190 protein-coding genes, 3 pseudogenes and 1 riboswitch (1 of these 194 cut by a window edge) are annotated in these 230,686 nt (G+C 73.0%); of the genes and pseudogenes, 64 read left to right on the forward strand and 129 right to left on the reverse strand.

Annotated features, from left to right (window positions below):
- The first annotated feature begins 102 nt into the window (after positions 1-102).
- Complete coding sequence (locus ACF07V_RS25025) at positions 103-1,023, forward strand: FG-GAP repeat domain-containing protein (protein WP_392157308.1); 921 nt, start codon at positions 103-105, stop codon at positions 1,021-1,023.
- 92 nt (positions 1,024-1,115) lie between these two features.
- Here ACF07V_RS25025 and acnA read toward each other — a convergent pair whose 3' ends face one another.
- Both acnA and ACF07V_RS25035 read right to left on the reverse strand, forming a co-directional pair.
- Entirely contained in the window at positions 1,116-3,836 is a 2,721-nt protein-coding gene (gene acnA / locus ACF07V_RS25030) for an aconitate hydratase AcnA (protein ID WP_392157310.1), read from the reverse strand.
- A 170-nt stretch (positions 3,837-4,006) separates the two neighbouring features.
- The gene (locus ACF07V_RS25035; protein ID WP_392157312.1) at positions 4,007-4,555 is read right to left on the reverse strand and encodes a YcxB family protein; all 549 of its coding nucleotides are present in this window, start codon (positions 4,553-4,555) and stop codon (positions 4,007-4,009) included.
- Positions 4,556-4,902: 347 nt separating this feature from the next.
- Between ACF07V_RS25035 and ACF07V_RS25040 the strand changes: the two genes are divergently transcribed.
- Positions 4,903-5,259, forward strand: a complete 357-nt coding sequence (locus tag ACF07V_RS25040) for a VOC family protein (RefSeq protein ID WP_392157314.1) — start codon at positions 4,903-4,905, stop codon at positions 5,257-5,259.
- 50 nt (positions 5,260-5,309) lie between these two features.
- A complete protein-coding gene (locus tag ACF07V_RS25045; protein WP_392157315.1) occupies positions 5,310-6,839 on the forward strand; it encodes a helix-turn-helix domain-containing protein in 1,530 nt (509 codons plus the stop codon).
- A gap of 83 nt (positions 6,840-6,922) precedes the next feature.
- Here ACF07V_RS25045 and ACF07V_RS25050 read toward each other — a convergent pair whose 3' ends face one another.
- Positions 6,923-10,114 (reverse strand): trypsin-like peptidase domain-containing protein, encoded by a 3,192-nt coding sequence (locus ACF07V_RS25050; RefSeq protein ID WP_392157317.1) that lies wholly within the window; start codon positions 10,112-10,114, stop codon positions 6,923-6,925.
- A 104-nt stretch (positions 10,115-10,218) separates the two neighbouring features.
- Positions 10,219-10,584 (reverse strand): annotated as a pseudogene (locus tag ACF07V_RS25055) (trypco2 family protein); the annotation flags it as partial.
- Here ACF07V_RS25055 and ACF07V_RS25060 point away from each other — a divergent pair.
- Positions 10,554-11,597: an excalibur calcium-binding domain-containing protein gene (locus tag ACF07V_RS25060; protein ID WP_392157319.1), complete on the forward strand. Its 1,044-nt coding sequence runs from the start codon at positions 10,554-10,556 to the stop codon at positions 11,595-11,597. The pseudogene ACF07V_RS25055 and the gene ACF07V_RS25060 overlap by 31 nt on opposite strands.
- 10 nt (positions 11,598-11,607) lie before the next feature.
- Here the strand turns inward: ACF07V_RS25060 and ACF07V_RS25065 are convergent, their stop codons facing one another.
- The 3 genes from ACF07V_RS25065 to ACF07V_RS25075 form a co-directional block, all read right to left on the reverse strand.
- Positions 11,608-13,164, reverse strand: coding sequence for an MFS transporter (locus ACF07V_RS25065; RefSeq protein WP_392157321.1), 1,557 nt, complete (start codon positions 13,162-13,164; stop codon positions 11,608-11,610).
- A 91-nt stretch (positions 13,165-13,255) separates the two neighbouring features.
- Positions 13,256-13,669: a RidA family protein gene (locus tag ACF07V_RS25070; protein ID WP_392157323.1), complete on the reverse strand. Its 414-nt coding sequence runs from the start codon at positions 13,667-13,669 to the stop codon at positions 13,256-13,258.
- A complete protein-coding gene (locus tag ACF07V_RS25075) occupies positions 13,666-15,051 on the reverse strand; it encodes an acyl-CoA dehydrogenase family protein (RefSeq protein ID WP_392157325.1) in 1,386 nt (461 codons plus the stop codon). Before ACF07V_RS25075 ends, ACF07V_RS25070 begins: the two co-directional genes overlap by 4 nt.
- Positions 15,052-15,381: 330 nt before the next feature.
- On the opposite strand from ACF07V_RS25075, the gene ACF07V_RS25080 reads away from it, so the two are divergent.
- Both ACF07V_RS25080 and ACF07V_RS25085 read left to right on the forward strand, forming a co-directional pair.
- Positions 15,382-17,004 carry an AMP-binding protein gene (locus ACF07V_RS25080; protein WP_392157632.1) on the forward strand — a complete coding sequence of 541 codons (1,623 nt, stop codon included), beginning with the start codon at positions 15,382-15,384 and terminating at the stop codon, positions 17,002-17,004.
- Positions 17,005-17,041: 37 nt separating this feature from the next.
- Positions 17,042-17,863 (forward strand): PaaX family transcriptional regulator C-terminal domain-containing protein, encoded by an 822-nt coding sequence (locus ACF07V_RS25085; protein ID WP_392157327.1) that lies wholly within the window; start codon positions 17,042-17,044, stop codon positions 17,861-17,863.
- On the opposite strand, the gene ACF07V_RS25090 is transcribed toward ACF07V_RS25085, so the two are convergent.
- The 3 genes from ACF07V_RS25090 to ACF07V_RS25100 form a co-directional block, all read right to left on the reverse strand.
- Entirely contained in the window at positions 17,860-18,336 is a 477-nt protein-coding gene (locus ACF07V_RS25090) for a DUF1772 domain-containing protein (protein WP_392157329.1), read from the reverse strand. The two genes, ACF07V_RS25085 and ACF07V_RS25090, sit on opposite strands and share 4 nt — an antisense overlap.
- Positions 18,337-18,413: 77 nt before the next feature.
- Positions 18,414-20,687, reverse strand: a complete 2,274-nt coding sequence (locus tag ACF07V_RS25095; protein WP_392157330.1) for a bifunctional salicylyl-CoA 5-hydroxylase/oxidoreductase — start codon at positions 20,685-20,687, stop codon at positions 18,414-18,416.
- Positions 20,681-21,508 (reverse strand): enoyl-CoA hydratase family protein, encoded by an 828-nt coding sequence (locus ACF07V_RS25100; protein WP_392157331.1) that lies wholly within the window; start codon positions 21,506-21,508, stop codon positions 20,681-20,683. Before ACF07V_RS25100 ends, ACF07V_RS25095 begins: the two co-directional genes overlap by 7 nt.
- A 234-nt stretch (positions 21,509-21,742) precedes the next feature.
- Here ACF07V_RS25100 and ACF07V_RS25105 point away from each other — a divergent pair, with 234 nt between their 5' ends.
- Positions 21,743-22,294: an ATP-binding protein gene (locus tag ACF07V_RS25105; RefSeq protein WP_392157333.1), complete on the forward strand. Its 552-nt coding sequence runs from the start codon at positions 21,743-21,745 to the stop codon at positions 22,292-22,294.
- Positions 22,295-22,303: 9 nt separating this feature from the next.
- On the opposite strand, the gene argF is transcribed toward ACF07V_RS25105, so the two are convergent.
- From argF to ACF07V_RS25185, 16 genes are all read right to left on the reverse strand, one after another.
- A complete protein-coding gene (argF, locus tag ACF07V_RS25110) occupies positions 22,304-23,317 on the reverse strand; it encodes an ornithine carbamoyltransferase (protein ID WP_392157335.1) in 1,014 nt (337 codons plus the stop codon).
- A 109-nt stretch (positions 23,318-23,426) separates the two neighbouring features.
- Positions 23,427-24,659: an arginine deiminase gene (locus tag ACF07V_RS25115; protein WP_392157336.1), complete on the reverse strand. Its 1,233-nt coding sequence runs from the start codon at positions 24,657-24,659 to the stop codon at positions 23,427-23,429.
- A gap of 98 nt (positions 24,660-24,757) precedes the next feature.
- The gene (locus ACF07V_RS25120; RefSeq protein WP_392157337.1) at positions 24,758-25,390 is read right to left on the reverse strand and encodes a hypothetical protein; all 633 of its coding nucleotides are present in this window, start codon (positions 25,388-25,390) and stop codon (positions 24,758-24,760) included.
- A 2,639-nt stretch (positions 25,391-28,029) separates the two neighbouring features.
- Positions 28,030-30,378, reverse strand: a complete 2,349-nt coding sequence (locus tag ACF07V_RS25125; RefSeq protein WP_392157339.1) for a hypothetical protein — start codon at positions 30,376-30,378, stop codon at positions 28,030-28,032.
- Positions 30,375-32,972, reverse strand: coding sequence for a hypothetical protein (locus tag ACF07V_RS25130; RefSeq protein WP_392157341.1), 2,598 nt, complete (start codon positions 32,970-32,972; stop codon positions 30,375-30,377). The genes ACF07V_RS25125 and ACF07V_RS25130 overlap by 4 nt, the downstream gene beginning before the upstream one ends.
- Positions 32,969-36,718, reverse strand: a complete 3,750-nt coding sequence (locus tag ACF07V_RS25135) for a tubulin-like doman-containing protein (RefSeq protein ID WP_392157343.1) — start codon at positions 36,716-36,718, stop codon at positions 32,969-32,971. Before ACF07V_RS25135 ends, ACF07V_RS25130 begins: the two co-directional genes overlap by 4 nt.
- A 22-nt stretch (positions 36,719-36,740) precedes the next feature.
- Positions 36,741-39,239: a VWA domain-containing protein gene (locus tag ACF07V_RS25140; protein WP_392157344.1), complete on the reverse strand. Its 2,499-nt coding sequence runs from the start codon at positions 39,237-39,239 to the stop codon at positions 36,741-36,743.
- The gene (locus ACF07V_RS25145; RefSeq protein WP_392157345.1) at positions 39,236-39,790 is read right to left on the reverse strand and encodes a Pycsar system effector family protein; all 555 of its coding nucleotides are present in this window, start codon (positions 39,788-39,790) and stop codon (positions 39,236-39,238) included. The genes ACF07V_RS25140 and ACF07V_RS25145 overlap by 4 nt, the downstream gene beginning before the upstream one ends.
- The gene (locus ACF07V_RS25150; protein ID WP_392157347.1) at positions 39,787-41,544 is read right to left on the reverse strand and encodes a hypothetical protein; all 1,758 of its coding nucleotides are present in this window, start codon (positions 41,542-41,544) and stop codon (positions 39,787-39,789) included. The genes ACF07V_RS25145 and ACF07V_RS25150 overlap by 4 nt, the downstream gene beginning before the upstream one ends.
- Positions 41,541-43,982 (reverse strand): hypothetical protein, encoded by a 2,442-nt coding sequence (locus ACF07V_RS25155; protein ID WP_392157348.1) that lies wholly within the window; start codon positions 43,980-43,982, stop codon positions 41,541-41,543. The genes ACF07V_RS25150 and ACF07V_RS25155 overlap by 4 nt, the downstream gene beginning before the upstream one ends.
- Positions 43,979-44,800, reverse strand: coding sequence for a hypothetical protein (locus ACF07V_RS25160; protein WP_392157350.1), 822 nt, complete (start codon positions 44,798-44,800; stop codon positions 43,979-43,981). Before ACF07V_RS25160 ends, ACF07V_RS25155 begins: the two co-directional genes overlap by 4 nt.
- A 79-nt stretch (positions 44,801-44,879) precedes the next feature.
- Positions 44,880-45,605 (reverse strand): Crp/Fnr family transcriptional regulator, encoded by a 726-nt coding sequence (locus ACF07V_RS25165; protein WP_392157352.1) that lies wholly within the window; start codon positions 45,603-45,605, stop codon positions 44,880-44,882.
- 321 nt (positions 45,606-45,926) lie between these two features.
- A complete protein-coding gene (locus ACF07V_RS25170) occupies positions 45,927-48,464 on the reverse strand; it encodes a polynucleotide kinase-phosphatase (protein ID WP_392157353.1) in 2,538 nt (845 codons plus the stop codon).
- Complete coding sequence (locus tag ACF07V_RS25175; RefSeq protein WP_392157355.1) at positions 48,461-49,924, reverse strand: 3' terminal RNA ribose 2'-O-methyltransferase Hen1; 1,464 nt, start codon at positions 49,922-49,924, stop codon at positions 48,461-48,463. Before ACF07V_RS25175 ends, ACF07V_RS25170 begins: the two co-directional genes overlap by 4 nt.
- Before the next feature lie 434 nt (positions 49,925-50,358).
- On the reverse strand, positions 50,359-51,285 hold the full coding sequence (mmuM, locus tag ACF07V_RS25180; RefSeq protein ID WP_392157357.1) for a homocysteine S-methyltransferase: 927 nt from the start codon (positions 51,283-51,285) through the stop codon (positions 50,359-50,361).
- A 14-nt stretch (positions 51,286-51,299) separates the two neighbouring features.
- Entirely contained in the window at positions 51,300-52,223 is a 924-nt protein-coding gene (locus tag ACF07V_RS25185; RefSeq protein WP_392157359.1) for an LLM class F420-dependent oxidoreductase, read from the reverse strand.
- Positions 52,224-52,468: 245 nt separating this feature from the next.
- Here ACF07V_RS25185 and ACF07V_RS25190 point away from each other — a divergent pair, with 245 nt between their 5' ends.
- Positions 52,469-52,744 carry a hypothetical protein gene (locus tag ACF07V_RS25190; protein ID WP_392157361.1) on the forward strand — a complete coding sequence of 92 codons (276 nt, stop codon included), beginning with the start codon at positions 52,469-52,471 and terminating at the stop codon, positions 52,742-52,744.
- 221 nt (positions 52,745-52,965) lie between these two features.
- On the opposite strand, the gene ACF07V_RS25195 is transcribed toward ACF07V_RS25190, so the two are convergent.
- From ACF07V_RS25195 to ACF07V_RS25220, 6 genes are all read right to left on the reverse strand, one after another.
- A complete protein-coding gene (locus tag ACF07V_RS25195; protein WP_392157363.1) occupies positions 52,966-53,454 on the reverse strand; it encodes a DUF6099 family protein in 489 nt (162 codons plus the stop codon).
- Between the two features lie 126 nt (positions 53,455-53,580).
- A complete protein-coding gene (locus ACF07V_RS25200) occupies positions 53,581-53,988 on the reverse strand; it encodes a nucleotide pyrophosphohydrolase (RefSeq protein WP_392157633.1) in 408 nt (135 codons plus the stop codon).
- 14 nt (positions 53,989-54,002) lie between these two features.
- Entirely contained in the window at positions 54,003-55,097 is a 1,095-nt protein-coding gene (locus tag ACF07V_RS25205; RefSeq protein WP_392157634.1) for an ATP-binding protein, read from the reverse strand.
- A 415-nt stretch (positions 55,098-55,512) separates the two neighbouring features.
- Complete coding sequence (locus ACF07V_RS25210) at positions 55,513-55,944, reverse strand: cell division protein SepF (protein ID WP_392157365.1); 432 nt, start codon at positions 55,942-55,944, stop codon at positions 55,513-55,515.
- Positions 55,945-56,030: 86 nt separating this feature from the next.
- On the reverse strand, positions 56,031-56,504 hold the full coding sequence (locus ACF07V_RS25215) for a PaaI family thioesterase (protein WP_392157367.1): 474 nt from the start codon (positions 56,502-56,504) through the stop codon (positions 56,031-56,033).
- Positions 56,501-57,739 carry a PLP-dependent aminotransferase family protein gene (locus ACF07V_RS25220; RefSeq protein ID WP_392157368.1) on the reverse strand — a complete coding sequence of 413 codons (1,239 nt, stop codon included), beginning with the start codon at positions 57,737-57,739 and terminating at the stop codon, positions 56,501-56,503. Before ACF07V_RS25220 ends, ACF07V_RS25215 begins: the two co-directional genes overlap by 4 nt.
- Positions 57,740-58,212: 473 nt before the next feature.
- Here ACF07V_RS25220 and ACF07V_RS25225 point away from each other — a divergent pair, with 473 nt between their 5' ends.
- From ACF07V_RS25225 to ACF07V_RS25265, 9 genes are all read left to right on the forward strand, one after another.
- Positions 58,213-58,932 (forward strand): Phenylacetic acid catabolic protein, encoded by a 720-nt coding sequence (locus ACF07V_RS25225; RefSeq protein ID WP_177181612.1) that lies wholly within the window; start codon positions 58,213-58,215, stop codon positions 58,930-58,932.
- 219 nt (positions 58,933-59,151) lie between these two features.
- Positions 59,152-60,264: a radical SAM protein gene (locus ACF07V_RS25230; RefSeq protein ID WP_392157370.1), complete on the forward strand. Its 1,113-nt coding sequence runs from the start codon at positions 59,152-59,154 to the stop codon at positions 60,262-60,264.
- Positions 60,265-60,313: 49 nt separating this feature from the next.
- A complete protein-coding gene (locus tag ACF07V_RS25235) occupies positions 60,314-60,568 on the forward strand; it encodes an acyl carrier protein (RefSeq protein WP_392157372.1) in 255 nt (84 codons plus the stop codon).
- Complete coding sequence (locus ACF07V_RS25240; protein ID WP_392157373.1) at positions 60,561-61,805, forward strand: beta-ketoacyl-[acyl-carrier-protein] synthase family protein; 1,245 nt, start codon at positions 60,561-60,563, stop codon at positions 61,803-61,805. Before ACF07V_RS25235 ends, ACF07V_RS25240 begins: the two co-directional genes overlap by 8 nt.
- A gap of 104 nt (positions 61,806-61,909) precedes the next feature.
- Positions 61,910-62,767, forward strand: a complete 858-nt coding sequence (fabI, locus tag ACF07V_RS25245) for an enoyl-ACP reductase FabI (protein WP_392157635.1) — start codon at positions 61,910-61,912, stop codon at positions 62,765-62,767.
- A complete protein-coding gene (locus tag ACF07V_RS25250) occupies positions 62,764-63,954 on the forward strand; it encodes a beta-ketoacyl-ACP synthase 3 (RefSeq protein WP_392157375.1) in 1,191 nt (396 codons plus the stop codon). Before fabI ends, ACF07V_RS25250 begins: the two co-directional genes overlap by 4 nt.
- A complete protein-coding gene (locus ACF07V_RS25255; RefSeq protein ID WP_392157376.1) occupies positions 63,951-64,874 on the forward strand; it encodes an alpha/beta fold hydrolase in 924 nt (307 codons plus the stop codon). The genes ACF07V_RS25250 and ACF07V_RS25255 overlap by 4 nt, the downstream gene beginning before the upstream one ends.
- Complete coding sequence (locus ACF07V_RS25260) at positions 64,871-65,626, forward strand: 4'-phosphopantetheinyl transferase (RefSeq protein ID WP_392157378.1); 756 nt, start codon at positions 64,871-64,873, stop codon at positions 65,624-65,626. The genes ACF07V_RS25255 and ACF07V_RS25260 overlap by 4 nt, the downstream gene beginning before the upstream one ends.
- Positions 65,626-67,128, forward strand: coding sequence for a long-chain fatty acid--CoA ligase (locus ACF07V_RS25265; protein WP_392157380.1), 1,503 nt, complete (start codon positions 65,626-65,628; stop codon positions 67,126-67,128). Before ACF07V_RS25260 ends, ACF07V_RS25265 begins: the two co-directional genes overlap by 1 nt.
- Before the next feature lie 15 nt (positions 67,129-67,143).
- On the opposite strand, the gene ACF07V_RS25270 is transcribed toward ACF07V_RS25265, so the two are convergent.
- The 3 genes from ACF07V_RS25270 to ACF07V_RS25280 form a co-directional block, all read right to left on the reverse strand.
- On the reverse strand, positions 67,144-67,827 hold the full coding sequence (locus ACF07V_RS25270) for a GntR family transcriptional regulator (protein WP_392157382.1): 684 nt from the start codon (positions 67,825-67,827) through the stop codon (positions 67,144-67,146).
- A 71-nt stretch (positions 67,828-67,898) separates the two neighbouring features.
- Complete coding sequence (locus ACF07V_RS25275) at positions 67,899-68,903, reverse strand: proline racemase family protein (RefSeq protein ID WP_392157384.1); 1,005 nt, start codon at positions 68,901-68,903, stop codon at positions 67,899-67,901.
- Positions 68,904-68,935: 32 nt separating this feature from the next.
- A complete protein-coding gene (locus ACF07V_RS25280) occupies positions 68,936-69,850 on the reverse strand; it encodes a dihydrodipicolinate synthase family protein (RefSeq protein WP_392157386.1) in 915 nt (304 codons plus the stop codon).
- Between the two features lie 147 nt (positions 69,851-69,997).
- On the opposite strand from ACF07V_RS25280, the gene ACF07V_RS25285 reads away from it, so the two are divergent.
- Together ACF07V_RS25285 and ACF07V_RS25290 are read left to right on the forward strand one after the other, a co-directional pair.
- Positions 69,998-71,359 (forward strand): SLC13 family permease, encoded by a 1,362-nt coding sequence (locus ACF07V_RS25285; protein ID WP_392157387.1) that lies wholly within the window; start codon positions 69,998-70,000, stop codon positions 71,357-71,359.
- Positions 71,360-71,467: 108 nt separating this feature from the next.
- Complete coding sequence (locus ACF07V_RS25290) at positions 71,468-71,923, forward strand: tellurite resistance TerB family protein (RefSeq protein WP_392157388.1); 456 nt, start codon at positions 71,468-71,470, stop codon at positions 71,921-71,923.
- Positions 71,924-71,963: 40 nt separating this feature from the next.
- Here the strand turns inward: ACF07V_RS25290 and ACF07V_RS25295 are convergent, their stop codons facing one another.
- The 5 genes and pseudogenes from ACF07V_RS25295 to ACF07V_RS25315 form a co-directional block, all read right to left on the reverse strand.
- Positions 71,964-72,686 (reverse strand): hypothetical protein, encoded by a 723-nt coding sequence (locus ACF07V_RS25295; RefSeq protein WP_392157389.1) that lies wholly within the window; start codon positions 72,684-72,686, stop codon positions 71,964-71,966.
- 3 nt (positions 72,687-72,689) lie between these two features.
- On the reverse strand, positions 72,690-73,319 hold the full coding sequence (locus ACF07V_RS25300; RefSeq protein ID WP_392157391.1) for an RNA polymerase sigma factor: 630 nt from the start codon (positions 73,317-73,319) through the stop codon (positions 72,690-72,692).
- A gap of 65 nt (positions 73,320-73,384) precedes the next feature.
- Positions 73,385-73,861 (reverse strand): hypothetical protein, encoded by a 477-nt coding sequence (locus ACF07V_RS25305; protein ID WP_392157392.1) that lies wholly within the window; start codon positions 73,859-73,861, stop codon positions 73,385-73,387.
- A gap of 121 nt (positions 73,862-73,982) precedes the next feature.
- A pseudogene (locus tag ACF07V_RS25310) lies at positions 73,983-74,646 on the reverse strand (4'-phosphopantetheinyl transferase).
- On the reverse strand, positions 74,643-75,755 hold the full coding sequence (locus ACF07V_RS25315; protein ID WP_392157394.1) for a glycosyltransferase family 2 protein: 1,113 nt from the start codon (positions 75,753-75,755) through the stop codon (positions 74,643-74,645). Before ACF07V_RS25315 ends, ACF07V_RS25310 begins: the two are co-directional and overlap by 4 nt.
- 133 nt (positions 75,756-75,888) lie before the next feature.
- On the opposite strand from ACF07V_RS25315, the gene ACF07V_RS25320 reads away from it, so the two are divergent.
- Genes ACF07V_RS25320 through ACF07V_RS25330 form a run of 3 tightly spaced genes read left to right on the forward strand, consistent with a single transcriptional unit; the run spans position 75,889 to position 76,780 of the window.
- Positions 75,889-76,107, forward strand: a complete 219-nt coding sequence (locus ACF07V_RS25320) for an MbtH family protein (protein WP_392157395.1) — start codon at positions 75,889-75,891, stop codon at positions 76,105-76,107.
- Positions 76,082-76,303 (forward strand): restriction endonuclease fold toxin-2 domain-containing protein, encoded by a 222-nt coding sequence (locus tag ACF07V_RS25325; RefSeq protein WP_392157396.1) that lies wholly within the window; start codon positions 76,082-76,084, stop codon positions 76,301-76,303. The genes ACF07V_RS25320 and ACF07V_RS25325 overlap by 26 nt, the downstream gene beginning before the upstream one ends.
- Before the next feature lie 24 nt (positions 76,304-76,327).
- The gene (locus ACF07V_RS25330) at positions 76,328-76,780 is read left to right on the forward strand and encodes a hypothetical protein (RefSeq protein WP_392157398.1); all 453 of its coding nucleotides are present in this window, start codon (positions 76,328-76,330) and stop codon (positions 76,778-76,780) included.
- A 173-nt stretch (positions 76,781-76,953) separates the two neighbouring features.
- Here the strand turns inward: ACF07V_RS25330 and ACF07V_RS25335 are convergent, their stop codons facing one another.
- Both ACF07V_RS25335 and ACF07V_RS25340 read right to left on the reverse strand, forming a co-directional pair.
- The gene (locus tag ACF07V_RS25335) at positions 76,954-78,282 is read right to left on the reverse strand and encodes a class I SAM-dependent RNA methyltransferase (protein ID WP_392157400.1); all 1,329 of its coding nucleotides are present in this window, start codon (positions 78,280-78,282) and stop codon (positions 76,954-76,956) included.
- Positions 78,283-78,384: 102 nt separating this feature from the next.
- Positions 78,385-80,436: an APC family permease gene (locus tag ACF07V_RS25340; RefSeq protein ID WP_392157401.1), complete on the reverse strand. Its 2,052-nt coding sequence runs from the start codon at positions 80,434-80,436 to the stop codon at positions 78,385-78,387.
- 234 nt (positions 80,437-80,670) lie between these two features.
- Here ACF07V_RS25340 and ACF07V_RS25345 point away from each other — a divergent pair, with 234 nt between their 5' ends.
- Entirely contained in the window at positions 80,671-81,339 is a 669-nt protein-coding gene (locus tag ACF07V_RS25345; protein ID WP_041131658.1) for a TrkA family potassium uptake protein, read from the forward strand.
- A complete protein-coding gene (locus ACF07V_RS25350; RefSeq protein WP_392157403.1) occupies positions 81,339-82,019 on the forward strand; it encodes a potassium channel family protein in 681 nt (226 codons plus the stop codon). The genes ACF07V_RS25345 and ACF07V_RS25350 overlap by 1 nt, the downstream gene beginning before the upstream one ends.
- A gap of 102 nt (positions 82,020-82,121) precedes the next feature.
- On the opposite strand, the gene ACF07V_RS25355 is transcribed toward ACF07V_RS25350, so the two are convergent.
- The 8 genes from ACF07V_RS25355 to ACF07V_RS25390 all read right to left on the reverse strand — a co-directional run bounded on the left by ACF07V_RS25355 (position 82,122) and on the right by ACF07V_RS25390 (position 89,616).
- Entirely contained in the window at positions 82,122-82,871 is a 750-nt protein-coding gene (locus ACF07V_RS25355) for a DUF3159 domain-containing protein (RefSeq protein WP_392157405.1), read from the reverse strand.
- Between the two features lie 3 nt (positions 82,872-82,874).
- Positions 82,875-83,273: an OB-fold nucleic acid binding domain-containing protein gene (locus ACF07V_RS25360; RefSeq protein ID WP_015036728.1), complete on the reverse strand. Its 399-nt coding sequence runs from the start codon at positions 83,271-83,273 to the stop codon at positions 82,875-82,877.
- Positions 83,274-83,342: 69 nt separating this feature from the next.
- Positions 83,343-84,029 carry a response regulator gene (locus ACF07V_RS25365; protein WP_392157407.1) on the reverse strand — a complete coding sequence of 229 codons (687 nt, stop codon included), beginning with the start codon at positions 84,027-84,029 and terminating at the stop codon, positions 83,343-83,345.
- Between the two features lie 131 nt (positions 84,030-84,160).
- The gene (locus tag ACF07V_RS25370; RefSeq protein ID WP_392157408.1) at positions 84,161-86,710 is read right to left on the reverse strand and encodes an ATP-binding protein; all 2,550 of its coding nucleotides are present in this window, start codon (positions 86,708-86,710) and stop codon (positions 84,161-84,163) included.
- Between the two features lie 131 nt (positions 86,711-86,841).
- On the reverse strand, positions 86,842-87,570 hold the full coding sequence (locus ACF07V_RS25375) for an ABC transporter ATP-binding protein (protein WP_392157409.1): 729 nt from the start codon (positions 87,568-87,570) through the stop codon (positions 86,842-86,844).
- A 186-nt stretch (positions 87,571-87,756) separates the two neighbouring features.
- The gene (locus ACF07V_RS25380; RefSeq protein ID WP_392157411.1) at positions 87,757-88,518 is read right to left on the reverse strand and encodes a DUF3710 domain-containing protein; all 762 of its coding nucleotides are present in this window, start codon (positions 88,516-88,518) and stop codon (positions 87,757-87,759) included.
- A 1-nt stretch (position 88,519) separates the two neighbouring features.
- Entirely contained in the window at positions 88,520-89,032 is a 513-nt protein-coding gene (dut, locus tag ACF07V_RS25385; RefSeq protein ID WP_116158406.1) for a dUTP diphosphatase, read from the reverse strand.
- Positions 89,032-89,616 (reverse strand): PaaI family thioesterase, encoded by a 585-nt coding sequence (locus tag ACF07V_RS25390; RefSeq protein ID WP_041131652.1) that lies wholly within the window; start codon positions 89,614-89,616, stop codon positions 89,032-89,034. The genes dut and ACF07V_RS25390 overlap by 1 nt, the downstream gene beginning before the upstream one ends.
- 527 nt (positions 89,617-90,143) lie before the next feature.
- On the opposite strand from ACF07V_RS25390, the gene ACF07V_RS25395 reads away from it, so the two are divergent.
- Positions 90,144-90,635, forward strand: a complete 492-nt coding sequence (locus ACF07V_RS25395; protein ID WP_392157413.1) for a DUF3093 domain-containing protein — start codon at positions 90,144-90,146, stop codon at positions 90,633-90,635.
- Between the two features lie 19 nt (positions 90,636-90,654).
- Here ACF07V_RS25395 and ACF07V_RS25400 read toward each other — a convergent pair whose 3' ends face one another.
- From ACF07V_RS25400 to ACF07V_RS25415, 4 genes are all read right to left on the reverse strand, one after another.
- Entirely contained in the window at positions 90,655-91,701 is a 1,047-nt protein-coding gene (locus tag ACF07V_RS25400; RefSeq protein ID WP_392157415.1) for a hypothetical protein, read from the reverse strand.
- Between the two features lie 13 nt (positions 91,702-91,714).
- A complete protein-coding gene (locus ACF07V_RS25405; protein ID WP_003955561.1) occupies positions 91,715-92,011 on the reverse strand; it encodes a DUF4193 domain-containing protein in 297 nt (98 codons plus the stop codon).
- 395 nt (positions 92,012-92,406) lie between these two features.
- Complete coding sequence (locus ACF07V_RS25410; protein WP_392157416.1) at positions 92,407-93,645, reverse strand: sensor histidine kinase; 1,239 nt, start codon at positions 93,643-93,645, stop codon at positions 92,407-92,409.
- Positions 93,646-93,649: 4 nt separating this feature from the next.
- On the reverse strand, positions 93,650-94,303 hold the full coding sequence (locus ACF07V_RS25415) for a response regulator transcription factor (protein ID WP_017237674.1): 654 nt from the start codon (positions 94,301-94,303) through the stop codon (positions 93,650-93,652).
- Positions 94,304-94,666: 363 nt separating this feature from the next.
- Here ACF07V_RS25415 and ACF07V_RS25420 point away from each other — a divergent pair, with 363 nt between their 5' ends.
- Positions 94,667-94,825, forward strand: coding sequence for a hypothetical protein (locus ACF07V_RS25420; RefSeq protein WP_366039256.1), 159 nt, complete (start codon positions 94,667-94,669; stop codon positions 94,823-94,825).
- Positions 94,826-94,934: 109 nt separating this feature from the next.
- Here the strand turns inward: ACF07V_RS25420 and ACF07V_RS25425 are convergent, their stop codons facing one another.
- The gene (locus ACF07V_RS25425; RefSeq protein ID WP_392157419.1) at positions 94,935-95,744 is read right to left on the reverse strand and encodes an inositol monophosphatase family protein; all 810 of its coding nucleotides are present in this window, start codon (positions 95,742-95,744) and stop codon (positions 94,935-94,937) included.
- Between the two features lie 9 nt (positions 95,745-95,753).
- On the reverse strand, positions 95,754-96,881 hold the full coding sequence (locus ACF07V_RS25430; RefSeq protein ID WP_392157421.1) for a ferrochelatase: 1,128 nt from the start codon (positions 96,879-96,881) through the stop codon (positions 95,754-95,756).
- A 155-nt stretch (positions 96,882-97,036) separates the two neighbouring features.
- On the opposite strand from ACF07V_RS25430, the gene ACF07V_RS25435 reads away from it, so the two are divergent.
- Both ACF07V_RS25435 and ACF07V_RS25440 read left to right on the forward strand, forming a co-directional pair.
- Positions 97,037-98,311 carry an MFS transporter gene (locus ACF07V_RS25435; RefSeq protein ID WP_392157423.1) on the forward strand — a complete coding sequence of 425 codons (1,275 nt, stop codon included), beginning with the start codon at positions 97,037-97,039 and terminating at the stop codon, positions 98,309-98,311.
- Entirely contained in the window at positions 98,241-99,590 is a 1,350-nt protein-coding gene (locus ACF07V_RS25440) for a D-arabinono-1,4-lactone oxidase (protein ID WP_392157425.1), read from the forward strand. The genes ACF07V_RS25435 and ACF07V_RS25440 overlap by 71 nt, the downstream gene beginning before the upstream one ends.
- Positions 99,591-99,593: 3 nt before the next feature.
- Here the strand turns inward: ACF07V_RS25440 and ACF07V_RS25445 are convergent, their stop codons facing one another.
- Positions 99,594-100,385 carry a hypothetical protein gene (locus tag ACF07V_RS25445; protein ID WP_392157426.1) on the reverse strand — a complete coding sequence of 264 codons (792 nt, stop codon included), beginning with the start codon at positions 100,383-100,385 and terminating at the stop codon, positions 99,594-99,596.
- A 564-nt stretch (positions 100,386-100,949) separates the two neighbouring features.
- Here ACF07V_RS25445 and sepH point away from each other — a divergent pair.
- Entirely contained in the window at positions 100,950-101,990 is a 1,041-nt protein-coding gene (gene sepH / locus ACF07V_RS25450; protein WP_351186904.1) for a septation protein SepH, read from the forward strand.
- Positions 101,991-102,051: 61 nt separating this feature from the next.
- Here the strand turns inward: sepH and ACF07V_RS25455 are convergent, their stop codons facing one another.
- Entirely contained in the window at positions 102,052-102,879 is an 828-nt protein-coding gene (locus tag ACF07V_RS25455; protein ID WP_392157428.1) for a sulfurtransferase, read from the reverse strand.
- A 158-nt stretch (positions 102,880-103,037) separates the two neighbouring features.
- Between ACF07V_RS25455 and ACF07V_RS25460 the strand changes: the two genes are divergently transcribed.
- Complete coding sequence (locus ACF07V_RS25460; protein WP_392157430.1) at positions 103,038-103,811, forward strand: VOC family protein; 774 nt, start codon at positions 103,038-103,040, stop codon at positions 103,809-103,811.
- 10 nt (positions 103,812-103,821) lie between these two features.
- On the opposite strand, the gene ACF07V_RS25465 is transcribed toward ACF07V_RS25460, so the two are convergent.
- The 4 genes from ACF07V_RS25465 to ACF07V_RS25480 form a co-directional block, all read right to left on the reverse strand.
- The gene (locus ACF07V_RS25465; protein ID WP_392157432.1) at positions 103,822-105,189 is read right to left on the reverse strand and encodes a polysialyltransferase family glycosyltransferase; all 1,368 of its coding nucleotides are present in this window, start codon (positions 105,187-105,189) and stop codon (positions 103,822-103,824) included.
- A gap of 3 nt (positions 105,190-105,192) precedes the next feature.
- Positions 105,193-106,158, reverse strand: a complete 966-nt coding sequence (locus ACF07V_RS25470; RefSeq protein ID WP_392157434.1) for a glycosyltransferase family 2 protein — start codon at positions 106,156-106,158, stop codon at positions 105,193-105,195.
- A 129-nt stretch (positions 106,159-106,287) separates the two neighbouring features.
- Positions 106,288-108,825 carry a YfhO family protein gene (locus tag ACF07V_RS25475; protein ID WP_392157436.1) on the reverse strand — a complete coding sequence of 846 codons (2,538 nt, stop codon included), beginning with the start codon at positions 108,823-108,825 and terminating at the stop codon, positions 106,288-106,290.
- A 417-nt stretch (positions 108,826-109,242) separates the two neighbouring features.
- Positions 109,243-109,860, reverse strand: a complete 618-nt coding sequence (locus ACF07V_RS25480; RefSeq protein WP_392157438.1) for an isochorismatase family protein — start codon at positions 109,858-109,860, stop codon at positions 109,243-109,245.
- 120 nt (positions 109,861-109,980) lie between these two features.
- Between ACF07V_RS25480 and ACF07V_RS25485 the strand changes: the two genes are divergently transcribed.
- Positions 109,981-110,655 (forward strand): TetR/AcrR family transcriptional regulator, encoded by a 675-nt coding sequence (locus tag ACF07V_RS25485; protein ID WP_392157440.1) that lies wholly within the window; start codon positions 109,981-109,983, stop codon positions 110,653-110,655.
- Positions 110,656-110,668: 13 nt separating this feature from the next.
- On the opposite strand, the gene ACF07V_RS25490 is transcribed toward ACF07V_RS25485, so the two are convergent.
- From ACF07V_RS25490 to ACF07V_RS25505, 4 genes are all read right to left on the reverse strand, one after another.
- A complete protein-coding gene (locus ACF07V_RS25490; RefSeq protein WP_392157442.1) occupies positions 110,669-111,319 on the reverse strand; it encodes a thymidine kinase in 651 nt (216 codons plus the stop codon).
- A 69-nt stretch (positions 111,320-111,388) separates the two neighbouring features.
- Positions 111,389-112,594 (reverse strand): alkaline phosphatase family protein, encoded by a 1,206-nt coding sequence (locus tag ACF07V_RS25495; RefSeq protein ID WP_392157444.1) that lies wholly within the window; start codon positions 112,592-112,594, stop codon positions 111,389-111,391.
- A complete protein-coding gene (locus tag ACF07V_RS25500) occupies positions 112,594-113,190 on the reverse strand; it encodes a DUF5998 family protein (RefSeq protein ID WP_351186924.1) in 597 nt (198 codons plus the stop codon). Before ACF07V_RS25500 ends, ACF07V_RS25495 begins: the two co-directional genes overlap by 1 nt.
- A gap of 41 nt (positions 113,191-113,231) precedes the next feature.
- Positions 113,232-116,336 (reverse strand): GNAT family N-acetyltransferase, encoded by a 3,105-nt coding sequence (locus ACF07V_RS25505; protein ID WP_392157446.1) that lies wholly within the window; start codon positions 116,334-116,336, stop codon positions 113,232-113,234.
- Positions 116,337-116,543: 207 nt separating this feature from the next.
- Here ACF07V_RS25505 and ACF07V_RS25510 point away from each other — a divergent pair, with 207 nt between their 5' ends.
- Positions 116,544-116,825: an HPr family phosphocarrier protein gene (locus ACF07V_RS25510; RefSeq protein ID WP_015036698.1), complete on the forward strand. Its 282-nt coding sequence runs from the start codon at positions 116,544-116,546 to the stop codon at positions 116,823-116,825.
- Positions 116,826-117,019: 194 nt separating this feature from the next.
- Here ACF07V_RS25510 and ACF07V_RS25515 read toward each other — a convergent pair whose 3' ends face one another.
- The 4 genes from ACF07V_RS25515 to ACF07V_RS25530 form a co-directional block, all read right to left on the reverse strand.
- Entirely contained in the window at positions 117,020-117,703 is a 684-nt protein-coding gene (locus ACF07V_RS25515) for a GntR family transcriptional regulator (protein ID WP_392157448.1), read from the reverse strand.
- Between the two features lie 190 nt (positions 117,704-117,893).
- Positions 117,894-118,664 (reverse strand): M23 family metallopeptidase, encoded by a 771-nt coding sequence (locus tag ACF07V_RS25520; protein WP_392157449.1) that lies wholly within the window; start codon positions 118,662-118,664, stop codon positions 117,894-117,896.
- A gap of 12 nt (positions 118,665-118,676) precedes the next feature.
- Positions 118,677-118,841: riboswitch (cyclic di-AMP (ydaO/yuaA leader) on the reverse strand.
- Between the two features lie 199 nt (positions 118,842-119,040).
- Entirely contained in the window at positions 119,041-120,438 is a 1,398-nt protein-coding gene (locus tag ACF07V_RS25525; protein WP_392157451.1) for a M16 family metallopeptidase, read from the reverse strand.
- Positions 120,435-121,790 carry a M16 family metallopeptidase gene (locus ACF07V_RS25530; protein WP_392157453.1) on the reverse strand — a complete coding sequence of 452 codons (1,356 nt, stop codon included), beginning with the start codon at positions 121,788-121,790 and terminating at the stop codon, positions 120,435-120,437. Before ACF07V_RS25530 ends, ACF07V_RS25525 begins: the two co-directional genes overlap by 4 nt.
- Before the next feature lie 181 nt (positions 121,791-121,971).
- On the opposite strand from ACF07V_RS25530, the gene ACF07V_RS25535 reads away from it, so the two are divergent.
- Positions 121,972-124,428, forward strand: a complete 2,457-nt coding sequence (locus ACF07V_RS25535; RefSeq protein ID WP_392157454.1) for a DNA topoisomerase (ATP-hydrolyzing) subunit A — start codon at positions 121,972-121,974, stop codon at positions 124,426-124,428.
- A 70-nt stretch (positions 124,429-124,498) separates the two neighbouring features.
- Here ACF07V_RS25535 and ACF07V_RS25540 read toward each other — a convergent pair whose 3' ends face one another.
- Positions 124,499-125,158, reverse strand: coding sequence for a TetR/AcrR family transcriptional regulator C-terminal domain-containing protein (locus ACF07V_RS25540; RefSeq protein WP_392157456.1), 660 nt, complete (start codon positions 125,156-125,158; stop codon positions 124,499-124,501).
- A 92-nt stretch (positions 125,159-125,250) separates the two neighbouring features.
- On the opposite strand from ACF07V_RS25540, the gene ACF07V_RS25545 reads away from it, so the two are divergent.
- On the forward strand, positions 125,251-126,726 hold the full coding sequence (locus ACF07V_RS25545) for an FAD-dependent monooxygenase (RefSeq protein WP_392157458.1): 1,476 nt from the start codon (positions 125,251-125,253) through the stop codon (positions 126,724-126,726).
- 43 nt (positions 126,727-126,769) lie between these two features.
- Here ACF07V_RS25545 and ACF07V_RS25550 read toward each other — a convergent pair whose 3' ends face one another.
- A complete protein-coding gene (locus ACF07V_RS25550; protein ID WP_392157460.1) occupies positions 126,770-127,879 on the reverse strand; it encodes a CobW family GTP-binding protein in 1,110 nt (369 codons plus the stop codon).
- A 110-nt stretch (positions 127,880-127,989) separates the two neighbouring features.
- Here ACF07V_RS25550 and ACF07V_RS25555 point away from each other — a divergent pair, with 110 nt between their 5' ends.
- Together ACF07V_RS25555 and ACF07V_RS25560 are read left to right on the forward strand one after the other, a co-directional pair.
- The gene (locus ACF07V_RS25555; protein ID WP_392157462.1) at positions 127,990-129,669 is read left to right on the forward strand and encodes an ATP-binding protein; all 1,680 of its coding nucleotides are present in this window, start codon (positions 127,990-127,992) and stop codon (positions 129,667-129,669) included.
- The gene (locus ACF07V_RS25560) at positions 129,666-130,355 is read left to right on the forward strand and encodes a response regulator (RefSeq protein WP_392157463.1); all 690 of its coding nucleotides are present in this window, start codon (positions 129,666-129,668) and stop codon (positions 130,353-130,355) included. Before ACF07V_RS25555 ends, ACF07V_RS25560 begins: the two co-directional genes overlap by 4 nt.
- 65 nt (positions 130,356-130,420) lie before the next feature.
- Here ACF07V_RS25560 and ACF07V_RS25565 read toward each other — a convergent pair whose 3' ends face one another.
- The 5 genes from ACF07V_RS25565 to ACF07V_RS25585 form a co-directional block, all read right to left on the reverse strand.
- Complete coding sequence (locus tag ACF07V_RS25565) at positions 130,421-132,013, reverse strand: cation acetate symporter (RefSeq protein ID WP_392157465.1); 1,593 nt, start codon at positions 132,011-132,013, stop codon at positions 130,421-130,423.
- A complete protein-coding gene (locus ACF07V_RS25570; protein WP_392157636.1) occupies positions 132,010-132,453 on the reverse strand; it encodes a DUF485 domain-containing protein in 444 nt (147 codons plus the stop codon). Before ACF07V_RS25570 ends, ACF07V_RS25565 begins: the two co-directional genes overlap by 4 nt.
- A 140-nt stretch (positions 132,454-132,593) precedes the next feature.
- Positions 132,594-133,448 carry a response regulator gene (locus tag ACF07V_RS25575; protein WP_392157466.1) on the reverse strand — a complete coding sequence of 285 codons (855 nt, stop codon included), beginning with the start codon at positions 133,446-133,448 and terminating at the stop codon, positions 132,594-132,596.
- Positions 133,445-134,725 (reverse strand): sensor histidine kinase, encoded by a 1,281-nt coding sequence (locus ACF07V_RS25580; RefSeq protein ID WP_392157468.1) that lies wholly within the window; start codon positions 134,723-134,725, stop codon positions 133,445-133,447. The genes ACF07V_RS25575 and ACF07V_RS25580 overlap by 4 nt, the downstream gene beginning before the upstream one ends.
- A gap of 97 nt (positions 134,726-134,822) precedes the next feature.
- Positions 134,823-136,940 carry a type IIA DNA topoisomerase subunit B gene (locus tag ACF07V_RS25585; protein WP_392157470.1) on the reverse strand — a complete coding sequence of 706 codons (2,118 nt, stop codon included), beginning with the start codon at positions 136,938-136,940 and terminating at the stop codon, positions 134,823-134,825.
- Positions 136,941-137,373: 433 nt separating this feature from the next.
- On the opposite strand from ACF07V_RS25585, the gene ACF07V_RS25590 reads away from it, so the two are divergent.
- A complete protein-coding gene (locus ACF07V_RS25590; protein WP_017237643.1) occupies positions 137,374-137,607 on the forward strand; it encodes a hypothetical protein in 234 nt (77 codons plus the stop codon).
- A 100-nt stretch (positions 137,608-137,707) separates the two neighbouring features.
- Here ACF07V_RS25590 and ACF07V_RS25595 read toward each other — a convergent pair whose 3' ends face one another.
- From ACF07V_RS25595 to ACF07V_RS25625, 7 genes are all read right to left on the reverse strand, one after another.
- Entirely contained in the window at positions 137,708-138,526 is an 819-nt protein-coding gene (locus tag ACF07V_RS25595; RefSeq protein WP_392157472.1) for a S1 family serine peptidase, read from the reverse strand.
- A 143-nt stretch (positions 138,527-138,669) separates the two neighbouring features.
- On the reverse strand, positions 138,670-140,217 hold the full coding sequence (locus tag ACF07V_RS25600) for an RNA polymerase sigma factor (RefSeq protein WP_392157474.1): 1,548 nt from the start codon (positions 140,215-140,217) through the stop codon (positions 138,670-138,672).
- A gap of 377 nt (positions 140,218-140,594) precedes the next feature.
- Positions 140,595-141,482 (reverse strand): FadR/GntR family transcriptional regulator, encoded by an 888-nt coding sequence (locus tag ACF07V_RS25605; RefSeq protein ID WP_392157475.1) that lies wholly within the window; start codon positions 141,480-141,482, stop codon positions 140,595-140,597.
- Between the two features lie 160 nt (positions 141,483-141,642).
- Entirely contained in the window at positions 141,643-143,448 is a 1,806-nt protein-coding gene (locus ACF07V_RS25610) for an ATP-binding cassette domain-containing protein (protein WP_392157477.1), read from the reverse strand.
- A gap of 122 nt (positions 143,449-143,570) precedes the next feature.
- Complete coding sequence (locus ACF07V_RS25615; RefSeq protein ID WP_392157479.1) at positions 143,571-144,341, reverse strand: NUDIX domain-containing protein; 771 nt, start codon at positions 144,339-144,341, stop codon at positions 143,571-143,573.
- A gap of 109 nt (positions 144,342-144,450) precedes the next feature.
- A complete protein-coding gene (locus ACF07V_RS25620) occupies positions 144,451-146,526 on the reverse strand; it encodes a glycogen debranching N-terminal domain-containing protein (protein WP_392157481.1) in 2,076 nt (691 codons plus the stop codon).
- Between the two features lie 115 nt (positions 146,527-146,641).
- Positions 146,642-148,096 carry a DUF4192 domain-containing protein gene (locus ACF07V_RS25625; protein ID WP_392157483.1) on the reverse strand — a complete coding sequence of 485 codons (1,455 nt, stop codon included), beginning with the start codon at positions 148,094-148,096 and terminating at the stop codon, positions 146,642-146,644.
- 142 nt (positions 148,097-148,238) lie between these two features.
- Here ACF07V_RS25625 and ACF07V_RS25630 point away from each other — a divergent pair, with 142 nt between their 5' ends.
- Positions 148,239-150,422, forward strand: a complete 2,184-nt coding sequence (locus ACF07V_RS25630; protein ID WP_392157485.1) for a RecQ family ATP-dependent DNA helicase — start codon at positions 148,239-148,241, stop codon at positions 150,420-150,422.
- A gap of 227 nt (positions 150,423-150,649) precedes the next feature.
- Positions 150,650-151,279: a hypothetical protein gene (locus ACF07V_RS25635; protein ID WP_392157487.1), complete on the forward strand. Its 630-nt coding sequence runs from the start codon at positions 150,650-150,652 to the stop codon at positions 151,277-151,279.
- Between the two features lie 162 nt (positions 151,280-151,441).
- On the opposite strand, the gene ACF07V_RS25640 is transcribed toward ACF07V_RS25635, so the two are convergent.
- The 3 genes from ACF07V_RS25640 to ACF07V_RS25650 all read right to left on the reverse strand — a co-directional run bounded on the left by ACF07V_RS25640 (position 151,442) and on the right by ACF07V_RS25650 (position 153,679).
- On the reverse strand, positions 151,442-152,080 hold the full coding sequence (locus ACF07V_RS25640; RefSeq protein ID WP_392157489.1) for a hypothetical protein: 639 nt from the start codon (positions 152,078-152,080) through the stop codon (positions 151,442-151,444).
- A 107-nt stretch (positions 152,081-152,187) separates the two neighbouring features.
- The gene (locus ACF07V_RS25645) at positions 152,188-152,898 is read right to left on the reverse strand and encodes a ribonuclease HII (protein WP_392157491.1); all 711 of its coding nucleotides are present in this window, start codon (positions 152,896-152,898) and stop codon (positions 152,188-152,190) included.
- A 163-nt stretch (positions 152,899-153,061) separates the two neighbouring features.
- A complete protein-coding gene (locus ACF07V_RS25650; RefSeq protein ID WP_392157637.1) occupies positions 153,062-153,679 on the reverse strand; it encodes a TetR/AcrR family transcriptional regulator in 618 nt (205 codons plus the stop codon).
- 148 nt (positions 153,680-153,827) lie between these two features.
- Between ACF07V_RS25650 and ACF07V_RS25655 the strand changes: the two genes are divergently transcribed.
- The gene (locus ACF07V_RS25655) at positions 153,828-155,366 is read left to right on the forward strand and encodes an MFS transporter (RefSeq protein WP_392157492.1); all 1,539 of its coding nucleotides are present in this window, start codon (positions 153,828-153,830) and stop codon (positions 155,364-155,366) included.
- A gap of 141 nt (positions 155,367-155,507) precedes the next feature.
- Here ACF07V_RS25655 and ACF07V_RS25660 read toward each other — a convergent pair whose 3' ends face one another.
- From ACF07V_RS25660 to ACF07V_RS25675, 4 genes are all read right to left on the reverse strand, one after another.
- On the reverse strand, positions 155,508-156,416 hold the full coding sequence (locus ACF07V_RS25660; protein WP_392157493.1) for an ADP-ribosylglycohydrolase family protein: 909 nt from the start codon (positions 156,414-156,416) through the stop codon (positions 155,508-155,510).
- A 272-nt stretch (positions 156,417-156,688) separates the two neighbouring features.
- A complete protein-coding gene (locus tag ACF07V_RS25665; RefSeq protein ID WP_392157495.1) occupies positions 156,689-157,348 on the reverse strand; it encodes a histidine phosphatase family protein in 660 nt (219 codons plus the stop codon).
- An 83-nt stretch (positions 157,349-157,431) separates the two neighbouring features.
- On the reverse strand, positions 157,432-158,037 hold the full coding sequence (locus ACF07V_RS25670; protein ID WP_392157497.1) for a YdbC family protein: 606 nt from the start codon (positions 158,035-158,037) through the stop codon (positions 157,432-157,434).
- A gap of 42 nt (positions 158,038-158,079) precedes the next feature.
- Positions 158,080-158,910, reverse strand: coding sequence for an arylamine N-acetyltransferase (locus ACF07V_RS25675; protein ID WP_392157499.1), 831 nt, complete (start codon positions 158,908-158,910; stop codon positions 158,080-158,082).
- A gap of 142 nt (positions 158,911-159,052) precedes the next feature.
- Here ACF07V_RS25675 and ACF07V_RS25680 point away from each other — a divergent pair, with 142 nt between their 5' ends.
- Positions 159,053-159,583, forward strand: a complete 531-nt coding sequence (locus ACF07V_RS25680) for a TerD family protein (protein WP_392157501.1) — start codon at positions 159,053-159,055, stop codon at positions 159,581-159,583.
- A gap of 128 nt (positions 159,584-159,711) precedes the next feature.
- On the opposite strand, the gene ACF07V_RS25685 is transcribed toward ACF07V_RS25680, so the two are convergent.
- A complete protein-coding gene (locus ACF07V_RS25685; RefSeq protein WP_392157503.1) occupies positions 159,712-162,606 on the reverse strand; it encodes a vitamin B12-dependent ribonucleotide reductase in 2,895 nt (964 codons plus the stop codon).
- 173 nt (positions 162,607-162,779) lie between these two features.
- Positions 162,780-163,289 carry a transcriptional regulator NrdR gene (gene nrdR / locus ACF07V_RS25690; RefSeq protein WP_392157505.1) on the reverse strand — a complete coding sequence of 170 codons (510 nt, stop codon included), beginning with the start codon at positions 163,287-163,289 and terminating at the stop codon, positions 162,780-162,782.
- A gap of 437 nt (positions 163,290-163,726) precedes the next feature.
- Between nrdR and lexA the strand changes: the two genes are divergently transcribed.
- Entirely contained in the window at positions 163,727-164,515 is a 789-nt protein-coding gene (lexA, locus tag ACF07V_RS25695; RefSeq protein WP_015036661.1) for a transcriptional repressor LexA, read from the forward strand.
- 73 nt (positions 164,516-164,588) lie between these two features.
- Here the strand turns inward: lexA and ACF07V_RS25700 are convergent, their stop codons facing one another.
- The 5 genes and pseudogenes from ACF07V_RS25700 to ACF07V_RS25720 all read right to left on the reverse strand — a co-directional run bounded on the left by ACF07V_RS25700 (position 164,589) and on the right by ACF07V_RS25720 (position 172,591).
- Positions 164,589-166,559, reverse strand: coding sequence for an ATP-dependent DNA helicase (locus ACF07V_RS25700; protein ID WP_392157507.1), 1,971 nt, complete (start codon positions 166,557-166,559; stop codon positions 164,589-164,591).
- A 50-nt stretch (positions 166,560-166,609) separates the two neighbouring features.
- Positions 166,610-168,454 carry an IucA/IucC family protein gene (locus ACF07V_RS25705; protein WP_392157509.1) on the reverse strand — a complete coding sequence of 615 codons (1,845 nt, stop codon included), beginning with the start codon at positions 168,452-168,454 and terminating at the stop codon, positions 166,610-166,612.
- Positions 168,455-168,515: 61 nt separating this feature from the next.
- Positions 168,516-169,172 carry a GNAT family N-acetyltransferase gene (locus ACF07V_RS25710; RefSeq protein ID WP_392157511.1) on the reverse strand — a complete coding sequence of 219 codons (657 nt, stop codon included), beginning with the start codon at positions 169,170-169,172 and terminating at the stop codon, positions 168,516-168,518.
- A gap of 59 nt (positions 169,173-169,231) precedes the next feature.
- Positions 169,232-171,101, reverse strand: a pseudogene (locus tag ACF07V_RS25715) (IucA/IucC family protein); the annotation flags it as partial.
- Positions 171,102-171,232: 131 nt separating this feature from the next.
- Positions 171,233-172,591: a diaminobutyrate--2-oxoglutarate transaminase gene (locus ACF07V_RS25720; RefSeq protein WP_392157639.1), complete on the reverse strand. Its 1,359-nt coding sequence runs from the start codon at positions 172,589-172,591 to the stop codon at positions 171,233-171,235.
- 648 nt (positions 172,592-173,239) lie between these two features.
- Here ACF07V_RS25720 and ACF07V_RS25725 point away from each other — a divergent pair.
- Positions 173,240-174,415: a trypsin-like serine peptidase gene (locus ACF07V_RS25725; RefSeq protein WP_392157513.1), complete on the forward strand. Its 1,176-nt coding sequence runs from the start codon at positions 173,240-173,242 to the stop codon at positions 174,413-174,415.
- 157 nt (positions 174,416-174,572) lie between these two features.
- Complete coding sequence (locus ACF07V_RS25730; RefSeq protein WP_392157515.1) at positions 174,573-175,745, forward strand: trypsin-like serine peptidase; 1,173 nt, start codon at positions 174,573-174,575, stop codon at positions 175,743-175,745.
- A 172-nt stretch (positions 175,746-175,917) separates the two neighbouring features.
- Here the strand turns inward: ACF07V_RS25730 and hflX are convergent, their stop codons facing one another.
- The 6 genes from hflX to miaA form a co-directional block, all read right to left on the reverse strand.
- Positions 175,918-177,408 (reverse strand): GTPase HflX, encoded by a 1,491-nt coding sequence (gene hflX, locus ACF07V_RS25735; RefSeq protein WP_392157517.1) that lies wholly within the window; start codon positions 177,406-177,408, stop codon positions 175,918-175,920.
- Between the two features lie 124 nt (positions 177,409-177,532).
- On the reverse strand, positions 177,533-179,023 hold the full coding sequence (locus tag ACF07V_RS25740) for a M1 family metallopeptidase (RefSeq protein ID WP_392157519.1): 1,491 nt from the start codon (positions 179,021-179,023) through the stop codon (positions 177,533-177,535).
- Positions 179,024-179,432: 409 nt separating this feature from the next.
- Entirely contained in the window at positions 179,433-181,574 is a 2,142-nt protein-coding gene (locus ACF07V_RS25745; RefSeq protein ID WP_392157521.1) for a RelA/SpoT family protein, read from the reverse strand.
- A 175-nt stretch (positions 181,575-181,749) separates the two neighbouring features.
- Complete coding sequence (gene dapF / locus ACF07V_RS25750) at positions 181,750-182,622, reverse strand: diaminopimelate epimerase (protein WP_392157523.1); 873 nt, start codon at positions 182,620-182,622, stop codon at positions 181,750-181,752.
- Positions 182,623-182,996: 374 nt separating this feature from the next.
- Positions 182,997-183,512: a hypothetical protein gene (locus ACF07V_RS25755; RefSeq protein ID WP_392157641.1), complete on the reverse strand. Its 516-nt coding sequence runs from the start codon at positions 183,510-183,512 to the stop codon at positions 182,997-182,999.
- 108 nt (positions 183,513-183,620) lie between these two features.
- Positions 183,621-184,559, reverse strand: a complete 939-nt coding sequence (miaA, locus tag ACF07V_RS25760) for a tRNA (adenosine(37)-N6)-dimethylallyltransferase MiaA (protein ID WP_392157525.1) — start codon at positions 184,557-184,559, stop codon at positions 183,621-183,623.
- Between the two features lie 178 nt (positions 184,560-184,737).
- Here miaA and ACF07V_RS25765 point away from each other — a divergent pair, with 178 nt between their 5' ends.
- Positions 184,738-184,947 carry a gliding motility protein gene (locus ACF07V_RS25765; RefSeq protein ID WP_392157527.1) on the forward strand — a complete coding sequence of 70 codons (210 nt, stop codon included), beginning with the start codon at positions 184,738-184,740 and terminating at the stop codon, positions 184,945-184,947.
- Positions 184,948-184,992: 45 nt separating this feature from the next.
- Entirely contained in the window at positions 184,993-185,250 is a 258-nt protein-coding gene (locus ACF07V_RS25770) for an antitoxin (RefSeq protein WP_392157529.1), read from the forward strand.
- A gap of 89 nt (positions 185,251-185,339) precedes the next feature.
- On the opposite strand, the gene ACF07V_RS25775 is transcribed toward ACF07V_RS25770, so the two are convergent.
- Positions 185,340-186,059 carry a class III extradiol dioxygenase subunit B-like domain-containing protein gene (locus ACF07V_RS25775; protein ID WP_392157531.1) on the reverse strand — a complete coding sequence of 240 codons (720 nt, stop codon included), beginning with the start codon at positions 186,057-186,059 and terminating at the stop codon, positions 185,340-185,342.
- A 428-nt stretch (positions 186,060-186,487) separates the two neighbouring features.
- Positions 186,488-188,011 (reverse strand): tRNA (N6-isopentenyl adenosine(37)-C2)-methylthiotransferase MiaB, encoded by a 1,524-nt coding sequence (gene miaB, locus ACF07V_RS25780; RefSeq protein ID WP_392157532.1) that lies wholly within the window; start codon positions 188,009-188,011, stop codon positions 186,488-186,490.
- Between the two features lie 181 nt (positions 188,012-188,192).
- On the opposite strand from miaB, the gene ACF07V_RS25785 reads away from it, so the two are divergent.
- Genes ACF07V_RS25785 through ACF07V_RS25795 form a run of 3 tightly spaced genes read left to right on the forward strand, consistent with a single transcriptional unit; the run spans position 188,193 to position 190,692 of the window.
- Entirely contained in the window at positions 188,193-188,879 is a 687-nt protein-coding gene (locus tag ACF07V_RS25785; RefSeq protein ID WP_392157534.1) for a DedA family protein, read from the forward strand.
- Between the two features lie 44 nt (positions 188,880-188,923).
- Positions 188,924-190,057 carry a sensor histidine kinase gene (locus tag ACF07V_RS25790; RefSeq protein ID WP_392157536.1) on the forward strand — a complete coding sequence of 378 codons (1,134 nt, stop codon included), beginning with the start codon at positions 188,924-188,926 and terminating at the stop codon, positions 190,055-190,057.
- Positions 190,048-190,692: a response regulator gene (locus tag ACF07V_RS25795; protein WP_392157537.1), complete on the forward strand. Its 645-nt coding sequence runs from the start codon at positions 190,048-190,050 to the stop codon at positions 190,690-190,692. The genes ACF07V_RS25790 and ACF07V_RS25795 overlap by 10 nt, the downstream gene beginning before the upstream one ends.
- Here the strand turns inward: ACF07V_RS25795 and ACF07V_RS25800 are convergent.
- Positions 190,677-191,759 (reverse strand): CaiB/BaiF CoA transferase family protein, encoded by a 1,083-nt coding sequence (locus ACF07V_RS25800; protein ID WP_392157539.1) that lies wholly within the window; start codon positions 191,757-191,759, stop codon positions 190,677-190,679. The genes ACF07V_RS25795 and ACF07V_RS25800 overlap by 16 nt on opposite strands.
- Before the next feature lie 151 nt (positions 191,760-191,910).
- Between ACF07V_RS25800 and ACF07V_RS25805 the strand changes: the two genes are divergently transcribed.
- Complete coding sequence (locus ACF07V_RS25805) at positions 191,911-192,327, forward strand: organic hydroperoxide resistance protein (protein ID WP_392157541.1); 417 nt, start codon at positions 191,911-191,913, stop codon at positions 192,325-192,327.
- Between the two features lie 118 nt (positions 192,328-192,445).
- Here ACF07V_RS25805 and hemL read toward each other — a convergent pair whose 3' ends face one another.
- The 13 genes from hemL to ACF07V_RS25870 all read right to left on the reverse strand — a co-directional run bounded on the left by hemL (position 192,446) and on the right by ACF07V_RS25870 (position 206,607).
- A complete protein-coding gene (hemL, locus tag ACF07V_RS25810; RefSeq protein WP_392157543.1) occupies positions 192,446-193,744 on the reverse strand; it encodes a glutamate-1-semialdehyde 2,1-aminomutase in 1,299 nt (432 codons plus the stop codon).
- Positions 193,741-195,786: an acetate--CoA ligase family protein gene (locus ACF07V_RS25815; protein ID WP_392157545.1), complete on the reverse strand. Its 2,046-nt coding sequence runs from the start codon at positions 195,784-195,786 to the stop codon at positions 193,741-193,743. The genes hemL and ACF07V_RS25815 overlap by 4 nt, the downstream gene beginning before the upstream one ends.
- Positions 195,783-197,132 (reverse strand): glutamyl-tRNA reductase, encoded by a 1,350-nt coding sequence (hemA, locus tag ACF07V_RS25820; RefSeq protein WP_392157546.1) that lies wholly within the window; start codon positions 197,130-197,132, stop codon positions 195,783-195,785. The genes ACF07V_RS25815 and hemA overlap by 4 nt, the downstream gene beginning before the upstream one ends.
- 4 nt (positions 197,133-197,136) lie before the next feature.
- Positions 197,137-198,156 carry a porphobilinogen synthase gene (gene hemB / locus ACF07V_RS25825; protein ID WP_392157548.1) on the reverse strand — a complete coding sequence of 340 codons (1,020 nt, stop codon included), beginning with the start codon at positions 198,154-198,156 and terminating at the stop codon, positions 197,137-197,139.
- A gap of 110 nt (positions 198,157-198,266) precedes the next feature.
- Complete coding sequence (locus tag ACF07V_RS25830) at positions 198,267-199,067, reverse strand: aspartate/glutamate racemase family protein (protein WP_392157550.1); 801 nt, start codon at positions 199,065-199,067, stop codon at positions 198,267-198,269.
- The gene (locus tag ACF07V_RS25835) at positions 199,036-200,286 is read right to left on the reverse strand and encodes an FAD-dependent oxidoreductase (RefSeq protein ID WP_392157551.1); all 1,251 of its coding nucleotides are present in this window, start codon (positions 200,284-200,286) and stop codon (positions 199,036-199,038) included. Before ACF07V_RS25835 ends, ACF07V_RS25830 begins: the two co-directional genes overlap by 32 nt.
- Positions 200,283-201,035 carry an arylmalonate decarboxylase gene (locus ACF07V_RS25840; protein ID WP_392157553.1) on the reverse strand — a complete coding sequence of 251 codons (753 nt, stop codon included), beginning with the start codon at positions 201,033-201,035 and terminating at the stop codon, positions 200,283-200,285. Before ACF07V_RS25840 ends, ACF07V_RS25835 begins: the two co-directional genes overlap by 4 nt.
- Positions 201,036-201,205: 170 nt before the next feature.
- Positions 201,206-201,640: a 4-oxalocrotonate tautomerase family protein gene (locus ACF07V_RS25845; RefSeq protein ID WP_392157555.1), complete on the reverse strand. Its 435-nt coding sequence runs from the start codon at positions 201,638-201,640 to the stop codon at positions 201,206-201,208.
- Between the two features lie 25 nt (positions 201,641-201,665).
- Positions 201,666-202,286, reverse strand: a complete 621-nt coding sequence (locus tag ACF07V_RS25850) for a LuxR C-terminal-related transcriptional regulator (RefSeq protein ID WP_392157557.1) — start codon at positions 202,284-202,286, stop codon at positions 201,666-201,668.
- 109 nt (positions 202,287-202,395) lie between these two features.
- Positions 202,396-203,325, reverse strand: coding sequence for a DMT family transporter (locus ACF07V_RS25855; RefSeq protein ID WP_392157559.1), 930 nt, complete (start codon positions 203,323-203,325; stop codon positions 202,396-202,398).
- Positions 203,326-203,482: 157 nt separating this feature from the next.
- A complete protein-coding gene (locus ACF07V_RS25860; RefSeq protein WP_392157561.1) occupies positions 203,483-204,415 on the reverse strand; it encodes a LysR family transcriptional regulator in 933 nt (310 codons plus the stop codon).
- A 51-nt stretch (positions 204,416-204,466) separates the two neighbouring features.
- On the reverse strand, positions 204,467-205,384 hold the full coding sequence (locus ACF07V_RS25865; RefSeq protein WP_392157563.1) for a TIGR03619 family F420-dependent LLM class oxidoreductase: 918 nt from the start codon (positions 205,382-205,384) through the stop codon (positions 204,467-204,469).
- Positions 205,381-206,607, reverse strand: coding sequence for an MFS transporter (locus tag ACF07V_RS25870; protein ID WP_392157564.1), 1,227 nt, complete (start codon positions 206,605-206,607; stop codon positions 205,381-205,383). The genes ACF07V_RS25865 and ACF07V_RS25870 overlap by 4 nt, the downstream gene beginning before the upstream one ends.
- 237 nt (positions 206,608-206,844) lie before the next feature.
- On the opposite strand from ACF07V_RS25870, the gene ACF07V_RS25875 reads away from it, so the two are divergent.
- Positions 206,845-208,479, forward strand: a complete 1,635-nt coding sequence (locus ACF07V_RS25875; RefSeq protein ID WP_392157566.1) for a glutamate--tRNA ligase — start codon at positions 206,845-206,847, stop codon at positions 208,477-208,479.
- Positions 208,480-208,491: 12 nt separating this feature from the next.
- Here the strand turns inward: ACF07V_RS25875 and ACF07V_RS25880 are convergent, their stop codons facing one another.
- The 3 genes from ACF07V_RS25880 to ACF07V_RS25890 are packed head-to-tail and all read right to left on the reverse strand — an operon-like array spanning position 208,492 to position 211,341.
- Positions 208,492-209,868, reverse strand: a complete 1,377-nt coding sequence (locus ACF07V_RS25880; RefSeq protein ID WP_392157568.1) for a hypothetical protein — start codon at positions 209,866-209,868, stop codon at positions 208,492-208,494.
- Between the two features lie 17 nt (positions 209,869-209,885).
- On the reverse strand, positions 209,886-210,824 hold the full coding sequence (locus ACF07V_RS25885) for a hypothetical protein (protein ID WP_392157569.1): 939 nt from the start codon (positions 210,822-210,824) through the stop codon (positions 209,886-209,888).
- A gap of 37 nt (positions 210,825-210,861) precedes the next feature.
- Positions 210,862-211,341: a hypothetical protein gene (locus ACF07V_RS25890; protein ID WP_392157570.1), complete on the reverse strand. Its 480-nt coding sequence runs from the start codon at positions 211,339-211,341 to the stop codon at positions 210,862-210,864.
- Positions 211,342-212,010: 669 nt separating this feature from the next.
- On the opposite strand from ACF07V_RS25890, the gene ACF07V_RS25895 reads away from it, so the two are divergent.
- The 4 genes from ACF07V_RS25895 (at position 212,011) to ACF07V_RS25910 (ending at position 216,729) form a co-directional block, all read left to right on the forward strand.
- Positions 212,011-213,222 (forward strand): RCC1-like domain-containing protein, encoded by a 1,212-nt coding sequence (locus tag ACF07V_RS25895; RefSeq protein WP_392157571.1) that lies wholly within the window; start codon positions 212,011-212,013, stop codon positions 213,220-213,222.
- A 14-nt stretch (positions 213,223-213,236) separates the two neighbouring features.
- Positions 213,237-214,394 (forward strand): RCC1 domain-containing protein, encoded by a 1,158-nt coding sequence (locus ACF07V_RS25900; RefSeq protein WP_392157572.1) that lies wholly within the window; start codon positions 213,237-213,239, stop codon positions 214,392-214,394.
- A gap of 15 nt (positions 214,395-214,409) precedes the next feature.
- Positions 214,410-215,591, forward strand: coding sequence for an RCC1 domain-containing protein (locus ACF07V_RS25905; RefSeq protein ID WP_392157574.1), 1,182 nt, complete (start codon positions 214,410-214,412; stop codon positions 215,589-215,591).
- Positions 215,592-215,730: 139 nt separating this feature from the next.
- Entirely contained in the window at positions 215,731-216,729 is a 999-nt protein-coding gene (locus ACF07V_RS25910; RefSeq protein ID WP_392157642.1) for a TAXI family TRAP transporter solute-binding subunit, read from the forward strand.
- A 183-nt stretch (positions 216,730-216,912) separates the two neighbouring features.
- Here the strand turns inward: ACF07V_RS25910 and ACF07V_RS25915 are convergent, their stop codons facing one another.
- Positions 216,913-218,337, reverse strand: coding sequence for an ATP-binding protein (locus ACF07V_RS25915; RefSeq protein ID WP_392157576.1), 1,425 nt, complete (start codon positions 218,335-218,337; stop codon positions 216,913-216,915).
- Positions 218,338-218,352: 15 nt separating this feature from the next.
- Complete coding sequence (locus tag ACF07V_RS25920) at positions 218,353-219,066, reverse strand: response regulator transcription factor (protein WP_392157577.1); 714 nt, start codon at positions 219,064-219,066, stop codon at positions 218,353-218,355.
- Positions 219,067-219,349: 283 nt separating this feature from the next.
- Between ACF07V_RS25920 and ACF07V_RS25925 the strand changes: the two genes are divergently transcribed.
- The 8 genes from ACF07V_RS25925 to ACF07V_RS25960 all read left to right on the forward strand — a co-directional run bounded on the left by ACF07V_RS25925 (position 219,350) and on the right by ACF07V_RS25960 (position 225,727).
- On the forward strand, positions 219,350-220,135 hold the full coding sequence (locus tag ACF07V_RS25925) for an amino acid ABC transporter ATP-binding protein (protein ID WP_392157579.1): 786 nt from the start codon (positions 219,350-219,352) through the stop codon (positions 220,133-220,135).
- Positions 220,136-220,189: 54 nt separating this feature from the next.
- Positions 220,190-221,008, forward strand: a complete 819-nt coding sequence (locus ACF07V_RS25930; protein ID WP_392157581.1) for a glutamate ABC transporter substrate-binding protein — start codon at positions 220,190-220,192, stop codon at positions 221,006-221,008.
- 119 nt (positions 221,009-221,127) lie between these two features.
- Positions 221,128-221,802 (forward strand): amino acid ABC transporter permease, encoded by a 675-nt coding sequence (locus tag ACF07V_RS25935; RefSeq protein ID WP_392157582.1) that lies wholly within the window; start codon positions 221,128-221,130, stop codon positions 221,800-221,802.
- The gene (locus ACF07V_RS25940; RefSeq protein ID WP_392157584.1) at positions 221,799-222,689 is read left to right on the forward strand and encodes an amino acid ABC transporter permease; all 891 of its coding nucleotides are present in this window, start codon (positions 221,799-221,801) and stop codon (positions 222,687-222,689) included. Before ACF07V_RS25935 ends, ACF07V_RS25940 begins: the two co-directional genes overlap by 4 nt.
- 192 nt (positions 222,690-222,881) lie before the next feature.
- A complete protein-coding gene (locus ACF07V_RS25945; RefSeq protein ID WP_392157585.1) occupies positions 222,882-224,570 on the forward strand; it encodes an FAD-dependent monooxygenase in 1,689 nt (562 codons plus the stop codon).
- Positions 224,571-224,617: 47 nt separating this feature from the next.
- Positions 224,618-224,689 (forward strand): putative leader peptide, encoded by a 72-nt coding sequence (locus ACF07V_RS25950; protein WP_310851512.1) that lies wholly within the window; start codon positions 224,618-224,620, stop codon positions 224,687-224,689.
- Positions 224,690-224,783: 94 nt separating this feature from the next.
- Positions 224,784-225,323, forward strand: coding sequence for a cysteine dioxygenase (locus ACF07V_RS25955; protein ID WP_392157587.1), 540 nt, complete (start codon positions 224,784-224,786; stop codon positions 225,321-225,323).
- Positions 225,320-225,727 (forward strand): rhodanese-like domain-containing protein, encoded by a 408-nt coding sequence (locus ACF07V_RS25960; RefSeq protein WP_392157589.1) that lies wholly within the window; start codon positions 225,320-225,322, stop codon positions 225,725-225,727. Before ACF07V_RS25955 ends, ACF07V_RS25960 begins: the two co-directional genes overlap by 4 nt.
- Positions 225,728-225,834: 107 nt before the next feature.
- Here ACF07V_RS25960 and recX read toward each other — a convergent pair whose 3' ends face one another.
- The 4 genes from recX to ACF07V_RS25980 all read right to left on the reverse strand — a co-directional run bounded on the left by recX (position 225,835) and on the right by ACF07V_RS25980 (position 229,382).
- On the reverse strand, positions 225,835-226,401 hold the full coding sequence (gene recX / locus ACF07V_RS25965; RefSeq protein ID WP_392157591.1) for a recombination regulator RecX: 567 nt from the start codon (positions 226,399-226,401) through the stop codon (positions 225,835-225,837).
- 4 nt (positions 226,402-226,405) lie between these two features.
- Complete coding sequence (recA, locus tag ACF07V_RS25970; RefSeq protein WP_392157592.1) at positions 226,406-227,539, reverse strand: recombinase RecA; 1,134 nt, start codon at positions 227,537-227,539, stop codon at positions 226,406-226,408.
- Between the two features lie 183 nt (positions 227,540-227,722).
- On the reverse strand, positions 227,723-228,556 hold the full coding sequence (locus tag ACF07V_RS25975; RefSeq protein WP_392157593.1) for an alpha/beta fold hydrolase: 834 nt from the start codon (positions 228,554-228,556) through the stop codon (positions 227,723-227,725).
- A 40-nt stretch (positions 228,557-228,596) separates the two neighbouring features.
- Positions 228,597-229,382, reverse strand: coding sequence for an SGNH/GDSL hydrolase family protein (locus ACF07V_RS25980; protein WP_392157644.1), 786 nt, complete (start codon positions 229,380-229,382; stop codon positions 228,597-228,599).
- Positions 229,383-229,493: 111 nt separating this feature from the next.
- Here ACF07V_RS25980 and ACF07V_RS25985 point away from each other — a divergent pair, with 111 nt between their 5' ends.
- Positions 229,494-230,686, forward strand: the 5' portion of a protein-coding gene (locus ACF07V_RS25985) for a sensor histidine kinase (protein WP_392157594.1). Its footprint extends 43 nt past the window's final position; the window shows 1,193 of its 1,236 coding nt (coding positions 1-1,193); its start codon is at positions 229,494-229,496; its stop codon lies off the right edge, out of view.

The raw sequence follows: 230,686 nt of genomic DNA on the forward strand, positions 1-230,686 counted from the left end.
TCGTAAGAAGGATCCGGGATCATAGAGGTCCCCGCCGCCCCCTGCCTCCGGCACGGGCGCGTGGCGGGACCTGCCTCATTCCATACGGATCTGGAGTTCTACGTGGCCAACTCTTCTGGCCTGAACCGCACGGGCATCCTGTCCCGTGTCACGGTCGCGGCGATAACCGCCGCCCTGGTGGGCACGACCACCGCCGCGGTCGCGGCGGACGCGCCGCAGCGGACCGCGTCCGCCGCCGTCCAGCAGCCCTCGGGCAACGCGAGCGCCTTCGCCGCCGAGTCCGTCTCCGACGCCCAGGTGAACGCCCTCTACGGCGTCGACTCCCAGGGCGACATGTACGGCTACGCGCCGAACAGCGAGGGCACCGGCCTCGAAGCCCGCATCTACACGGGCTACGGCTGGAGCAACGCCAAGTTCATCACTCAGGTCGACCAGAACCACGACGGCAGCGCCGACGGCATCTGGGACGTCACCGCGGGCCGCCTGTCGTACATGCCGTACGGCGGCGACTCGGTCTCCATCGGCACCGGCTGGAGCATCTACAACAAGGTCCTGTCCACGGGCCAGCTCGGTGGCGGTACCGCTGACGACCTGCTCGCCCGTGACAGCTACGGCACGCTGTGGCTGTACCTGGGCTACGGCAACGGCAAGGTCGCCAGCCGCATCAAGGTCGGCGCCGGCTGGCAGATCTACAACCAGATCGCCGGCAAGGGCGACCTGAGCGGCGACGGCAAGGACGACATCGTCGCCCGCGACGGTGCCGGCGTGCTGTGGCTCTACAAGGGCACCGGCAACTACAACGCGCCGTTCGCCACCCGCACCAAGATCGGCGGCGGCTGGCAGATCTACAACACGCTGGTCTCGACCGGTGACCTCGACCTCGACGGCATCGCCGACCTGGTCGCCCGTGACAGCGCCGGCGCCCTGTGGCTGTACAAGGGCACCGCGAACAGCACCGCGCCGTACAAGCCGCGTGTGAAGATCGGCACCGCCGGCTGGAACACCTACCGCATCATGTTCTGATCCTCGCTCCCGTCGTGAGACGGCGCGCGTGAAGAACGAAAGGGCCCCGCTCCTCTTCCGAGGAGCGGGGCCCTTGGCGTTCACCCGATGCGTCAGCCGCGGATCAGGTTGCGGAGCACGTACTGCATGATGCCGCCGTTGCGGTAGTAGTCCGCCTCACCGGGAGTGTCGATGCGGACGACCGCGTCGAACTCGACACCGGTGTCGGTGGTGACCTTGACCGTGCTCGGCGTGGTGCCCTCGTTCAGCTCCGTGACGCCCGTGATGGAGAAGGTCTCCTCACCGGTCAGGCCGAGCGAGTCGGCCGACTGGCCGGCCGGGAACTGCAGCGGCAGGACGCCCATGCCGATGAGGTTCGAGCGGTGGATGCGCTCGTACGACTCGGTGATGACGGCCTTGACGCCGAGGAGCGCGGTGCCCTTGGCGGCCCAGTCGCGGGACGAACCGGAGCCGTACTCCTTGCCGCCCAGGATGACCAGCGGGGTGCCGGCGGCCTGGTAGTTCTGCGAGGCGTCGTAGATGAACGACACCGGGCCGTCGACCTGGGTGAAGTCGCGGGTGAAGCCGCCCTCGGTGCCCGGCGCGATCTGGTTGCGCAGGCGGATGTTGGCGAAGGTGCCGCGGATCATGACCTCGTGGTTGCCCCGGCGCGAGCCGTAGGAGTTGAAGTCACGACGCTCCACACCGTGCTCGGTGAGGTACTTGCCGGCCGGGGTGTCGGCCTTGATGGCGCCGGCCGGGGAGATGTGGTCGGTGGTGACCGAGTCGCCCAGCTTGGCGAGGACGCGGGCGCCGGTGATGTCGGTGACCGGGGTGGTCTCCATCGTCATGCCCTCGAAGTACGGGGGCTTCCGGACGTAGGTGGACTCGGCGTCCCACTCGAAGGTGCTGCCGGTCGGGATCGACAGCGCCTGCCACTGGGCGTCACCCGCGAAGACGTCCTGGTAGGACTTGGAGAACATGTCCTCGCCGATGGCGTTGGCGACGACGTCGTTGACCTCGGCCTCCGACGGCCAGATGTCGGCCAGGTAGACGGGCTTGCCGTCCTGGTCGACGCCGAGGGCGTCCTTGGTGATGTCCACCTTCATGGAGCCCGCGATGGCGTACGCGACGACCAGCGGCGGGGAGGCCAGGTAGTTCATCTTGACGTCGGGGTTGATGCGGCCCTCGAAGTTCCGGTTGCCGGAGAGGACCGAGGTCACGGCCAGGTCGTGCTCGTTGACGGCCTTGGAGACCTCCTCCGGCAGCGGGCCGGAGTTGCCGATGCAGGTGGTGCAGCCGTAGCCGACGAGGTTGAAGCCGACCTTGTCGAGGTACGGGGTGAGGCCCGCCTTGTCGAAGTAGTCGGTGACGACCTTCGAGCCCGGGGCGAGGGTGGTCTTGACCCACGGCTTGCGGGTCAGGCCCTTCTCGACGGCCTTCTTCGCGACGAGCGCGGCGGCGACCATCACGTACGGGTTCGACGTGTTGGTGCAGGAGGTGATGGCCGCAACCGTCACGGCACCGTGGTCGATGGTGTAGGTCGTGCCGTCGGGGGCGGTGACCTGGACCGGGTTCGACGGGGCGCCACCGTTCGGGTGGTTGGCCGGGGCGTCGGAGGCCGGGAAGGATTCCAGCTCGGCCTCGTCGACGGTGGAGACGTAGTTGAGGACGTCGCTCTTGAACTGCTCGGCGGCGTTCGCGAGGATGATGCGGTCCTGCGGGCGCTTCGGGCCGGCGATGGACGGGACGACCGTGGAGAGGTCGAGCTCCAGCTTCTCGGAGAAGTCGGGCTCGGCGGCCGGGTCGAGCCAGAGGCCCTGCTCCTTGGCGTACGCCTCGACGAGCGCGACCTGCTGCTCGGAGCGGCCGGTGAGCTTGAGGTAGTTCAGGGTCTCGTCGTCGATCGGGAAGACCGCGGCGGTGGAGCCGAACTCCGGCGACATGTTGCCGATGGTGGCGCGGTTCGCGAGGGAGGTGGCGGCGACGCCCTCACCGTAGAACTCGACGAACTTGCCGACGACACCGTGCTTGCGCAGCATCTCGGTGATGGTCAGCACCAGGTCGGTGGCGGTGGTGCCGGTGGGCAGCTCACCGGTCAGCTTGAAGCCGACGACGCGCGGGATGAGCATGGAGACCGGCTGGCCGAGCATCGCGGCCTCGGCCTCGATGCCGCCGACGCCCCAGCCGAGCACACCGAGGCCGTTGACCATGGTGGTGTGCGAGTCGGTGCCGACGAGGGTGTCGGGGTACGCCTGACCGTTGCGGACCATGACCGTGCGGGCCAGGTGCTCGATGTTGACCTGGTGGACGATGCCGGTGCCCGGCGGAACGACCTTGAAGTCGTCGAACGCGGTCTGGCCCCAGCGCAGGAACTGGTAGCGCTCCTTGTTGCGGCCGTACTCCAGCTCGACGTTCTGCGCGAAGGCGTCGTTGGTGCCGAACTTGTCGGCGATGACGGAGTGGTCGATGACCATCTCGGCCGGGGACAGCGGGTTGATCTTCGCCGGGTCGCCGCCGAGCGCGGCGACGGCCTCACGCATGGTGGCGAGGTCGACGACGCAGGGCACGCCGGTGAAGTCCTGCATGATCACGCGGGCGGGCGTGAACTGGATCTCCTGGCTCGGCTGAGCCTGCGAGTCCCAGTTGCCGAGGGCCCGGATGTGGTCGGCGGTGATGTTCGCGCCGTCCTCGGTGCGGAGCAGGTTCTCCAGGAGGACCTTCAGGCTGTAAGGGAGGCGCGCGGAGCCCTCGACCTTGTCCAGCTTGAAGATCTCGTACGACTCGTCGCCCACGCGCAGCGTGCTGCGGGCGTCGAAGCTGTTCGCCGACACGACAGTCTCCTTCATATATGTGCGCGTTTCACCGCATCCTGCCGTCACGTACACGTCGTCGATCCGCTAAGGTAAGGCTAAGTTAGGTAACCCTTACCGCCAGACTGATGTCGGCGTGCGGCAGCGGTGCGCCTCGGCAGATATCTCGATGTCGAGATAACTCTAGTACATCACCGCCGCGCGGTCATGCCTGGCATGCCCCGAAGCCGGTGCAGGTTCGCCGCCACCAGGGCCGCGCGCACACGGTCCACGTCGGCGGGGTCCGCGGCGCCGCGCTTGGGCAGGACGAAGTAGACGCGCAGGCGCCTGGGCATGAAGACGAACAGCTCGTCGGTCTCGATGTACCGGGGGAACGCCTGCCAGTCGATCCGGCTGTCGAGGCCGCCACCGGTGGTGGTCATCCCGTCCCCGTCGACGACGGTCGTACAGGTGCCGTAATCCGCCGTTCCGGAGTACTGCTCGCTCGCGACACGCGCCAGGCTCCGCCAGATGATCACGCCCGTGGCGACCAGCACGCAGACGCCCACCACGGTGGCCGCCGCGGGCGTGAAGCCCCGGCGCCACGCGTAGAAGGACGCGAGCGCGACACCCACGGCCACCGGGACGAGCAGGCCCGCGAGTCCGGACAGCGTCCCGAAGGAAAAGCGCCGCACGGCCGACCGGTAGTCGGCCTCGGTCGGCGTGTAGACGAAGGCGACGGCGGCGTCTCGCGCGGCCACGTCCTGTATGTGATCCCCACCCATATGCATGGCGGCAGATCCTAGCCCCGGCCGACCGCACCCCGTACGGCCCGGTCGGGCGGTCGGGCCCCGTACGGACGCGGTCCGACCGGCGGCGCCCTTTCGGACGCGGTCCGACCGGCGGCGCCCTTTCGGACACGGCCCGGCGCACGGGCCCCGTACGGACGCGCCTCGACCGACGGCGCCCTTTCGGACACGGCCCCACGGACGGGCCCCGCAGGACGCTGCCCGACCGACGGCCCCCACTCGGACACGGGCCCGAGGGGCGGGCCCCGTACGGACGCGGTCCGATTGCCGCCGTGGATCGCGCGGCCGACGATCGGACCATGTTCAGCGGCGCGCACGTGATTCTCTACACCCAGGACGCCGAGGCGGACCGGGCCTTCCTCAAGGACGTCGTCGGCTTCGAGCACGTGGACGCCGGCGGCGGCTGGCTCATCTTCAAGCTGCCACCGGCGGAGGTGGCGGTGCACCCGACCGAGGGCGAGCCGAAGCACGAGGTCTACCTCATGTGCGACGACCTCACCCAAACCCTGACAAGCCTGGAGGACCGGGGCGCGGAGATCTCACGGGCCATCACCGACCAGGGCTGGGGCCTGCTCGCGGCCGTACGGCTGCCGAGCGGCACCGAACTCCCCCTGTACGAACCGCGTCACCCGACCGCGCACGGCGATTCACCCTGACGGCCCACCCGATGTCGATCACCATCTCATATCTGAGATAACGTGACGCCATGGCAGACGACTACCTCGTACGCATCGGCAAGCTCATCCGTGACGCCCGGCAGCACCGCGGCTGGACGCAGACGCAGCTCGCCGAGGCGCTGGCCACGAGCCAGAGCGCCGTCAACCGGATCGAGCGCGGCAACCAGAACATCAGCCTTGAGATGATCGCCCGCATCGGCGAAGCCCTCGACAGCGAGATCGTCTCACTCGGCTACGCCGGCCCCATGCACCTCCGGGTCGTCGGCCGCAGGCGCCTCTCCGGTGCCATCGACGTCAAGACGAGCAAGAACGCCTGTGTCGCGCTGCTCTGCGCCTCGCTCCTCAACAAGGGCCGCACCGTCCTGCGCCGCGTGGCCCGCATCGAGGAGGTCTTCCGGCTCCTGGAGGTCCTCAACTCCGTCGGCGTCCGCACCCGCTGGATCAACGACGGCGTGGACCTGGAGATCGTGCCGCCGGCCGAGCTGGACATGGAGTCCATCGACGCCGAGGCCGCGATCCGCACCCGCTCGATCATCATGTTCCTCGGCCCGCTGCTGCACCGCATGGACCGCTTCAAGCTGCCGTACGCCGGCGGCTGCGACCTCGGTACGCGCACGATCGAGCCGCACATGATCGCGCTGCGCCGCTTCGGCCTGGAGGTCACGGCCACCGAGGGCATCTACCACGCCCAGGTCGAGCGCTCGGTCTCCCCCGACCGCCCGATCGTCCTGACCGAGCGGGGCGACACCGTGACGGAGAACGCCCTCCTGGCTGCCGCCCGCCACGACGGCGTGACGGTCATCCGCAACGCCTCCTCCAACTACATGGTCCAGGACCTCTGCTTCTTCCTGGAGGCCCTGGGCGTCCGGGTCGACGGCATCGGCACGACGACCCTGACGGTCCACGGCGTCCCGCAGATCGACGTGGACGTCGACTACTCCCCGTCGGAGGACCCGGTGGAGGCGATGAGCCTCCTGGCGGCGGCGGTGGTCACGGAATCGGAACTGACGATCCGCCGGGTCCCGATCGAGTTCATGGAGATCGAGCTCGCGGTCCTGGAGGAGATGGGCCTCGACCACGACCGCTCGGCGGAGTACGCCGCGGACAACGGTCGCACCCGCCTGGTCGACCTCACGGTCCGCCCCTCGAAACTCGAAGCCCCGATCGACAAGATCCACCCGATGCCGTTCCCGGGCCTGAACATCGACAACGTCCCCTTCTTCGCGGCGATCGCGGCGACGGCCCAGGGCAAGACCCTCATCCACGACTGGGTCTACGACAACCGCGCCATCTACCTCACGGACCTCAACCGCCTCGGCGGCCGCCTCCAGCTCCTGGACCCCCACCGCGTCCTGGTCGAGGGCCCGACCCGCTGGCGCGCCGCCGAGATGATGTGCCCGCCGGCCCTGCGCCCGGCGGTCGTCGTCCTCCTCGCGATGATGGCGGCGGAGGGCACGTCGGTCCTCCGCAACGTGTACGTCATCAACCGGGGTTACGAGGACCTGGCGGAGCGCCTGAACTCGATCGGCGCGCAGATCGAGATCTTCCGGGACATCTAGGGATTCGGATCACCGGGCCGTCCGGCCGGCGGGTTCGGCAGGTGCGATCACACGACCGGGACCCCGTCACCCTTCACGAAGGGTCACGGGGTCCCGGTCTTTCCTCCACCCTGGGCATCGGATGTCAGAGGGACCCACCTCGTCATCGAGTCCCAGGCCTCCAGAGCCTCTGTCAGGACTTCCACGGCCGCCGGGGAATCGGGTCCGACGGTGCTCGCCACGACGAGCAGCATTCCTCCGTACTGCTGCACCAGGGCGATGAACTCCTCGGTCGCAGGAGCGGTCCAGAGCTCGCCGATGGATGCCACCGCGACCTCACCGGGACCGGTGAACGCCCAGGCGCGCCCGTCGGACGACCTGGGTGGCAGTCCGGACCACAGCGGTTGGAGGTCGAGCGCTTCGGCGCGGGCCGACCGGGGCCCGCAAGCAGACGTGGCCGTCCAGCGGTCCCCGCTCCGGACCAACTGCGCCACCTCGAGGGAGGGGTTGACCACGAGAGCGGGAACGGGCGGGCCGTTCCGCTCCCCCACAGGCACTCCGGCGGTGAAGGCCTTCCAGCTGATACCCGCCTCTTTGGCCACACTGATCAGGGCCGAGTCGTTCCAGTGCGGATAGCGGCACAGTCCGAAGTGGAAGAGCCGTGCGTGCCCCCAGCTGTACTGGTCGTCCACATGGAGTGCCGGAACGCCGTCACCCAGCGGGTATCCGCAGTCCTGGCAGTCGCCGGCCCAGAGCAACCGCATGAGGGAACGGGCTTCCTCGTCCCCGAGTCTGTCCAGGCAATCCTGGCTGAAGGCCAGGTACGGGAGTCCGGCCGAGCCCTCCGCGGCTTCCAGGACCACCCAGTCCGACGGGTGGCCGTGCTCCCGCGCCCGGCTCCACCACTCCTCCCCCAGCCGGACGTTGCCGAAGGAGTACGCGGTCACGCCGGCCATCAGGCAGCCGATCGGGTCGCCCAGATTCCCCTGCTCGACCGCCGCATCGTAGGCACGCGCGACATAGGCGTTCGCCGTTTCGTGGTCTTCCTTGCGCAGGAGGACGCCGGCGTACGAGAGCGCGGCGAACGGGATCGCACCGTCCGCGGCGACTCTCAGGGCCTCGACGGCTTCATCCGACTGCCACTCCGACCTCAGCCAGTCCGAGTAGTGCAGTGCGCTCCCGGGATCGCCGGCCTCGGTACCGCGCTTCCAGAGCGCCGTCGCCTCGTCCTGGTTCCCCAGCCTTTCGTGGACCAGGCCGAGGGCGCCGATCGACTCCCGTTCCCCGCCCTCGATCGCACGCTCGTACCACTCCCGCGCCGCTTCCAGATCCCCCCTCGCGAAGGACAGGGCACCCATGTTGTGAGCCCCGCCGGCGTCCCCCAGGCAGGAAGCACGCTCGAAACAGCGGCCGGCACCGTCATGGTCCTTCTCCGCGGCCAGCAGCGCCCCCAGGTTGATCAGGCCGTCGGGGTCGTCCGCCTCCGCGAGAGGGCGGAGCACCTCCTTGGCCACGTCCGGCCGGCCCGCCACCCTGGCGACGGTCGACACCAGCACACGGCGCGTGTCGTCCACGATGCGCAGGGCCTCGTCCCACACCTGTCCCGGGAGCTCGCTCGGACGGGATCGGCGCGCGGCGTCGGACACGAGGTAGTCGAACGGCTTCCACGTTCCTCCCCGGCCCGGCACCAGCGGGCTGGTCACGCCCAGCACGATCCTGGACGCCCAGTCCCAGGCTTCCTCCATGCCTTCCGGCCGCAGCGCCGGACCGCCCGCCCGGTCGAGGAAGTACGCGTGGAGGCGTTCCAGGGACTCCGGCGCCAGCGCGGTGTCCACACCTGTGCGGGCGAGGGCGACGGCGGCCGCGACGAGCGCGGCACCCCGGGGGTTGCCCTTCACCCGGGAAGCGGCCTTCCACCGCTTGAGGACCTGCGGTCCCGCGGCGAGGTACTCCGCCACCCCGTGTGCCCTGTCGGCGTTCAGTGCCGCGACGACGCGCGGGTCCTCGCTCGACGACGCGGCCCGCCGCTCGTCGTCGGTCCAGATCCGGTCCAGGGTGATGTGATGCGCCGCGCGGATCACTCTGCCCGGCGAGGACGGCAGCCGCGGCCCGGTGCTCCGTGAGAGCGACGGGCCGTCCTCCTCGTCCGTGTAATGCTCGTGGAACTCGGTGCGCAGTGTGGCGAGCACGACCGTGCCGCGGCGGACGAGCCGGTCGAGCAGGGACGGCGTCAGCCCGTCGGACCGCAGGTAGTTGTGCAGGTCGTCGAGCCATACGACCTTCTCGTGATCACTTCCAGTGGAGGAATGCAGGGAGGACAGGTCGGCGTCGGGGTCCGGCTTGCAGACCGACCGGTCCCCGAGCTTGCGGACCATGCCCTCGAACAGGACCCTCGACTTGCCCGCGGCCGAATCCCCGGTCAGCAGCAGCATGCCGCCCGATTCCGCCAGCGCTTCGAGCCGGGCGTCCACCTGCGCGTCGACGGAGCGTGGCACGTACGGCACGACGTCCGGATGGCCGGAGGCATCCGGCACACGATGGACACCGAAGGAGACCGGGTCGGCGTCGGTGACAGGGAGCCAGTCGCCTTCACCGGAGGCGGTGGTCTCGTGCACCACCTGCGGCGCCGACCTGCCGATCTCCATCACTTCGGGACAGAGCCCCGCAGCTGCCCGCACCGCCCGCCGGAAGCCGGCATCGGCCACCACGACGGAGACGGGAACGGCTTCCACCCGCGCGTGACCCCACTGCGCGGGGTCCCCGGAGACCACGCCGATCAGGTATTCGCCGGCGAAGAGCGCGGCGCCCGACATCCCCTGCCACGGCGATGCGCCGGAGGTTCCGGGCGCGGGCGGCGGGGCGTGGGCACTGTCCAGGACGTAGCGGCCGCGCAGGACGGATGATCCCGGCTTCAGCGTGCCCACGATCTGCTCGGTGTCCGGCCGCGTCCCGTCCCGGAGCGAGATCCGCGGGTAGCCCACCGCTTCACCGTTCTCCCAGGCGGCCAGGCCGGAGATCCGACCCCACCGGACATCGGACATCCGGCACGTCGCGGGCTCCCTGACCAGGTCTTCGTCCGCTTCGAGCAGGGCCGCGTCGCACGACTCGTCGTAGCGGCGCCACACGAGACGGCAGCTGCGCGTCCCCGTCCCTCCGGGGACGGCGACGCGAGCAGCCCCGCCCTCCCCTTCGAAGAGGTGCGCCGACGTGAGCACCAGGCGGGAGTCCAGCAGGAAGCCGCTGCCCTGCCGCGCTCCCTGGACGATGGCGATGCGTTGGACGGACCGGGCGCCCATCCGCCGCGCAGTCCGGAGGGATGCTCGAAGTCACCCAGGTCGACCTCGGCCTGATGGCCGATCTCGATCGGCCCGCCGTTGGCCGAGTCCTTCGGCTTCAGCTTCACGGACACCTTGTGGACGGCGTTCCGCGCCACCCCCACCTGGGCGTCGCCGGAGACGACCCATGCCTTGAACCCCGCCTTGGCCGTCGCGTCGCGCCGCAGCTCGACGGAGAAGTCCAGGGTGATTTCCTCGACCTCGAACCTGATGCGCCGGCCGTCCGCGGCGTGCGCAGAGGCCATCAGTTGATCCCGCAAGCCCTGTACGGCCTCCGTGAGTTCCACGTTCTCCAACGGATCGCGCACGTCTCCGACTCCCCCGTTCGGTCCACCGACAACCGCTACCACTATCACATTGCCCTGACACGAAACGGCGATCCGGACGGCGCCTCCCAGGTGTGCGTTCTCGCCTTTTCGGGCGCTCGTCATGTCTCGATCCGGGAACGACCGGACGGTGGTCTCCGGCTCCTGTCTACGATCCCGGCGTGGACTCGTACGCGTATGCCCCGCCGCCGCCTCCGTTGCCGCCGCAGCCGGCTGTTCGGCGGTGGTGGCAGCATCCGGGGCTTGTGGTCGGCGCCCTGGTCGTGCTGCCGCCCGTCGGGATCGGGCTCGCGTGGTTGAGTCTCTGGGACCGGAAGCGGAAGGTCCTCGCCAGCGTGCTCGCGGCCGTGTGGTTCGTGCTGCCCTTCCTCGGCGGTGATCCGGCGAAGGAGGAGAAGGCGGGGCGCGACGATGCCCGGCCGCCGAAGGCCACGGCCACCGTGTCGGCCGCTCCGAAGCCCGCCGGTCCTCCCGTGCTCGTGGGGAAGGGGCTCACGGAGGCGAAGGAGGTCGCCTCCGGCGCCGGGTACTCCGTCGTGTCGCACGATGCCTCCGAGCAGGACGCCCGGCAGTGGGACGCGGATGAGTGGACCGTGTGTTTTCAGGCTTCGGCGGGGCAGAGGGACGGTGGGCGGCCCGTGCTGGACCTCGGGGTGGTGCGTGTCGGGGTGCCCTGCCCCGTCGCTGACGGGGAGAAGATCCCCTGGCCGACCATGCCCGCCGTCACCGGCATGACCTTCGCGCGGGCCGGTGAGGTGCTGAAGCCGGTCGGGTTCAGGAAGGTCGCGGCGGAGAGCGCGTACTCCGACGTGGCGCTGCCCGGTGTGGCCGACCCGTGGAAGGTCTGCTTCCAGGACCCCGCGCCGGGCAAGGAGATCGAGAATCCGCAGTACTCGACCGTGTATCTGAAGGTCGCTCCGCCCGGTGCCGCCTGTCCCGAGCGGCCCTATGCCGAGTTGCATCCTTCGCCCGCGCCGGAGAACACCGGCGGTGGGAGCGCGTACTACGCCGACTGTGACGAGGCCGAGGCCGCCGGTGTCGCGCCCCTCCGGAGCGGTGAGCCCGGTTACCGGTCGGCGCTCGACCGGGATCACGACGGGATCGCCTGCGACACGTGAGGTGAGCCCCTCAGGCCCCGGCTCCCGGCATCATGCCACCGCCCTTCAGGCGCTCGATGTCCGAGGGGCGGACCTGGATCACGAAGATGGCCACCAGGGCACCGACGACCGCGAAGATGGCCGCCGTGACGAAGCCCGCGGAGACGCCCGTGGCGAGGACCTGGTCGCTCCAGGGCGGTGGGAGCTGGCCGGTCTTGGCGAACTGGGCCTTCTCCAGCGGGCCCGCCTGGGCGAGGAAGGCGGGGACCTGCTTGTCCGCCTCGTTGCGGCTGGCCGTGCCGAAGACGGTCACCAGGATCGACAGGCCCAGCGAACCGCCCACCTGCTGGGTGGAGTTGAGCAGGCCGGACGCGGCGCCGGCCTCCTTCTGCTCGACGTTCGACAGCGCCATGATGGTCAGCGAGACGAACATCAGGCCCATGCCGAGACCGAAGACGAGGATCGGTCCGAGAATGCTGCCCGCATAGGTGGAGTTCACATCGGTGAGCGTCAGCCAGGACAGGCCGACCGCGGTGAGCAGCGAGCCCGTCACCATGAACGGCTTCGGGCCGAACTTGGGCAGCAGATTGGACGTGAAGCCCGCGCCGACCGCGATGATCGCGCTGACCGGCAGGAACGCGAGCCCTGTCGTGAGGGGGCTGAAGCCCAGCACCTGCTGCACGAACAGGGTGAGGAAGAAGAACATCCCGAAGATGGCCGCCGCGAGACAGAGCATGATCACGTAGGTGCCCGAGCGGTTGCGGTCGGCGAACATGTGCAGCGGCGTGATGGGTTGCTGGGAGCGCCGTTCGATGAGGATGAACGTGGACAGGAGGACGATCGCCGCCGCGAACGAGCCGATCGTGTAGGGGTCGCTCCAGCCTTCCTGCGCGGCCCGGATGAACCCGTACACCAGCGCCACCATGCCGAGGGTCGCCGTCACCGCGCCGGCGAGGTCGAAGTGGCCGGGGTGCCGCTCGGACTCCTTGACGTGACGCGGCGTGAGGACCGCGATCACGATGGCGATCGGGACGTTGACGAAGAAGATCCAGCGCCAGTCGAGCCACTGGACGAGCATGCCTCCGGCCACCAGGCCGATCGCGCCGCCGCCGGCCGAGACGCCCGCGAAAACGCCGAAGGCCCGGTTGCGTTCCGGGCCTTCGTCGAACGTCGTGGTGATGAGGGAGAGCGAGGTCGGCGAGGCTATCGCGCCGCCGACGCCCTGGAGTGACCGGGCCGCGAGGAGTTGCCACTCGGTCTGCGCGAGTCCGCAGAAGAGCGAGGCCAGTCCGAAGAGCAGCACGCCGAAGATGAAGACCCGGCGGCGGCCCAGGATGTCGCCCGCGCGCCCGCCGAGGAGCAGCAGGCCGCCGAACGTCAGGGTGTAGGCGTTGACGACCCAGGACAGGCTGGTCGTGGAGAAGTCCAGCGCGCTCTGGATGTGTGGGAGCGCGATGTTCACGATCGTGATGTCGAGGACCACCATCAGCTGGCAGGACGCGATCACGAACAGCGCGATGCCCTTGCCGTCACTGCCCTTCTTCGGGGTGGCGGTCTGTTCCGGTGTCGTCGGCTTGGGTGTACTCATGTGGCGCCTCGAACCTCGCCGGGTGAGTGAGCCGTGGGCCGGTCAGTCCACCTTTCGACACTAAGCCCCGCCTGTGTGGGTGACCAATTGATCAAGCGGGCGCGGGTTCGTCCAGGACGGCGAAGCCGTCCAGTTCCACCAGGGCCTGTTCGTCCCAGAGGCGTACGACTCCGATGACCGCCATCGCCGGGTAGTCGCGGCCCGCCAACCGGCGCCAGATCCGGCCCAGTTCGTGGGCGTGCTCGCGGTAGTCGGGGACGTCGGTGGTGTAGACGGTGACCCGGGCGAGGTCGGCGGGGGTGCCGCCGGCGTGCCGCAGGGCGGTGAGGAGATTGGTCAGGGCGGTGGCGAACTGCTCGGTGAGGGTCTCCCCGACGACCTTGCCCTCGGTGTCGAGGGCGGTCTGTCCCGCGAGGAAGACGAGGCGGGTGCCGGTGGCCGTGACGGCGTGCGAGAAGCCGGTGGGCGGGGAGAGTTCGGCGGGGTTGTGACGGTGCAGGGTCATGGGGTCGGCTCCTCCTGCTTGCGGGCGTGCGGGTCCCCCGCGATCGGCCCTTCGTGCTCGCGGCCGTACGGGGCCCCGGCCGTCGGCTCCTCCTGCTTGGCGGCGTACGGGGCCGCCGCCGTCGGCTCCTCCTGCTTGGCGGCGTACGGGTCCCCCGCCGTCGGCTCCTCCTGCTTGGCGGCGTACGGGTCCCCCGCCGTCGGCTCCTCCTGCTTGGCGGCGTACGGGTCCCCCGCCGCCGGCTGCTCGTGGGGCGGCGGGGGCGGCAGCTTCGCGTACAGCTCCTTCGCGATGATCGTGCGCTGCACCTCCGTCGCGCCCTCGTAGATCCTGGGTGCGCGGACCTCCCGGTAGAGGTGTTCCAGGAGGTGGCCGCGCTGGAGGGCGAGGGCCCCGTGCAGCTGGACGGCCGCGTCGACGACGTACTGCGCCGTCTCGGTGGCGAGGAGCTTCGCCATCGCGGAGCGCCGCGGGACGTCCGGGTCTCCCTCGTCGTACGCGACCGCCGCCGCGTACACGAGCAGGCGGGCGGCCTCCGTGCGGGTCGCCATCTCGGCGACGCGGTGCGAGACGGCCTGGAGGTCGGCGAGGACGCCGCCGAAGGCGGGGCGCGCGGCGGTGTGGGCGAGGGCCGCGTCGAGGGCGGCCTGGGCCATGCCCACGGCGAAGGCGCCGACGCTGGGCCGGAAGAGGTTGAGGGTGTTCATGGCGACCCGGAAGCCCCGGTCGGGCTCCCCGAGCAGGTCCTCGGGGCCGACGGGGACGCCGTCGAAGGTGAGGGTGCCGAGGGCGTGCGGGGCGAGCATGTCGAGCGCCTCCCCGCCGAGGCCGGGGCGGTCGGCGGGGACGAGGAAGGCGGTGACGCCGCGGGCCCCGGCGCCCCGGGTGGTGCGGGCGAAGACGGTGGCGAAGTCGGCCTCGGGGGCGTTGGAGATCCAGCGTTTCTCGCCGTGCAGGCGCCAGCCGCCGCGTCCGTCGGGGACGGCGTCGAGGGCGAGGGCGGCGGCGTCGGAGCCGGCGTCCGGTTCGGACAGGGCGAAGGCGGCGACGGCGCGTCCCGCGGTGGCCTCGGGGAGCCAGCGGGCGCGCTGGGCGGGGGTGCCGAAGGCGGCGACGGGGTGGGTGCCGAGGCCCTGGAGGGCGAGGGCGGTCTCCGCCTCGGTGCAGGTCCGGGCGAGGGATTCGCGCAGCAGGCAGAGGTCGAGGGCCCCGGCCTCGAAGAGGCGGGCGAGGAGGCCGAGCTCGCCGAGTGCGGCGACGAGGGGGCGGTTGACCCTGCCGGGTTCGCCCTGGTCGGCGAGGGGCTTCAGGCGGTCGGCGGCGAGCGCGCTGAGCTGCGCACACCAGGTGGTCTGTGCCGGATCGAGCGAGAATGCGGGCATGTGGGCCCTCTCTGACGCCCCCGGGCGTCTTCGTCCCTGCGCCGTCAGGCGCCTCCGTCCGGGCGCCCGCGGGCACCCCGGTCCTCACGCCGTCCGGCGTCCGTGGCCTGGCACCGTCCGGCGTCCTGCTCCTCACACCCTCCGGCGCCTCCGTCCGGGCGCCCGCGGGCACCCCGGTCCTTGTTCCCTCCAGCCTCCTTGGTCTCGCGCCCTCCCGTGTCCCCGGCCTCGCGCCCTCCGGTGCCTCTGTCGCGAACCGTTGACTGTCGTCACCAACACGATACGCTCGTGGAGCGACGAGCGACCCCACCACGACAGGGGGACGACCTCATGGAGCTGACGCCCTCGGGCCACCTCGACACCTTCGCCCGTGACCGGCTGCCCCCGCCCGACCGGTGGCCGCGGCTCGTCTTCGATCTCCCCGAGCTCCACTACCCCGACCGGCTCAACTGCGGCACGGAGCTCCTCGACCGCACGGTGGAGCGGTTCGGTGCCGACCGGCCCGCCTTCCGTGACGGCGAGGGCGGGGTCTGGAGCTACGGGGAGCTCCAGGACCGGGTGGACCGCATCGCCCACGTCCTCACCAGCGACCTGCGGGTGCTGCCCGGCAACCGGGTTCTCCTGCGCGGCCCCACCACCCCCTGGCTCGCCGCCTGCTGGCTCGCCGTGATGAAGGCCGGCGGCGTCGCCGTCACAGTGCTGGCCCAGCAGCGCGCCCCCGAGCTCGCCGTGATGGCGGAGGCCGCCCGGTGCACCCACGCGCTCTGCGACGCGCAGGTGCTCGACGAGCTCCTCGCGGCCCGGATACCCGGGCTCCGGGTCACTCCCTTCGGCGGGGACGGCCCGGACGACCTGCTGACCCTCGCCGAGCACCGGCCCGGCCCGTACGAGGCGGTGGCCACCGCCGCCGACGACGTGGCGCTCATCGCCTTCACCTCCGGCACCACCGGACGGCCCAAGGGCTGCGTCCACTTCCACCGGGACGTCCTGGCCGTCGCCGACACCTTCTCCGCGCGCGTCCTGCGTCCGCTGCCCGACGACGTCTTCGCCGGTTCGCCGCCGCTCGCCTTCACCTTCGGTCTCGGCGGGCTCGTCGTGTTCCCGCTGCGGGCCGGGGCGAGCGCGGTCCTCCTCGAACAGGCGGGGCCCAAGCAGCTGCTCGCGGCGATCGAGCGGCACAAGGTGACGGTGCTCTTCACGGCCCCGACCGCCTACCGGGTCATGCTGGACGAGCTGACCCAGGGCACCGCCCCGGAGGTGGCCTCGCTGCGCCGCTGCGTCTCGGCCGGCGAGAACCTGCCGGAGGCGACCTGGACGGCCTGGTACGCGCGGACCGGACTGCGCCTGATCAACGGCATCGGGGCCACCGAACTGCTGCACATCTTCATCTCCGCCGCCGACGGCGACATCCGCCCGGGCACCACGGGCCGCCCCGTGCCCGGCTGGCAGGCCACGATCGTCGACCGCGACGGCAATCCCGTCCCGGACGGCGAGGAGGGGCTGCTCGCGGTGCGCGGCCCGGTGGGCTGCCGCTATCTGGCCGACCCCCGTCAGGAGGAGTACGTACGGAACGGCTGGAACGTCACGGGCGACACGTACGTCCGCGAACCCGACGGCTGGTTCCGCTATGTCTCACGGGCCGACGACATGATCATCTCGGCCGGGTACAACATCGCGGGCCCCCAGGTCGAGGAGGTGCTCCTCGACCATCCCGACGTGGTGGAGACGGCGGTGGTGGGCCGCCCCGACGAGCTGCGCGGCCAGGTCGTCGTGGCGTACACGGTGGTACGGGACGGGGTGCCGCGCGACGCGAGCACCGCGGCCGCCCTGCGGGCCTTCGTCCGCGCCCGCATCGCCCCGTACAAGTCGCCCCGGGAGATCGTCTTCCTCGACGCGCTGCCGCGCACCGCGACGGGCAAGCTCCAGCGCTTCCTGCTGCGGGCCCCGGCGTGACCGGCATGACGTGTCCACCACCCCCTAAAGTGATCACGTGGCCGAGCAGCACACCCCCCGATCCCTGATCGTCTCCTTCTACGGCGCCTACGGCCGTGCGCCCGACGAGTCGCCGGTGCCCGTGGCCGCGCTCATCCGGCTGCTCGGCGCACTCGGCGTGGACGCGCCCTCGGTGCGCTCCTCGGTGTCGCGGCTGAAGCGGCGCGGGCTGCTGCTGCCGGGCCGTACGGCGGGCGGCGCGGCCGGGTACGCCCTCTCGGAGGACGCCCGGCGGCTCCTGGACGACGGCGACCGCCGGATCTACGCCCGTACGGAGCCGAAGCTCTCCGAGGGGTGGGTCCTGGCCGTCTTCTCGGTGCCCGAGGCCGAGCGGCACAAGCGGCACCTGCTGCGGTCCCGGCTCGCCCGGCTCGGTTTCGGCACGGCGGCGCCGGGCGTCTGGATCGCGCCGGCCCGGCTGTACGAGGAGACCCGGAACGCCCTGGAGCGCCTGGAGCTCTCCGCGTACGTGGACCTCTTCCGCGGCGACCACCTGGGGTACACGGCGACGGCCGGGGCGGTGGCCCGCTGGTGGGACCTGCCGGCGATCGCCGGGCTCCACGAGGAGTTCCTGTCGGCCCACGAGCCGGTCCTGCGGGCCTGGCGGTCGGCCCCGGCGGGCGCCGAGGACGCCTACCGGGACTACCTCCTCGCTCTGGACTCCTGGCGCCGGCTGCCCTACGCGGACCCGGTGCTCCCGGCGGAGCTCCTGCCGGACGACTGGCCGGGCCGCCGCTCGGCGGCGGTCTTCGCCGCCCTGCACGAGCTGCTGCGGGACCGGGGCGCGGAGTACGTGGGCCCGTTCCTGGCGGGTGATTAGCGCCGCACGGCGAGGGCCCGCAGCAGGCAGGCGAGGCCCGCGATGCCGAGGACCGCGCGGACGATGTTCCACGCGACCCACGGGGACTCGAAGGCCGCCCGTGCGGCGGCCGGGTCCTTGGCCGCCGCGAGGGCGTCGTTGAGGGGTACGTTCGCCGCCGAGGTGACCACGAGGACGGCCAGGGCGAGGACGAACGCGGCGAGCGTCCAGATCTTCGCCCGGCCGGCGCGGTGCTGCCAGGCGGCCACCGCCGTGAGGACCGGCACCCCGAAGAACGGGGTGAAGAACACCGGGTTCTGGATCACGTCGTTGATGTTCCGCATCACCTCGACGTAGACCTGGTCGCTGCTGCGTGCCAGTGCCGGCATCACCGAGCAGACGTACGCGAACCACACCCCCGCCAGCAGTCCCGTCATCGCCGTCGCCGTGCCGAGGACCGCGCCGGCACCCTTCCCGCCCCTGTTTTCTGTCATGTCCCCATTCAAGGGGAGGAGCCCGTGCGGGGGACATGGTTCCGCGTCGCACCCGCATACGCGAGCGTCCAGGTTCCTCAGTCCCGGCGGCCGGTGGGCGGGCGGCGGCTGCCGGCGCGGTACGGGGCGGGCCAGGGGGCGGCCGGGCCCCGGTACTCCTGCTCGGCCGCCGCGTGCAGGGTCCAGTGCGGGTCGTAGAGGTGCGGCCGGGCGAGGGCGCAGAGGTCCGCGCGGCCCGCGAGGAGCAGGGAGTTGACGTCGTCCCAGGAGGAGATGCCGCCGACCGCGATCACGGGGACGCCGAGCTCGTTGCGGATGCGGTCGGCGTACGGGGTCTGGTACGAGCGGCCGTAGGCGGGCTCCTCGTCGGGGACGACCTGGCCGGTGGAGACGTCGATGGCGTCGGCGCCGTGGTCGGTGAAGGCGCGGGCGATCGCGACGGCGTCCCCGGCGGTGGTGCCGCCCTCGGCCCAGTCGGTGGCGGAGATGCGGACGGTCATGGGGCGGTCCGCGGGCCATGCCTCCCGTACCGCGTCGAAGACTTCGAGGGGGTAGCGCAGCCGGGCCGTGAGGTCGCCGCCGTAGGCGTCGGTGCGGTGGTTGGTGAGCGGGGAGAGGAAGCCGGAGAGGAGGTAGCCGTGGGCGCAGTGGAGTTCGAGGAGGTCGAAGCCGCTGCGGGCGGCGCGGTGGGCGGCGGCGGTGAACTGCTCGCGTACGGCGGTGAGTCCGGCGCGGTCGAGGGCGGCCGGGGTCTGGTTGACGCCGGGCCGGTACGGGTGGGGCGAGGCGGCGACGAGGGGCCAGTTCCCGGTCGGGAGGGGCTGGTCGATGCCCTCCCACATGCGGCGGGTGGAGCCCTTGCGGCCCGCGTGGCCGAGCTGGACGCCGAGCGCGGTGCCGGGTGCCGAGGCGTGGACGAAGTCGACGATCCGGGTCCAGGCCTCGGCCTGGGTGTCCGTCCAGAGGCCGGTGCAACCGGGGGTGATGCGGCCCTCGGGGCTCACGCAGACCATCTCGGTCATGACGAGTCCGGCGCCGCCGAGGGCCCTGGAGCCGAGGTGGACGAGGTGGAAGTCGCCGGGGACGCCGTCCTCGGCGACGTACAGGTCCATGGGGGAGACGACGACCCTGTTGCGGAGGGTCAGTCCGCGCAGCCGGAAGGGGGTGAACATCGGCGGGGTGCCGGGCGGGCAGCCGAAGTCCGCCTCGACGGCGGCGGTGAAGGCGGGGTCGCGCAGTCTGAGGTTGGCGTGGGTGACGCGGCGGCTGCGGGTGAGCAGGTCGAAGGCGAAGCGGCGGGGCGGCCGGTCGACGTGCCCGGCGAGCTCCTCGAACCAGCTCAGGCTGGCGCCGGCCGCGCGCTGGGTGGACTCGACGACGGGGCGGCGCTCCGTCTCGTACGCGGCGAGGGCCCGGTCGAGGGTGGGGTGGGCGCCGACGGCGGCGGCGAGGGCGACGGCGTCCTCGACGGCCAGTTTGGTGCCGGATCCGATGGAGAAGTGCGCGGTGTGGGCGGCGTCGCCGATGAGGACGGTGTTGCCGTGGGACCAGCGCGCGTTGGCGACGGTACGGAACGCGGTCCAGGCGGAGTTGTTGGAGCGGAGCTCCCGTCCGCCGAGGGCCTCGGCGAAGACCTTGGCGCAGCGGGCGGTGGACTCGGCCTCGTCGAGCTCGTGGAAGCCGGCGGCCCGCCAGACCTCCTCGCGCATCTCGACGATGACGGTGGAGGAGTCGGCGGAGAAGGGGTAGGCGTGCAGCTGCATCACGCCGTGCTCGGTCTCGGCGATCTCGAAGCGGAAGGCCTCGAGGGGGAAGTCGGCGGCGAGCCATATGTAGCGGCAGCGGTGGGTGGTGATCCGGGGGCGGAAGTGCGCGGCGTGGGTCTCGCGGGTACGGCTGTGGACGCCGTCGGCGGCGACGACCAGGTCGTGCTCCGCGGCGAGTACGGCGGCGGGCGGGGCCTCGGTGCGGAAGCGGAGCCGTACGCCGAGCTCGGCGCAGCGGGCGTGCAGGATCTCCAGGAGGCGGCGGCGGCCGAGGGCGGCGAAGCCGTGGCCGGTGGAGGTGGTGCGGTGCCCGCGGTGGACGACGTCGATGTCGTCCCAGCGGACGAGCTCGCGGCGGAGCGCCTCGTACACGACGGGGTCGGCGTCCCGGATGCCGCCGAGGGTCTCGTCGGAGAGGACGACGCCGAAGCCGAAGGTGTCGGAGGGCGCGTTCCGCTCCCAGACGGTGATCTCGCGGGCAGGGTCCTGGCGCTTCAGCAGGGCGGCGGCGTAGAGCCCCCCGGGTCCGCCGCCGACGACGGCGACGCGGGCGGGGCCGGGGCCGCCGCCCGGTGGGGTCAGCATCCCCGCCACTTCGGCGGGCGTTTCTCGGTGAAGGCGGCGTGGAACTCGGCGTAGTCCTCGCCGTTCATCAGGAGCGCCTGGGTGGCCGCGTCCAGTTCGACCGCGGCCGCGAGCGGCATGTCGAGCTCGGCGGTGAGCAGGGCCTTGGTCTGGGCGAGGGCGAGGGCGGGGCCGTCGGCGAGGCGGCGGGCGAGGGCGGCGGCCCGCTCCCCCGCCGCGCCCTCCTCGGTGAGCTCGCTGAGGAGTCCGATGCGCTCGGCCTCGGCGGCGTGGACGGGCTCGCCCAGCATGAGGAGGCGGGTGGCGTGGCCGAGGCCGACGACCCGGGGCAGCAGATAGGCGGCGCCCATGTCTCCGCCGGAGAGCCCGACCCGGGTGAAGAGGAAGGAGAACCGGGTGGTGGGGTCGGCGATCCGGAAGTCGGCGGCGAGGGCGAGGACGGCCCCGGCGCCGGCGGCGACGCCGTGGAGGGCGGCGACGACGGGGAAGGGGCACTCGCGCAGCGCGCGGACGACCTGGCCGGTCATCCGGTTGAAGTCGAGGAGCCGGGCGGTGTCGAGGGCGAGGGTGGCGCCGATGATCTCGTCGACGTCGCCGCCCGAGCAGAAGCCGCGGCCTTCGCCGCCGAGGACGAGGGCGCGGACGGCGCGCTCGCGGGAGAGCTCGGCGAGGAGGTCGCGCAGGTCTGCGTAGGCGCCGAAGGTGAGGGCGTTGAGTTTCGCGGGGCGGGCGAGGGTGACGGTGGCGACGCCCTGGTCGATGTCCAGGCGCAGATGCTGCCAGCGTGACGTGCGGGGTGCGGAGCCGGTAAAGGGGCTCATTCGAGGGGCCTCCTTCCTCCGCAGGGAGGGTATCACCGTACTGTGACTGTCGTCACGAGTACGCGATACGCGGGCAGTCGCAAAGTCCCGACGGTGACCGACCTAGGTCCCTGGCGGGAGGGAGGGGGTGCCCTGGGAAGCGGATTTTGCACCTCGTAAGGTTGAAACCAGGACGTCTCGGGATCCCCCACCCCACTCGCCCCACCCGCACCTCGGTGAAGGGAGCCTGCCCCCATGCCCGAAGCCACCGGACCCGCGGCCGTGAGCCCCGGAGCCGTGACCACCGCAACCGCGGCCCCGAGCCCCGGAACCGCGGCAGTGAGCCCCGGCATCGACACCCCCGGAGCCGCCGTCTCCTGGCGGATCCGGCTGCCCCACACCACCGCCGCCGTGCCGATCGCCCGCGCCCTGATCCGTACCGCGCTCACCGACATCGACCCCGTGGCCGCCGACCGGCCCGACAGCGACACGGCGGAGCTGCTCACCGCCGAGCTCGTCGCCAACGCCGTCGAGCACACCGCCGGCGCGGGCCCCATCGAGCTGGTCGTCGAACTGCTCGCCGCGCCCGGCGGCTGCCAGATCGAGGTCCACGACTCCCAGCCCGCCGGCCCCGACGAGCTCGTCTGCCCCGACCCGGACACCGAGGTCGACCCGTGGCAGGAGCACGGCCGGGGCCTCCTCCTGATCCGCGCGCTCAGCAGCGACTGCGGCCACCGCCCCACCGCGCACGGCAAGGCGGTCTGGTTCACCCTCCCGGGGATACCGGCCCAGCGGCGCCACTCGTAGCCCTTGGGGCTACTCCCCCGCCGGGCCCGCCAGCGTCGCCACCAGGACGGCCTTGATGGTGTGCATCCGGTTCTCGGCCTCGTCGAAGACGACCGAGTGCGCCGACTCGAAGACCTCGTCCGAGACCTCCAGCTCGGTCAGGCCGTGCCGGGCGTGGATGTCCCGGCCGACGGCCGTGCCCAGGTCGTGGAAGGCGGGCAGGCAGTGCAGGAACTTCACGTCCGGGTTCCCGGTGGCGCGCAGCACCTCCATCGTCACGGAGTACGGGGAGAGGGCGGCGATCCGCTCGTCCCAGACCTCCTTGGGCTCGCCCATGGAGACCCAGACGTCGGTGACGACGAAGTCCGCCCCGGCGACGCCCTCGGGCACGTCCTCGGTGAGGGTGATCGTGGCGCCGCTGGTCTCGGCGAGCTTGCGGGCCGCGGCGACGACGTCCTCAGCCGGCCAGTACGCCTCGGGGGCGACGATCCGGACGTCCATGCCGAGCAGGGCGCCGGTGACGAGGTAGGAGTTGCCCATGTTGAAGCGGGCGTCGCCGAGGTAGGCGAAGGCGATCCCGTCGAGCGGCTTGTCCACGTGCTCGGTCATGGTGAGCACGTCGGCCAGCATCTGGGTGGGGTGCCAGTCGTCGGTGAGCCCGTTGAAGACGGGCACGCCCGCGAAGGCGGCGAGCTCCTCGACGTTCGCCTGACTGTCCCCGCGGTACTCGATGCCGTCGAACATCCGGCCGAGGACACGGGCGGTGTCCTTGACCGACTCCTTGTGGCCGATCTGGGAGCCCGAGGGGTCGAGGTACGTGGTGGAGGCGCCCTGGTCGGCGGCGGCGACCTCGAAGGCGCAACGGGTGCGGGTCGAGGTCTTCTCGAAGATCAGGGCGATGTTCTTCCCGCGCAGCCGCTGCACCTCGGCGCCCGCCTTCTTGGCGGCCTTGAGCTCGGCGGCGAGCGCGATCAGGCCGCGGAACTCCTCGGCGGTGAAGTCCAGCTCCTTGAGGAAGTGGCGGCCGATGAGGTCTGTGGCCATGGGACGCGCTCCTGTGGGTACGGTCGGGAGGACGGCGGTCGGACTCTGGAAGTGTATACGCACTTCAACATTTCTATACAGCCCCCTCCGCCGGGCCCCTGCCGGCCCCTCAGGCGGCGTCCCGCTCCACCGGACAGCTCATGCAGCGCGGACCGCCCCTCCCCCGCCCCAGCTCGCTCCCCGGGATCTCGATCACCTCGATGCCCTGCTTGCGCAGATGCGTGTTCGTCGTGACGTTCCGCTCGTACGCGACGACCACCCCCGGCTCCACCGCCAGCACGTTGCACCCGTCGTCCCACTGCTCGCGCTCCGCCGCGTGCACGTCCTGGGTCGCCGTGAGCACCCGGATGTCCTGCAGCCCCAGGGCCGCCGCGATGGCGCTGTGCATCTGCTCCGGCGGATGGTCGGTGACCCGCAGGGACTGCCCCGCGTCACCCGGCTCGATCGTGTACGAGCGGAGCATGCCGAGCCCCGCGTACTGCGTGAACGTGTCCTGGTCCACCATCGTCATCACCGTGTCCAGGTGCATGAACGCGCGCCGCTTCGGCATGTCGAGCGCGATGATCGTGCGCGCCGAACCGGCCGCGAACATCCCCCGGGCCAGCATCTCCACCGCCTGCGGCGTCGTCCGCTCGCTCATCCCGATCAGCACGGCGCCGTTGCCGATGACCAGGACGTCCCCGCCCTCGATCGTCGACGGATAGTCCGACTGCCCCTCCGACCAGTGGTGGAACGAACCCGCCTCCGGGCCCGTGAACAGCGGGTGGTGCTTGTAGATCGCCTCGAAGTGCACCGTCTCGCGCTGCCGGGCCGGCCAGCGCATCGCGTTGATGGAGACGCCGTCGTAGATCCAGGCAGAGGTGTCCCGGGTGAAGAGATGGTTCGGCAGCGGGCCGAGCACGAAGTCGTCCAGGTCCAGGGCGTGGAAGCGGACCGAGGTCGGCTCCCGGAACCCCGCAAGGAACTCCCGCTTCGTCATCCCGCCGACCAGCGCCTCGCCGAGCGCGGCGGCGTCCAGCGAGTCGAAGGAGGCGCGCAGGTGGTCGGCGGCGAGCGGCCCGTACTCCTTCTCGTCGAAGACCCGGTCGAGAACCAGCGCGCGGGCCTCCGGGACCTCCAGCGACTCGCACAGCAGATCCCCGAAGAGGTGCACCTCCACCCCGCGGTCGCGCAACACGTCGGCGAAGCCGTCGTGCTCCTGACGGGCCCGCCGCACCCACAGCACGTCGTCGAAGAGGAGGGCGTCCTTGTTGGTCGGGGTGAGCCGCTTCAGCTCCAGATCGGGCCGGTGCAGGATGACGCGGCGAAGCCGCCCGGTCTCGGAATCGACATGGAATCCCATATGCCCATCCTGACGGAGCCGGGCGGCCCTGGCCCGCGTTTCGACCGGTCCTTTCGGTGGGCGTCACCCGGCTCCCTCCCCTTCCCGTCACGTTCCCGTCAGGTCAGCCACTGGGCCACGACGATCAGGAGGATCGCGGCCAGCAGACCACCGATCAGCAGCGCGGCGCGGCGCAGGAACCGGCGGGTGTAGCCGCTGCCGAGGTCGTCGCCGAGGGAGAGCGCGGGTCCGGAACGGTGCGGGGTGCGGGGCAGGCCGTACGCCTCCTTCAGGAGCGAGAGCCAGACGGCGTCCGGCAGCCCCGGGCGCTCCCCGTCCACGATCAGCCAGAACGCCTCGCGGGCGGACGGGTCCGGACTCGTCCGGAGCTGAGAGAGCAGCTCGGCGACCGTGCCGACGGGGGCGTCGCCGCCGGCGAGCAGCGGGCGGACCGCCCAGCGGTACAGCTCGGCGGCGTTCGCCGCGCGCTGCTCCTCCGGCGGCGCGAAGGGGTCGTCCCGCGCGGCGGGCGGGGCGACGGCCCACAGCTTCCTTCCTACGACCACCTCACAGAGGTCCCGGCGCAGCGGGTGCTCCCAGGACGGCAGGCGCCGGGCGATCTCCCGGAGGAGGACGGTGACGACGATGTACGCCTGGGGCCGGCGCAGCGCGTCGAGCAGCTCGCGGTTGCCCGCGCCCACGACGAGCTCCCGTGCCTCTTCGGGGCTGCGCACGGTCGGCAGCTTGTTCACGAGCGAGGTCTCGGCCTCCCGCCCGCGCCGCCCCAGCCCCCGCCGCGCGCCCTTGCCTGGCCCGGTCCACTCCGGCCCGACGACGGGCAGTACGGGCCGGGGGTAGGCGCCGACGTCGGGGGACGGGGGTGCGGGGGGCGCCTCGGGAGCGGGCGGGGGCTGGGTGGGGTAGGCGGGCCGGGCCGCCGCGCCGGACCCCGCCGGCTCGTCTCCGCCCGGCCCACCGGTCGGGCCGGGGGTCCGCGGCTCCCCGCGCCGACCGTCGGACTCCGACTCCGCCCGACGGTCGGGCCACTCGGAGGGGCCTGCGCGGTCGGGCCGTCCGTACGGGGCCGGGGCTGGGCTGTCGGGCCGTCCGTACGGGGCCGGGGCCGAACTGTCGGGCCGTCCGTACGGGGCCGGGGCCGCGCTGTCGGGCCGTCCCGAGGGGGCGGGACCCGGACTGCCGGACCGTCCCGACGGATCCGAAGCGGGACTCTCGGGCCGTCCCGAGGTACCCGGGGCCGGGGCGGTACCGGGGGCGTCGGGCCAGGGGCCCGGGGAGGCCGGGTACGACGAGCCCACCGGCTCGGGGTTCCCGCCGGGCGGCGAGTCGGGGTGCCGGGGACCGGGGGCGCCCTGCCGCCGAGGATCCGGGCCGGACTGGTCCCGGAAGCCCGGCGCGCGCTGGTCCCGGTGGCCTGACCCGGCCGGGCGCCGGAGGCCGGGGGCGTCCTCGTCGCGCGGGTCCGGACCGGACCGGTCCCAGGGACCGGGCGACTCCGGGTGCCGGGGACCGGCGGTGCCCTGGTCCCGCGGCCCCGAACCACCCTGGTCGCGGTGCCCCGAAGCGCCCGGTTCCCGAGAGCCCGGGGCGCCCCCGTACCGCGGGCCTGAGCCTGACGGGTCCCGCGGGGCGGCACCGGACTGGTCCCAGGAGCCCGGCGACTCCGGGGGCCGGGGCCCGGGGGTGCCCTGGCCGCGGGGGCCGGCGGCGCCCTCGTGTCGGGGACCTGCGTCAGCCTGGTCCCGGGAATCCGGACCATCCCCGTACCGGGGAACCTGGCCGGCCTCATCCCGGGGGCCATGGGCACCCTCACGCCGGGAACCTGGACCGGCCTCGCCCCCGGGGCCACGGGTGCCCCGCTGCCCGAAGCCTGCGTCAGCCTGGTCCCGGGAATCCGGACCATCCCCGTACCGGGGAACCTGGCCGGCCTCATCCCAGGGGCCCTGGGCACCCTCACGCCGGGAACCTGGACCGGCCTCGCCCCCGGGGCCACGGGTGCCCTGCTGCCCGAAGCCTGCGTCAGCCTGGTCCCGGGAATCCGGACCATCCCCGTACCGGGGAACCCGGCCGGCCTCATCCCGGGGGCCATGGGCACCCTCACGCCGGGAACCTGGACCGGCCTCGCCCCCGGGGCCACGGGTGCCCTGCTGCCCGAAGCCTGGGCCGGCCTGGTCCCGGGGGTCCGGAGCGTCCTCGTACCGAGGATCTGCAGCGCCCTCGTTCCAGGAGCTGTGGGCGCCCTCGTACCGAGGATCCGCAGCGCCCTGGTTCCGAGAGCCCGGGTCGGCCTGATCCCGGGGATCCGGAGCGCCCTCGTAGCCGGGGCCCGGAGCGCCCCCGTACCCCGAGCCCCGTGCGCCCCCGTACCCCGAGCCCGGCGTGTCCTCGTGTCGGGGGTTCTGGCCCGGCTGGTCCTGGGGGGTCAAGTCCGGCTTGTTTCGGGGGCGGTGGGTTCGGGGTGGGTGGTTTCTCGTGGTCGGGCCCGGGCCGCGGTGGTCCAGGGCGTCCAGGGTGTCGGCCGCTCTGGCCGCCATGTCCAGGAGGGCGCCCCGGTGCGTGGAGGCCGTGGTGCGGAGGACTCTGGCGACCACATGGTCCCGGCTGTTCTCCTCGACCTCCGCCAGGTGGTGGCGGACCAGCCGCGTCGCGATCTCCTCCGCCCGGTCGCCGCACCGCTCGCGCGGGTCGACGCGGCGCCGCTCGGTGTTGCGGCTCGCCGCCCCTGACCAGCCGCCGACGAACGCGTACCGGAGCGTGGGCAGTTCGAGCGTGTCGTGAGTGGCGAAGGTCCACGGTTGCCTGGTGACCGCGCCGACGATGCTCTGCAGGCCCCGCAGCACGGGACAGGCGGTGCCGCCCCGTTCGTCGAGGATCGTGAACGGTCCCTCCGGGTGCCGCAGGAACTCCGCCACCGCGCCGACGAGTTCCTCCGCCACGTACGGCAGACGACGGTCCAGCTCCGCCAGCCCACCCCCGGGGGCGAGGGCCTCCGCCGGGACCAGCGGAAGCCGTCCGCGCGCGCCGGCGGCGTTCGCGGCGCCCTCCCACTCCCAGCCGTGCAGCCCTAGGCAGACGGAGGGGTTGAGGAGGGTGGGCGCGCCGACGAGGGCGTGGCAGAGCACGGACGTCCGACCGTCGGTGTCCGTGAACGGCACGCGCCGGATCAGCATCACGTACCCGCGCTCCCGCAGCCGGATCAGGGCCGGCCTTATCTCCTCCCCGCTGGCCCGCAGCACGGGCCCGGACATCCGGAAGAGGCTCTCGGCCTCGTCGCGCGGCCCGGACCAGGCGACCGGCCCGAAGCCCGTGTTGCCGGTGAGGTTCTCGCTGTCCCAGCGGAAGACGATCTGGTCGGCCTCGTGCTCCGTCCGTGTCATCGGACGATCCCCTCCATTGGTTCCGCCCCGGGCAGCAGCCCGCACAGGGCGAAGAGCGACAGCAAGGGCGCGAGGACCCGGCGCGGCCGGGCCCCGTGCGGAAATCGGTCGCCGCGCGCCTGCCCGCCGGTCGCGGCGACGAAGTGCAGCGTGCAGTCGGCGCAGTCGTCGAAGGGCTTGAGCCAGGCGGCGCCGGCGTGGTGGGCGAGGAAGGCGTACGCGTCCCGGCTCTCCTCCCGGACCGCGGCCGGGTCGTGGCGGCCGGGCAGCGCCCGGCCGAGCCAGCGTTCGACGACCGGTTCGAAGCGGACGAGGTCGCTCTTGTTGACCGCGAGTGCGGCGGGCGCGGCGACGAGTCCGCCGGCCTGCCGGGGGATGCGGTTGAGCACGGTCGTGAAGGCCTCGTCGCCGAGGTCGCGCCGCCGCAGCCCGCTCTGTTCGCGTACCGGGTCGAGCCCGGGCAGCCGGAGGGCGCGCAGCGGGTCCAGGACGAAGAGGAACGCGTCGACGCCCATGAGGAAGCGGCCGACCTCCCCGTCCTGCGCGAGGTCCTCGCCCGCGAGGTCGAAGAAGACGACGGGCCGGGGCGTCGCGCCGCCCGCTTGGACGAGCAGCCCGTCGGCGAACCGGGCGAAGGTCTGCTGTCCGGTACGGCCCAGCTGCCGCCCCTCCCTGAGCCGCTGGACCCGTTCGCGCACGAAGGTCCTGTGCGCCTCGGGGTTGAGCGGCCGGCATTTGAGTCCGTACGGTTCGAGGCCGCCGAGTTCGACCTCGCCGAGCATGGCGGCGAGGAGGTGGGTCTTGCCGACGGAGGAGCTTCCGACGAGGGCGATCGACAGCGGCTCGCCGTTGGTGAGGTAGGGCACGGGGAGTTCGTGCTGCTCGTCGCCGTCCGCGGTGTGCGGGCACAGGTGGTAGGCCTTGCGGAGGGCGTCCGCGACATGGCCGGGGCGGCGTTCGGCGCTGAGGTCGAGCCGGATCCGGTTGCCCATGGCGTCGATGGTGACGAGCAGCCGTTCGTCGTACTCGACGGGGAGCAGGCAGTGCGGGCACATCCGGCTCCGCGACGCGGGGAGCGGAGCCGGTTCCGGCGGCGCGACGGGCTCGACGGGACGGGAGGTGTCGCCTCCGCCGAAGATCCGGTCCCGGAGCGAGGGACGCCCCTGTCGTGGGAACGGCGGGGGCGTTTCCTCCGGGTCCCGGTGGGGTGCGGTCGCCGCGCGTTTCCTGGCGATCTGGCGGTCGTACTCGGTACGCCACCGGTCGAGCGGGTCGGCCGCCCCGAGCCCGGTGGCGAGCGGGTCGGGGACGTGCAGCAGCCGCATGAGCTCGGCCGGGTGGGGCCGGTCCGCCGCGCGCGCGGCGAAGAGCCCGCTCTGCCCGAGCGCCGCGAGACGGCGGTAGTCCGCCAGGTCGGCGGGGGGTCCCTCGCCCCGGTCGGGGCGGCCGGCCAGCAGGTAGTAGGCGAGTTCGGCGACGGACCACAGGTCGTCGCGCGGGTCTGCGGCGCCCCGGCCCGCGCGCTGTTCCGGCGAGGCCCAGGGGGCGCCGCCGAAGGGCTCGCGGGCCTCCCCGGCGCGCTGCGCCGCGTACGGTTCGCAGAGCCGGACCCGGGCGCCGTCCCACCGTACGGTGTCCGGCGCGATGGCCCGGTGCACCAGCGACGCCTCGCCCAGGAGCCGTACGGCCATGGTGAGTTGGCCCGCGATGCGCTCCTGGTCCTCGACGCCGAGGCGCCCCGCCCACTCGGACAGCGGGCGGCCCGTCGGCGGGCGGTACAGCACGAAGGGCTCGGCGGCGGTCAGGTCGAAGCCGACGATCCTCGCGAAGACCGCGCCGAACCTGGCCCCGCCGTAGCGCCGTTCGAGGGCCACGGCCGCCTCCACCTCCCGCTCCAGGAGGCCGTACGCGTCCGGGTCGCCCTGCTCCGACGTGGTCAGCCGGTACTGGAGGACGGGCAAGCCCCTCCCCAAGGTCGCCCGGCGCGCCAGGATGCCGGGACGGCCGGGCGGCCGGTGGTCCTCGCCGTAGCGCACGGTGAAACGGACCGGATCCTCGCGGTGGGTGAGGAACTCCAGCTCCTGGTAGTACGGATGGGTCGGCGGGGTCGGCTCCCTCAGGTGGTCGGGGTGGTCCGGGCCGATCGGATGGTTCGCATCGCCGGGGTGGACCTTGTCGGTCGGGTCGGTCGGGTCGGTCGGGTCGGTCGAATCCGTCGAGTCCCTCGGGTCCGTCGAGTCCCTCGGGTCCCTCGGGTAGTTCGCGTCGCGCAAGGGGTTCGGAGGGTTCGAGTCGTTCCAGTGGTTCGGGTGGTTCCGGTGGTTCGGGTGGTTCGGGTCGGTCACGGTTCTCCCGCCTCCTCGGCGCGGACGGTGTGCACGACGTCCGCGCGCAGCGGTACGAGACGGAGGATGCCGGCGTGCCGTCCCGCGCCGGTCCACACCACGTCCTCGGCGGTGCCCCGCCAGATGTCGTCCCCGGCGGCCCCGCGCCGCATCGCCTCGGGCACGAACCGGACCTGCCGGGCGGCGAGCGGATCGTGGGAGAGCAGCCGCAGGTGCTCGGGTCCGCACAGCGCGACCGTACGGCCCGGGTCGTCCTCGGCCAGGAGCAGCCGGGCCACGGCGTCGGCGGCGACCCCGGTGAGGCGGGCCGCGTCGGGCCGGTCGGAACGGTCGGTGAAGGCCGCGAGGGAAGTCAGCGCCTCGGGGTCGCCGAGGCCCTCGTACCGGGGCGGCGGTGAGGCGGCCACGTCCCGCTCCAGGCGGAGCCGGGTCTCGTCCAGGAGCTCCGTGATCCGCCGTTCGTGGCCGGCCCGCGCGAGGGCCCCGGGGTCGCGCTCGATGCCCGCCCAGCACCGGTCCAGGATCAGGACGGTCCCGGCGACCAGGTCGCCGACGAGGGTGTCGACGAGCGCGGGGCCCCCGTCCCCGTACCGCCGCTCCAGCCAGCCGGGCGCGGGGAGGGACACGTGCGGGGGCGGGGGCGGGGTCACGTCCCCGGGGGAAGCGAACGGAGACGGCTCCGGCTCGGCCACCAGGGGCTCCTCGTCCCTGCCGGACCAGTGGTCGTCCGCCGGACCCTCCCCCCAGGTCTCCGCCCCGTCCGTCCAGGCCTCCGTTCCCTCTCCCCAGGCCTCCGGCCCGTCCCCCCAGTCGTCCGCCTCGTCCTTCCAGTCCTCCCAGCTCCAGGACGCCGCACCGGTCTCCCGGACCGGCGGGGGCTCGGTCTCCGGGCGGCCGGCCGGCCGTGCCGCGTGCGGCTGCCCGTGCGCGTCGGCGGTCTCCGCGAGACCCCGGAGCAGCCCGGCCACGGCTCCCGCCCCGGCCGAACAGTGGTGCCGCACCTCGGCGAAGAGCCAGTCGTGCACCGCGGTCGTGACCACCAGGGTCTGGATCTCCCGCAGGATCCGCCAGGCCTCCTCGGGGTCGGCGCGCGCCCACCAGTCGTCCACGGCCCGGCTCCAGTCGCGCAGCGCGAGCAGCACGACGGCCGCCACGGACACGGTCGCCGCCACCGCGCCCGCCCACACGGGCAGGCCCAGGAACTGGCCGAGGCCCGCCCCGACGAGGCCGCCGAGCAGCCCGCCGAAGAGCCGGGGCGCCGCGCCCGTGGCACCGCCGCCGTCGATCCGGCCGTCGGGCGAGCGGTTGGGTCTGCGGCGCAGCATCAGATGGGCGAGTCCGGCGGCGAGGACACCGACGGCGGGACCGAGGACCCAGCCGAGCAGCGGCCAGATCCCGGCGAGCAGCGCCAGGAGCCCGGTCACGGCGAAGGCCGCGGGGCGCGAACCGCCGGCGGTGAAGGGGTACCGGGCGCCGAGCCGCCGCAGCCGCTCGGGGCCGCAGATCGCGTCCAGCCGGGCGAGCCGTGCCGCGCTGCCCACGGGCGCGGTGCGCGCGGACAGGGCGGAGAGACGGGCCGCCACGGACCGCAGCGGCAGCCCCTTGCCGATGAGGTCGTGGGTGAGGTCGCGCAGCGCCGGGACGATCCCGGCCCGTGAGATCTCCCGCGGCAGCTCCGGCAGTTCGACCCCGCGGTCGCGCAGCACCCCCCGGTGCTCGGCGGTGAGCCGGGTGCCTCCCGCCGCGCCGAACGCGTCCGCGACGGCGATGCGGAACCGGCCCAGCTCCTCCGTCACCCGCTCGATGTCCGCCGGCAGGTCGACGCCCCGGCCCGCCCCGGTGAGCAGCCCGGCCGGGCCCCGGACGCGCCGGTAGCCCTCGACGGCCTCTCCGACCGCGGCGTCGCAGGCGGCGAGCCCGGCCCCCGCCCGGCCCTGCGGCGGCAGCCACTGGTGGCCGGCCAGGGAGCGCGGGACGCCCTCGTCCAGGAGCAGCGCGAGCGCGCCCGGCACCTGGTCGGCGGAGAGGTTCCCGGCGGGGACCTCGGGTCCGGTGAGCCCCTCCAGGGCCTGGCGCCAGGCGCGGGCCCTGGCCTCGTCGGTGAGGTCGTGCTCCAGGATCCGCACGGCCGGCACGGCGACGCCGTGCACCACCCCGCCGAGCGCGCGGAGGACGGCGTCGAAGACCTCGGGCGTGGACAGCACGTCGACGAGCGGGCGCAGCACGGCCTCGCCCGGGACGCCGTCCTCCGTGGAGTCGAAGACCCACAGGACGCCGGCGGCGGGCGGGCGGAGGGTGAGGGAGCGGCTCACGGTCCGCTCGCCCCGGACGCCGACCGCCAGGCAGACGATGTGCGCGGGCCCGTAGGAGGAGAGGCGCTCGTAGAGCAGCTGGTGGGCGACGAGCCGGTCGGCCTCGTCGACGACGAGGAAGCGCCGCGCGCCGCCGGGCTGCGGGACGTCCAGGGCCGCGCGGACGGCGGCTTCGGAGTCGTACGCCCCCGGCGCCCCCGGCCACGCTGTCCGCAGGTCGAGGCAGACGGCGTGGCCCGGCAGCGGCCGTTCGGGCAGGACGGGAAGGACGTGTGGGCTCACTCCGCCTCACCGGCCCGGTCGCGGCGGCGCGGTTCGTCGTCGGCGGGCCCGGACTCCGGGCCGCGGTCCGCCTCGTAACCCGAGCGGTAACCCGAGCCGTAACCCGAGTCGTAGCCCTCCTCGTCGGGCCCGAGGTCCGGCTCGGGCTCCAGCTCCCAGTCGCCCTCGTAGACGGACGGCGGCGGGGAGGACGGCCCGTTCGCGTACGCGGAACGCGGATCACGCCGGGCCCCGTTCTCGCGCCCGGCAGCTTCGTCGCCCCCGGGCCGGGACTCGTGCCCGGGGCCGTCGTCGTGCCCCGGACGGGGCTCGTAGGCACGCCCCGACTCGTACGCCTGACCGGACTCGTACGCACGCCCCGACTCGTACGCCGAACCGGACTCGTACGCACGCCCCGACTCGTACCCCGGACCGGACTCGTACGCACGCCCCGACTCGTACGCCGGACCGGACTCGTACTCCTCGTACCCGGCGCCGTTCTCGTGCCGGGAGGGGGATTCGTACCGGGGACGCGGTCGGGGGTCCTGGCGGGCCTGTGGGACGTAACCCCGCCCCTGGCCCTGCCCCCGCGGACGCGCCTGCCCCGGGCCCCGGCCCCTCCCCTGCCCCTGCCCCTGGCGTGGTGCGTGGCGGTCGTAGAGGGCGCGGAGGGTCGGGCGGGTCGGGCGGGCCGCGCTGGGGAAGCGCATGTCGAGGGCGCCCGGGTAGGTGACCGACCAGAAGTGGCGGAGCGGCGCGAGCCATTCGCTGTCCGCCTCGCCGTACTCGGCGGCGATCTCGTCGATGAGGGCGAGCTGGCGCGGGGCGACGTCCTCCACGAAGCGGGTGAAGAGCGGCGACGGCGGTACCGGCACCTGGGCGAGGCCCTGGGGCAGGGCGCGCATCAGCCGTTCGCAGAACTGCTCGATGATCTGCCCCTCGTCGAGCAGCGCCCAGCGCTCGTACGCGCGCAGCAGCCCCGCCCAGCTGGAGAGCGAGCCGTCGAAGCCCTCCAGGCGCAGGGACATGGTCGCGCCCTCGCCCTCCTGGAGGCGGATCCGGACGAGGCCGGGGGACTCGGGCTGGCCCTCGGCGGCGATGTGGCCGTTCCACAGGGCGCAGAGCAGCCGGTGGAGGATGCGCTGCCGGTCCTGTTCGGTGGAGACGAGCCAGTCGTCCTGGTAGCCGAGCCGCTGGCGCCAGTGCAGGAAGTCCTCCTCACCGGCCGAGTCGCGGGCCTCGGACCAGAGGCTGAGGACGCTGCGGACCTCGGAGATGTCGGTGAGGTTCATGCCGCTGCGGAAGAAGACGACGGTGATGGAGTCGGTGTCGACGGCCCGGCACTCGGGGAACACCCGGGAGGGCAGGTTGAGTTCCTGCGCGAGGAAGTCGGCGGCCCGGCCGTCGGACTCGCTCGCCGGATGCACGATGAGGATCTTGAGCGGGCCGCTGCCGTCCGGGATGAAGCCCACCGGGAGGAGTCCGGCGAGCCGGGCGCGGAACTGGTCGAGCCAGCGCGGGTCGACCTTCGACTCGGCGGTCTCGTCGCCCGCGGCGGCCCGCAGCAGCAGCTCCATGGAGGGCAGCAGGGGGCGGGCGAAGACGTCCTCGTTGGCCTCGCCGAAGAGGCGCTTGACCCGCCGCTCGACGACCTGCTTGATCTCCTTCACGGCCGCCCCGGGCGAGCGGCGGACCGCGTCGAGGGCGCGCCGCCAGTCGTCCGGTGCGACCAGCCGGTCGAGGAGGGTCGCGGCGTCGGTGGTCTCGGGAAGGCCCTCGCTCTGGGCGAGGCGGTCGACGACGTCGTCGTAGAAGGCGCGCAGGGAGTTCTGCGGGGGCAGCAGGTAGGCGATGCCGGCGCGGTCGTCGCGGTAGAGCTCGCGGCGGCTGTCGGAGAAGGACTTCGCCTCGTCCTGCTCGTGGGCGCGGAGCACCTTGGCGAGTTCGGCGACCTCGGCGGTGACGCGGTTGAGGGAGGGCCGCCACTGGTTCTCGCCCGCCTGCCAGCCGCGGTGCCAGAGGACGCGGGCCCGCCACTGGTACCAGGCCTGCTGGGCGGCGAGGGTGTCCTGGACGTCGGGGTCGGTCCACCGGGCGGGGACGACTCCGCCGACGCTGCGCTTGATGTGGGGGATGTTGGGGGCGTGGCCCTGGACGTTCGGGGGCCGTTCGGGGTCGTTGCGCCGGTTGTCGAGCATGCCGGTGAAGCCCTCCCTGGCCACCCGGTCGGGGTGGCCAGGCAGTCCGGCGAGGATGGTGAGCAGCTGGAACGGGCCGACGAGGCCGAGGAGTTCGCGGGCGCCGGCGCCGGGCCTGAAGTCCTCGGTGAGGCGGGGGATCTCGCGGGAGAGGTGGACGTCGAGGCGCTGGAGGGAGTCCTCCATGTCGTTGAGCCGCTGCCGGAGCTCCTGCGTGATGTCCCGGCTTCCCCGTGGCAGTTGCTCGGGCAGGGGGACGTCCGGTGCCTCGCGGCTCCACAGACGGCCGATGCCGGAGCGGGTGAAGAGGTCGCGGACCTGGTCCTGTCCGTCCCGGGCGGGCCGCCTGGCCCGTTCGGCCATGCCGCGGACGGCCTGGGCGAGGAGCCGGGCGGCGACGATCTCGGCGAGGTCGTCGACGGGGACGGTGAGGGAGGCGGCGAGGCTGGTGGACATGCCGCGGTAGCCGATGCCGGAACGGGCCGGGGTCGAGCGTTCCACGGCCTTGTTGATGAAGCTGGCGGCGAAGGACTGGTAGTCGTCGTCGGCGCCCTTGCCCGGGCCGCCGTTGTCCTCACCGAGTTCGGTGCCGATCAGGGACATCACCATGGCGGTGATGGAGCGGCGCAGGTCCTCGGCGCCGATGACGGCCGGCTTGGAGAAGAGGAAGGCGGTCTGCATGGTGGCGGGGCGCAGGGCGACGAGCCCGTCGCCGGGGTAGGTGACGCTGAGCCGGCCGCGTTCCTCGACGTCGCCGACGGTGTCGAGGGCGTCGGGCACGTTCTGGTCGTCGACGAGCCGCGAGAGGTCCACGAGGGCGCGGGCGGCGTTGAGTTCGGCCTCGCGTCCGCCGCCGGCCTCGGGCGTGAAGGCGGAGGGCATGACGACGAGCGGGTAGATCTTGACGCCGGGCACCTTGGCGTGGCGGAACTCGTGCCCGATGAGGTGGAGGAAGTCGTAGAAGATGCCGGCGCCGGTGCCGCCGGCGACGGAGAAGGCGACGAAGACGTCGCAGCCCCGGATGCGGCCGCCGCCGACCCGCTTGAGGTCGCCGGCCGACTGTCCGATGGCGCCGATGGCCTCGCGGAGCTGCCGCAGGACGGGTTCGAGTCCGGAGCGGAGGGTGGCGAAGAGCGCGGAGCGCCCCACGGTCGGGAGCTGTCCGGCGCCGTTGTTGAGGGGGGCGACGCGCGGCTGGCGGGCCTGCGGCGGCAGCCAGGACCGGGTCTCCTCGGGGAGCGAGACGCGCAGCATGCGGGTCACCTCGGGCGAGGAGTCGAAGTCGGTCGGCAGCAGGTCGCGGACCATGCGGGAGGTGCGGGCGAAGGCGGCGCCCTCGGCTCCCTTGGCCCGGAACTGGGGGTAGCCGAGCAGTTCGCCCTCGCTGAAGTCGGCGTACACGAACTGCAGGCAGTCGGGGAGCTGGAAGGGGAGCCGGCGGCCGCCGTCGACGAGGTCGGTGCCGTCGGGTCCGCACAGTTCCCGGCGGAGCTGCCGTTCGAGTTCCGTGCCGATCTTTCCGCCGGTGCCGCCGAGTCCGACGAAGAGCATGGGCTGGTAGATCTTCATGTCGTCTCTCCTCGGTGCCCGTTCAGAAGTTCACGTCGTAGGTGTCGGACCCGCCGGTCCCGCCGGGCCCGCCCGCCCCGGAGGAGGAACCGGTGCTGGGACCGGTGCCCGACCCCGTACCGGAGCCCGACCCCGTGCCGGGGCCGGTGCCCGGGTCCGTGCCGGGGCCGGTGCCGCCGCCCCGTCCGGTGCCGGTGCCGGGGCCGGGCCGCCGGGGGGTACGGATCCTCCGCGGGGTGGGCACGCGCCCGCCCCGCACGATGAGTTCGTGCTCGCCAAGACCGATCGGCTCGCCGGGCCTGACCGGCACCTGCCTGCCGCCCCGGGGGCGCAGCAGCAGTTCGCCGGAGCCGTTGCGGCGCAGTTCGTGGGCGGTGGAGGAGGCGGCGCCGCGGACCGGGCGGAGCATCGCGGAGCCCCCGTACGGCTCGTCGACGGTGAAGGCGAAGGTTCCGTTCTGGCTCTGCCCCTTGCGGATGGTCAGTTCGAAGAGGGACCGGTCGTCGTCGAGCAGTTCGAGCTTGACGCCGGTGAGGTCGCGGCGGCGGCGCCGGGCGACGAGCCGGATGCCGGTGAGGACGGCGAGCACGAGAACGAGGACGGCGCCGCCGGTGACGGCCTTCCACCAGCGGTCCCACCAGGTGGGCGGCGCCACCACGAGGACGTCCAGGAAGGCGGTGTCGAGGACCGTGTCGCCGTCGCCGGTGTCCACGACCTCGATCCGGCCGCCGAGTTCGCCGAGGGCCGTGCCGGGCGCGAGGGTCACCGTGAAGGGGACGCGGGTGCTGCGGCCCGCGACGGCGGTGACCTGCGTCGGGGCGACGGTGAGCTCGGCGCCGGGCGTCCGGTCCTGGAGGGCCAGCCGCAGGGTGTGGGGCGCGGTGTCGTTGTTGGTGACGTCGAGGGTGCCGCGGACGGTGCCGCCCGGGTGGACGGTGACGCGGTCGACGACGAGCCCCGCGGTCAGCACCGGCACGTCCGGGCCGCGCCGGGCGTGCACGGGGCGCCGGTCGGAGGTGATGCCGGGCGCCGCCATGCGCGTGACGAGCTCCAGCTCGCCGGTGGCCTCGGCGGGCAGGGTGAAGGTGCCGGTGAAGCGGACGTCCCCGGCCTTCGCGTCGGGGGCCCGGCCGTCGTCGGCGAGCGTGAAGGTGAAGGGCTGGAAGCCCGCGCCGGCGACCTCGGCCGAGGCCGTGAGACCGGCCAGCTGCCGCGGATCGGTGATGACGACCCCGCGCCGCGTCTGCATCCGGACCTGCACGGTGACCTTCTCCCCCGCGCGCGGGGACGCCGGGTCGAGGGTGACGTCGGAGCGGAGCCGGCCCTGCCAGATGGCCCGTACGGCGACCTCCCGGTCGCGGTGGCCCTCCGGCGCCTCGATGTGCACGCGCCAGGCGCCGGGCAGCGGGTCCTTCACGCGCAGCGCCTCGACCGGCCCGTCCTGGCCGCTCACCTCGAAGGTCGAGCCGTCGAACTCGCCCCGCACGGGCACCTTGCGGCCCGCCGGGTCGTAGTAGGTGACCCGCACCTTGGGGTCGTGCTTGGCGACCGTGAGGGAACCGTCGGTGGCGATCGGCGGGATGGTCACGGTCAGGTCGGCGGGCGGCTTCCCGACGGTGCCCTGGGCGATCCGCGCGCAGCGGGCGGCGGCGAAGGTCTCCTGGAGCGCCTTGTCGATCTCGGCGGAGGTGCCGACGACCCGCATGCGGGGGACGGAGCCGGGGACGTCGGAGCAGGCGCCCCGGTAGCCGCCCTCGGCCATCGCGGTGAGCGCGGAGCGGTCGATCTCGCTGCCGAAGCCGAGCGGCCAGATCTGGACGCCGGCGGCGCGGGCGCGGGCGAGTTCCTCGGTGAGCCGCCGTGCGCCGTTGGACTGGCGGGTGTCCCGGTCGGTGCCGTACTCGGGGCTGTCGGCGACGTCCAGCCTGCCGTCGGTGAGCAGGAAGACGACCTTGGGGACGGCAGGGGTCTTCGCCCCGCTCTCGGCGCCGCGCGATTCCGTGAGGCGGGTGACGGCCTGCCGGATGGCGGCCGGGAAGTCGGTGCCGGGTCCCATGCGGGCGGCGTCGCGGCGGCCCAGCTGCTGGACGCACTTGCTGAGGCGCTCGCGGCCCGCCGCGTCGGCGACGGTGAGCGTGCAGATGTCGCTCACGGGCGACTGGCCGGGCTTCTCGGAGCTGCCGAAGCCGATGACGGCGGCCCGGGACCGCTCCGATATCTCGCCCTGGCTGAGCAGCGCGGCGGCCTCGGTCTCCCGCGCCAGGTCCTTGTCGGCGAGGCTCGCCGACTGGTCGACGACGACGGCGAAGTCGAGCGGGTCGGGCCCCTCGGCGGGGTCGGCGGCCGTACGGGGCGTGCCGGCGGTCCCGGCGGCGGTGAGGGCCGTACGGGGCGCGCCGAGGGCCCCGGCGGCGGCCGCGCCCGAGGCGGTGGGCGCCCCGAGCGGGCCGGAGAGCGCGAGGAGCGCCCCGGCGAGGAGCAGGGCGCTCCCCTTGGTGTTCCACTGCATCTTCTCTCTCACCACAGTTCGCTGAAGAGGGCCAGGAGGGCGCCGAGCACGAGCGCGAACACGCCCAGGCGCAGCCACCGGTACTTCGCCGCGAGCACGAGCCCGTGCACGCCGGCCTGTTCGAGGAGCCAGTCGGTGGCGTCCGTGCCGGACGCGCCGAGCCGTTCGCGGAGCGCGGGCGCGGACGGGCCGGCCGCCAGCTCGCGCAGGAGGGTGCGGTCCGCGCCGATCCTGGTGCGCGGCAGGACCACCGAGACGAGCATCAGGACCCCGGCGGTCCAGAGCGCGCCCGCCGCGAGGAGGAACGCGAGTCCGGTGCCGTCCGTGGGGAGCGGGGCTCGGTCCCCGGAGAAGACGACGGCGAGGAAGGCGAGGGCGCCGGAGAGCAGGATCGCGGCCTTGGTGTCGGCCCGGCCGATGTCCTCCCGGACGGTGGCGAGGAGCCGCTCGGCCATGAACCGCAGCTCCCCGGGCGGTACGGGCAGGGGCGCGGTCGCCGGTGCCCGGTCGGGTACGGGCACGGGCACGGGTGCGGGTGCGGGTGCGGGCTCCGGGGTGCTCATTCGTCGTCCCAGTCGTCGAACTCGGAGCTGGGCCGGGTGGACCTGGTCGGCGGCCGGCGCGGCACCTCGCGGTCGTAGGGGTCGTCGCGGTCGTAGCGGTCGTTCCGCTCGTACGCGTCCGGCTCGTACCGGTCGCGTCCGTCGTCGAACCGGTCGTCGCGGCGGGTCCGGGACCTCCCCCGCTCCCTCTCGGAGCCCGACTCGACGCGGGTCGGTTCGTAGACCCGGGACTCACGCGGGCCCTCGCCGGGCTCCTCGTCCCGGGGACCGCGCCCAGCGTCCCGGTGACCCTCGTCCCGGGGACCACGCCCGGCGTCCCGGTGACCCTCGTCCCGGGGCCCGCGCCCGGCGTCCCGGTGACCCTCGTCCCGTGGCCCGCGCCCGGCGTCCCGGTGGCCCTCGTCCCGTGGCCCGCGCCCGGCGTCCCGGTGGCCCTCGTCCCAGTCCGGCTCGCTGGGCTCGGGGGAGCCCTCCTCCAGGGCGCGGCGGCGTCGCGGGGCGTCGCCCGAGGGGTTGAGGACCCGGTCGGTGATGCCGCCGAGGACGCCGCCGGTCTGGGACCGCAGGTACATGAGCACCTGGTACATCTGCTCGCCGATGTCGTGCCGTTCGAGGACACCGGTGTCCAGGAGCCGGTTGAAGACGCGCAGGTAGTCCTCCTGGCCCTCGCGCCGTTCCTGCTGGAGCTGACTGCGGATCTCCCACTGCTTGTCGGGGTGCATCGCCATGTGGTGGGCGATCTGGGCCAGGTCGCCGCGCCGGAAGAGGGCCTCCAGTTCGCGGGCGCGCTCGGCGACCAGGGCGCGGTCCGCCGCCTCCCTGCGCCGCTCGGCCTCGGCGACGCGCTCGTCGGCCTCCATGGTGACGCCGACGATGTCCCGCCGGGAGACCTCGGCCTTGACCGAGTCGTCGAGGTCGATGAAGACGAGGACCCGGGTCCGCAGCCCGATGTCCCGGCCGAAGCTGAGCCGTCCGGCGGCGAGTTCCTCGCGCACGGCCTCGTCGGCACGGTGCGCCTCGGTGATGCGGAACCGCCGGGACAGCCGGCGCAGGCCGTCGAGCAGTTCGTCGTGGAGCAGCTCGGCGACGTCCTCGACCTGTTCTTGGACGACGAGGTGCGGGTCGGTCACCACCCACTGGACCTTGGCGACGGCGTCGAAGAAGACGCCGTCCCCGGCGGCCGGCAGCTGGAGCCGGAACTCGGTGACGTTGCGTCCGAGCCGCACCTCGAAGACCGTGTACGGGTAGCCGAACAGGGGCTTGTTGACGTCCTCGGTGCGGTCCGGCCAGACCACCCGGTGGCCGCCGTTGCGGTAGAGCAGGACGGCGGCGACCTTGCCGCTGCGGCGGCGGTACGGGGGCGCGTACTCGCCGATGAGGGGCCCGCGCGGCCGTCCCGGGGCGGCGGATCCGCCGGTGGCCGCCGCGTGCCGTCGCGCCGGGCCGCGCGACTGCTCCGCCTCCTCTTCCCGTACGCGGTCGAGGTCGAGGTCCGGCTCCTCGTCCCCGTCGCGGCCGCCGGAGTGCTGTCCGCCGTTCTGTCCCTCGTACGGCCGACGCTCGTACCGCTCCTCGTACCGCTGCCGCTCCCGCCGGTCCTGCTCCTCGTACCGCTCCCGCCCGTCGCGTCCCTGGTCCTGCTGCCGCTCCCGGCCGTCCCGTTCGTCGTACCGCTCGCGCTCGTCGCGGTCCCGCTCGTACCGGCGCGCCCGCTCGTCCGGCCGCGCGTTCCTGTTCTGCTCGGGCCCGGTCATCGGTTCGCTCCTTCCGTCACGGCGTCCCACATCCGGCGCGCCGCGCTTCTGTCCAGGGGCCGGTCACGGTCCCGGACGAGTTCGTTCAGCAGTCCCCTGAGCCGGTCCCGGTCGCGGCGGTCCACCGCGAGGCGCGGCAGGAACGCGCGGACGTGTCCGAGCGCCTCGGGGTCCTTCGCGGCGCGCCGGAGCATGCCGCCGAGGGCTTCGAGGGCCGCCTCTCCGGAGCGGGCCGTGGCGAGCGTGTGCCGCAGCAGCCGCGCGAGCTCGGGTGCGAGTCCGGGCCGGGTCGCGAGCAGCGCGACGAGCAGGGGGCGGGCCGCGTGCTCGTCGAGTTCGGGGACCTCGCGCAGCCCCCACAGGTGGGTGGTCCGGGTGCTCAGCGCGCGGATGACGGCGAGGTGGACCAGGTTGGCGAGGTTGAGCCGGCCGTCTTCGAGCCACTGGTGGAGCCGGTGCAGCACGGGCTCCGGCTCCCCGGAGGCGAGCAGCCGGGCCACGCTGAAGGAGGCGGGCCAGAGGACGTCGACGTCGGTCGCCTCGCGGTTCCTGACGACCCGGGCGAGGGCGTCGAGCGAGCCGGGAACGCCGGCCGCGGCCAGGACGTAGCCGTGGGCGAGCAGCGCCGTGCGGACGAGGGTGTCCTCGCCGGATCCGGCCCAGTCCTTGAGCACGGCGGCGACCGCGGGCCGGACGCGCGGGTCGCGGGCGGCCTCGGCGAGCGCGGTGGCGGCGGCCATCCGGGCCCTCGGCTCGTCCGTCACCGCCAGCGGCACCACGAGCTCGCGGAAGCCGTGGATCCAGTCCCAGGAGCAGAGCACCCCGGCGGCGACGGAGGCGCGGACCCACACCTCGGGGCGCGGGTCGTCGCACAGGGCGCGCAGCCAGCGGGCGACCGGGCCGCGGACGTTGTGGTAGCCGTGCCAGATCTCGCCGAGGACGGCGGCGGCGAGCGCCTCGCCCTGGAAGCGGACGGCCCGCACCGGCACCTTGGCGGGGCCGAGGTCCAGCTCCCCGTCCTCCAGGACGGCCCGTGCCTGCACGGGCCGGTGTTCCGCGTGGGTGCCGAACAGGCGGCGCCCGGGGGCGTGTTCGGGGTCGAGGGTGACGGCGAGTTCCCAGGCGAGGAGTTCGGCGGCCTCGGCGGCGAGGCTGTAGGCGGAGCCGTCGAAGACGGCGACGGCGATGCGGAACGCGCCGGCGTTCAGGACGGGCAGCGCCTCCGGGAGCGCGCCCGGGCGGTCGGCACCGGCGAACCACTCGCGGGCCTGGGAGCGGACGAAGCTGGCGCATTCGGCGAGGAGTTGCTCGTCCGTCATCTCGCCGCGCCAGTGCCGGGCGAGGTGGTCGGCGAGCCGGGCGGCCTCACGGGGCCGGAGCTCCTCCAGGCCCAGGGCCCGGACGACGTCCGGTCGCCCGGCACGCGCGCGTGCGGCGCCGAGGGCCCCGTCGGGCTCGGCGCGCAGCAGGTGCCAGAGGTGGCGCTGGAGTACCTCGTCGGCGGGCGGGGGCGCGCAGTACATCCCGTACCGGCCGCGCAGGAGCCGGTCGGCGAGTTCCCCGTTCTCGACGAGGACGACCCCGTACGCGTCGCGGCCGCGCAGCAGTTCGCCGAAGCGGTCGAGGTGCAGTTCGGAGAGGCGGGTGGCGGGGCGGCGGGCGGTGCCGCCGTGCTCGCCCCGGCCGGGGCGCGGCTCGCTCTCGGTGCGGACGTCTTCGGTGAGCAGCTCCAGGAGGTGGCCGCCGCTCTCCTGGAGGACGTCCTCGGTGATCTCGTCGACGCCGTGCCGGGGGTCGAGGCGGAAGACCTTGCCGCCGGTGAGTTCGTCGAGGAGGGCGAGCGCGGTGGCCTTGCGGCCGCTGCCGGGTTCGCCGCAGAGGACGAGGACCCGGTGGTCGCGGAGCCGGTCCCGCATCCGGGCATACCCGGCGGTCGCGCAGTACACCCGGCCGAGGTGGTCGAGCGTCTCGGGCGGGACGGGGCCCTGGACGAAGAGGGAGCGGTCGGAGCCGTACAGGGCGAAGATCTGGTTGCCCTCGAAGACGGTGCCGTCGCCGTGGATGGTGGTCAGGCGGTCGGCCCCGCCGCCCGCCCAGGTGCGGACGGCCCGGAGCGCGGTGGCGGCGCCGCCCGTGTCGCTCTCGCCGCCGAGGGGTCCGCGGTCGGCGGTGTCGAAGACGCTCGGCTCACGCGCCTGCTCGCCGGAGGAGTCGCCGCGCTCGCGGTCCCGGTCGCCGCGCTCCCGGTCGCCGCGGTCGCCGCCCCGGCCCCCATGGTCGCCCCGGTCACCGCGACCACCCCGATCACCGCGGTCTCCGCCTCGGTCGCCCCGGTCGCCGCCCCGGTCGTGGGAGTCGCCCCGGTCGCCCCGGTCGTCCCGGTCGTGGCCGGAGTCGGGGCCGTCGTTCCCGGTGGCCGACTCGTCGTCGTCGCTCACTGCGGTTCACCCGCCCCCGTGCCCGAGCTCTTCCGGATGCCGGTGAAGTCCCCGTGGATGGTGTTGCCGTGGACGTCGAGCAGGTCTCCCCCGACGTGGAACGTACGGTGCCCACTGCTGGTCGGAGGCGTTGGGCCGTCCCCCCGCGACGGCCCAACGCCGGTCCGTGTACCCCCCTCGGAAACGCCGGTCCGTGAACCCTCCTCGGACGCGGTCAGCGGCGGGGCGGTGCTGCGCGGTACGTGGAACCACGCGGTCTCGTCGGTCTCCTTGGAGCGGACCCGGGCGGACCGGTAGTGGTCCGGTTCGACGTAGCGCCCGCCCTCGGCGACCACGTTCCCGTACAGCCAGTCGGAGACGACGATCAGGAGGTCGACCTCGGGGCTCTCCGCCATGATCCGTTTGGCGGGGGCGCTGTCGCAGAGCCGGGCGGCGAGGTCCACGGCCCGTCCGACGAGCCCGTGCGCGTCCTGCGCGACGAGCCCGGCGTTCATGCCGATCCGCAGCCGCAGGCGCCGGCCGCGGCCCGTGTTGTGGGCGCGCAGGCTCTCGTAGAGGGTGTCGATCCACCGTCCGACCATGAGGGTCGGCGGCACGTCGGGGCGCAGGGCGGCGAGGATGCCGTCCCCCCGGTCCTCCTGGTGGAAGGTGCCGGGTTCGACGCCGACGGAGCCGTACGCCTCGTCGAAGGCGGCGTACATCGCGGCGCGTTGCAGCTCCTTCTCGGCCATGCCCAGGGTCCCGGAGCCCACGATGTCGCCGAACACGACGAACCGGTGGATCCCGCCCGCTACCCCGTTCACTTCCGCACTGCTCACTCTCGGACTCCCTGTGTGTGGCGCCGTGGTGGTGCGTGTGTTCAGACTGGCCGCCTTCCGCGACCGGCGATGTAGCCGTTTACACACCCGGCGGAGATTCGTCCGCCGGGTTTCCGCCGGGGCGTGCGCGCCCCTGCGCGAGGAGCACCAGTACCCGCATGTCGAGGACGACGACGGTGCGGTTCGCGGTGCGGACGACGTCCTGTTCCCGGAGCAGGCGGAGGGCTTTGGCCACCGCTTCCCGGGTGGCGCCGATGGCCGCCGCCAGGTCGTGCTGGGGCAGCGGGAGGTCGAGTACGGTGCCGCCGTCGGCCCGCCGTCCGGCGCGCTCGGCCAGTTCGACGAGGCGGGCGGCGAGGCGCTGGAGGACGGTCTCGGAGGCGAGCGCGCGGCGCTCGACGTCGGCGTTGCGCAGCCGGGTGGCGAGCTGGCGCATGATCAGCGCGGTGGCGTGGGGGCGGGCGGCGAGGAAGCGCCGGAACCGGTCGCCGGAGACCGCCACGGCCTCGACGGTGCCGAGGGCGGTGACGCTGGCGCTGCGCGGGCCGCGGTCGACGGCGGCGAGGTCGCCGACGACCTCGCCGGCGCCGCGCAGGGCGAGGATGAGGCGGGAGCCGCGCTCGGTGCCGACGGAGACGACGGACCAGCCGGAGAGGAGCGCGAGGACGTAGGCGCTGGTGTCGCGTTCGCGGATCATCACCTCCCCGGGTTCGTAGACCCGCCGGGCGCCTTCGGCGAGCAGCGACCGCCGGTCGGCCGCGGTGAGGGCGTGGAGGAAGGAGCGGTCCTGGCCGAAGAGACTCAACGCCGCTCACCCCCGTACCGTCCGCGGGCCCTCCGGGGAAGACCGTCCGCCGGCGGCCGACCGGCGTGTTCGCGTGTGTGTTCCCACCTCATGTGGCGTGCCACGCCACACAATTGACGCTGTGTCACGTCATGGGGTGAAGAACGCTAGAGGGTGCGGAAGAAACGCGTCAACGAGCACGGGGGGCGCAGGGGAGCGCCACCGACGCCACCCCTGCGCCCCCCGTGAGCGCGGCCCGGCGGGCTTCGCGAAGCCTTCGTGAAGCCTTCGCGAACACCGACCGGAATCCACGCTTCGCCGTGGAACGACGACCCCGCGGGGTCAGAGCCTCGGGTCGACCGGCTCCGACTCCAGGGCCAGGACCGCGAAGACGGCCTCGTGGACCCGCCAGAGCGGTTCGCCCTCGGCGAGGCGGTCGAGGGCCTCGAGGCCGAGCGCGTACTCGCGCAGGGCGAGCGAACGCTTGTGGCCGAGGAAGCGCTGCCGCAGCCGCTCCAGGTTCTCCGGGCGGGTGTACTCGGGACCGTAGATGATCCTCAGGTACTCCCGGCCGCGCACCTTCACGCCCGGCTGCCCGAGCCGTCCCTTCGCGTCCCGAACCAGCGCCGCCAGCGGCTTCACGACCATGCCCTCGCCGCCCGCGCCCGTCAGCTCCAGCCACCAGTCGGTGCCCGCGCGGACCGAGGCCTCGTCGCCGGTGTCGACGACGAGCCGACGGGTGACCTGGAGCAGCCCGGTCGGGTCGTGCTCGACGAGCCGGTCGAGCCACGCGAGCTGCTCGTCGTGCGGCACGGCCGCGAGCGAGCGCCCGCGCGCCGCGAGCAGCTGGAAGGGCGCGAACCGCACGCCTTCGAGCCCCTCGGTCGGCCAGCAGTAACGGCGGTACGCCTCGGTGAACGCCGCCGCGTCCGTCGCCCGCTCCCGCTGCGTGGCGAGCAGCCCGTCGACCCCTTCGACCCCGCGTGCCACCGCCTGCTCCAGCGCGGCGACCGCGCCGGGGAAGACGGCACCGGACGCCGCGCCGACCGCCGCGTACTGCGCGCGCAGCAGCCCGGCCGACTTGAGCGACCACGGCATCAGCTCACCGTCGAGCAGCAGGAAGTCCGTGTCGAGCTCGTCCCAGAGGCCGGCGGCTCCGATCGCGGTCCGCAGCCGGCCGAGGACCTCCTCGGTGACGTGGGAATCGTCGAAGAAGGGCCGTCCGGTACGGGTGTGCAGCGCGCCGGTCACCCCGCCGACGCCGAAGCGCTCGCGGGCCGCGTCCTCGTCCCGGCAGACCAGGGCCACCGCCCGGGAGCCCATGTGCTTCTCCTCGCACACGACCCGCTCGACGCCGTCCGCCCGGTACTGGGCGAAGGCCTCGGCCGGGTGCTCCAGGTAGCCCTCCTCCCTCGATGTGGCGGTCGGCGCCATGGTCGGCGGCAGGTAGGCGAGCAGCCGGGGGTCGACCGCGAACCGGCTCATGACCTCCAGGGCCGCCGCGGCGTTCTCCTCGCGCACGGCGACGTTCCCGAGGTGACGGGTCTCCACGGTCCGCCGCCCGTGCACGTCGGCCAGGTCCAGGGGGCGCCCCTGGTGCCCGCCGGGCGCCTCGGTGGCCAGCGGCCGCGCCGGCTCGTACCAGACGCGCTCGGCCGGTACGTCCACGAGCTCGCGCTCCGGCCAGCGCAGCGCGGTCATCTTCCCGCCGAAGACGGCCCCGGTGTCGAGGCAGATGGTGTTGTTGATCCAGGAGGTGTTCGGCACGGGCGTGTGCCCGTACACGACGGTGGCCCGTCCCCGGTACTCCTCCGCCCACGGGTAGCGCACCGGCAGCCCGAACTCGTCGGTCTCGCCCGTGGTGTCCCCGTACAGCGCGTGCGAACGCACCCGCCCGGAGGTCCGGCCGTGGTACTTCTCCGGCAGACCGGCGTGGCAGACGACGAGGTTCCCGCCGTCGAGCACGTAGTGGCTGACCAGCCCCTCGATGAACCGCCCGACCTCCGCCCGGAACTCCTCGCTCTCCTGCCCCAGCTGCTCGATGGTCTCGGCGAGGCCGTGCGTCTCCTGCACCTTCCGGCCCTTGAGCCACCGGCCGAGCTTGTTCTCGTGGTTGCCGGGGACGCACAGGGCGTCGCCCGCGGCGACCATCGCCATGACCCGGCGCAGGACGCCCGGCGAGTCGGGGCCCCGGTCGACGAGGTCGCCGACGAAGACGGCCGTCCGCCCGTCGGGGTGGTGTCCGTCGACGTAACCGAGCTTCGCGAGCAGGGTCTCCAGCTCGGAGCGGCAGCCGTGGATGTCGCCGATGATGTCGAAGGGGCCGGTGAGGTGCCGCAGGTCGTTGAAGCGGCGCTCCCGGACGACCTCGGCGGCCTCGACCTCCGCCACCGACCGCAGCACGTGCACCTTGCGGAAGCCCTCGCGCTCCAGACCGCGCAGCGAGCGGCGCAGCTCGCGCCGGTGGCGCTGGATGACGTGCGCGGGCATGTCCGCCCGGTCGGGCCGGGCGGCGTTCCGGGTGCGGCAGACCTCCTCGGGCAGGTCGAGGACGATCGCGATCGGCAGCACGTCGTGGGTCCTGGCCAGCTGGACGAGCTGACGCCGGGCCTCCTGCTGCACGTTGGTGGCGTCGACGACGGTCAGCCGGCCGGCCGCGAGGCGCTTGCCCGCGATGTAGTGGAGGACGTCGAAGGCGTCCCGGCTGGCGGACTGGTCGTTCTCGTCGTCGGCGACGAGCCCCCGGCAGAAGTCGGAGGAGACGATCTCGGTCGGCTTGAAGTGGCGCCGGGCGAAGGTGGACTTGCCGGAACCGGTGGCACCGACGAGCACCACGAGGGACAGGTCGGTGACGGGCAGGGTGCGGGTCTCGGTGGTCATCTCGGTCCCTCCTTCTCGGTGTCGGTACGGCTGAAGACGGCCATCTGGGTCGGCGGCCCGACCTCCGGGTCGTCCGGTCCCACGGGGGCGAACCCGACCCCGTACCCGTACTGCGCGGCCACACCGGCCGCCCAGTCCCGGAACTCCTCCCGGGTCCATTCGAAGCGGTGGTCGCCGTGCCGGACGTGTCCGGCCGGGAGCGACTCCCAGCGCACGTTGTACTCGACGTTCGGCGTGGTCACGACGACCGTACGGGGCCGTGCCGAGCCGAACACCGCGAACTCCAGGGCCGGCAGCCTCGGCAGGTCCAGGTGCTCGATCACCTCGCTGAGCACGGCCGCGTCGTAGCCGGCCAGCCGCTTGTCGGTGTACGCCAGGGAGCCCTGCGTCAGCTTCACGCGGGCGGCCTGCCGCTCCCCCATCCTGTCGAGGCGCAGCCGGCGCGCGGCGACGCCCAGGGCCCGCGCGGACACGTCCACACCGACGATCTCGGTGAAGCGCGGGTCCTTGAGCAGCGCCTGGACCAACTGCCCCTGTCCGCAGCCGAGGTCGAGCACCCGGGCCGCACCGGCGTCGTTCAGCACGGCCAGGATCGCCTCGCGCCGCTGCTCGGCGAGCGGCACCGGACGCTCCTCCGTGTCGGCCGTCTCGTCGACGGCGTTGTCGACGTCCTCGACGTCCAGCCCCTCGGCCTCGGCGAGCCGCACCAGTTCGAGCCGCTCCGTCGCCGCACGGGCCAGACCCCAGCGACGCGACAGGTAGCGGGCGGTGATCAGCTGCCGCTCGGGGTGGCCGGCCAGCCAGCCGTCACCGGCACGCAGCAGCTTGTCGACCTCGTCGGGCGCGACCCAGTAGTGCTTGGCGTCGTCGAGGACGGGCAGCAGGACGTACAGGTGGTTGAGGGCGTCCGCGAGCCGCAGCTCGCCCTCCAGGACCAGCCGCACGTACCGCGAGTCGCCCCACTCCGGGAACTCCCCGTCGAGCGGCACCGGTTCGGCGTCCACAGTGTCCCAGCCCAGCGGCCCGAACAGCGCCCGCACCAGCTCCGCGCCGCCCCGGGCGGGGAGCGCGGGGACCTCGACGCGCAGCGGCAGCGGCGCGGCGGCCCGCTCGGGCATCGCCTTGCACTCACCGTGCAGCGCCGTCTTGAAGACCTTCGCGAGCGCGACCGCGAGCAGCGAGGACGCCGCGTAGGGCCGGTCGTTCACGTACTGCGCGAGCGCCGAGTCGGGGGCGCCGCCCCGGCCCTTGCCCTTGCCGCGGCGCACCAGCGCCACGGGGTCCACCTCCAGGAGGAGTGCCGCGGTGCACCGCTCGGCGGTCGCCTCGGGGTAGAGGACGTGCGCCGTGCCGTGCGAGGTCGAGAACGCCTGCGCCCGCTCGGGATGCTTGTGCAGCAGAAAGCCGAGATCGGTCGCGGGTCGCTCCGGATTGCCGGTCGTACTGATCGTCAGGAACACACCTTCGAGTATGGTTCGCCCCTCCCCTCCCCACCAGGCATTTTCCACCCGCCCCGAACCCGGCGGCCCAACCTCGACCGAGGCCCGGGGTCGGGGCCCGGGGGCCGAGGCCCGGGGGGCCGGGGGCCGAGGCCGGGGGGCCGGGGGCGCGGGCCGGGGGCGCGGGCCGGGGGCGCGGGCCGGGGGCGCGGGCCGAACCCCGGGGCCCGGCCTCGGCCGACCTCAGGATCGCGGGCCCCCGCCGACCGCCGGGGCCCGGCCTCGGCCGAACTCCGGATCTCGGGCCCCCGCCGACGGCCGGGGCCCGGCCTCGGCCGAACTCAGCATCGCGGGCCTCAACCGGATCGCGGGGCCCAGCCTCGGACCGAACCCCGGATCCCGGGCCCGGCCGAACCACGACTCCAAGCCTCAGCCCAACCCCCGGATCTCGGGCCTCAGCCCGTGCCGTCACCGCCGCCGCGCGTCGCCAGGGTCTCGGCGAGCGCCTCGATGGTGGCCGGGCCGACGCGGCAGCAACCGCCGACGAGCCGGGCCCCCGCTCCGGCCCATGCGAGGGCCCGCGCCGGGTCGAAGGCCATGTCCCCGCGCCAGCCCCGCGCCCGGGCGTCCCACTGCTCCCCGCTGTTCGGGTAGACCACGGCCGGCTTGCCGGTCACGGCCACGGCGAGCTCCACGGCGTCCCCCGCCTCGGCCGGGTCGCAGCAGTTCACCCCGACCGCCACGACCTGCTCGTTCCCCGCGGCGACCGCGAAGGCCTCCGCCAGGTCCTGCCCGGCCCGGGTCCGCCCGCCCTCGACGGTGTACGAGAGCCACACCGGCACCCCGCACCCCGCGGCCGCCCGGAGCAGCGCCCCGGCCTCCTCGGCGTCCGGAACGGTCTCCAGGGCCAGGACGTCCGGCGCCGCCCCCGCGAGCACCTCGATCCGCGGCCGGTGGAAGCCTTCAAGGGCCCCCACGGACAGCCCGTACCGCCCCCGGTACTCACTGCCGTCCGCGAGCATCGCCCCGTACGGTCCGACGGACGCGGCGACCCACACCTCCTCCTTCACCGCCTCCGCCGCCGACCGGGCCAGCTCCACGCTCCGCGCGAGCAGCCCCGCCGCCTCCTCCCGGCCCGCGCCCCGCCGGGCGAAGCCCTCGAACGTGGCCTGGTAGCTGGAGGTGATCAGCACCCGCGCACCGGCCCGCACGTACGCCGCGTGGGCCGCCTCGATCTGCTCGGGCCCGTCGGCGAGGAGCCGCGCGGACCAGAGCGCGTCCGAGAGGTCGCAGCCCTGCGCCTCCAGCTGGTTGGACAGCCCGCCGTCGAGGACGAGCACCTCCGCCCCGAGGGCTTCGGCGAACGTACGGCCCGGTCTCATCGGTTCTCCTCCGCTCATCCCAGCTGCGACTGGACCTGGGCGGAGATCAGCTCCAGGTGGTCCAGGTCGTCCAGGTCCAGGACCTGGAGGTAGGCCCGGGAGGAGCCGATCGCCGCGTACCGCCCGAGCTTGTCGACGACCTCGGCGGGCGAGCCCGCGAGCCCGTTCGCCCTGAGCTCCTCCACGTCCCGGCCGATGGCGGCGGCCCGGCGGGCCACCTCGGCGTCGTCCTTGCCGACGCAGACCACCAGCGCGTTCGAGTACACCAGGTCTCCGGCCGGCCGCCCTGCCGCTTCGGCGGCGGCCCTGACCCGGCCGAACTGCCGCTCACTGTCCTCGACGGAGGCGAACGGGATGTTGAACTCGTCCGCGTACCGCGCGGCAAGGCGCGGCGTGCGGCTCGCGCCGTGCCCGCCGATGAGGACCGGGACCCTGGACTGGGCCGGCTTGGGCAGCGCGGGTGAATCGCTGAGCTGGTAGTACTCCCCGTCGTAGTCGAAGGTCTTCCCGACCTCGGTCTCCCAGAGCCCGGTGATGATCGCCAGCTGCTCCTCGAGGCGGCCGAACTTCTCCTTCGGGAAGGGGATGCCGTAGGCCTTGTGCTCCTCCTCGAACCAGCCCGCGCCCAGGCCGAGTTCGACCCGGCCGCCGGACATCCGGTCCACCTGGGCGACCTGGATGGCGAGGACTCCGGGGAGCCGGAAGGTGCCGGCCGTCATCAGTGTGCCGAGCCGGATCCTCTTCGTCTCCCGGGCCAGGCCGGCCAGGGTGATCCAGGCGTCCGTCGGCCCGGGCAGCCCGTCGGCGGACCCCATGCTGAGGTAGTGGTCGGAGCGGAAGAAGGCGTCGAATCCGAGCTCCTCGGTGGCCCGGGCCACCGTGAGGAGGGTGTCGTAGTCGGCTCCCTGCTGGGGTTCGGTGAAAATGCGAAGATCCATACCTCCATCCTGCACCGTCGGGCGCCTGTCAACCTGCTCGTCAGCTCTCCGTCCGCACCGGCTCGGTCGGGTGAATATCCGGCCTCCTGGCGGACCGCGTCCGCCCTGGCCAGTGACCGGGGCCCGGCACCCGTCGTTGGCTCGGGCGGAGCCGGACCGCCCGGCCCGCGTGCCGGCGGCCGCTGCCGGTGCGTCTCTCTCACGGTCCCGCCCTCGGCGGCGGGACCCGGGCCGAGGAGGCCGCCATGTCCCAGGAAGCCGCGCCGGAGCGGGCAGTGCCCGAACAGCAGGTGCCGCAGTCCGTGCCCGCGCAGAAGGACGCCGGCGCCCCCAAGGGCCTGCTCCAGCAGATGGAGGAGCTGATGGCGGCGCTCTCCGCCGACCTCTCCCAGCTGGACGCCGACCTCCAGTCCACGTCCGACCGCCACACGCCGGCACCCGGGTCTCAGCCGGAGCCCGAGCCACAGCGCTCCGACGCCCAGTACCCCGCCGCCGAGCACCGCGACCCCGGCCGGCACTGACCCGAACACCACGGCCCTGGCCGCCAGGGCCCCGGCCGGCACCGACCCGAACACCGCGGCCCTGTACATCACGGTCCCGAGCAGCACCGACCCGAGCAGCACGGTCCCGAGCAGCACCGACCCGAGCAGCACGGTCCCGAGCAGCGCGGTCCCGAGCAGCACCGCCCCGAGCACCGGGGCCCCGCCCCGTACCGCCACGGCTCGCGACACCCCTCGCACCCCTACCACGACGGGCCCCGCCCCGGGCCCGCTCGGCCTCGGGCGGGGTCGGGCGGGCGGGCACGTTCCCCGTCCCGCACGGCGAGCCGCCGCAGCATCCCGCGCACCCGGTCGCTCGACTCGTCAGCGGCGTCGATGGCCTCGATGCACTGCCAGTAGAGCCCCTCCTCGTCGGTGGCACAGGCCACTCCCACGAGCGCGATCCCCACCTCCCCCAGCAGCTCGCCGAGCGCGGTCAACGCCCCGCTCGGGTCGGCTACTTCGGTGAGCTGGGCCGCACGCGGCCCGCCCGCGCCCCAGGTCGGGTACTCCCCGATCTCACTCAGCCCCCGCGCCTCGCCCCGCAGCTCCATCGGTCCACAGAGCGCGAGGTGACTCCCTATCGCCTGGGCGAGCGCCTGGGCCTGCCAGGCCTCCGCCACGATGTCCTGCGCCGTCCCGCTCTCCGCCAGTGCGTGCCGGCCGAGCGCGATGAGTCGCTCCGCTTCCATCAACGCCGCCCCCGTTCGTACGACTTACTGCCCACTCACTCCACTACCCAGAGTGAGGCCGCCTGAGCCCCAGCACCAGAGGAATTCGGAAATCTGTGGACAGGAAGCCTGACGGGGAAAAGTCGATCACTCCGAAGAGTGACGATCTCCGTCCGTATCGACGTCCTTGACTCCGCCCTCACCCCCTCCGTCCCGCCTCCGGACGGGAAATCTGACCTCGTTCCGGTCGATCTTGGCCGCGAGCGCCGCCAGCGGATCGACCCCGAGCACCTGGCAGAACTGAAGGAGGTAGGCGAGCACGTCCGCCACCTCGTCGGCGACCCGGTGCGCCGTCTCCGGGTCGTCCATCACCCGCTCCGCCTGCTCGGGCGTCAACCACTGGAAGATCTCCAGGAGTTCGGCCGCCTCCACGCTGAGGGCCGCCACCAGGTTCTTCGGCGTGTGGTAGGGCTGCCAGTCCCGCGCCGCCGCGAACTCGGCCAGCCTGCGCTGCAGCCCCGCCACGTCGTGGCCCACCGGGCCACCGCCCCTCATGTCCTTGTCGTCCGTCACCCGCCCAGGTCTACCACCGTCACCCCGGGCGTCCGGCGCGCCTCCTCCGCCGCCCGTTCGCCGACCGTGCCCGCCAGCCGGACGTGGCCGTCGGCGGCGATGCCCGTCGCGAGCCGCAGCAGTTCCCCCACCTGCCGCCCGTCGAGCCCCCGGTCCAGGCCGTCGGTGAGCAGCGTCAGGCTCTGCATGGCGTCCGGGACCTCGGCGATCCGGTCCATCTCCAGGACTCCGGGGCCGGTGAGCAGGGTCAGCGCAAGGGCCAGATAGCGGAGTTCGCCGTCGCCGAGGCGGCCGAGCGGGGTCGCGGGCCGGCCGCCGCGCTCGAGGACCGCGCGGACGGTGCCCTCCGGGAGCTCCTGCACGCCGACGCCGGTGACCGGTCCCGTGCAGCCCGCTCCGGCGACGGCGGCGAGGCGGTGGTGGCGGCGCGGGCAGGCCGTGTGGGTGCGGTGCAGGACCTCGGCCAGGTTGTCGCAGCCGCGCCGCAGCCGCCCCTCGCCCGGCGGCACGGGGGCCCGCATCCCTTCGGGCCGGGGATCGCAGGCGAAGGCCGAACGCAAGCCGATGACCACCTGCTCGGCGGCGGCCAGGACCTCCCGCTGCCCCTGGGTCTTGCCCGCGACCCGCAGGGGCAGCAGGGCGGTGCCGAGCAGGTCGTCGGGGAACGGGGCCCGGGTGACGGGGGTGGCGCCCGCCGTGTGCCACTCGGCCTGTACGGCGCTCCGGCCGGGGTCGCGGAGCGCGGTGGCGAGGAGGGTGCGTCCCCGGCCGGTGAGCCGCTCGCCGACGATCCGGAGCCGGGGCTCGGCCTGCACGGCGAGGTCCAGGTGGACGGGGCCCGCGGGTCCGTCGACCGTGCAGCCGATCCGGAAGCCGCGCCTGCCCTGGGCGTCGGGCCGGGCGCGCTCGGGGACGCAGTCGGCGGCGTCGGGGAACACCTCGTCGAGGGTGTCGCCCGCGCCGAGCCTGGCCAGGGCCTCGTACGCCCGGAGCGTGGTGGACTTGCCGCTGCCGCTGGGCCCGGTGAAGAGGGTGACCGGGCCGAGCGCGTGCACGGCGGAGCGGTGACCGGCGAACGCGGACAGCCGCAGCTCGGTGACGGTGGGCCGGGCGGCGCGCGGGCCGCCGCCCCGCCCCTCCGCCGCGACCGGACTCCGCGCCTCGGGGACGGAGGCACGGGGCCCGCTGGTGCGCGGTCCGGAGGCAGGCGCGAGGGACGAGGAGCCGGCGGGCGGAGAACCGCCGGCCGGAGCGCCGGCGGGCGAGGCGCCCGCGGGCGACGGGCCGCCGGAGGAAGTGCCGACCGGGGCGGTACGGGCAGGGGCACCACTGGCACAGTCGGTACCGGCCGGGCCGGCAGGGGTGGATGCAGAACGAACCGAGGAAGGAACGACGTCGGAGGAGGAGGTGTCTGACGTGCGGGCGAGCGTGGAGCCGCCGGTGAGGTCCATGCCCGGACCGTACGCAGATCATTCCCTGACGAACCGTTACGGCGAGATGACCTTCCTACGATCGAGGGACGCCGGCGGTCCGGCCGCCCACGACACCGTCCTCGTCCTCGCCCTCCGCGCCCTCGACCTCGGTGCCCGCCGGGGCCAGCAGGAAGACGTTCCGGTCGACGCGGTGCATCCCGCTGCCGAGGCCGAAGACGACGCCGCTGCTGAAGTCGAGGATCCGCTTGGCGACCTCGGTGTCGGCGCTCGTCAGGTCGAGGAGCACCGGGATCTGGGCGATGAGGTACTCGGCGACCTCGCGGGCGTCGGCGAAGACCTGCACGCGGAGCACGACCATACGGCGCTGCTCGGCGGATTCGTACTGCTCGGGGATCGTGCGGTGGTCGACCCTGGACGGCCATTCGTCACGGCCGCGCAGGGGCACGACCTGGGCGAGGCCCTCCCACTGCTCGTCGGTGACGTCGTACCTCTCGTACCTACTCATGGGCCCATCCTCCCGCTCCTCACCCGTTCGGCCCAACAACGACACGAGGTGATGACCCGGGTGGCGGTCCGCGGCACGCCTGACGGTCAGCCGGCGCCCTGACCTGCGCCCGCCGGTGGGACGGAGTACGTCACGGTGGCGGAGGCCGCCAGATCGCCCGCCTCGTCCCTGAGTTCGGCGAGGACCACACAGAGGCGCCGGCCGAACTTGGCCATGCGCGCGTGGGTCCGGAGCAGTCCCGGCCGGGGGCGGTTGAGGTAGCTGATCTGGAGCGAGGTGGTGAGCGCCATCGGAGTGGGGCGCCCGAGCCGGGCGTTGATGAGGAGGAAGGCGGCGAGGTCGACGAGACCGGCCTGCTCGGGGCCGGAGATCGTGCCGCCGGGCCGGGTGCGGAGCCGGGCCCCGTCCGCCTCCATGAGCAGGTGCGTCCCGCTCGCGTCGGTGACCCGGCAGGCCGCGTAGTCGGGGAACTGCCGCTGGACGAGCGCGTTGAGCTCGTCCGGCGACAGCGTGGCGGCCGACGGATCGGGCAGTCGGGTGAGGCTTCCGGCTTCCGTCATCGGACGAAGCTCTTCGCCAGCCGGCGGAGCCCTTCCCCGATCTCCTCGGCCGAGTGCGTCGTGAACGACAGCCGCAGCGCGCCCGGGTCGGGTTCGCCGCAGAAGAACGGCGCTCCCGGCACGTACGCGACCTCGTGGCCGACGGCGGTCTTCAGGAGGGCCGTCGCGTCGTGGCCGGCGGGGAGGGTCACCCAGATGAACATGCCGCCCTCCGGCCTGTTCCAGCGGCTGCCCTCGGGCAGCGCGGCCGGCAGGCCTTCGAGCATCGCGTCGCGGCGCTCCCGGTAGGCGGCGCGCATCACCGCGACGTGCGCGTCGAGGTCGCTGTCGCGCAGATAGCGCGCGGCGGCGGCCTGGTCGATGGTCGAGGTGTGCAGGTCGGCGGCCTGCTTGGCGATGACGCAGGCGCGGCGCAGCCCGGCGGGGGCGCGCAGGAAGCCGAGCCGGAGGCCGGGGGCCATCACCTTGGAGAAGGAGCCGAGCAGGACGGTGCGGTCGGCCGCCACCGGGTCGGCCGCGATGGAGGGGACGCGCTCGCCGTCGTAGCGCAGCTCGCCGTACGGGTCGTCCTCGACGATCCAGAACCCGTGCCGTGCGGCGGCCTCGGCGACGGCGTGGCGGCGCTCGGCGGGGAGCGTGCGGCCCGTGGGGTTCTGGAAGGTGGGGACGATGTAGAGGAGGGTGGCCTGCTCGCGGGCCGCGATCTCCTCCAGGGCGTCCGGGAGGATGCCCTGGTCGTCGGTGGGCACCGGGACGACGCGGGCGCCGGCGAAGCCGAAGGTCTGCAGGGCGGCGAGGTAGCAGGGGTCCTCGACGAGGACCACGCTGCCCGGTTCGACGAGGGCGGTGGTGAGGAGCGTGAGGGCCTGCTGCGAGCCGGTGGTGACGAGCAGGTCGTCGGCGTCCGTGGGCAGTTCGCGCGCGGTGAGCCGGGCGGCGATCGCGGTGCGGAGCTCCGGGTCGCCCTCGGTCGTCGAGTACTGGAGGGCCGCCTGCGGGTTCTCGGTGAGGACCCGGTCGTACGCCGCGTGGATCCCGGCGATGTCGAACAGCTCGGGGGCGGGCAGGCCTCCGGCGAACGAGATCACCTCGGGCCGTGCCGTGAGCGCCAGGATCTCCCGTACGGGCGAGGAGCCGACGTTGGCCAGCCGGGAGGCGGTGGCCGGCGCGGGCACGGAGGGGGCGGCAGACGGGGAGGAGGTGGCGTTCGCGGGCGCGGAGGCGGCAGAAAGCATGGCGCCAGCATATAGAGATTCAAGACGCTGTCCAGGTCGTTCGATTCCCGCCGGGCGTGGCCGAGTTGACACTCTTCGGGACCGTCGCAAGGTGAATTCCAGGCCTGATTCGGGCGCGATCCGGCCAGTCTGCGGGCCGTGGAAAACCGGCCGCGATCGGTGAATTCGGAGGATTGCCCTCCCCTGTCTTTCTCGCTGGTCGACACCGGAGAGGAAGGCCGGGGCGATCTTCCTCGGCCTTGTCCGACGCGCCGCCTGCGGTTCTTGATCCGGTTCTCCGTACGTCGTGAACGACTCGGGGAAATCAGCCATTCCGGTCCTCGGTCTCATTGATGGAGCGGCTTCCCCGTGGATAGCGTTCGACCGTTCCACCACCGCGATGTCCGCGGTCTCCAGCGCGATGTCCGCGGTCTCCGCCGCGATGGCGGCGGTCTTTCGGGTCGAAGTCGAACGAGCGAGGCGAGTGGATCACCATGGCATCTTCCGTTCCCGTCGACGAGGCAGTCGTCGTCCGCACCCCCGAGGAATTCCTCGCCATGCCCGAGGACTACCGCGAGATCGCCGTCCGGGGAATGATCGTCAACACCGAGGGCGAACTGTCCGGCGCCGACGACTACATCCAGGTGTTTCTGCCGCTCGCGCCGAACGCGGAGGAACGGCAGGTGTGCGCGGAGCGCGCCGTGGAGGAGTACGACCACTACAAGATCGGCAAAAGGATCCTGGCCGACATCGGTGTGGACACCGGATACATGGAGCAGCAACGGCTCGCCGACCGTGATCTCTTCGCCGGCCACGAGTTCCACACCTGCACGACCTGGGCCGAGCGCGGAATCTTCTCGTACATCGGCGAGGAGACCGCGATGGTGATGATCTCGGAATTCGCGCAGAGCAGTTACAAGCCGTGGGCCGAGGCGGTGCGCACGATCATTCTCGACGAGAAGGTGCACATCGCGCACGGCGCGCGTGTCTGCCGCAATCTCGCCCGCACCGAGGAGGGCCGTGAGGAACTCCAGCAGGGGCTGGACCGGTTGTGGCCGGGATTCAACCGGATCTTCGGGAGCGCGCGTTCGGAGCGGTCGAAGCTCGCGGTCCGTTTCGGGCTCCGGCAGACCACCAACGGAGAGGCGCGCGACATCTGGCGGGCGAAGGTCACCCCGCGGATCGAGAACCTCGGCCTGAAGGTCCCCGAGTAGCCGCGGGCACACCGAACAGCCCCGTACGCCACGCAGCCCCCGTACGCCCGCCCGTTGGTGCCGCCGTTCCCGAGCCGCCCCGTACGCCGGCCCGTCGGCGCCGCCGGTCCCGAGCCGCCGCCCGCACACCCGAGCAGCCCCCGCACGCCCGAGCAGCCCCCCGTACGCCGCGCAGCCCCGTTCGCCGAGCAGCAGTCCGATCGAGGAGTCCGCACCCCCATGGCCACCCCCCTGACCATCACCCCGCGCCCGCTCGGCCGCCGCGAGGCGAAGGAGCGCACCGCCGCCCTCCTGGCCGAGCGCCCCGATCTCGCCGAGCGACTGCACCGGCTGCGCCGTCTCGGCCGCGAGGTCCGCTCCTGCGAGGTCCACCTCACCAACACCTGCAACATCCGCTGCAAGGGCTGCTGGTACTTCGAGGGCGGCTTCGACACCGCCGTGCGCGAGCTGTCCGACGTCGACAAGATCCGCGCCTTCGCGCGCCGGCTGCGGGACGAGGGCGTCAACCAGGCCACGCTCATCGGCGGCGAGCCGACCCTGGTGCTGCGCCGGGTGGAGGCCTTCGTCGAGGAGCTGCCGTACATCACCATCTCGACCAACGGCCTGCGTCCGATGCCCGTGCAGGGCTTCGAGCACATCGCGGTGGCCGTCAGCATCTTCGGCGGCGGGCCGCTCGACGACGACCTGCGGGCGATCCGGGTCAACGGCTCCAAGTTCACCGGCCTGTTCGACACGGCGCTCTCGCACTACAAGGACGACCCGCGGGTCCTGTTCATCTTCGCGCTCTCCGAGGACGGGCTGCCGTACCTCGAACCGACCGTCCGCAAGATCGCCGAGAACGGCAACATCGTCACCTTCAACTTCTACAGCGAGCACGGCTCCGACAACCCGATCCGGATCGAGAACGAGCGTCGCGTCCTCGAAGAGGCCCTGCGGGTCAAGGAGGCGTATCCGGAGGCCGTGGTCAGCCACCCCTACTTCATCCGCAGCCTGATCACCGGCACCTCGCACTGGGGCGCGCGCTTCGGGTACGACGTCTGCCCGAGCCTCAGCGTCGACCACCCCGACCACGAGGAGCGGGTGGCCAACGGCAACCCGGTGATCCCGGGCTTCGCCGCCTGGGGCGCCGACTACGAGTCGCTGCAGTTCTGCTGCACGTCCGGGGAGTGCGGCGGCTGCCGCGACAGCCAGGCCGTCTACAGCTGGCTGGTGGTCAGCGCCTCCCGCTTCCTGGACAGCGCCGCACGCCTGGAGGAGTGGGTGGACATCGCGGAGAGCTACTGGCGCCAGTGGCACTGGTCCCCGTACCACGCCTCGAAGCTCACCCCCTGACCGCACCGCATCCCCTCATCCGGCCGTCCGAACACCGCACGGGAGAGTCATGTCCGAGACACTGGACCGCGCCACCATCGAGCAGTTCATCACCGACGCCCTCGTCGAACTCGGCGTCGACGCCGACGACGTCCTGCCCGGGGCCGCGCTCGACGACCTGGAGATCGACTCGCTCGACATGGTCGAGCTCGCGCAGTCCGTCAAGCGGGACCTCGGCGTGCCGGTCCGCACGAAGGACTTCGACGGCATCGACACCGTCGGCCAGATCCTCGAACTGTGCTACGAGAAGGCCGGAGTTGAGTGACCCGCGGCGGGGCCGCGAGGTCGTCGTCACGGGCTTCGGCGCGGTCACCCCGCTCGGCGTCGGCGCCGATGTGCTCCACGAGCGCGCCGTCGCCGCGGACACGGCGGCTTCCGGTGGCCATCCGGCGGTCCGGCACGCGGACTTCACCGCCACCGACCATCTGCCGCGGAACCTGGTGCGCCGCACCGACAGGTTCACGCAGCTGGCCCTGGTGGCGGCCGAGGAGGCCCTGACGATGGCGGGGCACCGGGCCGGCGGACAGGCGCCCTGGCCGCCCGAGCGCGTCGCCTGCGTCATCGGCTGCGGCCTCGGCGGAACGTCCTCCTTCGAGGCGCAGCGGGAGGTGTACGAGCGGGAGGGCGCCGATCTCGTGTCGCCGCTGATGATCCCGCAGATGATGGCCAACGCGGCCGCCGCCCACCTCTCCATGCGGCACGGTTTCCACGGCGAGAGCCTCTGCGTCGCGTCCGCGTGCAGCAGCGGTGCCCAGGCCGTCGGCACCGGGATGCGGCTCCTTGCCTCCGGGGCGGCCGACGCCGTCGTCGTGGGCGGCGCCGAGGCCGCCTCCTCGGACCTGGTGGCGGCCGCCTTCGCCAACGCCGGAGCGCTCTCGCCGAGCGGTTCCGCCCGCCCCTTCGACCGGGACCGCGACGGCTTCGTGATCGGCGAGGGCGCCGGGATCCTCGTCCTGGAGACGGCGGAGGGTGCCGCCCGGCGCGGGGCCGGGGTCCTCGGAGTCGTACGGGGGTACGGGGCGACCTCGGACGCCCACCACGTCACCGCGCCCGACCCCGGTGGCGGGCCCGCGGGCCGGGCGGTCGCGCTCGCCCTGAGGGACGCCGCGGTGGCGCCCGGCGAGCTGGCGTACGTGAACGCGCACGGCACCGGCACCGCGCTCAACGACCGTCTGGAGTGCGAGGCGCTGCGGCAGGCCCTCGGGGCCGACGTCCTCGCCGAACTGCCCCTCTCCTCCTCCAAGGGCGCCCTCGGGCACCTCTTCGGGGCGGCGGGCGCGGTCGAGGCCGTCGCCACCCTCCAGGCGCTGCGGCACGGCGTCGCGCCCCCGACGGCGGGGCTGAGCCGGCCGGACCCGGCGCTCGGCCGGCTGGACCTCGTGCGTACGGCGAGAAAGCTCGTCACGCGCGCGCGTGGGGGCCGGTTGTTCGGGCTCTCCACCTCCTTCGGTTTCGGCGGACACAACGCGGCCCTGGTCCTGGCCGTGGAAGGACGGTCCTGATGCGCGCGCCCCGCGAACCCCACGGCCCCCGCGAACCCCACACCGCCCGCGGCCCGCGGAGCCGTGAACCCCACACCACCCGCGACCCCCACGGCATCCCCGACCTGCTCGGTTTCTCGGGACGCCGCTATCTGGTGACCGGTGTCCTCAACGACGACTCGATCGCCTGGCACACGGCGCGGGCGCTCCAGGAGGCGGGCGCGGAGGTCCTGCTGACGGGCTTCGGGCGGACCCGCCGGATCACGGAGGCGGCGGCCTCCGGTCTCCCGTACCCCGTCGACGTCCTGGAACTCGACGTGACGCGCCCCGAGGACCTCGACGCGCTCACGAAGGAGCTGGAGCGGCGCTGGGGCGCGGTGGACGGCGTCCTGCACGCGATCGCCGCGGCCCCACAGTCCGCCCTCAGCGGCAACTTCCTCACCACCCCGGTCGAGAGCGCGGCCCTCGCCCTGCGCACGGCGGCGTTCTCGCTGCACTCGCTGACCACCGCGCTCGCCCCGCTGCTGCACGAGGGCGGCGGCGCCGGCGCGGCCAGGGGCAGTGTCGTCGGGCTCGACTTCGACTCGTCCGGGGCCTGGCCGGGCTACGACTGGATGGGGGTCGGCAAGGCCACGCTCGGCTCGGTCTGCCGCTACCTCGCGCTCTACCTGGGGCACTCCGGCATCCGCGTCAACCTCGTCGCCGCCGGCCCGGTCGAGACCGTGGCCGGGCGGGCCGTCAGCACCTTCGACCGGATCGCCGACCGCTGGGAGCAGGAGGCGCCGCTCGGCTGGAGCCGCGCGGACCCGGCCCGGCTCGTCGGCCCGGTGCTGTTCCTGCTCTCGGACCTGGCGGCCACCGTCACCGGGGAGATCGTGCACGCGGACGGCGGGATGCACGCCGTCCGCATGGGGGTCGGCGCCGTCGGCGAACCCCCGGGCATCGGCGCCCCGCCCCGCGCCGGCAAGGAGGACCGCTCATGACCGCGGCGATCGTCGGCATCGGCTCGGCGCTTCCCGAACGGGCCGTGCCCAACAGCCACTTCGCCGCCATCGGCTCCTCCGACGAGTGGATCGTCAAGCGGACCGGCATCCGGCAGCGGCATTTTCTGGCGGAGGACGGCCACCTCGCCGACCTCGCGCTCGCCGCCTCCCGGATCGCCCTGGCCCGGGCGGGACGCACCGCGCGGGACGTGGGGCACGTCGTCGTGGCGACCACGACCCCCGACCGGACCACCCCGGGGCTCGCCGTGGAGGTGGCCGCCCGGCTCGGGGCGGACCGGGCCGCCGCGTTCGACCTGCACGCGGCCTGCGCCGGGTTCGTGTACGCCCTGGACCACGCCGTCGCCCTGATCGAGTCGGGCCGGGCCGGCACCGTCCTGGTCTGCGGCGCCGAGGCGCTGACCCGGATCACCGACCACGAGGACCGGTCGACGGCGGTCCTGCTCGGCGACGGCGCCGGGGCAGTGGTCGTCACGGACGTGGACACGGCCGGCGCTCCCGAACCGGCGTTCCGGCTCGGTTCGGACGGGGACCTGATCCCGCTCCTGTACGCCGACCGGTTCGACCGGAAGCTCCGGATGGACGGCCCCGAGATCTTCGTCCAGGCCGTGGAGAGGATGAGCGAGGCGGCCCGGGACGTCCTCGCGCGGCGGGAGCTGACCACCGAGGACGTCGATCTGTTCGTCGCGCACCAGGCGAACGCGCGCATCGTGCGGGCGGTGGGCAAGGAGCTCGGCGTCCCGCCGGAGCGGCTGTATCTGAACGTCGACCGGGTCGCCAACACCTCCTCCGCCTCTATCCCCCTCGCTCTCCACCAGGCCTGGCAGGAGGGCCGCCTCGGCCGGAAGGGCCTGCTCGGGGTGGCGGCGTTCGGCGCGGGCGTCACGTGGGGCGCGGGGGTGATCGGCTGGCACCTGACGGAACCGGAGGCCGATCCCCTGACGGACCGGGAGGCCGATCCCGTGACGGACGCGGAGGCCGATCTCCTGACGGACCGGGAGGCCGATCCCGTGACGGACCGGGAGGCCGATCCCGTGACGGACCCGGAGGCCGATCCCGTGACGGACCCGGAGGCCGATCCCGTGACGGACCCGGAAGCCGATCCCGTGACGGACCCGGAAGCCGATCCCGTGACGGCCCCGGAGGCCGATCCCGTGGAGGCGGGATGAAGACCTCCCCCTTCCCCGTACTGGGCGAGCTCTCCGCCCCGGACGGCTCCTCGCTCGTGGTCCGCGTCCACGCCCGCCCCGAGCCGGCCGCCCCGGTCGTGGTCGTCCTGCCCGCGATGGGCACCGCCGCCCGCCACTACACCCCGCTGGCGCGGGCACTGCACCGGCGGGGTGCGACCGTGGTGACGACGGACCTGCGGGGCCACGGGGAGAGCACCCCGGTCCCGGCGCGCGGGGTGCGCTTCGGCTACCGCGAGCTCGTCGAGCACGACATCGGCGCCGTCCTCGACGCGGTCGAGCGCGCCTTCCCCGAGGCGCCGCGGCTGCTTCTGGGGCACAGCCTCGGCGGGCAGCTCGGTCTGGTGCACTGCGGTCTGTTCCGCCCGCGTCTCGCGGGGGTGGTCCTGGTCGCGAGCGGTTCGGCCTGGTGGCGCGCGCTCGGTACGGGGGCGGATCCCCGGCCGGGTGCGCGATGGCTGGTACGGAGCCTGCTGTGCGTGGCCGGGGCGGAGCTTCTCGGGTACTGGCCGGGGCACCGGTTCGGTTTCGGCGGGCGCGAGTCGGTGGGCCTGATGCGGGACTGGGCCCGGCAGATGCGGACCGGGCGGTACGGGGCCGTGGGCGCCGCCGCCGACTACGAGGAGGCACTGCGGGCCGTGGACCTGCCGGTGCTCGCCGTCGATGTCGAGGGCGACGCGCTCGCGCCGCCCCGGGCCGTGGACCATCTGTGCGGGAAGCTGCCCTCGGCGCGGGTCCGGCGCTGGAGCTACCGGGCGTCGGATGCCGGAGGCCGGCGGCTGGACCACTTCCGCTGGATCCGGCACAACGCGGGTCTGGTCGAGCGGATCGCGGCGTGGGCGGAGTTCCCACCCGTCCCGGCCGCCGGACCCGCCCCCGCCCCCTCGGGTGCCCGGGCGTGAGCGTGCGGCGCGAGGGAGGTCTCCTGCTCGGCGCGCTGCTGCCCGATCGGGTGCGCTGGGCCGAGGAGACCCACGAGCACGCCCCGGTGTGGCTCTTCCCCGAGGAGGAGGCCCTGATGGCGCGCGCCGTGCCCGGCAGGCGCGGCGAGTTCGCGACGGGCCGGCTCTGCGCCCACCGGGCGCTCGCCGCCCTCGGGGTCCCGGCATCCCCGCTCCTGCGGGGGCGGCGCGGGGCGCCCGCGTGGCCGGAGGGCACCGTCGGCAGCATCACGCACTGCGCGGGATACCGGGGCGCGGCGGTGGCGCGGTCGGCCCGCTTCCTCGCCCTCGGCATCGACGCCGAGCCGCACGCGCCGCTGCCGTCCGGGGTCCATGAGGCGGTGGTGTTCGGCGCGGAGGAGGCGCGGCTGCGCGAACTGGCCGCCCGGCGACCGGACATCGCCTGGGACCGGCTGCTGTTCAGCGCCAAGGAGTCCGTCTACAAGGCCTGGAGCGGGTACGGCGGTGCGTGGCTCGGCTTCGAGGACGCCGAGGTGCGCCCGTGTCCACCCCCACGCGCGCGTACGGCACCGTCCGGGACCGTGGGCCGGTTCCGAGCGCGGCTTCTGGTCCCGTCGCCGGCGGGGCCGTCCCCCTTCCCGCGCGTGCTGCCCGGTCGCTGGCTCGTCCGCGAGGGCCTGCTGCTGACCGCGGTCGCCGTCCCCCGCCCCGTACCGCCTCCGCACCGTACGGCCGAGAAGGAGCACCCCTGATGAGCGTCGACGACGGCACCGTCCCCGCACTCCTCACCCGGAGCGCGGCCGCGCACCCCGAACGGACCGCGCTGCGGCTCGGTACCGACGCGCTGACGTACGGCGCGCTCGACGAGCTCGCCGACCGGGCCTCCGCGCTGCTCCGCGCGCGCGGGGTGGGGCCCGGCGACCGGGTCGCGCTGATGCTCCCGAACGGCACGCTGTTCGCCGTGCTCTACTACGGCGTCCTGCGCGCGGGCGCGATCGTCGTGCCGCTCAACCCGCTGCTGCGCGCGGGCGAGGTCCGGCACTGTCTGGCGGACGCCGAGGCGGCGCTGCTCCTCGCCTGGCACCAGGGCGGCGAGGAGGCCGCGGAGGGCGCCCGGCTCGCGGGCGTCCCGCACCTCTCGGTCGAACCGGGCGCCTTCGCGGGGCTTTTGGCGGGCCACGCGCGCGTGCGAGCGGCATCCCGTACCCCGGAGGACACGGCGGTCGTGCTGTACACCTCGGGCACGACCGGGGCGCCGAAGGGAGCCGAGCTCACCCACCGCAACATCCGGCGCAACGTCGACGAGGGGGTGCGGGTCCTGGGGCTCGGCCCCTCGGACGTGGTCTTCGGCGGGCTGCCGCTCTTCCACTCCTTCGGTCAGGTGATGGGGCTCAACTCGGCGGTGGCCGTGGGCGCCTGTCTGACCCTCATGTCCCGCTTCGACGCGGCGGGCGCGCTCGCGCTCGTCGCCCGGGACCGCGTGACGGTCTTCCTCGGCGTCCCCACCATGTACGGGTTGCTGCTGCGGCACCCGGACCGCGCGCTCCACGACGTGTCCTCGCTGCGGGTCTGCCTGTGCGGCGGTTCGCCGCTCCCCGTGGCGGTCCTGACGGGCTTCGAGTCCGAGTTCGGCTGCGCGGTCCTGGAGGGGTACGGGCTGTCCGAGTCGTCGCCGCTGGCCTGCGTGAACCGGATCGACCGGCCGCGCTTCCCGGGCACGATCGGGATCCCCGTCGACGGCGTGGAGATGCGCGTGGTCGACCGGGACGGCAAGGAGGTCCCCGAGGGCGAGGTCGGCGAGCTCGTCATCCGGGGCCACAACGTCATGAAGGGGTACTGGCGCCGCCCCGAGGCCACCGCCGAGACGGTACGGGACGGCTGGCTGCACACCGGCGACCTCGGGACCCGGGACGCGTCGGGCGACTTCCGGGTGGTCGACCGTCTCAAGGACGTCGTGATCCGGGGCGGGTTCAACGTGTATCCGAGGGAGGTGGAGGAGGTCCTCCACCTCCATCCGTGCGTGGCGGAGGCCGCCGTCCTCGGCGTCCCGCACCCGGTGCACGGGCAGGAGGTCGCCGCGGCGGTCGTCCTGCGGCCCGGCGGCCGGGTCTCCCCCGCCGAGCTGCGCGCCCATGTCCGGGAGCGGCTCGCGCCGTACAAGTACCCGCGCCGGATCTGGCTCACGGACGCCCTGCCGAAGGGGCCGACGGGGAAGGTCCTCAAGCGGGAGATCGTCCCGCCGGAGGGCGTGTAGACGCGTGCCCGGTGCTCAGCTCTGATCGGCGTCCGCGTCGGCGTCCGCCCACAGGGAGCGGACATGGCCGAGGTGGCGTCGCATACAGGCCTCGGCGCCGGGGGCGTCCCCGGCGATCATCAGGTCGAGGAGTTCGACGTGCTCCTCGGCGGAGGAGACCAGCTTGCCGGCCTCGTCGAGGCCGGTCAGGCCGTAGAGCCGGGAGCGCTTGCGCAGCTCGCCGACGGTCTCGACGAGGCGTTCGTTCCCGGAGAGGGCGAGCAGCGCGAGGTGGAAGCGGCGGTCCGCCTCCAGGTAGCCGATGAGGTCGTGCTCCCGGGCGCGGGAGACGATCTCCTCGGCGACCGGGCGCAGCTCCTCCAGCTGCTCCCGGGTGGCCCTGCGGGTGACCCGGCCGATGGTGGGGACCTCGATGAGGGTGCGGAGTTCGGTGTACTGGTCGAGGTCCCGCTCGCTGACCTCGGTGATGCGGAAGCCCTTGTTGCGGACGGGCTCGACCAGGCCCTCCCGGGCCAGGTCGAGCATGGCCTCGCGGACCGGGGTCGCGGAGACGCCGAGGTCGCTCGCGAGCCCGGGGGCCGAGTAGACCTGGCCGGGGCGCAGTTCCCCGGCGATCAGGGCGGCGCGAAGGGCGTGGCCGACCTGGTCGCGGAGCCGTTCCTGCGCTCTGACGAGACCGTACTGTTTCAGGTCACCCATCGTGCGTCCTCCGAGAAGTCACGGGGGAGCATCGTACAATGTCACGTTTCTCCGGCCGTCGGTACGGGGTCTCAGAGCAGGAACCCGGCGGGGAACGGGTCGTCGGGGTCGAGGAAGTACTGGGCGGTGCCGGTGATCCACGCGCGGCCGGTGACGGTCGGGACGACGGCGGGCAGTCCGCCCACGGTCGTCTCGTCGACGATCCGCCCGGTGAACTCGGTTCCGATGAAGGACTCGTTGACGAAGTCGGTGTGCGGGGCGAGGAGTCCGCGCGCGTGCAGCTGGGCCATGCGGGCGCTGGTGCCCGTACCGCACGGGGAGCGGTCGAACCAGCCGGGGTGGATGGCCATGGCGTGGCGCGAGCGGCGCGCGTCGGAGCCGGGGGCGGTCAGATAGACGTGCTTGACCCCGGCGAAGGCCGGGTTCTCGGGGTGGACGGGCCGGTCGGGGCCGGCGTTGACCGCGTCCATGACGGCGAGCCCGGCGGCGAGCAGCTCCTGCTTGTGGGCGCGGTCGAACGGCAGGCCCAGGGCGTCGAGGTCGACGAAGGCGTAGAAGTTGCCGCCGTACGCGAGGTCGTAGGTGACCGTGCCGTAGCCGGGCACGTCGGCCTTGAGGTCGAGCCCGACGGAGAAGGCGGGCACGTTGGTGAGCGTGACGGAGCGCGCCCGGCCGTCCTCGACGCGGACGTCGACGCTGACGAGCCCCGCCGGGGTGTCGAGGCGGACGGTGGTGACCGGTTCGACGACGGGCACCATGCCGGTCTCGACGAGGACGGTGGCGACGCCGATGGTGCCGTGGCCGCACATCGGGAGGAGGCCGGACACCTCGATGTAGAGGACCCCGTAGTCGGCGTCGGGGCGGGTGGGCGGCTGGAGGATCGCGCCGCTCATCGCCGCGTGGCCGCGCGGCTCGTACATGAGGAGGGTGCGGACGTGGTCGAGGTGCTCGGCGAAGTGGAGCCGCTTCTCGGCCATCGTGGCGCCCGGGACGATCCCGAAGCCGCCGGTGATGACGCGGGTGGGCATGCCTTCGGTGTGGGAGTCCACCGCGTGGTAGACGTGGCGGGTGCGCATGGGGTCCCCTTCTGGTGAGTGAGTGACGGGCTCTACGCGTGGCCCTCGGCGAGGACCTTCTCGGTGGCGGCGCGCACGACGGCCTCCTGCTCGGGCGTCAGCGGGAGGCGGGGCTGCCGGGTGGCGCCCCCGGTGTGGCCGGCGAGGTCCATGGAGAGCTTGATCGCCTGGACGAACTCGATCCTGGAGTCCCAGCGGAAGAGCGGGTGCAGCGAGCGGTAGAGCGGCAGCGCGACGGCGAGGTCGCCGGCGACGGCGGCCCGGTAGAGGGTGGCGCAGGCGCGCGGGAGGGCGTTGGGGAAGCCGGCGATCCAGCCGACCGCGCCGGCGAGGGCGAGTTCGAGGAGGACGTCGTCGGCGCCGACGAGCAGGTCGAGGCCGGGGGCGAGTTCGGCGAGCTCGTAGGCGCGGCGGACGTCGCCGCTGAACTCCTTGACGGCGACGATGCTGCCGTCGGCGTACAGCCGGGCGAGGAGGGCGGGGGTGAGGTCGACCTTGGTGTCGTAGGGGTTGTTGTACGCGACGACCGGCAGACCGGCCTCGGCGACCTCGGCGTAGTGGGCGCGTACGGACCGCTCGTCGGCCCGGTAGGCGTTGGGCGGCAGGAGCAGGACCGAGCCCGCGCCGGCCTCGGCGGCCTGCTCGGCCCAGCGGCGGGCCTCGGCGCTGCCGTAGGCGGAGACGCCCGGCATGACCCGCGCGCCGTCTCCGGCCGCTTCGACGGCGGTACGGACGACCTGGGCGCGCTCGGCGTCGGTGAGGGTCTGGTACTCGCCGAGGGAGCCGTTCGGGACGACCCCGTCGCAGCCGTCGGCGACGAGCAGGGCCACGTGCCGCGCGTAGGCGTCGTGGTCGACGGAGCCGTCCGCGCGGAAGGGGAGGGCGGTGGCGACCATGATCCCGTGCCAGGGGTGGGCGCGGTGCACGGGGACTTGCGCGTGGACCATGAAGGACTCCCTTGTGTGGTGTGTGACATTTTATTGATGCGGGCGGGGTCCACAAGGGTGCGGCGGGGACTCAGTTCTGACGAGTGATCAGCGGGGGTGAGGAACCCCCCTCACGATCCGCCCCGGCCGACCCGGATGATCGAACGCATGCTCGCCCTCGCTCCATCCGTCACCACGCTCGCCCTGACCCCGTCCGTCTCCGCGGCCACCCTCGCCCCATCCGTCACCACTCTCGCCCTGGCCCCGTCCATCTCCGCGGCCACCCTCGCCCCGTACGTCTCCGTCCTCGCCCTGGCCGTGGTGCTCGCCGGTGCCGTCGCCCGCCCGTTCCGCCTGCCCGAGGCGGCCTTCGCGATCCCCGCCGCCGGCGCCGTCCTGGCCGTGGGCGCGGTCACGCCCGAGGCCGTACGGGAGGAGGCCGAGCGCCTCGGCCCGGTGATCGGCTTCCTCGCGGCGGTCCTCGTCCTCGCCAAGCTCTGCGACGACGAGGGGCTCTTCCACGCCTGTGGCGCCTGGATGGCCCGCTGGGCCCGCCGCCGCCCCCGGCGGCTGCTCGGCGCCGTCTTCGGCCTCGCCTCGCTGATCACCGCCGTCCTGAGCCTGGACGCGACGGTCGTCCTGCTGACCCCCGTCGTCTTCGCGACCGCGGCCCGGATGGGGGCGCGGCCGGGACCTCACGCCTACGCGACCGCCCACCTGTCCAACACGGCCTCGCTGCTCCTGCCCGTCTCGAACCTCACCAACCTGCTCGCCTTCACCGCCACCGGGCTCGGCTTCACCCGGTTCGCGCTCCTGATGCTGCTCCCCTGGCTCGCCGCCATCGCGGTCGAGTACGGGGTCTTCCACCGCTTCTTCGGCCGCGACCTCGCCGCCCCGGCCACCTCCGCCGAGCCTCCGGAACCCGTCGCCCCGCCCCTGTTCGCCCTGTGCACGGTGGCCGCGACGCTCGCCGGTTTCGGCCTCGCCTCGGCGACCGGCCTCGACCCGGCCTGGGCGGCCGCGGCGGGCGCCGCGGTCCTGGCCGTACGCGCCCTGGCCCGGCGGCGCACCACCCCGGGCGTGCTCGTCCGCTCGGCGGCGCTGCCCTTCCTGGCGTTCGTCCTGGCGCTGGGGGTCGTCGTCCGCGCCGTCGTCGACCAGGGCCTGGGCTCCGCGCTCGCCCACGTCCTCCCGGACGGCACCTCGCTCCCGGCCCTGCTCGGCGCCGCCGCGCTCGCCGCGGTCCTGGCCAACCTGATCAACAACCTGCCCGCGACCCTGGCCCTGGTGCCACTGGCGGCCGCCTCCGGCCCGGGCGCGGTCCTCGCGGTGCTGCTCGGCGTGAACATCGGCCCCAACCTCACGTACGCCGGCTCGCTCGCCACGCTCCTCTGGCGCCGCATCGCCCAGGACCACGACCAGCCGGTCGCCCTCGGCGAGTTCACCCGGCTCGGACTGCTCACGACCCCGGCCGCCCTGATCGCCTCGACGGTGGCGCTGTGGGCCTCGCTCCGGCTCCTGGGCGGGTGAGCGGCACGCGCCTCTCCCGCACCCGGGAACTCCGGACCCCACCGCCACGTTCTACAGGCACGTAGAAGTAACCGACCGAAGCGACGATCGACGACGTCTGGAGTGCACATGGCCCTGTGGGACCGCATCAAGGAATCCGCATCGACGATGCAGACCCAGCTGGTGGCGAGGAAGAACGACCTCAAGAGCGGCGCGTTCCGCGACGCGAGCATGGCCATGTGCGCGCTCGTCGCCGCCGCGGACGGCACCGTCGACCCCGCCGAGCGCCGCCGGGTCGCCCAGCTCATCGCGGGCAACGAGGTGCTGCAGAACTTCGACGCGATCGATCTCCAGCGGCGCTTCGACGCCAACCTGGACAAACTGACCGCCGATTTCGACTTCGGCAAGGTGAGCGTGCTCCAGGAGATCGCCAAGGCGAAGAAGAAGCCGGCCGAGGCCCGGGCCGTCGTGCAGATCGGCATCGTGATCGGCGGCGCCGACGGCGACTTCGACAAGACCGAGCAGGCGGTGGTCCGCGAGGCGTGCTTCACCCTCGACCTGCCGCCGCACGAGTTCGACCTCTAGCCGGTACGGGTCGCACCGGTCCGGCGGCCCCGGGAAGCCGTCAGGGCTTTTCGGTGCGCGGCCGTTCGGGCCTTCTGCCGGAATTGGCGGCGGGTGTGCCCCGGCCGCCGCCCTCGTTCGGACGGGAAGCGGCGGACGGGGCCGGGGCGGGGAGTGAGTGGTTCCGGCAGTACTCGGGAACGAGCTCCTCGCCCCCGGCGGCGGCCACGAGCCGCTGCCAGGCAGCGGACTTCGACGCCTTGCCGCTGTCCCAGCCCCCCTTTTCCAGGGCACGGCAGAGGCCGTCCTGCCCCCGGCCCGGGAGCTCCGGGGGGTCCTTCTCCGGACGCAGCGGGGCAGGGGTCCCCGGAGGCGCGGACCGCGTGGCGGCATCCTTCCCACCGGCGTCCGCGGGCGCGGAAGCCGGGTGGGGCAGGGAGCGGGTGGGCTGGGGTTCGGAGCTCGGGGCGGGGGTGCCGAGGAGGTTCCCGGGGAGGCCGCCGGCGGCGACGGCGACACCGCCGAGGGTCACGCTGGCGGCCAGCGTGACGACGAGGGCCTTGAGGGGGCGCCGGGAGGCCCGCCGCGTACCGACGACGGGGGTCCAGTCGTCCGCCTCACGGACAGCCGGTGCCGCATGGAGCCCGGAGTCACGGGCGGCCCGGAAGGCGGCACGGGCACCCGACTCGCCCGCGGTGACGACGTCAGCACCCGCTCCGGGCTCGGCGCTCAGAGCAGCCCGCAACAGCTCCCCGGCCTGGCTGTCCCACAGCTCGTCAGGCATCCGTCACCTCCCTTTCCCCTTGAGTTGTTTCGCAAGTCGCCTCAATCCCCTATGTGCGGCGGACCGTACCGCACCGGGACGCTTGCCCAGTACTCGGGCGGCCGAAGGACCGTCGAGGCCGACGACGACCCGGAGGAGCACGGCCTCGGCCTGGTCCTGCGGGAGACCCGCGATGAGGGCGAGCGCGTGCTCCGTCGACAGCGCGTCCAGCGCCTCGCCGGCGGCGTCTCCGGCGGCCGGGAGCTCGAAGAGGTCCTGCTCGAAGCGGGCGGGGCGGGGCCGTGCCCGTACCCGGCGCAGGTGGTCGAGGGCCCGGTGGCGGGCGATGGTCGCGGTCCAGCCGCGGAAGCCGGCGCCGTCACCGCGGAAGCGTCCGAGGTCCCGGGCGATCTCCAGCCACGCCTCGGAGGCGACGTCCTCGGCGTCCTCGCCGACGATCCCCCGCAGGTAGCCGAGCAGCCCGGGATGAACCATCCGATAGGCCTCGGCGAAGGCCTCCTCGTCCCCCCGCTGGGCCCGCTCGACGACCGAGCCGAGCCGAGCGTCACGACCGGCACCGGAGGGAGTCTCGCGCTCCTGCCCCCGTGCCGTGGCGGGCGCATGCCCCGTTCCCTCGCCCACCGACCTCTTCACACCCCGTACACCTACGAACTCCGGCCCCCATGGAACAACCGGAGGACGTACATCCTTTCAGACCATCAACAGGCCTTTCCCGACACCGTGTCCGGGATACGGGTCAGCCCGCGGCGCGCCCGGGCGGACCGCCGCCCGTGCAGGGTGAGGAAGTAGGTGTGCAGGGACTCCTTGGGCCCGATCTCGAAGCGGTTCACGGTCCGGCCGAGCGGATTCCACACCCGCCCGTCCGGCATCCGCACCGCGACGGGGTGCCCGAAGACCGACCGCAACAGATGCTCGGCGGGCAGATCCACCCAGACGCCCCCGGCCTCCCGCACCAGCACCTCCCCCACATAGGCCCCGAGCCCGAGCAGGGTCCCGGCGACGCCCTCCCGCCCGGCACCGCCGCGCCGCAGCCCGTCGATGAGCCGGTCGACCACCCGCAGACTCCCCACGGAGTAGTCCAGGGGCAGCCGCACCCGCAGCCCCACCCGCTCGACGAACTCCGCCGCACACCCCTCCATACCGTCCGCGCACAACGCCAGGCTCTCGCAGTCCACCGATGACCACCCTTCCCCATAGGAGTGGCGGAATCCGCCAGCAGACCCAGCGGATCCACCTGGGGAAACATCACGGAGCACCCACGTGATGCTCGTCACAGCGACGTGCGCCGCCTGCCCGTCAAGCGGCGGGGACGGCTACGGCGGTGAGCAGGAGGTCCCGGCGGACCGTCCAGCGGCCGGTGAAGGCCGTGAGAGCGGCCCCGGCGACGACGGGGCCGGGCACCTGGAGCCGGGCGTCGAAGGTACCGGCGTCCGGGTCGATGGTGATCAGCGCCTCCTGGAAGTCCAGCCACCGGCCGGTGAGCGGGAACCAGGCCTTGTGGACGCTCTCCTTGGCGCTGAAGGGCAGCCGGTCCCAGCACACCTCGGGGCGGTCGGACGGCCAGGACGGCCAGCCCGGCGCGCTCCTCGCCGAGCGTGACGAGTCCCAGTGTCGCGGTGTCGGACAGCGGAGCGTGCGGTTCGGCGTCGATGCCGAGCGAGGCCACCGTGTCGACGCGAGCGACCGCCGCCGCCCGGAAGCCGGTGCAGTGGGTCATGCTGCCGGTGATCCCGGCCGGCCGGCGGGGCGCGCCCCGGTCCCCCCGCAGGATGGGAAAGGGCGGCACGCCCAGGGCGGCGAGCGCCGCGCGGGTGCAGCCGCGGACGGTCGTGAACTCCCTGCGGCGCCGCTCGGCGGCGGCGGCCACCGGGGACCGCTCCTCGTCGAACAGGACGGAGTCGGGCAGGTCGCCGAAGGTCTCCCGGACCGCGACGCCCGGTGGAAGCAGTTCCTCGATCATGGAGTCTCCGGCGCGGGACGGTCCCTGTCACGGCGCTGTCGGGTCACGGTGGCGATGAGCCGCCGGACGACGGCGTGGCGGCCGGCGTCGTGGGTGGTCAGGAAGGCCCGGAGGCGTTCGGCGTGGCGGTCGCTGCTGCACTGGAGCGGCTGGACGACGGCGAAGTGGCCGTCCTCCTCGACGTAGGTGAGTTCGCGCAGCATGGGAGTGGCGGGGTCGGTGACGAACTCCTGCATCTGGGTCAGGGCGTCCTCGACGCTCATGCCGGCCGGGACGACGAGGTCACCCGCGGCGGCCTTCGCGTGGGGGAAGCGGAGCATCTCGGTGACGAAGGAGGAGCGCAGTTCCTCCTGGATCTTCGGGTCCCGGATCTCCTCCGTGAGGCGCTCGCACGCCCTCTGGTCGGGGAGGGTGCCGAGGGTGAGGCGATGGCGGACGGTCATGGTGCGGCGGCGCGAGGTGTCGCTGAGGTACATCACGACGGTGCGGTCGTTCACCGTACGGAAGCGCTCGCCGGCGTCGGCGAGCCGCAGCCACAGGTCCCAGTCCTCCATGCCGGTGTGCTCGGTGGTCCAGCCGCCGACGTCCTCCGCGAGGCCGCGCGGATGACCCACGCGGGAGGGCTCGCAGAAGGCCCAGAGGAGCTGGAGTTCGGGGTGCCAGACGCCGTTCAGGGGGTGCGAGCGGTACACCTCCTCGCCCTGCTCGTTCCGGCCGATGCTGGCGGTCACGACCATGCGGGTGCCCGCGTCGAACTCGCGCTGGAGAACGGACAGGTGCTCGGGCAGCCACTGGTCGTCGCTGTCGAGGTAGGCGACGGCCGGGGCGGTCGCGGCAGCCAGGCCGATGTTGCAGGGGCCGCCGGGGTGGCCGTGCCTCTCGCTGCGGATGAGCCGGACGCGTTCGTTTTCGTACGAGCGCACCACGTCGTCCGTGTCGTCCGTGCTGCCGTCGGAGACGACGAGCAGGCGCCAGTCGGTGAACGTCTGGGCAAGCACGCTGTCGATGGTGGGTCGAGTGGCCTCGGACCTGTTCCAGGCCGGGCAGATCACGTCAATCGCCGCCGTGGTCAAGGGTTTCCTCACAGACTCCAGGGACGGGCGTCGCACCGTCCCCGGCAGCCTCGTGGGCGGGCCTACACGCGGGCTATACGGGTGGGGGCGGGGTGTCGCAGGAATCCTGTAGAGAGACGGCCGAAGCTCGTCCCGACCGCAGTTCCGCGCGCATATGTGAGGTGGGATCGTGCCCAATCCGTTCGAGAACGACGAGGCGTCGTACTTCGTGCTCGTCAACGACGAGGGCCGGCACTCGCTGTGGCCGGCGTTCGCCGAGATCCCGGAGGGCTGGAAGTCCGTGCACGGCGAGGACACGCGCGCCGCCTGCCTCGCGTACGTCGAGGAGAACTGGACGGACATGCGTCCGCTCAGCCTGGTGCGTGCCATGGCGGGCGACGCGGCCTGAGCCGTACGGCCGGAGAGCCGAAAAGGGTCTGATCGGCAGGGACGAGAGCGAGCTGGAGAAGTACCGGCAGGCGATGAACGAGCACCAGCAGATCCGGGGTCTGGAGATCGTCACCAGCGACAAGGAAGCCGCGGCGTACTGGCAGACGCTCATGGCCCTCCAGCAGCTTCCCGGAACCGCCCGGTACGTGAAGTGACCCACCCCAGGAAGGACGCACCCCATGACGCACGATGACGACGGCCGGACCACGTTCTTGTTCTACGCCCCGGAGCGGGAACCGCACGCCTGGGGCCTCGACCTGGCCGGCCTCGGCGAAGCCCTGCGGGAATCGTTCCCCGAGGTTCGCTATAAGGTCCGCCAGGACCGCACGCACCAGGGCGAGCCGTACCTCTCCTTCCGGGCTGGCACCGACGACGGCACCGGGTACGACGGCACCGCCACCGTCCACGGGCGGGACTGCGTGATGCTGTCCGACACCACGGCCACCGAGGCGGCCCCCTTCCTGCTTTGGCTGCGCGACACCTACCTGCCCGCCCCCGACCTCGTCCGCTTCAGCAGCGAGCCGGCCGTGGAACGGGGTATTGAGACGGACTGGCGCCTTCCCGCCAACGGCGACAGGGCACGAGTGGCCGACGAGCTCCGCCACCACCTCTCGGTCGTGGAAGGGGCCTGACTCACCCCACCGCAGGGCAGGACGGTGCACGGTGTTCGTCGCGCCCGGCCGACCCCCGGACCTGACACCCCATCAGAGCGAGCGTCAAATGGGCGTCACGAGCGTCATCTCAGTGTCAAGACATCGCCCGTAACGCCCACACGGCACATACCGCACACACGCGAAACCGCGGGTCAGGCGTCCTTCTTCGCCGGTTCCAGGATCGCCACGCACTCCACGTGGTGCGTCATCGGGAACAGGTCGAAGGCCCGCAGCGTCCGGACCCGGTAGCCGCGTTCCGCGAAGTAGGCGAGGTCTCGGGCCAGGGCCGCCGGGTCGCAGGCGACGTAGGCGATGCGGCGGGCGCCCAGGCCGGCCAGGTGGTGGACCGTCTGCTTGCCGGCTCCCGCGCGGGGCGGGTCCAGGACGATGAGGTCGACCTCGGTGATGCCGGTGCGCGGCAGGACCGATTCGACCTTGCCCTGTTCGATGCGGACGCGCGGGAAGCCGGCCAGGTTGTGGCGGGCGTCCTCGACCGCGCGCTTGCCGGACTCGATGCCGAGGACCGCGCCCTGGTCGCCGACGCGGTCGGCGAGGGCGCCCGCGAAGAGGCCGACGCCGCAGTAGAGGTCGAGGGCCGTCTCGCCCTTGCGGGGGGTGAGGCCCTGCATGACGGCGAGCATGAGGGTCTGCGCGGCCTTCGGGTGGACCTGCCAGAAGCCGCCGCTGCCGACGCGGTAGGTGCGGTCGTCGGCGCGCTCGCGGACGAAGGCGCGGCCGTGGACGCGGTGGACCCCGCCGTCCTTCTCGTCCACCCGCATGACCGAGACCGGCTTGTCCAGCTCCACCAGGGGGAGGCGGGCGCCCGGGCGGGGGGTGAGGATGACCTGGCGGTCGTTCGAACCCGAGGCGGCGATGGCCTCGATGGCGGCCATGCCCTGCCAGTCGCGCTTCTCGATGCCCAGCTCCGAGACGCCCTCGGCGGCGATCATGCAGTGGTCGATGACCTCGACCTCGTGGGAGCGGTGCTTGCGCAGGCCCGCGTGCCCCTCGGCGTCGACGGCGTACTGGACGCGGGTGCGCCACTGCGGGACCTCGCCCGCGGGGAGCTTGTCGCCCTCGGCCGGCATGACGGTGCCGTCCCAGCCGGCTTCCTCCGGGGTGAGCCCGGCCAGGCGCTGGAGCTGTTCCGCGATGACCTCGCCCTTGAGGCGGCGCTGGGCGCCGGGCTTGGCGTGCTGCCAGTCGCAGCCGCCGCACTTGCCGGGGCCCGCGAAGGGGCAGGGGGCCTCCACGCGGTCCTTGGAGGCGTCCAGGATCTCGATCGCGTCCGCGCGCAGGAAGCGGGAGGTCTCCTCGCCCTCGGTGACCCGGACCCGGACCCGCTCGCCGGGCAGCGCGTGGCGGACGAAGAGGACCCGCCCGGCCTCCGTGCGGGCGATGCAGTGCCCGCCGTGGGCCACCGGGCCGACCTCTACCTCGTACTCCGCCCCGACCAGCGACGTAACAGGGGTGTTCTGCATGACCGGGGACTCCAGAGAGAGAAGAAGGTGGGCTGCCTGCGGACCTCGGTCCGGACGGCAGCCCACCAGTCTAGTTGTTCTTTTTCAGTTGTTCTTCGCGGCTCAGTTGTTCTTCGCGGCCGGTTCCTTCTGGCGCTTCTCCACCGGGCCGCGACGGACCGAGCCCGGAGCGTTCCACTCCTGGCGCTTCCTGGCCCGCTTCTTCGCGGCCTCGGAGGACTGGAGCTGGTACGGGACGGAGGTCACCATGACACCCGGCGTGAAGAGGAGCCGGCCCTTGAGGCGCAGGGCGCTCTGGTTGTGCAGCAGGTGCTCGTACCAGTGGCCGACGACGTACTCGGGGATGTAGACGGAGACGGCGTCCCGCGGGCTCTCGCGGCGGATGCTCTTGACGTAGTCGATGACCGGCCGGGTGATCTCGCGGTACGGCGAGTCGAGGATCTTGAGCGGGACGTTGATGCCGCGCCGCTCCCACTCCTCCTTGAGCGCCTTGGTCTCGGCGGGGTCGACGTTGACGGTCAGCGCCTCCAGCTCGCTGGCGTGCAGCAGCTTGGCGTAGGCCAGGGCGCGCAGCGTCGGCTTGTGGAGCTTGGAGACGAGGACGACCGAGCGGACGCGGGAGGGGCGCACGTACTCGTCGGGGCGCTCCTCGGCGGCGGCGATCTCGTCGGACACGGAGTCGTAGTGCCTGCGGATCGCGGTCATCGTCCCGTAGAAGATCACCATGCCGAGCAGGGCGACCCAGGCGCCGTGCGTGAACTTGGTGGCCAGGACGACGACGAGGACGAGGCCGGTGAAGAAGGCGCCGAAGGCGTTGATCGCGCGGGAGCGGATCATGTGGCGGCGCTTGGCCGGGTCCTGCTCCGTCCTCAGGTGACGGTTCCAGTGCCGGACCATGCCGATCTGGCTCAGGGTGAAGGAGACGAAGACGCCGACGATGTAGAGCTGGATCAGCCGGGTGGAGTCGGCTCCGTAGATCCAGACGAGCAGGATGGCGGCGCCGGCGAGGAGCACGATGCCGTTGGAGAAGGCGAGGCGGTCGCCGCGGGTGTGCAGCTGGCGCGGCAGGTACCGGTCCTGGGCGAGGATCGAGCCGAGGAGCGGGAAGCCGTTGTACGCGGTGTTGGCGGCCAGGAAGAGGACGAGCGCGGTGGCGGCGGCGAGGACGACGAAGAAGAACGTTCCGTCGCCGAAGACGGCGGCCGCGACCTGGGAGATGACCGGGTCCTGGACGTAGCCGGCGCCGAGCGGCTGACCGTTGTGCAGCAGGTCCTCGCCGGGGTTCTCGGCCATCCGGACGTCGGTGGCCATGGCCAGGAAGATGATGCCGCAGAACATGGTGACGGCCAGGCCGCCCATGAGGGCGAGCGTGGTGGCGGCGTTCTTCGACTTCGGCTTGCGGAAGGCGGGGACGCCGTTGGAGATGGCCTCGACGCCGGTGAGCGCGGCACAGCCGGAGGAGAAGGCGCGCAGCAGCAGGAAGACCAGCGCGAAGCCGGCCAGGCCCTGGTGCTCGGCCTTGATCTCGAAGTCGGCGGTGGGGGCCTTCATGGTCTCGTCGAGGACGATCCCCTTGTACGCACCCCAGATGATCATGATGAAGACGCCGGCGACGAAGACGTACGTCGGGATGGCGAAGAGGCTGCCCGACTCCTTCACGCCGCGCAGGTTCATCAGGGTGAGCAGCACGATGACGGCGACGGCCGAGGCGACCTTGTGCTCGACGATGAACGGGACGGCCGAACCGAGGTTCTCGATGCCCGAGGAGATCGACACCGCGACGGTCAGGACGTAGTCGACGAGCAGGGCGCTCGCGACGGTGAGTCCGGCCTTCGGCCCGAGGTTGGTGGTGGCGACCTCGTAGTCGCCGCCGCCGCTCGGGTACGCGTGCACGTTCTGCCGGTACGAGGCGACCACCGTGAACATCAGGACGACGACCGCGAGCGCGATCCACGGGCTGAAGTGGTAGGCCGAGAGTCCGGCGACGGAGAGGACGAGCAGCACCTCGCCGGGCGCGTACGCCACCGAGGACAGCGGGTCGGAGGCGAAGACGGGGAGGGCGATCCGCTTCGGGAGAAGGGTCTCTCCCAGCTTGTCGCTGCGCAGGGCCCGCCCGATCAGGATCCGTTTGGGCACGTCGGTCAGTTTGGACACGCAGAGGATCGTAAGCGTTCGAAAAGAGCCACGCGCACCGGCACCCCCGATCCGCACCGAATCTCCCTGAGTACCACCTCCGGTGCGGTCCCCGCCAGCGTTGCCGCTTAAGCTCGGACCGGGCGACCCGTCAGGGTGTCGTCCGCCACGGCCCGGGCCGATCGGGCGAGGAAAGTTGTGAGCAGGGTGTATTCGCAGGTCAGCAGGGCGATCAGGAGTGCGGGGTAAGGGGACGTGCACATCGTCATCATGGGCTGCGGGCGAGTGGGAGCCGCTCTCGCGCAGACCCTCGAACAGCAGGGGCACACCGTCGCGGTCGTGGACCAGGACCCGACGGCTTTCCGCCGTCTGGGCTCGGGCTTCGGCGGGCGCCGGGTCACGGGCGTGGGTTTCGACCAGGACACGCTGCGTGAGGCCGGGATCGAGGAGGCCGGTGCCTTCGCCGCGGTGAGCAGCGGCGACAACTCCAACATCATCGCGGCGCGGGTCGCGCGCGAGATGTTCGGCATCGAGAACGTGGCGGCGCGGATCTACGACCCGCGTCGCGCCGAGGTCTACCAGCGCCTCGGGATCCCGACGGTCGCCACGGTCCGCTGGACCGCCGACCAGATGCTCCGCCGGCTGCTGCCCTCGGGCGCGGAGCCGCTGTGGCGCGACCCGAGCGGTGGCGTGCAGCTCGCCGAGGTGCACACCTCCCCGGCGTGGATCGGCCACAAGGTGAGCCGCCTCCAGGAGGAGACCGGCGTCCGCGTCGCCTTCCTCACCCGGCTGGGCGAAGCGATTCTGCCGACCTCGCAGACGGTGCTCCAGGAAGGTGACCTGGTGCACGTGATGATGCGTACGGACGAGATCGCGAAGGTCGAGGCGGCCTTCGCCGAGGGTCCCGAGGAGGGCGGTCACTGATGCGTGTCGCTATTGCGGGCGCGGGTGCGGTGGGCCGGTCCATCGCGGGCGAGCTCCTGGAGAACGGGCACGAGGTCCTGCTGGTCGACAAGGCGCCGACCGCCATCTCGGTGGAGCGGGTGCCGCAGGCGGAGTGGCTGCTCGCCGACGCCTGCGAGATCACCTCGCTGGACGAGGCGGCGCTGCAGCGCTGCAACGTCGTGATCGCGGCGACCGGTGACGACAAGGTCAACCTGGTCGTCTCGCTGCTCGCCAAGACCGAGTACGGCGTGCCGCGCGTGGTCGCCCGGGTGAACAACCCGAAGAACGAGTGGCTCTTCAACGAGGCCTGGGGCGTGGACGTGGCCGTCTCGACGCCGCGTCTGATGTCGGCCCTGGTCGAGGAGGCGGTGAGCGTCGGCGACCTGGTCCGGCTGCTGCGCTTCAGCCACGGCGACGCGAACCTGGTCGAGCTGACGCTCCCGCCGGAGTCGGCGGTCGCCGGCACCGCCGTCGGGGACGTGGCCTGGCCGCAGGACACCTCGCTGGTGACGATCATCCGCGGTTCGCGGGTGCTGACGCCGAGCGCCGAGGAGACCCTGGAGGCCGGCGACGAGCTGCTGTTCGTGGCCGCGCAGGCCCGTGAGGAGCAGCTGGAGGACCTCCTCCAGGTCCGCCGGGAGACCGGCACGGAGTCCTGACCTCCGGAGTGTGTACGCGAAGGGCCCGGACCTGACGAACAGGTCCGGGCCCTTTCGCGTACCGCTCCCCAGGCCTCGGGGTGGCTCTTCGCGTACCGCTTCTCAGGCCTCGGGGTGGCTCTGCGCGGCGGCGGCCGCCTTGCGCTCCTTCTCGGCGCGCTCCTCGGCCTCCATCTCGGCGAAGACGTCGATCGGCGCCGGGGCCTTCGCGAGGAACACCCAGGTGAGGTAGACCGCGAGCAGGAAGGGCGGGATCTTCAGGGCGACGAGGACCCAGCCGAACTTGGTGGTGTCGGCCCACCAGTACATCGGGAAGAGGACCGCGCACTTGCCGAGCAGGATCAGACCCCAGGCGTAGCTGGCCTTGGTGTACGCCTTCTTGCGGCCCGGGTTCCGGGTGCGCCAGGAGAGGTTCTCCTTGAAGACCGGGCCGAGGATCAGGCCGATCAGGGGCACTCCGGCGAGCGCGGTGATGAGGTACGCCAGGGCGAGGCCCAGGGTGTACAGCATGCCCGGCAGGTAGAAGTCCTTGGCGTTGCCCGTCATCATCGCGAAGACCACGCCGAAGGCGACGCCGAAGACGCCGCTGAAGGCGTGCTTGACGGTGTCGCGGCGGATCAACCGGACGGCGACCAGGACGAGCGAGACCGCGAGCGCGGCGATCGCCGACACGTGCAGGTTCTTGTTGATCGTGAAGATCGTGACGAACAGCAGGCCGGGCACGACCGTCTCGATCATGCCCCGCAGACCGCCGAAGGCCTCGAAGAGCGCGGCCTCGGTCACGGCCTTGTCCGCCTGGGCGTCCTGGTCCGGGGTCGAGCGGTCCGCGGTCGGCTTGTCGAGGGACGTCACCGGCTACTCCTGTCCGAGCGGTCGGAGCTCGTATTTGGGGTTGAAGAGGACCCGCCGGCCGTGGCTCATGGAGATGCGGCCGGAGGCGATCAGCTTGCGGCCGGGCTCGATGCCCACGATGGAACGCCGGCCGAGCCACACGACGTCGAGCGGTGCCGTGCCGTCGAAGAGTTCGGCCTCCAGCGCGGGCACACCGGCCCGGGGACGCAGCGTGACCGTGCGCAAGGTACCAGTCACCTTGACTATCTGGCGGTCGGAGCAGTCGCTGATACGCGTGCACCCCGAGGCCTCGGCGTCCTCCTGGAGCTCCTCCGACTCCAGGTCCTCCGGGGAGGAGGAGAGCCGGTCGAGCATCCGGCGGAACCGTCCGGCCGGCTTCTCTGTACGCGGTGCAGCACTCATACAGAAAGCGTACCGGCCACCGCTGTCACCGGAGGCGGCCCAGGACCACCCTTCCGTACGGCTCCCGTTTCAGCGTTCGAAGCGGTACCCCATGCCCGGTTCGGTGACGAAGTGGCGGGGGTGCGAGGGGTCTGCCTCCAGCTTGCGGCGGAGCTGCGCCATGTAGACCCGGAGGTAGTTGGTCTCCGTGCCGTACGAGGGTCCCCAGACCTCCTGGAGGAGCTGCTTCTGGCTGACGAGCCGGCCGCTGTTGCGGACGAGGACCTCCAGGAGGTGCCACTCGGTGGGGGTGAGCCGGACGTCCCGCCCGTCGCGGTGGACCTTCTTCGCGGCCAGGTCGACGGTGAAGCCCGCGGTCTCGACCACGACGGCGCCGTCCTCGGCGCCGCCGACCGGCTCGGCGCGGCGCACGGCGGCGCGCAGCCGGGCGAGCAGCTCGTCCATGCCGAAGGGCTTGGTGACGTAGTCGTCGGCGCCCGCGTCGAGCGCCTCGACCTTCTCGTCGGAGGTCTGCCGGGCGGAGAGGACCAGGATCGGCACTCTCGTCCAGCCGCGCAGGCCCTTGATGACCTCGACGCCGTCCATGTCGGGCAGTCCGAGGTCGAGGACGACGACGTCGGGGTGGCGCTCGGCGGCGAGCCGGAGGGCGGTGGCGCCGTCGGGCGCGGCGTCGACCTCGTACTTCCGCGCCTTGAGGTTGATCACCAGGGCGCGGACGATCTGCGGCTCGTCGTCGACCACGAGGACCCGGGTCATGGAGGGGGCCTACCTTCTGCGTTGTGTCGGGGGGTACGGATTGACGTACGGATCGGGTACGGAAGCGGGTACGTGTAGGGGTACGGAAGCGAGTGCGGGTACGGATGCGGGCGCGGGCGCGCGCCCCTCGGTCAGGTCACGGCGTGGGCCGGGAGGTCGACGGCCGGAGCGGCCTGGGACCCGCCCGGCGCGGCCCGCAGGGTGAGCACCATGGTGAGGCCGCCGCCGGGGGTGTCCTCGGCGCCGAGGGTCCCGCCCATGGCCTCGACGAAGCCGCGGGCGACCGCGAGGCCGAGGCCGACGCCGGAGCCGCGCGGGGCGTCACCGAAGCGCTGGAAGGGCTCGAAGATGCCGTCCTTGGCCTCGTCCGGGACTCCGGGGCCGCGGTCCACGACCCGCAGCTCGACCCGGTCGCCGAGCGCGCTGGCGGCGACGGCGACGGGCACGCCCTCGGGGCTGTACTTCACGGCGTTCTCCACGATGTTGGCGACGGCCCGCTCCAGGAGGCCCTTGTCGACCTCGACCATGGGCAGCGTCTCGGGGATGTCGAGCTCGGCGCTGCCGTCCGGCACTCCGCCGAGGGCCATGGGGACGACCTCGTCGAGGTCGACGGCCCGGATCAGGGGCGTGACGGTGCCGGTCTGGAGGCGGGACATGTCGAGGAGGTTGCCCACGAGGTGGTCGAGGCGGTCCGCGCCGGCCTCGATGCCCTCCAGGAGCTCGGCCCGGTCCTCCTCGGACCATTCGACGTCGTCGGAGCGCAGCGAGGAGACGGAGGCCTTGATGCTCGCGAGGGGGGTCCGCAGGTCGTGGCTGACGGCGGCGAGCAGGGACGTACGGATCTTGTTGCCCTCGGCCAGCTTCCGGGCCTCCTCCGCCTCGTCGACGAGCCGCTGCCGGTCGAGGACGACCGCGGCCTGGGCGGCGAAGGCGCCGAGGACCCGCCGGTCCTCGGCGGGCAGCACCCGGCCCGACAGAGCGAGGGCCAGGTGGTCGCCGACCGGCATGTCCACGTCCGCGTCCTCGGGGCGGACCGCCGGGTGGGGGCCGACGCTCGCGGCCCGCGTCCACGGCTCGACCTCGTCCGCGCGCTCCAGGAGGGCCACCGACTCCATGGAGAAGGTCTCCCGGACCCGCTCCAGGAGGGCCTCCAGGCTCGTCTCGCCACGCAGCACACTGCCGGCGAGGTAGGAGAGCACCTCGGACTCGGCCCGCAGCCGGGCGGCCTGGTGGGTGCGCCGGGCGGCCAGGTCCACCACGGAGGCGACCGACATCGCGACGCCGAAGAAGACGGCGATGGCGACGATGTTGAGGGGGTCGGCGATGGTCAGCCGGTGGAGGGGCGGGGTGAAGAACCAGTTGAGGAGGAGGGAGCCGACGGCCGCCGAGGCGAGCGCCGGCAGGAATCCGCCGAGGAGCGCCGCCCCGACCGTCAGGGCCAGGAAGAGCAGCATGTCGTTGGCGAGGCCGAGGTCCGCGTCGACGTGGGTGAGGAGCAGCGCGAGACCGATCGGCCCCGCGACGCCGACGAGCCAGCCGCTGAGGATCCGGGAGCGGCCGAGGCGGGCCCCTCGGGCGACCGGCAGACCCCGGCCCTTGGCGACCTCGCCGTGGGTGACGATGTGGACGTCGAGGTCGGGCCCGGAGTCACGGGCCACGGTCTGGCCGACGCCGGGGCCCAGCACGTACTGCCAGGTCCGGCGGCGGCTGGAGCCGAGGACGATCTGGGTGGCGTTGACGCCGCGGGCGAATTCCAGGAGCGCGGACGGGATGTCGTCGCCGATGACGTGGTGGAACGTTCCGCCGAGGTCCTCGACGAGGGTGCGCTGGACGGCCAGCTCCTTCGGCGAGGCCGCGGTGAGTCCGTCGCTGCGGGCGATGTAGACGGCGAGGACCTCGCCGCCGGCGCCCTTCTCGGCGAGCCGGGTGGCGCGGCGTATGAGTGTGCGGCCCTCGGGGCCGCCGGTCAGGCCGACGACGATGCGCTCCCGGGCCTGCCAGGTGGAGCGGATGTTGTGCTCGCCCCGGTACTGCCGGAGGTACTCGTCGACCCGGTCGGCGGTCCAGAGCAGGGCCAGCTCGCGCAGGGCCGTGAGGTTGCCGGGCCGGAAGTAGTTGGAGAGGGCGGCGTCGACCTTGTCCGAGGTGTAGACGTTGCCGTGGGCCATCCGGCGGCGCAGGGCCTCCGGGGACATGTCGACCAGCTCGATCTGGTCCGCCCGGCGCACCACCTCGTCGGGGACGGTCTCCCGCTGCCGTACCCCGGTGATCGCCTCGACGACGTCGCCGAGGGACTCCAGGTGCTGGATGTTGACCGTCGACACGACGTCGATGCCGGCCGCGAGGAGCTCGGCGACGTCCTGCCACCGCTTGGAGTTCCGGGAGCCCGGCACGTTCGTGTGGGCGAGCTCGTCGACGAGGGCGACCGCGGGACGGCGGGCGAGGACGGCGTCGACGTCCATCTCGGTGAAGGTCGTCCCCCGGTACTCCAGGGTGCGGCGCGGGACCTGCTCCAGGCCGTGCAGCATGACCTCCGTACGCGGTCGTCCGTGGTGCTCCACGAAGCCCACCACGCAGTCCGTGCCCCGCTCGACCCGTCGATGGCCCTCCGAGAGCATCGCGTAGGTCTTGCCGACGCCCGGCGCAGCGCCGAGGTAGATCCGAAGCTTGCCGCGTCCCATGGCTCGACCATACGTCCAGCCAATCGGACATTCCGCACACGGGTAGCGGCCCCGGGGCGGTATTGACGTGATCCTGATATCGCCCCGCGACCGCTCCGGCCGCCGGTTCAGTGCTCGGCTCAGCGCTCGGTTCAGTGCTCGATGATCTCGCCGTCGCTCAGTTCCAGGACCCGGTCGGCCAGGCCAAGGAGCTGGGGGTCGTGGGTGGCGACCAGGGCCGTGCAGCCCTCGCTGCGGACCACGGCGCGCAGCAGCTGCATGACGGCGAGCCCGGTCTCGGCGTCCAGCTGGCCCGTCGGCTCGTCGGCTATCAGCAGCGCCGGCTTGTTGGCGAGGGCGCGGGCGATCGCCACGCGCTGCTGCTGGCCGCCGGAGAGCTCGCCGGGCCGCTGGTTCGCGTGGTCGGCGAGGCCCACGAGCCCGAGCATCAGGGCGACCCGCTCCTCGCGCTCCTTGGGGTCCGCCTTGCGCAGCCGCAGGGGCACCCCCACGTTCTCGGCGGCGGAGAGGATCGGGAGCAGCCCGAAGGACTGGAAGATGAAGCCGATCCGGTCGCGCCGCAGCTCCAGGAGCCCGTTCTCGCCGAGCGTGGAGAGGTCGGTGCCGTCGATGACGATCCGGCCCCCGTCGGCGGCGTCGAGGCCGCCCACGAGGTTCAGCAGGGTCGTCTTGCCGGAGCCCGAGCGGCCCTTGAGCGCGACGAGCTCGCCGCGCGGGATGTCGAAGGAGACCCCCCGCAGGGCGTGGACGGCGGCCTCGCCCGTGCCGTACGACCGGCGCAGGTCCTCGACACGGACCATCGGCCGGCCGGCCGGGTCCTCGACGACGGCCGTTGCGGACCCGGTGCTGCTCTCACTCACCCTGTTCTCCCCCTCCTCGAACATGTGCGCCGTCAGTATGGTCCGCGGCCGGGCCCGAGGGCCAGAGCCGGATCCCGGGCCTGTGGAAAACGGCCGGTGGGCCGCTTCCCGTACGAGAGGTACGGGAAGCGGCCCACCGGCCGTGTCTCGATCATTGCCGGGCCGCCGCGACGGCCCGACGGGGGTTCAGCGGATCTCGGAGATCTCCGGACCGCGCTGCAGCTGACCCATGCCGCCCGAGAAGCGGGAGTTCTCCTGCTCCTCCTGCTGCACGCCGTCCGGCACCATCTGCGCGTCGTTCGGCAGCTTGAGGACGATCGGGTCGCGCGGGGCCATCGGGCCGTCGCCGCGGACGACCACGGTGTCCCGGACGATCTGCTCCAGGAGGCCGGCGGCCTCCGGCTGGACCGCGCCCTGCCCGGAGATCACTCCGCGCAGGAACCAGCGGGGTCCGTCGACACCCACGAAGCGGACCAGCTGCACACCGCGGTTGCCGTCCGGCAGCTGCACCGGGACCTGCGCCCGCAGCTCCCAGCCGAGCGGGCCCTCGACCTCGTCGATGGCACCACCCTGCTGGACGATGCCGGTGGCGATCTCGTCGCGGACCTCGCCCCAGATGCCCTCGTTCTTGGGGGCGGCGAAGGCCTGCAGCTGCACGGCGCTGTCACGCAGCACGACGGTGGCCGCGACGATCGCGTCGCCCGCCACCTCCACCCGCAGCTCCATGCCCTCGACTCCGGGCACGAAGATCCCGCCGAGGTCCACGCGGCCCTCGTCGGGCTTGGCGACCTCGGCGATGTCCCAGGGTCCGTCGGGCCGGGGCGCCGGCGGAAGGTTCACTCGGCGCGGCGCCTCGGCCGCGTCCTCGCCCTCCACCGCGTCGACGACCTGCTCGGCCTCGCTCGCCGCGTCCTCGGCGGCACCGCTCTTCTTGCGACGTCCGAACACGTCACTGTCCTTCCCGGTCGGATACGACCGAAGCGTATCGATTCCCACCCGTTGTGCCGTCCACGGCGGCATGACCGCCGGTGGAACCGAAGCCCCCCTCGGCCCGCGCCGAACCGGGAAGCTCCGCCACCTCGTGGAAGCGCACCTTCTCGACCTGCTGGACGACAAGTTGGGCAATCCGATCGAATCGTTCGAACCGCACGTCCTCGCGCGGGTCGAGATTGACCACGATCACCTTGATCTCTCCACGGTACCCGGCATCCACCGTCCCCGGGGCATTCACGAGCGCCACTCCGCAGCGGGCGGCGAGACCGGAGCGCGGGTGCACGAAGGCCGCGTACCCGTCCGGGAGGGCGATGGAGACCCCGGTGGGCAGCACGGCGCGCTCCCCGGGGGCCAGTACGACGGCCTCGGTGGTCACCAGGTCGGCCCCGGCGTCACCGGGATGCCCGTAGGCCGGGATCGGCACCTCCGGGTCCACACGCCGGATCAGTACGTCGACAGGGTTGCGCATCAGGGGTTCACCTCGAAGGCGCGGGCGCGCCGGACCTGGTCGGGGTCGGACATGGCGGCCTGGATCTCCTCCGGGCGGCCGTTGTCGATGAAGTGGTCGACCTTGACCTCGATGAAGAGGGCGTCGGCGCGGACGGCGACGGGGCCCTCGGGCCCGCCGATCCGGCCGACGGCGGTCGAGTAGATCTTGCGGCCGTGCACGGCGGTGACGGCGGCCTCCAGGTGGAGGACGGTGCCGACCGGGACGGGCCGGGCGAAGTCGGTCTCCAGGCGTCCGGTCACGGCGATGACCCGCAGCAGCCAGTTCAGGGAGCCGAGGGTCTCGTCGAGCGCGGTGGCGAGCACGCCGCCGTGCGCGAGGCCGGGGGCGCCCTGGTGGTCGGGGGTCACCGTGAACTCGGCGGTGACGGTCACGCCCTCGCCCGCGCGCGCTTCCAGATGGAGGCCGTGGGGCTGCCCGCCGCCGCACCCGAAGCAGTACTCGTAGTGCGCACCGAGCAGCTCGCCGGGGGCCGGCGCGTCGGGGTGGCGTACCGGCGGTATGGCGTCGGCCGGCGGGGTGAGGGCGGCAGATGTTGCAGTCACAGCCGCAGACCTTACCCGCGCGGATGCCCGCAGGTCGCGCCGTGCCGGGACCCGCGCGGACGGGGGCGGGGCGGGGCCGCACCGGGACCCGCGCGGACCGGGGTGGACCACGCCGCCGCGGGACCCGCGCGGAGGGGCAGGGGCGCCCCGTACCGGGACCCACGCGGACAGGGGTGGCTCGGGGCCGCACCGGGACCCGCGCGGACCGGGGTGGACCACGCCGCCGCGGGACCCGCGCGGAGGGGCACGGGTGCCCCGTACCGGGACCCACGCGGACGGGGGCGGCGCGGGGCCGCACCGGGACCCGCGCGGACCGGGGTGGACCACGCCGCCGCGGGACCCGCGCGGAGGGGCAGGGGCACCCCGTACCGGGACCCACGCGGACGGGGGCGGGGCGGGGCCGCAACGGGACCCGCGCGGAGCGGCAGGGGTGCGACATGCCGGGACCCGGCAGGAAGCGTCGGGGTGCGGGCCGCGCCGGGACCCGCGCGGAAGGGCCCCGCTCGCGCCGTGCCAAGCTTGGTCGCATGCAGCCTTCCGTACCGTCCCAGGCCTCCTCCCCCGCGCCCGCCGCCGCGCCGCGCTTCGACGAGCGGCTCACGGCGCCGCGCTCGTGGTGGGTGATCGTGGGTCTGCTCGGCCTCTCCGGCGGCCTGATCATGTTCCCGCTGGGCACGATCCCGACGCTGGGCGGCCTGCTCGTGGCCGCGGTGCTCGCCGGGGTGGCGGTCTCCTCGTACGGCTCCGCCCGGATCCGGGTGGTGGCCGGTTCGCTGGTGGCGGGCGACGCGCGGATCCCGGTCTCGGCGCTCGGGGCGGCCGAGGCGCTGGACGCGGAGGAGGCGCGCGCCTGGCGCACCCACAAGGCGGACCCGCGCGCCTTCATGCTGATGCGCAGCTACGTGCCGGGGGCCGTACGGGTCGAGGTGACGGACCCGGCGGACCCGACGCCGTACGTGTACCTGTCCAGCCGCGAGCCGGAGGCGCTGGTCGCGGCGCTGGAGGCGGAGCGGGCCTGACCCCGCGCGCCCCGCTGCGTCAGAAGTCCAGTTCCCTGGGGTTCTCGAGCCGCTCCAGCGGGGGCAGCTCCGGGAGGGCGTCCCAGGGGATCTGGCGGGCGCGGAGGTCCTTGCGGATGTGCGCGGCGAGTTTCTTGGTGTCGCGGCGGTTCATGACGGCACCGACGGCCGCGCCCACCATGAAGGGCATGAGGTTCGGCAGGTTGCGCATCATGCGCTTCATGATCTGCTGGCGCAGTTCACGCTTGAGCTGACCGCCGAGCGCGGCGTTGACCGTGGTGGGCTTGGTGGGGTCGATGCCCCGCTCCTCGGCCCAGGAGGTCAGATAGGCCGTCGAACGCTGGGTGATCCGGCCGAGGGGCCGCAGCCCGTAGACCTCGTGCAGTTCGGCGATGAGTTTGAGCTCCACGGCGGCGACACCGGTGATCTCGGCCGCCAGCTCGGCCGGCAGGGCCGGGGCCACGGGGAGCATGGCGGCGGCGCCGACGCCCGCGCCCACGGTCGAACTCGCGTTCGCCGCGCCGGCGACGAGTTTGTCGGCGATCTCCTCGGGCCCGAGCCCGGGGAACTGTTTTCTCAGGGTCGCCAGGTCGCGGACGGGGATCCGCGGGGCGAGGTCGATCAGCCGGTCGGCCAGGTATCCGAGGCCGGCTCTGGCGCCGTCTCCGCCGCGCTTCACGCCCTGCCGGACGCCCTGCGTGACGCCGCGCCGGACGGCGTCGATCCGGGCGGGGTCGATCCTGATCCGGTCGAGCTGGGCCCGCGCGGGGTTGGCCAGCCGCCGGACCGCGCCGAAACGTCCGCCCTGCCGTGCTTCACCCGGCCCGGCCTGTTCCGGCCGTGCCGGCAGGACTGCCGGATCCGCCTCGGCGATCTCGATGACTGCCTCGAGCGAGGCCGGGAGGCCTCGCTCGTCGTCACGTGCGCCGAGGGAGGGCAGGGAGGCGCTGTGCTCGGCTTCGGGTGCCTCCTGGGCGCCCTCCGCCGGGCCCGGGCCGCCCTTGTGCGTCTCCGGGCTCCCGGGGAGCCGCAGACGCCGCTTCCGGGACGGTGTGTCGCCTGCCACGGCCGAGCCGGTCTCAGTCGCAGTCGCGGCAGATCGGCTGGCCGTTCTTCTCCCGGGCCAGCTGGCTGCGGTGGTGCACGAGGAAGCAGCTCATGCAGGTGAACTCGTCGGCCTGCTTGGGCAGGACCCGGACGGCCAGCTCCTCGTTCGAGAGGTCGGCGCCGGGAAGCTCCAGGCCTTCGGCGGCCTCGAACTCGTCGACGTCGACGGTCGAGGTCGACTTGTCGTTCCGGCGGGCCTTCAGTTCTTCAAGGCTGTCCGAGTCGACGTCGTCGTCGGTCTTGCGTGGGGTGTCGTAATCCGTTGCCATGTCGCTCTCCCCCTCTGGGTGGTTGCGGTGTCTCCAGCGCACGTAACGCGTGAGAGGTCGGACTTGTGCCCGACCTGAGGCGGAGATTTTGCCTCACATCAAGGTCTGTTACTCAATCGACACCCGTCGCGCACTCTCGCGAGTGATCGGCTTCGGGTGGCGAACCGGACCGTACACGGTCCTCCGGGCGGCCCTCACGGGCGCCACCCCGTGTACTTCCCGTCAATCCGGGCCCCGGAAACCCGGACTTTTCCTGGTTTTCCGAGGGATTTCCCGGTCACGGAGAGTGGAGGGCCGAACACCCTCTCCTGTGATCGATCACACATGAGCGTCTCAGAATCGGGGCTCCGGAATTCCGCGCAAAGCGAACGGAACCGGTCGGCCCGTGCAGTGTGTCAGATCGGCAGAGTGACGCGCATCACGAGTCCGCCGCCCTCGCGCGGCTCCGCGATGATACGGCCGCCGTGGGCCCGGGCCACGGAACGGGCGATCGACAGGCCGAGACCGACCCCCTTGTCGCTGCCGGTCCGCTCCTGCCGGAGCCTTCTGAACGGCTCGAAGAGGTTGTCGATCTCGTACGCGGGGACCACGGGACCCGTGTTCGAGACGACCAGGACCGCCTGGCCGTCCTTGGCCTCGGTGGTGACCTCCACCCAGCCGCCCTCCGGCACGTTGTACCGCACGGCGTTCTGGAGCAGGTTCAGCGCGATCCGTTCGAGGAGCACGCCGTTGCCCTGGACGACGGCCGGCGCGCGCTCGCCGCGGATCTCCACGCCCTTGGCCTCCGCCTCGGCGTGCACCTGGTCGACGCCCCGCTCGGCGACCTCGGCCAGGTCGACGGGTTTGCGCTCGATGATCTGGTTGTCGCTCCGGGCGAGCAGCAGCAGGCCCTCGACGAGCTGCTCGCTGCGCTCGTTGGTGGCGAGCAGGGTCTTGCCGAGCTGATGGAGCTCCACCGGTGCCCCGGGGTCCGAGAGGTGGACCTCCAGGAGCGTGCGGTTGATCGCGAGCGGGGTCCGCAGCTCGTGCGAGGCGTTCGCGACGAACCGCTGCTGGGCCGTGAAGGCCCGCTCCAGGCGGTCCAGCATCTCGTCGAAGGTGTCGGCGAGCTCCTTGAGCTCGTCGTCCGGGCCGTCCAGCTCGATCCGCCGGGACAGATCGGAACCGGCCACCTGGCGGGCGGTCCGGGTGATCCGGCCGAGCGGGGAGAGCACCCGTCCCGCCATGGCGTAGCCGAAGGCGAAGGCGATGATGCTCAGGCCGAGCAGGGCGAAGAGGGACCGGCGCAGCAGGTCGTCCAGGGCGAGGTCGCTCTGGTGCCGCAGGCAGAGCGTGACGGCGTCGTTGAGCTGGTCGCCGGTGGGCGACTCGGGCAGCCGGCACCAGGAGGTGGTGGGCTGGACCGTGCCGTTGACGACCTTGAACGGCAGCTGGGAGGTGCTGTCGCTGAGCGCCTGGGCGGTGAAGAGGTAGATGATCGACAGCAGCAGGATGCCGGCGATCAGGAACATCCCGCCGTACAGCAGCGTGAGCCGTATCCGGATGGTCGGACGCAGCAGCGGCCGTACGGGGTCCCGGGGGTCCCAGGTCGGTTTCGGGGGCGCCTGCGGGTGAGGCGCGGGGGTCGTGGCCATCGGGTCAGATCCGGTACCCGGAGCCGGGGACGGTGACGATGACCGGCGGCTCGCCGAGCTTGCGCCGCAGGGTCATGACGGTGACGCGCACGACGTTGGTGAAGGGGTCGGTGTTCTCGTCCCAGGCCTTCTCCAGGAGCTGCTCGGCCGAGACGACGGCGCCCTCGCTGCGCATGAGGACTTCCAGGACGGCGAACTCCTTCGGCGCGAGCTGGACCTCCTTGCCCTCGCGGAAGACCTCGCGGCGGTTCGGGTCGAGCTTGATCCCGGCGCGCTCCAGGACGGGCGGGAGCGGCACGGTGGTGCGGCGGCCGAGGGCGCGCACGCGCGCGGTGAGCTCGGTGAAGGCGAAGGGCTTGGGGAGGTAGTCGTCCGCCCCGAGCTCCAGGCCCTCGACGCGGTCGCTGACGTCGCCGGAGGCGGTGAGCATCAGGACGCGGGTGGGCATGCCGAGCTCGACGATCTTGCGGCAGACGTCGTCGCCGTGGACGAGCGGGAGGTCGCGGTCGAGGACGACCACGTCGTAGTCGTTGACCCCGACGCGCTCCAGGGCCGCGGCGCCGTCGTACACGACGTCCACGGCCATGGCCTCCCGGCGCAGTCCGGTGGCCACCGCATCGGCGAGCAGCTGCTCGTCCTCGACGACGAGTACGCGCACGTCGTAGATCCTTCCCGTTGAGCCGCTGTCCGAGGTGGGGACCGGCTGAAACCTGAGCACTGACTGTGCGTGTCCATCCTGCCCCGTACGCGCGTAAACCGGCTGTAAGACGGCGGTGCGGGGGCCTGGACGGGAGGGGGCGCACGGCGGGGCGCGCGGCCCGGAACCAAGAATTCACCGGATTCTCGGGCCAGTTGAGGTTTCTCTGAGGAAAGGGCTGGGGAGGACGTCTGCACACCCCGTGATCACGCCCTGTATGTGGCGCGCCACCTACCGCTCTCTGTCCCCCAGAGTTCGCAGTGTGTGATCCACCCACCCTCGGCACACCCCCGTGCCACCGGACCCACGAGGAGGGGGCGCACGATGGACGCTTTCACCGCAGGACTGCTGCACCGCATCAGGACCACGCAGACGGACCTCACGCGGGCCCGTGAGACGGGCGACGACTACCTGGCGGAGGTGGAGCAGGCGGAGCTTGACGACCTGCACCGGCTGGCCGCCGAGCACGGCGTGGAGGTCTAGCCGCGCCGGGTCCCCGACCCGTCCCACCGGATACGCGTACGCGTGGGCCCCGGCGCCGTCTCCCGGCACCGGGGCCCTCGTGCGTCCGTCTCCCGGCCCTCCGGCCGTGCTAGTCGTGCCAGGCCCCCAGCTCCTCCAGGAGCTCCTGGAGCGGTCCGAAGAGGCCCGGGGAGGCGGCGAGCGTCAGTTCGCCGGACTCCGGCTCGCCGGGGCGCCCCCCGGTGAGGCCGCCCGCCTCGCGGGCGATGAGCGCGCCCGCCGCGAGGTCCCAGGGGTTGAGGCCGCGCTCGTAGTACGCGTCGAGGCGGCCGGCCGCGACGTCGCAGAGGTCGATGGCGGCGGAGCCGCCGCGGCGGATGTCGCGGACGCGCGGGATGACCCGTTGGGCCACGTCCCCCTGGTGGGCGCGGCGGGCCTGGACGTAGCCGAAGCCGGTGCCGAGCAGGGCCTGGTCGAGCGTGGGCGAGGGCCGGACGGCGAGGCGCCGCTCCCCCGCGTACGCGCCGCCGCCGAGGACGGCGTGGTAGGTCTCGCCGCGCATCGGGGCCTCGACGACGCCGACGACGGTCTCGCCGTCCCGTTCGGCGGCGATCGAGACCGCCCAGGTGGGCAGGCCGTACAGGTAGTTCACGGTGCCGTCGAGCGGGTCGATCACCCAGCGGATCCCGCTGGTCCCGGGGCTCGACGCGCCCTCCTCGCCGAGGAAGCCGTCCTGCGGGCGGTGCTCGGAGAGGAAGCCGGTGATCAGCTTCTCGGCGGCGATGTCCATCTCGGTGACCACGTCGATGGGGCTCGACTTGGTCTTCGCGACGGCCAGGTCGTCGGGCCGGCCGTCGCGCAGCAGCGCTCCGGCCCGCCGTGCGGCCCCCAGGGCGAGGTCGAGCAGTTCGCCGAGCAGGGGATCGGATACGTCGGTCACGCGGTCTCCTCAGGCGTAGGGGCTGTCGGCGCCGGCCGCGGCGGGCCGCTCCGCCCTGGCCGGGCAGCAGCCGATCGGGCAGAGGTCGTGGGAGGGGCCGAGGGCGCCGAGGGCGCACCGCTCGACCCTGGCCCCCCGCTCGGTCGCGGCGCGCTCCAGGACGAGCTCGCGGACGGCGGCGGCGAAGCGCGGGTCGGCCCCGACGGTCGCCGAGCGCCGGACGGGCAGGCCGAGCTCGGCCGCCTTGGCCGTGGCCTCGGTGTCGAGGTCGTAGAGGACCTCCATGTGGTCGGAGACGAAGCCGATGGGGACCATGACGGCGGCGGGCACGCCGGCGCCGTGGAGCTCCTCCAGGTGGTCGCAGATGTCGGGCTCCAGCCACGGGATGTGGGGGGCGCCGCTGCGGGACTGGTAGACGAGCTTCCAGGGGTGGTCGATGCCGGTCTCCTGGCGGACGGCGTCGGCGACGAGCCGGGCCACGTCGAGGTGCTGGCGCACATAGGCCCCGCCCTCGCCGTGCTCGGTGACCGGACCGGAGCTGTCGGCGGCGGAGTCGGGGATGGAGTGGGTGGTGAAGGCGAGGTGGGCGCCGTCCCGTACGGACGGGTCGAGCTCGGCGAGGGAGGCGAGGACCCCCTCGACCATGGGCTCGACGAAGCCGGGGTGGTTGAAGTAGTGCCGGAGCTTGTCGACCCGGGGCAGCGGGAGCCCCTCCGCCTCCAGGGTGGCGAGCGCGTCGGCGAGGTTCTCGCGGTACTGGCGGCAGCCGGAGTAGGAGGCGTACGCGCTGGTGGTGAGGACGGCGATGTGGCGCCGCCCGTCGGTGATCATCTCGCGGAGGGTGTCGGTGAGGTACGGCGCCCAGTTCCGGTTTCCCCAGTAGACCGGCAGACCGAGCCCGGCCTGCGCGAAGTCCGTCCGCAGCGCGTCGAGGAGCGCGCGGTTCTGGTCGTTGATCGGGGAGACGCCGCCGAAGAGGAAGTAGTGCTGCCCCACTTCCTTGAGCCGTTCCTTCGGGATGCCGCGGCCGCGCGTCACGTTCTCCAGGAACGGGACCACGTCGTCCGGGCCCTCGGGGCCGCCGAACGAGAGCAGCAGCAGGGCGTCGTACGGGGCGGGATCGTGCTGATCGGACATGGCACCGATCCTCCCACTCGCCACTGACGGCGGAGGGCGCGGCCCGTCGGGGGGCGTCGGTCCGGAAGTACTTGTCCAAAAAAATGGGGATGACCGATCGACTTCAACACCGTAGGCTTTAGACGTTAATTACACGTGTTGACCAAGGACCTCTCTTGCCCAGTCCCTACCGCGCGATCTTCGCGGCGCCCGGAACCGCCTCGTTCTCCGTCGCGGGATTCCTCGGCCGGATGCCGCTGTCCATGATGGGCATCGGCATCGTGACCATGATTTCGCAGGTCACCGGCCGGTACGGCCTGGCCGGCGCGCTCTCGGCGACGCTCGCGATGTCCGCCGCGGTCCTCGGCCCCCTGGTCTCGCGCCTGGTCGACCGGCACGGCCAGCGCAAGGTGCTCCGGCCGGTCACGCTGGTCTCCCTCGCCGCGGCCGCCGGCCTGCTCCTCTGCGTGCAGCAGAAGGCCCCGGACTGGACACTCTTCGTCTTCACGGCCGTGATCGGCTGCGTGCCGAGCGTCGGCGCGATGACCCGTGCCCGCTGGGCGGAGATCTACCGGGGCGAGGAGCGGCGCCTGCACACGGCGTACTCCTGGGAGTCGATCGTCGACGAGGTGTGCTTCATCTTCGGCCCGATCCTCTCCATCGGCCTGTCCACGGCCTGGTTCCCCGAGGCCGGTCCACTGTTCGCCGGCGCGTTCCTCGCCGTCGGCGTCTTCTGGCTGACCTCGCAGCGCGCCACGGAGCCGGTTCCCCATCCCAAGGAGGGCGGCGCGCGGGGCTCCTCCGCGCTCCGCTCCCGCGGCCTCCAGGTGCTCGCCCTCGCCTTCGTCGCCACCGGCGCCATCTTCGGCTCGGTGGACGTGGTGACCGTGGCCTTCGCCGAGGAACAGGGCCAGAAGGCCGCCGCCAGCCTCGTCCTGGCCGTCTACGCGCTGGGTTCCGGCCTGGCCGGCGCCGTCTTCGGACTGCTCCACCTCAAGGGCGAGGCGTCCCGCCGCTGGCTCCTGGGCATCTGCGCGATGGCCGTGAGTATGATCCCCCTCCTACTGGCCGGGAACCTGCCGTTGCTGGCCGTGGCGCTCTTTGTCGCGGGCCTGTCCATCGCACCGACGATGGTGACCACCATGGCCCTCGTCGAAGCGCACGTACCGCGCACCAAGCTGACCGAGGGCATGACCTGGACGGGTACCGGCCTCGCGGTGGGCGTGGCGCTCGGCTCCTCGGCCGCCGGCTGGGTGGTCGACGCGTCGGGGGCGAAGGCGGGGTACGTGGTGCCCGTCGTCTCGGGCGCGCTCGCGGTCGCGGTGGGTCTCCTCGGACACCGCCGGCTGCGCAGGCCGGCGCCGAACCGGGAGGGGCAGCGTGGGCGGGACGACAGCATCGGGGACAGCGGGGTCGGGGAGCGCCAGGACGGCGAGCAGCCCGTGGCGTAACTGGGCGGGGAACGTCACCTCCCGCCCCGTGCGGGAGGTGAGCCCTGCCTCCGCCGAGGAGCTCGCCGAGGCGGTGCGCCGCGCGGCCGAGGACGGGCTGAGGGTCAAGACCGTCGGCACCGGCCACTCCTTCACCTCGATCGCGGCCACCGACGGCGTGCTGATCCGGCCGGGCCTGCTGACCGGGATCCGGCGGATCGACCGCGAGGCGATGACGGTGACGGTCGAGTCCGGCACTCCGCTGAAGCGGCTCAACGTGGCGCTGGCCCGGGAGGGCCTCTCGCTCACGAACATGGGCGACATCATGGAGCAGACCGTCGCCGGCGCCACCTCCACCGGCACGCACGGCACGGGCCGCGAGTCGGCCTCCATCGCCGCGCAGATCCGCGAGCTGGAGCTGGTGACGGCGGACGGGCAGCTCCTCACCTGCTCGGAGAAGGAGAATCCGGAGGTCTTCGCGGCCGCCCGGATCGGGCTCGGCGCCCTCGGCGTGATCACGGCCATCACCTTCGCGGTGGAACCCGTCTTCCTGCTCACCGCGCGCGAGGAGCCGATGACCTTCGACCGGGTCACCTCGGACTTCGACGCGCTGCACGCGGAGAACGAGCACTTCGAGTTCTACTGGTTCCCCCACACGGACAACTGCAACACCAAGCGCAACAACCGCAGCGCGGGCCCCGCCGCTCCCCCCGGACGGATCAGCGGCTGGATCGAGGACGAGCTCCTCTCCAACGGGATCTTCCAGCTCGCCTGCTCGCTGGGCCGGGCGGTGCCGCCGGTCATCCCGTCGATCGCCAAGGTCTCCAGCCGCGCCCTGTCGGCCCGTACGTACACCGACATCCCGTACAAGGTCTTCACCTCTCCGCGCCGGGTCCGCTTCCTGGAGATGGAGTACGCGCTTCCGCGTGAGGCGGCGGTCGCCGCGCTGCGCGAGCTCAAGGCGATGATCGAGGGCTCGCCGCTCAAGGTGAGCTTCCCGGTGGAGGTCCGCACGGCCCCGGCGGACGACATCGCGCTCTCCACGGCCTCGGGGCGGGAGACCGCGTACATCGCCGTCCACCTCTACAGGGGAACGCCCCACCACGGGTACTTCACCGCGGTGGAGCGCATCATGACGGCGCACGGGGGCCGGCCCCACTGGGGCAAGGTCCACACCCGCGACGCCGCCTACCTCTCCGAGGCCTATCCCCGCTTCGCCGAGTTCACGGCGCTGCGCGACCGGCTCGACCCGGACCGGGTCTTCGCCAACGACTATCTGCGCCGGGTCCTGGGCGACTGACGGTCACTCGGCTCCGGCGTCGGCGCCGGCCGGTGCCGGGGCCTGGGTGGACGGTGCCTCGGGCTGCCCCGCCCCGCCGGTCGGCTCCTGGGTCGGCGCGGTCGGGTCCGTCGTCGGGCCGGTCGGTGTCGGGGTGGGGGTGGTCCCGCCGTCGGCGGAGTGCGAGGGGGTCGGCTCCGTGGACGGGGTCCCGGTGGCCGGCTCCCGGGTCGGCGTGGCTCCCGACGTGGGCGTGCCGGCGCCGTCCCCCTGCCACCCTGTGCCGTCGGCGGATCCCGACGGCGCGGGCGTGGGCCGCCGCTCCCCGTCGGGCGCGTCCTGGCCCGTGCTCCCGCCGCCGCGGACGACGGAGCCGAAGGTGGTGGTGCCCTGCTTGCCGCTGAAGTCCTGCCCGGCGACCAGTTCGTAGGCGGTGATGCCGCCCATGGTGACGCCGAAGACCAGGGCGGCGGCGATCGCCGGCCGCTTCCAGCCCCGGACCCGGGTGCCGTGGGTGGTCGCCTCGCCGAACTCCTCGTCGGACGTCGGCGCGGCCGGGACCGTCGTGAGCAGGAGGGTGCGATCGTCCTGCGGCCCGGCGGGGACCGGGACCTGACGCGCCTTCGGCTTGGCCGCCGCGGTCGCGTCGCGGACCTGCTCCCCGGTGCGCTTGAAGAGGTGCTGGAAGAGCGGACCGCCGCAGGTCGCGATGACACTGATCACACCGGCGCCGAGGATCGTGCCGTACACACCGAGGGTCGAGGCGAGTTTGGCGGCGATGACCGCGGCCAGGGCACTGCCGGAGACCTGAGCCACACTCAGGTCGATCCTTCTCCTGTCGCCCTTCCCGCCCTTCTCCGGCTCGTCCCTGTCGGTTTCCGGCCTGTGACGCATCTCCGACCCCTGATGGTTCATCCGTTCGCCTTGCACCCAGAAGGGACAAACGGGAGAAGCGAATAGTTCCGTTTCTGCTGTTTCTGTGAAGAGCGACACGTACGGGGGAAGATCGCGGAGACTCAACTCCCGTACCGCCCGAGAAGTTGAGCGGCGCGCCGGTCCACCCAGGTGGCCCGAATGGAGTACATTGACGAACCCTGGGTCCGGACGCCCTCACGGGTGCCCGCGATCACGGGGAGGGGGCCGGACACGGCGCTCGAACCGGCGACGCCTCGGCATCGCACGGGAACCGGCTGCACAGAGTGACCGCCAGTCACTCCGGGTAGCGAACAGGTAACCGTGCCATAACGGCGTTCCAGGGTCCATGCCCGACACGCCGGGCAACTCGGCAAGGTAGTGGCAGGCTGCACCCGGGCAGGCCACACTCGACTAGCGGAAGCAGCGACGCACGTGACGTCGGCAGGCACCACCCGGGAGGTCCCCATGCCCGAACTGCGTGTCGTGGCCGTCTCCAACGACGGCACACGACTGGTGCTGAAGGCTGCTGACAGCACGGAGTACACGCTTCCGATCGACGAGCGGCTCCGTGCCGCCGTGCGCAACGACCGCGCGCGCCTCGGCCAGATCGAGATCGAGGTGGAGAGCCACCTCCGCCCCCGTGACATCCAGGCCCGTATAAGGGCCGGTGCCTCCGCGGAGGAGGTCGCCCAGCTCGCCGGCATCCCCGTCGACCGCGTACGCCGCTTCGAGGGCCCCGTGCTCGCGGAGCGCGCCTTCATGGCCGAGCGGGCCCGCAAGACCCCGGTCCGCAGGCCCGGGGAGAACAGCGGCCCGCAGCTCGGCGAGGCGGTGCAGGAGCGGCTGCTGCTGCGCGGCGCCGAGAAGGACACCGTCCAGTGGGACTCCTGGCGGCGCGACGACGGCACCTGGGAGGTGCTGCTCGTCTACCGCGTCGCGGGCGAGGTCCACACGGCCAGCTGGACGTACGACCCGCCGCGCCGGCTCGTCCAGGCCGTCGACGACGAGGCGCGGGCGCTGATCGGCGAGACGGACGACACGATCGCCGCCGCGCCGGAGCCGAGCTTCCCCTTCGTGCCGCGCATCGCCCGGCTCCCCCGGGACAGGCCGCTCGACCGCGCCCTGGACCGCCAGATCGACCGGTCCGACCGCCAGCTGGAGCGGGCGCCCGCGCCCGTCGAGCCGGAGGAGGAGCGGGACTCGCTGACGAGCCTCCTGGAGGCCGTGCCCAGCTTCCGCGGCGACATGGTCGTGCCCGAGCCGCCGGACACCGAGCCCTCGGAGGAGGCGGAGGCGGAGGAGCCGCCGGCCCCGGCCGCCTCGGCGGGCGCGGGTTCGGCCTACGCCGACGTCCTGATGCCGCGCGCGGTGTCGGGCCACCGGGACCGTCTGCACGGCGCCACCGACCGGCAGGCCGAGGCGGACGGCGTCCGCCCGGGCCGTCGCGCCGCGGTGCCGAGCTGGGACGAGATCGTCTTCGGCACCCGCAGGAAGAAGCAGGACTGACCGCTGTACGGGAAGGGCCCGCGCCGCTCGACGGCGCGGGCCCTTCCCGTGCGCGGGGGTCCTACCGCGGGTCCGGGCCCGTGGCGACCGGGCGGGCGGGGTCCGAGGACCACTCCGACCAGGAACCGGCGTAGAGGCCCGCGGGGATCCCCGCGATCTCCAGGGCGAGGACCTCGTGGGCGCCCGAGACGCCCGAGCCGCAGTAGACGGCCACCGGGGTCCCCTCGGCCGCGCCGAGCGCGGTGAAGCGGTCCCGCAGGACGTCGGCGGCCAGGAAGAGGCCCTCGGCGTCGACGTTCTCGGTCGTCGGGGCCGAGACGGCACCCGGGATGTGCCCGCCGACCCGGTCGATCGGCTCCACGTCGCCCCGGTAGCGCTCCGCCGCCCGCGCGTCGAGCAGCAGCCCCGTCCCGGCCAGCGCCGCCGCCGCGTCGGCGTCGAGCAGTCCGAGGGCGCCCGGCTCCGGCCGGAAGTCGCCCGGCTCCGGGGCGGGGACCTTCTCGGTCAGCTCGCCCGTCCAGGCCGCGAGGCCCCCGTCCAGGACCCGCACGTCCGGGTGGCCCGCCCAGCGGAGCAGCCACCAGGCGCGGGCGGCACCCCAGCCGAGACCGCCGTCGTAGACGACGACCGGGCGGTCCGCCGAGACGCCCGCCCGGCGCATCACGGCCCCGAAGGCCTCCGGGTCGGGCAGCGGGTGGCGGCCGCCGCTCCCGGGCGGTCCCGCGAGTTCCGCGTCCAGGTCCACGTAGACGGCGTCCGGAAGGTGGCCGGCCTCGTACGCGGGCCGTCCGGGCGGGCCGCCGAGCGTCCAGCGGACGTCCAGGAGCACCGGCGGCCGGACCCCGGCCGACTCGCTCAGCAGTTCGCTTGCGGAGATGATGGGCTTCATGAGAGCCATCCTCGCGCAGCCGCACGGCCGGCGGGGACGGACCCACGACCTCCGACCGGATCGCGCCACGTCCGGTGCGGCTGGGGCGCGCCGCGCCGCAGTCGGTGTCACCATCGGACAGGGCACGGCCACGACGATGGTCCGAGGAGAGAGTGACGATGACCGAGGCGACTCCCCGATCCCCCGGCACACCCTGCTGGGTGAGCTTGATGGTGCACGGGATTGACGCCACGCAGGAGTTCTACAACGCGCTCTTCGACTGGGAGTTCGTGCCCGGTCCGCAGCAGCTCGGCCCGTACGTGCGCGCGCTGCTCGGGGGCAAGGAGGTGGCGGGCATCGGCCAGTTGCCGCCCGACCGGAACCTGCGCATCGCCTGGACCCCCTATCTGGCCGCCGAGGACGCGGACGAGACCGCCGAGAACATCCGCTGCTGCGGCGGCACCGTCGCCGTCGGCCCGCTGGACGCGGGCGAGGCGGGCCGCATGGCGATCTGCTCCGACCCGGCCGGCGCGGTCTTCGGGGTCTGGCAGGCGGAGGCGCACCACGGCACGGCGACGGCGGGACCGCCGGGGACCCCGGTGTGGAACGAGCTCCTGACGTACGAGACGTCCGCGACCGGCAAGTTCTACCGGACGGTCTTCGGCTTCGAGGTCGAGCCGATCGTCTCCGCCGACCACGACTACGCGACGCTCTACGTGGCCGGGGCCCCGGTGGCCTCGCTGCACGGCGTCGGCAACGCGCTGCCCCGGGACCGGGGCCCGCACTGGATGACGTACTTCGAGGTCGCCGACACGGACGAGGCCGCGCGGCTCGTCATGGAGCTCGGCGGTCAGGTGCTGCGCCCGCCGCGCGAGGGCAAGGCGGGCCGGCTGGCCCTGGTGGCGGACCCGGAGGGCGCGGTCTTCACCCTGGTCAGGTCCGCCGGGCGTTGACCGCCGCCGCTCAGCCCCGGCGGCTCCGGACCAGGCCGCGGCGCAGCCGGGACGTGCCCGGGCGCCGCGGGGCGGAACCGCCGCCCGGCAGGCCGAGCTCGGTCAGCCGTTCGGCGGTGAAGTGGTGCGCGGTGCCGGGCTCGGCGTGGTGCTCGGCCAGGAAGGCGGCGGCCTCCGCGCGGAGCCCCGGGTGGACCTTGTGCCGCATGCAGTAGCCGACGGCCCGGACGAGCGGTGCGAGCGAGGCCGGGGCCGCCCCGGGGACGGCGGGCTCCTCGCCGCCCTCCAGGTCCGCGACGAGGTGGTCGACGACGGTGAGCGGGATCCGGTTGCTGTTCTCGAAGGGCGTGAGCCTTTCGAGGACCTCGGCCGTGCCCACGCGTGCGACGGGGACGTCGTAGTAGACGGCGGCGGTGAGCATCGCCGTGGAGAAGCAGCCGACGACGAGCCCGGGCCGGCAGCGCTCGTAGAAGGTCTCGGCGAGCAGCGGCCCGTCCAGGACCGTGAGCCGTACGCCGCTCCGCGCGGCCTCCTCGTCCAGGGCCTGGGAGTAGCGGGCGGGCGCGGTCGGGTGCGGCTTGAAGACGATCGAGCGGTGCCCGGCCGCGGCGGCCCCCCGCAGCATCCGTACGTGCAGCTCCTCTTCCTCCTCCGCGCTGAGGAGGGAGAGGGCGGCGAGGTACTGGCCGAGCAGCAGGGCCGTCGGCTCGGCGGCGGCCGCCCGGGCGATCTCCGGGTCGTCGGCCGCCTCCTCGGCGATCTCGGCGAGGACGGCGCGGAAGGCGGCGTCGGGGACGAGTTCGGGCTCGACCCCGTACTCGCTCAGGAGCAGCGGGCGCAGGCCCGGCACCAGGTCGAGGTGGAGGACCCGGCGGACGCGGCAGGCGATCGACTGTGCGAGGTCGGAGCGGGTCGGGCCGTAGCTCATCAGGCCGTCGGCGTAGACGTGCACGGTGCTCTCGGGGAAGGTGCCGGCGAGCGCCTTGGCCGGGTTGACCTGGATGGATTCGACGATCAGCTCGACCGGGCCGGTGCCGAGGTCCCAGGCGGTGCGCAGGACGCGCTGCCAGAGCGGGGCCTCCTCGGGACGGGGGGCCCAGGCGGCGGGGTGGTACGGGTGGATCGTCTCGTTCCAGTCGAGGGTGCCGTCGAAGCGGGCGGCGATCCGCTCGTACCCGGTCATGGTCTCCAGGCGCAGCGCGGTCTCCGGGATCTCGGCGTTGTGCGAGAGCAGCAGGAGCCTGCGGGCGGAGTCGCGGGGGCCGAACTGTCCGGCGTCGAGCGCGGCGGCCAGGGTGGCCGCGCCGTACAGGGTGGACACCTGGAAGATCTGGACCGGCAGGTCGGGGGCGGTCGCCTTCTCGGGGGCGGGGGCCATGGGTCAGGCGGTCCTTCCGGTGTCGCGCAGGCTCCGGAGAAGGGTGCTGCGCGGGGTGTCCATGGTGGCGAGGGTCTCGTCGAGGACCTCCTGCGGCATGCGGTGCAGGGCGTCGCGGACGTCGGCGCGCAGCCGTGCGGCGACGGCGGGCTCGTACTTGTCGACCTTCCCCATGTGGAAGGCGATCATCGCGCAGTAGGTGCGGACCGCCTTGGGGAGGAAGCGGTCCGCCTCCGCGTCCCGGGAGACGTCGTCGAGCAGGAGGTCGTACGAGGGAATGAAGTCCAGCTGGCGGTTGTCGGTGATCTGGGTGAGCGAGGTGGTGACGCCCCGCCGATAGAAGACGCCGTGCAGGGAAAGCGCCGCGAAGGTGCGTGCCTTGAGGTGGAGCCGCCAGATCCAGAGGCGGTCCTCGGCGGTTCTGAGGGAGGTCTCGAAGCGGGATTCGCCGTTCTCGAAAAGACGCCCGCTGTAAATGCCGAAGGGCACGAAGGGATAGTCGACCATCGTGACCATGCTGGCCGGCGAGATTCCGTCCCTGGGGTCCATGACGGTGTCGCGGCTCTTGGCCGGGGCATAGCGGATCTGCCGTTTCCGGCCTTCCGACAGGACGTGGTCGGTCCGGGCGAAATCGCAGTCCAGGCGGGAGATTCCGGCCACGGCGGCGCTCAGGTGGCCGGGCGCGTACCAGTCGTCGCCGTCGAGAAAGGTGAGGTAGTCGCCGCGCGCGGCGTCGATTCCGGTGTTGCGGGCCTGGGCCACGCCCTGATTGGTCTCGTGCCGGATGACGGTGGCGTTCGGCAGGCGGCTCTGCCAGCGGTCGAGGATCTCCGGGGTGTCGTCCGTCGAGCAGTCGTCGATCAGCAGGAACTCGAATTCCGGGTCCGCGTTGGTCGCGAGACTGCGCAAGGTGTCGGGCGCGTAGGCCCCGACATTGTGGAACGGTACGACGACGGACAGTTTCGGCACTCGGGATCCCCACGCTGAATCGAACAATTTAACGCCGTTACGGCGGGCACAGTAACGACCGACTTTTCCGGGTGAACGATCCGCGCGTGCACTCCGGGTGAACTCTTGTCGTCTCCGGCGCGAACCCCGTCACCGGCGGGCCCCCGGCCGGTGCCGTCGGCGGTGCAGGAACCCCGTCGCGGCGAGCGCGAGGAGCGCCGCCGCGCCGACCGCGCCCCCGAGCCGGATCCCCGGCGGCCGGAAGGAGCAGCCGACCGAGCTCGCCCGCCCGTCGAGGGGGACGGCGACGAGGCCCTCGTACGCGCGCGCGGGGCGCGGTTCCGCGTCACCGGCGGCGCAGCGCCAGCCCGAGATCCGCGGCGCCGCGAGGACCGCGACGCCCTTGCTGCCGGGCGGCAGTTCGGCCGTGACGGTGTGTCCGTCGGCACGCACGCGCGTGGCGCCGGAGGCGGTGAGCTGCCGTACGGCGGAGTCGAGCCGGGCGCGGACCAGGCAGCCGATCGGTTCCCGGGGCAGCCGCACCTTGCCCTGGGGCCCGAGGGCGATCCGTACCGTGCCGGAGTCCGGGACGGTGCCGAGGGCCTGCATGGGCGCGCGGACGGAGGGCGGCTTGCCGTCGTAGTCCACGGACCGCTCCCCCGCCAGGGCCGCCGTGCCCCGGTACTCGGGCGCCCAGAACCAGACCTGGGAGCCCGCGGGGCAGCGGGCGGTGAGGGTGCGTCCGGTACGGCCCGGGGCGGGCAGCTCGTACACGTCGGCACCGAGGAGGCGTTCCTGCCGGGCGAAGGCCGAGTCCCCGGGATGCGTGGCGGGCCGCTCCGGCGGACGGACGGTGACCAGGGGCGGGACGGGGGCGGTGGTGACGGTGACCGTGGCGCGGGGCGGGGCGTCCTGCCGTACCGGCTCCGTGGGCTGCGAGCGCAGGCGGGTGCCGATGGAGAAGAGGGCGTCCGCGACGGGGTTGTCGAGGCTGACCGGGTGCCGGCCCTTGGCGTAGTAGCCGAAGCCGAGCGAGGCCAGGGTGCGGGAGGTCACGTCCGCGGTGAGGCTGCTGTAGTAGTCGGCGCCCTGCCCTCCGACGAGCAGCACGTCGTTGCCTCCGGGAACCTCGCCGGGGTCCGTGCGCCGGCGGGGCCAGTCGTCCGCGCGGGCCACTTCGGCGGCGGCGCTCGCCTGCCAGGGGCCGACCCGGGGCGACCAGGAGACCTTGCTGCGCTGCTGCTCCTCGATCCGCTTCCCGTTGACGGCCGCCTCGCCCGCCTGGGCGGCGACGAGCAGGACGACGGCGAGGACGGGGAGTACGCGCGCGTGGGTCCGGCGGCCGGCGGCCAGGGCGAGGAGGACGGCGGCGAGCGCGAGGAGCGCGGCCGCGCCGGAGGCGGGGAAGGTCCAGCGGTCGATGTCGACGCTCCCCCGGGCCGTCCAGGCCAGCGCCCCGAGCAGCGCCGCGCCCGCGAGGAGCGCGGCCGGCCGGGGTACGCCCCTCGCCGCCGAGAACCAGGCGGCGATCAGCAGCAGACCGCACAGGACGAAGGTCTGACGGTACGGAATGCCGTTGGGCGAGGCGCCCGCGTGCCACAGGAGATGGGTGGGCTCCCATTGGAGCGAGAGCGTCACCAGGACGACCGCGGCCGTCCATCCGGCCCGGACGCGCGGGGCGACGGCCCGGTTGAAGGGCAGGGTCAGGGCGAGCGCGAGGGCGGGCGTGCCGATGAAGAGGGCGGGGCTGGAGACGCTCGCGGTGGCGGGCAGGAAGCGGGCGAGGACGTCCGTCCAGGGCGCCGGCGCGAAGGTGGTCTCCGGGGTGGGGTCGGCGACCTTCGTGGCGAGGAAGACGACCACGACGAGCGGAGCGGCGAGCCCGATCCCGATGAGGACGCCCCGGGCGGCGCGCAGCGCCCCGGCGAGTCGCTGCCGGGCGGTGGCCGTCTCCTCGGCGGTGAGGAGGCGCACGACGAGGACGACGGCCGCGCCGAGGGTCGCCATGTACGCGGTGTAGAAGTTGGCGATCCAGGCCAGGGCGACGACGAGGGGGCCGAGGACGGGGCGGCGTCCGGTGCGGGCCCACTCGCCGACCAGGCAGAGCAGGGGGAAGGCGACGAGCCCGTCGAGCCACATCGGGACGGTGGCGCCGTAGTTGAGGGTCCAGCCGGAGAGGGCGTACGCCGTGCCGAGGACGGCGGCGACCGGCCACGGGCCCGGACGCAGCCGCGGGAGCAGCACGGCCATCGCGGCCGCCGCCGCGCTGATCTTGGCGGCGGTGACGACGTACAGCGCGAGTTCGACGCGGTCCGCCGGGAAGAACACGACGAGCAGGTCGAAGGGGCTGCTCAGATAGGTGCCGATGTCGCCGAGGAAGTTGGAGCCGAAGCCGGAGTTCCAGTTGAGGAAGGCGTCCCCGTGCGTCTCGCCGCGCAGGAAGGCCCGCCAGTAGGCGTGGAAGGGCAGGTACTGCTGGCCGAGGTCGACGATGTTCCTGGTCACCGGGCCGAAGGGGTACGTCCGGGAGAGCCGGGTGGCGAGGCAGAGCAGCACCGCGGTGAGCAGGGCGGCGGCGGTCGGGGCCCGCAGACCCGCGAACCGCCGCCGGGTGTCGCCGCCGAGCTCCTCGCGCGGGGTCCCGTGCTCGGAGTCCTCGGCGTACAGGGCCTCGGCGGCGGGTGGCACACATCCTCCAGGGGGCGCACGGCACGGGGACGCCCGGAGGGGTCGTCACGGGCCGACCGCCATTACCGCCGAGGCGGGCGACCCGCAACCGATCAGCAGGCGCTCTTCAGGCACACCCCGGGTGAACTCCGGGTGCCCCACGCCACGGAGGCATCAGCCGACGGACGCCCGCTCGACGAGCCCACGCCACGGAGGCATCAGCCGACGGACACCGGCTCGACGAGCCCACGCCACGGAGGCATCAGCCGACGGACACCGGCTCGACGAGCCCACGCCACGGAGACATCAGCCGACGGACGCCCGCTCGACGAGCCCACGCCACGGAGACATCAGCCGACGGACACCGGCTCGACGAGCCCACGCCACGGAGACATCAGCCGACGGACGCCCGCTCGACGAGCCCACGCCACGGAGGCATCAGCCGACGGACACCGGCTCGACGAGCTCGTCGACCGTACGGGCCACCGTGCCGAACAGGTCCCGGACCGTCGTCAGGCTCGCGGCCTGGAGCGTCTCCGAGGACTGGACGGTGCCGTCCGGCGCCTCCAGGGGGCGGGTCGCGGTGGCCTCGGCGACCACGGTCGGGCGGTAGCCGAGGTTGAAGGCGCCCTGGGCGGTGAAGAGGACGCACATGTGCGTCATGAAGCCGGCGATGACGAGCTCGCCGCTCACGCCGAGGTCCTTGAGGGTCTCCTCCAGGTCGGTGGCGTGGAAGGCGTTGGGGAACTGCTTGACGACGACCTTCTCGCCCTCGATCGGGGCGACTTCGTCGCTGATGGAGCCGATCTCGGCCCGGATGTCGTACGGGGTGCCCTCCCCGCCGTCGTTGACGACGTGGACGACCGGGGCACCCGCGGCGCGGGCGGCGGCGAGCAGCCGGGCGCCCGCGGCCACGGCCTGCTCTGCCCCGTCGAGCCGCATGACGCCGGTGCGGTAGGTGTTCTGGAAGTCGATCATGATCAGGGCGGACTCGCTCAGTCGCGGGAGCTCCTGGGGCAGGCCGATCACGTCGCGGAGGGTGGTGGAGGCGGTCATGGCGGTTCCTCTCGGTGGGGCGCAACTGACGTTATAGACGCTAACACAGTTCGTTAACATCGCTATCGCCCATCCGGGATTGCCCAGGTCCGCCGTGTTAGCGCTGTTATCGTGGGAGCCATGTCGACGGCACGAGAGCGCATCCTGGAAGCCACCGGGGAACTGCTCGCCACCAAGGACGCGCTGGCGATCTCCACCCGCGCCATCTGCGACCGGGCGAAGGTCGGCGCGCCGGAGATCTACCGCCAGTTCGGCGACAAGCAGGGGCTGCTCACGGCGGTCGCCGACATCGGCTTCGAGCGCTTCCTCGCCGAGAAGCGGCGGAACCCGCTCACCGAGGACCCGGTGGCGGACCTGCGCACGGCCTGGGACAGCCATGTCGCGTTCGCGCTGCGCAACCCGTACCTCTACCGCCTGATGTTCACGCCGACGGGCGACGCCAAGCCGCAGGCCATCAAGGAGGCGCAGGCGATCCTCCTGAAGGCCGTGGAGCGCTGCCGCGACGCCGGGCGCCTGCGGACGGCCCCGGAGCTGGCCGGCCAGTCGATCCTCTCCGCCAACGTGGGCGTGTGCATGATGGCGCTGTCCTTCCCCGAACTGTTCGGGGACCTCGACATCTCGTACGCGGTCCGGGACGCGGTCATCGGGAAGGTCACCGGCGACGAGCGCGAGGACACCCGGATCGGCACCGCGACCGTCCTCGCCCAGGCCCTGCTGGGCACCCTGACGGGAACGGCTCCGGCGGGCGCCGCCGCCCTGGAGGACCTGGCCGACGCGCTGAGGCCGCCGGCCTGAGGCCTTCCTGCCGTCAGGCGTTGCCGACGGGAAGGACGTCCGGGGAGAGTGCGCCCGCGCGGGCGGAGGCCGAGGTCATGCGGCGGCGGTGATGACGACGGCAGAGGACCTCGTAGCCGATCTCCTCGGCCGGACGGTTCACGTCCCCGACGACGACCTGCTCGCCCTCGACGACCATCTCGCCCCCGACGGTACGGGCGTTGTGCGTGGCGCGGGCGCCGCACCAGCACAGGGCCTCGACCTGGAGCTGCTCGATCCGGTCGGCGAGTTCGATCAGCCGCTGCGAGCCGGGGAAGAGCTTCGTACGGAAGTCCGTCGTGATCCCGAAGGCGAAGACGTCCAGGTCGAGGTCGTCGACGATGCGGGCGAGCTGGTCGATCTGCTCCGGGGCGAGGAACTGGGCCTCGTCCACGATCACGTAGTCCGCCTTGCCGCCCTGGGAGAGCTGGGTGACGAGGTACGCGTACAGGTCCATGTCCCGCGGCGCCTCGACCGCCTCCGTCACGAGGCCGAGCCGGGAGGACAACTTGCCCTCGCCCGCCCGGTCGTCACGGGTGAAGATCACGCCCTGAAGCCCCCGCGCGTCGCGGTTGTGGGCGATCTGGAGCGCCAGGGTGCTCTTCCCGCAATCCATGGTTCCGGAGAAGAAGACCAGCTCGGGCATGACGGGACGGGGACCTTTCAGGTCGTGGGAGGGGTCGGGGACCGGGGACCGGGGACCGGGGATCGGGGTTCAGGAACGGATTTCGAGCAGCGGGACCAGCTGCTCCGCCGGGGTCATGGAGCCGTGCATGCCGGCCATCGCGGACTCGTTGGGCTCGTTGACGGAGGCGGTGATCGCCACGTCGTCGTGGGCCGCGGCGACGACGTCGCCGATCCGGCCGTACACCCGCTCGTCGACCGCGTCGCCGAACCAGCCGAGGGAGATGGCCTCGTCGCGGCTCGCCACCCAGAACTGCTCGCCGACGACCTCCCGCCAGCAGGTGAGGACGTCCGCCTCGGCGCCGGGCACGGCGTAGATGTGGCGGGCCCGGCCCTCGCCGCCGAGGAGGGCGACGCCCGCGCGCAGCTCCCAGTCCTCGTCGAAGTCGATGCGGTGCTGCTCGTCGAAGGGGATGTCGACCATGCCGTGGTCGGCCGTGACGTACAGGGCCGAACGGGGCGGCAGTTGCTCGGCGAGCCGCTGCACGAGCCGGTCGACGAACATCAGCTGGCCGCGCCAGGCGTCGGAGTCGATGCCGAAGCGGTGACCCGCGCCGTCGAGCTCGCTGTAGTACGTGTAGACCAGCGAGCGGTCGCCGGCGCCGAGCTGCTCGGCGGCGAAGTCCATGCGCTCCTCGCCGGAGAGCCGCCCGTGAAACGTTCCGCCGCTCAGCGCGACCTTGGTGAGCGGGGTCTGCGCGAAGATCGGGGAGGACACCTGGGCGGTGTGGATCCCGGCCTCGTGCGCCAGCTGGAAGACGGTCGGATACGGCTGCCAGACGTGCGGCGCGGTCCACGGCTTCCAGCGCAGCTGGTTCATCAGCTCACCGGTCTCGGGGTTGCGCACGGTGTAGCCGGCCAGTCCGTGCGTCCCGGGGTGACGGCCGGTGCCGACGGAGGCGAGCGAGGTCGCGGTGGTGGCGGGGAAGCCGGCGGTGACCGGAAGGCCCGTGCCGCCGCGCGAGGAGCCGAGGAGCGAGCTCAGGTACGGGGCCTCGTCCGGGTGGGCCTTGATCTGCTCCCAGCCGAGCCCGTCGATCAGGAAGACGCAGTTCCGGTCGGCCGGGGCGAGCTCCGCGATCCGCGCGTCGAAGCCGGGCACACCCTGGCCCGCCACGAGCGTCGGCAGCAGGTCGCCGAGCGAACCGGAGGCGTACTCGGGCACCGGCGCGCTCTCCGGGGCGAGCGGGACCGGGTCGTCGGGCCAGCCGTGGGTCACGGCGGTGGGCTGCACCATCAGCGGGTGGGCGCGGCGGTCGCCGCGATGGCTTCGGACAGGGCCTGGGCGAACGCGAGGGTCTGCCGGACGGTGTCCGGGCCGTCTCCGGCGTCGCTCACCCGCAGGCTGAGGTCGTCGGCGGTGGCGTTGCCGGTGTAGCCGTGGTCGGCGTCGCAGTTGGGGTCGCCGCAGGCGGCGGGCTCCAGGTCGATGCGGGAGACGGCGCCCCAGCCGATGGTGAGGACCACCTCGCGGGGCAGCGTGCCCGGCGTGTACGACTCGGGGTTGGCGACCACGCGGCTGACGACGACCGACGAGATCCGGTCGAGCTTCACGGACTCGGTGGAGGTCGTGGCGTACGGGGTCGGGGAGCTCGTGTCCGCGGCCTGCTCGTCGGTGTGGCTGACGATGAAGCGGTGCGGCGTCAGGACGAGGACGGTGACGTGGCGCCGGACCTCGTTCGCGTCGAAGGTGGTCTCCTGGTGGACCACGTACGACGAAATAGCCTCGCCGCCGACGGCGGCCTCCACCGCCTCGGCCACGAGGGCCGGGTAATAGCCGCTGCGCTCGATCGCCGCGCGCAGCCCCTGGGTCGTCGTACCGCTCTTTGCCATGGACTCCATCCTAAGGGGCCGAGGGGCCCCCTCCGGCCCCGTCAGTAACGTGGCAGGCTCCGCGGCCCGAGGTCGGTACGGGGCGGGGGCGGGGCCAGCCGGACGGTCGCACCGAGGACGGAGAGCCCGCGGGGCGCCACGACCACCGGCTCCAGGGAGACCGCCACCACCTCGGGGTGGTCGTCGACGAGCCGGGAGACCCGGAGCAGCAGCTCCTCCAGGGCCGGGGTGTCGACCGGCGCCGAGCCGCGCCAGCCGAAGAGCAGCGGGGCGGTGCGCAGGGAACGGATGAGTTCGGCGGCGTCCCGGTCGGTGGCCGGAACCAGCCGGTGGGCCGTGTCGCCGAGGAGTTCGGAGGCCGCACCCGAGAGGCCGAAGGAGAGGACGGCGCCGACGGCCGGGTCGATCGCGGAGCGGACGACGGTGTCGACGCCCCGGGGCACCATCGCCTGGACGACCGGCTGGAGCTCCTCCGGCTTGCCGAGGACCTCGGTCACCTCGGCGTACGCCGTGCGGAGCTGCTCCTCGGTGGCGAGGTCGAGCCGGACTCCCCCGAGGTCCGGGCGGTGGCGGAGGTGGGGCGCGGTCGTCTTGAGCGCCACGGGGTAGCCGAGCCGGCCGGCGGCCGCGACGGCGGCGTCGGGCGTGGGCGCGGGGAGGGTCGGCAGGACGGTGATGCCGTACCGGGCGAGCAGCGCCCCGGCCTCCTCGGTGTCGAGGGTCACACCGCGGGCGTCGACGCCGTCGGCGCCGAGGACCCCCTCGATGAGCGCGGCGGCGCCGGCCTCGTCGATGTCCTCGTACTCGGGAACCCGCCCGGGCTCGGCGGCCTGCCGCCGCCACTGCCCGTACCGCACGGCCTCGGCCAGGGCACGCACGGCCCGCTCGGCGGCGGGGTAGGCGGGGATGGTGGCCTGCGGCGCGGGAGTAGTGGGTTCTTGTACGAGGGTCTCTTGTACGGGACCGGGCTCTTGTACGGGGCTGGTTCCTTGTACGGGGCTGGTTCCTCGTACGGGGCTGGTTCCTTGTACGGGGCTGGTTCCTCGTACGGGGCTGGTTCCTCGTACGGGGCTGGTTCCTTGTACGGGGCTGGTTCCTCGTACGGGGGCGGGCTCCTGTACAGCGCCGGTTTCTTGCACGGGGCCGGTGGCGGAGGCGGCTGCGGGGCGGGGACCGTCCGCGCGAGTCCCCTGCGAGGTGACGGCTCCGCGCCCCGGTGCCGCCGGCCGGGTGCTCGTCGCCACCGCGAGGGCCTCCGCGAGGCCGCCCATCTCCACGTGGACGACGACGACCGGCTTCGTCGGTGCGGGGGCGGAGGCGACGGCCTCCCGGAGGGCGGCCGCGAGCACCTCGCCGTCGCCGAACTCGGTGGCCCCGTCCTCCCCGACCCAGGGGATCGCCGTGACGACGACCGCGTCGGACGTCTCGTCCGCGAGCGCCGCCGCCAGGGCGTCCCGGAAGTCCGCCGGGACCGCCGCCGTCGTCAGGTCGAGCGGCCGCAGCGGGCGCAGCCCCTCGGTCAGGCAGGCGTCGTACGTGAGGAGGCCCAGCGACTCGGAGTTGCCGAGGATCGCGACCCGGGGTCCGGCGGGCAGCGGCTGGGCGGCGAGGAGCAGTCCGGCGTCGACGAGCTCGGTGACGGTGTCGACGCGGATCACCCCGGCCTGCCGGAGCAGCGCGGAGACCGTGGCGTGCGGGATGCGGGTGACCGGGACCCGGTGGCCGGGCGGGGCGCTGCCGCTGTGCCGGGCGCCCTTGACGACCACGACCGGCTTGACCGCGGCGGTGCGGCGGGCGAGCCGGGTGAACTTCCGCGGGTTGCCGATCGACTCCAGGTAGAGCAGGACGACGTCGGTGCCGGGGTCGTCGTACCAGTGCTGGAGGAAGTCGTTGCCGGAGACGTCGGCGCGGTTGCCGGCCGAGATGAAGGAGGAGAGCCCGGCGCCCCGCCGGTGCAGTCCGGCGAGGAGGGCGATCCCGATGGCGCCGGACTGGGTGAAGAGCCCGATCCGCCCGGCGGCCGGCATCTGCGGCGCGAGCGAGGCGTTGAGCCGGACGTCGTCGGCGGTGTTGATGATCCCGAAGGCATTGGGGCCGATGATCCGCATGCCGTACGAGCGGGCCTGCCGTACGAGCTCACGCTGGCGCTCGCGGCCGGCGGCACCGCTCTCGGCGTATCCGGCGGAGAGCACGACGAGGCCGCGCACCCCGTGTTCGCCGCAGTCCGCGACGGCCTCGGGCACCCGTTCGGCGGGGACGGCGACGACCGCCAGGTCCACGGGTTCGCCGATGGCGCCGACGGAGGGGTGGGCGGGGACGCCGTCGAGCTCCGTCTCCCCGGTGAGCGCGGCGTTCACCGCGTACACCCGTCCCGTGAAGCCGGCGCCGAGCAGGTTGCGCAGGACGGTCCGGCCGACCCCGCCCGGGGCGCGTCCGGCGCCGACGACGGCGACGGACCCGGGGGTGAGGAGGCGCTGCACGGAGCGCGCCTCGGCGCGCTGTTCCCGCGCGCGCTGGACGGCGAGGGAGCGGTCGGTCGGTTCGAGGTCCAGGTGGAGCCGGACGGAGCCGTCCTCGAAGCTGCGCTTCTGGGTGTAGCCCGCGTCGGTGAAGACCTTGATCATCTTGGTGTTCGCGGGGAGCACCTCGGCGGCGAAGCGCCGGATGTCCCGCTCGCGCGCGACCGCCGCGATGTGTTCGAGGAGGGCGGAGGCGACGCCCCTGCCCTGGTGCGCGTCCTGGACGAGGAAGGCGACCTCGGCCTCGTCGGCGGGGGCCGACGCGGGCAGTCCCTGGGCGTTGATGCGGTCGTAGCGCACGGTGGCGATGAACTCGCCGCCGACGGTCGCGGCGAGCCCGACCCGGTCCACGAAGTCGTGGTGGGTGAAGCGGTGGACGTCCTTGGCGGACAGCCGCGGGTAGGGCGCGAAGAAGCGGTAGTACTTCGACTCGTCCGAGACCTGCTCGTAGAAGCTGACGAGCCGGTCGGCGTCGTCGGCGGTGATGGGCCTGATGCGCGCGGTGCCGCCGTCGCGGAGCACCACGTCCGCCTCCCAGTGGTCGGGGTAGGCGTGCTCCGGTGGGGCCGGCCGCGCCGGTGGTGCCGGTGGTTCCGCCGCTTCCGACTGCTCCGACGCGCTCTGCATGGGGTCAGCCTACGACCGCGACACGACAGCGGCACCGGTCGCGGGGCAGCTGCGCGGGACGCAAGGTGTTGCAAGCTGGGGAGGGCCGACGGACGGTCCGGTCCGGGCCCAAGTGTGGTCCTTCCCGGGCCGAAGGTCGGCGTGAGCACCGCGCAACCCGTGAGAGACTGGTCTAGACAACCCGCTTGAGACTTGAAGGGCAACACCATGGCTGAGCGCCGCGTCAACGTCGGCTGGGCCGAGGGCCTGCACGCCCGCCCCGCGTCCATCTTCGTCCGTGCCGCCACGGCCTCCGGCGTGCCGGTGACGATCGCCAAGTCCGACGGCACCCCCGTGAACGCCGCCTCCATGCTCGCGGTGCTCGGCCTGGGCGCGCAGGGCGGCGAGGAGATCGTCCTCGCGTCGGAGGCCGACGGCGCCGAGGCCGCCCTCGACCGCCTGGCGAAGCTCGTCGCCGAGGGCCTGGACGAGCTCCCCGAGACCGTCTGACCCCGGTCCCCCTACGGTGAATGGCCGTGGCCGCCGAAAATTCCGGCGGCCACGGCCATTCGCATGACCGGGCCCACTTCCGGGCCTACTTCCGGGCCTACTTCCAGACCCACTTCACGACCCATTTCCGGACCCATTTCGGGGCAGCACAAACACCCCGGCCGAATGCCTATTCTTTGTATACGGTGTGCGTGTTAATTCCGGGCACTCGCCGTGTTGACGGCATGTTGCGAAACCCTCACACGGCCGCGCCCCGGGATTTTGAGCCGGTGCAGCGACAGCGAACGCTCCGCGTGCAGCGCGGTCAGCGACCTCGCCCGCTCGGCGTCGCCCCGCGCCACGGCGTCCACGATCGCGCCGTGCTCGGCCCAGGCCTCCACCGGCTGGGCCGGCTGGTCCACCACGTGCGTCCAGGCGATCTTGTGCCGCAGCTGGGTGAGCAGCGCCGTCAGGGCCGGGCTTCCGGAGGCCTGGGCGAGGGTCTCGTGGAACCAGCCGCCCAGCGAGCGCAGATCCTCGCCCTGCCCGCGCCTGGCCCGCTCCTGCCCCAGCCTGACCAGGCCGCGCAGCACCTTGAGGTGCGCCTCGGTGCGCCGCTGCGCGGCCCGCGCGGCCCCCAGCGGTTCCAGCAGCGCCCGCATGTCCAGCAGATCGGCCGCCTCCTGCTCGGTCGGCTCGGCGACATGGGCGCCCGCGTGGCGCCGGGTGACGACGAAGCCCTCCGATTCCAGGGTGCGCAGCGCCTCACGGACCGGGACGCGGGAGACCCCGTACCGCCGGGCGAGCTGCTCCTCGGTCAGCCGGCTGCCCCGCTCGAACACGCCGGAGACGATGTCGTCCCGGATCGCCGTGCATACCGAGTGCGCGGGAATGCGCATGTCCGACCTCCGCCTTGGTCCGCGCGAGTCAATTCCTTCGGCGCCTGTTCTGCGCCCGATCTGCGACTCTATTGCAGCGCGCCGGAATTTCCGATGCCCCAGCGGAATCCATGGATATCTTTTGGCCAGCGAAAAGCCCCGGCTCAGTACGAGCCGGGGCTTTTGCGACGCGGTGCGCGGCGGGGTCGGGTCAGACCTGGACGCCGCGGGCGCGGAGGTACGTGAGGGGGTTGATGTCCGAGCCGTACTCGGGGCTCGTGCGCGCCTCGAAGTGGAGGTGGGGGCCGGTGGAGTTGCCGCTCGAGCCCGAGACGCCTATCTGCTGGCCCGGCTCGACGGTCTGGCCGACATAGACCCCGATGGAGGAGAGGTGGCCGTACTGGGTGTACGTGCCGTCGTTCATCCGGATCACGATGTTGTTGCCGTACGCCCCGCCCCAGCCGGCCTCGACGACGGTGCCGGAGCCGACGGAGACCACCCGGGTGCCGTAGGCGGCGTGGAAGTCGATGCCGGAGTGGCTGCCGGAGGACCAGAGCGAGCCGCCGGTCTTGTAGCCGGTGGAGACGTACGAGCCGGCGACGGGGAGCTGGAAGGAGGCCAGGCGGCGGCGCTCGGCCTCGCGGGCGGCGCGCTCGCGCTCCAGGCGGATCTCCTTGGCGCGGGCCTCGGCCTTGCGCTTCGCCTCGGCCTTGGCCTTCGCCTTGGCGATGGCCTCGTCGGCCTCCTGCTCCTGGGCGGCGGCCTGGGCGTTGATCGGGTCGACGAGGGAGTCCTCGGTGATCACCTGGGTGAGGCCGGTGTCCTCGACGGAGCGGTTGTCCGTGTCGGCGGCGAGCGCCGGGGAGGCGAGGGTTCCGATGACGCCGGTGGTGGCGAGGGTCGCGACGCCGGCGATGCCCACGCTGCGGCGCGCCATCCGGCTCGGACCACGATGCTTCCCGGTGGCACGGGTGAACGCCATGTAGAGGCTGATCCTTTCCTTCCTTCTCGCCTACCGGGTTAGCTGACGGGTTCGGAGCAGGAAGGTCTCCTACGAGCCCCTCCGTCGAGACGAAGGCGCCCGATTCACCCCAGGGACTACATGTGGGTCCCCGGCTCCCCAGGCTCGCGCCTGACGGGGACTCGGCGATGACTGTCCGATGCCGCGGATGCGGCACGTGCAACTGACGGACAGCCGGACCGACGCTATGCGGATCGTCTTTCAATCACCAACCAGACACGCCTTTTGTAAGACATGCCACAGGGCAAATGATCATCCTTGATTGCAATACGGACAAAGCGGAGGACCCCGACGAACTAGGTCGTCGGGGTCCTCCTGTTGTCGCCTCGGGCCTGAATCAGCCCGTCACGACGGTCACTTCACCGATGCCGAGGGCGCGCACCGGCTCCGCGATCTGCGCCGCGTCACCGACGAGCACGGTGACAAGACGGTCCACCGGGAAGGCGCTGACCACGGCGGCCGTCGCCTCGACCGTGCCGGTCTCGGCCAGGCGCGCGTACAACTGGGCCTGGAAGTCGTCCGGGAGGTGCTGCTCCACCTGGTCGGCGAGCGTCCCGGCGACGGAGGCAGCCGTCTCGTACTTGAGCGGCGCCACGCCCACCAGGTTCTGCACGGCCGTCTCGCGCTCGGCGTCGGTGAGGCCCTCGGCGGCGAGGGTGCGCAGCACCTTCCACAGGTCCTCAAGTGCCGGGCCGGTGTTGGGGGTGTCGACGGATCCGCTGATGGCGAGCATCGCGGCGCCGTTCCCCCCGGCGTCCGAGCGGAGCACCTGACCGAAGGCGCGCACGCCGTACGTGTAGCCCTTCTCCTCGCGCAGGACCCGGTCCAGACGCGAGGTCAGCGTGCCGCCGAGGCAGTACGTGCCGAGGACCTGGGCCGGCCAGACGCGGTCGTGCCGGTCGGCGCCGATCCGGCCGATGAGCAGCTGCGTCTGCACGGCGCCGGGACGGTCCACGATGACGACCCGTCCGGTGTCGTCGGCGGTGATCGGCGGCATCGGGAGCGGCTCGGCCGGCTCACCGGTCCAGGCGCCCAGCGTCTCGGCGAGGACCTTGTCGAGGTCGACGCCCGTCAGGTCGCCGACGACCACGGCGGTGGCCGTGCCGGGCCGCACGTGCGCCTCGAAGAAGGCGCGGACGGCGGCGGCGTCGATCGCGGCGACGGTCTCCTCGGTGCCCTGGCGCGGCCGGGACATCCGGGACTCGGCCGGGAACAGCTCCTTGGAGAGCTGCTTGGCGGCGCGGCGGGCCGGGTTGGCCGTCTCGTGCGGGATCTCGTCGAGGCGGTTGCGCACCAGCCGCTCGACCTCGGTGTCGAGGAACGCCGGGGCGATCAGGGCCTCGGAGAGCAGGCCGAGCGCCTTGGGCAGCCGGGAGACCGGGACCTCCAGGGAGACCCGTACGCCCGGGTGGTCGGCGTGCGCGTCGAGCGTGGCGCCGCAGCGCTCCAGCTCGGCCGCGAACTCCTCGGCGCTGTGCTCGCCGGTGCCCTCGGAGAGCGCGCGGGCCATGATGGTCGCCACACCGTCGAGCCCGGCGGGCTCGGCGTCCAGCGGGGCGGGCAGGAAGATCTCCACCGCGACGACCTGCTGGCCGGGGCGGTGGCTGGTGAGCACGGTCAGACCGTTGTCCAGCTTCCCCCGGTCGGGGGCCGGGAAGGCCCACGGCTTCGCGGTGCCCGGCCGGGGCTGCGGGTGGAAGTCCATGCTCGTCAAAGACACGGCGGCGTCGGTCACTGGTCCGCTCCCTCTTCGTCATCGCCGTCGGCGTGGTCGCTCTGCTCGGTCGCCAGGGGCTCGTAGACGAGCACCGCGCGGTTGTCGGGGCGCAGCTTGGCCGCGGCGACCGCCTGCACCTCCTCGGCGGTGATGTCCAGGACGCGGTCGACGGCGGTCAGGGCGAGCTGCGGGTCGCCGAACAGCACGGCGAACCGGCACAGTTCGTCCGCGCGGCCCGCGACGGTGCCGAGCCGGTCCAGCCACTCGCGCTCCAACTGGGCCTGCGCGCGCTCCATCTCCTCGGGCGTGGGGCCCTCGGCGGCGAACCGGGCGAGCTCCTCGTCGACGGCCGCCTCGATCTGCGGGACCTCGACGCCTCCGGACGTCTTGACGTCCAGCCAGCCGAGCGAGGGCGCCCCGGCGAGCCGCAGCAGGCCGAAGCCGGCGGCGACGGCCGTGCGGTCGCGGCGGACCAGACGGTTGTGCAGGCGGGAGGACTCCCCGCCGCCCAGGACCGTCAGGGCCAGGTCGGCGGCGTCGCACGCGCGCGTGCCGTCGTGCGGCAGCCGGTAGGCGGCCATCAGCGCGCGGGCCGGGACCTCCTCCTCGATCACCTCGCGCAGCTGCTCGCCGATGACCTCGGGCAGGTCGCCGGGGCGCGGCTCGGGCTTGCCGTCGTGGGCGGGGATGGAGCCGAAGTACTTCTCGACCCAGGCGAGCGTCTGCACCGGGTCGATGTCACCGACGACGGACAGCACGGCGTTGTTCGGGGCGTAGTACGTGCGGAAGAAGTTCCGCGCGTCCTCCAGGGTCGCCGCGTCCAGGTCGGCCATGGAGCCGATCGGCGTGTGGTGGTACGGGTGGCCCTCCGGGTAGGCGAGGGCGGTCAGCTTCTCGAAGGCGGTGCCGTACGGCACGTTGTCGTAGCGCTGGCGGCGCTCGTTCTTGACGACGTCCCGCTGGTTCTCCATGGACTCGTCGTCCAGGGCGGCGAGCAGCGAGCCCATGCGGTCGGCCTCCAGCCAGAGCGCGAGCTCCAGCTGGTGCGTGGGCATGGTCTCGAAGTAGTTGGTGCGCTCGAAGCTCGTCGTGCCGTTGAGCGAGCCGCCGGCGCCCTGGACCAGCTCGAAGTGGCCGTTGCCGTGCACCTGCTTGGAGCCCTGGAACATCAGGTGCTCGAAGAGGTGGGCGAGGCCCGTGCGGCCCTTGACCTCGTGACGCGAGCCGACGTCGTACCAGAGGCAGACCGCGGCGACCGGGGTCAGGTGGTCCTCGGAGAGCACCACGCGCAGGCCGTTCGCCAACCGGTGCTCGGTCGCTGTCAGGCCGCCGGAGCCGGCCTCGGCCGTGGCCGTGTGACCCATGGGCATGTACGTCCCTTCGATCGCGATGTGAAAAAGTCCTGCCACTGTATGCAAGCGCGCCGACACCTGGCGAAGTTCCCGGGCCTTCGTGATGTCCCTCTTCCGGGTCGCGGTCGGCGTTGTCGGTGGCACGGTCCACAATGGTCCGCGTCAGATCAACCTTGTTGGTGAAGGAGCCGCAGCCGCGATGGCCCGCCGCAGCACGAAGACACCGCCGCCGGACGACGCGTTCGAGGAGCGAATCCTCGACATCGACGTTGTCGACGAGATGCAGGGCTCCTTCCTCGAGTACGCGTACTCGGTGATCTACTCGCGCGCCCTCCCCGACGCCCGCGACGGCATGAAGCCCGTGCAGCGCCGCATCGTCTACCAGATGGGCGAGATGGGGCTCCGCCCCGACCGCGGCTTCGTCAAGTGCGCCCGTGTCGTCGGCGAGGTGATGGGCAAGCTCCACCCGCACGGCGACGCGTCGATCTACGACGCGATGGTCCGCATGGCACAGCCCTTCTCCATGCGCCTCCCGCTCGTCGACGGCCACGGCAACTTCGGTTCCCTGGGCAACGACGACCCGCCGGCCGCCATGAGGTACACCGAGTCGAGGATGGCCCCGGCCGCGCTCCTCATGACCGAGTCCATCGACGAGGACACGGTCGACTTCTCGCCGAACTACGACGGCCAGGAGCAGGAGCCGGTGGCGCTGCCCGCCGCCTACCCGAACCTGCTGGTCAACGGCGCGTCCGGCATCGCCGTCGGCATGGCGACGAACATGCCCCCGCACAACCTCGGCGAGGTCGTCGCGGCCGCCCGCCACCTGATCCGCCACCCGAACGCCGACCTCGAGACGCTGATGCGCTTCGTGCCCGGCCCCGACCTGCCGACCGGCGGCCGGATCGTCGGGCTCAACGGCATCAAGGACGCGTACGCCTCGGGCCGCGGCTCCTTCAAGATCCGCGCCACCGCGACCGTGGAGACCGTGACGGCCCGCCGCAAGGGCATCGTCGTCACCGAGCTGCCCTTCACCGTCGGCCCCGAGAAGGTCGTCTCCAAGATCAAGGACCTGGTCGGCTCCAAGAAGCTCCAGGGCATCGCGGACGTCAAGGACCTCACCGACCGCAGCCACGGCCTCCGCCTGGTCATCGAGATCAAGAACGGCTTCGTGCCCGAGGCGGTCCTGGAGCAGCTCTACAAGCTGACGCCGATGGAGGAGTCCTTCGGCATCAACAACGTGGCGCTGGTCGACGGACAGCCGCTCACCCTCGGCCTCAAGGAGCTCCTCGAGGTCTACCTCGACCACCGCTTCGAGGTCGTCCGGCGGCGCTCCGAGTTCCGCCGCACCAAGAAGCGCGACCGGCTCCACCTGGTCGAGGGCCTCCTCGTCGCGCTGCTCGACATCGACGAGGTCATCCGGCTCATCCGGGAGAGCGAGAACTCCGCCCAGGCCAAGGAGCGCCTGATGGAGCGCTTCTCGCTGAGCGAGATCCAGACGCAGTACATCCTGGACACCCCGCTGCGCCGCCTCACCAAGTTCGACCGCCTTGAACTGGAGGGCGAGCGCGACCGCCTCAACGGCGAGATCGACGAGCTGACCGGGATCCTCGAGTCCGACGCCGAGCTGCGCAAGCTGGTCTCGGCGGAGCTGGCCGCGGTCGCCAAGAAGTTCGCCACGGACCGGCGGACGGTCCTCCTCGAGTCGGCCGGCGCGCCCGTCGCGGCGGTGTCCCTCGAGGTCGCGGACGACCCGTGCCGGGTGCTGCTCTCGTCGACGGGCCTGCTGGCCCGCACGGTGACGGAGGCCCTTCCGCACGTGACGGACGGCAAGCGCGCCAAGCACGACGTGATCGTCTCGGTGGTCGCGGCCACCCAGCGAGGTGACGTCGGCGCGGTGACCTCGACCGGCCGGCTGCTCCGGATCGCGGTGATCGACCTGCCGCAGCTCCCCGACACCGCGAGCGCGCCGAACCTGGCGGGCGGCGCGCCGCTGTCCGAGTTCCTCTCCCTGGAGGCGGACGAGACGGTGGTCTGCCTGACCACGCTGGAGGAGTCCTCGCCGGGCCTCGCCCTCGGCACGCTCCAGGGCGTGGTGAAGCGCGTGGTGCCGGACTACCCGGCGAACAAGGACGAGCTGGAGGTCATCACCCTCAAGGACGGTGACCGGATCGTCGGCGCGACGGAGCTGCGGACGGGCGAGGAGGACCTGGTCTTCATCACCTCCGACGCCCAGCTGCTGCGCTACCAGGCCTCGCAGGTGCGGCCCCAGGGCCGGCCGGCGGGCGGTATGGCGGGCATCAAGCTGGCGGAGGGGGCCGAGGTCCTGTCGTTCACCGCGGTGGACCCGGCGGCCGACGCGGTGGTGTTCACGGTGGCCGGTTCCTCCGGCACCCTGGACGACTCGGCCGGCACCTCGGCGAAGCTCACCCCGTTCGACCAGTACCCGCGCAAGGGCCGGGCGACCGGCGGTGTCCGCTGCCACCGCTTCCTGAAGGGCGAGGACCTGCTGATCCTGGCCTGGGCAGGGGCCTCCCCGGCGCGCGCGGCCCAGAAGAACGGCACCCCGGTCGAGCTGCCCGAGCTCGACCCGCGCCGCGACGGCTCGGGCACGCCGCTGGCGAAGCCGGTGGACGTGCTGGCCGGTCCGGCGAACTAGCCGGTCTCCGGGTTCCGTTCCGTACGCCCCCTGTTCCGCGCCGTCGCGCGGAACAGGGGGCGTCGTCGTGTCACGCGCCGGGCGCGTACGTCGCCTGGATCCCGGCGACGATCAGGCGCAGCCCCTCCTCGAAGCGGCTGTCGTAGTCGGCGAAGATCTCCGCCCCGGCGGCGGCCGCGAGCGGGAAGTCGGCGAGGCGTTCCGCGCGCTGGTCGACGTCGAAGCCCTCACGGGTCTGCCCGGGCGCCTCTTCGGTGCCCTGTTCCTCGGTGACGAAACCGAGCGTGTACATGTACGCGGTGGTGCTGGCCCGCACCGCGTCGCGCAGCGAGAAACCCGCGTCGACGAGGGCGCGGAGCTGCTCCTCCATGTCGGCGGCGTGGTCGGTGCCGGTGAAGCGGGCGCCGCTGTAGACCTTGGCGCCGTCGCGGTAGCGCAGCAGCCCGGCCCGCAGGCCCCGGTTCACCGCGAGGATCCGCTCCTGCCAGCTCACGTCGCCGGCCGGCCGGGCCGCGGGGTCGGCGACCATCTGCCGGTACATCACGGTCGCCATCTCGTCGAGCAGCGCCTGCTTGTTCTTGAAGTGCCAGTAGAGCGCGGGCGCCTGGACATGCAGCTCCTGGGCGATGGCGCGCAGCGTGAGCCCTTCGAGTCCGCGCTCGTTCAGCAGGCGCAGGGCGGTCTCCGCCACCGTGTCGGGTTGCAGCCGGGTCGTCTTCTTGGTCACCACCCCGTCACGTTATCCCCTTGACAACTTAACGGCGTTAAGGAGATGCTCGACCCATCGGAACTTAACGGCGTTAAGGAAGCGGAGGCAGGGACGTGAGCACGGACAAGAACACGGATGTCGTCATCGTCGGAGCGGGGCCCACGGGACTGGTGCTCGCCATCGACCTGGCCCGCCGGGGCGTGCGCGCCCTCCTGGTCGAGAAGGCCGACCGTCTCTTCCCCGGCTCGCGCGGCAAGGGGATCCAGCCGCGCAGCCAGGAAGTGCTCGACGACCTCGGCGTGCTCCCCGCGATCCGCGCGGCGGGGTCGCCGTATCCGCAGATGCTCGGCTGGGAGGGCGCCGAGCGTCAGGGCGCCTGGGACATGATGGAGCGCTCCGAGCCGACCGAGCAGGTGCCGTACGCCGAGGTGCTGCTGATCCCGCAGTCCCGCACCCAGGACGTGCTGTACGAGCGCCTGGTGGAACTCGGCGGCGACGTCCTCTTCGGCACCGCCCTCACGGGCCTGCGCCAGTCCGAGGAGGGGGTCGAGGCGGAGCTCTCCACCGGCGAGACGGTGCGGGCGTCCTACCTGGTGGCGTCCGACGGCGGGCGCTCCACCGTCCGCAAGGCGCTCGGCATCGGCATGACGGGCGAGACCGTCGACCCCCGTCCGATGCTCGTCGCGGACGTCCGCCTCTCCCCCGACACGATCGTCGACCGCGACAACTGGCACATCTGGCCCAAGGCTCCGGGCGGCGGCGTGGCGCTGTGCCCGCTGCCCGGGGGCGACCTGTTCCAGCTGATCGCGGCGTTCGAGGACGAGGCGGCGGTCGTGGACACCACGCCCGAAGCGGTACGCGCACTCGTCGCCGCCCGGACCCCGCTGGCCGGGGCGGAGGTCGTCGAGGTGGTGTGGGCCTCCGACTTCCGCGCGCGGGCCGCGATGGCGGACCGGTTCCGCGACGGCCGGGTCTTCCTCGCGGGCGACGCGGCCCATGTGCACTCCCCCGCGGGCGGCCAGGGCCTCAACACCAGCATCCAGGACGCGTACAACCTCGGCTGGAAGCTCGGCCAGGTGCTGCGGCACGGCGCCCCGGCCGCGCTGCTCGAGTCCTACGAGGCCGAGCGGCAGCCGATCGCGGCCGACGTCCTCGGCATCAGCACCCGCATCCACCGGGCCAGTTCCGAGGGCGAGGGCACCCAGCGCGGCGCGGAGGTCCAACAGCTCGGCCTCGGCTACCGCGACTCGACGCTCGCCGTGGAGACCCGCGACGGGCTCGCCGACGACGCGCTGCGCGCCGGCGACCGCGCTCCCGACGGCCCGTGCGGCGAGGGCCGGCTGTTCGACCTGTTCCGGGGGCCGCACTTCACGCTGCTGGCGGTCGGCGTCCCGCTCCCGGCGTCGGCGCCGGAGCAGCTGCGCACGGCCCGTCTCACCGCGTACGAGCCGTACGGCACGGGGCTCTTCCTCATACGTCCCGACGGTTACGTGGGCTGGGCCGGCGCCACCGCCGACGGCCTCCACGACTACCTCACGGCGGTCGGCGCCGGTCGTCCGGAAAGCGCCGGGGCCCTCGCCGCACGATGACGGCGACCCTCGTGGCGGCGCCGCCCCAGCCGGCCTAGCCGCCCTAGCCGGCCCGGCCCGCCCCGGGCTCTGAATCCGTCTGCGTCTCCGAATCCGTCTCCGAATCCGTCTCCGGTTCGTCCTCGCTGCCGGGCACATACCGCAGGATGCCCCACATGGCGTGCTCGTCCGGGACGTCCTGCGGGCCGTTCAGCTCGCAGCCGGCGAGCTCCTTGCGCAGGGCCGCCGCGTCGACGCCGGAGCCGATGAGGACGAGCTGGGTGAGGCGCTCCTCGCCGGCGGGCCAGGGCTCCGGGTAGAAGCGCAGGAAGCGGCCGACCGCGTGCACGGTGTAGCGGTTGGCCGGGTCGGCGGGGCCGAGGTCGACGAAGCCCTTGATCCGGTAGAGGCCCTCGGGGCGCGAGTCGAGGAAGGCCATCAGGCGGCGCGGGTGCAGCGGCGTCGAGGCCGTCACCGACAGGCTCTCGTAGGCCGCGTGCGGATGGGCGTGACCGTCGTCCTCGGAGCCGTACAGAATGTCCTCGATCGACATCTGGCCCTCGATCTCCCCCTCCGGTACGACCCGGTCGAAGAGCAGCTCCGGATCGACGCGCCCGTGCGAGGCCTCGATCACGGCGGCGCGCCCGGCGAGCCCGGCCACCGTCTCCCGTACGCTCCGCAGCTCGTCCGCGGGCACCCGGTCGGCCTTGTTGACGACGACGAGGTCGGCGAGGCCGAGGTGCCGGTCGGTCCCGGGATGCCGCTGCCGGGTGGCGGCGAACTCGGACGCGTCGACGACCTGCACCAGCCCTCCGTACACGACCCGCTCGTTCTCGCTGGCGAGCACCATGCGGACCAGTTCCTCCGGCTCGGCGAGCCCGCTCGCCTCGATCACGATCACGTCGAGCCGGGACTCGGGCCGGGTCAGGACCTCCAGGTACTCGTCGAGCTCGCCGGCGTCGACGGCACAGCACAGGCAGCCGTTGCCGAGGGAGACGGTGGAGCCGACCTGGCCGGCGACGGTCATCGCGTCGATGCCGATGTCCCCGAAGTCGTTGACCATGACTCCGATACGGGTGCCCCGGGCGCTGCGCAGCAGATGGTTGAGGAGCGTGGTCTTCCCGGCCCCGAGAAACCCGGCCAGGACGACGACGGGGATCTGCTGCGTGGTCAAGGGACGTGCCTCCGGTTCCTCCAGTCCCACGGCCGTGGGAAACCCCCAGAATAGGCGCCCGTTCCGTCACCATTTCCGGTCGCGGCGCGCGGCCGTTTACCTTTTCGGGCATGAGCCCCGCACAGAGCAGCCCCCCGCGCCCCCGCGCGCGCCGTCGGCGGTTCGGGTGGCCGCAGCGGGTGTTCTCGCAGGTCCTGCTGATGCAGCTGGCCATCGCGACCGGTGTGACCGTCCTCGCCACCGGCCTCTTCCTCGCCCCGCTGAGCGCGCAGCTCGACGACCAGGCCATGCGACGGGCCCTGGCCATCGCCGGAACCACCGCGTCACCCCGGCTCGCCGCGGACCTCACCGGCAGCCGGCCGTCCGCGCGGGGCCCGGTGCAGACCGAGGCCGAGCGGATCAGGGCCTCCACGGGCGCCGAGTACGTGGTGGTCATGGACACGCGCGGGGTGCGCTGGTCGCACACCGACCCCGCCCAGATCGGCCGGGTCGTCTCCACCGACCCGAGCACCGTCCTCGCCGGGCACCAAGTCATGGAGATCGACAGCGGCACCCTGGGGCGCTCGGCGCGCGGCAAGGCGCCGCTGCGGGACGCCGACGGGCGGATCGTCGGCGCGGTCTCCGTCGGCATCGAGTACGACAGCGTCCACGACAGGCTCCTCGCCGCGATCCCCGGCCTCCTCGCCTACGCCGGCGGCGCGCTCGCGGCCGGAGCGCTCGCCGCGTACCTGATCTCCCGGCGGCTCCAGCGCCAGACCCACGACCTGGCCTTCTCCGACATCTCCGCGCTGCTCGCCGAGCGCGAGGCCATGCTGCACGGCATCCGGGAGGGCGTCGTGGCCCTCGACCGCAACGGCTCCGTGCGGCTCATGAACGACGAGGCGCAGCGGCTCCTCGGCCTCGGCCCCGAGGCGGCGGGCAGGCCGCTCGACGAGGTCCTCGGCGGAGGCCGCACCGCCGACGTGCTCGCGGGCCGGGTCACCGGCGAGGACCTGCTCACCGTCCGGGGGCACCGGGTCCTGATCGCCAACCGGATGCCGACGCACGACGGCGGCGCAGTGGCGACCCTCCGCGACCGCACCGAGCTGGAGCGCCTCGGCCGTGAGCTCGACTCGACCCGCGGACTGATCGACGCGCTCCGCGCCCAGGACCACGAGCACGCCAACCGGCTGCACACCCTCCTCGGGCTCCTGGAGCTGGAGATGCACGAGGAGGCGGTCGAGTTCGTCACGGAGGTCGTCGGGGTGCACCGGGCCACCGCCGAGCAGGTCACGGAGAAGGTCCACGACCCGCTCCTCGCCGCGCTCCTGGTCGGGAAGGCGACCGTCGCCGCCGAGCGCGGGGTCTCGCTGCGCCTCGCGCCCGACTCCCTGCTGCCGGACCGGCTGGTCGATCCGCGCGAACTGGTCACCGTCGTCGGCAACCTCGTCGACAACGCCCTGGACGCCGCCGCCGGCACCCCCGGCGCCCGCATCGAGGTCTCCTTCCGCGCCGAGGGCCGTACGGTGGTGCTGCGGGTCTCGGACAGCGGCCCGGGCGTCCCGGAGGAGCGCCGCGAACTGATCTTCACCGAGGGCTGGACGACGAAGGCGCTGCCGTCCCACGGCAAGCGCGGGCTCGGCCTCGCCCTGGTGCGCCGGCTCGCCGAGCGCCGGGGCGGCACCGCCGAGGTGGCCGGCGGGCCGGAGAGCGGCGCCGTGTTCACGGTCGTCCTCCCCGACGCCCTGACCGAACCGGATACCGCCGAGCCGGCACAGGCCTCGGAGTTCTCGGAGGAGGCGTCGCGATGATCGACGTACTCGTGGTGGAGGACGACGAGCGTGTGGCACGGATCAACGCCGCCTATGTCGCCAAGGTGCCCGGCTTCCGGGTCGTCGCCACCGCCCACTCGACCGCCGAGGCCCTCGCCGCCCTGGACGGACAGCCGGTGGACCTGATCCTTCTGGATCACTACCTGCCCGACGAGAACGGGCTCGCGGCGGTACGCGAACTCCGCACGCGCGGCCACCAGTGCGACGTGATCATGGTGACGGCCGCCCGTGACGTGGCCACCGTGCAGTCGGCGATGCGGCACGGCGCCCTCCAGTACCTCGTCAAGCCGTTCAACTTCGCCGGGCTCCGCGCCAAGCTGGAGGCGTACGCGACGCTCCGCCGCACCCTGGACGGCGGCGGCGAGGCGGAGCAGGCCGAGGTGGACCGGATCTTCGGTGTCCTGGCGGCGGGCACCGTCGCCCCCGACCTGCCCAAGGGCCACTCCCCCACCACGGCCGAGCTGGTCCGGCAGGTACTGCTCGCGGCCGACGGCCCGCTGTCCGCGCAGGAGATCGCCGAGCGGGCCGGCGTCAGCCGCCAGACCGCCCAGCGCTACCTCAAGCTCCTGGAACGCACCGGCCGGGTGCGCCTCTCCCTCCGGTACGGCGAGACGGGCCGTCCCGAGCACCGGTACGCCTGGACGAGCTCACCGTCCACCGGCTGACGCCCCTCACGGCAAGGCGGACGGTCGGACGACACCCACGCCCGTCAGTGCCCGCGGGGCCACGGTCAGACGGCACCCGCGCCCGTGAGGGACCGTACCTCGGTCTCCGCGTGCCGGGCCTCGTCCGGCGGCTCGGGCGAGGTGGCCGTACCGATCCAACCGGCCAGGAAGCCGAGCGGAATGGAGACCACCCCGGGGTTCTGCAGCGGGAACAGATGGAAGTCGACACCCGGGAACAGCGATTCCGGGCTGCCGGAGACGACCGGGGAGAGCAGGACGAGCAGCACGGCGGGGATCAGACCGCCGTACACCGACCAGACCGCGCCCCGGGTGGTGAACTTCCGCCAGAACAGCGAGTAGAGCAGCACCGGCAGGTTCGCGGAGGCCGCGACGGCGAAGGCCAGACCGACGAGGAAGGCCACGTTGAGGTCGCGGGCGAGCAGTCCGAGGCCGATGGCGGCCGCGCCGATCCCGGCGGCGGCGACCCGGGCCACGGCCACCTCGCTGTACTGCTTCGCGTGCCGGGGGCGCAGCGAGGCGTACAGGTCGTGGGCGACGGAGGCCGAGGAGGCCAGCGTGATCCCCGCGACGACGGCGAGGATGGTCGCGAAGGCGACGGCGGCGACGACCGCGAACAGCACCGTGCCGCCCGTGGAGCCCGCGCCGCCGCCGAGGTCGAGGGCGAGCAGCGGCACGGCGGTGTTCCCGGAGGCGTTGGACGCGCGGACCTCGTCGGGGCCGATCAGCGCGGCCGCGCCGAAACCGAGCACGATCGTCATCAGATAGAAGCTGCCGATGAGCCCGATGGACCAGACGACGGAGCGCCGGGCGGCGCGGGCGGTCGGCACGGTGTAGAAGCGCGACAGGATGTGCGGCAGTCCCGCGGTGCCCAGGACGAGGGCGAGGCCGAGGCTGATGAAGTCGAGGCGGGCCGTCCAGTCCCCGCCGTAGCGCAGCCCGGGGGAGAGGAAGCCCAGGCCGTGCCCGCTGCGTTCGGCCGCGGAGGAGAGCAGGCTGTTCACATCGCCGTGGAACCGGAGCAGCACGAGCACGGTGAGCGCGATCGTGCCCGCCATGAGCAGGACCGCCTTGACGATCTGGATCCAGGTGGTGGCCCGCATGCCGCCGAGCGACACATAGATCACCATCAGCGCGCCCACACCGACGACCGTCCACGAGCGCGCCGCCTCGCTGGAACCGCCGAGCAGCAGCGCCACCAGGCTCCCGGCACCCACCATCTGGGCCACGAGGTACAGCACGGAGACGGCCACGGAGGACGTTCCGGCGGCGATCCGCACCGGCCGCTCCGCCATCCGCGCGGCGACGACATCGGCCAGCGTGAACCGCCCGCAGTTGCGCACCAGTTCGGCGACCAGCAGGAGCACGACCAGCCAGGCGACGAGGAACCCGACGGAGTACAGCATGCCGTCGTAGCCGTAGAGCGCGATCAGCCCGGAGATACCGAGGAACGAGGCCGCCGACATGTAGTCCCCGGCGATGGCGAACCCGTTCTCCAGGGGCGAGAACAGCCGTCCGCCGGCATAGAACTCCTCCGCCGAACCGTGCCGGTGCCGGCTCACCCAGGTCGTGATCCCCAGGGTCACGGCGACGAACACGCTGAACAGCACGAGCGCCAGGGTCTGGTGGTCTCCGGTCACGGCTGCACCACCCCTCGGGTCATCTCCTGCGTGTCCCAGCGCAGTTCCAGAGCGGCCCGGTCCCTGCGCAGCCGCGCGTGGCGCGCGTACGCCCACGTGAGCAGGAAGGTGCTGAGGAACTGCCCCAGTCCCGCGACCATCGCCACGTTGACCACCCCGGCCACCGGCCGGGCCATGAGCCCGGGCGCGGCGGTCGCCGCCACCACATAGGCGAGGTACCAGAGGAGGAACGCCAGGGTGGCCGGGAAGACGAACCGGCGGTAGCGACCGCGCACTTCCTGGAAGGCGGGGCTCCGCTGGACCTCCAGATAGATCTCCGCCGCACTGTGGACCCGCTGTCGCGGCACCGCTCCGGGGTGGCCGTCGGCGGGCGCTCCGGCCGCCCTCTCCTCGCCCCAGCCGGAGGCCGTCGCGTCGTACCAGGGGTCGTCGACCGCCATCGCCGCGGCGTCGCGCCCCTCCTGTTTGTCCACCTGCTCCACCGGCCAACTCTCCTTGTCAGCGAACCGTTTCGGCCGCGTGCCCAAGGATGGACAGAGCGGGAAGATCCCGGACTCTTCTCCTCCCCCACTTCACCCCATCAGGTGACTCTTCTCCCAGGTGCCCTGACCAGACCGTACTGATATGCGTACCGCACGGCCTGCGCCCGGTCGCGCACCCCCGTCTTGGCGAAGAGGTTGTTGATGTGGGTCTTCACGGTGGCCGTGGAGATCCGCAACCGCCCGGCGATCTCCGGGTTGGACAGCCCGTCCGCGACCAGCACGAGCACCTCCGTCTCCCGCTCCGTCAGCCCGTCCGCACACGGTCCGGCCGAACCGTCCGGACCCCCCGACCGCACCCCGGGGTCACCACCCGCCACCGCCCCGGGCCCGGCCTCGCGTCCTGCCCCGTGCCGCTCGGACCGCACGTCCCGGCCGTCCTGGGCGTCCTGGGCGTCCCCGCCATCCTGGGCGTCCTGAGCGGCCCGCTGCCCCTGCTGGTCCCGCTCCTCACGGTCGATCAGCCGCTCAAGGAGCCGCCGCTGCACGGAGGGGGAGAGTCCGGCCCGCCCGTCGATCACGTCCCGCACGGCCCGCTCGATCTCCTCCCCGCCGGCGTCCTTGGTGAGGTAACCGCGCGCCCCGGCCCGCAGCGCCGGGAACAGCGAGTCGTCGTCGGCATAGGTGGTCAGCACGACGACCTCCGTCCCGGGGTGCCGGTCACGGATCCGCCGGGTGGCCTCGACGCCGTCGCAGCGGGGCATCCGCAGATCCATCAGGACGACGTCGGGATCGAGCTCGGCGGTGAGCGCGACCGCCTCCTCCCCGTCCCGGGCCGACCCGACGACCTCGATCCCCGGAAGCAGACCGAGCAGCATCACGATCCCCTCCCGCACGACGGCCTGGTCGTCGGCGACGACGACACGTGCGACGCGGTCGCCGCCCGTGGCGCTCATGCCGGCACCCGCAGCCGCACCGTGAACCCGGCGCCCTCGGGACCCGCGTCCAGGCTGCCGCCGAGCAGTTCGGCCCGCTCTCTCATGCCGAGCAGTCCGTACCCGGAGCCGGAGGACCCGAGCTCCTCCCCCACCCGGCCGCCTTCGCCCGTCCTGGGCGTACCGGAGTCGCATATCTCCAGGGAGATCTCGTCCTTCCCATAGGCGAGCCGGATCCTGGTCCGGGCGCCCGGGGCGTGCTTGCGGACATTGGTGAGCGCCTCCTGCGCGACCCGCCTCACCGCCTGCGAGGCCTCGGCGGGCAGGTCCCGGCGCTCGCCGGTGACATCGACCTCGGCACGGTCCTCCCGCGCGAGCTCCCGCAGATAGTCCTCGACCGGCGCCATGTCCCCGCGTAGTGCCGAGAGCGCGTGCCGGGTCTCGGCGAGCCCCTCCCTGGCCATGGAACGGGCCGAGGTCACGAGCTTGAGGATGTCCGCGCGGTCCGCCCCTGCCTCGATCTGAAGCCGTGCGACCTCCAGATGCACCATCTGGGCGGAGAGGCTGTGGGCGAGGACGTCATGTATCTCCCGGGCGATCCTGGCCCGCTCGGCGAGCGCCGCCGAGGCGGCCTCCGCCTCCCGGGCGAGCCGCTCCTGTGCGAGCAGCTGGAACCCGGCACCGCGCGCCTCGGCGTCCAGGCGCAGGGAGTAGCCGGCGAGCAGCACGGCCGCCGTGGTGACACCGGCCCCGAGAATCCCGGTCTCGTCGGCCTCCACGAAGCCGGCCACGAGCACCGCCACGGTGGCCAGCCCCACAGGGAGCGGCAGCCGTTCCATCGCCATGACCGAGACGACGATCCAGAGCACCGTCGCCGGCGTCGGGGCACCTGCCGCATAGGCGCCCAGGCCGCAGAGCGTGATCACCGCGAGCAGTCCCAGCGAGGCCGCCAGGCGTTTCTCGAGGGTCGTGTGGTGATACCGGAGCGACACCGCCACACAGACGCCGAAGCCCAGCGGAGGCAAGGGCGCGTACCAGCCGTCGAACGCTCCCGCGGTGTAGCAGCCGGTCACCACCAGGACGCCGAGGCCCGCGAGCAGGGTGCGGTCGAGAACGATCCGCCCCCGGGGCACACCGACACGGGTGAGCGCCTCCCGCGAGGGCCAGGAACGCCACGAGGGCCCGTGCGCCACCGCGCTGCCCGCCCGTACCGCCGCCCCGGGCCCCCGCCCTGCCTCCGGTCCTGTCCTCGTGCTCGTGCTCGTCCCCGCGAAGCCCGGTTCGCGCTTCTCGCCCATGTCCGTCCCCCTCCGACACCTCGATGCTACGGAGAGTCGGCGACCGTGTGATCGGCCCGTGGGTGGAGCGCTGGGCTCCACCCACGGGTGGAGTTGCTCAGGCGTCGATGCGCGAGCGGTCCAGGGTCGCCGCCGAGCCGGTGATGAACTCCTTGCGGGGCGCAACGTCGTTGCCCATGAGGAGGTCGAAGACCTGCTCGGCCGCGTCCAGGTCGCCGATGTTGATGCGGCGCAGCGTGCGGTGGCGCGGGTCCATCGTGGTCTCCGCGAGCTGGTCCGCGTCCATCTCGCCGAGACCCTTGTAGCGCTGGATGGAGTCCTTGTAGCGGACCCCCTTGCGCTGGAACTCCAGGAGGGTCTGCCGCAGCTCGTTGTCCGAGTACGTGTAGACGTACTTGTCCTGGCCCTTCTTGGGCTGGACGAGCTCGATCCGGTGCAGCGGCGGCACCGCGGCGAAGACCCGGCCGGCCTCGACCATGGGCCGCATGTACCGCTGGAAGAGCGTCAGCAGCAGGCAGCGGATGTGGGCGCCGTCGACGTCGGCGTCGACCAGGAGGACGATCTTCCCGTAGCGGGCGGCGTCGATGTCGAAGGTGCGACCCGAGCCCGCTCCTATGACCTGGATGATCGCGCCGCACTCGGCGTTCTTGAGCATGTCCGAGACGGACGACTTCTGGACGTTGAGGATCTTGCCTCGGATCGGCAGCAGGGCCTGGAACTCGCTGTTCCGGGCGAGCTTGGCCGTACCGAGGGCCGAGTCTCCCTCGACGATGAAGAGCTCGCTGCGCTCCACGTCGTCGCTGCGGCAGTCCGCGAGCTTCGCCGGCAGCGAGGAGGACTCGAGCGCCGTCTTCCTGCGCTGCGCCTCCTTGTGCTGACGGGCCGCGATCCGGGTGCGGGAGGCGGCGACGGCCTTCTCCAGGACGGCGCGGGCCTGCGCCTTGGCATCCCGCTTGGTGGAGGTGAGGAAGGCCTTGAGCTCCTTGGCCACCACGTTCGCCACGATCCGGCGGGCGGCGGAGGTGCCGAGGATCTCCTTGGTCTGCCCCTCGAACTGCGGCTCGGCGAGGCGGACCGTCACGACGGCCGTCAGGCCCTCCAGGGCGTCGTCCTTGACGATGTCGTCCTCGGCGACGCGCAGCATCTTGGCCGAGCGCAGCACCTCGTTCACCGTCTTGGTGACGGCCTGCTCGAAGCCGGAGACGTGGGTGCCGCCCTTGGGGGTGGCGATGATGTTGACGAAGGACTTGACCGCCGTGTCGTAGCCGGTGCCCCAGCGCAGGGCCACGTCGACGGCGAGCTCACGGGTGACCTCGGTCGGGGTCATGTGGCCGCGCTCGTCGAGGACCGGGACGGTCTCCTTGAAGGTGCCCTGTCCGGTGAGGCGCTGGATGTCGCAGACGGCCTTGTCCTGCGCGAGGTACTCGCAGAACTCGCTGATGCCGCCGTCGAAGCGGAAGGTCTCCTCGCTCTTGCCGATGTCGGCCAGGTCCCGCTCGTCGCGGACGACGATGGTGAGACCCGGGACGAGGAAGGCGGTCTGCCGGGCGCGCTGGTGGAGCGTCTCCAGGGAGAGCTTGGCGTCCTTGAGGAAGATCTGCCGGTCGGCCCAGTAGCGGGTGCGCGTGCCGGTGCGGGTCTTGGGGACGCGCTTGCCCTTGATCAGGCCGTTGGCCGGGTCGAAGGGGCTGTCGGGGCCCTGCTCGGTGAAGATGCCCGGGACGCCGCGGCGGAAGGAGATCGAGTGGGTCGCGCCGTTCCGGTCGACCTCGACGTCGAGGCGGGCCGACAGGGCGTTGACCACGGAGGCGCCGACGCCGTGCAGACCACCCGAGGCCGCGTACGACCCGCCGCCGAACTTTCCGCCGGCGTGCAGCTTGGTCATGACGACCTCGACGCCGGAGAGGCCGCTCTTCGGCTCGACGTCGACCGGGATTCCCCGGCCGTTGTCCTGGACCTCGACGGAGCCGTCGTCGTGGAGGATGACCTCGATGTGGTCGCAGTAGCCGCCGAGGGCCTCGTCGACCGAGTTGTCGATGATCTCCCAGATGCAGTGCATCAGGCCGCGGCTGTCGGTGGACCCGATGTACATACCGGGGCGCTTGCGGACCGCTTCGAGCCCTTCCAGTACGAGCAGGTGCCGCGCGGTGTAGTTGGAACCGTCACGGTCTGCGGTCAGCAGCGCACTGGACGGCACGGACGTCTCGGCGGTCACGCGGTTCGCTCCTCGCTGAATTTGAAATCTGGCCCTGTGGGGTAAGGCACGGCCTCGGTCACCGCTCAGAGGGTACCGATGCCTGGTAGAGCCGTTGTCACGCCACCCTCCCCGAATCCTCATGCTAGTCCAGCGTCGCATGGATGTTCGATCCCTCGATGGGGTGACGCGAACATCACGTTCCCTTCCAGGCATGAACCATTTAGGCTCCGGGCACGTCCTCATGAACAACCGGCAACCAAGCCGGGAGGGCTAACCGACACAAGCAACGCGAAATCCGTAGAGCGACGCAATACGGCTCATTCGCCGCCAACCGGCAGCAGACAGCCACCTTGGGAAGAAGTTTCAAGGAAAAGCCACGAGCGGGAACGTTTTCGGCCTGGTTGGATGTTGACCCTGGTACGACAGCTCGTCGAGCTAGAGAAGAGGCGACGTGACTACTGTTCTGACCCCCGCGAGCCCCCTGACGGCCGCTGACCGCTGCGACCGCTGCGGCGCCCAGGCATACCTGCGTGTCGTCCTGACCAGCGGAGGTGACTTGCTCTTCTGCGCCCACCACGGACGTAAGTTCGAGCCGGAACTCAAGAAGATCGCCGTTGAGATACAGGATGAGACGGACCGGCTCACGGATGTGCCGGCCCGCACGCAGGGCGAGGACCACGCCTGACGCGCCATCCACGACGAGCCCAGGGCCGGTCGCGCTGATCGGACGGCGGGCGGTCACACCTGATTCCAGGGGGTGACCGCCCGTTCTCGTACCCGTCGGTTCAGAAGCGTGCGGGAAGCACCTCGGACACGCGCGTGTAGACGCCCGGGTTCTCGGCCTGCCCGCAGCCGCTTCCCCAGGACACCAGGCCGACGAGGAGCCCCTTGGCCACCAGCGGGCCGCCACTGTCGCCCTGGCAGGCATCCTTCCCGCCCTGCGGGTCGCCCGCGCACAGCATCGTCCCGCGCTGGTAGCGGACACCGAAACCGCCCGGGTACGCCCGTTCGCACGCCGCGTCCGGCAGCACCTGGACGCGCGCCGTCCGCAGCGTCGAGGCGTAGGCCCCGTTGCCGGTCGTGTCCCCCCAGCCGTAGACGTCCGCCTCCGTCCCGGGCGCGTACGCCGTGTCTCCGGATCGGGCGACACCGATCACGTACGACTGCGGCAGCGCGCTGACGAGCGTCAGTACGGCCAGATCGCCCGAGTTGGTCGTCGGGTCGTAGTCGGGGTTGACCCAGGTGTCCGAGATCCGGACCTCCTGCCCCTCCTGTCCGCGCAGCGCCGCACGGCCCGCGATGACCACGAAGTCGCGCACCTCCCACGGCTCGCCGCCGAGCACCTCACGGCCCAGGCAGTGGGCCGCCGTGAGCACCTTGGTCGGGGCGACGACCACGCCCCCGCAGAACTGGCCCGCGCGCGTACCCCCGAACCGGTCACGGCTGGACAGCGCCACGACCCACGGCGCGTCCGTGATCTCGGCCGGCCGGCCACCCACCACGACGCTGTCGGCGGCCACGGGACCGGCGGTGGCGAGCTGCCCCACCGCCGCGGTCATCAGGCCCAGAGCACCCGTCAATGCTCGGATGAGGGAACCACGCATGGAGCCTCCTGACTCTCGGGTGATGTCGGTTCACCCAGCGTCCAGCACCCGCCCCCACCGTGCACCCGCGCAAAGCCGGAGGGCCCGGCTCCCCCTCTCGGGGAACCGGGCCCTTCCGTGTACCGCTGCGTCCCTCGTACGGATCAGTCGAGGTAGTCGCGCAGGACCTGCGAGCGCGACGGGTGACGGAGCTTCGACATCGTCTTCGACTCGATCTGACGGATCCGCTCTCGCGTCACGCCGTAGACCTTGCCGATCTCGTCCAGCGTCTTCGGCTGGCCGTCGGTGAGGCCGAAGCGCATGGAGACGACGCCCGCCTCACGCTCGGAGAGCGTGTCGAGAACGGAGTGCAGCTGCTCCTGGAGGAGCGTGAAGCTGACCGCGTCGGCCGGCACGACCGCCTCGGAGTCCTCGATGAGGTCACCGAACTCGCTGTCGCCGTCCTCGCCCAGCGGGGTGTGCAGGGAGATCGGCTCACGACCGTACTTCTGGACCTCGATGACCTTCTCGGGGGTCATGTCGAGCTCCTTGGCCAGCTCCTCCGGGGTGGGCTCACGGCCCAGGTCCTGGAGCATCTGGCGCTGCACACGCGCGAGCTTGTTGATGACCTCGACCATGTGCACCGGGATACGGATGGTGCGGGCCTGGTCGGCCATGGCGCGGGTGATCGCCTGACGGATCCACCAGGTGGCGTACGTGGAGAACTTGTAGCCCTTGGTGTAGTCGAACTTCTCGACGGCGCGGATCAGACCGAGGTTGCCCTCCTGGATCAGGTCCAGGAAGAGCATGCCGCGACCGGTGTAGCGCTTGGCCAGCGAGACCACCAGACGGAGGTTGGCCTCCAGGAGGTGGTTCTTGGCCCGGCGGCCGTCCTCGGCGATGATCTCCAGCTCGCGCTTGAGCTTCGGGGCGAGCTTGTCCGAGTTCGCGAGCTTGTCCTCGGCGAACAGACCGGCCTCGATGCGCTTGGCGAGCTCGACCTCCTGCTCGGCGTTGAGCAGCGGGACCTTACCGATCTGCTTGAGGTAGTCCTTGACCGGGTCGGCGGTGGCACCGGCGACGGCGACCTGCTGCGCCGGAGCGTCGTCCTCGTCCTCGTCGGACAGGACGAAGCCCTTGCTCTCGCCCTCGGTCTCCTCGTCCTCGCCCTTGCCGGGCGCGACGTCCTCGAGGAGCTCCTCGCCCTCGATGAGCTCGTCGGCGTCCTTCTTGGACGCGGTCTTCTTGGCCGCCGTCTTCTTGGCGACGGTCTTCTTGGCCACCGCCTTCTTGGCGACGGTCTTCTTCGCGGCCGCCTTCTTGGCGGGCGATCCGGCCTCGTCGGCCGGGTCGGTGCCCTCGGCCGCGGGGGCCGTGGAGGCCGAGACGGTGGTCTTCGTCACGGTCGTCCTGGCGGTGACGGTCTTGGTGGCGGTGCGCTTGGCCGGGCTCTTCGCTGCGACGCTCTTGCGGGCGCGCTTCGGCGACTCCGCTGCACTGACCATCAGCGTCACACCCTCTTCCTCGAGGATCTGATTGAGGCTGCGCAGAACATTCTTCCACTGGGTTGGCGGAATCTGGTCAGCTTCGAAGGCCCGACGCACGTCATCGCCGGCGATCTGCCCATCAGCCTTTCCCCGCTCGATGAGCGCCATCACAGACTCGGACTCGGCGATCTCCGGCGGGAGCGTACGGGATGTGCTGGCCGACACGAACAACCTCTCGGAACGATGGAAACGGCTTCCGGCCCCGCCCTGGATCGGGCTGGAGCCGACGACCGTCGACGGGGAATGTGCCGACGGCGCGGGCTGGGCCGGGGAACTGCACAGCGCCTCCACGGGCTGCTGTATTCCTTCCTCGGCTGTCACCTCTTAGGTCATCGCACGGCTCGGAGGAGTGTTACGCCCAATCTTCGTGGCCCGAGTCACACCCCATTTGCGACGAACCGGCCAGAGCGGTCGATCATGGCACATTCGCGCCGCCGGAACCCGGGCGCCGCCCGGGGGGACCCTGCCGGGCCCCCGGGTGGTGCTCGGACCCGGCGGCACGCGGTGCGTGCGCCTCCGCGCTCTCGGCCACGGCCCGCGGGTCAGTGTTCGCGCGGGGCGGGGACGACGCGCTCCACCTCGGGGTGGACCGTGAGCAGCTGCCGCATGGCGCTCTCGGCGCCGTGGGCGTCCCCGGCGGCGAGCGCGTCCACGATCCGGGCGTGGTGCGAGAGGGAGGCCTCGCTCGGCCGGTCGCAGCCGGTGACGGGACCGCCGGAGACCTGGAGCGCGGCGGCGACGATGCCGGAGAGGTGCTCCAGCATGCGGTTCCCGGCCAGCTGGATCAGGAGCGTGTGGAACTCCGCGTCGGCCCGGGAGAAGGTGATGGCGTCGCCCTGGGCGAAGGCGTGCCCCATGATCTCGACCATGTCGGCGAGGCGCTGCTGCACGTCCTCCCGGCCGTGCCCGGCGGCGAGGCGCGCGGCCAGGGGCTCGATCGTCCACCGCAGCTCGTTCAGCTCGCGGCGCTGGTCGTCGCGCTGCGGGCCGAAGGCGCGCCATTCGATGATGTCGGGGTCGAGGAGGTTCCAGTCGCTGACGGGCCTTACCCGCGTACCGACGTTCGGGCGGGCGCTGACGAGCCCCTTCGCCTCCAGCACGCGCAGCGACTCGCGCACGACGGTGCGTGAGACCTCGAACCGCTGGCCGATCTCCTCCGGGACGAGCGGGCGGTCGGCCCCGAGGTCGCCGGAGACGATCATCTGGCCGAGCTGCTGGACGAGCTGACCGTGCAGCCCGCGCCCCCGGTTTCCGGCGGTCCGGCGGCCGACGCGGCCCAGTTCGGTGTCCACCCCCTCCCAGGAGGGCGGGCCCACGCGGCCGGCGGCGGGCGCCTCCGCGTAGGGGTAGCGGTCGAGATCGCCCGGGGCGCCGAGGCCGGAGTCGACGGGGCGGGCGGCGGTCATCATGGTGTGCGCAAGGGTACTCACGCATCCTTTGTCGGCGTTGCCTCCGTGACCCTTGAGGTCTTTGGTGAAAAGCACACGAAAGGGTGATCGGCACCCCCTACACAATTGACGATTTATCGGACATACCCGGCAGATTTCAAGGGAGTTGACGAGGAATCGGAATCTTTCGGTCCATCAATGATCACCAACGGGCCTTACGGCGAAGGCCGGTGAACACATAGGCGCAGAGCAGCCCCGTCAACGCCAGCGAGAGCGCCACCCCCGCGGGCTGTCCGACCACCCTCAGCACCCCCGCCAGCCATCGGTCCAGGGCCGGGGACCACTGCGGACCTGCGAACTCGCGCAGCCGCGCGGGAAGTCCGGCCGCCGAGCGCACCGACGGCCCGGTCAGCACCTTCTGCAGCAGCGGAACGAGGGCGACCGGTACCGCGAGCACCGCCGCCACTCCGGCCGCGGCGGCCCGGAACACTCCCGCGCCGAGCACCCCGGCCCAAGCGCAGCCGACCGTCAGGCCGAGCCAACTCGCCGAGAGCGTGGGCCAGTTCTTCGGTACGGGAACCAACTGGCCGCCGTAGACGAACCGCAGCGCCTCCAGGTCCACCGCCACGACGAGCACCCCGAGCGCGAGGGCGACGGCCGCGGCGACGGTGAGCTTCGCAAGCAGCAGACCCGGCCTGCGGGGCACGGCTCCGCGCCCCGAGGTGAGCGCGGGATAGCGGTACTCCTCTCCGAAGGAGAACGCTCCGATCAGCCCGGCACCGAGGGCCGCGGGCGGCAGCGGGGAGATCGCGGGCCAGCCGGCGAGGACGGCGGGCAGCTCGGCCCGGCCGCCACGGCCGAGGAGCAGGGCGAGCGTCACCGAGACGAGCAGGACTCCCGCCACGACGAGCGGGGTCGACGGCACGCCCACGAGCCGGTGGAGCTCGTACCGCAGCGGCCGGAGCGGCGAGCGTGCGGGCCTCCGTGCGGCGCCTCGCCGCCTGCCCGTGGCCTCCCGCTCCGCGCCCCCGGACGCGGGCTCGACGGCGGGGCTCGCGGGCTTCGCCGGCTCCTCGCCTTCCTGGGTGCGCCGCGCCTGCCCGGCACCACCACGGCCACGCCCGGCACCCGCTCCGCCTTCGCCTCCCCTCTCCTCGGCGAGCCGGTGGACCGGTACGCCGTGCCGGAAGGCGGTGTCGCCGACGGCCGCGCAGTCGCTGCCGTAGACGGACAGGCGGTTGCCGTCCTCGGCGACCACCTCGACGGCCCGGCGGGCGGCTCTGGCCTCCTGGGTCACGGCCGCGGCCAGGCGCGCGGCGTGCGGCGTGCGGACGACGACCCGTGGCCGCAGACGGGTACGGGCGAACTCGACGGCGTCCTGGTCCGCGACGAGCCGGCCGCCTTCGAGGGTGACGACGCGGTCGGCGTTGCGGGCCGCGTCCTTGGGGTCGTCCGTGGTGTACAGCACGGTTCCCCCCTCGGCGGCGTGCGCCCGCAGCAGCTCGTACAGCCACCCGCTCTCGGGTACGGAGAGACCCGCGGCCGGCTCGTCGAGGAGCAGGGTGTGGGGGGCGCCCAACAGGGCCGAGGCGAGCCCGAGTCGACGGTCCGCGCCGATCGGCAGGGTCCCGATCCGCCGGCGTTCCAGGCCGGTGAGACCCACGGTCCGCACCAGCTCCTCGGCCCGTGCGGCGGGAACACCCGTGGCGGCGCAGAGCATCCGGAGCTGACCCCGGAGGGTGCGGGAGGGGTGTCCGGGGACGTCGCCGAGAAGCACGCCGACCTCGCGAGGGGGGTGGGCGACGCGGTGCAGCGGCCGGCCGCGGAAGTAGGTGATCCCACGGCCCGGCTCGAGTTCGAGCATGAGCCGGAGTGCGGTGGTCTTGCCGGATCCCCGGGGACCGAGGAGAGCGGTCACGGCACCCGGCCGTGCCTCGAAGGTCAGATCGTCCACGGCGGGCGGGCGATCGCGGCGGGGAGTGCTGGTCAGTCCGATTGCCTGGAGCATCGCTTCTCTCGCGGTAGGTGACACCGCTCCGCGGCAGGGCGGCGCTACCGCAGCAAGATAACGCTACATTTCGGACTTTCAGTGCAGGGTTGGCGCCCAGGGGCGCCGGATGCGGACGGCCCTCAGACCTCGGGGCGCAGCATCGGCGGGTTGAGAAGAGTGGCCCCACCTGCCCGGAAGAGCTGCGCGGGGCGCCCTCCCTGACGGGTCGTGGTACCCCCGGCCGGGACCAGGAAGCCGGGCGTGCCGGTCACCTTGCGGTGGAAGTTGCGCGGGTCCAGGGAGACGCCCCAGACCGCCTCGTAGACGCGTCGCAGCTCGCCGACCGTGAACTCCGGCGGGCAGAAGGCCGTGGCCAGCGAGGAGTACTCGATCTTGGAGCGGGCGCGTTCCACCCCGTCCGCGAGGATCCGGGCATGGTCGAAGGCGAGCCCGCCCGGCCCTCCGCCCTCCGCCACGGCGGCCTCGTCCTCTCCGAGGAGCTCCTCGACCGGGGCCCAGCGGGCGCTGTTCGCGTCGCCACCGGCGCGCGGCGCGGGAAGGTCCGGCGCCAGCGCGAGGTGCGCGACGCTCACCACCCGCATGCGCGGGTCGCGGTCGGGCGCCCCGTACGTCGCCAGCTGCTCCAGGTGCGCGCCGTTGCTCGGCACGGGCGGCGGGGCGGCCGGATCGTGGGCGCAGAGGCCGGTCTCCTCGACCAGCTCGCGCGCCGCCGCCGCTCCCAGGTCCTCCTCCGCCTGGACGAAGCCGCCGGGCAGTGCCCAACGCCCCTGGTACGGCGCCTCTCCTCGCCGCACGACCAGGGTGCACAGTGCGTGGCGCCGCACGGTGAGCACGACCAGATCGACGGTCACGGCGAAGGGAGGAAAGGCCGAAGGGTCGTAGGGAGGCATGCCGCGATCATAGTCGTCTTCCTGACGATAAACACGCCCCGCGGAAGTATCGCCCGCGACTTCCTCACCGCGCCGCGAGGCTTCCCTCGTCTCTGTGCCCGGCATCCCGTCACACCCCCAGTTGAAGGCCCTCTGCGGCCTCCTCGACCATACCGAGGCCCAGCCTGCCGACCCGCACGGCGAAGGGTTCGCCGCCGACCACGAGCCCCGACAGGCGGATCGCGCCGAGCGGGGCCGAGGCCAGCGGGTGCACCGAAACGGACCGGCCCGGCACGTCGGGCCGGATGCCCGCGAGGGCGCAGAGCGCCTGGACCGCCCCGGCGGCCGCGACGGCCGCCGGCCGGCAGGCCGCGGGGTGCGGCACCGGGCGTCCGCCCGTCGTCCGCTGCTCTCCCGCGTACATCTCGGGGAGCCGGTGGGCGAAGGCCTCCGCCGCGTCGAGCAGCCCCCGCAGCAGGGAGGCGGCCTCCTTCTCGTGACCGGCGGCGGCGAGACCCGCCACGGCGACCGCCGTCTCGTGCACCCGGACCGCTCCGGCCCGGTGCCCGAAGGGGTTGTGGCCCGGTTCCTTGGTCCCGAGGCCGCGCACTCCCCAGCCGGAGTCGAGCGCCGGGGCGCCGAGCAGCCTGGCCACCTGTTCGGTCTGCGTCCTGTCCAGAAGGCCCAGTGCGTACCGGCCGCCGCCCAGCAGCCCGGTGTCGAGCAGGTGCGCGGCCCATCCGCCCAGCTGCGGCCACCTCCGGCCGTCCGGTGCGCGGGCGACGGCGGGGCGGCCGCCCGCCGGGTCGTCGAGCCAGAACTCGCGCCGGAACCGCTCGCGCAGGGTCCTCGCCGCGTCGCGCAGGGCGTCTCCCCCGGGCCGCCCGCAGCCGTCGAGGAGGTCGGCACCGAGCAGGGCGGCGCGGTGTGCGTGCGCCTGGGTCTCGGCCCGCCAGGGCCCGGCGGGCCCCGGGTCCGGCACGAAACCGTGCCGTCCGGCCGCACGCAGGAGCCAGCCGAGGCAGCGCTCCGCCACGGGAAGCAACTCCTCCAGGTCCGCGGACGGGAGCCCCCAGCGGCGGGCCTCGGCGAGAACGGAGGGAAAGGCGAGGGTGGCTTCGATGCCCGTGCAGCGGGGCGGGAGGTGCGGGCCCGCGTCTCTGAGGGGTCCTTGGAGGCGGCCGGACTCCGGCCCGCCGCCGGAGAGTTGGGTGCGCCCGAGGGCGCGCAGGGTGGTGGCGGCGAGCCGGGTGCCGAGGGGCAGGGACATACGGGCCGCCCAGAGCGCCTCGGAGGTGACCGGTCCGCACCGCCAGGGGACGCCGGCCGCGAGGTACACGTCCGCGGGGTGGGCCGGGTCGCGCTGGAGCAGGGCCCGCAGGTCCTCGACGGAGGCGCGGAGCAGTTCTCCCGGCCGCGGGTCGTCGCCCTCGGCGAGGGCCTCGGCGAGGAGGTGGCCTCCGGGCCGCCCGGAACCCGCCTGTACGGAGCCGGCGCGCCGGGCGGCCGACTCCGCTCGCACACGCAGCCGGAGGGTGAAGACCGCTCCGGGTGCCAGCTCGGCCTCCCAGCGCAGTACTCCCGCCGCCGCCAGGGAGTCCATGGGCGGCGGGTCCGCCGTGACGGCGACGGATCGGCCGTCGGCGCCGGTCCACCGCAGCCCGGTGCCGTGGACGCTCGCGGCGAGTTCGGGACCGGTTCTCCCGGACGCCACCGTGCCCAGGTCCGCGAGATCCGTCCCCAGAGCGACTTCCACGGGGAGCCTGAGGGGCCGGGCCGCGGCGCTGCGCAGGGTGATCCGCTCGGTGCCGTCGGCGCTCCGCGTGCGTTCGACGGTGAGGGCGGGGTCGGGGCCGGCGTCCCCGGGGACACGCAGGACGCCGAGGAACACCGCCCGGTCGGCGGCCGCCATGCGGCCCTGGAGCGCGACGGGTTCGCGTCCCGCCACCCGCAGGACGCAGCGGGACAGGAGCCGCCGCCCCGCCTCGTACACCCCTTCGGGTCCTTCTCCGGTGAGCTGACCGTGTTCGGCGCAGACGGCGAGGGCGGGCAGGGCCACACAGACGAGCGCACCGTGCACCGAGGGGAGTTCCGCCGGCCGCGTCGCGCGCGGGAACGCGATGCCGGCACCGGACGTGTGCCCGGAGGCGGGTCCGGACGGCTGGGCGGTGGGGCGGCCGGGGGCCGGGACGGGGCTGGGAGCCATGGCGGGTACGGGGTGCTCTCTGTGCGAACCGGGCGGCCGGCGGGGTGTCGGCGGGACGGTTCGTGCGACTCCGCCAGAGAGCTGAACGCGCTCGCGGGCGAACGGGTCACGGTCGTCATCGGCCACTCCTGGAGCCGCGCCGGCCGCCGGCGCGCGGAGTCCCGCTCGCCGGCCTCCCGGTGGCGGGCCCGCCGGGGCGGACTCCGGCCGTCGCCCGGCGCTCGCTCCCACCGGCCTGGCGCCCCGGCTTCCTGAGGGTCAGTGGGGTGCCCGGTCGGCGACCGGCCCGCATCCGGACCCGCCGGGAGGGCGGCGGGGCCTCCTGCTCCGAGGCGGTCCGGGCGTCCCGCTCGCTCCTCAGACAGGAGCGGAGCGACTCGGGGTCGAGGCCCTCGTTGCACGCCTGGTGCAGCAGCCGGGCGAAGACGTACTCCGGGTCGGCGTCGAGGGCGAGTCCGAGGGCGACCCGGGCACTGGGTTCGTCGCCCGTGGACCAGGCGGTCCAGCCCGCGAGGGTGAGGGGCGCGGCGGCATGTTCCTCGTAGGGCGTGACGCAGCGCCGGGCAAGGACGCGCCAGAGCCTCAGGGCGGCGGTCCCCTCCCAGCCCTCCATCCATTCGGCGGCGCGGTCCCGGGTGACGCGGTCCTGCAGGCCGAGGACGAGAGCGGCCGCCTCGTCGGTGGTGATCAGGGCGTCGTCCGCGACATCGTCCGCGGCCGTGGAACCGGCGGACCGTCCGGGAGCGACCAGCCCCACCGGGGTGGCCCGACCGCCCGCGAGGGCCTGGCCCCTGACCCCCTCCTGGCTCCCCGGGCTCTCCGGGCTCTTCGGGTTCACGAACCGGCGGAGGACCTCCCGGGCGAGACGCAGCGTCCCTTCGCGCACCTCCTCCCGCCCCGTCCCTTCGGCCCCTTCGAGGATCCGGGGGACGATCGAGGCCGCGGCCGCGTCGAGAGCGGCCCGCTGCTCCTCGTCCGCCGGCCCGCCCCGGGGCTTCAGCCGGGCCTCCATGTCCCGCAGGGAGCCCCGCACCTGCACTCCCGCGTAGGCGGCGGCCGCCGCCATCACCGAGGTGCCGGTGAGCGCCAGCGGCGTGCCGTCCGGCGGGCAGCAGCGCTGGTCGGGGCAGCAGTACGAGAAGTAGAGCCCGTCGGTGATGCACAGGGCCTCGTAGACCGGGATGTCGAGGGCGCCGCAGGCGGTCCGCAGGCGCTGCGCGAAGGGCCGGAGCCGCTCCATGACGCTGCGGCCCGTCTCGCCGGGAGCGGGGTCCTGGCACAGGAAGACGACGATGCCGTCGGGCCGCGCGCCGGACCGGCTGCCTCCCTCGACGAGGCACTCGGCGAGGTGGTCCGCGGTGGACGCCCACTCCCGGGGCGAGCGCGGGATTCCGAGCCTGACCCGGCCCCCGAAGCGGCCGTGCTCCCCATGGAGGGCGACCAGGACGACGGAGTCGGTGGGGTGGAAGCCCAGCACGAACGGAAGGGCGTCAGCCAGCTCCGCAGGGCCGCGCAGGGTGATTCGCTGGGTACGGGAGGGTCCGCTGGATTCATGGTGATTCGCGTTCATGGTCAGGACGGTCTCGCGATCTCCCGAAATCCGAAACCCCTGTGGATAACTCCCGGAACGGGGCATCCGTCGGGCCGCCGAGTTGTCCACAGGTTCGCTCTCTCATTCGCGAGATGTCCGAGGCATCGGGTTGCATGGAGGCATGACCCAAGCAGCCCCGCCGGAAGACCGCGCCGCCCTCCGAACCGCCGCCGATGCCGTGCTCGCCCGTCTCGTCTCCGACCCGACCGGCCGGGCCAGACTGCGCGAGGACCAGTGGCGGGCCATCGAGGCCCTGGTCGCCGACCGGCGCCGGGCCCTGGTGGTGCAGCGGACCGGCTGGGGCAAATCGGCCGTGTACTTCGTGGCGACCTCGCTGCTCCGTGAGCGGGGCAGCGGCCCGACCGTGATCGTCTCCCCCCTGCTCGCGCTCATGCGCAACCAGGTGGAGGCGGCGGCCCGGGCGGGCATCCGTGCCCGGACGATCAACTCGTCGAACACCGAGGAGTGGGAGACGGTCCAGGACGAGGTCGCCTCCGGTGAGGTGGACGTGCTCCTGGTGAGCCCGGAGCGGCTCAACAATCCCGACTTCCGCGATCAGGTGCTGCCCCGGCTCGCCGCCGCCACCGGGCTGCTCGTGGTCGACGAGGCGCACTGCATCTCGGACTGGGGCCACGACTTCCGGCCCGACTACCGCCGGCTGCGCACGATGCTGGCCGACCTGCCCGCCGGTGTTCCGGTGCTGGCCACCACGGCGACCGCGAACGCCCGGGTGACGGCGGACGTGGCCGAGCAGCTCGGCACGGGCGCGGGCACGGACGCCCTCGTCCTGCGCGGGCCCCTCGACCGGGAGAGCCTGAGTCTGGGCGTGGTCGGACTGCCGGACGCGGCGCACCGGCTGGCCTGGCTCGCCGACCATCTCGGCGAACTGCCCGGCTCCGGCATCATCTACACGCTGACGGTCGCCGCGGCCGACGAGGTCACCGCCTACCTGCGCCAGTGCGGGCACATCGTGTCCTCCTACACCGGTCGGACGGAGAACGCCGACCGGCAGCAGGCGGAGGACGATCTGCAGGCCAACCGGGTGAAGGCGCTGGTGGCGACCTCGGCCCTCGGCATGGGCTTCGACAAGCCGGACCTGGGTTTCGTGGTGCATCTCGGGTCGCCGTCCTCCCCCATCGCGTACTACCAGCAGGTGGGCCGGGCCGGGCGAGGGGTGGAGCACGCGGAGGTGTTGCTGCTGCCCGGCAAGGAGGACGAGGCGATCTGGCGCTACTTCGCCTCGGTGGCCTTTCCGCCCGAGGAGCAGGTGCGCCGCACGCTCGACGTGCTCGCACAGGCCGGCCGGCCCTTGTCCCTGCCCGCCCTCGAGCCGCTGGTCGAGCTGCGCAGGACCCGGCTGGAGACCATGCTCAAGGTCCTGGACGTGGACGGCGCGGTGCGCCGGGTGAAGGGCGGCTGGGAGAGCACCGGGCAGCCCTGGGTGTACGACACCGAGCGGTACGCCTGGGTGGCGCGGCAGCGGGCCGCCGAGCAGCAGGCGATGCGCGACTACGCGGCGGCCACGGGGTGCCGGATGGAGTTCCTGCGGCGCCAGTTGGACGACGAGGAGGCCGCTCCGTGCGGCCGCTGCGACAACTGCGCGGGGAGCAGGTTCGACCCGAAGGTGTCCGATGCCGCGCTGGACGCGGCCAAGGGCGAGCTGGGGCGGCCCGGCGTGGAGGTCGAGCCCCGGAAGATGTGGCCCACCGGACTCGCCGCGGTCGGGGTCGACCTGAAGGGCCGTATTCCGCCCGGGGAGCAGTCGTTCGGCGGCCGGGCCCTGGGGCGGCTTTCGGACATCGGCTGGGGCAACCGGCTGCGTCCGCTGCTGGCCGACGGGACGCCGGACGGGCCCGTGCCGGACGACGTCGTGCAGGCGGTGGTGCACGTGCTGGCGGACTGGGCCAAGGGGCCCGGAGGTTGGGCCTCCGGGGCGCCGGACGCGCCGGCCCGGCCCGCCGGTGTGGTCACGGTCGCCTCCCACCGGAAGCCGCGTCTGGTGGGTTCGCTCGGGCAGCGGATCGCCGAGATCGGCAGGATGCCCTTTCTCGGCATGGTGGAGTACGCGCCGGAGGCGGAGGACCTCCGTCTCTCGCGGACCAACAGTGCCCAGCGGGTCGTCGGTCTGCAGCGGACGCTGACGGTCCCTCCGGAGCTGGCGGAGCGGCTGGCGGGCGCGGGTGGGCCGGTGCTCCTCGTGGACGATTTCTCGGACACCGGATGGACGTTGGCGGTGTCGGCGCGACTGCTGCGACGGGCCGGAGCAGAAGGGGTGTTTCCACTGGTACTCGCCGTCCAGGGGTGAAACAGGAGGGGAAACGGGGAGTGAACAATGGGCAACTGGGCAGGGATATGAGTGGCATACCGACTCAATCCCGTCAGCGGTCTCAATTGCTCGTTGCCGCTCGCGCACGGGCCCGCAAGAATTGGGAAACCGCCCCGCACGGCCCGTCAGCGGTCCGGAAGGACTGTGCCGTGGTGCGCCCTCACCCGACCTTGCCCGCTTGCGGGCGCGTATCCGAAGGGAGGACCGTGACCCTCGGATTCGCTCCGCCCACAGCCGCCTCGCTCAGATCGTCGTCCCAGTCCGCCAGCCGCCTCGCTCGGATGCTTGAACCCTCCGAGTGGGCCGCGGCGGGAATTCCCTTGCTGCGCAACCCTCGCGAGGTCGTCAGCGGCCTTCACTCACGGCACGCGCCCACGCCCTCCACGGCGGTTATCGCCGTCCTGGACCACGAGGAACGGCTCGCCGCCAGCGCCTCGTTCGTCCGCCGCCCCGTCGCGGCGGACGGCTGGGAGTTCCGCAACGCGCTCCTCGCGCATCTGCGGCGGGTCATTCCGCATGACCTCCGGAGACGCACGCCCGTGCGGACCGCGGTCCTGCTGTACTGCCGCGAGGGCGACGAGCGCTGGACGGAGGAGGACGGAGCCTGGATGTGGGGGCTCCGGGACGCCTGCACACTGCACGGGCTCCGCTGCGGCGCGTACATCACGCTGACCGGAGGAGGCTGGCAGGTGCTCGGCGAGGGCCGGGGAGGCCGGCGGCCGAGCTCCGACTCACTCCCCCTGCCGCTGGGTGACGGACCGAGTGAACTCGGCCTGCTCACACCGAGAACCGCGAGCGGCGCGAGCGAACCCCTGCGCCGGGCGGCCGCACGCTGATCGCGCGCCCCCGCCGGACTCCACGGGGTCGTACCGGACCCCACAGGGCGGTACGCGGACTCCACAGGGCCGTTCCGGACCCTCATCCGGGCCGCGCCGGACCCCCGCCGTGCCCGGCCGGGGTCCGGTGGGTCCGGCCGGGGTCCGGCGGAGGGGTGTCGGTCAGACGCCGGCGCCGGCTCCGAGCAGCGCCGTGATGCGCTGCGGGTCGCCGCAGACGACGAGCAGCGCGCCCGCGCGGGTCATCGCCGAGGGAAGGGCCCGGGCGGCCGTCTCCTCGTCCCCGCCGTTCACGGCGACGATCACCACGGGGCGGGCGGCGGCCCGCTCCACGGCGGCGGCGTCCGCGAAGAACACGTCGTCGCCGGTGTCCTGCTGGGCCCAGTAGGCGGCCTCGCCGAAGGACAGCTCATGGGCCGCCCACGGGTGCGGGTCACCGGTGGTGAGCACCAGGATCTCGCCGGGCGCCCGCCCGCTCTCCAGGAGCAGGTCCAGGGCCTCCTCGGCGGCGTCCAGCGCGCCGTCGACCGGAGCCGGGATCAGCTGGAGCTGCGGGGTGGTTCCCCGGTCGGAACGATTCTCCGGGCGCTTGGCCGGAGACTGCCCGGCACCGGGCTGCGGGTGCGGCGCCGGCGCTGCGGGCCTGGCCGGGCCGGGACCGGGGCGTCCGGGACGCGGAGAGGCCGCGGAACGCGGGCCGGGTACGGGACGGGGGGTCGACGCGGGGCGGCCGGCGGCCGCGGTGGCGCGGGGACCCTGGGCGCTCTCGTGAATCTGAGGCTCCTCGGGGATGAGAGGCATGAATGGATGTCTATCAAACGCCGCTGCGCGGAGCACCGGCGGGTGGGCACACATGTGCACCCCGGCCGCGTGGACGGCCCTCGGACAGGGCCCCCGTGACCGGAAGTTCAGAAGTCGAAGCCGAGTTGGCCCCCGCTCTCCAGCGCGGCCGCCTCGGCGGAGAGGCGGACCTTTTTGAGGTGGCGCCACTGGGGCAGCGCGTCCAGGTACGACCAGGAGAGTCGGTGGTACGGGGTGGGCCCCAGCTCTTCGAGCGCCGCCTTGTGGACCGGCGAAGGGTAGCCCGCGTTGGCGGCGAAGGCGTATGCCGCGTACTGACCGCCCTCGCCCTCCAGCTCGGCCATGAGGGCGTCGCGCCGGACCTTCGCTATGACGGAGGCGGCGGCGACGGCGACGCAGGACTGGTCGCCCTTGATCACCGTACGGACCCGCCAGGGGCTGCCGAGGTAGTCGTGCTTGCCGTCCAGGATCACCGCGTCGGGTCGCACGGGAAGGCCTTCGAGGGCGCGGACGGCCGCGAGCCGCAGCGCCGCGGTCATCCCGAGTTCGTCGATCTCCAGCGGAGAGGCGTCGCCGAGCGCGTACGCGGTGACCCAGCCCTCGAGCTCCGCGGCCAGCGTGTTCCGGCGCTTGGGGGTGAGCAGCTTCGAGTCGGTGAGCCCCTCGGGGGGCCGGCGAAGGCCGGTGACGGCCGCGCACACCGTGACGGGGCCGGCCCACGCCCCGCGTCCGACCTCGTCGACCCCGGCGACGATCTTGGCGCCGGTGGTGGCTCGGAGCGACCGCTCGACGGTGTGGGTGGGAGGTTCGTACGGCATGGCGCCAGACAGGTTACGCCGCCTGACGCCACCCGCGATACCCGGATTCGCCACAGGCGCCCGGAGGCTGGTCACAGCCGGCCCGATTCCCCGTCCGGCGGCCCATCGCGCTCCCGCCCCGGAAGGCCCCGAGCCGAAGGCCCCCCAGCCGCTCCCGACCGGTTCAGGCGCGCAGCAGCGGCACCATGACCCGGTCGATGACATCGGCGATCTCATCGTCCGGCCATTCGCTTCCGCACACCTTGGATCGGTACATCATCATGGCGGGGATGACATCCAGGACGAGATCGTCGATCGCGTCGGCGCGCACCTCTCCGCGCGAGATTCCGCGCTGCAGCACATCCCGGAAGAGCCGCTTGGACGGTTCGACGACACCCGTCTCGATCAGCCCATGGAAGCGCGCGGCGGCCTCGGCATCGCATTCGTGAAGAACGGAACGCAGCGCGAAGCCGGGCTTGGAGTACATGACGTCCCGGACCTGACGGCACAGCTCGTACAGGTCCTCACGCACGCGGCCGGTGTCCGGAGCCTCGTCGAGCCTCGGCAGCCCGGCCTGGAGCGCGTCCGCGACGAGGTCTTCCTTGGACTGCCACCGGCGGTACACCGCGGCTTTGCCCGTCTGCGCGCCGACCGCGACACCCTCCATCGTGAGGCCGCTCCAGCCGACACTGCCCAGCTGGTCGAGCGTGGCCTCCAGGATCGCCCGCTCGAGCACGGGGCCGCGGCGTCGCAGCGCCGACCGCTCCGGCCGGGCGGCGGCCGTGGAGCGCGAAGTAACCATCAGGATCTCTCCGTTGACGCGTATTCGATTCGTCGGCAGCGCCCAGTGAACGGTTGCGTTCACTGAGGGGGACTCACTACCGTGGCGAACAGTGAACGGGTGCGTTCACTAATTCTTCCGTGGGGGATCCATAGTGACAACTTCTCCGGTGGACACACAGCCCAAGGACGAGCCGACTCGCGCCGCGGGTCGGCCGGGCATCGCCTTGACGGTCATCGCCGCCTGCCAGCTGATGGTCGTCCTCGACGCCACCATCGTGAACATCGCGCTGCCGCACATCCAGGACGCGCTCTCCTTCTCGACCACCGATCTGTCGTGGGTGCTCAGCGCCTACACGCTCACCTTCGGCGGCCTGCTGCTCCTCGGCGGGCGCGCCGGCGACATCATGGGCCGCCGCCGGGTGTTCATGGCCGGAATCCTGCTCTTCACGTTCGCCTCGCTGCTCGGCGGCTTCGCCCAGGAGCCCTGGCAGCTGCTCGCGGCACGGGCCCTGCAGGGCGTCGGCGGCGCGATAGCCTCGCCCACCTCGCTCGCGCTGATCACCACGACGTTCCCCGAAGGTCCTGAGCGCAACCGGGCGTTCGGCGTGTTCGCCGCGGTCTCCGCCGGCGGCGGCGCGATCGGCCTGCTCGCCGGCGGAGCGCTCACCGAGTGGCTCGACTGGCGCTGGGTCTTCTTCGTCAACGTGCCGATCGGCCTGCTGATCGCCTTCCTCACCCCGCGCTACATCGCCGAGTCCGAGCGCCATCCGGGCCGGTTCGACATCGCGGGCGCCACGACCTCGACGCTGGGCATGGCGGCGCTGGTCTACGGCTTCATCCGGGCGTCCGAGGAGGGCTGGAAGGACGGCCTGACCATGGGGTCCTTCGCCGCCGCGGTGGTCCTCCTCGTGGCCTTCGCCGTGGTGGAGTCGCGCGCCAAGGAACCGATCACCCCGCTGCGCATGTTCGCGGACCGCAACCGCTCGGGCACGTACGTCATCATGCTGAGCCTGTCCGCCGCCATGTTCGGCATGTTCTTCTTCATCGTGCTGTGGGTGCAGAACGTCCTGGGCTACAGCCCGGTCCAGGCCGGACTCGCCTTCCTCCCCGTGACCCTGGCGATCGGCGTCGGCGCGGGGCTCGCCCAGCGCCTGCTCCCGGTCCTCGGCCCCAAGCCGTTCATGGTGACCGGAGCGACGCTCACCGGCGTCGGCCTCTTCTGGCTGACGTTCATCTCGTCGGACAGCGGTTACGTCGGCGGGGTACTCGGCCCGATGGTCGTGTTCGGCTTCGGCATGGGCCTCAACTTCGTGACGCTCACGCTCACGGCCGTCTCCGGAGTCGCCCAGCACGAGGCGGGCGCCGCCTCGGGTCTGCTCAACGCGACCCAGCAGGTCGGCGGCTCGCTCGGCCTCTCCATCCTGGTCACCGTCTTCGGCACGGCGAGCCGCGAGGAGAGCGAGAAGCAGCTGCCGGACTTCCTCGCGCACTCGACGCCCGAGCAGCAGGCCGAGGCGCTGAAGGCGAAGGAGCTGCCCGCTCCCTGGGGGCACGAGGTGCTGACCTCCGGCATCTCCTCGGCCTTCACGGCAGCCGTCGGCATGGTGCTGATCGCCCTGGTCACGGCCGTCCTGGTGATCCGGGTCCGCAAGAGCGACCTGGAGGCGCTGAGCGGCCGCGCCGAGGCAGCGGGTCCGATGGCCTGAGTACGCGCGCGTACCGGATCACGCCCAGCCCGCGGGTCCGGGCCCGAGTACGCGCACGCGTACGTGATCGCGAAGATGTCCCCCGCCCCGTCGAGGGCGGGGGACATCGAAGCGTGTCAGGCCCGGGGAGATCGAAGCGCGTCAGGCCGTCCCGTCCGGGACCCACCCCGGAAGCTCCTCGGTCTGCCGCAGCCACTCCTCCGGCGGCGCGCCGGCCGCCGCGGCGGCGACCACTCCCCCGGCGATGGCGCAGGTGGTGTCGACGTCGCCGCCGACCTGCGCGGTCGTCCAGAAAACCCGCTCGAAGTCGCCGAGGCCGCGCGCGGCCGACCAGAGCGCGAAGGGGACCGTGTCGTGGGCGCTCGTCCGCCGTCCGCTGCCGAGCACCGCGGCGACCGTGCTCGCGTCGCCGTAGTCGAGCATGTCCCGGGCCCTGCGCAGGCCCGCGCCGACCGCGCTGCGCGGTACCAGGGCGATGACCCCGTCGAGCAGCGCCTCGGGGGTGGGCGGTCCGGCCGGGTCGGCAGCGATCGCGGCCGCTGCGGCGACGGCCATGGCCCCGACCACGGCCTCCCGGTGCTGGTGGGTGGTGTACGCGGAGATCTCGGCCTGGTGGGTCGCCTGCTCGGGGTCGTCGGCGTACCAGGCTCCCAGCGGGGCGATCCGCATCGCGGCGCCGTTGCCCCAGGAGCCCTGCCCGTTGAAGAGTGCGGCGGCCAGTTCGCGCCAGTCGCCACCCTCCCGGATGAGCCGGAGCATCCGGTTGACCGCCGGGCCGTAGCCCCGGTCGAAGTCGTGGTGCTCCGCGAAGGACAGGGCCAGGGCGTCCTGGTCGATCCGGTGGTGGAGGGCGAGGACGGCCAGGACGGAGCAGGCCATCTCGGTGTCGTCGGTCCACTGCCAGGGGCCGGCGGGCAGCTCGCGCCGCTTCAGCAGGGGGTAGTGGGCGGGTACGAAGAACTGGGAGCCCAGGGCGTCTCCCACGGACAGCCCGCGCAGGCTGGCCAGGGCGCGGTCGAAGCGCCGGTCGGGTGAGGAGTCAGCGGTCATCGGTCTGCCACTCTAATTCGTAGCTAACGGAACCAGCACCATCCAGGTGGTCCGCTGGGTCTGTTCGAGCACAAGGACTGTGACATCTGTTGCCACTCGGGCTGATGAAAGCCTCCGGATAGACCGGTGCAGGCTCTGGTGCTCGTGGTGGTGGCGGTCGCGTGGGCGTCGAGCGGATACCTCTTCCCGTCCTGGCCTCAAGGTCTCCCGACAGACCGGTGACGCTCGACGTCTTCGCGGCCGCCACCACCGTTCCCGTCAACAACTCCCGTCTATCCGGTGGGGCCGTACGGTTCCGGGGTACGCCAGCGTTCGAACGGCCTGTCCAGGCGGTATCTGCCGTCCTCCCCGAGCAGGAGCGTGCGGGTCTCGGCGTTGCCGGGGTTCGACAGCGACTCGAACTCCGCGACCGTCCAGTGGAACCAGCGCATGCAGAACAGCCGCATGGTCAGCCCGTGGGTGACGAGCAGGACGTTGGGCGGGTGGTCGGGCGCCTCGAAGCTGCGGTACAGGCTCTCCAGGAAGGCGCCGACGCGGTCGTAGACGTCGGCACCGGACTCGCCCTGCGCGAAGCGGTAGAAGAAGTGCCCGTACGCGTCCCGGTACGCCTTCTGCAGGCGTACGTCCTCCCGCTCCTGCCAGTTGCCCCAGTCCTGCTCCCGCAGCCTCGGCTCCTCCCGCACCCGGACCTGCTCCGTGGGAAGCCGGAAGGCCCGGAGGGTCTCATGGGTACGGCGGTACGGCGAGACGTAGACGCTGACCGGCTCCTCGCCGAAGAGCCTCCGCAGCCGCTCCCCCGTCTCCTCCGCCTGCCGCCACCCGGTCTCGGTCAGCCTCAGGGCGTGGTCGGGCTCGCGCTCGTACACCGTGTCATCGGCATTGCCCTCGGACTCTCCGTGCCGTACGAGAACGATGCGCCGCGGTCGTGCCATACCCCGACCCTAGATCGCCCCTCTCCGGCGGGCGCAGCCGAGGCGGCGCCCGGAGCCCATCCGGGGTACGCGCCCGGGGAGGCTCAGACCGTCCAGGACGGTTCGAGCTGCACGACGTCCCCGTTCAGCGCCGCCACGTCGGCCGCGGTACGGGCCCGCAGCCCGAGCCGCTCGATGCGCTCGACCCGGTATTTTCCGTGCTCGGCCGCGGACTGCCACAGGGAGAGCACCAGGAATTCGCTGCCGGGGGCCTCGCCGAACAGGCCCCGGAGCATGCCGGGAGACCCGGCCATGGCCGGGTTCCACACCTTCTCCTGCATGAGCGCGAAGTGCTCGGCACGCTCCTCGTGGACACGGCAGTGCGCCACCCGCGCCACGTCGGCGTCGGCGAACCGCGGCTCGAAGCCCGTCTTCACGTCGAAGCGGTGGTCGAAGAGCTTGACCTGGACGTCCTTGAACGTGCCCACCTGGGCGGCCGCCAGCCGATCGTGCGACCGCGCCATGAAGGAGTCGTAGAAGGCCCGGCTCTCCCAGAACGCGAAGATGTGGGCGACGTCCGGGCGACCCCGGCTCCACCCACCGCCCTGTCCCCGGAATCCCGGCTCACCGAGCAGACCCGCCCATTTCCGCTGCCCCCGCTCGAACCCACGACGGTCCACCACGGTGCAGCGAATCCACTTGACCAGCACCGCGCCATCGTACGGGGCCGGAGAGCGCCCCGGCAGACCCCGTCAGAGTCCCGCCGTGTGCACGCGTTCCAGACCGGCGCGCTCCTCGTCGTCCAGTTCGATCCCGAAATCGGCCTCCAGCGTGGCTGCCAACTCGGTCGCGTCCACCGTCCGTTCCTCGGCGGATCCGTCCGTACGCACCGTGGAGAGGAGCTCGCGCACCAGGGCCCTGCGCACGTCCGGCCCGGGCTGCTGTGCCACGACCTGGCCGAGGAAACGCGACTGCGGGTGGCTGGAGCTGTAGTGGTTCATGACGGTGAAGTCGCCGGGGTAGAGGGTCTGCGGCGAGAACGCGTACAGATCGGTCCACCCCTCCGGCCGCAGCGAACGCAGCGCCGTGATGCCCTCGTCCTCGACGCCGATCCCGAACGTCCAGCCGCCCTGCTCCACGCGCGCGCCGTCGCGCAGCGGCACCGGCTCCAGCGGCCCCTGCCAGCCGAACCCGACGTCGGCGAGCCACTGTTCGCCCTCGACCGTGACCACGAGGAGCGCGTGGGTGACCGGCGGCAGCGCCGCACCCCGTGAGCGGTTGCGGGCCCCGCGGCCGGCCACCTGGAAGCCGATCCGTTCGAGGACCGCCGCGAAGAGGGAGTTCTGCTCGTAGCAGTAGCCGCCCCGGCGCCGCTCGACGAGCTTGCTCTGAAGGCTCTTCAGGTCCAGGGGAACGTTCCGCCCGAGGGCGACGTCGAGGTTCTCGAACGGAATGGCCGAAACGTGCGCCCGGTGAAGGGCCGTCAAGGTCTGGAGATCGGCGGCGAGTTCCCCGTCCCGCCCGATGTCGTATCCGATTCGAGCCAGATATGCGTCGAGATCCAGCTCGTCACAGCTCCACAAACCGCTCTCCCCCTCAAGCGCCGGTTCCACTGTCGTAGGCACATGACACCATGAGTAATCGGCCCACGACCACGGGCTTTTGAACGGGTCGACGGTACGAGGCGAGCTGTGCGCGGGGGCGCACGCGGAGAGGGGAAGCACCATGAGCGGACTCAACAAGGGGGTCGCGCGCGTCGAGGTCACGCTCAAGTGGGACCCCGCGCCGGCCGGCGCTCCGGCGCACGACCTGGATCTGGTCGCCGGGGTCTTCCCCACAGACGACCCGCACGGCGCGCCGGCCCATCTGGTGCACTTCGGCAGCCGCTCCCCGGACGGCACGATCACGCTCCACCGGGACAGTCGTACGGGCCAGGGATTCGGCTACGACGAGGCCATGACCCTGGAGCTCGACCGGCTGGACGCGCGGTACGCGCGCGTGGTGGTGGGCGTCGCCATACAGCAGGGTGGCGGGCGGCTGACCTTCGGCGACATAGCGAACACGGGCATACGGGTCCGCGAGGGCTACACCGACCTGCTGACCCACGACTTCGCGGACGTTCCCGGGGCCCGCTCGGCGACGGTCGTCGAGTTCACCCGCGACGGCGCGGACGGCTGGTCGTACCGCTCGATCAGCCGCGGCTTCGACGCCGACCCGCAGACCTTCGGCACGCTCCTGGGCTCCGCCGCGTCCTGAGGCCCGGCCGGCCACGGCGTCCCCATGCGAAAAGGGGCGCCGACCGGTGGTCGGCGCCCCTTCACGGGCGATCGGACGGGCGATCCGGTGCGCTCAGCGGCTTCCGCCGCTCAGCGCACCGGCCGGCGTCAGCTGCAGCCGCTGGTCGAGCCGCAGCCCTCGCAGATGTAGCAGGAGCCGGCCCGCTGCATCTTGGTGCCGCAGGAGAAGCAGAGCGGGGCGTCGGCGCTGATGCCGAGCTGCATCTCGACGAGCTCCGCGGAGGTGTGGGCCTGCTTCGGAGCCGGGACCTCGGCCTTCGGGGCCGGGGCCGCGACGGCCTTCAGCTCCTGGGCGCGGGGCGCGGACTGGGCGAGCGCCTCGACGTCGACGTCCTCGTCCTCGGGCTGCTCGTACGAGCCGGTGTCGAGGTGACGCTGACGCTCCTCGGCCGAGTGGATGCCGAGGGCGGAGCGGGTCTCGAAGGGCAGGAAGTCCAGCGCCAGGCGGCGGAAGATGTAGTCGACGATCGACTGCGCCATCCGCACGTCCGGGTCGTCCGTCATGCCGGCCGGCTCGAAGCGCATGTTGGTGAACTTCGAGACGTAGGTCTCGAGCGGGACGCCGTACTGCAGGCCGACGGAGACGGCGATGGAGAAGGCGTCCATCATGCCGGCGAGGGTGGAGCCCTGCTTCGACATCTTCAGGAAGACCTCGCCGAGACCGTCGTCCGGGTAGGAGTTGGCGGTCATGTAGCCCTCGGCGCCACCGACGGTGAAGGAGGTGGTGATCCCCGGGCGGCCCTTGGGCAGACGCTTGCGGACCGGGCGGTACTCGACGACCTTCTCGACGGCCTCGCGGATCGTCGCCTCGGACTTCGCGGTGACCTCGGCCTTCTCCTCCTCCTTCTTCTTGGCGGAGAGCGGCTGGCCGACCTTGCAGTTGTCGCGGTAGATCGCGAGCGCCTTGACGCCCATCTTCCAGGCCTCGAAGTAGACCTCCTCGACGTCCTCGACCGTGGCCGTCTCCGGCAGGTTCACGGTCTTGGAGAGGGCGCCGGAGATCCACGGCTGGATGGCGGCCATCATGCGGACGTGGCCCATCGCGGAGATGGAGCGCTCGCCCATGGCGCAGTCGAAGACCTCGTAGTGCTCGGTCTTCAGGCCGGGGGCGTCGATCACATTGCCGTGCTCGGCGATGTGGGCGACGATCGCCTCGATCTGCTCCTCCTGGTAGCCCAGGCGGCGCAGGGCCTGCGGGACGGTGCCGTTGACGATCTGCATCGAGCCGCCGCCGACGAGCTTCTTGAACTTGACCAGGGCGAGGTCGGGCTCGAGGCCGGTGGTGTCGCAGGACATCGCGAGACCGATGGTGCCGGTCGGGGCGATGACGGACGCCTGGGCGTTGCGGAAGCCGTTCTTGGCGCCGAGGCGGATCACGTCCTGCCAGGCCTCGGTGGCGGCGGCCCAGATCGGCGAGTCCAGGTCGTCCATGCGGACGGCCTTGGTGTTCTCGTCGGCGTGCTGCTGCATGACGCGCTGGTGCGGCTCGGCGTTGAGGGCGTAGCCGTCGTAGGCGCCGACGACCGCGGCGAGCTCGGCGGAGCGCTTGTACGAGGTGCCGGTCATCAGGGAGGTGATGGCGCCGGCGAGGGCGCGGCCGCCGTCGGAGTCGTACGCGTGGCCGGTCGCCATCAGCAGGGCGCCGAGGTTGGCGTAGCCGATGCCGAGCTGGCGGTAGGCGCGGGTGTTCTCACCGATCTTCTGGGTGGGGAAGTCGGCGAAGCAGATGGAGATGTCCATCGCGGTGATGACGAGCTCGACGACCTTGGCGAAGCGCTCGACGTCGAAGGACTGGTTGCCCTTGCCGTCGTCCTTGAGGAACTTCATCAGGTTCAGCGAGGCGAGGTTGCAGGACGTGTTGTCCAGGTGCATGTACTCGCTGCACGGGTTCGAGCCGTTGATGCGGCCGGACTCGGGGCAGGTGTGCCAGTGGTTGATCGTGTCGTCGTACTGGATGCCCGGGTCGGCACAGGCCCACGCGGCCTCGGCCATCTTGCGGAAGAGCGCCTTGGCGTCGACCTCCTCGATGACCTCGCCGGTCATGCGCGAGGTGAGGCCGAACTTCCCGCCGGACTCGACGGCCTTCATGAACGTGTCGTTCACGCGGACCGAGTTGTTGGCGTTCTGGTACTGGACGGACGTGATGTCGTCGCCGCCCAGGTCCATGTCGAAGCCCGCGTCACGGAGGGCGCGGATCTTCTCCTCCTCCTTGACCTTGGTCTCGATGAAGTCCTCGATGTCGGGGTGGTCGACGTCGAGGATGACCATCTTGGCCGCGCGACGGGTGGCGCCGCCCGACTTGATCGTTCCCGCGGAGGCGTCGGCGCCGCGCATGAAGGAGACCGGACCGGAGGCGTTGCCGCCGGAGGAGAGCAGCTCCTTGGAGGAGCGGATACGGGAGAGGTTCAGGCCGGCGCCGGAGCCGCCCTTGAAGATCATGCCCTCTTCCTTGTACCAGTCGAGGATGGACTCCATGGAGTCGTCGACGGACAGGATGAAGCAGGCGGAGACCTGCTGGGGCTGCGGCGTGCCGACGTTGAACCAGACCGGCGAGTTGAAGCTGAAGATCTGGTGCAGGAGGGCGTAGGCCAGCTCGTGCTCGAAGATCTCGGCGTCGGCGGGCGAGGCGAAGTAGCCGTAGTCCTCGCCGGCCTTCGTGTAGGTCTTCACGATCCGGTCGATGAGCTGCTTGAGACCGGTCTCGCGCTGCGGGGTGCCGACGGCCCCGCGGAAGTACTTGCTGGTGACGATGTTGACCGCGTTCACCGACCAGAAGTCGGGGAACTCGACGCCACGCTGCTCGAAGTTGATCGAGCCGTCGCGCCAGTTGGTCATGACGACGTCACGGCGCTCCCAGGCCACCTCGTCGTACGGATGCACGCCGGGGGTGGTGTGGATGCGCTCGATACGCAGGCCCTTGCTCGCCGACTTGGCTCCCTTGGTGCGGGAACCACGTGCCGGGCCGCTCGCCGTCTCTGTCATGCCGCCTCCCATATACGGGCAAAACACACTTTGGCACCCAGATAGTCCCAGGGCACCGTCTTCTGTACGTCGTTCTGTACTGCTGCCACAGGGACCACAGGGGTCACCCAGGGCACGTCTGCCGGGCCGCACGGCGGCCGGTCGCCGGACCGTCGAACGGCCCGGTCCGCCGATCAGTCGGCGGCGGTGGCGGGAACGGGGACCTCGGGGGTCGCACCGGTCCCGCGGTTCTCAGCGGGAGGCCGCACGCGGAGCTCCGCGATGGCGGCCTCGAAGTCTTCGAGGCTGTCGAAAGCCTTGTACACGGACGCGAAGCGCAGGTACGCGACGAGGTCGAGCTCCTGCAAGGGGCCGAGGATGGCCAGGCCCACGTCGTGGGTGGTCAGCTCGGCGCTGCCGGTGGCGCGCACCGCCTCCTCGACCCGCTGGCCGAGCATGGCGAGGGCGTCCTCGGTGACCGGTCGCCCCTGGCACGCCTTGCGGACGCCGGAGATGACCTTGGTACGGCTGAAGGGCTCGGTGACACCGGAGCGCTTCACCACCATGAGCGAGCACGTCTCCACCGTCGTGAAACGACGGGAGCAGTCGGGGCACTGGCGGCGGCGTCGGATCGACGTCCCGTCGTCGGTGGTGCGACTGTCGACGACACGGCTGTCGGGGTGCCTGCAGAAGGGGCAGTGCATTGGTTCCGACCCTCCTCACGGCACGACTGACGAGCCTCACCGGCCCGTCAAGGCCCTGCGAAGCGACCACCAGCATAGGCGATACGGGCACCCCCGGCAGACCGGGGACCACTACCCCTGGGTGGCCGGTGCCATCCAACCACTAGATCTTGGGTTGGGGGCACTTACGACCCCTCCGCGTGTCGCAAGCCCGGCACTCCCGGGAATCCGCGGCCCCGGGTGCGACACTGGGACGGTGCACCGGTTGCTCGCGACCCAGCGGCGAAGGCTACCGTAACGACCGATTTGGGACGACGGAGTGAGCGGGCTCATACACCCCCGCACATACGCGCGTAAGGCAATCCGCGAATTTTCACTCGAACGTGTGTTTGGCGCAACCTTTCGAAAGCCACTACCGTTGTGCCAGCCAGGGAGACCATTCGAGAGGGGCCGACGACGTGACCACCACCGCAGACAGTGCCACCATCACCGCCCAGGACCGCTCCCAGGGCCGACTCGAGCCGGTGCACGCCATGAATGACGCAAGCATGAACGGCGAGGAGCCCGGGCGACCCGCACGCGCCCTCCCCGGGCGACCTCCAGGCATCCGCGCCGACAGCTCCGGGCTCACCGACCGGCAGCGCAGGGTCATCGAAGTCATCCGCGACTCGGTCCAGCGGCGCGGCTACCCGCCGTCGATGCGGGAGATCGGACAGGCGGTCGGCCTCTCCAGCACCTCCTCGGTCGCGCACCAGCTCATGGCGCTCGAGCGCAAGGGCTTCCTCCGCCGCGACCCGCACCGACCCCGGGCCTACGAGGTGCGCGGCTCCGACCAGCCGAGCACCCAGCCGACGGACACCACCGGCAAGCCCGCCGCGTCGTACGTCCCGCTGGTCGGCCGGATCGCGGCCGGTGGCCCGATCCTGGCCGAGGAGTCCGTCGAGGACGTCTTCCCCCTCCCCCGCCAGCTGGTCGGCGACGGCGAGCTCTTCGTCCTGAAGGTCGTCGGCGACTCGATGATCGAGGCCGCCATCTGTGACGGCGACTGGGTCACCGTCCGCCGTCAGCCCGTCGCGGAGAACGGCGACATCGTCGCCGCGATGCTCGACGGCGAGGCCACCGTCAAGCGCTTCAAGCGCGAGGACGGCCACGTCTGGCTGCTCCCGCACAACGCGGCGTACCAGCCCATCCCCGGCGACGAGGCCACCATCCTCGGCAAGGTCGTGGCGGTGCTGCGGCGGGTGTGACACTCCCCGCCGGCTCTGACCGGGCCCCGGGACCCACTGCGCCGGTCCCGGGGCCCTGCCGTGTCCCGACGCGCTAGCCCACCGTCTTCGAGGCGGCGTCGATGGCCGCGAGCGACTTCCGCACCTGGTTGCGGTCCGTCGTGTACCAGAAATCGGGCAGCGAGGCCTTCAGATAGCTGCCGTAGCGGGCGGTGGCCAGCCGGGGATCGAGCACCGCGACGACGCCCCGGTCGCCGGTGGCACGCACCAGCCGGCCCGCGCCCTGGGCCATCAGCAGGGCCGCGTGGGTCGCCGCGACCGCCATGAAGCCGTTCCCGCCGGCCTCCTCGACGGCCTTCTGCCGCGCGCTCATCAGCGGGTCGTCCGGGCGCGGGAACGGGATCTTGTCCATGACGACCAGCTGACAGCTGGCCCCCGGGACGTCCACGCCCTGCCACAGGGACAGCGTGCCGAAGAGACAGGTCTTCGGGTCGGCCGCGAAGTTCTTGATCAGCTCGCCCAGGGTGTCCTCGCCCTGGAGCAGGATCGGCAGCTCCGGGATCCGGCTCCGCAGCTCCTCCGCCGCCTGCTGCGCGGCACGCATGGAGGAGAAGAGACCGAGGGTCCGCCCGCCGGCCGCCTGCATCAGCTCGGTGAGCTCGTCGAGCATGTCGCCCCGCTCTCCGTCACGCGCGGGGCGCGAGAGGTGCTTGGCGACGTACAGGATGCCCTGCTTCGGGTAGTCGAACGGGGAGCCGACGTCGATGCCCTTCCAGACGGGCAGGTCGTCGCCCTTGGTGCCCTCGGGGGCCAGTCCGAGCGAGGCCCCGACCCCGTTGAAGTCGCCGCCGAGCTTGAGCGTGGCCGAGGCGAGCACCACGGAACGCTCCGTGAAGAGCTTCTCCCGCAGCAGGCCCGAGACGGTCAGCGGAGCGACCCGGAGCGATGCCCCGAACCGGTCGTGACGCTCGTACCAGACGACGTCGTACTCGGAACCGTGGGTGATCCGCTCCGCCACGCCGTGCACGGTCTCCACCGAGGCCATGGCCTGCTTGCGCACCGCGTCCTCGTCCTGCACGGCCCGGTCCCGGGTGTTCCCCAGGGCCGTGATCACGGCGCGGGCCGCGTCCCGCAGCGCCATCAGCGCGTACGCGAGGTCCTCCGGGATCTCCTCCAGGCGGCCCGGCAGCGCCAGCTCCATGACCCGCTCGAAGCCCTCCGCGGCGGTCTGCAGCTGGTCGGCCGTCTTCTCGTCCACGAGCTTCGCGGAACGGCGCACGGCGCGATTGACCTGGCCCGGTGTGAGCTCCCCGGTCGCGACACCCGTCACCCGCGAGACCAGCTCATGGGCCTCGTCGACGATCAGCACCTCGTGCTGCGGGAGCACCGGGGCTCCCTCGATGGCGTCGATGGCGAGGAGGGCGTGGTTGGTGACGACGACGTCGGCGAGCTTGGCGCGCTCGCGCGCCGCCTCGGCGAAGCACTCCGGTCCGTACGCGCACTTGCTCGCGCCGAGGCATTCCCGTGAGGAGACGGAGACCTGGGCCCAGGCCTTGTCGGAGACGCCCGGCGTCAGGTCGTCCCGGTCGCCGGTCTCCGTCTCGTCCGACCAGTCCCGGAGCCGCAGCAGGTCCTGGCCCAGCTTGCTCGTGGGCGCGGCCGCCTCGAAGGGGTCGAAGAGGCCGTCCTCCTCGTCCTGCGGGACGCCTTCGTGGAGCCGGTGCAGACAGAGGTAGTTGGACCGGCCCTTGAGCATGGCGAACTGCGGCCGGCGGCGCAGCTGCGGATGCAGCGCGTCGACCGTCCGGGGAAGATCGCGCTCGACGAGCTGGCGCTGGAGCGCCAGGGTGGCCGTGGCCACCACCACCCGCTCGCCCTGGGCGAGTGCCGGCACGAGGTAGCCGAGCGACTTGCCGGTGCCGGTGCCGGCCTGGACGAGGAGGTGGGAGTTGTCGTCGATGGCCTCGGCCACGGCCTCGGCCATGGCGACCTGGCCGGGCCGCTCCGTGCCGCCGACGGCGGAGACGGCGGCGTGGAGGAGGTCGGGGAGGGATGGCTTCGTCATAGCCCTTCCACCCTACGGGGCTGCACTGACAGCCGGGGCACGCGTGCGCCTCAGGCGAGCGGGTTGGGGACGGTTCCGTGGACGGCCGCGTGCGGGCGCTCGGGCCGGTCCCGGTAGCCGTCCAGGTGCAGACGGTTCCGGTTGAGACAGAGCCGCTCGATGCGCGGGGTCAGGAGGTCGAAGAGCTCGAACCGTTCCTTCAGCTCGGGGAAGCGCGCCTGGTGCCGCAGGATCTCCGCTCGGACGAGGCCCCAGAAGTCGTCTTCGGGCACGCCGAGTTGTTCCTCGCAGAGCGGCGCCAGGTAGCGGAAGACGCCGACGAAGAGCCCCGAATGGATGAATTGGATCAGGAATTCGGGTTCCTCGGTGAGGAGGACGGCGCGGACGTCGTCGGGGAGCGAGTCGTGCTCGGGCAGCGGCTGTGCGCTGATGTTGACGTCGTCGACGAAGTCCTTGATCGCGAGGCGGACGGGGACGTCCTCGCCGTCGTAGACGACGATCGCGTTCTCTCCGTGCGGGGAGAAGACCGTGCCGTAGCGGTAGAGGAAGTGCAGCAGCGGCGGCAGCAGGGCGGCGAAGAGGCGCTGGAGCCAGACGCCGGGAGCGATCCCGGAGCGTTCGACGAGCTCGGCGACGAACGCCCGGCCCTCCGGGTCGGTGTGCAGGAGGGAGGCCAGGGTGCGGGCCCGCTCGCCCGGGGGCAGTCGCAGGGGCTCGCGCCAGATCGCGCCCAGGAGTTCCTTGTACTGGTACGGGACTTCGGGCAGCCGGTCGTACAGCGGGTGCTCGACGGTGACGGAGGCGACCTCGCCGAGGAGGATCACTCCGCACTCGTCCCGCAGGAAGGGGTCGGCCTCGCGCAGGCCGTGGACCCAGGCGGTCACGGCGGGCGCGGCGAGGGTCCGCTCGGTGGGCAGTCCGCGCCAGACGAGGGTGTTGAGAACCGACAGCGGCAGTTTGACGGTGTGGCGGTCGGGGCGGCTGGTGTTGAGGAAGGTACGGACGGACTGCTGCGGCAGGCGGAGGTCGCCGTCGGCGGGGAGCGGGACGACGGTCCCGGCGGCGATGGCCGGGGCGTAGAGCGGCAGCAGGATCTCGTCCCACTGCCAGGGGTGGACGGGCAGCAGGAGGTAGCCGTCGGGTTCGTGGCCGCGGGCGGTCAGCGCGGCGCGGAAGGCGGCGTGCACCTCGGGGTCGAGTTCCCGGGCGTAGAGCCGGTCGGGGCTGTCGAGGCCGGGGACGCCGCGGTAGGCGGCGAGGCGGTTGCTGACGGCGATCCACGGCAGTCGGGTCGCCCGGCGGGCCTCGGGGGCCCAGTGGGCGACGTCGGTGGCGGAGAAGCCGATGCGGCCCTTGTTGAGGACGAGCCAGGGGTGGCCGGTCTGGTGGCCTTCGAGTTCCGCGTAGGAGAGTTCGGCGAGCCGGTCGGCGGTGAGGGCCGTGTGGTCGAGGCGGGCGTCGGCGGCCAGGGTGGCGGAGAGCTCGCGGATCAGATGGCCGAGGGTGGCGCCGTCGAGCCGGAGCAGGTGGCGGGCGCGGACCAGGAAGTCGAAGGGGTCGGTGAGGGGCCGGCCCTCGTGGGTGACGGAGTCGGCGGCGACGTGCCAGCTGCCGTAGGCGCCGCGGCGGGCACGGAAGGTGAGCGTGGTGCCGTCGTCGAGGCGCAGTGCGTGCCGGTCGGGTTCGCCGTCGTCCATGGGAACGGGTTCGAGGATCTCCTCGTAGGAGAACTCGGAGAGGGCCTTGGCGAGGAGGCGGGAGCAGGCCCGGGTCCAGGCGGTGGCGTTCAGCTCGGGGGGCGCGAGCAGCTCGGGCGCGGGGACGGGTCCGTCGGTGGGAGCCGGGGTGGCCGGGCTGTGTGGTGCGGAGTCGTGGGGTGCAGGGGACGTCGACACGAGGACTCCTCGGGGTGGGAACCGCTGTGGGTCGAGCGGTGTATGTAAGGCAGAGGGGTGTTCACAGAACGTGACGGAGGGCCCGGTCACGGATCATGAGCGCGGCTCTTTTGTCGGGGAGGTCGACTTCCGCCGCGTAGCGGAAGCCGCCGCTGAGGAAGGCGGAGACGGAGGGGGTGTTGCGGATGTCGGGTTCGGCGACGACGCGGGTGCAGCGGGGACGGTGGTCGAGGACCAGATCGGCGACGGCGCGGAGCAGTGTGGTGCCGACGCCGCGGCCCCGGTCGGTGTCGCCTCCGATCAGCAGGTGGATACCCGTGTCGTGGGGAAGCGCCGGGTAGCGCCGGGCGAGCGGGTCGAGATCGGCACGGTAGATCTCGAAGTAGCTCATGGGTGTGCCGTCGAGGACGCCGAGGCAGGGGACGCTCCGGCCGTCGCCCTCGAGTTGGGCGCGGATGTGCTCGGCGGTGACGGTGTCGGGTCCGGAGAGTTCCCAGAAGGCGGCGACGGCGGGGTCGTTCATCCATCGGGTGAGGAGTGGCAGGTCGCGTTCGAGTCGCACGGGTACGAGCCGGAAGGGGCCCACGGGGGTGTCGGTGGGGCTCCAGGCGGCGACGGAGTCCAGCAGGTCGCCGTCGAGGAGGGCGACGAGGTCGTCGACCCTCAGGTCCAGGGTGTCCTCCCCCGGTGGGTCGACCGGTGGGCGGGTGGGTGACACGGTGTCGCTCTCCTCTCGGCGGTGTGGTCGGGGCGGGCGTGGGGCGCCGCGACGGTGGTTCAGCTACGGAGGGGGTTGGTGACGGTGACGTACACGGACTGGGTGTCGACGGGTCCGACGAGCTCGTCCAGGCCGTGGAGGCGGGTGAGGAGGTTGGCCTTGCTGCGCAGGGTCGCGGCTTCCAGGAGCCGGTGCGGCAGGGGTGAGCCGAGGCTGGTGGCGGAGAGGAGGAAGCTGCGGAAGGCGGCGAGCAGGACGCGTTCGTCGGCGAGGTGCTGGGCGCCGAAGGCGCCGATCAGACCGAGGACGTTGTTGATGCCGAGGTAGTAGGCGAAGCGCTCGTCGGTGACCTGGTCGGAGACGAAGGTGTCGCTGTCGGCGCCGATGCCGGGGAGGCGGCTCTCCAGTTCGCCCCGGTGGGACTCGCGGAAGTAGTAGCCCTGGTTGTCGCGGTAGCGGCCGCCGACCGGCCAGCCGTCCGGGTCCAGGATCACCAGGGTGTTCTGCTGGTGGGCCTCCAGGGCGATGCCGGCGTGGCCGTCGAGCCAGAGGACGGGGCGGACGACCTGGTCGAGGTAGCGGAGGAACCACTCGGCGGCGACGGCGGTCGTGGGGCGGCCGGTGCGGGCGGAGAGCCGTCCGATGACGTCGGCGAGCCGGGAGCGCATGGTGGTGGCTCCGGGCCAGGGGCGGGGTGCCGTGAGGGAGGCGATGCAGACGGCGTCGTCGCCGGGGCCGAAGGGGTTGTGGCGGATCATGACGTCGAGGCCGGGGACGGGGGTGCCGTCGGGGGCGTCGACGGCGAGCCAGGCGGGGTCGCGGACGATGTCGAAGGCCGGGTGGGCGGCCTGCCATTCGTCGACGAGGCCGGTGCGGAGCAGCCGGTGGACCTCGACGCCGCGGTGGAGTTCCTTGCGGAGGTTCTCGCGGCGGGAGTTGGTGATGCGCAGGCCGAGGGAGAGCTTGAGCATGGCGCGCGCGCCGGGGCGGTGCACGGTGCGGACCGAGGAGGTGGGGTGCCAGGGGCTGCCGTGGAGGCCGAGGTCGTGGAGGAGGCCGGCGTCGAGGAGGGCCTGGACGTCGGGGCGGTGCAGGAGTTCGCGGGCCTGCCAGGGGTGCAGGGGCAGGGGCGCGGTGCCGGTGGGGAGGGTGAGTCCTTCGGCGAGGCCGGAGGCGAGTTGTTCGGCGGTGACGGGCCGGCCCTGTTCGGTCCAGGCGGAGTCGGTGGCCAGGAGGGTGCGGTCGACGGCGATCCAGTGGAGGGGGAAGGAGCCGTGGAGTTCGGGTGAGTAGAGCCGGCCCTCGGCCTCGGAGAGTCCTTCGCGGCTCTTGGGGGTGGGGTGGAGCGGGTGGCCGAGCAGCAGGGACTGTTCGGCGGCGAGGAAGAGGTCGGCGTCCGGGTGCGGCGCGGGGTGGCGGCGGCGCTCGGTGAGGAAGTCGGCGGTGCGGCGGGCGGAGTCGGCGACGCGGCCGACGAGGTCGCTGCCCTCGGAGCGGCCGGTCTCGCGGCTCAGCAGGGCGGCCACCGTGACGGCGTCGGCGGCCGGCGCCGAGGCCGGGAGTCCTTCGAGGGCGGGAGCGCCGAAGCGGTGCCAGCCGGTGGGCGACCAGTAGCGGACGGGGACGAGGAGGGCGGTGCCGCTGGCGTCGAGGGGGATGCGCAGGGTGGTGGATCCGGGGGCCGGGAGGTTCTTCTCCCTGACCCAGCAGCGGAGGAGGTTCTCGACGGCGGCGGCGTCGGCGGCGCGCTGCGGGTCGGGGTCGTCCAGCGGGTCGGGGCCGGCGGCCGGGCGGCGGCTCGGGGGTTCGTACGGTCCGGTGTGCTGGCGCGGGACGGTGGGTTCCTCGGAGCCGAACGAATCCGGGCCGAGCTCCTCGGACCTGAAGCTGTCCGGGAGGAGGGCCTGCATGCTCCGGCGCTCGGGGTGGTGGGGGGCGGAGTGAGGGGGCTCCGGGGGGAGGGTTGTGGTGGTGCGGGGTGGTTCGGTGGTGGAGGTCGGGGTGGTGGGGGTGGCGTTCACGGGGGCTTCCTTGGGGGTGGGGGCCGGGGCGGTCCGGGGTCAGCGGGACGGGCCGGAGGCGTTCCGGGGGGCCGTGGCCCGGGGGGAGGCGGGCATGTGGGGGGTGTGGGCCCGTTCGGCTGCGGCGAGGGCGTCGGCGAAGCGGTCCAGGACGGCGTCGGCCTGCTCGTCGGTGAGGGTGAGCGGGGGCAGGAGCCGGACCACCGCCGAGTGGCGGCCGCCGAGTTCGACGATGAGTCCGCGGGCGAGGCACTCCTGCTGGACGGCGAGGGCCAGGGCGGGCGCGGGAGGAGGGACGGGGTCGTCCGGGCCGGCCGCTTCGGGATCGACGAGTTCGACGCCGATCATCAGGCCTCGGCCGCGGACGTCGCCGACGCAGGGGTGTGCGGCGGCAAGGCCCTGGAGGCGGCCGAGGATACGGGCACCCAGGGTGCCGGCCCGTTCGGCGAGCTTGTTCTCGCGGACGTACGCGAGGGTGGCCGTGCCGGCGGCCATGGCGAGCTGGTTGCCGCGGAAGGTGCCGGCGTGGGCGCCGGGTTCCCAGGCGTCGAGCTCCGACCGGTAGACGATGACCGCGAGCGGGAGGGAGCCGCCGATGGCCTTGGAGAGGACCATCACGTCGGGTACGACGCCGCTGTGTTCGACGGCCCAGAAGGTGCCGGTGCGGCCGACCCCGGTCTGGACCTCGTCGACGACGAGGGGGACGGAGCGCTCGGCGGTGATCCGGCGCATCCGGCGCATCCAGTCGTCGGGGGCGGGGATGACTCCGCCCTCGCCCTGCACGGCCTCGACGATCATTCCGGCGGGGGTGGTGACGCCGCTCTTGGGGTCGTCGAGGAGGTTCTCGGTCCAGCGGGCGGCGAGTTCGGCGCCGCGCTCTCCGCCGACGCCGAAGGGGCAGCGGTACTCCTGCGGGTAGGGCAGCCGGGTCACGCGGACGTCGCTGGCGCCTCCGGAGGCGTCGAGGGCTCCGGCGGTCATGCCGTGGTAGGCGCCGGTGAAGGCGAGGAGCCCGCTCCGGCCGGTGGCCGTCCGGACGAGTTTGAGGGCCGCCTCGACCGCGTCCGTGCCCGCCGGTCCGCAGAACTGGATCCGGGCGTCGTCGGCGAGTTCGCCGGGGAGGGTGGCGAACAGCTCGGAGGTGAAGGCGTCCTTGACGGGGGTGGCGAGGTCGAGGACGTGGAGCGGCGCCCCGGAGTCGAGGACCTTCCTGATGGCTTCCAGGACCACGGGGTGGTTGTGGCCGAGGGCGAGCGTCCCTGCGCCGGAGAGGCAGTCCAGGTAGCGGCGGCCGTCGGCGCCCTCGATGGTCAGCCCCCGGGCCCGTACGGGGACGATCGGCAGGGAGCGGGCGTAGGTGCGGGCGGCGGACTCGCGCTGGGACTGGCGGCGCAGGATGCCCTCGTACTCGCTCCCTCGGACCGTCCGGTCCCCCGGGTCCCTCCGGTCCGACCGGCCCCTCTGGTCCGACCGGCCCCTCTGATCCGACCGGTCCCTCTGGTCCGGCTGGCCCCTCTGGTCCGACCGGTCCCTCTGATCCGGCCGGCCCCTCTGATCCGACCGGTCCCTCTGGTCCGGCTGGCCCCTCTGGTCTGACCGGTCCCTCTGATCCGGCTGGCCCCTCTGGTCCAGCTGGTCCGGATCGTCCGGCTGGTCCGTCGGCCGGGTCTGCGTGCTCGCGGCCGGTGGGACGGCCGGAGCTGATTCGGTCACGGCCACGGCTGGGTGTCCTCCCGCTGTAACAGTTGCGTTGCACATCGGGACGTCGTGAAGCCGCCGCAAGGGCCGCCTTGAGCGCCGCCGTTGTGTCCCCCGTACGTACCAACGACGGGAACTGCCGGGGATCACGGGCCGGGAGGCAGGAACTTGGCGTGTCCCGGATCACGGCACGACAACGGCTGAACGGTGCCCGGAACCGTGGACGGGCCGCGTACCGTCCCCTCCGGCACCGGCATAGTGGGGGCCGTCGGTCGTGTCCGTGAGGTCCCGGCCGGTGTTCGCCCATGCACCATGCACAAGTTGACGTAGTCCCAGGGGGATCACGAGATGCGATCGATTCGTCCGCTGCTGATGGCGGCTTCCGCCGTCGCGGCGCTGACGCTCACCGTCACGGCCTGCGGTCCGAGCGAGGACAACGCGGGAGGGGACAAGCCCGTCGCGCCGGCGAGCCTGGACCCGGACAAGATCAAGATTCCGGAGGACCTGAAGGACCGCCTGAAGGAACACGGGATCGACCTCGACAAGTGGCGGAACGGCGAGTGGAAGAACTGGGACCGCGACAAGTGGCTGCGTGAGGCCAAGGACTTCGTCAACCCGATCATCGAGGACCTCTGGGACCCGGACCGGATGCGCGAGGCCGAGCGCCCCGACAAGCCGGTCGAGGAGGAGGACATCTCGGGCGACAAGGGTGTCACCGACCCGACGCCGGACCCGGTGAAGGCGAAGGCCGTGGCGGCGAAGTACCACGACAACGCCCCCGAGTCCGGCAAGGTCTTCTTCGACGGCCCCGAGGGCTCGATGGTCTGCTCGGCCACGGTCGTGCAGGACCCGGCGCACCCGGGCAAGTCCAACCTGGTCTGGACGGCCGGCCACTGCGTGCACAAGGGCAAGGAGGGCGGCTGGTACCGCAACATCGCCTTCGTGCCCTCGTACAACGACGCGGCGATGGAGACCGCCCAGCTGGAGAAGGCGACGCGCGAGCAGATCGCCCCGTACGGCGTGTGGTGGGCTGACTGGGTCAAGACCTCCGACCAGTGGATCGCCGAGGGCGCGTCCACCGGTGGTGCCGGCGCTCCGTACGACTTCGCGGTCATCAAGGTGACCCCGGAGAAGGGCTCCTCGGGCAAGTCGCTGGAGGAGACGGTCGGTTCGGCGCTGCCGGTGGAGTTCAACGCCCCCGCGGTGCCGAAGATCGCGAGCCTGACGGCGACCGGCTACCCGGCGGCGCCGCCGTTCGACGGCCAGAAGGCGTTCCAGTGCCAGGACAAGCCGGGCCGGCTGTCCCTGAAGGCCGAGCAGCCGACGATGTACCGGATCGGCTGCACGATGACCGGTGGTTCGTCGGGTGGCGGCTGGGTCGCCAAGGGCCAGGACGGCAAGCCGGCGCTGGTGTCGAACACCTCGATCGGCCCGTCGACGGCCGGTTGGCTCGCGGGTCCGCGCCTCGGGCCCGAGGCCAAGGCCATCTACGACGAGGTCAGCAAGAAGTACGCCGGCCAGTAGGCGCGGTGGTAAGCACGGCCGGTAAGCACGGCCGGTAGGTACGGCACGGCACGGAGGCGGGACCAACGGGTCCCGCCTCCCCCCGTGTTCCGCGCGACCGGCATACTGTGCACCGCTTCATGACACGTCCATGGCAATACCAACGGGGAATACATTCATGCGTTCCGTACGACTCCTACCCGCCGCCCTCGGCCTGGTCACCGCGCTCGCGCTGACCGCCACGGCCTGCGGGCCCACCGAGACCCCGGCCGACGGCAAGCCGTCCGCCGGAGCGAGCAGCTCCGCCTCGGCCGCCGACGGCGGTGACGCCGGCTCCGACCTCACCAAGGACCTCGCCGACAAGCTCAAGAAGCACGGCGTCGACCTGGACAAGTGGAAGAACGGCGAGTGGAAGAACTGGGACCAGGACACCTGGCTCCGTGAGGCCGAGGACTTCGTCAACCCGGTCATCGACGGACTCTGGGACCCGGCGCGCATGCAGTCGGCGAAGAGCCCGGACCAGACGATCACCGCGCAGGCCGGCAGCGGCGGCACGGACCCGACGCCCCGGCCCGTGAACGCCCAGCGCGAGAAGACGCCGTACCACCGCAACGCCGCACCGGTCGGGAAGATCTTCTTCGACTCGCCCGAGGGCTCCATGGTCTGCTCCGGCACCATCGTGAAGGACCCGCGCCGGCCCGGGAAGTCGAACCTGGTCTGGACGGCCGGCCACTGCGTCCACGCGGGCAAGAAGGGCGGCTGGTACCGCAACATCACCTTCGTCCCGGCCTTCAACGACCTGGGCAAGTCCCCCGCCGCGCTGCAGAACGCGCAGCCTCACGAGGTGTACCCGTACGGCCAGTTCTGGGCCGACTGGGCCGTGACCTCGGGCGAGTGGATCAACGCGGGCGGCACCAACCAGGCCTGGCCGTACGACTACGCCGTGCTGCACGTGCAGCCGGAGCGCGGCGGGAAGTCCCTGGAGGAGACCGTCGGCGTCGCCCTGCCGGTCGACTTCTCCGCGCCGACGGCCGCGCAGTCCGGGACGATGGGCGCCTGGGGCTACCCGGCGGCGCCGCCGTACAACGGCATGATCATGCACAAGTGCCTCGACCGTCCCACGCGGCTCACCACGGCTCCGGCCACGCCGACGATGTACCGGATCGGCTGCACGATGACCGGTGGCTCCTCGGGCGGCGGCTGGTTCCGCGTGCTGCCCAACGGCAAGACGGCGCTCGTGTCGAACACCTCGATCGGCCCGGCCGGCGGGAACGGCTGGCTCGCCGGTCCGCAGCTGGGCCAGAACGCCAAGGCCGTCCACGAGATGGTCAGCAAGAAGTTCGCCCGCTGACCCGAGCGACACCCGAGGGCACTGATTCGGGCAACGCCGAAGGGCCCTGACCCGGACAACACCGAAGGGCCCTGACCCGCACAACACCGAAGGGCCCTGACCCGGACAGAACCGAAGGGCGCTGCCCCTCCCGCGACGGGAGGGGCAGCGCCCTTGGTCGTACTGCCGTGAATCAGTGCGCGGCCGGAACGTACGGCGCGAGCAGCGCCGCCAGTTCCTCGTGCACCCGGGCCTTGAGCAGGGTGCCCTCCGGGGTGTGCTCCTCGGAGTCCACCTCGCCCTCGGCGTGCACCCGCGAGACGAGACCGCCCTGCGTGTACGGCACGAGGACCTCCAGCTCGACCTCCGGGCGCGGCAGCTCGGAGTCGATGAGCGCGAGCAGCTCGTCGATGCCCTGGCCCGAACGGGCCGAGACCACGATGGAGTGCTTCTCCATCCGCAGCAGGCGCTGGAGCACCAGCGGGTCGGCCGCGTCGGCCTTGTTGACGACGACGATCTCCCGCACGTTCACCGCGCCGACGTCGCGGAAGACCTCGCGCACGGCGGCCAGCTGCTCCTCCGGGGCCGGGTGCGAGCCGTCCACCACGTGCAGGATGAGGTCGGACTCGGCGACCTCCTCCATGGTGGAGCGGAACGCCTCGACCAGGTGGTGCGGCAGGTGCCGGACGAAGCCGACGGTGTCGGCCAGGGTGTAGATCCGGCCGGTGGGCGTCTCGGCCCGGCGGACGGTCGGGTCGAGGGTGGCGAACAGCGCGTTCTCCACGAGCACGCCCGCGCCGGTGAGCCGGTTGAGCAGGGAGGACTTGCCGGCGTTGGTGTATCCGGCGATGGCGACCGACGGCACCTTGTTGCGGCGGCGCTCCTGCCGCTTGATGTCGCGGCCGGTCTTCATCTCGGCGATCTCCCGGCGCATCTTCGCCATCTTCTCGCGGATGCGGCGCCGGTCGGTCTCGATCTTGGTCTCACCGGGACCACGAGTGGCCATGCCGCCACCGCCGCCGCCACCCATCTGACGGGAGAGCGACTGACCCCAGCCGCGCAGTCGCGGCAGCATGTACTGCATCTGCGCGAGCGCGACCTGCGCCTTGCCCTCTCGGGACTTGGCGTGCTGGGCGAAGATGTCGAGGATGAGGGCGGTCCGGTCGACCACCTTCACCTTGACGACGTCTTCGAGGGCGATGAGCTGGCCGGGGCTGAGCTCGCCGTCGCAGACGACGGTGTCGGCACCGGTCTCGAGCACGATGTCGCGCAGCTCGCGCGCCTTGCCCGAACCGATGAAGGTGGCCGGGTCCGGCTTGTCGCGGCGCTGGATCACGCCGTCGAGGACGAGGGCGCCCGCCGTCTCGGCGAGGGCGGCGAGCTCCGCGAGGGAGTTCTCCGCGTCCTGCACCGTCCCGGAGGTCCAGACACCGACCAGCACGACGCGCTCCAGGCGCAGCTGGCGGTACTCGACCTCGGTGACGTCCTCGAGCTCGGTGGAGAGGCCCGCGACACGGCGCAGCGCCGCACGCTCGGAGCGGTCGAACTGCTCGCCGTCCCGCTCTCCGTCGATCTCGTGGCTCCAGGCGACGTCCTCTTCCATCAGGGCATCGGCCCGAAGGCTCTCGGTACGGCTCGTCTCCGCGAAGCTCTGGTCCTGGGAAGGGGAAGAAGAGGAGGTCATTGGGTCCTAACGTCGATGAGGAGATGTGTGTCTGTGCCGGTCACAACGCCTGCGGGCGCCGGAAGATTCCCGTCCGCGGCCGCGTCGCCGACCTGAAGATGGTGACACGGCCCCGCGGGGCCCGTCACCCGGGTTTCGGCGCGGTCCTCGCGGCAGCGGCGGGGCGGCTGCGCCAGTCCGGGTGCCCGGGCATGGCCGGGGTCTTGGCCTCGTACAGCCAGCCGTGGAGGAAGGCGGTGAGGTCCCGGCCGGCGACCTCGCCGGCGAGCGCGATGAAGTCGGCGGTGGTGGCGGTCCCGTCCCGGTGCTCGGCGACCCAGCGGCGCTCCAGGGTCCGGAAGGCCTCGGTGCCGATCTCCTGGCGGAGCGCGTAGAGGACGAGGGCGCTGCCGTCGTAGACGACGGGCCGGAAGAGGCTGATCTTGTGGTCGGGCGAGGGGGGCTCGGGGGCGGCCGGGGGGCCTCCGGCGGCCCGCCAGCCGTCGGAGGAGGCGTAGGCGGCCTTCATGCGGCGCTCCAGGGACTTGCCCGCGGTCTCCTCGGCGTACAGCGCCTCGTACCAGCTGGCGTGTCCCTCGTTGAGCCACAGGTCGGACCAGGCGCGGGGCGAGACGCTGTCGCCGAACCACTGGTGGGCCAGTTCGTGGACCATGACGGCGTCCACGTACCACTCGGGGTAGGCGGGCTCGGTGAAGAGGCCGCGCTCGAAGAGGGAGAGGGTCTGGGTCTCCAGCTCGAAGCCGGTGTCCGCGTCGGCGATGAGCACGCCGTACGTCTCGAAGGGGTACGGGCCGACCTGCCGCTCCATCCACTCCAGGTGGCCGGGGGTGCGGCGCAGCCAGGGCTCCATGAGCTGCCGGTCGGCGGTGGCGACCACGTCCCGTACCGGCAGCCCGTGGGGGCCCGCGCGGTGGACGACGGTGGAACGGCCGATGGAGACCTGGGCGAGCTCCGTGGCCATGGGGTGCCGGGTGCGGTACGTCCAGGTGGTGGTGGCGCCGTGGTCGACGCGGCCCTCGGGGAGCCCGTTGGCGACGACGGTGAGGTCGCTGGGGGCGGTGATCCGGAAGGTGAAGCGGGCCTTGTCGGCCGGGTGGTCGTTGGAGGGGAAGACCCGGTGGGCGGCGTCGGCCTGGTTGGCCATGGCGAGGCCGTCGCCGGTGCGGACCCAGCCGCCGGTGTCGGCGGGGCCGGAGGGGTCGCTGGTGTGGGTGACGGTGATCTCGACCTCCTCCCCCGTGTCGATCGGGGCGACCGGGGTGACGACCAGGTCCTCGCCGCTGCTGGTGTACTCGGCGGGCACGCCGTCGACGGTGACGGCGGAGACCGTGCCGTGGGTGAAGTCGAGGTTGAGCCGCTCCAGGTCCTCGGTGGCGCGGGCGTCGATGCGGGTGACGGCGGCGAGCGGCTTGGTGTTCACCCCCGGGTAGGTGAGGTCGAGGGTGTACGCGAGGACGTCGTAGCCGGGGTTGCCGAGGTGCGGGAAGAGCGGGTCCCCGATGCCGAGCGGCGCCGGGGCGGGCAACGCGGCGGCGACGAGCCCGGCGGAGGCGGCGACCAGGACGGCGGAGCGGAGCCACCGCGCGCGGGGCAGGGGGGTTCGGACGAGCGGCATGGGCCAGGGCCTTTCCGGAGGAATGGCCCTACGGCTACCAGGGCCGCCGCCGCACACCCGGACGGCGCGCGCGCCGGCCACTCGAAGGGGGTCACCGGAGGGGGTCACCCGAGAGCCGGGGTGACCGGTCGACCGAGGCCGGCCGCGCCGGTCACGCGAAGGCCGACACACGCAGGCGGTCACGCGAAGACCGGTCACCCGAAGGCCGTCACACGCAGGCGGTCGCGCGAAGGCTGGTCACCCGAAGGCCGGTCACGCCACGACCGTCACACGAAGGCCGTCACACGCAGGCCGTCACACGAGGCGGGTCACGCGAAGGCCGTCGCCCGAGCCCGGTCGCCCGAAGGTCCTCGACCGAAGGTCCTCGCGCGGAGCTCCTCGCCCGAAGGTCGTCGCCGCCGGCCGGGTGTCAGTCCAGGCCTCGGGAGTGGCGGGCGCGGCTGACGTCGTACACCCCGGGCACGTCCCGCATGGCCCGCATGAGGGCGGCGAGGCCGGCCACGTCGGGGAGGTGGAGGGTGTAGGTGTGGCGGACCCGCTGCTCGCTGGGCGGCTCGACGTTCGCGGAGACGACGGCGGCCCCGGAGGCGGCGATGGCCTCGGTGAGGTCGGCGAGCAGTCCGGGCCGTCCGAAGGACTCGGCGACGAGGGTGACCCGGCCCTGGGCGGTGTCGCCCCAGCGGACGGTGACGGGCTCGCGGCCGAGGTCGCGCATGGCGTCGACGGCGGCGCAGCGGGCGCGGTGGACGGTGACCGATCCACCGCGGACCCGGAAGCCGGTGATCTCGTCGGGCGGTACGGGGGTGCAGCAGCCCGCCGGGCGGACGGCCGCGGGCGGCTCGCCCTCCAGGTCGGCGTGGAGTTCGGCGCCGGGGCGCCGGTCGGCGGGGACGCTGGGCTGCGGCCGGGGGTCGGTGGGAGCGGCGGGGGGCGCGGCGCTCTCGGGGTGCGCCTGGAGCCAGCCGGTGATCGCGATCCGCGCGGCGGGGGTACGGGCGTGGTCGAGCCACTCCGGGGACGGCCCGGACACGGTGTCCTGGGCGAGGAGCAGCTGGACGGTGTCGCCGTCGCCGAGGACGGTGCTCAGCGGGGCGAGGCGGCCGTTGACGCGGGCGCCGAGGCAGGCGTGGGCGGCCTCGCCGTGCTGCGCGTACGCGGCGTCGACGCAGCTGGCGCCGGCGGGCAGGCTGATCGTGCCGGGGGCGCTGCCGTCGGCGCGGAAGACGGTGATCTCGTCGTCCTCGGCGAGGTCGGCGCGGAGCGAGGTCCAGAAGGTGTCGGGGTCGGGGGCGGACTGCTGCCAGTCGAGGAGCCGGGAGAGCCAGCCGGGGCGGGTGGGGTCGACGCGCTCGCCGTCGTCGGTCCCCGGGCCGGCGTTGTCCGGCTCCTGGCTTACGTGGGGGTTGCCGAGGGCGACGACTCCGGCCTCGGCGACCTTGTGCATGCGGTGGGTCCGGATGAGGACCTCGGCGACGGCGCCGTCGGGGGCCGCGATCGCGGTGTGCAGCGACTGGTACAGGTTGAACTTGGGGGCCGCGATGAAGTCCTTGAACTCGGAGATCACCGGGGTGAAACAGGTGTGGAGCTCGCCGAGGACCCCATAACAGTCGGCGTCCTCGGCGACCAGGACGAGGAGCCGTCCGAAGTCGCAGCCGCGCAGTTCGCCGCGCTTGAGGCGGACCCGGTGGACGGAGACGAAGTGCCGGGGGCGGACGAGGACTTCGGCGCCGATGCCGGCCTCGCGCAGGAAGGCGGTGACCTGGTCGGCGACGGCGCCGAGCTCGCCGGCGGCGTCGGGGTTGTCGGCGATGAGCGCGCGGGTGGTCTCGTACTCCTCGGGGTGGAGGATCGCGAAGACCAGGTCCTCCAGCTCGGTCTTGAGGGCCTGGACGCCGAGCCGCTCGGCGAGCGGGATGAGGACGTCACGGGTGACCTTGGCGATCCTGGCCTGTTTCTCGGGGCGCATGACGCCGAGGGTGCGCATGTTGTGGAGGCGGTCGGCGAGTTTGATCGACATGACCCGGACGTCGCTGCCGGTGGCGACGAGCATCTTGCGGAAGGTCTCGGGCTCGGCGGCGGCCCCGTAGTCGATCTTCTCCACCTTGGTGACGCCGTCGACGAGATAGGCGACCTCGTCGCCGAACTCCCGGCGCACCTGATCGAGGGTCACCTCGGTGTCCTCGACGGTGTCGTGGAGGAGGGAGGCGGTCAGGGTGGTGGTCTCCGCGCCGAGTTCGGCGAGGATGAGGGTGACCGCGAGCGGGTGGGTGATGTAGGGCTCGCCGCTCTTGCGGAACTGGCCGCGGTGCGAGGACTCGGCGAGGACGTACGCCCGGCCGAGCACCGTCGGGTCGGCCTCGGGATGGTGGGCGCGGTGCGCCTCCGCCACATGGCTGATGGCGTCGGGCAGCCGGTCACGGGGCGCCGGTCCGGCGGTGGCGTTCAGCAGGGCGGCGCGGCCGAGGCGGCGCAGGTCGATCCGGGCGCGTCCTCGTCTACGGACGGCCACTTCGGTGGGGGCGGCCTCGGGGTTGGTGGCCTCTGCGCTCATGGGGCACCTCCGGCAACGTCGACCGGCGGTGGGCGGGCCAGGCGTGCCCGGGGGGCCGGTGCTTGATGCTACCGACCCCACCACGTGGCGCAGTCACGCTCTCGCTCAGCGTGAATCGGATCACCCATTCGAGCGATAAATCAGTCGTTGACAGTTTCGATTCCGTCGCACGCGATCATGCCGTGAGCCACGTGGGGTCGACGGTGCCCTCGGCGACGATGACCGCGGGGCCGGTCATGTCGATGCGGCCGTCGGGGTGCTCGGTGATCACCAGGGTGCCGCCGAGGACGTCGACGGTGTACGTGACGGGGGTGCCGGACTCGGCGGGGTCGACGCCGTCCCGGCGGGCGGTGGCGACGGCGACGGCGCAGGCACCGGTGCCGCAGGAGCGGGTCTCGGACGCGCCGCGCTCGTGGACGCGCATGGCGACGTGGCGGGGGCCGCGGTCGGCGACGAACTCGATGTTCACGCCGTCCGGGTAGACCGCGGCCGGCTCGTACGGCGGCTCGTCGTACAGGTTGCCCGCGTGGTCGAGGTCCTCGACGAAGGCGACCGCGTGCGGGTTGCCCATGTTCACGTTGCGCGCGGGCCAGCTGCGGCCGTCGACGGTGACGGTGACCCCGTCCTCGGGGAGCACCGCGCGGCCCATGGCGACGGTGACGGAGCCGTCCTTGTCCAGGTGGACGTACTTGACGCCGCCCCGGGTGGCGACGGCGACCTCGCCGGCGGTGACGTGCCCCGCGTGCTCGAGGTAGCGGGCGAAGACCCGCACGCCGTTCCCGCACATCTCGGCGACCGAGCCGTCGGCGTTGCGGTAGTCCATGAACCACTCGGCCTCGTCGGCCAGGTGGCGCGCCTCGGGGTGGGCGGCGCTGCGCACGACGTGCAGCAGCCCGTCGCCCCCGATGCCGGCCCGCCGGTCGCAGAGCCGCGCCACGACGGCGGCGGGCAGGTCGACGGCGTTCTCCGCGTCGGGGACGATCACGAAGTCGTTCTCGGTGCCGTGGCCCTTGAGGAAGGGGAGCGGCGAGGTCTGCGTGCTGGTCACACGATCAACTGTACGGGTCGGGACCGACAGACGACGCGCCCTGTCCACAGGGCGGTCCCGCCGCCCCGGGCGCGCCCGGGTCCCGCCACCCCGGGCCCCCCTCCGCCCTGGCCCGCGCCGAGCTCCGTACCGGACGAGCGACTCCGTACGCGGGCGGGTGCGTAGTGGTTCAGCGCGGGGACGGCCGGCTCTTCCGTACGGGCGGGCGCGGGTGCGTAGTGGTTCAGCGCGGGGACGGGGCTCCTCCGTACGCGGGCGGGTGCGCCGTGGGTCAGCACGGGGGCGGGGGCTCCTCCGTACGGGCGCGGGTGCGTCGTGGTTCAGCGCGGGGACGGCCGGCTCCTCCCTACGGGCGGGCGCGGGTGCGTCGTGGGTCAGCGCAGGCGGGCGACGCGCCAGACGGCGAGGGCCACCAGGGCCGCGATCGTCGACACGTAGAGGGCGAGGACGCGCCAGTTCGGGCGCTCGCCGGAGCCGCGCTGCGGAAGGCCCGGCCAGGTGTAGCCGACCTTGCGGGCGGCCATCATGCCCCAGCCCGCCGCGCAGGAGCTGATCAGCAGACCGAGCATCGCGACGACGGCGCCGCCGTCCCCCGAGCCGAAGGCGAGCGGGAACGCGAACATCAGCGAGCCGACGGCGGCCAGGCCCACGATCGGGGCGAGCTGCCAGATCCGCAGCCGGCGCTGGGGGCGCAGCTCGACCTCGACCTCGTCGGCGTCGACCTCGACGGCCGTGCCCACGGCGTCGTCCGGACCGTCCGGGGTCAGCCCCGGGGCCGCCCCGACGGGAGCGTCGTCCGTCGGATGGCCCGGGGTGTCCTCCGACGGATCCGCCGTCGGGTCACCCAGGGCCGCCTCGTGCTGTTCTCTGTCGCGAGGGCCGGCCTCCATCGCCACGCGCCCTCCCCACTCGGACTTCACTTGGTCGATCGATGCTCGATGATGGCACGCTCATGACCGCCGAAATGACGGGCAGTGCGTCCCGATGCCATCACGTGATCAGGCTGTAACCGCTCGTTCGACCAACGACAGCGCCTCCCGCGGGAGTTCCCCGCGGTGATCCGCGGCCCCGCTGAGCCAGTGCACCCGCGGGTCGCGGCGGAACCACGAGTCCTGGCGGCGGGCGAAGCGCTTCGTGGCCCGCACGGTCTCGGCGCGCGCCTCGTCCTCGGTGCACTCCCCCGCGAGCGCCGCGAGGACCTGCTGGTAGCCCAGTGCGCGGGCCGCCGTGCGCCCCTCGCGCAGTCCCTGCGCCTCCAGGGCGCGCACCTCGTCGACGAGGCCGGCCTCCCACATCCGGTCCACGCGCGTGGTGATCCGCTCGTCGAGCTCGGGCCGCGCCACGTCGACGCCGATCTGGACGGTGTCGTAGACGGAGTCGGGGCCCGGGAGGTTGGCGGTGAAGGGCTTGCCGGTGATCTCGATCACCTCGAGGGCCCGGACGATGCGACGGCCGTTGCTGGGCAGGATCGCGCGGGCCGCCTCGGGGTCGGCCGCGGCGAGCCGGGCGTGCAGGACGCCGGAGCCGCGCTCCTCGAGCTCGGCCTCCAGGCGGGCCCGGACGGCGGGGTCGGTGCCGGGGAACTCCAGGGCGTCGACGGCCCCCCGTACGTACAGTCCGGAACCGCCGACGAGGACCGGGGTGCGGCCGGCCGCGAGCAGCCGGTCGATCTCGGCACGGGCGAGCCGCTGGTACTCGGCGACGCTGGCGGCCTCCGTCACGTCCCAGATGTCGAGGAGGTGGTGCGGGACGCCGCCGCGCTCCTCAAGCGTCAGCTTGGCGGTTCCGATGTCCATCCCCCGGTAGAGCTGCATCGAGTCGGCGTTGACGACCTCGCCGCCGAGCTGCTGCGCCAGGAATACACCCAGATCGGACTTTCCGGCTGCCGTGGGGCCGACGACGGCGATGACCCGCGGGGCGGGAGCTGCGCTTCTCACCGTCCCAGTCTCGCAAACCTCCCGCCCGGTCCCCGAACGAGCTACGTGACGAGCCCCATCCGGCTTCGTTGCCTGTTGCGAGGTTCCGACCGTCCACCATCACGGAGCCGACCCCATCCGAGTACGCTATGGAGTGAATATGGGCGTTTTTTCAATGTTTCGCCGGAAGAAGCAGGACGTGGTCGAGGCCTCCCCCGAGGAGACCGGGACCGACGCCGGGACCGACACCGGGACGGATGTCACGGCCGAGGCCCCGGCTGCTCCTGCCGAGGACGCCGAGACCGACGAGGTGACGGCCTCGGCGGCCGCCGAGGCCGTGGAGATCCCGAAGCAGCAGTCGGCCGAGGCCGCCGCCGACAACGAGGCGGGCGAAGGAGCCCGCCGGTAGGACACGGAACACGGGCCCCCGGGGTCCGCGGAGGGAAGGTGCCCCATGGGTCTCCTGGATTCGCTGAAGGCCAAGCTCGCCCCGGCCAAGGGCAAGGTCGCCGGCCTCGCGCAACAGCACGGGGAGAAGATCGACCACGGCCTGGACAAGGCCGCGAAACTGGTCGACGAGAAGACCAAGGGCAAGTACAGCGACAAGATCCAGTCCGGTACGGGCAAGGCGAAGCACGCCATCGACCGGATCGGACACAAGGACGACGGCACGCCCGGGAGCGGTGGCGCGACGCCGCCGCCGGCCGCCTGAGAACCGGCGTCACCCGACAGTCCCTCCGCACGGCGGACGGCCGCGGAGCATCACGCTCCGCGGCCGTCCGCCGTTCGTGCGTCAGGCCCTCAGGACCAGGCGGCGACGAAGTACCCCACGCCGTACGGGGCGTCCTCGAAGAGCAGCCGGCCGTCGAGGCCCGCGCCCTCGGCGGCGCCCGCGAGGACCTGCCAGGGGGCGCGGCCGGCCGCCTTCAGCTCGCCCGCGAGCCCGGCGTCCAGCGCCAGCAGCGCGGCCACGTCGGCCGTGCCGAGCGCCCGGGCCGCCTCCGCGTCGAAGCCGGCCGCGCGCTCGTCCAGATAGCCCGGGGCCTTCACGGTCCGGCAGGCGCTGCCGTCGCCCATCACCAGGAGGGCGACGCGCTCGGCGGAGGCGGCGAGCTCACGGCCGGCCGCGGCGCAGGCGTCCGGCGCCGTCGCCTCGGTCACGCCCAGGCCCTCGATCGGGGCATCGGCCCAGCCGGCGCGGGCGAGGAGCCAGGCGGCGACGGCGAGGGGGGCGGGGAGGGGGCGGGTGCGGGGGGCGTCGTCGGCCCCGCCTTCGCCGAGCCGGACGGAGAGCTCGACGCCGAAGCCGGCGAAGGAGCCCGTCGCCCCGGCCTGGTAGGCGCCGTGCGCGCCCTCCTCGGCGGGCCCGACGACGTACAGCCGGTCGGGGCGGGCGGCGGCGAGCAGCCCGACGGCGTCCGCGCAGGCCGTCCTTGCGGGGGCCAGCTCGGGGGCGGCGCCGGTCGCTACCTCGGGTACGAGGAGTGGGGGGCTGGGGCAGACGGCTGCGGCGACAAGCATGATCCGCAGCCTACGCCTCCGTCGCTCGCGGACCTACGCTCCGCCGAGCCGGCACCGACCCCCGCGGTGGGCGCGCTGGTCCCTCCGGGCGGTGCCCACCCGCCACCCCCGTTGTGGGCATGCGTTCCGCCGGGGGCGACGGGGGTTCCCCCCTGCTCGAGCGGAGCCGAGAGCTTGGGGGAGGGTGGGCACAACGGAACGGCGCCCCTGCCGGCGCCAGAGGCTCCCGCGCCCTGACCCGCACCACGATGGGCGCCGCCCTGGGGGTGCGGGTCCAGGCCCGGAACGCGGAGGCGCCGCTAGGCGCGCCGTCCCGTGTGCCCACCCGTCCCGCCCCAGCGGGACGATTGCCCACAAGGCGGGTGGGCAAGGGACACCGCCCAGCCGGGCGCGGGCGCACACGCGGCGAAGACGGGCGCGGGGTTGGGTCAGTGGGTGCCGCAGGACGGGGTTTCTGCCGCGGGGAGGGGGGCCGGGGCGCCGATCTTCGGGAGGCCCAGGAGGACGCCCGTCTGCTTCGGGGCGGCCGTGCGCTTCTCCCAGGCGTCGCCCGCCCGCGTCCGGCGGACCGAGGAGACCTCGCCCTCGGCCAGCAGGTGGTGCGGGGCCGCGTACGTGATCTCGACGGTCACCACGTCGCCGGGCCGGACCTCCTCGGCCGGCTTCGTGAAGTGGACGAGACGGTTGTCGGGGGCGCGGCCGGAGAGGCGGTGGGTCTCGCCGTCCTTGCGGCCCTCGCCCTCCGCGACCATGACCTCCAGGGTGCGGCCGACCTGCTTCTTGTTCTCCTCCCAGGAGATCTCCTCCTGGAGGGCGACCAGGCGCTCGTAACGCGCCTGCACGACCTCCTTCGGGATCTGGCCCTCCATGGTCGCCGCCGGGGTGCCGGGCCGCTTGGAGTACTGGAAGGTGAAGGCGTTGGCGAAGCGGGCCTCGCGGACGGTGTGCATCGTCTGCTCGAAGTCCTCCTCGGTCTCGCCGGGGAAGCCCACGATGATGTCGGTGGAGATCGCGGCGTGCGGAATGGACGCGCGGACCTTCTCCAGGATCCCGAGGAAACGCTCCTGCCGGTAGGAGCGGCGCATCGCCTTGAGGATCGAGTCCGAGCCGGACTGGAGCGGCATGTGCAGCTGCGGCATGACGTTCGGCGTCTCGGCCATGGCGGCGATGACGTCGTCGGTGAAGTCGCGGGGGTGCGGCGAGGTGAAGCGGACGCGCTCCAGGCCCTCGATCTGCCCGCAGGCGCGCAGCAGCTTGCTGAAGGCCTCGCGGTCGCCCAGGTCGGAGCCGTACGCGTTGACGTTCTGGCCGAGCAGGGTGATCTCGGAGACGCCCTCGGCGACGAGCGCCTCGATCTCGGCGAGGATGTCGCCGGGCCGACGGTCCTCCTCCTTGCCGCGCAGGGCGGGGACGATGCAGAAGGTGCAGGTGTTGTTGCAGCCGACGGAGATCGAGACCCAGGCGGCGTACGCGGACTCGCGGCGGGTCGGCAGCGTGGAGGGGAAGGCCTCCAGGGACTCGGCGATCTCGATCTGCGCCTCCTCCTGGACGCGGGCGCGCTCCAGGAGGACCGGCAGCTTGCCGATGTTGTGCGTGCCGAAGACCACGTCGACCCAGGGGGCCTTCTTGACGATGGTGTCGCGGTCCTTCTGGGCGAGACAGCCGCCGACGGCGATCTGCATGCCGGGGCGCGTGGTCTTCATCGGGGCGAGCCGGCCGAGGTTGCCGTACAGCTTGTTGTCGGCGTTCTCGCGGACCGCGCAGGTGTTGAAGACGACGACGTCGGCGTCGCCGTCGGCGCCCTTGGGGGCCCGGACGTAACCCGCCTCTTCCAGCAGACCGGAGAGCCGCTCGGAGTCGTGGACGTTCATCTGGCACCCGTAGGTGCGGATCTCGTAGGTCTTGGTGCCGTCAACGCTCACTGCGGTGCTCCGGTCGCTGCTGCTCGTCATGGATCCAAGGGTAGGCCGTCCGGGGAGAGCCTCCGGACCGCGCCGGAGCCCGGCCCCCCTGCGGAAAACCGCAGGGGGGCCGGGTGGGAAGCCTCGTACCCGGGGCGAGCTGGGATTTCTAGCGTGAAGGGGTGCCGGGGCGAGGGCCCCGGGAAGTCGCTCGTCACCCTGGAGACCCACCGTGCCGATCACCGCGCTCCTCTCCCACCCGTCCATTCCCCTGGCCGTGGCCGGGGAGCCCGCCGACGGATTCGCCGGGTGGGCCGCCGGACTCGTCGACACGATGGGCGGGCCCGGTGCCGGGCTCGCCATCGCGCTGGAGAACCTCTTCCCGCCGCTGCCCAGCGAGGTGATCCTGCCGCTGACCGGTTTCGCCGCCGGGCAGGGGGTGCTCAGCCTCGCCTCGGCGCTGTTCTGGACGACGCTGGGCTCGGTGGTGGGGGCCGTTGCGCTCTACTGGATCGGCGCGCTGTTCGGTCGGCGCCGGATGCACGCGCTCTGGGCCCGGCTGCCGCTGGTGAAGGTCGCCGATCTGGAGCGGACCGAGCGGTGGTTCGCCCGGCACGGCACCAAGGCGGTGTTCCTGGGCCGGATGGTGCCGATCTTCCGGAGCCTCATCTCCGTCCCCGCCGGGGTCGAGCGGATGCCGATGCACCTCTTCCTCACCCTCACGGCGCTCGGCAGCCTCGTCTGGAACAGCGTCCTCGTGATGGCCGGTTACTGGCTCGGGGACCGCTGGGACCTCGTCGAGGGGTACGTGGGCGTGCTGTCCAAGGCCGTCCTGGTGCTCGCCCTCGTGGCCCTGGCCGCGTTCCTCGCCGTACGGCTCCGGGGGCGCAGGCGGGCGCAGCACCGCCGTACCTCGTGAGCGGGGCGCGGGAAGCCGTACCGCACGAAGTAGGCTCCGGGACCATGCGAGGGGGCGAGGGGGAGGCTTCGGCGGGCCGGCGGTTCGTCGGTGTGCTGCTCGGCTGCCTCAGCCCCCTGCTCTTCCTGGTCCCCGGTGCCGTCCTCGGCCCCCTGCTGCTGTGGCCCCGCGCGCGACCCGTTCTGATGGCCGGGGCCCGGCGGCTCGGCGCCCTGGAGCGGAGCCGCCGCTCGGTCTTCTTCGGCGACCGGTTCCCGGGCCCGTACGAGGTCCCCGACCGGCGGCTCCTCCGCTACCTCGCCGCCCGCGTCGGGGCGGGCCTGGTGACCGGGATCGTCCTCGGGCTCCTCGTCTTCGGCGAGGTCCTGGCCGTGCTGCTCGTCCGGGGCGTGGTCCGGGGCTCGCTCGGCTGGACGGAACTCCTCGGTCAGCTGCTGCTCGGCGGCGTCCTGCTCTTCCTCGACGTCCAGGGCCTGTACGCGCTGACCGCGCTCGACGCCCGCCTCGCGCGCGCGTGCTTCGGCCCCTCGGAGCAGGAGCTGCTGCGGCGCCGCATCGACGAACTCGCCCTCAGCCGGGCCGCCGTGGTGCAGGCCGTGGACACCGAGCGCCGGCGGATCGAGCGCGACCTCCACGACGGCGTCCAGCAGCGGCTCGTGGCCCTGGCCATGCTGCTCGGCCGGGCCCGCCGGGGCCGGGAGCGCGACCCTGAGCAGGCGGACGCCCTGCTGTGGCAGGCGCACCGGGAGGCCCAGGACGTCCTGTCCGAGCTGCGGGACGTGGCCTGGCGGGTGTACCCGGCGGCCCTCGACAGCCTGGGGCTCGAAGAGGCGCTCGGCGGGGTGGCGCAGCGCTGCGGGATCCCGCTGCGCGTCCGCTTCGAGGCGGGGGACGCGCCGCTGCCCCGGCCGGTGGAGACCGCCGCGTACTTCGTGGTGTCGGAGGCCGTCACCAACGCCGCCAAGCATTCCGCCGCCTCCGCCGTCTCCGTGCGCGTCACGCGCGTCGGCCCGCTGCTCACCGTGCGGGTCGAGGACGACGGCCGGGGCGGCGCGGACCCGGCGGGCAGCGGGCTCACCGGGCTGCGCAGCCGGGTCGCCGCGCTCGACGGGACCCTGCGCGTCGACAGCCCCCTCGGGGGACCCACCACTCTTGTCGCGGAGCTGCCGTGCGCGTGATCCTGGCCGAGGACTCGACCCTGCTGCGGGAGGGCCTGGTGCGGCTGCTCGTCGAGGAGGGCCACGAGGTGCTCGCCGCGTTCGGCGACGCGGAGAGCCTCGTCGCCGAGGTGGAGGCGCGGCGCCCGGACGTCGTGGTCGCCGACATCAGGATGCCGCCGACCCACACGGACGAGGGGCTGCGCGCCGCCGTGGAGATCCGCGAGCGGCTGCCGGACACGGGGGTGCTCGTGCTCTCGCAGTACGTCGAACGCAGCTACGCGGCCCGGCTCCTCGCCGCGGGCGCGGAACGGGTCGGCTACCTCCTGAAGGACCGGGTGGCGCAGGTCGAGGAGTTCCTCGACGCGCTGGAACGGATCCACGCGGGCGGGGCGGCGATCGACCCGGAGGTCGTGCACCAACTCGTCGTCCGCAGCACCCACGCCGATCCGCTGGCCCGGCTCACCCCGCGCGAGCGGGAGGTCCTGGAGGTGCTGGCCCAGGGGTACACGAACGCGGCGATCGCGCGGCAGCTGCACCTGTCGCTGAGCGCGGTCGAGAAGTACCTCAACGCCGTCTTCGACAAGCTGGAGCTGCACCGGACCGACGGCTACAGCCGGCGGATCCTGGCCGTGCTGCGCTACCTGGAGGCCTGAGTCCACTCGGTCAGGACCTCGTCGGTGTGCTCGCCCGGCAGCGGGGCACGGCCCGGAGCGTCCGCCGGGGTGCGGTCGAAGCGGGAGGCGGGGGCCGGCTGGACGGTGTCGCCGACCTGCACGAACGCGCCGCGCGCGGCCAGCTGGTGGTGCTCGGCAGCCTCGGCGGCGGTGAGGAGCGGGGCCACTCCGGCGTCCACGGCGTCGAAGAGCTTCACCCAGTGCGCGCGGTCCCGGGTCGCGAAGCGGGCGGCGATCAGGGCGCGCAGCTCCGGCCAGGCGGCCGGGTCGGCGCGGTCGGGCAGGGTGTCCTCCTCCGTCAGGCCCAGCTGCTCCAGGAGGTTCTGGTAGAGCCGGGGTTCGATGGCGGCGACCGCGAGGTGCAGGCCGTCGGAGGCCGCGTAGAGGGAGTAGTGCGGGGCGTCGGTGACGGTGTGGTTGCCGGGGACCGCGCGCCACTGGTGGATCAGGGTGGCGATCAGCGCGGCGCCGTCCGCGAGGGCCGTGTCGACGACCTGGCCCCTGCCGGAGCGCTCCCGCTCGTGGAGTGCGGCGAGCAGCCCGTGCACATGGGCGTTGGCGCCGCCGGCGAAGCTGGAGAGGTACGCGGTCGGGGGCGGGACGGGCGCCCCGGTCGCCGGGTCGGTGTCCAGGGCGCCGGTCAGGGCGAGCACCGCGAGGTCGTGGGCGGCGCGTCCGGCCCACTCGCCCCGGCCGCCCCAGCCGCTGAGCCGCCCGTACACCAGGCGCGGGTTGCGGGCGTGGGCCGCCTCGGGGCCGATGCCGAGGCGGTCGGCGACGCCGGGGCGGAAGCCCTCGACGAGGATGTCGGCGTGCTCGGCGAGGGCGAGCGCCTGCTCGATCCCTTGGGGGCCCTTGAGGTCGAGGACGACGGAGCGGCGGCCGCGGGAGAGCGGGTTCTCCGGGGGGCGCTCGTTCCCGGCGGCGGGCGCCCTGTCGACGCGTACGACATCGGCACCGAGACCGGACAGGACGGTGCCGACGAAAGCGGTGGGCGCCGAGCCCGCGAATTCCAGTACGCGGACTCCGGTCAGCGGTCCGGCCATGGCCAACTCCCTTGCATTCATGGGCCTGTGATGCGCTCCACGCTATCCGGAGGCGCTCCGGAAAGGACTGCGGAGATCCGTAGCGCCGGGAATTCGACGGCGCCGGAGACTGGGGGAATTCCCCCTTCTCCGCTTTCGAAAGGCATGCCGCATGGCCATCGTCTACACCGCCGAGGTCGCTTCCACCGGGGACGGGCGCAACGGCGCCGTGCTCTCCTCCGACGGGCTCCTCGACCTGCCGCTGTCGAGCCCCAAGGCCGTCGGCGGCTCCGGCACCGCGACCAACCCCGAGCAGCTCTTCGCCGCCGGCTACGCCGCGTGCTTCCACAGCGCGCTCCGGGTGTCCGCGCGCGAGTCCGGGACCGCGCTCACGGACGACACCGTGACCGCCGAGGTGGCCCTGCACAAGGAGGACGGCGGCTTTCACCTTTCGGTGGTTCTCACCGTCGAACTGCCCGGCCTCGACGCTGCGGAGGCGCGGCGGCTCGCCGACGCCGCCCACGGGCGCTGCCCGTATTCGAAGGCGGTCCGGGGGAACGTCGAGGTGCGGATCGATCTCGCCGCTTGACGCACGGAGCCGGAAAGGCGCGCGGAGCCGGAAAGGCGCGCGGAGCCGGAAAGGCGCGCGGAGCCGGAAAGGGAAGAGCCCCCGTGGTCCACGGGGGCTCTTCCCTTTCCGTTCGCTGTCAGCGCTTCGCCGACGCCGCTGCCGCCGCGGCGGCCGGGAGCGCTTCGACCACCCGGCTCACGGCCCGGTCGTCGTGCGAGGCCGAGATGAACCAGGCCTCGAAGGGCGAGGGCGGCAGATAGACGCCCTGCCGCAGCAGTTCGTGGAAGAACGGCGTGTAGCGGTACGACTCGGTGGCGCGGACCCCGTCGAAGTCCACCACCTCGTCCTCGCCGAAGAAGACCGAGAACATGGTGCCGGAGTACTGCAGCCGGTGCGCCACGCCCTCCTTGGCGAGGGCGGCGGAGACCTCGGCGCCGATCGTGGCCGAGACCCGGTCGAGCCGCTCGTACACCTCGGGGGTGCTGTGCCGCAGGGTGGCGAGGCCGGCGGCGGTGGCGACCGGGTTCCCGGAGAGGGTGCCCGCCTGGTAGACGGGGCCCGCGGGGGCGAGGTGGCCCATGACGTCGGCGCGTCCGCCGAAGGCCGCCGCGGGGAAGCCGCCGCCCATGACCTTGCCGAAGGTCAGCAGGTCGGGGGCGACGCCGTCCCGCCCGTACCAGCCGGAGCTGCTGGCCCGGAAACCCGTCATGACCTCGTCGGAGATGAAGAGCGCGCCGTGGCGGGCGGTGATCTCCTTGAGGCCGGCGTTGAAGCCCGGCAGCGGGGGGACGGCGCCCATGTTGCCGGGGGCCGCCTCGGTGATGACGGCGGCGATCCCGTCGCCGATCTCGGCGAAGACCTTCTCGACGGCCGCCAGGTCGTTGTACGGCAGGACGATCGTGTCGCTCGCCTGGGCGCCGGTGACGCCGGGGGTGTCGGGCAGCGCGAAGGTCGCGAGACCGGAGCCGGCGGAGGCGAGCAGCGCGTCGACGTGGCCGTGGTAGCAGCCGGCGAACTTCACGATCTTGCCGCGGCCGGTGAAGCCGCGGGCGAGGCGGATCGCCGACATGGTGGCCTCGGTGCCGGAGCTGACCAGGCGGACCTGCTCGACGGGGGCGACGCGGTCGACGATCTCCTCGGCGAGTTCGACCTCTCCGGTGGACGGCGCCCCGAAGGAGGTGCCCCGCTCCAGGGCCCGGGTGACCGCTTCGACGACGGCCGGGTGCCGGTGGCCGAGGATCATCGGGCCCCAGGAGCAGATGAGGTCGACGTACTCGTTGCCGTCGCTGTCGGTGAGGTACGGTCCCTCGGCGGAGGCGATGAAGCGGGGGGTGCCGCCGACGGCGCCGAAGGCGCGGACCGGCGAGTTGACGCCGCCGGGGGTGACCTTGCGGGCGCGCTCGAAGAGGGCCCTGCTGTTCTCCGTACCGCTCATCGGGCCGCCCCCTCGATGCTCAGCGCCGCGTCCAGGACGACGGCGCCCTTCGTGAGGACCCGCACCGGGTTGAGGTCGAGGGCGAAGCCGGCCGGCCAGTCCTGGACCAGTTCGCCGACCTTGTGGAGGAGTTCGGCGGCGGCTTCGACGTCCACGGCGGCGCGGCCGCGGGTGCCGGCGAGTATCCGCGCGCCGCGCAGCCCGGCGAGGAGCTCGGCGCCCTCGCCCGGGGCGAGCGGCAGGAGCCGGTGGCCGACGTCGTCGAGGACCTCGGTGAAGATGCCGCCGAGACCCGCGGTGAGCACCGGGCCCAGGTCGGTGGTGTGGACGCCCACGATCAACTCGACGCCTTCGCCGACGAGTTCCTCGACGAGCACCTGGCCGCCGAGCGCGGCGAGCCGGGCGTACGCCTCGGGCGCGGTCGCGGCGGTGACGCCGATCTCGACGCCACCGGCCTCCGTCTTGTGGAGCAGGCCGGGGACGACCGCCTTGAGCACCGCGGTACCGCCGACCTCGGCGACGGCCGCCGCCGCGTCCTCGGCGCTCGCGACGATCCGGCCCTGGGGCACGGCGATCCCGGCCTCGGCGAGGAGCGCCTTCAGCTGCGGCTCCGTGGCCTCGGGTCCGGGGCCGGGCACGGTCCCGGGGCGCGGGGCCTCCGGGAGCGTACGGGGACGGCTGACCTCCCAGAGGGCGGCGGCGGCGCGCAGGGCGCGGGCCGGTGTCGGGTACTCGGGGAGGCCGGCCTCGCGCAGGTCGCGGGGGGCGTCGGGGGCGAGGAAGTCGGCGCCGGTGCGGGCGACGAGGATGGGCTTGCCGCCCTTCGCGGCGGCGCGGGACAGGGCGTTGACGGCCTTCTCGACGTCGGGTCCGGCCATCACGCAGAAGGCGGCGACGATGATGTCGACGGTGTCGTCGGCGATCAGGACGTCGAGGGAGCGGTCGAACAGGGAGGGGTCGCTGAGGACGGTGGCCGTGATGTCGACCGGGTTGTCGATGGCCCCGAAGGCCGGGACGATCTCGGCGAGCGCCTCCTTGCTGCGCGGTTCCAGCGCGCTGAGCTCCAGGCCGTGGGCCTCGACGGCGTCGGCGGCGAGGATGCCGGAGCCGCCGGAGGTGGTGACGACGGCGACGCGGTTGCCGGCGGGGCGCCGCTCGGACTCGAAGACCCGGGCCACGTCGAGGAGTTCGTCGATGTCGTCGACGCGGACGATGCCGAGGCCGCGCAGGGCCGCGTCCAGGACCCGGTCGTCGGTGGCGAGGGCGCCGGTGTGCGAGGCGGCGGCGCGGCCGCCCGCCTCCGTACGGCCGGACTTGAGGAGGGCGACGGGCTTGCCGGAGCCGGCGAGCTCGCGGAGGGTCCCGATGTCCGGGGTGTCCTCCAGGTAGCCGAGGAGGCCGGTGGCCTCGGGGACGGTGGCGAGTTCGCGGAGGACTTCGAGGGCGGTGACGTCGGCGTCGTTGCCGGTGCTGACCACCCAGCCGGGGCGCAGGCCCCGCTCCAGGGCGAGGCTGGCGGCGCCGAAGCCGAGGGCGCCGCTCTGGCTGACGAAGGCGAGGGTGCCGGGCTCGAAGGGCACGGACTCGGCGCCGAACAGCGGGCTGAAGGTGGCCAGGACGCGGTTCTCGTAGCCGACGGCCCCGATGCAGTTGGGGCCGATGATCCGCAGGCCTCCGGCGCGGGCCTTGGCGACGACCTCCGCCTGGAGGCGGGCGCCCTCCTCGCCGGTCTCGGCGAAGCCGGAGGAGGCGATGACGGCGAGCTTGACGCCGGCGGCCACGCAGTCGTCGACGGCACCGGGGACCCGCTCGGCGGAGACCATGATCAGGGCCAGGTCGACGGGGCCGGGGGCGTCCTTGACGCTGGGGTGGGCGGGGATGCCGAGGATCTCCGGGGAGCGCGGGTTGACCGGCAGGACGCGGCCCTTGTAGCCGTACCGGAGGAGGTAGTCGAGCGGCTTGCGGCCCAGGGCGCCGGGGCGCTCGCTGGCCCCGATGACGGCGATGGATTCGGCTTCCCAGAGGGCCGAGATGTCACTCATGCGATGGCCTCGATCTTCTTCTCGTTCGGGTCGTTCGTCTCGTTCGTGTCGCTGTCACGGGAAGGTTCCGCCGCGGCGAAGAGGCGGGTGAAGGCGGCGATGTGCCGGGCGCCGTCCGGGTCGGCCGCCAGCTCCCGCACGAGGACGGTGGGCTGGTGCAGGGCCTTGTCGACGATGCGGCGGACGCTGCGGCCGATCTCCTGCCGCGCCGCGCCGTCGAGCCCGTCCAGGCGGCGGGCGAGCCGGTCGAGCTCGGCCTCGGCCGCCTCGGTGGCGGCGGTGCGCAGGGCGGTGAGGACGGGCTTGGCGCCGGCGAGCCGGAGGCCGGTGCGGAACTGCTCCACCTCGGCGTCGATCAGCTCGTGGGCGGCCTGGACGCTGGCGGCGGAGATCTCGTCCTCCTGGCCCTCCTCCGCGATCCGGCGCAGGTCGACGAAGGTGACGCCGGGCAGGTCCGCCGCCGTGGGGGCGATGTTGTGCGGCAGCGACAGGTCGAGCAGGAACAGTTCGCGGCCGTCCCGGGCGGCGAGCGCCTCCTCGACGTGGGCGGCGGTGACGAGGTGGCCGGTGGCGGCGGTGGCGCCGACGACGACGTCGACCTCGGTGAGCAGCCGCGGCACGTCCGTGAGGTCGTAGCCCACTCCCCCGGTGGTCTCGGCGAGCCGCTGGGCCTTCTCCGGGGTGCGGTTGGCGACGTGCACCCGGTCGAGGCCGGAGCGGCGCAGCGCGGCGACGACGACGCCGGCGAAGGCTCCGGCGCCGATGACGAGGGCGGTCTTGCCGTGCAGGGAGCCGACCCGGCGCTCGAAGAAGCCGAGTCCCGCGGTGGCGAGGGAGCGGCCGGCCTCGTTGAGCCCGGTCTCGTTGCGGGCCCGCTTGCCGACCCGCAGGGCCGTCTGGACGGCCTTGGCGAGGACCCGGCCGGTGCGGTCGAGCCGCTGGGACCGTTCGAGTCCCAGTTTCACCTGGCCGAGGATCTGGTCCTCGCCGACCACGACCGATTCGAGTCCGGAGGCCACGGCGAAGAGGTGGCGTACGGCTCCGTCGGAGTGGTGGCGGTAGAGGTGCGGGGCGATCTCCTCGTGGTCGACGCCGGTGTGCTGGGCGAACAGCTCGCCGAGGTCGTCGAGTTCGCCGAGTTCGGCGGTGGAGCCGCGGGTCTCGGCGTAGATCTCCAGGCGGTTGCAGGTGGAGACGACGACGGCGGCGTCGATGCCGTCGACGGAGGTCACGTCGGAGACGAGCTCCTCGGCGGGCCGGTCGGTGCCGGCGAGTCTCTCCAGGAGTTCGAGCGGGGCGCTGGCATGGCTGATGCCGAGGACCAGCATGGTGGAGGACGGGGTCACCGGGTCACCGGTCCAGGCTCTGGGCGAACTCGGAGGCCCAGTAGGTGATGATCTGGGTGGCGCCGGCGCGGTGGATGGAGGCGAGGCTCTCCCGGACGACCTGGTCGCGGTCGATCCAGCCCTTGGCGGCGGCCGCCTCGACCATGGAGTACTCGCCGGAGACCTGGTAGGCGGAGACGGGCACCTGCACGTGGTCGGCGATGAGCCGGACGATGTCGAGGTAGGCGAGGGCGGGCTTCACCATGACGAGGTCGGCGCCCTCGGCGACGTCGAGCGAGACCTCCAGGAGGGATTCGCGGATGTTGCCGGGGAACTGCTGGTAGCCCTTGCGGTCGCCGCGCAGGGTGGACTCGACGGCGTCGCGGAAGGGGCCGTAGAAGTGCGAGGCGTACTTGGCGGAGTAGCCGAGGATGGCGACGGACTGGTGTCCGGCCCGGTCGAGGGCTTCGCGGATGCGGCGGACCTGGCCGTCCATCATGCCGCTGGGGGCGACGATCTGGGCGCCGGCGTCGGCCTGGACGACGGCGGCCCGGGCGTACAGCTCGATGCTGGCGTCGTTGTCGACGTCGCCGTTCGCGTCGAGGACGCCGGTGTGGCCGTGGTCGGTGTACTCGTCGAGGTTGATGTCGCCGATGACCACGGTGGAGTCGCCGACCTCGGCGGTGACGTCGCGCAGGGCGACCTGGAGGATGCCGTCCGGGTCGACGGCGCCGGTGCCGGTGGGGTCCTTGTGCTCGGGGATCCCGAAGAGGATGAGCCCGCCGACCCCGTTGGCGACGGCTTCGGCGGCGGCCTTGCGGAGGGTGTCGCGGGTGTGCTGGAAGACGCCCGGCATGGAGGGGATCTCACGCGGTTCGGTGAGGCCCTCGCGGAGGAAGAGGGGCTGGACGAGGTTGGCGGGGCCGACGCGGGTCTCGGCGGCGAAGCGGCGCAGGGCGGGCGTGCGGCGGAGCCGGCGCGGGCGGTAGTAGGGGGCGGCGGGGTCGGTGGCCGCGGTGTTGCGGCCGTAGGCGTCGTACGTCATGGGCGTGACTCCTTCGAGAGCGTGGCGGCGTGCGGTCTCGGATCCGGGTGCGAGTGCGGGTGCGGGGGCGGGTGCGGGGCGGGGGACAGGGCATCTCCTGACGGCTTCGGCTAGAGCGCCGAGCCCAGGAAGACGCGTTCCAGGTGCTTGCTGACGGGCTCGTCGGGGCGGCTGAACCAGTAGCCGTGGCCGCTGCGCCGGAAGAGCTTCAGCTCGCCCAGCTGGACGAGGGTCTCGGCGAGCTTCACCGCGAGTCCGGCGGGGTCGATCACGGGCAGGCCGTGGAGTTCGTGGATGCCGAGGTGCCAGAGGATCTCGTTGGGGATGCCCTCGGCGGGGATGATGACCTCGGCCCCGGCCCGGGCGGCGCGCTCCGCGGCCGCCGAGTACACCTCGACGAACTCGTCGAAGTCGCCCTCCAGGGAGCGGTGCACGGAGTCCCAGCCGCCGGGCACGACCTCGTACGAGCTGAGCGAGGACTCCAGGCGGTACTGGCGGATGTTGGCCCTGATGGGCTCCTCCAGGGGCGGCATGAAGCCGAGGACGCCGAAGCGCTGGCCGGTGAGCGCCGAGAGGAAGAAGGCCGTCTCGCCGTAGCCGAGGGTGGGGATGGAGGCGAGGTGGCGGGCGTCGCGGAGGCCGGGGTCCTGGCCGGCGGCGATCACCCAGGCGTCGTAGCCCTCCCGCTCCGCGACGAGCGCGGACTCGGAGAAGTGCCGGCTGAAGAGCACCTGGGCGGAGTGGTGGCCGACGAGGCCGAAGGGGGTGCGGTCGGGGTACGTGTCGGCCGGCAGGGTCTTGATGTCGACGGTGGTGCCGGGTGAGGCGATGGCGTCGAGGTGTTCGCGGTACCACTGGTCGAGCAGCGGCAGGCGTCCCTCAACGGTGTGCTTGTGAAACCAGATCCGCATGTGCGTCACCTTTCAGGGGTCGTGGTGCGACGTCGAGAAGTGATGCCTTGAGCAGGTAGTCGGTGGCCGCGCGGGGGTCGGCGGCGGTGCGCCGCAGGTCGGCGATCCGGGCGAGGAGTTCGGCGGGGCTGTCGAGGCCGGCCGTGCGGGCCTCGCTGCGCGGGAGGACGGCCGTCTCGACGACGGAGCGGCGTCGGCGGAGGGCCGTGTCGAGCGGCGTCTCGTCGCCGGTGCCGTCGTTCAGGACGGCGGCGAGGGCCCGGCCGGTCTCCACGGCGTCGTGGAGACCGCAGTTCATGTTCAGACCACCGGCGGTGGACGTGAGGTGGGCCGCGTCCCCGGCGAACAGGACCCGGCCGGCCCGGTAGGTCGGCAACAGGAACCGCGCGAGCCGGTAGGTGTGCGCGTCCGTGATCCGCACAGCCCGTCCGGCGCCGCCGGGCAGGGCCCTGTCGACCCGCGCGCGCACGGCGTCCGGCGCGAGCACCTCGTCGCGGGGCGTCCCGCGCGGGATCCGGAAGATGAGCCGCCAGTGGTCGGGCATCCCGAGCGCGCTGACCGAGCCCCGCGGGTCGCGGACGTACGTCAGCGGGGCGAGCCCGGGGACCAGCGCGTCGAGCGGGGCGTCGGTGACCACGCGGAGCGCGTAGTCCGGGTACTCCTCGGCGGTGCCGGGCAGTCCGGCGAGCTCGCGCAGCCGGCTCCGGCTGCCGTCGGCCGCCAGGACGTACGGGTGGTGGGAGACCGTCGGCCGTCCCGCCGCGTCCTCGGTGCGCAGCCGCACCCCGTCGCCGGTCTCGTCGGCGCCCGTGGCGGTGGCGCCGAACCGTACGTCGGCGAGGCCGGTCGCGGTCAGCGCGTCGAGCAGCAGCGGGGTGAGCCGGGCCTGTTCGACGTGGAGCCGGTAGGGGTGACGGGTGTGGCCTGCGAGCAGTCCGTAGTCCAGCTCGGCGTGCACCGCGCCGTCCAGGTCGCGCCACTGGACGCGGTCGACGGTGCGGCCCTGTCCGCGCAGGTCGGCCGCGACGCCGAGTTCGTCGAGGAGGTCGAGGGTCGCGGGGTGGAAGGTGGAGGCGCGGGACTCGGTGGCGAGGTGGGTCCTGGACTCCAGGACGGTCACCGGGATCCCGGCGCGGGCGAGGACGAGTGCGGCGGTCAGGCCCACCGGCCCGGCGCCGACGACGGCGACCGGCCCGTGGGGCGTCGTACGGGCGCTCACGACACGGCCACGGCGGCGGCCCGCTCCGCGAGCCGGCGGAGCAGCGGGTGGGCGTCCGGTCCGCCGGCCGGGAGACCGAGGGTGTCACGGGCCCACCAGGCGCTCGCCAGGTTGGAGGTGAGGAGGGTGTGCGCGCTGTCCCGGCCGAGCGCGGCGAGCGCCTCGAAGGTGAACATGCCGGTGCCGGTGAACAGCAGGGTCGCGTCCTCCGGGAGTCCGGCCTCCCGGACCTGGGCGACGAGTTCCTCGGTGGTCACGTCGTACGGGGAGAAGCGCGCGCCGGCCCGGATCTTGACGACGCGGTCGACCTCGAGTCCGGCCGACTCCCAGTACGCCCGGGAGAGTTCGGTGAGCCACGGCTCGTACGGCGAGATCAGGACGAGCCGTTCGGCGCCCACGGCGCACGCGGTGTCGAGGATGGCGAGGGCGGCGGACCGTACGGGCGCTCCCACCCGCTCGGAGAGCTCCGCGCAGAGCGCGCGGTCGCCTTCGGGGGTGAGGAGGTAGTGCGAGCCGGTGCAGGAGACGACGGCCGCGTCGAGACGCAGTCCGCCGAAATTCCCCAGCACTTCGGGAAGAACGTCGTTGTACTTCTCCAGACGACCGCGCAGGTCTTTTCCGGGAAGTACCGGGAACCGTGCTGTGTGGACGTTGATCGCGGGATTCACGAGGCTGCCGATCTCGGGTTCGGCGGCGGCGTTTCCGGATGGAACCACCACACCGAGTCGCGGCGCCGATTGCAGAGCCATGAGCGAGTCTCTCCCATCCGCCGGTGCCATTGACATCACCGTACGGGCGGGGTGACCCGTACATCGATACGGGAATCCGCACTCCTTTCCGGGGTGCCCGCTTCCGGAAATGCGAACGGCGCCGCACCGTGAATACGGTGCGGCGCCGCCGCCGACAGGAATACGGAAATTCAGCTTGCCGGGGCCGCTTCGGCGACGAGTTCGTCGATCTTCGCGCGGCGGGTGAGGCCGCCGTTCACGGCCCAGTTCCCCTCCGGGATCTCGTTCACCACGAGCCAGACGACGGTGTCGGGCCCGGTCGCCCCGTGCACGTGCCGGGTGACCTCGACGGACAGCGCCTCGTTCCGCTCGGGGGTGAGGAAGCCCTCCAGGGGCGTGACGACGACGAGGACGCCCGGGGGCCGGCCGGCGCCGGTGGTCGCGAACCCCTTGGCGGCCTCGCGGACGTACACCCAGGTGGCTGCGGCGAAGAACTCGGTGTGCGGCAGCTCCATGGCCGTGAGCACGGAGTCGGCGACCTGCTGCTGCAGGACCTCCGCGGCGGCCTCGGACAGGGTGCCCTCGGGAACGGTTATCTCGACCAGCGGCATGGTGACTCCCATCATCGGTGTGTGCGTGAGGAGGTGTGGTTCAGCAGGCCGGCGCGGCTTCGAACCGGTCGATGGCAGCGGCCAGCTGGGCGCGCCTGCGGATGTCGAGCTTCCGGTAGATCCGGGTGATGTGCAGCTCCACGGCCCGGGTGGAGACCGTGAAGGACTCGGCGATCTGTCTGTTGGTCAGGCCGTCGAGCATCATCGTGGCGATGCGTCGCTCGTGGGCGGTCAGCTCCTCACGGGCGACCGGCGGGGCGGTCGGCTCCTCGCGCGTGCCCGGAGGGGTGGGTGGCGTGAGGAAGACCGGCGCGCCCCCGCGTATTCGCTCGTGGGTCCCGGCTCCGCCGGTGGAACGTTCGAGGCCGGCCAGCACCACGTGCCCCATGACGGCGTTCCACTCCCGGACCCTCAGCTCGCCGACGACCTGCGCCTGCGCGTACGGGTCGGCGTACAGCACCCGTAAGAGTGTGCGGCGGTCGGGGGCCTCACAGACCAGGAATTCCCCGCTGCCGTCCCGCCATGGTCCGCCGCCGAGCAGAATGCCGCGCGCGGCCATTCTTTTCCAGTACGTCCGATGAGCCTCTCCGAAACTCAACCGGTCCGTCTCATTGCCACGGAAAACGAGTTCGACCACAAAAGCCACGTGCGACTCCCCCATGAAGGCCGGGTGTTTCCACTTGTGACGCTACCATCCACCGCCCGCCCATTGAATGAACACAATGTTGCGGACGGCGGCCCGGCATTTCATGGGTTCCGGCGGTACGTGGCTAATCGGCCGCCGCGGACGTCGGTACGGGGGCGGTCTCGGGGGCCGGTTCGGCCGCCGGGCGGGGCTTGCGGCGCAGCAGTCCGGTGGCGGCGAGCACCGCCACGGCGCCCAGCCACACGGTCCAGCCGAGCGGCTCGCGCAGCACGGCGGCGCCGAGCACCACGGCCACCGCGGTCATGAGGTAGGTGACGGTGGAGGCCACCGTGGGCCCGTCCTTGATGATCAGCTCGAAGTTGAGCAGCGCGGCGAAGCCCGTGCAGACCACGCCGAGGACGAGGACCGAGATCACCGAGTCGGTGCGCCAGGTCACGGCCTGGAGGCCGAGGAAGGGGAAGGCGGCGAGGAGCAGCACGGTCGCCGCGCCGAGCTGTCCGCCGGCCAGCATCAGCGGCGGAATGCCCTTGCCCACGAGGAACTTGCCCATGTACGCGAAGCTGGCGCCGAAGCTGACCGAGCCGAGGACGAAGCAGAGGATGCTCCAACCGGAGCCCGCGGAGGCCGCGTTCCAGGGGGAGGCGATGAGCGCGGTGCCGCCGAGGCCGAGCAGCACACCGCCGGCCTTGTAGCCGGAGACCCGCTTCTCCTGGCCGAGGAGGAGCGCGGCGGCCAGGGTCCAGATCGGCGCGCTGCCGTTGACGACGGCGGCGACGCTGCTGGAGCCCTGGATCTCGCCTTCGGCGTACAGGGTCCAGGGGATGGCGTTGCCGAGGAGCGCGGCCACCGTCAGATGCCCCCAGATGGCGGCCTCCTTGGGCAGCCGGAGCCCCTTCGCATAGCCGATGGCGAGGATGACGACGGCGCCGAGGGCGAGCCGGGCGAGCACCATCTGCACGGGGGAGAAGCCGTATCCGGCGATCTTGATCCACAGGAAGACGGAGCCCCAGACGAGGCTCAGCGCGGCCAGCCGCGCGTAGGTGGCTTTGGACATGGGTGTTCCCGCTCCAGGAGAGGACAAGGGGAGAAGAAGGGGACGCGCGAAGTGGTCCGCGGTACGGGAACGAGCCTCGCAGCGGCGGCCGGGCGGATCCAGCAACGGCTCGTGGACGGTACCTTCCACGAGTCGTGGCCAATCGTGTTCCGCCCGGTCAGGCGGCGACGGCCGCCCGGGCCACGGTGCGGAGCGCGTCCAGGACGGCGGCGATCTCCGGGGAGGTCTGGCTGCCCTCCCGTACGGCCGCGAAGACCGTGCGGGACGGGGCCCGCTCGCTGAACGCGCGGATCGTCACCTCGGGCCGCGGCGCCGGCTTGGCCATCCGCGGGACGAGCGCGACCCCGAGGCCGAGCCGCACCGCCGCGAGGGTGGCGTCCCAGTCGCCGATGGCGTGGGAGGCCAGCGGGGTGAACCCGGCGGCCGTACAGGCGGCGACGCCGATGTCGTGACACATGCCCGTCGTCGCGAAGATCCAGGTCTCCTCGGCCAGGTCGGCGAGGAGCAGCCGGGGGCTGCCGAGGAGCCGGTGGCCCTCGGGCAGGGCGATGTCGAAGGGGTCGTCGCAGAGCGCGACCCGGTGGAAGCGCGCGTCGAGGCGCCCGTCCTCGCCGGCCGGTCCCGGGCTCTGCGCGGTGTCCGCGGAGATGACGACGTCGGTCTCCCCGCGGTGCAGCATCGAGAAGCTCTCCGGCGGGTCGATCTCGGCGAGCGAGGTCCGCAGGAGCGGCCGGGTCTCCCGCAGCCGGGCCACGGCGGGCAGGATCAGCGCCGACAGGGTGGTGGAGAAGCCGGCCACCGCGACCTCGCCGCTCTCGCCGCTCCCGTGCGCGGCGAGCTCGGCGCGCATCTGCTCGACCTGGGTGAACACGGCGTCGGCGTGCCGGAGGACGATCCGCGCGGCGCCGGTGAGGCGCAGCCGGCGCCCGGACGGCTCGGTGAGCTGGACGCCCAACTCCCGTCCCAGGGCGCTGATCTGCTGGGACACGGCCTGCGGGGTGAGGTGGAGCGCCTGGGCGGCCGCGCTGACGGTGCCGCGCTCACTGAGCTCCCTGAGCACGCGCAGCTTCCGCAGATCCGGATCGGCCACGTCCCGCACTCCCCCCTCACCGTCACCCTGTCGGTCACGTCCGGCGCCTCGTCATCGTACGCAGCCGGCGTCCACGTCGATGACCTCCTTGACCAGTGTCTCCAGGACGTCGAGGTCCCGCGCGGTCCGGCCCGCCTCCCGTCGGTCGCCCGGGTAGGTGGGGTCGAGGACGACGGCGCCCGCGCCCAGGTCCTGGAGGAGTCCGAGGTCGTCGGCGATCTGCGCGAGCGTGCCCTCGCCGAGCAGTCTCCCCGGGCCCAACGGCCGTGGGGTGACCCGCAGTTTGATCCGGGGACAGAGGTCGGGCACCGGCAGTTCCTGCTCCTCGGCGACCTGGCGGAGGGTGGGCAGTCCCACGCCGAGGAGCCAGTCGCCGGAGACGGAGGTGGGATGCCAGGCGTCGCCGAGGCGGACGGCCCGGCGCAGCGCCCCGTAGCTGTGGCCGCCGACCCAGACGGGCGGTCCCGGCCGCTGCACGGGCAGCGGCCCGGTGTGCACCTCCCGGAAGGAGACGTGGGCGCCGTCGAAGGAGGCGACCTCGTCGGCCCAGCAGGCCTTGATCGCGGCCAGGTACTCGTCGCTGATCGCACCCCGCTTGCGGTAGGGCACGTCGAGGACGGCGAACTCCCGGGCGGCCCAGCCCGCGGCCGCGCCGAACACGAGACGGCCGTTGCTGAACCGGTCGATGTTGGCGGCGACGCGGGCGGTGTGCACGGGATGCCGGTACGGGAGGATCGTCACGGTCGTGCCGAGCCCCACGGTCCCGGTGACCCCGGCGAGCCAGGCGAGGGTCGCGAAGGGGTCGTAGAACGGGGCCGGGAAGAGGTGCTGGACGTCCGGGGTGAGCGCCACGTGGTCGGAGACCATGGCGTAGTGGTAGCCCATCGCCTCGACCCGCAGCGCCCAGTCGGCGAGGGCGTCGGGAGTGGCTTCGGGCCCGTAGTTCGGCAGATTGACGCCGAATTTCATGAGGCGTTCCTTTCGGGGGCCCCGGCCGCGGTCGTGCCCGCGGCTCCGGCCCCGTGTGCGGTGTCCGTGAGGTGCGGCCCGGGCCCGGTGAAGCGGCCGGCCACGGTGAGGTGGAAGAGGACTCCGGCGAGCGCGGCCCCGGCGGCGAGGAGCGGGAGCAGGCGGGCGTCGAGCCCGTGGGCGAGGGCGAGACCGCCGAGCGCGGAGCCGGCGGCGCCGCCGAGGTAGGTCGCGGAGCTGTTGAGGCCGACGGCGGCGGCCCCGCCGTCGTGCGCGAGGAGTCGGTGCTGCTGAGGGACGACGAAGGCCCAGCCGACCGCGCCCCAGACGAGCAGGGGCAGCAGGACGAGGCCGGGTACGGCTGCGGTCCACGGCAGCAGCGCCAGGGCGCCGCCGAGGATGCCGAGGAGCGTGACGGCGAGGCGGGCGGGCCGCCCGGTCCGGTCGACGAGGGTCCCGGCGAGGAAGCTGCCGCAGACCCCGCCGATGCCCCAGACCCAGAGGTACGGCACCGCGCTGCCCACGTCGGCGACGCTGCGCAGGACGGGTTCGAGGTAGGTGTAGAGCCCGAGGCTCGCGACGGTCTGGGTGAAGGTGACGGCGACGACCACGGCGACCCTGGGCCGGGCGAGGGCGCCGATCCGGTCCTTCAGTGAGGGCGCCGCGGCTCCCCGTACGGGCGGGAGGGCCGTCGCGACGCCGAGCAGCGCGACGAGGCCGAGGGCGGTGATCAGCCACAGGGCCGCCCGCCAGCCGGAGCCGGCCGCGACGAGCAGCCCGAGCGGCACGCCGAGCACGGTCCCCGCGCTCATCCCGCCGAGGACCAGGCCGAGGGCGCGCCCGCGCCGCTCGGGCGGGACGAGCGCGACGGCGGCGGTGGCCGCGGCCGGGGTGAAGAGGCCCGCTCCGACGCCGGCGAGGGCCCGGGTGCCGAGGAGTCCGGCGTACGAACCGGCCATCGCCGTCCCGGAGTTGGCGAGGACGAAGACGACGAGCGCGGCGACGAGGACGGCCCGGGTGCCCCAGCGGGCGAGGACGGCCGAGAGGACCGGCGCGGCCAGGGCGTAACAGAGGGTGAAGGCGGTGACGGACTGGCCGGCGAGGGAGACGGAGACGTCCAGGTCGGCGCCGATGTCCGGGAGCAGTCCCGCCATGGCGTAGGCGTCGGTCCCCATGGCGAAGGAGCCGAGCGCGAGCAGGGCCACCGCGCGCGTGCCGCCCATCACACCCCCTCGTGGTCGTCGTACGGATCGGCCCCGGCGACGCTAGTGACCGGGCACCCCGCTCGCAGCCGTCGGCGCCGAAGTGGGTTCGGAGTTCCGCAGGCTCCGGCCCCCGCTCCGCTCGGATCGTCCGGTCACCGGCCTACGGTGGGTCTCTCCAGGAACCCGGGCTCTCCAGGCACCCACCCAGGCGCTCCAGGACCCAGGCGCTCCAGGAAACCCAGGAGGGAGTCCACCGTGCTCGACCTGTCCGTCATCAACGCGATGTTCCCGCCCGATCTCCCGGAACCGGCCGACTGGGAGCGGCGGTTCGGGCCGCGCGCCCTGCCGGACGGCGCCGAGGTCACGCGCTTCGCCCCGAGCCCCACCGGACACCTGCACATCGGCGGCCTCTACACGGCGGCCGTGACCCGGGCGCTCGCCCGCCAGTCGGGCGGGGTGCACGTGCTGCGCGTGGAGGACACCGACCGGTCCCGGCAGGTGGCGGGCGCCGCAGAGGAGTTCTCCCGGCTGCTCGGAGCCTTCGGGCTCGCCCCGGACGAGGGCGGCGTCGCCGGGGACGGGGCCTGGGGACCGTACCTCCAGTCGGAACGCCGGGAGATCTATCTCGGTCATGTGCGGGAGCTGCTGCGCCGCGACCGTGCGTACCCCTGCTTCTGCGGCAGGGAGCTGCTCGCGCGGAGCGCGGAGGAGCAGCGCGCGGGCCGTTCGCCGCTGGGCTACTACGGGCGGTGGGCGCCGTGCCGGACGCTCGCCCCGGAGGAGGCGGCGCGGCGGCTCGCGGCGGGCGAGCCGTACGTGGTGCGGTTCCGCTGCCCGTACGAGTTCCCCGGCCGGGTCCGGTTCACGGACCGCATCCGGGCCTCCGTCACGATGCAGGACAACGGCAACGACATCGTCCTCCTCAAGTCCTCGCAGGAGGAACTGCCGCTGCCCACCTACCACTTCGCGCACGTCGTGGACGACCACCTGATGCGGGTGACGCTGGTGGTCCGCGGCGAGGAGTGGCTCTCCTCGACCCCGGTCCATCTCCAGCTGCACACGGCGCTCGGCTTCGAGCCGCCCGCGTACGCGCACCTGGCCCCGCTCATGAAGGCGGAGGGGTCCTCGCGCCGCAAGCTCAGCAAGCGCAAGGACCCCGAGGCGTCGGTCGACTACTACCTGTCCGCCGGCTATCCCCCGGCCGCCGTCCAGCACTATCTGCGGGGCCTCGCCAACATCCGGCTCATGGACGTCCCCACCGCCGAGGCGCTCGCCGCCGACGTCCGGCTGGACGGCATGCGCCCCTCGGGGCCCCTGCTCGACCTGCCCAAACTGCACTCGCTGAGCCGGGAGTTCATCGCCTCGCTCACCCCGCGGGAGCTGTACGTGCAGCTGCTCTCCTGGGCGGAGGAGTACGACCCCGAGCTCGCCTCCGTCCTCGCCCGCCACGAGGGCCTCGCCCTGGCCGCCGTGGCCGCCGGACGGCCGGAGGGCGCGCCCGCCCGCAAGGACCTGGAGCGCTGGTCCTGCTTCCGCGACCGGTACGGCTTCTTCTTCGCAGAGCTCTTCGGCCCCGTACCGGTGGCCGGGGACGACCGCTACGGCGGCCTCGCCCCGGACCTCGTGCGGCGGATCGCCGCCGACTTCGCCGCCGTCTCCCCCGACGAGTGGTTCGCGCGGCTGGGGAAGATCGCCCGCCGCCACGGCCACGCCCCGGACACGGCGTCCTGGCGCCGGGACCCGGACCGCTGGGCGGGACCGCCGAGGACCGTCGCGAACGTGGTCCGGGTCGCGCTCACCGGCGCCACCCGCAGCCCCGATCTCTTCGCCGTGGCCCGGGCGCTGGGCCGGGACGAGGTGGTGCGCCGCCTCACCGCCGTGGCGGGGTGAGGCGGCGGGACCTCAGTCCAGCGGCACGCTCCGGACCGCGGTGCGGACGCCCGGCGCCGTGGCCCTGAGGAGCCCCTTGTCGCTGGAGCTCGCGGGCGCGTCGGCGCCCACCGGGGTCGTGGTCATGGGCCGGGAGGCGGCGCAACGCTGCTTCTCGGCCGCGGACATGGGTCCGGTGCGCTGGAGCAGCCGGTCGGGCACGGCGCGGGAGGGTCCGTCGACGACGGCGTGCAGCCGGTAGTCGTCCTTCTTGGAGACGAGCCAGCCCTCGACCCGCTCGCGGCTGGGCTGGAGTTCGACCCAGCTGACCTCGCCGGGCTGGATCCGCTCGACGACGGTCCGCTGGTCGCCGCTGAACCACTGCCAGGCCCGCTGCCAGCCCTTCTCGTACGCCTGCGAGAACTGGCCGGCCATCGGCCGTTCCTTGATCCGCTTGGCGTCCTCCACCGGGTCGCCGCTCGTGGGCAGCCGGGCCACTTCGGGCAGTGCGAGGCCGGCGTCGGCGTACGTCTGGGAGATGCTGTCGTGGCTGCGCTCCGCGTACGAGACGACCCGGCTGTGCTCCAGGGCGTTCCGGGTGCAGTTGACGAAGGCCTCGCCGACGACCCGCGCCTCGTCGTAGTAGCGGAAGGAGGTCCGGGCGTCCGGCCGGAACGTACAGGCGTTCTCGCCGTTGCAGGCGGCGGCCGCGTTGTGCAGGGTGCTCTCCCGTTCGTTGCCCTTGTACGCCTCCGAGGTGCCGAGGCGCGTCTTGTCGACGGTCTTGTCGACGGCGGGCGGCACCTCGACGGCGCGGATGCGGGCGATCATCGGCGAACAGGTCACATGGGTGCGGGAGTCGGTGACGCGTGAGGTGAAGGTGAGCACCGGCTCGTTCTCGCCGGCGGTGAAGACGTAGGCGCGGCCGGTCCAACGGCCCTTGCCGGGCGTGCCCTTGACCCGGTCGGGGTCGCCGGCGGTGGTGACCTCCTGGACGGGGCCGCCGGAGCCGCCGACGGCGTACGGCTGGCCGTCGGCGACCTGTTCGCCGGTGCACTCCTTGGAGACGGCGGGGCTGTCCTCGTAGCTGACGGTGACCCTGGCCCCCGCGCGGACCCCGCGGAGCCGCTGGCGGAGGGTGTTGCCGTCCTTCTGGAGGGCGACGCCGTGCGAGGCGTCGGTGCGGCCGGAGGCGGTGGGCGAGTAGCGCTGGTTGAGGCCGGTCCAGAAGTCGAGGCCGACGGTGGTGGGGCCGTCGCCCTTCATGACGGGGTCGGCGAAGTCGCCGTTGAGGACGGGGACGGCCTGCTCGGCCGGGGCGGCGGCTCGGGCCGCGTACGAGACGGGGGCGACGGGCAGCAGCAGGCCGGCGGCGCCGAGGACGGTGAGCGCGGACAGGGAGCGGTTCATGACGGGACTCCTCCGGGTCAGTTGGCGTCGGCCGGCAGGGCGACTTCACGCTTGGGCTCGACGCCCGGCGGCACCGCGCGGGCGGCCGGGACCTCCCGTGCCGCGTGCCGGAGTTTCCCGTCGCCGCCCTCGCCCCCGGCGGTGTTCCCGGGAGGCCGCGTGCCGCCGCAGACGCCGTCGGGGGCGGCGTACGTCTGGGCGATGAAGCTGCTGCTGTTCACCATCGAGGGGCTGTCCACCGCGATGCCGATGATCCGCTGCCCCGTCTTGGCGACGAGGCTGCCGACCACGCGCCGCATGGCGGCGTTGGCGCCGAAGACGAGCATGTCGTGCGCGTGGACGGTGCTCTTGTAGGCGGTCTCCTCGGTGGCCTCGACCGTCCACGACTTGGAGTACGTGGCCTTGAAGGCGGCCTCGAAGGCGAGGCGCGCGGTCAGCGAGCCGGAAGCGGTCGCGCCGCCGGAGACGGTGGTCTTGTTGCCGTTCGACGAGGTGGGGCCCTTGTCGAGCTGGGGCGTCTTGTGTTCCATCGCGGTCTCGTTGGCGAGGTTGGCGGTCACCTGGCCGGAGGCGGCGACCGTGCCCTCGGCGGTGATCGTCCCGGAGATCTCGCCACCGATGTTGTCGGTGGTGCCGGTCTTCAGGGTGACGGTCCGCTCGACCGCCATGTCGCTCTGGGTGCAGTTGATCACCGCGTTGCCCAGCGACTTCACGGCGGTGACGTACTCGCGGCTCAGCTTGGGGTCGATGGTGAAGGTGCAGGCGGAGCGCCCGGTGCGGCAGTGCTTGAGGACGTCGTCGACCTCGGCCGGGCGCCCGTCGGCGGTGAGGGCGCGGGGGACGGGGGTCTCGCCCGGCCCCTGCTCGGCGGCGGCGGGCGGGGCGAGCAGTGTCAGCGGGGCGGTGAGGCCCAGGGCGAGCACGGGCAGGAGGGCGCGGGGACGGCGCGAAGACATGACGAAGGAGCCCTTCGAGGGGGATGGGTGGGTGGGTTCAGGAGCCGAGCAGGGAGCAGAGTTCGGAGACCGGGAAGGGGGACTGTCCCGGGTCGGTGGACCCCTGCGGCAGCGAGCCGGGGAAGGTTGCGCAGGTCGAGGTCACCGCCTGGGCGGCGTTGTTCGCCGGCTCGGGCTCGTTCGAGGCGATGGTCCCGGTCATGTCCTTGAGGCCCTGCTCCTCCTCGGCGCCCTTGCCGCCGGTCAGCTTGCTCATGCAGGAGGACGAGCCGGGCGGGCACTCCTTGAGCTTCTCCCCGGCCGCCTTGATGTCCTTGTCGGCCTGGGCGGCCGCCTCTTCGTTCTTCTTCTGCTTCTCCTCGATCTCCTTGGCCTCCTTGGCGTTGGCCTCCTTGTCCAGGCAGGCCTGGTCGTCGGGCTTGCACTCCTCCGCGTGGGCGACGGAGGTCATCGGCAGGGCCAGGGCGGCGGCGAGCAGGACGGCACCGAGGGCACGGCGCGCCTTCGCGTGGGGCATGGGAACTCCCTTGGGACAGGGGTGTGTTGGGCGGCTCGGAAGGGGACGCCAGGGGCGGACAGGGGACTGTCCTCAAGATCACCGAGCGTGCTTCGAAGCTAACCGCCGGGGCCCCGGCGTCCCGGCAGGACACACGGCGCGGCGCGCGCCGACGGGCCCGCTCACCACTTCGGCGGAGCGCACTCGGGGCCGCCGCGGGGGGCCGGAACCGGGTCCTCCCCGGGCCGCTGCCCGGACCCGCCGGTCCACCCGTTCGTAGGGATTCCGGGACGCCGCCGTGAAGGCGCGCAGCCCTGTGCGGCGGGGGTCCTCACTCCCCCGGACGCCGCCGTTCGGCGACCCGCCGGCGGCCTCCGCGCGGGCCCGCCCCGGGGTGCCCGCCGGGGCGAACGCGCCCCCGGGAACACGGCCCCGAACGGGCGTCCGTCAGACGGGTGTTTCAACGCGTCCGGCTCGCCTCGGTGATCATTCTCGGCCAGTCTGATCTTGTGCCCGGCGGCCCGTCCCGGCCGCCGCACCAGGCCTTGGGCACCCCATGCCCGAGGCACCGGCACGGCCTGTCCGCATGACCCGCGCCCCCGTCCCGCGCATGCCTCCGCCTCCCCCGCGGAGCCGCCGGCCGACCGGGCGCAGCGCTCCCGTATGTCCCCATCGAAGGAGAGCAGAGCCATGTCCCGTACACGCCGCAGTCCCCTGCGTACCCCCTTCCGAGGTCTGGCCGTCCTCACAGCGGCGGCCGCACTCGCCGCCGTACCGACCACCCCCGCACTCGCCAACGAGGGCAATCCGACCGTGCTGAGCTGGGGTGCCGGACGCACCGGCCAGCTCGGCAACGGCACCCTGGCCGACAGCCTCAGCCCGACCTCGGTCACCAGCCTCTTCCGCGGCGACGTCGACCAGGTCTCGGCGGGCGGCACGTCCTCGGCCGACTCGTTCGTCCTCGCCCGTACGGACAAGACGGTCAAGTCCTGGGGCCACAACTCCTCCGGCCAGCTCGGCAACGGCGGCAACACCAACCAGACCGTGCCCACCACCGTCCCGCGCCTGACCAACATCAAGGACATCGCCGCCGGCGGAAAGCACGCCCTCGCCCTCGACACCAGCGGCCAGGTCTACTCCTGGGGCGACAACGCCTACGGGCAGCTCGGCAACAACCGCACCGGCGACAGCCGTACGGTCCCCGACCGCGTCCAGGGCATGCCCAAGGTCAAGCAGATCTCGGCCGGCTGCGACTTCAGCCTCGCCCTCCTGGAGAACGGCAAGGTGTACGCCTGGGGCCGCGGCATCCACGGCCAGCTCGGCACCGGCAGCCGCGCCACCAGCTCCGTACCGCGCCAGGTGCAGGGCCTGGAGAACATCGTGGAGATCGACGCCGGCTGCTACCACGCCCTCGCGCTGACCGCCGACGACACGGTCAAGTCCTGGGGCTACAACCTCTACGGCCAGCTCGGCAACTCCTCCACCAAGTCCTCCACGGTCCCGGTCGACGTCGACTGGCTGGAGGGCGTCTCCGACATCGAGGCGGGCGCCTTCCACAACTACGTCAAGACCAGCGACAGCCACGTCTGGGGCTGGGGCAACAACCAGTACGGCCAGCTCCTTGAGGGCGACGAGGCCTTCGGCGACAACGTCTCGCGCACCAACCGCACCGCCCCCGTCGAGATCCCGCGCCTGGAGGGCGTCCAGCACCTCGCGGCGGGCGCCCGGCACGGCGTCGCCGTCACGGCGGACGACGTCTTCGCCTGGGGCCACAACGGCGAGGGCCAGCTCGGCAACGGCACGACGGTCCCCCGCTTCGAGTCGGTGAAGATCCTCAACGAGGGCTCGGCGATCAAGGCGGTGGCCGTCTCCCTGGGCGGCAACACGACGTACGCGTACTGAGGCCGGTGAACGGCATGACGTACGCGTACGCACGCGCCGCGGCCGCCTGCCTCGCGCTCCTCGGTCTCGCCGTCTCCCCGGCGCACGCCGAGCCCCGTGACCCCTGGGTCCGCGCCTGGGGGGCCAACGGCGCCGGTCAGCTCGGCAACGGCTCCGTACTCCCCCAGCAGACCCCGTCGGGCGTCCGGGACCTGGCCCGTTCCGACGTGCGCGAGCTCGCCGCCGGGGGCGGCGGCGACAGCAGCTCGTTCGCCGTCGCCGTACTGAACGACGGCACGGTCCGGACCTGGGGCGCCAACCCCAACGGTCAGCTCGGCAACGGAACCACCGACAACCGGCCGTTCCCCGCCGCCGTCGCCGGTCTCTCAGGAGCCTCCGACGTCGCCGCCGGGGTCCACTCCGCCTATGCCGTACGCGGCGGACGGGCCTTCGCCTGGGGCGCCAACGCCTACGGGCAGCTCGGCGACGGCTCGACGACGGACACCAACCGTCCCGTCGCCGTCCAGAGCCTGAACAAGGTCACGGACATCGCCGCGGGGTGCTACCACGCCCTCGCCCTCCGCGAGGACGGCACCGTCTGGACCTGGGGCCGGAACAACTACGGCCAGCTCGGCCTCGGCACCTCCACCGACCGCAACACCCCCCAGCGGGTACCGGGCCTCACGGACGTCGTGGAGGTGGCCTCCGGCTGCAACCACTCGCTCGTCCGTACGGCCGACGGCACCGTCAAGGCCTGGGGCTACAACACCAACGGACAACTCGGCAACGACACCGTCGAAGGCAGTGCGACCCCCGTCGACGTCCGGCATCTGACGGACGTCGCGCGGATCTTCGCCGCGGGCTATCACTCCTTCGCCGTCCTCGACGGCGGAGAGGTACGAGCCTGGGGATGGAACGGCAGGGGTCAGCTCGGTGACGGCACCACCGTCTCGCGGACCACGCCCGTCCCCGTCCCCGGGCTCGCCGACGTCAACTCCCTCGCGGGCGGCTATGCCCACACGGTCGCGTCGCTGGCCAACGGCTCGGTCCTCGCCTGGGGCGAGAACTCGGTGGGCCAGCTCGGCGACGGCACCACCGCCGACTCCCCCACCCCGGTCACGGCCCTTCCTCCGGGCAGCGGCCCGGCACACGTCGCCGCCTCCGTCGTCGCACGGTCCAGCTACGCCTACTGACCCCGAAAGGTCCCCATGAATCTCCCCGCACGCACCACCCTGCTCGCCGCGCTCTCCCTCGCGGCCCTCACCACCACCTGCCTCCCCGTCCACGCCGCCGCCGGCACCGACCCCTGGGTCCGCGCCTGGGGCGAGAACGCGCAGGGGCAGCTGGGCAACGGCAGCGTCCTCGCCCAGCAGACCCCGGCGGCGGTCACCGGCATCACCCGTGACGACGTCCGTGAGCTCTCCGGCGGCGGGGGCGGCACCGGCACCACCGCCAACCCCTTCGCCGTCGCCCTCCTCAAGGACGGCACCGTGAAGAGCTGGGGCTCCAACGCCACCGGCCAGCTCGGCAACGGCACCCTCACCGCCCAGCCCTTCCCCGCGACCGTCGCCGGGCTCTCCGGCGTGAGCGAGGTCTCCGCGGGCCTCAACCACGTCCTCGCCGTCAGGGGCGGCCGGGTCCTCGCCTGGGGCAGCAACGCCTCCAAGCAGCTGGGCACCGGCCAGGACACCACCAACCCGTACAAGGCCCCGATCCCCGTACAGAGCCTGGACAAGGTGAAGGACGTCGCCGCGGGCTGCGACTTCAGCGTGGCGCTCCGGCAGGACGGCACGGTCTGGACCTGGGGCAAGGGCGACAACGGACGCCTGGGCACGGGCAACAACACCACGCGCGAGACCCCGCAGAAGGTCCCCGACCTCGTCGACGTCGAGTCCGTCGCCGTGGGCTGCGACCACGTCCTCGCGCTCACCGCCGACGGCACCGTCAAGGCCTGGGGCAAGGGCGCCGAGGGCCAGCTCGGCAACGACTCCGTCACCGACAGCAACAAGCCCGTCGACGTCGCCTACCTCGACGCCGTGGCGAAGATCTTCGCCACCTCCGCGTCCGGCTTCGCCGTCCTCGACGACGGCAGCCTGGCGGGCTGGGGCAAGAACACCGACCGGCAGCTCGGCGACGGCACGAACGCCAACCGCACCACCCCCGTCGTCCTGGACAGCCTCAAGGGCGTCCAGAGCATCTCGGGCGGCGCCGACTTCACCGTGGCCGCGCTCGACGACGGCTCGGTGATCGGCTGGGGCGCCAACGCGGCCGCCCAGCTCGGCGACGGCTCCACGACGGCTCCCCCGGGCACGACGGTGGCGCTGCCGCCGGGCAGCGGCATCACCCAGGTCGCCACGACCGTGACGGGCAAGTCCGCGTACGCCTACTGACGTCGGCATCCACTCGCACGTACGGAGGTCCGTGCGCGCACCCGCACGGACCTCCGGTCCGCCCTCGCGAGCGGCCCGAACCGGCTCCCCACACCGTCGAGCCTGGCCAGAGGCGGCGGTGAGCTGGCACTATCGCCGCATGTTCGCCTCGCTCTCCCGTGCCGCCCGCCGCCGTCTCCTGGCGGTCTCGGCCGCGCTGCTCGCGGTGTGCGGGGTGCTCGCGTGGTGGCTGATTCCCTTCGGCTCCCCCGTCCCGAGCGGCTCGGTCACCTTCAGTACGGGTGTCCCCACCGGCGTCTACCAGAAGTACGGGGATCTCCTGAAGAACGCCCTCGCGGAGGACCTGCCCGAGGTGTCGATAACGCTCAAGGACAGCGAGGGCTCCCAGCAGAACCTGGCCCGGGTCGCGACCGGCAAGGCCGACTTCACGGTCGCGACGGCAGACGCGGTGGCCCAGTACCAGCGCGACCGCAGGCCCGGTTTCGAGCGGCTGCGCGGCTGCGCACGGCTCTACGACGACTACGTACAGCTCGTCGTGCGCAAGGGCTCCTCGGTGCAGCGGGTCCAGGACCTGCGCGGGCTGCGGGTCGGCGTCGGCCAGGACGGCTCCGGCGTGCGGCTGATCGCCGACCGGGTGCTCGCGGCGGCCGGCCTGACGCCCGTCCGGGACATCGAACCGGTGTCCGCGGGCATCGACACGATGCCGGGGCTCCTGGAGCACGGCGAGCTGGACGCCTTCTTCTGGTCGGGCGGCCTGCCGACCGACGCGGTGCAGAAGCTGTCCGAGCGCTTCCCGGTCCGGCTGATCCCGCTGGACGCCCGGCTGGTCGACCGGCTGCACGACGTCGGCGAGTCGACCCGGCACTACCGGTCGGCGGTGATCCCGGCGGACGCGTACGCGAAGGCGCAGGACGGCCGGCCGATCGAGACCCTGGCGGTGGCGAACCTGCTGGTCACCACGGTGGAAGCGGACGAGGACCTGGTGGAGGGCTTCACCAGTACGGTGATCAGGAGCCGGGACGGGATCGGCCGCCAGGTGCACCCGGCCCAGCTGGTGGACCTGCGGACGGCCGTCTACACCGAGCCCCTGACGCTCCACGACGGCGCCCGCCGCTACTACCGCTCCGTGAAGCCCTGAGGCACCCCGTACTCCGTCCCGTGCCCTACCGCTCCGTCAAGCCCTGAGGCACCCCGTACTCCGTCCCGTGCCCTACTGAGGCACCCCGTACTCCGTCCCGTGCCCTACCGCTCCGTGAAGCCCTGAGGCACCCCGTACTCCGTCCCGTGCCCTACTGAGGCACCCCGGTCTCCGTCCCGTGCCCTACCGCTCCGTGAAGCCCTGACCCGGATCGCGCTCGGCGGGGGCGTGCCGGGGCACGGTGACCGTCACCCTCAGCCCGTGCGGCTCGTTCGGGGCGAAGGTCACGCCTCCGCCGCCGGCCGTCAGCAGGACGCGCGCGATGGAGAGGCCGAGGCCCGATCCCTTGACGTTCTGGTGCCGGCCCGAGCGCCAGAAGCGGTCGCCGACCCGGCCGAGCTCCTCCTCGGTGAGGCCGGGCCCGTGGTCGGCGACGACGACGGCCACGGTCGACCGGTCCGGGACGACGGTGACCGTGACCGGCTCCCCCGCGGGGGTGAACTTCAGCGCGTTGTCGATCACGGCGTCGAGGGCGCTGGAGAGGGCCACCGGGTCCGCCCAGGCAGTGACCGCCCCGCACTCCCCGGTCAGGGTGACGCCCTTGTCCTCGGCGACCGGGCGCCAGGACGCGACCCGCTCGTCGGTGAGCGCGCCGACGTCGGTGAGCCTCAGCTCGGCCGCCGCGTGCTCGGCGAGCGCCAGGTCGAGGAGGTCGTCGAGGACCTGCGCGAGGCGCTTGCCCTCGGTCCGTACGGAGGCGATCTCCTCGTTGCCCTCGGGGAGCTCGAGGGCGAGCAGTTCGATCCGCAGGAGCAGCGCGGCCAGCGGGTTGCGCAGCTGGTGTGAGGCGTCGGCGACGAAGGCCCGCTGCTGTTCGAGCGCGTCCTCGACGTTGTCGGCCATCTCGTTGAACGAGCGGGCGAGGCGCCGCAGTTCGGGAGGTCCGCCGGTGGCGGCCACGCGGGAGTTCATCTGCCCGGTGGCGATGTCGTGGGTGACGGCGTCGAGGACGCGGACCGGTCGCAGCACCCAGCCGGTGAGCCGGAAGGCGGCGCCGACGGCGAGCAGCATCGCGGCGGCCTCGCCGGCGAAGATCAGCAGCCAGCCGCGCAGGATGCGGGAGCGGAGCTGTCCGGTCGGCGAGTCGGTGACGACGACGGCGACGACGTCCCCGTCGCGGACGACGGGGGAGGCGATGGTGAGCCGGGCGTCCCCCTGCCAGGGCCAGACCTGCGGCGGGTCGTGGCTGCGGCGCCCGAGCAGGGCCTCGTTGAAGGCGCGCCGGCCCTCCCCGTCGTACGGGACGACCCAGTCCTCGGGGGCGGCGGCCATGGCGCGGTTGTCGCGGTAGAAGATCCCGGCGCGGATGCCGTACACGTCGTGGTAGCTGGCGAGTTCGCCGCCGAGGGTGGTGCGCCGCTCGTCGGTGCCGGGGCTGCTCTCGTTGACGAACTGGGCGAGGGCGGCGAAGCGGGCGGCGTCGTCGAGCCGGTCGACGACGACCCGCTGCTGCTCGGACGCGGCGAGGCTGGCGGCGAGGGGGAAGCCCAGGGCGAGCAGCACGCCGGCCATCAGCACGATGAGCAGCGGGAGGAGTCGGGTGCGCACGTGCGGAGCCGCCCCCTACGCGGCGGGGGCGACGAGGCGGTAGCCGACGCCCCGCACGGTCTCGATCAGGGCGGGCATCCGCAGCTTGGAGCGCAGGGAGGCGACGTGCACCTCCAGGGTGCGGCCGGTCCCCTCCCAGCTGGTCTGCCAGACCTCGCTGATGATCTGCTCGCGGCGGAAGACGACGCCGGGCCGCTGGGCGAGGAGGGCGAGCAGGTCGAACTCCTTGCGGGTGAGCGGGACGCTCTCGCCGTCGATGCTGACCCGGCGGGTGGGCAGCTCGACGGTGACGGAGCCGAGCCGCAGCACGGTCTCGTCGGCGGTCCCCGCGGTCCCCGTGGTCTCCTCGGCTCCGGCGCGGCGCCGGCTGACGGCGTGGATGCGGGCGAGGAGCTCGCCGGGGTCGTAGGGCTTGACGACGTAGTCGTCGGCGCCGAGGTTGAGCCCGTGGATCCGGGAGCGCACGTCTCCGCGCGCGGTCACCATGATCACCGGGGTGGTGGTGAGCTTACGGATGCGGCCGCAGACCTGGTAGCCGTCCTGGTCGGGGAGGCCGAGGTCGAGCAGGATCACTCCGTACGAGGGCCGCTCGCCCTGGGCGGTGGGCAGGACGGCCTGGAGGGCCTCCTCGCCGTTGCGGGCGTGGGTGACCGTGAAGCCGTGCTTCGCGAGGATCGCGGAGAGTGCGGCGGCGACGTGGTCGTCGTCCTCGACGAGCAGCAGTCGCATGCGTACCTCCTCCGTGAAGATTGCTTCGTGATCTGTCGATGGCGGCTCTCTGTGTACCAGGTGCCACCAGGGCATGAACACCGAACATGGGTGTCACAGTCAAGTGTCCCCCTGTTACGCCGGCGTTTCCGTTATGGACCCGGTACGGCCCGGCCGTCACCTTCACACTCTGTGTCCGGTTGCGGCCGTATCGTTATCCTCAATTTCCGCTCAGATGTGATGACGGTCGTCACATCGGGTCTCTAGTGTCCTCCCCAACCGAGGAGGACGGAGCAAGAGGCCGATGAGCGGAGAGTCAGTGTCCAAGAGTCCCGAGGCCACCCCGCGTGCCGCGGACGACCTGGTCGTACTGTCCGACGTGAACAAGCACTTCGGCGCACTGCATGTCCTCCAGGACATCGATCTGACGATCACCCGCGGCGAGGTCGTGGTCGTCATCGGGCCCTCCGGGTCCGGCAAGTCGACGCTGTGCCGCACGATCAACCGGCTGGAGAGCGTCGACTCCGGCACCATCACCATCGACGGCAAGCCGCTGCCCCAGGAGGGCAGGGAGCTGGCCAGGCTGCGTTCCGACGTCGGCATGGTCTTCCAGTCGTTCAACCTCTTCGCGCACAAGACGGTGCTCGAGAACGTGATGCTGGGCCAGGTCAAGGTCCGCAAGACGGAGAAGAAGGCCGCCGAGACCAAGGCCCGGGCCCTGCTCGACCGGGTCGGCGTCGGCACCCAGGCGGACAAGTACCCCGCTCAGCTCTCCGGCGGCCAGCAGCAGCGCGTGGCGATCGCCCGCGCGCTGGCCATGGACCCGAAGGTCATGCTCTTCGACGAGCCGACCTCGGCCCTCGACCCGGAGATGATCAACGAGGTCCTGGAGGTCATGCAGCAACTGGCCCGGGACGGAATGACGATGGTGGTCGTGACGCACGAGATGGGCTTCGCGCGCTCCGCCGCCAACCGCGTCGTCTTCATGGCCGACGGAAAGATCGTCGAGCAGGCGACACCCGAGGAGTTCTTCAGCAACCCGCGCAGCGACCGGGCCAAGGACTTCCTGTCCAAAATCCTTCACCACTGAGCGGGTTGACGACCTAGTCTTCCCCACTCACGCCTACTCAAGGGACTTTCCTCCATGAAGCTTCGCAGCACCGCCGCCGCCGCGGCCGTCGTCGTCCTCGCCCTGACCGCCACCGCCTGCGGCAGCGGCTCCGACTCCGGCAGCAACGGCGACAAGATCACCATCGGCATCAAGTTCGACCAGCCGGGCCTGGGCCTGAAGACCCCGGACGGCAAGTACGCCGGTTTCGACGTGGACGTCGCCAAGTACGTGGCGAAGGAGCTCGGTTACTCCGAGGACAAGATCAACTGGAAGCAGGCGCCGAGCGCCGAGCGCGAGAACCTGATCAAGAACGGTGACGTGAAGTTCGTCGTCGCCAGCTACTCGATCAACGACAAGCGCAAGAAGGAGGTCGACTTCGCGGGTCCGTACTTCCTGACCCACCAGGACCTCCTCGTCCGCGCCGACGACAACTCGATCACCAAGGTCGAGGACCTCAACTCCAAGAAGCTCTGCTCGGTCACCGGCTCGACCTCCGCGCAGAACGTCAAGGAGAAGCTCGCCCCGAAGGCCAACCTCCAGCAGCTCGGCGGCTACTCCGAGTGCCTCACCGGCCTGGAGAACAAGGCCGTCGACGCCCTGACCACGGACGCCTCGATCCTCGCGGGCTACGCCTCACAGAAGGAGCTCCAGGGCAAGTTCAAGCTCGTCGGCCTGAAGATGAGCGACGAGAACTACGGCATCGGCCTGAAGAAGGGCGACGACGAGCTGCGCGGCAAGATCAACACGGCGCTGGAGAAGATGGTCTCCGACGGCACCTGGGAGAAGCTCGTCAAGGCGAACTTCGGCCCCTCCGGCTACCAGTACGAGGCCGCGCCGGCGGTCCAGAAGTAACCCACCCGCCTCTGCGGTGACGGCCGCCCCGCACGCGGGCGGCCGTCACACCGGCACCGGCCGCCGCCCACGCGGCGGCCTCCACACCGACCGACCACCAGGGGAGAGCGCGGGGCATCGTGTTCGACTTTCTTGATTCCGGGCAGTACGACCTGCTCGGCGCCTTCTGGGTGACGGCTCAGCTCGCCCTCTACTCGGCGATCGGCTCGCTGGTCTGGGGCACCGCCCTGGTCGCCATGCGGGTCAGCCCGGTCCCGCTGATGCGGGGCTTCGCCACCGCGTACGTCAACATCGTCCGGAACACTCCGCTGACGGTGGTCCTCGTCGCCTGCCTGCTGGGCCTCAACCAGACCCTGCTCATCACGCTCGGCGCGGAGAGCTTCGAGAACATCGGCTTCCGCCTCGCCGTCCTCGGACTCGTCGCCTACACCGGCACCTTCGTCTGCGAGGCGCTGCGCTCGGGCATCAACACCGTTCCGCCGGGGCAGGCCGAGGCCGCCCGCGCGCTGGGCCTGAGCTTCACCCAGGTCCTCCGGCTCGTGGTCCTCCCGCAGGCCTTCCGCGCCGCGGTGACCCCGCTCGCCAACGTCCTGATCGCCCTCACCAAGAACACCACGGTGGCGGCCGCGATCGGCGCCGCCGAGGCCTCGCTCCTGATGAAGACGATGCTCGAGAACGAGAGCGACGCGCTGTTCGCCGTCTTCGCGATCTTCGCCTTCGGCTTCATCGTCCTCACCCTCCCCACCGGCCTGATCCTCGGCTGGGCGGCCAAGCGACTGGCGGTGAAGCGATGAGCTCCGTCCTGTACGACACCCCCGGCCCGCGCGCGAAGCGGCGCAACGTCGTCTACACGATCGTCTTCGTCGCGGTCCTCGCCCTGGTGGCCTGGTGGGTGCTCGACGCCCTGAACGCCAAGCACCAGCTGGACGCGGACAAGTGGAGCCCGTTCGTCACCGACTCCGCGGTCTGGACGACGTACCTGCTGCCCGGCCTCACCGAGACCCTCAAGGCCGCGGCGCTCTCCATCGTCATCGCGCTGCCGCTCGGCGCGGCCCTCGGCATCGGCCGGCTCTCCGACCACCGCTGGGTCCGCGTGCCCGTCGGCGCGCTCGTGGAGTTCTTCCGCGCCATCCCGGTGCTGCTCCTGATGATGTTCTCGAGCGCGCTGTACGCGCAGTTCACGACCGTCAGCTCCGACTTCCGCCCGCTGTACGCGGTCGTCACCGGCCTGGTGCTCTACAACGCCTCCGTGATCGCCGAGGTCGTCCGGGCCGGCGTGCTCACCCTGCCCCGCGGCCAGGGCGACGCGGCCGTGGCGCTCGGCATGCGCAAGGGCCAGACCATGCTGTACGTCCTGCTGCCGCAGGCCGTGACCGTCATGCTCCCGGCCCTGGTCAGCCAGCTCGTCGTCATCGTGAAGGACACCGCGCTCGGCGGCGCCCTGCTCGGCTTCGGGGAGCTGCTCAGCCAGAACCGGCAGATCACGGCCAACTACGGCGCCAACACGATCGCCACCCTCACGGTCATCGCGCTGATCTACATCGCCCTGAACTTCGCCCTGACCACCCTCGCGGGCCGGCTGGAGAGGCGGCTGCGCCGGGGCAGGAAGACCCCCTCGGTGGCCCTCCCGGCCCAGGCCGGAGCCACCGACGTGAAGTCGGAGGCCGTCAGCGGCGCCTGACCCCGCAGGGGTCCGTGGGACAACAGGGGTGGGCCGGAGCGGTACTGACTTCAGGTCAGCCGCACCGCGCCCACCCCGTCGCTTGACGCAAGCACCCTCAGTGGGTTGCATACGGTCTGTGATCAACCACCGGGCCCGTGCCACACTCAGCTGTGCTGCCCCCATGACCGTCCGGCCTACAGGAGCCGCGCCGTGGACCCGGTGATCATCGTGGGCGCGGGGCCGGTCGGCCTCGCGCTCTCCCTCGCGCTCGCCGCGCAGGGCGTGCCCAGCGTCGTCCTCGACGAGGGCGCCGGCAAGGAGGAGCCCCGCCCCGCGCGCAGCGTCGTCCTGCGCGCCGACATGGCCGCGACGGTCGAGCGGCTCGGCTGCACGACCCTCCGTGACGAGGGCGTCCGCTGGGTCGGCTGGCGGGGGATGCGCCGCCGCCAGGAGGTGCGCCGGCTCACCCTCGACCTGGGGCTCGGCGGCACGGAGGAATGGTCCGAGGACCCCGACGCACCCGCCTCCCCGGCCGCCCCGCTGCACATCCCCCAGCACGCCCTGGCCCGCGGACTGCGCGACGCCATCTCCCGGCAGAAGCTGATCCGGATCGTCACCGAGTCCCGGCTCGACACCATCGAGCAGGACCGGGACGGGGTCGTCGCCCACACCCGCGGCCCGGAGGGCACCTGGTGGCGCGGCAGCCACCTCGTCGGCTGCGACGGTGCCCGTTCGACCGTACGCAAGCTCCTCGGGATCCGTTTCCCCGGCCGCACGGCGGTGGAGCGGCACGCCGTCGCCGCGCTGCGCACCGAACTCCCCTGGCCCGGCGAGGCCCTGCTGCACCGTCAGCCCCCGTGGCGCGGCGCCGGCGAGGAGATCACCGCCCGTCCGCTGCCCGACGGGGTGTGGCGGATCGACTGGCTGCTGCCGCCCCGCGGCGACCTGGTCACCCCGGACGCGCTGGTCGCCCGGATCCGCGAGACCCTGGCCGGCTGGTGCGAGGGCGTGACACCCCCGTACGAACTCATCGACACCGGCGTCCACACCCTGCACCACCGGCTCGCCCGCCGCTGGCGGGTGGACCGGGTCCTCCTCGCCGGGGACGCGGCGCACCTGCTCGGCGCGGTCGGCACCCAGGGCCTCGACGAGGGGCTGCGGGACGTGGACAACCTCGCGTGGAAGCTCGCCCACGCCTGGCACCACGGCGGCTCGGAGCGGCTGCTCGACAGCTACCAGAGCGAGCGGCGGACGGCCGTCGCGACCCGGCTGCGCGCGGCGGACCAGTCGCTGCCCGTCCTGCGCGGCGGCGGAGGCCTGCGGACGTACCTCCCGGGCGCCTCGCGCGGCCACGACGCCCTGCTGACCGACGGTCATGTGGGGCGCGGCCCGCTCGGCGCGCCCCCGGCGTACCCCCACTCGCCCCTCGCGCCCCCGTACACCGAGGGGCAGACGCCCGTCGGCACCCCGCCGGGCGCTCCGGTCGAGGACGTCCGCGTGACCGCCCCCGACGGCACGACCGTACGGCTCCGGGACCGCCTCGGCCAGGGCCGCCTCCTGGTCCTCCTGGTCGCACCCGGCACCGGGGTGTGGGACCGGCGCCACTGGCGGAGCGCTGGAGTGATGCCCCGGCTCGAAGAGGCGGTCCAGGCACTCCCGGTGAAGGCCGAGGTCCTGGTCACGGAGGCCTACCCGGGCGCTCCGGCCCACGCCGTCCTGCTCGTACGGCCCGACGGGCACCTCGTCGCCGCCTTCTCCGGGGTCCGCCCGGAGGAGCTGTACGCGGCGGCGGACGCGGCCCGTGGCGGCTCGGTCGCCGAGGAGGCTCCGGCGGAGGAGTCCGCGGAGGAGTCCCCCGAAGTGTCCGTGTCGAGCGACCGCACGGCGGACATGCATTGATTCACGCAGGCGCGCATGGTGTACTCCGGAGCGTGACCGACACCGATGTGCGCCTGTGGCGGAGGGTCCATATGGACCTCCTCCGCTATGCGGGCTGCGTGTGTCGCCCGTCCTGCTGATCTCGCCCCTTTCCCCGCGCGCGCCCCGCCACCGGCCCCTGTCCGTGTGCCGTGTGCCGTCGCGCGCTCTTCGCGAACCCCAGGACGGTCACCCGTGCCCCAGCACGTCACCTCTCATCCCCCTGCCTTCTCCCCCGCCCCGTCCCCGACGTCGGCGGAACTCCTCGACTTCGTCCGTCGTACGGCGGCCGACAAGGAACTCGTCGACTCCCTGCCGCTCGACCCCGAGGGCCGTACCTGGGTACGGCTCGACGGCCCCGGCGGCAGCGAGGCCTGGCTCATCGGCTGGCCGCCCGGCACCGGCACCGGCTGGCACGACCACGCCGAATCGCTGGGCGCCTTCGCGACCGCGCGCGGGACGCTGACCGAGAACGCGCTCGCGGTCCGGCTGCCGGCGAGCGGCTGGAAGACCCTGGAACTGGCCGACGGCCTCGACCGCTCCCGGCGCCTCTCGGAGGGCACCGGCCGGGCGTTCGGCCGCCACCATGTGCACGAGGTGCTGAACGAGTCCACGGACACCCACGCGGTGTCGGTGCACGCCTACCATCCGCCGCTCCCGCTGATCCGGCGGTTCAGCCGGACGGGCGCGGTGCTCCGTCTCGAGCAGGTCGAGCGTCCGGAGGACTGGCAGTGAGCGAGGAGCGAGTGGGCATCGACGAGCTCCTGGAGCGGGTCAGGTCGGGACTCGACCGGATCGAGCCCCGGGCCGCCTACGAGGCGTACGAGGCGGGTGACGCGCTCCTGGTGGACACGCGCTACGCCGCCCTGCGGGAACGGGACGGCCTGATCCCGGGCGCGCTGATCGTGGAGCGCAACGAACTGGAGTGGCGGCTCGACCCCCTGGGCAGCCATCGCGCGGCGGAGGCCGACAGTCACGACCTGCGGGTGGTCGTCCTCTGCAACGAGGGCTACGCCTCCTCCCTGGCGGCCGAGTCCCTGCGCCGCCTGGGCCTGCACCGGGCGACGGACCTCGTCGGCGGCTTCCAGGCCTGGAAGGCCGCCGGCCTCCCGGTCCTCCTCCCGGCCACCCGCGCCTGACGGACCGTCCCACGGCCCACCACCGGACGAGTCCTTCTGTCCCCCCGTGTCAGAAGGACTCGTCTGGAAAGGGCACGTCCCGGCGGGACGCGTCCCGGAAGCCCGTGTCAGAAGGGCTCGTCCAGCCCCTCCGTGTCCTCGCCCTCGGCCTCCAGGGCCTGGCGGACGACGCGGAGGGCCATGCCCTCGGGGTACCCCTTGCGGGCGAGCATGCCCGCGAGCCGTCTCAGGCGCCGGTCGCGGTCGAGGCCGCGGGTGGCGCGCAGCTTGCGGTCCACGAGCTCACGCGCCGTGGCCTCCTCCCGCTCGGAGTCGAGCTGCTCCACCGCCTCCTGGATGAGGGTCGGCTCGACGCCCTTGGTGCGCAGCTCCCGGGCGAGAGCCCGGCGGGCGAGGCCCCGGCCGTGGTGGCGGGACTCCACCCAGGCCCCCGCGAAGGCGGCGTCGTCGATGAGACCGACGTCCTCGAAGCGGGAGAGGACCTCCTCCGCCACCTCGTCGGGGATCTCCCGCTTGCGCAGCGCGTCGGCGAGCTGCTTGCGCGTGCGGGGGCTTCCGGTGAGCAGGCGCAGGCAGATCGCGCGCGCCCGCTCAGCCGGATCCTGGGGTGACAGCTCCTTCTCGGCCCTCGACGAGTCGGAGCTGTCACCCGGCCATTCGGTGCGCCCGGTCACCGGTTCAGCTCTTGACCGCGGTGGCCTTGGTCGCCTTCGCGGTCTTGCTCGCGGGAGCCGGGACGCTCTTGGCGTCGTCCGCACCGGCCGCGTCGGCGGCGCCCGCCGCGTCCGCACCCGGCTCGGCCGACGGGGCCTCGGGCCGGACGCCGACGCCCAGCTTCTCCTTGATCTTCTTCTCGATCTCGTTGGCGAGGTCGGGGTTGTCCTTCAGGAAGTTGCGGGCGTTCTCCTTGCCCTGGCCGAGCTGGTCGCCCTCGTACGTGTACCAGGCGCCGGCCTTGCGGACGAAGCCGTGCTCCACGCCCATGTCGATCAGGCCGCCCTCGCGGCTGATGCCCTGGCCGTAGAGGATGTCGAACTCGGCCTGCTTGAAGGGCGGCGCGACCTTGTTCTTGACGACCTTGACGCGGGTGCGGTTGCCGACCGCCTCCGTGCCGTCCTTGAGGGTCTCGATGCGACGGATGTCGAGGCGCACCGAGGCGTAGAACTTCAGGGCGCGGCCACCGGTCGTGGTCTCCGGCGAGCCGAACATCACGCCGATCTTCTCGCGGAGCTGGTTGATGAAGATCGCGGTGGTCTTGGACTGGTTGAGCGCGCTGGTGATCTTCCGGAGCGCCTGGCTCATCAGGCGGGCCTGGAGACCCACGTGCGAGTCGCCCATCTCGCCCTCGATCTCCGCACGCGGGACGAGCGCGGCGACGGAGTCGATGACGATCAGGTCGAGGGCGCCGGAGCGGACCAGCATGTCGACGATCTCGAGCGCCTGCTCGCCGTTGTCCGGCTGGGACAGGATGAGGTTGTCGATGTCGACGCCGAGCTTCTTGGCGTACTCGGGGTCGAGGGCGTGCTCGGCGTCCACGAAGGCGACCTGGCCGCCGGCCTTCTGGGCGTTGGCCACGGCGTGCAGGGTCAGGGTCGTCTTACCGGAGGATTCCGGTCCGTAGATCTCCACGACACGGCCGCGCGGCAGGCCGCCGACGCCGAGGGCGACGTCGAGGGCGGTCGATCCGGTGGAGATCACCTCGATCGGCTCCTGGGTGCGGTCGCCCATGCGCATCACGGCGCCCTTGCCGAATTGGCGTTCAATCTGTGCGAGTGCGGCGTCGAGCGCCTTCTCGCGGTCGGTTCCTGCCATGGGTTCCACCCGGTTTGCTTGAGTCGATCGCTTCATGTGAAAGACGCTAACCCCTGCCACTGACAATGGGCCCCGGCGTCCCCTCCGACCTGTGGACAACTCGGCGACAAGCCCGTGATTCCAAGGGTCGGGCTTCCATGAGAATGGATGTTCGATTTTAGTGTCAAGCGCGCCACGCGGCCGTCAGGCGCCCCGGTCGACGAGCCACTCCAGGGCCGCCCGGCCGGCCCCGAGGACGGAGATGTGCCCCTCGGACGGGTCGAGCCGCAGCTCCGCGCCGGGGCTGTGCCCGGCCAGCCACCGGCCGTGCGCGCTCGGCACGATCCGGTCCTCGCCGCCGTGCAGCAGGAGGACCGGCGCGGCCACCCCGGCGGGGTCGCATCCCCACGGGGCGACATAGGCGAGGTCGTCGTCGATCAGCCCGCCCGGCCCGCCGTCCACGGCCGGACCGACGACCGCGCCGAACCAGGACCACTCCCCGGCGAGCGCCGCGTGGTCGGCGGGGGTGAACATCTCCGGGTCGTACCCGGCTCCCGCCTCGTAGGCCTCCTTCGCCGCACGCCCCTGGACGGCGGCCCGCAGGCCCGCCGCGCCGGACGGCGTCATGCCCGCGAACCAGTCGAGCCCCTCGGCTCCGAAGGGCGCGAGGCTCGCCGCCGCGACCACGGCGAGCACCCGTTCCGGCAGGAGCGCCCCGCAGGCCAGGGCGTGCGGGCCGCCGCCGGAGTGCCCCATGACGGCGAACCGTCCGATCCCCAGCGCGTCGGCGACGGCCCGTACGTCGTCGGCCGCCGAGGCGATGTCCCTGCCCGGCCGGGGAGTCGACCCGCCGTACCCGGGACGGTCGTACGACACCCAGCGGATCCCGAGCCGGGCGGAATCCGGGAGGAGCGGCCCCGGGGGCACGCCGATGTTCGGCGTCCCGTGCTGCCAGAAGACGGTCAACGCGGGGCCCGCTCCGGTGTCGTAGACGTGCAGACGGCGCCCGTCGTCCAGCTCCAGATCGGTCTCGATCACCCCTCACACCCCTCCCGGCACGCCCTTCGGCGACACGAACCTACTGGGGACCGGCCGTCACCGGCAGCAGCTCCGGCCGCTTGGCGCGGCGGTCGTCGCCGGACGAGCGGCCGCGCAGGCGCCGGCCGATCCAGGGGCCGAGGAAGGACCCGGCCCAGCGGAGCTCGGCGGTCACCGCACCCAGACCCGTGGGGACGGCCTGCGGCGGCAGCGGACGGGTCCAGGAGTCGTCGGAGCCGGGCAGCGCGAGCGCGTGGGCGACGGCGGCCGCTATGCGCGCGTGGCCGATCGGGCCGGCGTGCAGCCGGTCGGGGCTCCACAGCCGGGGGTCGGTGACGACGGGATGCCGGGAGGTCTCGACGACGGTGACGCCGTGCCGGCGCGAGGCCGCGCGGATCCGCTCGTTGAGGGCCTCGACACGGGGGCCGAGCGGGCGGGCGAGCGGAGTGATCCGGCCGACGTCGGGGAAGGTGAGGGTCGCGACGCGGGCGCCCTGCCCGGTCAGCGCGGCGAACATCGCCTCCAGGTGCCCGGCCGTCGCGTCCGCGTCGAAGCGGGGGCGCAGCAGGTCGTTGACGCCGGCGACGACCGTGGCGAGGTCGGGCCGGAGCGCGAGGGCGGGGGCGAGCTGCTCGGCGCGGACCTGGCCGGCGAGGCGGCCCCGTACGGCCAGGTTGGCGTAGCGCACGTCGGGCCGCTCGCGGGCGAGCGACTCCGCGAGCCGGTCCGCCCATCCGCGCAGCCCGACGGTGTCGTCACCGTCACCGAGCCCTTCCGTCTGACTGTCCCCCAGGGCGACGTACCGCAGAAACGTGCCGTCCGACATGGACCCGCCTTCCTCGATCACCTGCGCACCACTCTCGATGATAGTCACTTTTTTTACTAGCAAACTCGGCCAGCAGGGTGCCGGACCGCCCTCCCGCCTATCCTTCGACCCATGTCCCTCCCCCTCCGCGCCCCCGGCGGCGGCCGTCTGTCGGCCCGGGCCGCAGACGCCCTCGTGGCAGGAGTCGTCCTGCTCGTGGTGGCGGTCTGGACGGCCGTCTCGGCGCAGTACACGAGCGAGCCCGCGCTCCGCACGGTGCTCGGCTGGGCGCTGATCCTGGCCGGCTGCGGAGCGCTGTACTTCCGGCGGCGGCAGCCGGTCGCCGTGGCCGTGGCCACGCTGATCGCCTGCGTCGTCTACTACCCGCTGTCCGCCCAGGACGGCCCGCTCATGATCGCCTTCGCCCTCGCGCTGTACACGACCGCAGCCGAGGGCCGCTTCGCCGCCGCCGTCGCGCTCGCGGCCGTCACGCTGCTCGCGGTCGGCTTCGGCGAGATCCGGCAGCAGCCCGGGCACCGGCAGATCGACGACACCTCGCTCGCCATGCTGGCCGGCTGGCTGATCAGCCTGGTCGCCGTGGGCCGGGCCCAGCGCACCCGGATCGCCTATCTCCACGAGGTGGAGCAGCGGGCGCTCGCCGCCGAGCGGGAGCAGGAGGCCCGCGCCCGGCAGTCCGCCACCGAGGAGCGGCTGCGGATCGCCCGTGAGGTGCACGACGTGCTCGGGCACAGCATCTCGCTGATCAACGTCCAGTCCGGGGCGGCGCTCCACCGGCTCGGCAAGAAGCCGGCCCCCGAGACGGCGCTCGTCACCGCCACCGAGGCCCTGGAGGCGGTGAAGGCGACCAGCAAGGACGCCCTGCGCGAGCTGCGGGCGACCCTGGGGGTGCTGCGCCGGGCCGACGAGTCGACGCCGACCACGCCGTCCTCCGGGCTGGCACTTCTCGGCGACCTCGCCGCACGCGCCCGGAGCGCCGGCCTCGACGTCCGTACGCACACCACCGGCACGCCCGTACCGCTGCCGCCGCCCGTCGACCTCGCCGCGTACCGGATCGTGCAGGAGTCCCTGACGAACGTCACCCGCCACGCGGGCGCGAGGACCGTGTCGATCACCCTGGACTGGGGCGCCGACGCGGTGCGGCTGCGGATCGCCGACGACGGCGGGGGCGCGCCGGAGGGCCGCCCGCTGGGCAGCGGCATCCGGGGCATGACGGAGCGGGCCCGCGCGTTCGGCGGGGAGCTCACCGCCCGGAACGACGGGGACGGCTTCCTGGTGGACGCCCGGCTCCCCCTGACCACACCCGC

Source organism: Streptomyces sp. NPDC015661, assembly GCF_043077765.1.
GTDB lineage: Bacteria > Actinomycetota > Actinomycetes > Streptomycetales > Streptomycetaceae > Streptomyces.

Coding starts and splice junctions, on each gene's coding strand:
- ACF07V_RS25255 (WP_392157376.1), top strand. CDS start 63,951: ATGAAGACCTCCCCCTTCCCCGTACTGGGCGAGCTCTCCGCCCCGGAC.
- ACF07V_RS25485 (WP_392157440.1), top strand. CDS start 109,981: ATGTCGACGGCACGAGAGCGCATCCTGGAAGCCACCGGGGAACTGCTC.
- sepH (WP_351186904.1), top strand. CDS start 100,950: ATGCCCGAACTGCGTGTCGTGGCCGTCTCCAACGACGGCACACGACTG.
- nrdR (WP_392157505.1), bottom strand. CDS start 163,289: ATGCACTGCCCCTTCTGCAGGCACCCCGACAGCCGTGTCGTCGACAGT.
- ACF07V_RS25360 (WP_015036728.1), bottom strand. CDS start 83,273: ATGAGTGCTGCACCGCGTACAGAGAAGCCGGCCGGACGGTTCCGCCGG.
- ACF07V_RS25455 (WP_392157428.1), bottom strand. CDS start 102,879: ATGAAGCCCATCATCTCCGCAAGCGAACTGCTGAGCGAGTCGGCCGGG.
- ACF07V_RS25800 (WP_392157539.1), bottom strand. CDS start 191,759: ATGGCCGGACCGCTGACCGGAGTCCGCGTACTGGAATTCGCGGGCTCG.
- ACF07V_RS25570 (WP_392157636.1), bottom strand. CDS start 132,453: ATGGCGGTCGACGACCCCTGGTACGACGCGACGGCCTCCGGCTGGGGC.
- ACF07V_RS25280 (WP_392157386.1), bottom strand. CDS start 69,850: ATGGTCCACGCGCAAGTCCCCGTGCACCGCGCCCACCCCTGGCACGGG.
- ACF07V_RS25500 (WP_351186924.1), bottom strand. CDS start 113,190: ATGGCAAAGAGCGGTACGACGACCCAGGGGCTGCGCGCGGCGATCGAG.
- dut (WP_116158406.1), bottom strand. CDS start 89,032: ATGCGCAACCCTGTCGACGTACTGATCCGGCGTGTGGACCCGGAGGTG.
- ACF07V_RS25740 (WP_392157519.1), bottom strand. CDS start 179,023: ATGCCGCTCGTCCGAACCCCCCTGCCCCGCGCGCGGTGGCTCCGCTCC.
- hemB (WP_392157548.1), bottom strand. CDS start 198,156: ATGACGTACGACGCCTACGGCCGCAACACCGCGGCCACCGACCCCGCC.
- ACF07V_RS25080 (WP_392157632.1), top strand. CDS start 15,382: ATGGAGCTGACGCCCTCGGGCCACCTCGACACCTTCGCCCGTGACCGG.
- ACF07V_RS25730 (WP_392157515.1), top strand. CDS start 174,573: ATGCGTTCCGTACGACTCCTACCCGCCGCCCTCGGCCTGGTCACCGCG.
- ACF07V_RS25535 (WP_392157454.1), top strand. CDS start 121,972: ATGGCCCGCCGCAGCACGAAGACACCGCCGCCGGACGACGCGTTCGAG.
- ACF07V_RS25555 (WP_392157462.1), top strand. CDS start 127,990: ATGAGCCCCGCACAGAGCAGCCCCCCGCGCCCCCGCGCGCGCCGTCGG.
- ACF07V_RS25815 (WP_392157545.1), bottom strand. CDS start 195,786: ATGAGTGACATCTCGGCCCTCTGGGAAGCCGAATCCATCGCCGTCATC.
- ACF07V_RS25195 (WP_392157363.1), bottom strand. CDS start 53,454: ATGGAAGCGGAGCGACTCATCGCGCTCGGCCGGCACGCACTGGCGGAG.
- ACF07V_RS25465 (WP_392157432.1), bottom strand. CDS start 105,189: ATGGCCCCCGCCCCCGAGAAGGCGACCGCCCCCGACCTGCCGGTCCAG.
- ACF07V_RS25135 (WP_392157343.1), bottom strand. CDS start 36,718: ATGAAGATCTACCAGCCCATGCTCTTCGTCGGACTCGGCGGCACCGGC.
- ACF07V_RS25100 (WP_392157331.1), bottom strand. CDS start 21,508: ATGAGCCCCTTTACCGGCTCCGCACCCCGCACGTCACGCTGGCAGCAT.
- ACF07V_RS25210 (WP_392157365.1), bottom strand. CDS start 55,944: ATGAGTAGGTACGAGAGGTACGACGTCACCGACGAGCAGTGGGAGGGC.
- ACF07V_RS25885 (WP_392157569.1), bottom strand. CDS start 210,824: ATGTCTTCGCGCCGTCCCCGCGCCCTCCTGCCCGTGCTCGCCCTGGGC.
- ACF07V_RS25365 (WP_392157407.1), bottom strand. CDS start 84,029: ATGACCCGGGTCCTCGTGGTCGACGACGAGCCGCAGATCGTCCGCGCC.
- ACF07V_RS25395 (WP_392157413.1), top strand. CDS start 90,144: ATGCAGCCTTCCGTACCGTCCCAGGCCTCCTCCCCCGCGCCCGCCGCC.
- ACF07V_RS25285 (WP_392157387.1), top strand. CDS start 69,998: ATGCTCGCCCTCGCTCCATCCGTCACCACGCTCGCCCTGACCCCGTCC.
- ACF07V_RS25200 (WP_392157633.1), bottom strand. CDS start 53,988: ATGAGGGGCGGTGGCCCGGTGGGCCACGACGTGGCGGGGCTGCAGCGC.
- ACF07V_RS25855 (WP_392157559.1), bottom strand. CDS start 203,325: ATGTCCAAAGCCACCTACGCGCGGCTGGCCGCGCTGAGCCTCGTCTGG.
- ACF07V_RS25880 (WP_392157568.1), bottom strand. CDS start 209,868: ATGAACCGCTCCCTGTCCGCGCTCACCGTCCTCGGCGCCGCCGGCCTG.
- ACF07V_RS25495 (WP_392157444.1), bottom strand. CDS start 112,594: ATGGTGCAGCCCACCGCCGTGACCCACGGCTGGCCCGACGACCCGGTC.
- ACF07V_RS25890 (WP_392157570.1), bottom strand. CDS start 211,341: ATGCCCCACGCGAAGGCGCGCCGTGCCCTCGGTGCCGTCCTGCTCGCC.
- ACF07V_RS25580 (WP_392157468.1), bottom strand. CDS start 134,725: ATGGGCGAGAAGCGCGAACCGGGCTTCGCGGGGACGAGCACGAGCACG.
- ACF07V_RS25040 (WP_392157314.1), top strand. CDS start 4,903: ATGTTCAGCGGCGCGCACGTGATTCTCTACACCCAGGACGCCGAGGCG.
- ACF07V_RS25185 (WP_392157359.1), bottom strand. CDS start 52,223: ATGGATCTTCGCATTTTCACCGAACCCCAGCAGGGAGCCGACTACGAC.
- ACF07V_RS25625 (WP_392157483.1), bottom strand. CDS start 148,096: ATGAACGCGAATCACCATGAATCCAGCGGACCCTCCCGTACCCAGCGA.
- ACF07V_RS25775 (WP_392157531.1), bottom strand. CDS start 186,059: ATGCTTGTCGCCGCAGCCGTCTGCCCCAGCCCCCCACTCCTCGTACCC.
- ACF07V_RS25250 (WP_392157375.1), top strand. CDS start 62,764: ATGACCGCGGCGATCGTCGGCATCGGCTCGGCGCTTCCCGAACGGGCC.
- ACF07V_RS25370 (WP_392157408.1), bottom strand. CDS start 86,710: ATGGGACGCGGCAAGCTTCGGATCTACCTCGGCGCTGCGCCGGGCGTC.
- ACF07V_RS25840 (WP_392157553.1), bottom strand. CDS start 201,035: ATGGCTCTGCAATCGGCGCCGCGACTCGGTGTGGTGGTTCCATCCGGA.
- ACF07V_RS25510 (WP_015036698.1), top strand. CDS start 116,544: ATGGCTGAGCGCCGCGTCAACGTCGGCTGGGCCGAGGGCCTGCACGCC.
- hemL (WP_392157543.1), bottom strand. CDS start 193,744: ATGAGCGGTACGGAGAACAGCAGGGCCCTCTTCGAGCGCGCCCGCAAG.
- ACF07V_RS25410 (WP_392157416.1), bottom strand. CDS start 93,645: ATGGCCACGACCCCCGCGCCTCACCCGCAGGCGCCCCCGAAACCGACC.
- ACF07V_RS25910 (WP_392157642.1), top strand. CDS start 215,731: ATGTTCGCCTCGCTCTCCCGTGCCGCCCGCCGCCGTCTCCTGGCGGTC.
- miaB (WP_392157532.1), bottom strand. CDS start 188,011: ATGACGAGCAGCAGCGACCGGAGCACCGCAGTGAGCGTTGACGGCACC.
- ACF07V_RS25725 (WP_392157513.1), top strand. CDS start 173,240: ATGCGATCGATTCGTCCGCTGCTGATGGCGGCTTCCGCCGTCGCGGCG.
- ACF07V_RS25530 (WP_392157453.1), bottom strand. CDS start 121,790: ATGCCCATGGGTCACACGGCCACGGCCGAGGCCGGCTCCGGCGGCCTG.
- ACF07V_RS25905 (WP_392157574.1), top strand. CDS start 214,410: ATGAATCTCCCCGCACGCACCACCCTGCTCGCCGCGCTCTCCCTCGCG.
- ACF07V_RS25930 (WP_392157581.1), top strand. CDS start 220,190: ATGAAGCTTCGCAGCACCGCCGCCGCCGCGGCCGTCGTCGTCCTCGCC.
- ACF07V_RS25700 (WP_392157507.1), bottom strand. CDS start 166,559: ATGACGAAGCCATCCCTCCCCGACCTCCTCCACGCCGCCGTCTCCGCC.
- ACF07V_RS25065 (WP_392157321.1), bottom strand. CDS start 13,164: ATGAGTACACCCAAGCCGACGACACCGGAACAGACCGCCACCCCGAAG.
- hflX (WP_392157517.1), bottom strand. CDS start 177,408: ATGACCTCCTCTTCTTCCCCTTCCCAGGACCAGAGCTTCGCGGAGACG.
- ACF07V_RS25150 (WP_392157347.1), bottom strand. CDS start 41,544: ATGACCGGGCCCGAGCAGAACAGGAACGCGCGGCCGGACGAGCGGGCG.
- argF (WP_392157335.1), bottom strand. CDS start 23,317: ATGGCCACAGACCTCATCGGCCGCCACTTCCTCAAGGAGCTGGACTTC.
- ACF07V_RS25270 (WP_392157382.1), bottom strand. CDS start 67,827: ATGGGTGACCTGAAACAGTACGGTCTCGTCAGAGCGCAGGAACGGCTC.
- ACF07V_RS25095 (WP_392157330.1), bottom strand. CDS start 20,687: ATGCTGACCCCACCGGGCGGCGGCCCCGGCCCCGCCCGCGTCGCCGTC.
- ACF07V_RS25170 (WP_392157353.1), bottom strand. CDS start 48,464: ATGACCACCGAGACCCGCACCCTGCCCGTCACCGACCTGTCCCTCGTG.
- ACF07V_RS25755 (WP_392157641.1), bottom strand. CDS start 183,512: ATGGAGGCCGGCCCTCGCGACAGAGAACAGCACGAGGCGGCCCTGGGT.
- ACF07V_RS25420 (WP_366039256.1), top strand. CDS start 94,667: ATGGACGCTTTCACCGCAGGACTGCTGCACCGCATCAGGACCACGCAG.
- ACF07V_RS25745 (WP_392157521.1), bottom strand. CDS start 181,574: ATGAGCGCAGAGGCCACCAACCCCGAGGCCGCCCCCACCGAAGTGGCC.
- ACF07V_RS25650 (WP_392157637.1), bottom strand. CDS start 153,679: ATGGTTACTTCGCGCTCCACGGCCGCCGCCCGGCCGGAGCGGTCGGCG.
- ACF07V_RS25045 (WP_392157315.1), top strand. CDS start 5,310: ATGGCAGACGACTACCTCGTACGCATCGGCAAGCTCATCCGTGACGCC.
- ACF07V_RS25105 (WP_392157333.1), top strand. CDS start 21,743: ATGCCCGAAGCCACCGGACCCGCGGCCGTGAGCCCCGGAGCCGTGACC.
- ACF07V_RS25830 (WP_392157550.1), bottom strand. CDS start 199,067: ATGCGGATCTGGTTTCACAAGCACACCGTTGAGGGACGCCTGCCGCTG.
- ACF07V_RS25520 (WP_392157449.1), bottom strand. CDS start 118,664: ATGGCGTTCACCCGTGCCACCGGGAAGCATCGTGGTCCGAGCCGGATG.
- ACF07V_RS25430 (WP_392157421.1), bottom strand. CDS start 96,881: ATGTCCGATCAGCACGATCCCGCCCCGTACGACGCCCTGCTGCTGCTC.
- ACF07V_RS25215 (WP_392157367.1), bottom strand. CDS start 56,504: ATGACGGAAGCCGGAAGCCTCACCCGACTGCCCGATCCGTCGGCCGCC.
- ACF07V_RS25645 (WP_392157491.1), bottom strand. CDS start 152,898: ATGCCGTACGAACCTCCCACCCACACCGTCGAGCGGTCGCTCCGAGCC.
- ACF07V_RS25805 (WP_392157541.1), top strand. CDS start 191,911: ATGGCCATCGTCTACACCGCCGAGGTCGCTTCCACCGGGGACGGGCGC.
- ACF07V_RS25275 (WP_392157384.1), bottom strand. CDS start 68,903: ATGCGCACCCGCCACGTCTACCACGCGGTGGACTCCCACACCGAAGGC.
- ACF07V_RS25680 (WP_392157501.1), top strand. CDS start 159,053: ATGAGCGGACTCAACAAGGGGGTCGCGCGCGTCGAGGTCACGCTCAAG.
- ACF07V_RS25895 (WP_392157571.1), top strand. CDS start 212,011: ATGTCCCGTACACGCCGCAGTCCCCTGCGTACCCCCTTCCGAGGTCTG.
- ACF07V_RS25865 (WP_392157563.1), bottom strand. CDS start 205,384: ATGAAATTCGGCGTCAATCTGCCGAACTACGGGCCCGAAGCCACTCCC.
- ACF07V_RS25145 (WP_392157345.1), bottom strand. CDS start 39,790: ATGAGCACCCCGGAGCCCGCACCCGCACCCGCACCCGTGCCCGTGCCC.
- ACF07V_RS25480 (WP_392157438.1), bottom strand. CDS start 109,860: ATGACCGCCTCCACCACCCTCCGCGACGTGATCGGCCTGCCCCAGGAG.
- ACF07V_RS25850 (WP_392157557.1), bottom strand. CDS start 202,286: ATGGGGGAGTCGCACGTGGCTTTTGTGGTCGAACTCGTTTTCCGTGGC.
- ACF07V_RS25575 (WP_392157466.1), bottom strand. CDS start 133,448: ATGAGCGCCACGGGCGGCGACCGCGTCGCACGTGTCGTCGTCGCCGAC.
- ACF07V_RS25640 (WP_392157489.1), bottom strand. CDS start 152,080: ATGCCTCTCATCCCCGAGGAGCCTCAGATTCACGAGAGCGCCCAGGGT.
- ACF07V_RS25620 (WP_392157481.1), bottom strand. CDS start 146,526: ATGGCTCCCAGCCCCGTCCCGGCCCCCGGCCGCCCCACCGCCCAGCCG.
- ACF07V_RS25220 (WP_392157368.1), bottom strand. CDS start 57,739: ATGCTTTCTGCCGCCTCCGCGCCCGCGAACGCCACCTCCTCCCCGTCT.
- ACF07V_RS25190 (WP_392157361.1), top strand. CDS start 52,469: ATGTCCCAGGAAGCCGCGCCGGAGCGGGCAGTGCCCGAACAGCAGGTG.
- ACF07V_RS25265 (WP_392157380.1), top strand. CDS start 65,626: ATGAGCGTCGACGACGGCACCGTCCCCGCACTCCTCACCCGGAGCGCG.
- ACF07V_RS25050 (WP_392157317.1), bottom strand. CDS start 10,114: ATGGGCGCCCGGTCCGTCCAACGCATCGCCATCGTCCAGGGAGCGCGG.
- ACF07V_RS25940 (WP_392157584.1), top strand. CDS start 221,799: ATGAGCTCCGTCCTGTACGACACCCCCGGCCCGCGCGCGAAGCGGCGC.
- ACF07V_RS25920 (WP_392157577.1), bottom strand. CDS start 219,066: ATGCGACTGCTGCTCGTCGAGGACGACGACCACGTCGCCGCCGCACTC.
- ACF07V_RS25490 (WP_392157442.1), bottom strand. CDS start 111,319: ATGCCCGAGCTGGTCTTCTTCTCCGGAACCATGGATTGCGGGAAGAGC.
- ACF07V_RS25595 (WP_392157472.1), bottom strand. CDS start 138,526: ATGCGTGGTTCCCTCATCCGAGCATTGACGGGTGCTCTGGGCCTGATG.
- ACF07V_RS25235 (WP_392157372.1), top strand. CDS start 60,314: ATGTCCGAGACACTGGACCGCGCCACCATCGAGCAGTTCATCACCGAC.
- ACF07V_RS25295 (WP_392157389.1), bottom strand. CDS start 72,686: ATGCCTGACGAGCTGTGGGACAGCCAGGCCGGGGAGCTGTTGCGGGCT.
- mmuM (WP_392157357.1), bottom strand. CDS start 51,285: ATGAGACCGGGCCGTACGTTCGCCGAAGCCCTCGGGGCGGAGGTGCTC.
- ACF07V_RS25075 (WP_392157325.1), bottom strand. CDS start 15,051: ATGCCCGCATTCTCGCTCGATCCGGCACAGACCACCTGGTGTGCGCAG.
- ACF07V_RS25070 (WP_392157323.1), bottom strand. CDS start 13,669: ATGACCCTGCACCGTCACAACCCCGCCGAACTCTCCCCGCCCACCGGC.
- ACF07V_RS25980 (WP_392157644.1), bottom strand. CDS start 229,382: ATGTCGGACGGCACGTTTCTGCGGTACGTCGCCCTGGGGGACAGTCAG.
- ACF07V_RS25460 (WP_392157430.1), top strand. CDS start 103,038: ATGACCGAGGCGACTCCCCGATCCCCCGGCACACCCTGCTGGGTGAGC.
- ACF07V_RS25225 (WP_177181612.1), top strand. CDS start 58,213: ATGGCATCTTCCGTTCCCGTCGACGAGGCAGTCGTCGTCCGCACCCCC.
- ACF07V_RS25665 (WP_392157495.1), bottom strand. CDS start 157,348: ATGGCACGACCGCGGCGCATCGTTCTCGTACGGCACGGAGAGTCCGAG.
- ACF07V_RS25230 (WP_392157370.1), top strand. CDS start 59,152: ATGGCCACCCCCCTGACCATCACCCCGCGCCCGCTCGGCCGCCGCGAG.
- ACF07V_RS25090 (WP_392157329.1), bottom strand. CDS start 18,336: ATGACAGAAAACAGGGGCGGGAAGGGTGCCGGCGCGGTCCTCGGCACG.
- ACF07V_RS25790 (WP_392157536.1), top strand. CDS start 188,924: ATGCGAGGGGGCGAGGGGGAGGCTTCGGCGGGCCGGCGGTTCGTCGGT.
- ACF07V_RS25925 (WP_392157579.1), top strand. CDS start 219,350: ATGAGCGGAGAGTCAGTGTCCAAGAGTCCCGAGGCCACCCCGCGTGCC.
- ACF07V_RS25660 (WP_392157493.1), bottom strand. CDS start 156,416: ATGACCGCTGACTCCTCACCCGACCGGCGCTTCGACCGCGCCCTGGCC.
- ACF07V_RS25290 (WP_392157388.1), top strand. CDS start 71,468: ATGGCCCTGTGGGACCGCATCAAGGAATCCGCATCGACGATGCAGACC.
- ACF07V_RS25335 (WP_392157400.1), bottom strand. CDS start 78,282: ATGCAGAACACCCCTGTTACGTCGCTGGTCGGGGCGGAGTACGAGGTA.
- ACF07V_RS25845 (WP_392157555.1), bottom strand. CDS start 201,640: ATGATGGGAGTCACCATGCCGCTGGTCGAGATAACCGTTCCCGAGGGC.
- ACF07V_RS25900 (WP_392157572.1), top strand. CDS start 213,237: ATGACGTACGCGTACGCACGCGCCGCGGCCGCCTGCCTCGCGCTCCTC.
- ACF07V_RS25685 (WP_392157503.1), bottom strand. CDS start 162,606: ATGACAGAGACGGCGAGCGGCCCGGCACGTGGTTCCCGCACCAAGGGA.
- ACF07V_RS25560 (WP_392157463.1), top strand. CDS start 129,666: ATGATCGACGTACTCGTGGTGGAGGACGACGAGCGTGTGGCACGGATC.
- ACF07V_RS25610 (WP_392157477.1), bottom strand. CDS start 143,448: ATGCTCCAGGCAATCGGACTGACCAGCACTCCCCGCCGCGATCGCCCG.
- ACF07V_RS25870 (WP_392157564.1), bottom strand. CDS start 206,607: ATGGGCGGCACGCGCGCGGTGGCCCTGCTCGCGCTCGGCTCCTTCGCC.
- ACF07V_RS25505 (WP_392157446.1), bottom strand. CDS start 116,336: ATGCAGAGCGCGTCGGAGCAGTCGGAAGCGGCGGAACCACCGGCACCA.
- ACF07V_RS25330 (WP_392157398.1), top strand. CDS start 76,328: ATGACGCACGATGACGACGGCCGGACCACGTTCTTGTTCTACGCCCCG.
- recA (WP_392157592.1), bottom strand. CDS start 227,539: ATGGCAGGAACCGACCGCGAGAAGGCGCTCGACGCCGCACTCGCACAG.
- ACF07V_RS25350 (WP_392157403.1), top strand. CDS start 81,339: ATGCGTGTCGCTATTGCGGGCGCGGGTGCGGTGGGCCGGTCCATCGCG.
- ACF07V_RS25770 (WP_392157529.1), top strand. CDS start 184,993: ATGGGTCTCCTGGATTCGCTGAAGGCCAAGCTCGCCCCGGCCAAGGGC.
- ACF07V_RS25115 (WP_392157336.1), bottom strand. CDS start 24,659: ATGGGATTCCATGTCGATTCCGAGACCGGGCGGCTTCGCCGCGTCATC.
- ACF07V_RS25405 (WP_003955561.1), bottom strand. CDS start 92,011: ATGGCAACGGATTACGACACCCCACGCAAGACCGACGACGACGTCGAC.
- ACF07V_RS25515 (WP_392157448.1), bottom strand. CDS start 117,703: ATGCGCATTCCCGCGCACTCGGTATGCACGGCGATCCGGGACGACATC.
- ACF07V_RS25615 (WP_392157479.1), bottom strand. CDS start 144,341: ATGCCTCCCTACGACCCTTCGGCCTTTCCTCCCTTCGCCGTGACCGTC.
- ACF07V_RS25630 (WP_392157485.1), top strand. CDS start 148,239: ATGACCCAAGCAGCCCCGCCGGAAGACCGCGCCGCCCTCCGAACCGCC.